The 213,271-nt window shown below is 63.6% G+C and carries 192 protein-coding genes, 2 tRNA genes and 3 pseudogenes; 105 read left to right on the forward strand and 92 right to left on the reverse strand.

The window, feature by feature from the left end; genetic code table 11:
• From IVA81_RS30445 to IVA81_RS30460, 4 genes and pseudogenes are all read left to right on the forward strand, one after another.
• A pseudogene (locus tag IVA81_RS30445) lies at positions 1-124 on the forward strand (chemotaxis protein CheW); the annotation flags it as partial.
• Positions 125-195: 71 nt separating this feature from the next.
• Complete coding sequence (locus tag IVA81_RS30450; protein WP_007600538.1) at positions 196-561, forward strand: response regulator; 366 nt, start codon at positions 196-198, stop codon at positions 559-561.
• A gap of 74 nt (positions 562-635) precedes the next feature.
• The gene (locus IVA81_RS30455) at positions 636-1,832 is read left to right on the forward strand and encodes a chemotaxis response regulator protein-glutamate methylesterase (RefSeq protein WP_247324815.1); all 1,197 of its coding nucleotides are present in this window, start codon (positions 636-638) and stop codon (positions 1,830-1,832) included.
• A complete protein-coding gene (locus tag IVA81_RS30460) occupies positions 1,829-2,701 on the forward strand; it encodes a protein-glutamate O-methyltransferase CheR (RefSeq protein WP_247324816.1) in 873 nt (290 codons plus the stop codon). Before IVA81_RS30455 ends, IVA81_RS30460 begins: the two co-directional genes overlap by 4 nt.
• Positions 2,702-2,863: 162 nt before the next feature.
• Here the strand turns inward: IVA81_RS30460 and IVA81_RS30465 are convergent, their stop codons facing one another.
• The 4 genes from IVA81_RS30465 to IVA81_RS30480 all read right to left on the reverse strand — a co-directional run bounded on the left by IVA81_RS30465 (position 2,864) and on the right by IVA81_RS30480 (position 5,700).
• On the reverse strand, positions 2,864-4,024 hold the full coding sequence (locus IVA81_RS30465) for a glutathionylspermidine synthase family protein (RefSeq protein ID WP_247324817.1): 1,161 nt from the start codon (positions 4,022-4,024) through the stop codon (positions 2,864-2,866).
• 3 nt (positions 4,025-4,027) lie between these two features.
• Positions 4,028-4,420: a hypothetical protein gene (locus tag IVA81_RS30470; protein ID WP_247324818.1), complete on the reverse strand. Its 393-nt coding sequence runs from the start codon at positions 4,418-4,420 to the stop codon at positions 4,028-4,030.
• Between the two features lies 1 nt (position 4,421).
• Positions 4,422-4,826 carry a DUF350 domain-containing protein gene (locus IVA81_RS30475; RefSeq protein ID WP_247324820.1) on the reverse strand — a complete coding sequence of 135 codons (405 nt, stop codon included), beginning with the start codon at positions 4,824-4,826 and terminating at the stop codon, positions 4,422-4,424.
• A 172-nt stretch (positions 4,827-4,998) separates the two neighbouring features.
• Complete coding sequence (locus IVA81_RS30480; RefSeq protein ID WP_008138878.1) at positions 4,999-5,700, reverse strand: response regulator transcription factor; 702 nt, start codon at positions 5,698-5,700, stop codon at positions 4,999-5,001.
• Between the two features lie 416 nt (positions 5,701-6,116).
• Between IVA81_RS30480 and fliI the strand changes: the two genes are divergently transcribed.
• From fliI to IVA81_RS30510, 6 genes are all read left to right on the forward strand, one after another.
• A complete protein-coding gene (gene fliI, locus IVA81_RS30485; protein ID WP_247324821.1) occupies positions 6,117-7,442 on the forward strand; it encodes a flagellar protein export ATPase FliI in 1,326 nt (441 codons plus the stop codon).
• Between the two features lie 121 nt (positions 7,443-7,563).
• A complete protein-coding gene (gene fliJ / locus IVA81_RS30490; protein WP_008138882.1) occupies positions 7,564-7,983 on the forward strand; it encodes a flagellar export protein FliJ in 420 nt (139 codons plus the stop codon).
• Between the two features lie 176 nt (positions 7,984-8,159).
• The gene (locus IVA81_RS30495) at positions 8,160-8,705 is read left to right on the forward strand and encodes a sigma-70 family RNA polymerase sigma factor (RefSeq protein ID WP_247325245.1); all 546 of its coding nucleotides are present in this window, start codon (positions 8,160-8,162) and stop codon (positions 8,703-8,705) included.
• Between the two features lie 36 nt (positions 8,706-8,741).
• Complete coding sequence (locus tag IVA81_RS30500; RefSeq protein WP_247324822.1) at positions 8,742-9,797, forward strand: anti-sigma factor; 1,056 nt, start codon at positions 8,742-8,744, stop codon at positions 9,795-9,797.
• A 271-nt stretch (positions 9,798-10,068) separates the two neighbouring features.
• Positions 10,069-11,028, forward strand: a complete 960-nt coding sequence (locus IVA81_RS30505; protein WP_247324823.1) for an AraC family transcriptional regulator — start codon at positions 10,069-10,071, stop codon at positions 11,026-11,028.
• Positions 11,029-11,145: 117 nt separating this feature from the next.
• A complete protein-coding gene (locus tag IVA81_RS30510; RefSeq protein WP_247324825.1) occupies positions 11,146-12,363 on the forward strand; it encodes an NAD(P)/FAD-dependent oxidoreductase in 1,218 nt (405 codons plus the stop codon).
• Positions 12,364-13,531: 1,168 nt separating this feature from the next.
• On the opposite strand, the gene IVA81_RS30515 is transcribed toward IVA81_RS30510, so the two are convergent.
• The 8 genes from IVA81_RS30515 to IVA81_RS30550 all read right to left on the reverse strand — a co-directional run bounded on the left by IVA81_RS30515 (position 13,532) and on the right by IVA81_RS30550 (position 20,902).
• Positions 13,532-13,732 (reverse strand): hypothetical protein, encoded by a 201-nt coding sequence (locus IVA81_RS30515; protein ID WP_247324827.1) that lies wholly within the window; start codon positions 13,730-13,732, stop codon positions 13,532-13,534.
• Positions 13,733-14,026: 294 nt separating this feature from the next.
• On the reverse strand, positions 14,027-16,168 hold the full coding sequence (gene flhA / locus IVA81_RS30520) for a flagellar biosynthesis protein FlhA (RefSeq protein ID WP_247324829.1): 2,142 nt from the start codon (positions 16,166-16,168) through the stop codon (positions 14,027-14,029).
• Positions 16,169-16,538: 370 nt separating this feature from the next.
• A complete protein-coding gene (locus IVA81_RS30525; RefSeq protein ID WP_247324831.1) occupies positions 16,539-16,841 on the reverse strand; it encodes a copper-binding protein in 303 nt (100 codons plus the stop codon).
• Positions 16,842-16,856: 15 nt separating this feature from the next.
• Positions 16,857-17,312 (reverse strand): cupredoxin family protein, encoded by a 456-nt coding sequence (locus IVA81_RS30530; RefSeq protein ID WP_247325246.1) that lies wholly within the window; start codon positions 17,310-17,312, stop codon positions 16,857-16,859.
• Between the two features lie 32 nt (positions 17,313-17,344).
• The gene (locus IVA81_RS30535; RefSeq protein ID WP_247324832.1) at positions 17,345-18,679 is read right to left on the reverse strand and encodes a copper oxidase; all 1,335 of its coding nucleotides are present in this window, start codon (positions 18,677-18,679) and stop codon (positions 17,345-17,347) included.
• Positions 18,680-18,692: 13 nt separating this feature from the next.
• Positions 18,693-20,117 carry a TolC family protein gene (locus tag IVA81_RS30540; protein ID WP_247324838.1) on the reverse strand — a complete coding sequence of 475 codons (1,425 nt, stop codon included), beginning with the start codon at positions 20,115-20,117 and terminating at the stop codon, positions 18,693-18,695.
• A 9-nt stretch (positions 20,118-20,126) separates the two neighbouring features.
• Entirely contained in the window at positions 20,127-20,411 is a 285-nt protein-coding gene (locus tag IVA81_RS30545; RefSeq protein WP_247324840.1) for a hypothetical protein, read from the reverse strand.
• Positions 20,412-20,485: 74 nt separating this feature from the next.
• Positions 20,486-20,902, reverse strand: a complete 417-nt coding sequence (locus IVA81_RS30550) for a hypothetical protein (RefSeq protein ID WP_247324842.1) — start codon at positions 20,900-20,902, stop codon at positions 20,486-20,488.
• Positions 20,903-21,152: 250 nt separating this feature from the next.
• Here IVA81_RS30550 and IVA81_RS30555 point away from each other — a divergent pair, with 250 nt between their 5' ends.
• Entirely contained in the window at positions 21,153-22,340 is a 1,188-nt protein-coding gene (locus tag IVA81_RS30555) for an MFS transporter (protein ID WP_247325247.1), read from the forward strand.
• Here IVA81_RS30555 and IVA81_RS30560 read toward each other — a convergent pair.
• Together IVA81_RS30560 and IVA81_RS30565 are read right to left on the reverse strand one after the other, a co-directional pair.
• A complete protein-coding gene (locus IVA81_RS30560) occupies positions 22,337-22,744 on the reverse strand; it encodes a DUF4864 domain-containing protein (RefSeq protein ID WP_247324844.1) in 408 nt (135 codons plus the stop codon). The two genes, IVA81_RS30555 and IVA81_RS30560, sit on opposite strands and share 4 nt — an antisense overlap.
• A gap of 65 nt (positions 22,745-22,809) precedes the next feature.
• A complete protein-coding gene (locus IVA81_RS30565; protein WP_247324845.1) occupies positions 22,810-23,448 on the reverse strand; it encodes a TetR/AcrR family transcriptional regulator in 639 nt (212 codons plus the stop codon).
• 253 nt (positions 23,449-23,701) lie between these two features.
• Here IVA81_RS30565 and IVA81_RS30570 point away from each other — a divergent pair, with 253 nt between their 5' ends.
• Genes IVA81_RS30570 through IVA81_RS30580 form a run of 3 tightly spaced genes read left to right on the forward strand, consistent with a single transcriptional unit; the run spans position 23,702 to position 27,505 of the window.
• Positions 23,702-24,199, forward strand: a complete 498-nt coding sequence (locus IVA81_RS30570) for a 2Fe-2S iron-sulfur cluster-binding protein (protein ID WP_247324847.1) — start codon at positions 23,702-23,704, stop codon at positions 24,197-24,199.
• A complete protein-coding gene (locus IVA81_RS30575) occupies positions 24,196-25,251 on the forward strand; it encodes a xanthine dehydrogenase family protein subunit M (protein ID WP_247324849.1) in 1,056 nt (351 codons plus the stop codon). The genes IVA81_RS30570 and IVA81_RS30575 overlap by 4 nt, the downstream gene beginning before the upstream one ends.
• Positions 25,244-27,505, forward strand: coding sequence for a xanthine dehydrogenase family protein molybdopterin-binding subunit (locus IVA81_RS30580; RefSeq protein WP_247324851.1), 2,262 nt, complete (start codon positions 25,244-25,246; stop codon positions 27,503-27,505). The genes IVA81_RS30575 and IVA81_RS30580 overlap by 8 nt, the downstream gene beginning before the upstream one ends.
• A gap of 38 nt (positions 27,506-27,543) precedes the next feature.
• On the opposite strand, the gene IVA81_RS30585 is transcribed toward IVA81_RS30580, so the two are convergent.
• Positions 27,544-28,092, reverse strand: a complete 549-nt coding sequence (locus IVA81_RS30585) for a cupin domain-containing protein (protein ID WP_247324852.1) — start codon at positions 28,090-28,092, stop codon at positions 27,544-27,546.
• A gap of 159 nt (positions 28,093-28,251) precedes the next feature.
• On the opposite strand from IVA81_RS30585, the gene IVA81_RS30590 reads away from it, so the two are divergent.
• Both IVA81_RS30590 and IVA81_RS30595 read left to right on the forward strand, forming a co-directional pair.
• Positions 28,252-29,580 carry an aminotransferase class III-fold pyridoxal phosphate-dependent enzyme gene (locus tag IVA81_RS30590; RefSeq protein WP_247324853.1) on the forward strand — a complete coding sequence of 443 codons (1,329 nt, stop codon included), beginning with the start codon at positions 28,252-28,254 and terminating at the stop codon, positions 29,578-29,580.
• A gap of 70 nt (positions 29,581-29,650) precedes the next feature.
• Positions 29,651-30,916 carry a D-amino acid dehydrogenase gene (locus IVA81_RS30595; protein WP_247324854.1) on the forward strand — a complete coding sequence of 422 codons (1,266 nt, stop codon included), beginning with the start codon at positions 29,651-29,653 and terminating at the stop codon, positions 30,914-30,916.
• Positions 30,917-30,957: 41 nt separating this feature from the next.
• Here IVA81_RS30595 and IVA81_RS30600 read toward each other — a convergent pair whose 3' ends face one another.
• A complete protein-coding gene (locus IVA81_RS30600; RefSeq protein WP_247324856.1) occupies positions 30,958-31,602 on the reverse strand; it encodes an XRE family transcriptional regulator in 645 nt (214 codons plus the stop codon).
• Positions 31,603-31,782: 180 nt separating this feature from the next.
• On the opposite strand from IVA81_RS30600, the gene IVA81_RS30605 reads away from it, so the two are divergent.
• The 4 genes from IVA81_RS30605 to IVA81_RS30620 are packed head-to-tail and all read left to right on the forward strand — an operon-like array spanning position 31,783 to position 35,241.
• A complete protein-coding gene (locus tag IVA81_RS30605) occupies positions 31,783-32,538 on the forward strand; it encodes an ABC transporter substrate-binding protein (RefSeq protein WP_247324857.1) in 756 nt (251 codons plus the stop codon).
• Positions 32,539-32,563: 25 nt separating this feature from the next.
• Positions 32,564-33,217 carry an amino acid ABC transporter permease gene (locus tag IVA81_RS30610; protein WP_247324858.1) on the forward strand — a complete coding sequence of 218 codons (654 nt, stop codon included), beginning with the start codon at positions 32,564-32,566 and terminating at the stop codon, positions 33,215-33,217.
• Positions 33,214-33,945 carry an amino acid ABC transporter ATP-binding protein gene (locus IVA81_RS30615; protein WP_247324860.1) on the forward strand — a complete coding sequence of 244 codons (732 nt, stop codon included), beginning with the start codon at positions 33,214-33,216 and terminating at the stop codon, positions 33,943-33,945. Before IVA81_RS30610 ends, IVA81_RS30615 begins: the two co-directional genes overlap by 4 nt.
• A 12-nt stretch (positions 33,946-33,957) precedes the next feature.
• Entirely contained in the window at positions 33,958-35,241 is a 1,284-nt protein-coding gene (locus IVA81_RS30620; protein ID WP_247324861.1) for an FAD-binding oxidoreductase, read from the forward strand.
• 51 nt (positions 35,242-35,292) lie between these two features.
• On the opposite strand, the gene IVA81_RS30625 is transcribed toward IVA81_RS30620, so the two are convergent.
• On the reverse strand, positions 35,293-35,523 hold the full coding sequence (locus IVA81_RS30625; protein ID WP_247324862.1) for a hypothetical protein: 231 nt from the start codon (positions 35,521-35,523) through the stop codon (positions 35,293-35,295).
• Between the two features lie 158 nt (positions 35,524-35,681).
• A complete protein-coding gene (locus IVA81_RS30630; protein WP_247324863.1) occupies positions 35,682-37,271 on the reverse strand; it encodes a gamma-glutamyltransferase in 1,590 nt (529 codons plus the stop codon).
• Positions 37,272-37,387: 116 nt separating this feature from the next.
• On the opposite strand from IVA81_RS30630, the gene IVA81_RS30635 reads away from it, so the two are divergent.
• Positions 37,388-38,158, forward strand: coding sequence for an enoyl-CoA hydratase-related protein (locus IVA81_RS30635; protein ID WP_247324864.1), 771 nt, complete (start codon positions 37,388-37,390; stop codon positions 38,156-38,158).
• A 155-nt stretch (positions 38,159-38,313) separates the two neighbouring features.
• Here IVA81_RS30635 and IVA81_RS30640 read toward each other — a convergent pair whose 3' ends face one another.
• Together IVA81_RS30640 and IVA81_RS30645 are read right to left on the reverse strand one after the other, a co-directional pair.
• Positions 38,314-38,490, reverse strand: coding sequence for a hypothetical protein (locus IVA81_RS30640; protein ID WP_247324865.1), 177 nt, complete (start codon positions 38,488-38,490; stop codon positions 38,314-38,316).
• Between the two features lie 9 nt (positions 38,491-38,499).
• On the reverse strand, positions 38,500-38,733 hold the full coding sequence (locus IVA81_RS30645) for a hypothetical protein (RefSeq protein WP_094973683.1): 234 nt from the start codon (positions 38,731-38,733) through the stop codon (positions 38,500-38,502).
• Between the two features lie 262 nt (positions 38,734-38,995).
• Between IVA81_RS30645 and IVA81_RS30650 the strand changes: the two genes are divergently transcribed.
• The 3 genes from IVA81_RS30650 to IVA81_RS30660 all read left to right on the forward strand — a co-directional run bounded on the left by IVA81_RS30650 (position 38,996) and on the right by IVA81_RS30660 (position 43,062).
• Positions 38,996-41,023 (forward strand): PQQ-dependent sugar dehydrogenase, encoded by a 2,028-nt coding sequence (locus IVA81_RS30650; RefSeq protein WP_247324866.1) that lies wholly within the window; start codon positions 38,996-38,998, stop codon positions 41,021-41,023.
• On the forward strand, positions 40,980-41,921 hold the full coding sequence (locus IVA81_RS30655; RefSeq protein WP_247324867.1) for an SMP-30/gluconolactonase/LRE family protein: 942 nt from the start codon (positions 40,980-40,982) through the stop codon (positions 41,919-41,921). Before IVA81_RS30650 ends, IVA81_RS30655 begins: the two co-directional genes overlap by 44 nt.
• 115 nt (positions 41,922-42,036) lie before the next feature.
• Entirely contained in the window at positions 42,037-43,062 is a 1,026-nt protein-coding gene (locus IVA81_RS30660; RefSeq protein ID WP_247324870.1) for a histone deacetylase family protein, read from the forward strand.
• Positions 43,063-43,179: 117 nt separating this feature from the next.
• Here IVA81_RS30660 and IVA81_RS30665 read toward each other — a convergent pair whose 3' ends face one another.
• The 4 genes from IVA81_RS30665 to IVA81_RS30680 form a co-directional block, all read right to left on the reverse strand.
• Positions 43,180-44,160 (reverse strand): LLM class flavin-dependent oxidoreductase, encoded by a 981-nt coding sequence (locus IVA81_RS30665; RefSeq protein ID WP_247324872.1) that lies wholly within the window; start codon positions 44,158-44,160, stop codon positions 43,180-43,182.
• On the reverse strand, positions 44,157-44,888 hold the full coding sequence (locus tag IVA81_RS30670) for a 4'-phosphopantetheinyl transferase superfamily protein (RefSeq protein WP_247324876.1): 732 nt from the start codon (positions 44,886-44,888) through the stop codon (positions 44,157-44,159). Before IVA81_RS30670 ends, IVA81_RS30665 begins: the two co-directional genes overlap by 4 nt.
• A gap of 231 nt (positions 44,889-45,119) precedes the next feature.
• Entirely contained in the window at positions 45,120-45,290 is a 171-nt protein-coding gene (locus IVA81_RS30675; RefSeq protein WP_247324878.1) for a hypothetical protein, read from the reverse strand.
• 131 nt (positions 45,291-45,421) lie between these two features.
• Positions 45,422-51,874 carry a non-ribosomal peptide synthetase gene (locus tag IVA81_RS30680; protein ID WP_247324879.1) on the reverse strand — a complete coding sequence of 2,151 codons (6,453 nt, stop codon included), beginning with the start codon at positions 51,872-51,874 and terminating at the stop codon, positions 45,422-45,424.
• Between the two features lie 143 nt (positions 51,875-52,017).
• Here IVA81_RS30680 and IVA81_RS30685 point away from each other — a divergent pair, with 143 nt between their 5' ends.
• The 3 genes from IVA81_RS30685 (at position 52,018) to IVA81_RS30695 (ending at position 57,324) form a co-directional block, all read left to right on the forward strand.
• A complete protein-coding gene (locus tag IVA81_RS30685) occupies positions 52,018-55,482 on the forward strand; it encodes an AAA family ATPase (protein WP_247324880.1) in 3,465 nt (1,154 codons plus the stop codon).
• A gap of 1 nt (position 55,483) precedes the next feature.
• Positions 55,484-56,278 carry an rRNA adenine N-6-methyltransferase family protein gene (locus IVA81_RS30690; RefSeq protein WP_247324881.1) on the forward strand — a complete coding sequence of 265 codons (795 nt, stop codon included), beginning with the start codon at positions 55,484-55,486 and terminating at the stop codon, positions 56,276-56,278.
• Between the two features lie 95 nt (positions 56,279-56,373).
• Entirely contained in the window at positions 56,374-57,324 is a 951-nt protein-coding gene (locus IVA81_RS30695) for a DUF6492 family protein (protein ID WP_247324885.1), read from the forward strand.
• Positions 57,325-57,334: 10 nt separating this feature from the next.
• Here IVA81_RS30695 and IVA81_RS30700 read toward each other — a convergent pair whose 3' ends face one another.
• Positions 57,335-58,402 carry an endo-1,4-beta-xylanase gene (locus IVA81_RS30700; RefSeq protein WP_247324887.1) on the reverse strand — a complete coding sequence of 356 codons (1,068 nt, stop codon included), beginning with the start codon at positions 58,400-58,402 and terminating at the stop codon, positions 57,335-57,337.
• 351 nt (positions 58,403-58,753) lie between these two features.
• Here IVA81_RS30700 and IVA81_RS30705 point away from each other — a divergent pair, with 351 nt between their 5' ends.
• Together IVA81_RS30705 and IVA81_RS30710 are read left to right on the forward strand one after the other, a co-directional pair.
• Positions 58,754-60,190, forward strand: coding sequence for an oligosaccharide flippase family protein (locus IVA81_RS30705; protein ID WP_247324893.1), 1,437 nt, complete (start codon positions 58,754-58,756; stop codon positions 60,188-60,190).
• A gap of 257 nt (positions 60,191-60,447) precedes the next feature.
• The gene (locus IVA81_RS30710) at positions 60,448-62,004 is read left to right on the forward strand and encodes a L,D-transpeptidase (RefSeq protein ID WP_247324895.1); all 1,557 of its coding nucleotides are present in this window, start codon (positions 60,448-60,450) and stop codon (positions 62,002-62,004) included.
• Positions 62,005-62,038: 34 nt separating this feature from the next.
• Here the strand turns inward: IVA81_RS30710 and IVA81_RS30715 are convergent, their stop codons facing one another.
• The 5 genes from IVA81_RS30715 to IVA81_RS30735 all read right to left on the reverse strand — a co-directional run bounded on the left by IVA81_RS30715 (position 62,039) and on the right by IVA81_RS30735 (position 66,646).
• Complete coding sequence (locus IVA81_RS30715) at positions 62,039-62,851, reverse strand: class I SAM-dependent methyltransferase (protein WP_247324897.1); 813 nt, start codon at positions 62,849-62,851, stop codon at positions 62,039-62,041.
• 140 nt (positions 62,852-62,991) lie between these two features.
• Positions 62,992-63,528: a VOC family protein gene (locus IVA81_RS30720; RefSeq protein WP_247324898.1), complete on the reverse strand. Its 537-nt coding sequence runs from the start codon at positions 63,526-63,528 to the stop codon at positions 62,992-62,994.
• A 27-nt stretch (positions 63,529-63,555) separates the two neighbouring features.
• Complete coding sequence (locus tag IVA81_RS30725) at positions 63,556-64,524, reverse strand: tripartite tricarboxylate transporter substrate binding protein (RefSeq protein WP_247324900.1); 969 nt, start codon at positions 64,522-64,524, stop codon at positions 63,556-63,558.
• Positions 64,525-64,536: 12 nt separating this feature from the next.
• Complete coding sequence (locus IVA81_RS30730; protein WP_247324902.1) at positions 64,537-65,430, reverse strand: MBL fold metallo-hydrolase; 894 nt, start codon at positions 65,428-65,430, stop codon at positions 64,537-64,539.
• A 4-nt stretch (positions 65,431-65,434) separates the two neighbouring features.
• Complete coding sequence (locus IVA81_RS30735) at positions 65,435-66,646, reverse strand: ABC transporter substrate-binding protein (protein WP_247324904.1); 1,212 nt, start codon at positions 66,644-66,646, stop codon at positions 65,435-65,437.
• A 166-nt stretch (positions 66,647-66,812) separates the two neighbouring features.
• On the opposite strand from IVA81_RS30735, the gene IVA81_RS30740 reads away from it, so the two are divergent.
• The 6 genes from IVA81_RS30740 to IVA81_RS30765 all read left to right on the forward strand — a co-directional run bounded on the left by IVA81_RS30740 (position 66,813) and on the right by IVA81_RS30765 (position 71,915).
• Positions 66,813-67,511 (forward strand): TetR/AcrR family transcriptional regulator, encoded by a 699-nt coding sequence (locus IVA81_RS30740; RefSeq protein WP_247324906.1) that lies wholly within the window; start codon positions 66,813-66,815, stop codon positions 67,509-67,511.
• Complete coding sequence (locus IVA81_RS30745) at positions 67,489-68,040, forward strand: carboxymuconolactone decarboxylase family protein (protein ID WP_247324908.1); 552 nt, start codon at positions 67,489-67,491, stop codon at positions 68,038-68,040. The genes IVA81_RS30740 and IVA81_RS30745 overlap by 23 nt, the downstream gene beginning before the upstream one ends.
• Before the next feature lie 11 nt (positions 68,041-68,051).
• Positions 68,052-68,897 carry an SDR family oxidoreductase gene (locus IVA81_RS30750; RefSeq protein ID WP_247324910.1) on the forward strand — a complete coding sequence of 282 codons (846 nt, stop codon included), beginning with the start codon at positions 68,052-68,054 and terminating at the stop codon, positions 68,895-68,897.
• 192 nt (positions 68,898-69,089) lie between these two features.
• Positions 69,090-69,674: a HutD family protein gene (locus IVA81_RS30755; RefSeq protein ID WP_247324913.1), complete on the forward strand. Its 585-nt coding sequence runs from the start codon at positions 69,090-69,092 to the stop codon at positions 69,672-69,674.
• 115 nt (positions 69,675-69,789) lie between these two features.
• Positions 69,790-70,980: an adenylate/guanylate cyclase domain-containing protein gene (locus tag IVA81_RS30760; RefSeq protein WP_247324914.1), complete on the forward strand. Its 1,191-nt coding sequence runs from the start codon at positions 69,790-69,792 to the stop codon at positions 70,978-70,980.
• Between the two features lie 140 nt (positions 70,981-71,120).
• A complete protein-coding gene (locus IVA81_RS30765) occupies positions 71,121-71,915 on the forward strand; it encodes an adenylate/guanylate cyclase domain-containing protein (protein ID WP_247324923.1) in 795 nt (264 codons plus the stop codon).
• 36 nt (positions 71,916-71,951) lie between these two features.
• Here IVA81_RS30765 and IVA81_RS30770 read toward each other — a convergent pair whose 3' ends face one another.
• Both IVA81_RS30770 and IVA81_RS30775 read right to left on the reverse strand, forming a co-directional pair.
• A complete protein-coding gene (locus IVA81_RS30770) occupies positions 71,952-72,248 on the reverse strand; it encodes a hypothetical protein (RefSeq protein ID WP_247324925.1) in 297 nt (98 codons plus the stop codon).
• 153 nt (positions 72,249-72,401) lie between these two features.
• Positions 72,402-72,602, reverse strand: coding sequence for a hypothetical protein (locus IVA81_RS30775; protein WP_247324926.1), 201 nt, complete (start codon positions 72,600-72,602; stop codon positions 72,402-72,404).
• Positions 72,603-72,809: 207 nt separating this feature from the next.
• On the opposite strand from IVA81_RS30775, the gene IVA81_RS30780 reads away from it, so the two are divergent.
• The gene (locus IVA81_RS30780) at positions 72,810-73,322 is read left to right on the forward strand and encodes a hypothetical protein (protein WP_247324928.1); all 513 of its coding nucleotides are present in this window, start codon (positions 72,810-72,812) and stop codon (positions 73,320-73,322) included.
• Between the two features lie 44 nt (positions 73,323-73,366).
• Here IVA81_RS30780 and IVA81_RS30785 read toward each other — a convergent pair whose 3' ends face one another.
• From IVA81_RS30785 to IVA81_RS30795, 4 genes are all read right to left on the reverse strand, one after another.
• A complete protein-coding gene (locus tag IVA81_RS30785; protein WP_247324929.1) occupies positions 73,367-73,735 on the reverse strand; it encodes a rhodanese-like domain-containing protein in 369 nt (122 codons plus the stop codon).
• An 87-nt stretch (positions 73,736-73,822) separates the two neighbouring features.
• On the reverse strand, positions 73,823-73,951 hold the full coding sequence (locus IVA81_RS40520; protein WP_007600646.1) for a hypothetical protein: 129 nt from the start codon (positions 73,949-73,951) through the stop codon (positions 73,823-73,825).
• 78 nt (positions 73,952-74,029) lie between these two features.
• Complete coding sequence (locus tag IVA81_RS30790) at positions 74,030-74,491, reverse strand: universal stress protein (RefSeq protein WP_247325254.1); 462 nt, start codon at positions 74,489-74,491, stop codon at positions 74,030-74,032.
• A 233-nt stretch (positions 74,492-74,724) separates the two neighbouring features.
• Positions 74,725-75,684, reverse strand: coding sequence for an AraC family transcriptional regulator (locus tag IVA81_RS30795; protein WP_247324931.1), 960 nt, complete (start codon positions 75,682-75,684; stop codon positions 74,725-74,727).
• Between the two features lie 246 nt (positions 75,685-75,930).
• Between IVA81_RS30795 and IVA81_RS30800 the strand changes: the two genes are divergently transcribed.
• From IVA81_RS30800 to IVA81_RS30825, 6 genes are read left to right on the forward strand one after another with little or no spacing between them, the layout of a single operon-like run.
• The gene (locus tag IVA81_RS30800; protein WP_247324933.1) at positions 75,931-77,193 is read left to right on the forward strand and encodes an ABC transporter substrate-binding protein; all 1,263 of its coding nucleotides are present in this window, start codon (positions 75,931-75,933) and stop codon (positions 77,191-77,193) included.
• Between the two features lie 13 nt (positions 77,194-77,206).
• Positions 77,207-77,944 carry an ATP-binding cassette domain-containing protein gene (locus IVA81_RS30805; RefSeq protein ID WP_247324935.1) on the forward strand — a complete coding sequence of 246 codons (738 nt, stop codon included), beginning with the start codon at positions 77,207-77,209 and terminating at the stop codon, positions 77,942-77,944.
• Complete coding sequence (locus IVA81_RS30810; protein ID WP_247324937.1) at positions 77,944-78,672, forward strand: ATP-binding cassette domain-containing protein; 729 nt, start codon at positions 77,944-77,946, stop codon at positions 78,670-78,672. Before IVA81_RS30805 ends, IVA81_RS30810 begins: the two co-directional genes overlap by 1 nt.
• Entirely contained in the window at positions 78,669-79,550 is an 882-nt protein-coding gene (locus tag IVA81_RS30815; protein WP_247324939.1) for a branched-chain amino acid ABC transporter permease, read from the forward strand. Before IVA81_RS30810 ends, IVA81_RS30815 begins: the two co-directional genes overlap by 4 nt.
• 3 nt (positions 79,551-79,553) lie before the next feature.
• On the forward strand, positions 79,554-81,203 hold the full coding sequence (locus IVA81_RS30820) for a branched-chain amino acid ABC transporter permease (RefSeq protein WP_247324940.1): 1,650 nt from the start codon (positions 79,554-79,556) through the stop codon (positions 81,201-81,203).
• A gap of 41 nt (positions 81,204-81,244) precedes the next feature.
• Positions 81,245-83,563, forward strand: a complete 2,319-nt coding sequence (locus tag IVA81_RS30825; RefSeq protein WP_247324942.1) for a LamG domain-containing protein — start codon at positions 81,245-81,247, stop codon at positions 83,561-83,563.
• 232 nt (positions 83,564-83,795) lie between these two features.
• On the opposite strand, the gene IVA81_RS30830 is transcribed toward IVA81_RS30825, so the two are convergent.
• The gene (locus IVA81_RS30830; RefSeq protein WP_247324944.1) at positions 83,796-84,230 is read right to left on the reverse strand and encodes a DUF2721 domain-containing protein; all 435 of its coding nucleotides are present in this window, start codon (positions 84,228-84,230) and stop codon (positions 83,796-83,798) included.
• A 145-nt stretch (positions 84,231-84,375) separates the two neighbouring features.
• Here IVA81_RS30830 and IVA81_RS30835 point away from each other — a divergent pair, with 145 nt between their 5' ends.
• Positions 84,376-85,722 (forward strand): TAXI family TRAP transporter solute-binding subunit, encoded by a 1,347-nt coding sequence (locus IVA81_RS30835; protein WP_247324946.1) that lies wholly within the window; start codon positions 84,376-84,378, stop codon positions 85,720-85,722.
• Between the two features lie 16 nt (positions 85,723-85,738).
• Here the strand turns inward: IVA81_RS30835 and IVA81_RS30840 are convergent, their stop codons facing one another.
• The 3 genes from IVA81_RS30840 to IVA81_RS30850 all read right to left on the reverse strand — a co-directional run bounded on the left by IVA81_RS30840 (position 85,739) and on the right by IVA81_RS30850 (position 89,547).
• On the reverse strand, positions 85,739-86,506 hold the full coding sequence (locus tag IVA81_RS30840; protein WP_247324947.1) for an LssY C-terminal domain-containing protein: 768 nt from the start codon (positions 86,504-86,506) through the stop codon (positions 85,739-85,741).
• 124 nt (positions 86,507-86,630) lie between these two features.
• A complete protein-coding gene (locus tag IVA81_RS30845) occupies positions 86,631-87,659 on the reverse strand; it encodes a transporter (RefSeq protein WP_247325255.1) in 1,029 nt (342 codons plus the stop codon).
• Between the two features lie 778 nt (positions 87,660-88,437).
• Entirely contained in the window at positions 88,438-89,547 is a 1,110-nt protein-coding gene (locus IVA81_RS30850) for a biotin/lipoyl-binding protein (RefSeq protein WP_247324949.1), read from the reverse strand.
• Positions 89,548-89,749: 202 nt separating this feature from the next.
• Between IVA81_RS30850 and IVA81_RS30855 the strand changes: the two genes are divergently transcribed.
• The 7 genes and pseudogenes from IVA81_RS30855 (at position 89,750) to IVA81_RS30885 (ending at position 98,890) form a co-directional block, all read left to right on the forward strand.
• Complete coding sequence (locus tag IVA81_RS30855) at positions 89,750-90,463, forward strand: hypothetical protein (protein WP_247324950.1); 714 nt, start codon at positions 89,750-89,752, stop codon at positions 90,461-90,463.
• A gap of 156 nt (positions 90,464-90,619) precedes the next feature.
• Positions 90,620-92,053: a DUF1254 domain-containing protein gene (locus IVA81_RS30860; protein WP_247324953.1), complete on the forward strand. Its 1,434-nt coding sequence runs from the start codon at positions 90,620-90,622 to the stop codon at positions 92,051-92,053.
• 102 nt (positions 92,054-92,155) lie between these two features.
• Positions 92,156-94,473, forward strand: a pseudogene (locus IVA81_RS30865) (DUF3604 domain-containing protein).
• A gap of 28 nt (positions 94,474-94,501) precedes the next feature.
• The gene (locus IVA81_RS30870; protein ID WP_247324955.1) at positions 94,502-95,428 is read left to right on the forward strand and encodes a peptidylprolyl isomerase; all 927 of its coding nucleotides are present in this window, start codon (positions 94,502-94,504) and stop codon (positions 95,426-95,428) included.
• A gap of 91 nt (positions 95,429-95,519) precedes the next feature.
• On the forward strand, positions 95,520-96,443 hold the full coding sequence (locus IVA81_RS30875; RefSeq protein WP_247324956.1) for a HupE/UreJ family protein: 924 nt from the start codon (positions 95,520-95,522) through the stop codon (positions 96,441-96,443).
• Between the two features lie 352 nt (positions 96,444-96,795).
• Positions 96,796-97,335 (forward strand): hypothetical protein, encoded by a 540-nt coding sequence (locus tag IVA81_RS30880; protein ID WP_247325256.1) that lies wholly within the window; start codon positions 96,796-96,798, stop codon positions 97,333-97,335.
• A 118-nt stretch (positions 97,336-97,453) separates the two neighbouring features.
• Positions 97,454-98,890: a DUF1254 domain-containing protein gene (locus tag IVA81_RS30885; protein WP_247324957.1), complete on the forward strand. Its 1,437-nt coding sequence runs from the start codon at positions 97,454-97,456 to the stop codon at positions 98,888-98,890.
• 342 nt (positions 98,891-99,232) lie between these two features.
• Here the strand turns inward: IVA81_RS30885 and IVA81_RS30890 are convergent, their stop codons facing one another.
• Both IVA81_RS30890 and IVA81_RS30895 read right to left on the reverse strand, forming a co-directional pair.
• Positions 99,233-100,096 carry a class I SAM-dependent methyltransferase gene (locus IVA81_RS30890; RefSeq protein ID WP_247324959.1) on the reverse strand — a complete coding sequence of 288 codons (864 nt, stop codon included), beginning with the start codon at positions 100,094-100,096 and terminating at the stop codon, positions 99,233-99,235.
• A gap of 300 nt (positions 100,097-100,396) precedes the next feature.
• Positions 100,397-101,290: an NAD(P)/FAD-dependent oxidoreductase gene (locus tag IVA81_RS30895; RefSeq protein WP_247324960.1), complete on the reverse strand. Its 894-nt coding sequence runs from the start codon at positions 101,288-101,290 to the stop codon at positions 100,397-100,399.
• Between the two features lie 114 nt (positions 101,291-101,404).
• Between IVA81_RS30895 and IVA81_RS30900 the strand changes: the two genes are divergently transcribed.
• Entirely contained in the window at positions 101,405-102,097 is a 693-nt protein-coding gene (locus tag IVA81_RS30900; RefSeq protein ID WP_247324962.1) for a TetR/AcrR family transcriptional regulator, read from the forward strand.
• A 428-nt stretch (positions 102,098-102,525) separates the two neighbouring features.
• Here IVA81_RS30900 and IVA81_RS30905 read toward each other — a convergent pair whose 3' ends face one another.
• From IVA81_RS30905 to IVA81_RS30925, 5 genes are all read right to left on the reverse strand, one after another.
• A complete protein-coding gene (locus IVA81_RS30905) occupies positions 102,526-103,482 on the reverse strand; it encodes a hypothetical protein (protein ID WP_247324963.1) in 957 nt (318 codons plus the stop codon).
• A gap of 139 nt (positions 103,483-103,621) precedes the next feature.
• The gene (locus IVA81_RS30910) at positions 103,622-105,871 is read right to left on the reverse strand and encodes a molybdopterin cofactor-binding domain-containing protein (RefSeq protein ID WP_247324965.1); all 2,250 of its coding nucleotides are present in this window, start codon (positions 105,869-105,871) and stop codon (positions 103,622-103,624) included.
• A 1-nt stretch (position 105,872) separates the two neighbouring features.
• Complete coding sequence (locus tag IVA81_RS30915; protein ID WP_247324967.1) at positions 105,873-106,331, reverse strand: (2Fe-2S)-binding protein; 459 nt, start codon at positions 106,329-106,331, stop codon at positions 105,873-105,875.
• Positions 106,332-106,420: 89 nt separating this feature from the next.
• Positions 106,421-106,894 (reverse strand): isoprenylcysteine carboxylmethyltransferase family protein, encoded by a 474-nt coding sequence (locus IVA81_RS30920; RefSeq protein WP_247324969.1) that lies wholly within the window; start codon positions 106,892-106,894, stop codon positions 106,421-106,423.
• 21 nt (positions 106,895-106,915) lie between these two features.
• On the reverse strand, positions 106,916-107,809 hold the full coding sequence (locus tag IVA81_RS30925; RefSeq protein ID WP_247324971.1) for an NAD(P)/FAD-dependent oxidoreductase: 894 nt from the start codon (positions 107,807-107,809) through the stop codon (positions 106,916-106,918).
• 114 nt (positions 107,810-107,923) lie between these two features.
• Here IVA81_RS30925 and IVA81_RS30930 point away from each other — a divergent pair, with 114 nt between their 5' ends.
• Positions 107,924-108,613, forward strand: a complete 690-nt coding sequence (locus IVA81_RS30930) for a TetR/AcrR family transcriptional regulator (protein WP_247324972.1) — start codon at positions 107,924-107,926, stop codon at positions 108,611-108,613.
• A gap of 216 nt (positions 108,614-108,829) precedes the next feature.
• On the opposite strand, the gene IVA81_RS30935 is transcribed toward IVA81_RS30930, so the two are convergent.
• The 4 genes from IVA81_RS30935 to IVA81_RS30950 form a co-directional block, all read right to left on the reverse strand.
• Positions 108,830-108,908, reverse strand: a tRNA-Met gene (locus IVA81_RS30935).
• Positions 108,896-110,545, reverse strand: a complete 1,650-nt coding sequence (locus IVA81_RS30940) for an amidohydrolase (RefSeq protein ID WP_247324974.1) — start codon at positions 110,543-110,545, stop codon at positions 108,896-108,898. The genes IVA81_RS30935 and IVA81_RS30940 overlap by 13 nt, the downstream gene beginning before the upstream one ends.
• A gap of 290 nt (positions 110,546-110,835) precedes the next feature.
• Positions 110,836-110,911 (reverse strand) — tRNA-Ile (locus IVA81_RS30945).
• A gap of 344 nt (positions 110,912-111,255) precedes the next feature.
• On the reverse strand, positions 111,256-112,230 hold the full coding sequence (locus IVA81_RS30950; protein WP_247324976.1) for a tripartite tricarboxylate transporter substrate binding protein: 975 nt from the start codon (positions 112,228-112,230) through the stop codon (positions 111,256-111,258).
• A gap of 109 nt (positions 112,231-112,339) precedes the next feature.
• Here IVA81_RS30950 and IVA81_RS30955 point away from each other — a divergent pair, with 109 nt between their 5' ends.
• Positions 112,340-113,299: a TAXI family TRAP transporter solute-binding subunit gene (locus IVA81_RS30955; RefSeq protein WP_247324979.1), complete on the forward strand. Its 960-nt coding sequence runs from the start codon at positions 112,340-112,342 to the stop codon at positions 113,297-113,299.
• Between the two features lie 128 nt (positions 113,300-113,427).
• Here IVA81_RS30955 and IVA81_RS30960 read toward each other — a convergent pair whose 3' ends face one another.
• The 3 genes from IVA81_RS30960 to IVA81_RS30970 form a co-directional block, all read right to left on the reverse strand.
• Positions 113,428-114,642 (reverse strand): ABC transporter substrate-binding protein, encoded by a 1,215-nt coding sequence (locus IVA81_RS30960; protein ID WP_247324982.1) that lies wholly within the window; start codon positions 114,640-114,642, stop codon positions 113,428-113,430.
• Positions 114,643-114,745: 103 nt separating this feature from the next.
• A complete protein-coding gene (locus tag IVA81_RS30965) occupies positions 114,746-115,639 on the reverse strand; it encodes a helix-turn-helix transcriptional regulator (RefSeq protein WP_247324984.1) in 894 nt (297 codons plus the stop codon).
• A 9-nt stretch (positions 115,640-115,648) separates the two neighbouring features.
• Entirely contained in the window at positions 115,649-115,879 is a 231-nt protein-coding gene (locus IVA81_RS30970) for a hypothetical protein (protein ID WP_247324986.1), read from the reverse strand.
• Between the two features lie 30 nt (positions 115,880-115,909).
• Here IVA81_RS30970 and IVA81_RS30975 point away from each other — a divergent pair, with 30 nt between their 5' ends.
• Genes IVA81_RS30975 through IVA81_RS30985 form a run of 3 tightly spaced genes read left to right on the forward strand, consistent with a single transcriptional unit; the run spans position 115,910 to position 119,867 of the window.
• Positions 115,910-116,743, forward strand: coding sequence for a substrate-binding domain-containing protein (locus IVA81_RS30975; protein WP_247324993.1), 834 nt, complete (start codon positions 115,910-115,912; stop codon positions 116,741-116,743).
• A gap of 54 nt (positions 116,744-116,797) precedes the next feature.
• The gene (locus IVA81_RS30980; protein ID WP_247324994.1) at positions 116,798-117,904 is read left to right on the forward strand and encodes a molybdopterin-binding protein; all 1,107 of its coding nucleotides are present in this window, start codon (positions 116,798-116,800) and stop codon (positions 117,902-117,904) included.
• A gap of 13 nt (positions 117,905-117,917) precedes the next feature.
• Positions 117,918-119,867 (forward strand): molybdopterin biosynthesis protein, encoded by a 1,950-nt coding sequence (locus IVA81_RS30985; RefSeq protein WP_247324998.1) that lies wholly within the window; start codon positions 117,918-117,920, stop codon positions 119,865-119,867.
• Between the two features lie 12 nt (positions 119,868-119,879).
• Here IVA81_RS30985 and IVA81_RS30990 read toward each other — a convergent pair whose 3' ends face one another.
• The 3 genes from IVA81_RS30990 to fdhD all read right to left on the reverse strand — a co-directional run bounded on the left by IVA81_RS30990 (position 119,880) and on the right by fdhD (position 121,738).
• On the reverse strand, positions 119,880-120,104 hold the full coding sequence (locus tag IVA81_RS30990; protein WP_247325002.1) for a hypothetical protein: 225 nt from the start codon (positions 120,102-120,104) through the stop codon (positions 119,880-119,882).
• A gap of 121 nt (positions 120,105-120,225) precedes the next feature.
• Complete coding sequence (mobA, locus tag IVA81_RS30995) at positions 120,226-120,867, reverse strand: molybdenum cofactor guanylyltransferase MobA (RefSeq protein WP_247325004.1); 642 nt, start codon at positions 120,865-120,867, stop codon at positions 120,226-120,228.
• Positions 120,848-121,738, reverse strand: coding sequence for a formate dehydrogenase accessory sulfurtransferase FdhD (gene fdhD, locus IVA81_RS31000; RefSeq protein WP_247325009.1), 891 nt, complete (start codon positions 121,736-121,738; stop codon positions 120,848-120,850). The genes mobA and fdhD overlap by 20 nt, the downstream gene beginning before the upstream one ends.
• Positions 121,739-121,983: 245 nt before the next feature.
• Here fdhD and mobB point away from each other — a divergent pair, with 245 nt between their 5' ends.
• From mobB to IVA81_RS31045, 9 genes are all read left to right on the forward strand, one after another.
• Entirely contained in the window at positions 121,984-122,511 is a 528-nt protein-coding gene (gene mobB, locus IVA81_RS31005) for a molybdopterin-guanine dinucleotide biosynthesis protein B (protein WP_247325022.1), read from the forward strand.
• A 9-nt stretch (positions 122,512-122,520) separates the two neighbouring features.
• A complete protein-coding gene (gene glp, locus IVA81_RS31010; RefSeq protein ID WP_247325024.1) occupies positions 122,521-123,777 on the forward strand; it encodes a gephyrin-like molybdotransferase Glp in 1,257 nt (418 codons plus the stop codon).
• 46 nt (positions 123,778-123,823) lie between these two features.
• Positions 123,824-124,087, forward strand: a complete 264-nt coding sequence (locus IVA81_RS31015; protein ID WP_247325025.1) for a sulfurtransferase TusA family protein — start codon at positions 123,824-123,826, stop codon at positions 124,085-124,087.
• Positions 124,088-124,404: 317 nt separating this feature from the next.
• The gene (locus IVA81_RS31020) at positions 124,405-126,060 is read left to right on the forward strand and encodes an OFA family MFS transporter (RefSeq protein ID WP_247325026.1); all 1,656 of its coding nucleotides are present in this window, start codon (positions 124,405-124,407) and stop codon (positions 126,058-126,060) included.
• 88 nt (positions 126,061-126,148) lie between these two features.
• Positions 126,149-126,430, forward strand: a complete 282-nt coding sequence (locus IVA81_RS31025) for a hypothetical protein (protein ID WP_247325028.1) — start codon at positions 126,149-126,151, stop codon at positions 126,428-126,430.
• A gap of 282 nt (positions 126,431-126,712) precedes the next feature.
• A complete protein-coding gene (locus IVA81_RS31030) occupies positions 126,713-128,419 on the forward strand; it encodes an NADH-ubiquinone oxidoreductase-F iron-sulfur binding region domain-containing protein (RefSeq protein WP_247325030.1) in 1,707 nt (568 codons plus the stop codon).
• On the forward strand, positions 128,416-131,184 hold the full coding sequence (gene fdhF / locus IVA81_RS31035; RefSeq protein WP_247325031.1) for a formate dehydrogenase subunit alpha: 2,769 nt from the start codon (positions 128,416-128,418) through the stop codon (positions 131,182-131,184). The genes IVA81_RS31030 and fdhF overlap by 4 nt, the downstream gene beginning before the upstream one ends.
• 218 nt (positions 131,185-131,402) lie before the next feature.
• Positions 131,403-131,876, forward strand: a complete 474-nt coding sequence (ybaK, locus tag IVA81_RS31040) for a Cys-tRNA(Pro) deacylase (RefSeq protein ID WP_247325033.1) — start codon at positions 131,403-131,405, stop codon at positions 131,874-131,876.
• Positions 131,877-131,895: 19 nt separating this feature from the next.
• Complete coding sequence (locus IVA81_RS31045; protein WP_247325034.1) at positions 131,896-132,981, forward strand: HupE/UreJ family protein; 1,086 nt, start codon at positions 131,896-131,898, stop codon at positions 132,979-132,981.
• 9 nt (positions 132,982-132,990) lie between these two features.
• On the opposite strand, the gene IVA81_RS31050 is transcribed toward IVA81_RS31045, so the two are convergent.
• Complete coding sequence (locus IVA81_RS31050) at positions 132,991-133,686, reverse strand: GntR family transcriptional regulator (protein ID WP_247325036.1); 696 nt, start codon at positions 133,684-133,686, stop codon at positions 132,991-132,993.
• A gap of 145 nt (positions 133,687-133,831) precedes the next feature.
• Here IVA81_RS31050 and tcuA point away from each other — a divergent pair, with 145 nt between their 5' ends.
• Genes tcuA through IVA81_RS31070 form a run of 4 tightly spaced genes read left to right on the forward strand, consistent with a single transcriptional unit; the run spans position 133,832 to position 137,210 of the window.
• On the forward strand, positions 133,832-135,223 hold the full coding sequence (gene tcuA / locus IVA81_RS31055; RefSeq protein WP_247325039.1) for an FAD-dependent tricarballylate dehydrogenase TcuA: 1,392 nt from the start codon (positions 133,832-133,834) through the stop codon (positions 135,221-135,223).
• 4 nt (positions 135,224-135,227) lie between these two features.
• A complete protein-coding gene (gene tcuB, locus IVA81_RS31060; RefSeq protein ID WP_247325042.1) occupies positions 135,228-136,316 on the forward strand; it encodes a tricarballylate utilization 4Fe-4S protein TcuB in 1,089 nt (362 codons plus the stop codon).
• Between the two features lie 55 nt (positions 136,317-136,371).
• Positions 136,372-136,530 carry a DUF5993 family protein gene (locus tag IVA81_RS31065; RefSeq protein ID WP_247325044.1) on the forward strand — a complete coding sequence of 53 codons (159 nt, stop codon included), beginning with the start codon at positions 136,372-136,374 and terminating at the stop codon, positions 136,528-136,530.
• 11 nt (positions 136,531-136,541) lie between these two features.
• Positions 136,542-137,210 carry a disulfide bond formation protein B gene (locus IVA81_RS31070; RefSeq protein ID WP_247325046.1) on the forward strand — a complete coding sequence of 223 codons (669 nt, stop codon included), beginning with the start codon at positions 136,542-136,544 and terminating at the stop codon, positions 137,208-137,210.
• Here the strand turns inward: IVA81_RS31070 and IVA81_RS31075 are convergent.
• Both IVA81_RS31075 and IVA81_RS40745 read right to left on the reverse strand, forming a co-directional pair.
• A complete protein-coding gene (locus IVA81_RS31075) occupies positions 137,147-140,551 on the reverse strand; it encodes an acyl-[ACP]--phospholipid O-acyltransferase (RefSeq protein ID WP_247325050.1) in 3,405 nt (1,134 codons plus the stop codon). The two genes, IVA81_RS31070 and IVA81_RS31075, sit on opposite strands and share 64 nt — an antisense overlap.
• 357 nt (positions 140,552-140,908) lie before the next feature.
• Positions 140,909-141,175 (reverse strand): hypothetical protein, encoded by a 267-nt coding sequence (locus IVA81_RS40745; protein WP_346659425.1) that lies wholly within the window; start codon positions 141,173-141,175, stop codon positions 140,909-140,911.
• A gap of 51 nt (positions 141,176-141,226) precedes the next feature.
• Between IVA81_RS40745 and IVA81_RS31080 the strand changes: the two genes are divergently transcribed.
• The gene (locus IVA81_RS31080) at positions 141,227-141,862 is read left to right on the forward strand and encodes a TetR/AcrR family transcriptional regulator (protein WP_247325257.1); all 636 of its coding nucleotides are present in this window, start codon (positions 141,227-141,229) and stop codon (positions 141,860-141,862) included.
• Between the two features lie 10 nt (positions 141,863-141,872).
• Here the strand turns inward: IVA81_RS31080 and IVA81_RS31085 are convergent, their stop codons facing one another.
• The 4 genes from IVA81_RS31085 to IVA81_RS31100 form a co-directional block, all read right to left on the reverse strand.
• Positions 141,873-144,524 carry an autotransporter domain-containing protein gene (locus tag IVA81_RS31085; protein WP_247325052.1) on the reverse strand — a complete coding sequence of 884 codons (2,652 nt, stop codon included), beginning with the start codon at positions 144,522-144,524 and terminating at the stop codon, positions 141,873-141,875.
• Between the two features lie 207 nt (positions 144,525-144,731).
• Positions 144,732-146,045 (reverse strand): GGDEF domain-containing protein, encoded by a 1,314-nt coding sequence (locus IVA81_RS31090; RefSeq protein ID WP_247325054.1) that lies wholly within the window; start codon positions 146,043-146,045, stop codon positions 144,732-144,734.
• A 246-nt stretch (positions 146,046-146,291) separates the two neighbouring features.
• Positions 146,292-147,596: a nicotinate phosphoribosyltransferase gene (gene pncB, locus IVA81_RS31095; protein ID WP_247325056.1), complete on the reverse strand. Its 1,305-nt coding sequence runs from the start codon at positions 147,594-147,596 to the stop codon at positions 146,292-146,294.
• Positions 147,597-147,675: 79 nt separating this feature from the next.
• Positions 147,676-148,605 carry a LysR family transcriptional regulator gene (locus IVA81_RS31100; protein ID WP_247325059.1) on the reverse strand — a complete coding sequence of 310 codons (930 nt, stop codon included), beginning with the start codon at positions 148,603-148,605 and terminating at the stop codon, positions 147,676-147,678.
• Positions 148,606-148,697: 92 nt separating this feature from the next.
• Here IVA81_RS31100 and pcaH point away from each other — a divergent pair, with 92 nt between their 5' ends.
• Entirely contained in the window at positions 148,698-149,486 is a 789-nt protein-coding gene (gene pcaH / locus IVA81_RS31105) for a protocatechuate 3,4-dioxygenase subunit beta (RefSeq protein ID WP_247325061.1), read from the forward strand.
• A gap of 4 nt (positions 149,487-149,490) precedes the next feature.
• Positions 149,491-150,117: a protocatechuate 3,4-dioxygenase subunit alpha gene (gene pcaG / locus IVA81_RS31110; RefSeq protein ID WP_247325067.1), complete on the forward strand. Its 627-nt coding sequence runs from the start codon at positions 149,491-149,493 to the stop codon at positions 150,115-150,117.
• Positions 150,118-150,139: 22 nt separating this feature from the next.
• Here pcaG and IVA81_RS31115 read toward each other — a convergent pair whose 3' ends face one another.
• Both IVA81_RS31115 and IVA81_RS31120 read right to left on the reverse strand, forming a co-directional pair.
• Positions 150,140-150,751 (reverse strand): NYN domain-containing protein, encoded by a 612-nt coding sequence (locus IVA81_RS31115; protein ID WP_247325068.1) that lies wholly within the window; start codon positions 150,749-150,751, stop codon positions 150,140-150,142.
• A 344-nt stretch (positions 150,752-151,095) separates the two neighbouring features.
• On the reverse strand, positions 151,096-151,995 hold the full coding sequence (locus tag IVA81_RS31120; RefSeq protein WP_247325071.1) for a helix-turn-helix domain-containing protein: 900 nt from the start codon (positions 151,993-151,995) through the stop codon (positions 151,096-151,098).
• A 50-nt stretch (positions 151,996-152,045) separates the two neighbouring features.
• Here IVA81_RS31120 and pobA point away from each other — a divergent pair, with 50 nt between their 5' ends.
• Positions 152,046-153,218, forward strand: coding sequence for a 4-hydroxybenzoate 3-monooxygenase (pobA, locus tag IVA81_RS31125; protein WP_247325072.1), 1,173 nt, complete (start codon positions 152,046-152,048; stop codon positions 153,216-153,218).
• Between the two features lie 13 nt (positions 153,219-153,231).
• Here the strand turns inward: pobA and IVA81_RS31130 are convergent, their stop codons facing one another.
• The 3 genes from IVA81_RS31130 to IVA81_RS31140 all read right to left on the reverse strand — a co-directional run bounded on the left by IVA81_RS31130 (position 153,232) and on the right by IVA81_RS31140 (position 157,363).
• The gene (locus IVA81_RS31130) at positions 153,232-155,382 is read right to left on the reverse strand and encodes an adenylate/guanylate cyclase domain-containing protein (RefSeq protein ID WP_247325074.1); all 2,151 of its coding nucleotides are present in this window, start codon (positions 155,380-155,382) and stop codon (positions 153,232-153,234) included.
• A gap of 19 nt (positions 155,383-155,401) precedes the next feature.
• Positions 155,402-156,070 carry a hypothetical protein gene (locus tag IVA81_RS31135; RefSeq protein WP_247325075.1) on the reverse strand — a complete coding sequence of 223 codons (669 nt, stop codon included), beginning with the start codon at positions 156,068-156,070 and terminating at the stop codon, positions 155,402-155,404.
• 168 nt (positions 156,071-156,238) lie between these two features.
• Positions 156,239-157,363, reverse strand: coding sequence for an HD domain-containing phosphohydrolase (locus IVA81_RS31140; RefSeq protein WP_247325081.1), 1,125 nt, complete (start codon positions 157,361-157,363; stop codon positions 156,239-156,241).
• 263 nt (positions 157,364-157,626) lie between these two features.
• Between IVA81_RS31140 and IVA81_RS31145 the strand changes: the two genes are divergently transcribed.
• The 13 genes from IVA81_RS31145 to IVA81_RS31205 all read left to right on the forward strand — a co-directional run bounded on the left by IVA81_RS31145 (position 157,627) and on the right by IVA81_RS31205 (position 170,398).
• Positions 157,627-157,950 carry an STAS domain-containing protein gene (locus IVA81_RS31145; protein ID WP_247325084.1) on the forward strand — a complete coding sequence of 108 codons (324 nt, stop codon included), beginning with the start codon at positions 157,627-157,629 and terminating at the stop codon, positions 157,948-157,950.
• Positions 157,950-158,315 carry a response regulator gene (locus IVA81_RS31150; RefSeq protein WP_008142319.1) on the forward strand — a complete coding sequence of 122 codons (366 nt, stop codon included), beginning with the start codon at positions 157,950-157,952 and terminating at the stop codon, positions 158,313-158,315. Before IVA81_RS31145 ends, IVA81_RS31150 begins: the two co-directional genes overlap by 1 nt.
• On the forward strand, positions 158,312-160,387 hold the full coding sequence (locus IVA81_RS31155; RefSeq protein ID WP_247325087.1) for a chemotaxis protein CheA: 2,076 nt from the start codon (positions 158,312-158,314) through the stop codon (positions 160,385-160,387). The genes IVA81_RS31150 and IVA81_RS31155 overlap by 4 nt, the downstream gene beginning before the upstream one ends.
• Complete coding sequence (locus IVA81_RS31160) at positions 160,387-160,848, forward strand: chemotaxis protein CheW (RefSeq protein ID WP_247325090.1); 462 nt, start codon at positions 160,387-160,389, stop codon at positions 160,846-160,848. Before IVA81_RS31155 ends, IVA81_RS31160 begins: the two co-directional genes overlap by 1 nt.
• A 37-nt stretch (positions 160,849-160,885) precedes the next feature.
• Entirely contained in the window at positions 160,886-162,583 is a 1,698-nt protein-coding gene (locus IVA81_RS31165; RefSeq protein ID WP_247325092.1) for a methyl-accepting chemotaxis protein, read from the forward strand.
• 65 nt (positions 162,584-162,648) lie between these two features.
• Complete coding sequence (locus IVA81_RS31170) at positions 162,649-163,137, forward strand: chemotaxis protein CheW (RefSeq protein WP_247325094.1); 489 nt, start codon at positions 162,649-162,651, stop codon at positions 163,135-163,137.
• A gap of 60 nt (positions 163,138-163,197) precedes the next feature.
• Positions 163,198-165,000 (forward strand): methyl-accepting chemotaxis protein, encoded by a 1,803-nt coding sequence (locus IVA81_RS31175; RefSeq protein WP_247325095.1) that lies wholly within the window; start codon positions 163,198-163,200, stop codon positions 164,998-165,000.
• A 146-nt stretch (positions 165,001-165,146) separates the two neighbouring features.
• Positions 165,147-166,001 (forward strand): CheR family methyltransferase, encoded by an 855-nt coding sequence (locus tag IVA81_RS31180; RefSeq protein ID WP_247325098.1) that lies wholly within the window; start codon positions 165,147-165,149, stop codon positions 165,999-166,001.
• 15 nt (positions 166,002-166,016) lie between these two features.
• Entirely contained in the window at positions 166,017-167,108 is a 1,092-nt protein-coding gene (locus IVA81_RS31185) for a chemotaxis response regulator protein-glutamate methylesterase (protein ID WP_247325100.1), read from the forward strand.
• A gap of 5 nt (positions 167,109-167,113) precedes the next feature.
• Positions 167,114-168,835 carry a chemotaxis protein gene (locus IVA81_RS31190; protein WP_247325102.1) on the forward strand — a complete coding sequence of 574 codons (1,722 nt, stop codon included), beginning with the start codon at positions 167,114-167,116 and terminating at the stop codon, positions 168,833-168,835.
• A gap of 150 nt (positions 168,836-168,985) precedes the next feature.
• On the forward strand, positions 168,986-169,432 hold the full coding sequence (locus IVA81_RS31195; RefSeq protein ID WP_247325258.1) for a hypothetical protein: 447 nt from the start codon (positions 168,986-168,988) through the stop codon (positions 169,430-169,432).
• A gap of 108 nt (positions 169,433-169,540) precedes the next feature.
• Positions 169,541-169,822: a hypothetical protein gene (locus tag IVA81_RS31200; protein WP_247325105.1), complete on the forward strand. Its 282-nt coding sequence runs from the start codon at positions 169,541-169,543 to the stop codon at positions 169,820-169,822.
• Between the two features lie 129 nt (positions 169,823-169,951).
• Positions 169,952-170,398 carry a CHRD domain-containing protein gene (locus IVA81_RS31205; protein WP_247325107.1) on the forward strand — a complete coding sequence of 149 codons (447 nt, stop codon included), beginning with the start codon at positions 169,952-169,954 and terminating at the stop codon, positions 170,396-170,398.
• 45 nt (positions 170,399-170,443) lie between these two features.
• Here IVA81_RS31205 and IVA81_RS31210 read toward each other — a convergent pair whose 3' ends face one another.
• On the reverse strand, positions 170,444-170,809 hold the full coding sequence (locus IVA81_RS31210) for a VanZ family protein (protein ID WP_247325259.1): 366 nt from the start codon (positions 170,807-170,809) through the stop codon (positions 170,444-170,446).
• A 160-nt stretch (positions 170,810-170,969) separates the two neighbouring features.
• Entirely contained in the window at positions 170,970-172,502 is a 1,533-nt protein-coding gene (locus tag IVA81_RS31215; RefSeq protein WP_247325142.1) for an EAL domain-containing protein, read from the reverse strand.
• Positions 172,503-173,154: 652 nt separating this feature from the next.
• Here IVA81_RS31215 and IVA81_RS31220 point away from each other — a divergent pair.
• Positions 173,155-173,337: a hypothetical protein gene (locus IVA81_RS31220; RefSeq protein ID WP_247325144.1), complete on the forward strand. Its 183-nt coding sequence runs from the start codon at positions 173,155-173,157 to the stop codon at positions 173,335-173,337.
• Between the two features lie 75 nt (positions 173,338-173,412).
• Here IVA81_RS31220 and IVA81_RS31225 read toward each other — a convergent pair whose 3' ends face one another.
• Positions 173,413-173,586, reverse strand: a complete 174-nt coding sequence (locus tag IVA81_RS31225) for a hypothetical protein (protein WP_247325146.1) — start codon at positions 173,584-173,586, stop codon at positions 173,413-173,415.
• Positions 173,587-174,628: 1,042 nt separating this feature from the next.
• Here IVA81_RS31225 and IVA81_RS31230 point away from each other — a divergent pair.
• From IVA81_RS31230 to IVA81_RS31240, 3 genes are all read left to right on the forward strand, one after another.
• A complete protein-coding gene (locus IVA81_RS31230) occupies positions 174,629-174,919 on the forward strand; it encodes a hypothetical protein (protein ID WP_247325148.1) in 291 nt (96 codons plus the stop codon).
• A gap of 42 nt (positions 174,920-174,961) precedes the next feature.
• The gene (locus IVA81_RS31235) at positions 174,962-175,378 is read left to right on the forward strand and encodes a hypothetical protein (RefSeq protein WP_247325149.1); all 417 of its coding nucleotides are present in this window, start codon (positions 174,962-174,964) and stop codon (positions 175,376-175,378) included.
• A gap of 343 nt (positions 175,379-175,721) precedes the next feature.
• On the forward strand, positions 175,722-175,997 hold the full coding sequence (locus IVA81_RS31240) for a hypothetical protein (protein WP_247325158.1): 276 nt from the start codon (positions 175,722-175,724) through the stop codon (positions 175,995-175,997).
• Between the two features lie 15 nt (positions 175,998-176,012).
• Here the strand turns inward: IVA81_RS31240 and IVA81_RS31245 are convergent, their stop codons facing one another.
• On the reverse strand, positions 176,013-177,215 hold the full coding sequence (locus tag IVA81_RS31245; RefSeq protein WP_247325171.1) for a hypothetical protein: 1,203 nt from the start codon (positions 177,213-177,215) through the stop codon (positions 176,013-176,015).
• 183 nt (positions 177,216-177,398) lie between these two features.
• On the opposite strand from IVA81_RS31245, the gene IVA81_RS31250 reads away from it, so the two are divergent.
• The gene (locus IVA81_RS31250; RefSeq protein WP_018317063.1) at positions 177,399-177,644 is read left to right on the forward strand and encodes a hypothetical protein; all 246 of its coding nucleotides are present in this window, start codon (positions 177,399-177,401) and stop codon (positions 177,642-177,644) included.
• A 69-nt stretch (positions 177,645-177,713) separates the two neighbouring features.
• Positions 177,714-177,953, forward strand: a complete 240-nt coding sequence (locus tag IVA81_RS31255) for a hypothetical protein (protein WP_247325173.1) — start codon at positions 177,714-177,716, stop codon at positions 177,951-177,953.
• Positions 177,954-178,070: 117 nt separating this feature from the next.
• On the opposite strand, the gene IVA81_RS31260 is transcribed toward IVA81_RS31255, so the two are convergent.
• A complete protein-coding gene (locus tag IVA81_RS31260) occupies positions 178,071-178,448 on the reverse strand; it encodes an Ig-like domain-containing protein (RefSeq protein ID WP_018317064.1) in 378 nt (125 codons plus the stop codon).
• Positions 178,449-178,731: 283 nt separating this feature from the next.
• Here IVA81_RS31260 and IVA81_RS31265 point away from each other — a divergent pair, with 283 nt between their 5' ends.
• A complete protein-coding gene (locus IVA81_RS31265; protein ID WP_247325175.1) occupies positions 178,732-179,136 on the forward strand; it encodes a hypothetical protein in 405 nt (134 codons plus the stop codon).
• A gap of 3 nt (positions 179,137-179,139) precedes the next feature.
• Here the strand turns inward: IVA81_RS31265 and IVA81_RS31270 are convergent, their stop codons facing one another.
• A complete protein-coding gene (locus IVA81_RS31270) occupies positions 179,140-179,799 on the reverse strand; it encodes a hypothetical protein (RefSeq protein WP_247325176.1) in 660 nt (219 codons plus the stop codon).
• Positions 179,800-179,861: 62 nt separating this feature from the next.
• The gene (locus IVA81_RS31275; RefSeq protein WP_247325179.1) at positions 179,862-180,599 is read right to left on the reverse strand and encodes a metallophosphoesterase family protein; all 738 of its coding nucleotides are present in this window, start codon (positions 180,597-180,599) and stop codon (positions 179,862-179,864) included.
• Positions 180,600-180,792: 193 nt separating this feature from the next.
• Here IVA81_RS31275 and IVA81_RS31280 point away from each other — a divergent pair, with 193 nt between their 5' ends.
• Entirely contained in the window at positions 180,793-181,419 is a 627-nt protein-coding gene (locus IVA81_RS31280; RefSeq protein WP_247325180.1) for a transglutaminase-like cysteine peptidase, read from the forward strand.
• Between the two features lie 11 nt (positions 181,420-181,430).
• Here IVA81_RS31280 and IVA81_RS31285 read toward each other — a convergent pair whose 3' ends face one another.
• The 3 genes from IVA81_RS31285 to IVA81_RS31295 all read right to left on the reverse strand — a co-directional run bounded on the left by IVA81_RS31285 (position 181,431) and on the right by IVA81_RS31295 (position 183,758).
• Positions 181,431-182,702, reverse strand: a complete 1,272-nt coding sequence (locus IVA81_RS31285; protein ID WP_247325183.1) for a hypothetical protein — start codon at positions 182,700-182,702, stop codon at positions 181,431-181,433.
• Positions 182,703-182,844: 142 nt separating this feature from the next.
• A complete protein-coding gene (locus IVA81_RS31290) occupies positions 182,845-183,120 on the reverse strand; it encodes a hypothetical protein (protein WP_247325186.1) in 276 nt (91 codons plus the stop codon).
• Between the two features lie 74 nt (positions 183,121-183,194).
• The gene (locus tag IVA81_RS31295) at positions 183,195-183,758 is read right to left on the reverse strand and encodes a hypothetical protein (protein WP_247325189.1); all 564 of its coding nucleotides are present in this window, start codon (positions 183,756-183,758) and stop codon (positions 183,195-183,197) included.
• Positions 183,759-184,036: 278 nt separating this feature from the next.
• On the opposite strand from IVA81_RS31295, the gene IVA81_RS31300 reads away from it, so the two are divergent.
• The 7 genes from IVA81_RS31300 to IVA81_RS31330 all read left to right on the forward strand — a co-directional run bounded on the left by IVA81_RS31300 (position 184,037) and on the right by IVA81_RS31330 (position 193,164).
• Positions 184,037-185,239: a polysaccharide biosynthesis/export family protein gene (locus IVA81_RS31300; RefSeq protein ID WP_247325191.1), complete on the forward strand. Its 1,203-nt coding sequence runs from the start codon at positions 184,037-184,039 to the stop codon at positions 185,237-185,239.
• Positions 185,240-185,405: 166 nt separating this feature from the next.
• Positions 185,406-185,987 carry a hypothetical protein gene (locus IVA81_RS31305; protein WP_247325192.1) on the forward strand — a complete coding sequence of 194 codons (582 nt, stop codon included), beginning with the start codon at positions 185,406-185,408 and terminating at the stop codon, positions 185,985-185,987.
• An 82-nt stretch (positions 185,988-186,069) separates the two neighbouring features.
• Positions 186,070-187,518: an O-antigen ligase family protein gene (locus IVA81_RS31310; protein WP_247325194.1), complete on the forward strand. Its 1,449-nt coding sequence runs from the start codon at positions 186,070-186,072 to the stop codon at positions 187,516-187,518.
• A gap of 140 nt (positions 187,519-187,658) precedes the next feature.
• Complete coding sequence (locus tag IVA81_RS31315; protein WP_247325196.1) at positions 187,659-188,279, forward strand: hypothetical protein; 621 nt, start codon at positions 187,659-187,661, stop codon at positions 188,277-188,279.
• Between the two features lie 264 nt (positions 188,280-188,543).
• The gene (locus IVA81_RS31320) at positions 188,544-190,805 is read left to right on the forward strand and encodes a polysaccharide biosynthesis tyrosine autokinase (RefSeq protein WP_247325199.1); all 2,262 of its coding nucleotides are present in this window, start codon (positions 188,544-188,546) and stop codon (positions 190,803-190,805) included.
• Positions 190,806-190,817: 12 nt separating this feature from the next.
• The gene (locus IVA81_RS31325; protein WP_247325203.1) at positions 190,818-191,558 is read left to right on the forward strand and encodes a hypothetical protein; all 741 of its coding nucleotides are present in this window, start codon (positions 190,818-190,820) and stop codon (positions 191,556-191,558) included.
• 694 nt (positions 191,559-192,252) lie between these two features.
• A complete protein-coding gene (locus tag IVA81_RS31330; RefSeq protein ID WP_247325206.1) occupies positions 192,253-193,164 on the forward strand; it encodes a glycoside hydrolase family 16 protein in 912 nt (303 codons plus the stop codon).
• 18 nt (positions 193,165-193,182) lie between these two features.
• Here IVA81_RS31330 and IVA81_RS31335 read toward each other — a convergent pair whose 3' ends face one another.
• From IVA81_RS31335 to IVA81_RS31380, 10 genes are all read right to left on the reverse strand, one after another.
• Positions 193,183-194,328, reverse strand: a complete 1,146-nt coding sequence (locus IVA81_RS31335; RefSeq protein WP_247325208.1) for a glycosyltransferase family 4 protein — start codon at positions 194,326-194,328, stop codon at positions 193,183-193,185.
• Positions 194,325-194,591 (reverse strand): hypothetical protein, encoded by a 267-nt coding sequence (locus IVA81_RS31340; RefSeq protein ID WP_247325210.1) that lies wholly within the window; start codon positions 194,589-194,591, stop codon positions 194,325-194,327. Before IVA81_RS31340 ends, IVA81_RS31335 begins: the two co-directional genes overlap by 4 nt.
• Positions 194,588-195,832, reverse strand: coding sequence for a hypothetical protein (locus IVA81_RS31345; RefSeq protein WP_247325212.1), 1,245 nt, complete (start codon positions 195,830-195,832; stop codon positions 194,588-194,590). Before IVA81_RS31345 ends, IVA81_RS31340 begins: the two co-directional genes overlap by 4 nt.
• 2 nt (positions 195,833-195,834) lie before the next feature.
• Positions 195,835-196,974 (reverse strand): O-antigen ligase family protein, encoded by a 1,140-nt coding sequence (locus IVA81_RS40750; protein ID WP_247325214.1) that lies wholly within the window; start codon positions 196,972-196,974, stop codon positions 195,835-195,837.
• 138 nt (positions 196,975-197,112) lie between these two features.
• The gene (locus tag IVA81_RS31355) at positions 197,113-198,126 is read right to left on the reverse strand and encodes a glycosyltransferase family A protein (protein ID WP_247325215.1); all 1,014 of its coding nucleotides are present in this window, start codon (positions 198,124-198,126) and stop codon (positions 197,113-197,115) included.
• Complete coding sequence (locus IVA81_RS31360) at positions 198,123-199,262, reverse strand: glycosyltransferase (protein ID WP_247325216.1); 1,140 nt, start codon at positions 199,260-199,262, stop codon at positions 198,123-198,125. The genes IVA81_RS31355 and IVA81_RS31360 overlap by 4 nt, the downstream gene beginning before the upstream one ends.
• Positions 199,263-199,516: 254 nt before the next feature.
• Positions 199,517-200,056, reverse strand: coding sequence for a hypothetical protein (locus tag IVA81_RS31365; protein WP_247325217.1), 540 nt, complete (start codon positions 200,054-200,056; stop codon positions 199,517-199,519).
• A gap of 175 nt (positions 200,057-200,231) precedes the next feature.
• Entirely contained in the window at positions 200,232-201,242 is a 1,011-nt protein-coding gene (locus IVA81_RS31370; protein ID WP_247325218.1) for an NAD-dependent epimerase/dehydratase family protein, read from the reverse strand.
• Positions 201,243-201,323: 81 nt separating this feature from the next.
• Positions 201,324-202,286, reverse strand: coding sequence for an NAD(P)-dependent oxidoreductase (locus IVA81_RS31375; protein ID WP_247325219.1), 963 nt, complete (start codon positions 202,284-202,286; stop codon positions 201,324-201,326).
• Between the two features lie 19 nt (positions 202,287-202,305).
• A complete protein-coding gene (locus IVA81_RS31380) occupies positions 202,306-203,748 on the reverse strand; it encodes an undecaprenyl-phosphate glucose phosphotransferase (RefSeq protein WP_247325220.1) in 1,443 nt (480 codons plus the stop codon).
• A gap of 370 nt (positions 203,749-204,118) precedes the next feature.
• Between IVA81_RS31380 and IVA81_RS31385 the strand changes: the two genes are divergently transcribed.
• The 4 genes and pseudogenes from IVA81_RS31385 to IVA81_RS31400 all read left to right on the forward strand — a co-directional run bounded on the left by IVA81_RS31385 (position 204,119) and on the right by IVA81_RS31400 (position 209,307).
• On the forward strand, positions 204,119-205,048 hold the full coding sequence (locus tag IVA81_RS31385; RefSeq protein WP_247325221.1) for an ABC transporter substrate-binding protein: 930 nt from the start codon (positions 204,119-204,121) through the stop codon (positions 205,046-205,048).
• Positions 205,049-205,871: 823 nt separating this feature from the next.
• Positions 205,872-206,942 (forward strand): GDP-mannose 4,6-dehydratase, encoded by a 1,071-nt coding sequence (gene gmd / locus IVA81_RS31390; protein ID WP_247325235.1) that lies wholly within the window; start codon positions 205,872-205,874, stop codon positions 206,940-206,942.
• Positions 206,923-207,870, forward strand: coding sequence for a GDP-L-fucose synthase (locus tag IVA81_RS31395; protein WP_247325237.1), 948 nt, complete (start codon positions 206,923-206,925; stop codon positions 207,868-207,870). Before gmd ends, IVA81_RS31395 begins: the two co-directional genes overlap by 20 nt.
• A 113-nt stretch (positions 207,871-207,983) precedes the next feature.
• A pseudogene (locus IVA81_RS31400) lies at positions 207,984-209,307 on the forward strand (UDP-glucose/GDP-mannose dehydrogenase family protein).
• A gap of 332 nt (positions 209,308-209,639) precedes the next feature.
• On the opposite strand, the gene IVA81_RS31405 reads toward IVA81_RS31400, so the two are convergent.
• Genes IVA81_RS31405 through IVA81_RS31415 form a run of 3 tightly spaced genes read right to left on the reverse strand, consistent with a single transcriptional unit; the run spans position 209,640 to position 212,315 of the window.
• A complete protein-coding gene (locus IVA81_RS31405; protein ID WP_247325238.1) occupies positions 209,640-210,290 on the reverse strand; it encodes a hypothetical protein in 651 nt (216 codons plus the stop codon).
• Positions 210,287-211,468: an ERF family protein gene (locus IVA81_RS31410; protein ID WP_247325239.1), complete on the reverse strand. Its 1,182-nt coding sequence runs from the start codon at positions 211,466-211,468 to the stop codon at positions 210,287-210,289. Before IVA81_RS31410 ends, IVA81_RS31405 begins: the two co-directional genes overlap by 4 nt.
• Complete coding sequence (locus IVA81_RS31415) at positions 211,452-212,315, reverse strand: YqaJ viral recombinase family protein (protein ID WP_247325241.1); 864 nt, start codon at positions 212,313-212,315, stop codon at positions 211,452-211,454. Before IVA81_RS31415 ends, IVA81_RS31410 begins: the two co-directional genes overlap by 17 nt.
• Positions 212,316-213,271 lie beyond the last annotated feature (956 nt).

Genomic DNA, 213,271 nt, shown 5'->3' on the forward strand with positions numbered 1-213,271 from the left:
CGTCAACCTCGACCCCCGCATGGCCAAGCTCGCCGGCGGCGTCCACCGCCTCGACGGACAGCTCATGGTCGTCCTCGACGTCGATCGCGTCCTCGAGCTCGCGCCCGAGATGATGGCGGCCTGATACGGCGGCATCGCCGCGGATGGACTTGCAATTGGAAGTGCCCCCGCAAAGGGGAGGAAGCAGAGGTTCACATGCGAACTTGTCTCGTTGTTGATGATTCCAGCGTCATCCGCAAGGTTGCGCGCCGGATCCTGGAGGGCCTCGACTTCCAGATCCTCGAAGCCGAGGACGGTGAGAAGGCGCTGGAAGCCTGCAAGCGCGGCTTGCCCGATGCGGTGCTGCTCGACTGGAATATGCCCGTGATGGACGGCTACGAGTTCCTCGGCCATCTCAGGCGGATGCCCGGCGGCGACCAGCCCAAGGTGGTGTTCTGCACCACCGAGAACGACGTCGCGCATATCGCGCGCGCGCTGCATGCCGGCGCCAACGAGTACATCATGAAGCCGTTCGACAAGGACATCGTGACGGCGAAATTCCAGGAAGTCGGGCTTATCTGAGCGTCCGGCCGGAGGCGAACGGATCCTTCGGCGCCTGTTTTCAACTGTATCCTTTCAGTCTGAGTTGGTGAGTAATGAGTGTTGCGTTCGCAGGTAATTCGACCACGACCGGCTCGCGCGAGGCGGGGCCGCTGCGGGTGATGATCGTCGACGACTCCGTCGTCATCCGCGGTCTGATCTCGCGCTGGGTCGGCGCCGAGCACGACATGGAAGTCGCGGCCTCGCTGCGCACCGGGCTCGAAGCGGTCAACCAGATCGAACGCATCAATCCTGACGTTGCCGTGCTCGACATCGAAATGCCCGAGCTCGACGGCATCTCGGCGCTGCCGCAGCTGCTGGCGAAGAAGCGCGATCTGGTCATCATCATGGCCTCGACGCTGACCCGCCGTAACGCGGAGATCAGCTTCAAGGCGCTGTCGCTCGGCGCGGCCGATTATATTCCGAAGCCGGAATCGACGCGCGAGGCGTCGGCCGCGGATATCTTTCATCACGATTTGATCCAGAAGATCCGCCATCTCGGCGCGCGGCTGCGCCGCAAGCACGCGGTTGCAAGTCCGCCGCTGGCGCCCGCGAGCCCGGCTCCGGCCCCGCGGAGCCCGATTGCGAGGCCCGCCGCGCCCGCTCCGGCTCCCGCCCTGCACGCACCGTCGTCGGGAGCGCTGGTCATGCGCCCATTCTCGACGCAGGCACCGAAGGTACTGCTGATCGGCTCCTCGACCGGCGGTCCGCAGGCGCTGATGGCGCTCGTCACCGAGCTCGGCCCGGTGATCGACCGCGTCCCGGTGCTGATCACCCAGCACATGCCGCCGACCTTCACCACCATTCTCGCCGAGCATCTGGCGCGTTCGAGCCGCAAGCCCGCGGCCGAGGCGGTCGACGGCGAGCCGGTGAAGCCGGGACGGATTTATCTCGCGCCGGGCGGCAAGCACATGCGCGTCGCACGCAGCGGCGCGGACACTGTGATCGCGCTCGACGACGGTCCCGCCGTCAATTTCTGCAAGCCCGCGGTCGATCCGCTCTTCACCTCCGCCATCGACATCTGGCACGGCAGCATCCTCTCCGTGATCCTGACGGGCATGGGCTCGGACGGCATGCGCGGCGGCAAGGACATCGTTGCCGCCGGCGGCAGCGTCATCGCGCAGGACGAAGCCTCCAGCGTGGTCTGGGGCATGCCGGGCGCGGCGGCCAATGCCGGCATCTGCGCGGCGATCCTGCCGCTCAACCAGATCGGCGCCAAGGTCAACCGCCTGTTCGCGGGAGATCGCTCGTGACGCCCACCGACTACGACTATCTGCGCAAGTTCCTGAAAGAGCGCTCCGGCCTCGATCTGTCCCCCGAGAAGCAATATCTGGTCGAGAGTCGGCTGCTGCCGCTCGCCCGCAAGGCGAGCCTATCAGGCATTCCCGATCTCGTGCTGAAGATCAGGAACGGCGACGGCCGGCTTGCGACGGACGTGGTCGAAGCGATGACCACCAACGAGACCTTCTTCTACCGCGACAAGATCCCGTTCGATCATCTGCGCGACACCATCCTGCCGGGGCTGATCAAGGCGCGCGCGGCGCGCAAGAGCTTGCGCATCTGGTCGGCGGCGTCCTCGACCGGGCAGGAGCCCTATTCGATCGCGATGTGCGTGAAGGAGATGGGTGCGGCCCTCGCCGGCTGGCGCATCGAGATCGTCGCCACCGATCTGTCGCAGGAGGTGCTGGAGAAGTCGAAGGCCGGAATCTACAGCCAGTTCGAGGTGCAGCGCGGCCTGCCGATTCAGCACCTGATGAAGTATTTCACGCAGGTCGGCGAGCTCTGGCAGCTCAATGCCGACATTCGCGCGATGGTGCAGTTCCGCCAGCTCAATCTGCTGCAGGACTTCTCCCATCTCGGCACCTTCGACGTGATCTTCTGCCGCAACGTGCTGATCTATTTCGACCAGGACACCAAGGCGGTGATCTTCGAGCGGATGGCGAAGGTCCTGGAGTCCGACGGCACGCTGCTGCTTGGCGCTGCCGAGTCCGTCGTCGGCATCACCGATGCGTTCCGCCCCATCGCGGATCGCCGCGGTCTGTACCAGCTCAACCCCGCGCGCTCCGGCCGCCCCATGGGCGGTTTGATGCCGCCGTCGTTGAAGATCGCCGCGGCGAGGTGATCTCTTTCTTCCTTCTCCCCTTGTGGGAGAAGGTGGCGCGAAGCGCCGGATGAGGGGTCCCTCTCCACTCGCAATCCTGTTCGTGAGGATGGATACCCCTCACCCGTCTCGCCGCTGCGCGGCGAGCCACCCTCTCCCACAAGGGGAGAGGGGAAGAGGATCTCACAAAATCGCATGCGGCAGAAACCGCGAGCGGTTGCCCGTGATCGGGCTCTCGTCCTCGCGGATCGACAATCCGCAGGCTTCGTGGTTCACCAGCCAGCTTCCAATCACCGGATAGAAGCCCGAAAAATTCGGCAGCGGTGCTAGAGCCTGGCGCACGAAGCCTTCGGCGCCGTAGGGGCCTGCCTGCTCGTCGAGCGGCACGCCGCCGGACACCAGCGTAACATTGGCGCCTTCGCGCGATAGCAGCGGCTTGCGCACATAGGACGTTCCGAGTTCGGCGGCGCGCGGATCGTCCTCGAAGAAGGCCGGCAGCAGATGGGGATGGTTCGGAAACATCTCCCACAGCAGCGGCAAAATGCCCTTGTTGGAGAGCACCGCCTTCCACGGCGGCTCGATCCAGCGCGTCGGTGCGTCCTTGAGCTTTGCACCGAAGGCGTCGTGGAACATCCACTCCCAGGGATAGAGCTTGAAGGCGAGCGCGATGTCGCCATCGTCGAGATCGACGAAACAGCCAGGCTCATCGCGCCAGCCGACCTCTTCGATATCGAGCAGCCTGGTGGAGAGCCCGGCCTGGCGTGCGGTGTCTTCGAGATAAGCGAGCGTGCCGGCGTCTTCCTGATTGCCGGTGCTGCCGGTGAGATGGACGTGGCGGCCGGCAGCGATCTCCTTCCACGCCGCGATCAGCCGCTCGTGGATGGAGTTGAACTGATCGGCACGCGAGGGGATGACGCGGCGTTCGATCGCCTGTTCGAGCCAGGTCCATTGGAAGACGGCCGCCTCGAACAGCGAGGTCGGCGTATCCGCGTTGTATTCGAGCAGCTTTGCCGGACCTTTGCCGTCGTACCTGAGATCGAGCCGGCCATAGAGGCTGCGGTCGTCGCGATTCCAACTCTCGGCGATCAGGCTCCAGAACGCGTCCGGAATCTGCAAGCGCCGCAGGTGCCGCTCGTCGCCGATGACGCGGCCGGCGAGTTCCAGGCACATCGCGTCGATCTCGCCGGTCGGCGTCTCGATGCCGCGCTCGATCTCCTCGAGGGTGAAGCCGTAATAGGCGCGCTCGTCCCAATAGCGCTCGCCGTCGATGGTGTGGAAGACGAAGCCGCATTGCGCCGCGGTCTCTCGCCAATCGTCGCGCTCGAGGCAGGTGATGCGCTGCATGGGTCAGCCGCCGCCCGAGAAGCCGTGGCCGAACGAGCCGAAGCCGCCGCGGCTCACGCTGCTGTGGCCGGAATCCGACGACGTTCCCGATGAGGAATGGGACGAAGAGTCGCTGCTGAAGAAGCTCGATCGCGACGACCAGCGCGAGCTGCCGCTGCTCGAGGAGCTGCTCCTGCTGCTGCACGCGGTGCTCGCCTGAGCCGAGGCTTCCGTTCCGGGAGGAGGCGGCTCGCAATTCTGTCGCGGCATCATCGTGTAGGCGGTGGTGCCGACCGCGAGCGTGCCCATCACCAGCAGCGCGACATGGCCGGAGCGCTTCACCGGCGGCCGCACGGGCGGTGGCTCCGCCACCGGCCGGCGCTTGCCGAACTCCTTTTTGGAGAGTTTGTCGGCCATGTCAGTAGATCATGCAGGCGGCGTTCAAAACGCCCGCGGCGAGCGAGGACAGGCCAAGCCAGATCGCCGGGGCAAGCTCGCCGGCGGAGATCCGCGCCGACAGGTTCGGCACCGGGACCTTCACGAGGAAAAACACGATGATCTGCACGACCAGCGCGATCGTCGCCCAGATCAGGCAGTCCAATACGTTGGCCGAATGTGCGATGGCGCTGACCAGCGGCGCCACGAAGCCGAGCAGGCTCAGCCCAAGCGCAATCGCCGCGGCCGGCTCGTTGTCGCGGATCAGCTGGAACTCGTTATGCGCCGTGATGCGGGTATAGACGAACAAATAGGCCACGATCGCGATCAGCCCGGTGCAGAAATAGACCAGGAAGGCGGGCAGGCCGGCGAGTGATTGCAGGATCATCGTTCCCCCATCGTGCAGCGACCATTCGTCGGCGGGGGAAGGATAGCGGTTCAATGGCAGGAGGGCGATGAAGCCGCCTGCGCATCCCCCAAAAAACAAAACCCCGCCATTTGCGGCGGGGTCCAGGCTGGGAGGAGCAAGCCCGAAAGGGGCTTGCGACGTAAACCCAGGATCAGGCGGGAATGCGCTCTTCGTGCTCGTGCGGCTCGCGCAGCACGTAGCCGCGGCCCCACACGGTCTCGATGAAGTTGCGGCCCTCGGAAGCGTTGGCGAGCTTCTTGCGGAGCTTGCAGATGAAGACGTCGATGATCTTCAGCTCGGGCTCGTCCATGCCGCCATAGAGGTGGTTGAGGAACATTTCCTTGGTGAGGGTCGTGCCCTTGCGGAGCGAGAGGAGCTCCAGCATCTGATATTCCTTGCCGGTCAGATGCACGCGCTGGCCGCCGACTTCCACCGTCTTGGTGTCGAGGTTGACGACGAGGTCGCCGGTCTGGATGACCGACTGGGCATGGCCCTTGGAGCGGCGCACGATCGCATGGATGCGGGCCACCAGCTCGTCCTTGTGGAAGGGCTTGGTCATGTAGTCGTCGGCGCCGACGCCGAGACCCTTGACCTTGTCCTCGATGCCGGCGAGGCCGGAGAGGATCAGGATCGGTGTCTTGATCTTGGAGACCCGAAGCTGCTTGAGCACGTCGTAGCCGGACATGTCGGGCAGGTTGAGGTCGAGAAGGATAATGTCGTAATCGTATAATTTACCGAGATCGACGCCTTCTTCCCCCAAATCGGTCGTGTAGACGTTGAAGCTCTCAGATTTCAACATCAGCTCGATCGACTGCGCGACGGCGCTGTCATCTTCAATCAGCAAAACGCGCATGCCAGTTCCCCATAGTCGCCGCTCCTGGGCGTCAGGTCGGCCGCATTCGCGGCACTCAACAAAACGCCTTTGAACAACTGATTCGGATCCTGACAACAGATGGTTAACAAACTCTGATTCTGGAACGCAAGTCCCCCCGGTGCAATTTTTGTCGAATCGCCCTAAGGTCTTGCGCGTGAAGCAGCTTTCGTCACCCAGCTCCGTTCAAGTTCCACTTTAAGAGACGGGCCTAACCGACTCCCGCGACTCAGCCTTCTTCTGAAGGGGAGTCACGCTCAGTCACAAAGACAGTGACGCAATGATTAATGATGCGGGTAAACACGAAGTTAAGCTCCGTTCAGAAATATGGCGAAACTTAAGGTTTTCACCGTGAAGTCCCGGATGTCCAAGGCGCGCACCTTAATGAAGGCCCTCCGATGAAGGCTTTGGCCGAACAGATCGGCGACATCGACGGCGTCAATATTTACGGCCGCGTGGTTGGCGTCCGCGGCCTGATGGTCGAGGTGGCAGGGCCTATTCACGCGATGTCGGTCGGCGCGCGGCTCGTGATCGAGACCGGCGCCAACCGTTCGATTCCCTGCGAGGTGATCGGCTTCTCCGGCAACAACGCTGTCGTGATGCCGTTCGCCGGCCTCGACGGCGTGCGCCGCGGCTGCAAGGCCGTCATCGCCAATGCCGCCAATCAAGTGCGGCCGTCAGCATCCTGGCTCGGCCGCGTCGTCAATGCGCTGGGCGAGCCGATCGACGGCAAGGGGCCCTTGCCGCAAGGGTCCTCGCCGATGCCGTTCCGCAATACGCCGCCGCCGGCGCATTCGCGCAAGCGTGTAGGCAGCCCGCTCGATCTCGGCGTGCGCGCCATGAACACGTTCCTCACCTGCTGCCGCGGCCAGCGCATGGGCATCTTCGCAGGATCCGGCGTCGGCAAGTCGGTGCTGCTGTCGATGCTGGCGCGCAACGTCGATGCCGCGGTCAGCGTGATCGGGCTGATCGGCGAACGCGGCCGCGAGGTGCAGGAATTTTTGCAGGACGATCTCGGCGAGGAGGGCCTTGCGCGCTCCGTCGTGGTGGTCGCGACCTCCGACGAGCCGGCGCTGATGCGCCGCCAGGCGGCGTATCTGACGCTGGCGGTCGCCGAATATTTTCGCGACGAGGACAAGGACGTGCTCTGCCTGATGGATTCGGTGACGCGCTTTGCCATGGCCCAGCGCGAGATCGGCCTGTCCGCCGGCGAGCCGCCGACCGCCAAGGGCTATACGCCGACCGTCTTCACCGAGCTGCCGAAGCTTCTGGAGCGGGCCGGGCCGGGCCTCGGCGAGGGCGCCATCACCGCGATCTTCACGGTGCTGGTCGACGGCGACGACCATAACGAGCCGATCGCCGATGCCGTCCGCGGCATTCTCGACGGCCACATCGTGATGCAGCGCTCGATCGCCGAGCGCGGCCGCTATCCCGCGATCAACATCCTCAAATCCGTCTCCCGCACCATGCCGAAATCGGCCGATCCGCAGTTCTGGCCCGTCATCCAGAAGGCGCGGGCGGTGATGGCGACCTATGCCGACATGGAGGAATTGATCCGTCTTGGCGCCTACCGGGCCGGCTCCAGCCCCGAAGTCGACGAGGCGATCCGCCTGCACGAGCCGCTGGAGACCTTCCTGCGCCAGCGCAAGGACGAAAATGCATCACTGGCGGACGGCTACCGCCAGTTGGCGCAAATCCTCGGCAATTTGGAAACGGAACGCTAACTTTGTCCCGTCATCATCCCATCCCACAGAGTAGCAGAGCCGGTCTGGGCCCCCATCGGGCCCGTGGGGTGACCGGTATCGTCCCACGTGCAGCGGGGGGACTTCTGGGGAGTACGAGTCGATGAAGTCACGAGATACCCTCATTCGCCTGAAGAAGTTTCAGGTCGACGAGAAGCGCCGCCGGGTCACCCAGATCGAGACCATGATCGCCGACTTCCAGCGGATGTCGACCGATCTCGAGCGCGAGATCACGACCGAACAGGAGCGTGCCGGGATCAACGATCCCTCGCACTTTGCCTATCCGACCTATGCCAAGGCCGCGATCCAGCGCCGCGAGAACCTGACCCGCTCGGCCGATGAGCTCAAGGGCCAGCTCGACGAGGCCAAGGCCGCGCTGGCCGAGGCCTTCGAGGAGCTGAAGAAGGTCGAGCTGCTCGACGAGCGCGACCAGGCCCGCGAACGCGCTGAGGAAAACGCCCGCGAGCAGGCCGACCTCGACAGCATCGGCCTGATGCGCGCCCGCATCGGCGCCGTCGCCTGAGCCGCTAGCAGCCAGATCGCGTTGGAATTTGCCAAGCCCGGACCGCAAGGTCCGGGTTTTTCGTATGTGCTGTCCACAGTGTGGCACCGCACCCCTTGGTGGTCGGCTTTGCCGCGCGCTATGGTGGTGCGGTGCCAGGGCTTGCGCGGAACGCGAGGGCCTGTTTGGGGGGCGGAATGCTGACGCCAGCAGAGCTGGTCGGGTTGATTGAGGCGGTGGCAAAGGGCGATCAGGCCGCGTTCGAGCGCCTCTACGCCGCCACGCGCGCGAAACTCTATGGCGTCGTGCTCCGTATCTTGCGCCGACAGGATCTCGCAGAGGAGGTCATTCAGGAGACCTACGTCAAGATCTGGAACAGCGCGGGCCGGTTCGATCCGGCCCTGTCGTCGCCGATCACGTGGATGGCCTCGATCGCGCGCAACCGTGCGATCGACATCGTGCGCAAGAAGTCGGAAGTCTCCATCGAGGAAGAGCCTCAGGCGATGGAGGTGGCGGCCGACAGCCCCGACCCGCTGGCGCGCCGGGAGATGACCGAAGAGTTGAAGCGGCTCTTGGAATGCGTCGGCCGGCTCGAGCCGGACCGTCAGCGGCTCGTGCTTCTCGCCTATTACAACGGCTGGAGCCGCGAGCAATTGGCGGAGAAATTCGCCGCTCCCGTCAACACGGTGAAGACGTGGCTCCGGCGCAGCATGTTGGATATCCGGGAATGCCTCGGATTGTGATGGCTTGATGATGAGGATGGTTCTGGACTGCAATTGATGGCTTACACGGAGGACCATATCGCGCTCGCCGCGGAATATGCGCTCGGTACGCTCGATGCCGATGAGCGCGCGCAGGTCGAGACCATGATGGCGGTGGACGAGGCGTTCGCCGCGATCGTGCAGGCCTGGGCCTTCCGGCTCGGCGCGCTCAACCAGATGGTCGGCTCGGTCGAGCCACGTCCGATCGTGTGGGAGAACATCAGGTCCGAGATCGCGCGCACGGCGCTTGCGCAGCAGCCGCCGGTTCTGGCCGACATCGCGCCGCCACCAGTCCCGCCGGTCGAAACTGCGCCGCCAGAAGCGCCATCGGAGCAGACACCGCAACCGCAGCCGCAGCCGCAGCCTCCCGAAGCAGAGCAGCCCGAGGCGATGCGCTCTGGGTCCGATGCGATTCCCGGTATCGCGCCGGTCTTCATGCCGCAGGTGCACGCACCCGATCCGCAGGTCGTCCGGACGCCGCAAGTGCCAATCGTCGACGACGGCAATGTGATTCGTCTCGAGGGCCGCGTGAAGCGCTGGCGCTCCATCGCATCGGCCGCGGGCGCGCTTGCGGCCGCACTGCTCGTCACGCTGTCGCTTCAACTCTTCCTCCCCGATGCGCTGCCGGGGGCCTTGCGTCCTACGCCGCGCATCCAGACGGTGGAAGTGAAGACGCCGGCCACCCCGCTGGCCGCTTCGGCGCAATATGTCGCGCTGTTGCAGGGCCAGGGTGGCGGCCCCGCCTTCATCCTCACCATCGACGGCGCGACGCGGAATTTCACGGTGCGCAAGGTCGGTGCGACTCCGGAGCCCGGCAAGAGTTTCGAGCTCTGGCTGATCTCCGACAAGCTGCCGCGCCCGCGCTCGCTCGGCGTGATCGACTCCGGCGATTTCACCGCGCGTCCGCTGCTCGCCTCCTATGATGCCGAAGTCGTCAACGGCGCGACCTACGCCGTCACCGTCGAGCAGGCCGGCGGCTCGCCGAGCGGCCAGCCGACCTCATCCCCGGTGTTTTCCGGCAAGCTGATCGAGACCGTGCCGCCGTCCCAGCCGCAGGCGCCCGCCAAAAAATAGGTGCCGTAGCCCGGATGAGCGTAAGCGATATCCGGGACCACCGTCCCCGCATGTCGCTTCCGCCTTCGCTCTCTGAGCTACGGCGGACAAGTCGCTCATGCGGGCTACGAAGCGGCGCCCCTGTCGCCACGGTCCATCCGGCCGTCGCATCCCGACAAGTCCCGCCGAATCCGCCCCCAATTTGAACCTCCCGGCCTTTCGCGGCGTCAAATCCCCGGAATTTGAAGTCGCGCCGCTGATCGCGCCGCCGGAAGAGGTCGAGAAAAATCAAATGGATGCAGTGAAGCCTCCCGGCATCTTCGTTCACCAATACACCGGACTGCCGCAGGGCCCGGCGTTCGAGCAGTGGCGTGAGCGGGCCTTCGGTCCCTGCGGCCTCGATATCGGGCCGAGCCATGGCGACAGCATCGATTGCCGGCTCCAGATCAGCGTGGTCGACAACATCGCGCTCGCCATTCCGGAAGGCGCCTCCGCGCAATATTCCCGCAGCCAGAGCCACCTTGCCGACGGCAGCGACGACCTCGTCCTGATCGCCGCACATGCGGGCCTCGTCCGCGTCGGGCAGAACGGCCACGCCGTGGACCTTGCGCCCGCCCAGATGGTGCTCGTCGACATGAGTATCACGGGCACCGTCGGCCACACCGACGAAGACCGCTTCACCAGCATCCGTATGCCGCGCCGCGCGCTGCTCGACATCAATCCGCGCGCCGAGGACAAGCTGTCGCAAGTGCTCAGCGACGGCGCCGTCGCCGAAACCGTCTTCCGCTACCATGCGCTCGCCGCCAATCACGCGCCGCATCTCGACGCGGTGGGCCAGCGCCTGACCGCGCAGCATATGGTCGATCTCGTCGGCCTCCTGCTCGGCACCGATGCCGAGCATGCAAGTCTGGCACGCGGACGGGGACATGCGGCGGCGCGCCTCGACCTCATGCGCGCCGACGTAATGGCTGCGCTCGGCCGCAACGATCTCTGCCTGTCCGAGGTCGCGACGCGCTCGGGGCTCAGCCCGCGTCAGGCGCAGCGTCTGTTCGAGCAGGCCGGCACGACCTTCACCGAATTCGTGCTGGAGCAGCGCCTGCTGCAGGCCCGCAAGCTGCTCGGCGATCCCCGCGCCAGGACGCGCAAGATCAGCGACATCGCGCATTCCTCGGGCTTCGCCGATCTGTCCTATTTCAACCGCGCTTTCCGCAAGCGCTTCGGCGCCACGCCGTCGGAACTGCGCGAGGCGTGAGCTCGCGACTTCGTGCAGCGGCGCGGCGCTGGCGCGGTTGGTCGATGCGGGCTGTTGAGCTATATTTATCCGCGCGGGCAGACCGCAGGATTGCTTTGGAAAGTAGAGTAGGCGGACATGGCCCGTATCGTCGTGCTCGGCGCCGGCTTTGCAGGCCTGTGGGCGGCCATCGGCGCTGCGCGCAAGCGCGACGAGATCGGCGCGAACGACGACATCGAGATCCGTCTCGTCGACCGCAATCCCTATCACAACATCCGCGTGCGCAACTACGAAGCTGATCTCGGCGAGGTCGCGCTGCCGCTGTCGCAACTGCTCGATCCGATCGGTGTCAGCCACGGTATCGGCGAGGTCGAGGCCATCGACCCGGCACGGCGAAAAATCTCGCTGGTCACGAGCGGCGGCGAGGAGACGGTGGATTATGACCGCCTCGTGCTGGCGCTCGGCAGCGAGGTGATGCGTCCCGCCATTCCCGGACTTGCCGAGCACGTCTTCGACGTCGACACCTATGCCGCGGCGCTCCGCCTCGAAGATCATCTCGTCTCGCTTGGGCGCAGCGCGCCGTCGCCGGGGCGTTCGACGGTGGTGGTGGTCGGCGCCGGTTTCACGGGCATTGAGGTCGCGGCCGAGATGCCGGCCAGGCTGGCGCGCGCTGGCATCTCGGGCAGCCGCCGCATCATCCTGGTCGATCCCAATCCAGCGGTCGGCGCCACCATCGGCGCGCAGGCGCGACCCGTCATCGAGACGGCCTTGGCCGCGCTGGAGGTCGAGACGCGGCTTGGCGTGCGTGTCGTGTCGGTCGAGGCCGCAGGCATGCGGCTGAGCTCGGGCGAGTTCATTCCGGCGCAAACCGTGATCTGGTGCGCCGGGATGCGTGCGAGCACCTTGGCGGCGAGTTTTCCGGAGGCGCGCGATCGCCTCGGGCGTCTCCTCGTCGATCCCTTCATGCGGGTCGCGGATGTCGGCGGCGTGTTTGCGGCCGGCGATGTCGCCTCGAGCGTGGTCGACGGGCTGCATCCGACCGTGATGTCCTGCCAGTTCGCGCGTCCCATGGGCCGCTTCGCAGGCCACAACGTGGTCGCCGATCTCGCCGGCTTGCCGATGCTGCCGCTGCGGATCGACTGGTACGTGACCGTGCTCGATCTCGGTGGCTGGGGCGCGCTCTACACGGAGGGCTGGGACCGTGAGGTGCGGACGACCGGTCAGGCTGCCAAGGCGACCAAGCAGACCATCAACCGCAAGCGCATCTATCCGCCGCTCACCGGCAGCAAGGACGAGCTGTTCGCGGCGGCTGCTCCGACAGTGCAGGCGCCGCCGCCGACGTATGGAGCGCGGTAGCCTCGCGCTGCTGCCCTGCCAGCCCTTGCGCTGCCCGACGGGCAAAACACGCCATGGGTCGGTCAATCCGCACAGCGGAAAATATTCCACTTTACCGAAATTCGGAAAGAGCGTATGTGTCGCGTCAACCCGGCCCAAGGAAGAGGGGCGTATCGCGATCGTCACGAACGCGGGCCGGACGGCGGTGGACGCAGGTGACATCGGCGCGAAGAGCTTCGCAGGGCGGGCGACCGTGAGCGAAACGTGTCGCGCACACGACCGGTGTGATCGGCGTACGGCAAAATCGTGTGGTCCTGACGCCCGGGGTCTGTGCGTCAAGTCTCAGCGGTGATGTGGCGGCCCAACCGGGTCCGCGCATCGATCATCCGCAAGGCGACGGGGGCAATAGTGCAACGCTCCCCGAGGAGAGCACGACATAAGCCGTCAAACCACTGCGCAGGGAAGGCCGGTTGTTTGGCTTCACCTGTATGCCGCTGTGCAGCTTCTTGTACGCAACCTTCGCACAGTGGACCGCGGGGGCCAGCCGGCACCCGGTCTTCCCTGCGCCCTCTTTCATTTGAGGGCGAAGAGATGAAGCAAAGCTCGGGCGAGACAAGCCGCGAGGATGCGAGGGTGTGTCTGCGATTTGAGCTGCGTGTCACAAGCTCGGACATCGTAGGGTGGGCAAAGCGGAAGCGTACCCACCTTCTTTGCCTGTCGCGATTGAATTGGGGGGCACGGCGCTGTGCGCCTTTGCCCACCCTACGGCACTGCCTCCGCAGCGGCAGCCTGGATTGCTTCCGCCTTCGCCGAGGCTTCGGCGGACCAGTCGCTGCGCTCGCAACGACGATGTTGAGACAGTTGCGCGCCAAACACCGCACTCTCGTGCCCGGACGCAGCGCAGCGCTCCTTCAGCGGTGCGCTGCAGAGCCGGGGCCCATGTTGCAGCGAATACGCGGCCCCTGGGTCCCGGCTCTGCGCAGCAACGCCAAGAGCGTTGCTGCGCGTCCGGGACACTAGAGAGGCGTGTGCAACTGAAATGAATCGCTACCCCAGACATGAGAAAGCGCCCGTGGGGGGCGGGCGCTTTCTGTAGTCGACTTGGGGTTGGGGTCGTCTACATATCCACGTGGCGACTTTGGGGGGCTGGTAAAGAGCCGCGTGAATTCGAAAAACTCGTCAGATCTCCTTAGCGAACGAGGGACGCGTTCGAACTGGTGATAACGACCGGCTTGTCGGCCTTGATGACGCGGGCCGTCTGGGTCAGACCTTCGTCCGAACCCGTGCGTGCCGTGATGCCGAAGCCAGCCACCGCGATCCCTGCGACGAGGGCCACGACCACGACTTTCAAATGGGTCGAGCGATCGGCGCTGTAGATCGAGTGGTTCATGGAAGCCTCCTGCCGCCATCTACCCGAAGTAGTCGCCGGCCGTTTCAGGCAGGTTCATGCTTCCGGTGCCCAACAACCTAGTATTGGGGGGATTCGTTCCCAAGAGGCCATCACAAGAGCGTGACAGGACGTGAAAGGTCGCGATCAGAAGCGACCCCTGATCGTGCATTTTTTCAATTATTTCAAAGCGGTAATGTGCCTGTCAGGCGCCTTGTCGACGCGTGGTCCACAAGGCGCCAGGAACTCAAAAACCATTTGCCTGTGGCTGAAAAACACACGGCTTCTTAAGGCAAATCAGATGCTTCCGACCGTTTTGAGCCTCGCCCTGGGGTGGATTTCGGCCTGCGACAGCACGGTCGTCTGAGCGCGGAACCGCTCGACCAGGGAACGCACGAAGGGTCGAATTGCCGCAGAGGTGACCAGCACCGGCGCCTCGCCTTCGCGCGCCGCGCGCTCGAACGCTTCGCGCACGGCGGTCATGAACTCCGACAGTTTCGACGGCTGCATGGCGAGGCTGCGTTCCTCGCCCTGGCCGATGATCGATTCGGCAAAAGCCTGCTCCCACCGCGCCGACAGCGCGATCAGCGGCAAATAGCCGGCATAGGAGGTGTTCTGCGCGCAGATCTGGCGCGCGAGGCGAGCCCGGACGTGCTCGACCATGGTCGCGGGATTGCGCGAGAAGGCCAGCGAATCCGCGATGCCTTCGAGGATGGTGGAGAGGTCGCGGATCGAGATGCGTTCGGCGAGCAGCAGCTGCAGCACGCGCTGGATGCCGGAGACCGTGACCTGTCCGGGGACGATGTCCTTGACCAGTTCGCCCTGCTCCTTCGGCAGCTCCTTGAGCAGCTTCTGCACCTCGCCATAGGAGAGCAGGTCCGACATGTTGGCCTTGAGCAGCTCGGTGAGGTGGGTCGAGAGCACGGTCGCGGCGTCGACGACGGTGTAGCCCTTGAGCGAGGCCTCCTCCTTGAGGCTGGCATCGACCCAGGTCGCGGGCAGGCCGAAGGTCGGCTCGGTGGTATGGATGCCGGGCACCTGCACCTGGCTGCCGCCGGGGTCCATGACCATGAACTGGTTCGGCCAAATCTTGCCGGTGCCGGCGTCGACCTCCTTGATCTTGATGATGTAGGTGTTGGCCTCGAGCTGGACGTTGTCGAGGATGCGCACCGCCGGCATGACAAAGCCCATCTCGATCGCGAGCGAGCGGCGCAGCGCCTTGATCTGCTCGGTGAGGCGGTCGGTACCGTCGGGGCCGTTGACGAGCGGCAGCAGCGCGTAGCCGAGCTCGATCTTGAGATCGTCGATCTTGAGCGCGGCCGAGATCGGCTCTTCCGCCGCGGCCGCCCCGGGCGCACCCGGGCTACCTGCAGCGGGCGCGGCCTTGGCGGCTTCCTCGGCCCTGGCGGTGACGCGGTTGCGGTTGCGGGCGTTCCAGGCGAGCGCGCCGGCGCCGGCGCCGAGCGCGAGGAACGGGATGGTCGGAATGCCCGGCAGCGCCGCCAGCACCAGCATCACTGCCGCGGACATCGCGAGCGCCTGCGGATAGCCGGAGAACTGCTTCATCAGCGCCTTGTCGGCAGCGCCGGAGACGCCGGCCTTGGAGACGAGCAGGCCGGCCGCGGTCGAGACGATCAGCGCCGGCACCTGGGTGACCAGGCCGTCACCGACGGTCAGCAGCGTGTAGCTGCGGCCGGCATCGGCGAAGGACATGCCCTGCTGCGCCACGCCGATGATCATGCCGCCGACGACGTTGATGAAGACGATCAAGAGGCCGGCGATGGCGTCGCCGCGGACGAATTTGGAGGCACCGTCCATGGCGCCGAAGAAGCCGCTCTCGTCCTCCAGCTCCTTGCGCCGCTCCTTGGCGACCTTCTCGTCGATCAGGCCGGCGCCGAGGTCGGCGTCGATGGCCATCTGCTTGCCGGGCATGGCGTCGAGGTGGAAGCGGGCGGCGACTTCCGCGATGCGGCCCGAACCTTTGGTGATGACGACGAAATTGACGATGATCAGGATGGCGAAGACGATGATGCCGATGACGAAATTGCCGCCCATCACGAAGCTGCCGAAGGCCTCGATGACGTGACCGGCGGCGGCCGTTCCCTCGTGCCCGTGCGACAGGATCAGGCGGGTCGAGGCCATGTTGAGCGACAGCCGCAACATGGTCGAGATCAAGAGGACGGTCGGGAAGGCGGAGAATTCCAAAGGCGTCTGGATGAACAGCGAGGTCATCAGAATCAGGATCGAGAGCGTGATCGAGATCGCCAGGAACAGGTCCAGCACGATCGCGGGCAGCGGCAGGATCAGCACCACCAGGATGGTGAGCACGCCGAGCGCCAGCGCGATGTCGCCGCGCTTGAGAACATTGACGATATCGTTGAGGGAGGGGATGCCGGGCCTTGCCGTGCCTACGCCCTGTCCCGCGGTGACGTCGACCATGGTAGCTGCCTCCCCGCGCGACTGCCGCCCGCGCGCCCCAAACGTCTGCGCGGCGGCCGAAGGGCCGCCGTTCCGAAAGTGAGGCACCGCACTGGCGTCCACGGGGGCTCCCGTTTTACGCGGCCGACGACACTCGACTTCACCCGGCAATTCTTGCCGGGTGTATGGTTAGCAAAGGGTTAACGCGGGGGTGGGAAGAGGGGGCGGAATGGGCAATTTAGCCCGTCATTCCGGGGCGCCCGGCTTGTCCGCCGAAGCTCGCAGAGCGAAGGCGGAAGGGCGAACCCGGAATCCATCGGGCGGCGGAGTTGGTCGATGAATGGATTCCGGGTTCGCGCCAAGGGGCGCGCCCCGGAATGACGGTGGAAGACTACCTCGCCTTCTCCATCTTGGTCACCGTGTACCCCGACGCTGCCTCCTCGGCCTCGAAGGTCACCTTGTCGCCGACCTTCACCTGCTTCAGCAGCGCGGGATCCTTGACGCGATAGACCATCGTCATGGGTTCATCCATGCCGAGGCTCTTCGCCGGTCCGTGCTTGAGCGTGATCTTGCCCGCGCCCTCGTCGATCTTCTTGACCTCGCCGCTGATCGAGGCAGCCGCGGCTGCCAGGGCGACAGTGGCAACGCCGAAGGTCAGCGCCAGCGCAATGGTGATACGGATGATGCGGTTCATGGCAGTCTTCCTTCGTTACTTGACGGTGACGTGGCCGACCATGCCGTAGTCGCGATGGTCGGGGATCAGGCAGGAAAATTCGAACGTGCCGGCCTTGCTGAACTTCCAGAGGATCTCGGCGGTCTTGTTCGGTGCGAGCCTGACGCCATTGGGATCGTCGTGCTCCATGTGCGGATGCTTCTTCATCTCCACCGCATGCGCGAGATTCTCGCTGGTGGTGGCGAGCAGGAGTTCGTGGTCCTCCTTGCCGACATTGCGCAGCACGAAGCGGATCTGCTCGCCGCGCTTGACCTCGATCCGGGCGGGTGCGTAGTCCATCTCGTTCATCAGAATCTCGATCGTGCGTGCGGGCTTCCCGGGATTGCCGGGCTCGCCGGCCGAAAAATTGCCGTGCCCATGCTGGTCGTGGGCAAAGGCCGGCGCAGTCGACAGCGCAGCCAGCGCGAGGCCGAGCTTGAGTGTTGTCTTCATCGTGGTCTCCAGTTGGTGGTTCATCGAAACGCTCACATCTTGTGCTTCATCGGCGGGCTGCCCGGTTTTTGCCGGGTCGGCTCAGCGGCCGGCGCCGTGACCTCGTAGGCGACGGTGCCTTGCGGAAATTTGTACGGCCCGGGATCGCGGTAGTCGTCGCGCGCGAGCTCCTCACGGATCTTCATCACCGTGAACATGCCGCCCATCTCGATCGGCCCGAACTGGCCGGTGCCGGTCATCATCGGCAGCGTGTTGTCGGGCGCGGGCATCTCCATGTTGCCCATCGCCATGCCGGTCGAGCCCATGGCCATGCCGTCAGGCGCGAGCTTGCCGACGGCCTTGGCGAGATCCTTGCGCGACACGCCGATCAGGTTGCGCACATCGTGGCCCATCGCGTTCATGGTGTGGTGCGACTTGTGGCAGTGGAACGCCCAGTCGCCGGGATTGTCGGCGAGCACGTCGAACACCCTGACAGCGCCGACCGGCACATCGGTCGTCGTCTCCGGATATTGCGCGCTCTCGGGAATCCAGCCGCCGTCGGTGCAGGTCACCGCAAAACTGTGGCCGTGCAGATGGATCGGATGATTGGTCATGCTGAGATTGCCGATGCGCACGCGCACCTTGTCGCCAAGCCTGACCGGCAGCGGATCGATGCCGGGAAACACCCGCGCATTCCAGGTCCACATGTTGAAATCGGTCATCTCGTTGACGTGCGGCAGATAGGTGCCGGGGTCGACGCGATAGGTGCTCATCACGAAGACGAAGTCGCGGTCGACGGGCCGGAAATTCGGGTCGCGCGGATGCACGACGACCATGCCCATCATGCCCATCGCCATCTGCACCATCTCGTCGGAGTGCGGGTGGTACATGAAGGTCCCGCTCTTCTTCATCTCGAACTCGTAGACGAAGGTCTTGCCGGGTTGGATGTGCGGCTGGGTCAGTCCGCCGACGCCATCCATGCCGCTCGGGATGATCATGCCGTGCCAGTGCACGGTGGTGTATTCGGGCAGTCTGTTGGTGACGAAGATGCGAACCTTGTCGCCCTCGACCGCCTCGATCGTCGGGCCCGGCGACTGGCCGTTGTAGCCCCACAGATTCACCTTCATGCCTTCGGCGAATTCGCGCACCACGGGCTCGGCGACGAGATGGAATTCCTTCCAGTCGCCGTTCATCCGGAACGGCAGCGACCAGCCGTTCAGCGTGACCACGGGGCGATAATCGGGACCGCCGATCGGATGCAGCGGCGGCTGCATCACCACCTTGTCCATATGCGCAGCTTCCGGAATCGATGCGGCCTGGACGCGGCCTTGAACCGCGGATGCGCCGACGAGCGCGGCGGTGCCCAAAAATCCTCGACGGGAAAACATTCTGGTCTCCATCTCAGTGGCCGGCATCGGCAGGCGCTGCCGCGGCGATGGTGGTTGAAGTGTCGCCGCTGGCGGCAGGCGCGCCGCCGCCGTTGACGGCGGTCTGCAAGTCGGCCTGGGCAAGGAAGAACTGTTGCCTGGCGTCGATCGCGCCGCGCAGCGATGCCAGGCGCTGCCGCGCTTCGGTGAGCAGCGCAAAGATGTCGACCTGCATGCTGGAGAAGCGGAGCTGCATCTCCTCGGTGATGATTTTGCGCAAGGGGATGATCTCGCGCTGATAATGGCTGGCGATGTCGTAAGTGGATCGGTATGTGCGGTAGGTATCGCGCGCCTCGGAGCGCACGTTGACGGCGCGCTCGGTGAGGCGGTTGAAAGCGAAATTGTAGGTCTCCGCCGCCTGCCGCACGCGGACCTCGCCGCCATCGAAGATCGGGATCTGGAACTGCACGTCGAAGCCGCGCTCGCGGAATGGGGCGCCCTCCGGATCCCGGGTGCGGCGGGAGATGCCGGCGAGGTCGAGCAGGGTCACGAAGCGCGTCGCCTCGGTGAGACCAAGCGATTTCGCCAGCGCATTCAGCTCCAGCCGCGCGATCTGCAAATCGATGCGATGGGCCACGGCATCGGCTTCGATCGAGGGGAGTGCCTGCGGCCGGCGCGGCAGCGGCGGCAACTGGTTGGGCAGACGGAAATCGAGGCCGCCGTCCCAAAGTCCCATCAGGCGCGCGAGCCTTTCGCGTGCGCTCGCTGCCGTCTGCCGCGCGGTGGCGAGGTCGGCGGTGGTTTCGGCGTAAAATACCTGCTCGCGGGCCTGGTCGAGCTTGTTGATCGAGCCGGTCTCGCCGAGCTTGACCGCAAGCTGCGCGGTGGATTCCGCCGTCGCCTTCGCGTCCGTCAGCAGCGCCACCATCTCGTTGCCGGCAACAGTGCGCACATAGGCGCGGCGGACGTCAGCGGCGAGCCGCAAAGTCGCCAGCGCCGCGCGCAACTGGGCCTGACGGAAGCGTTCGCGGGCGATGTCGGAGCGGAACGGCAGAGTGGCGAGCGCGAGGATGTCGCCGACCACCTGTCGTTCGATCTCGCTGGCGCCGTTGCCTGAGATTCGCGAGATCGAGAACACCGGATTGGGCGGCAGGCTCTGCTCGACCAGATCGGTCTCGGCCAGCGCCAGCTCGTTATAGGCGGCTTGCAGTCCCTTGTTGTTGAGCAGCGCGATCTGCACGGCGCTCTCGGCGCTCAGGGCGCGCGCCAGCAATTGGTGAACGCGCGCCTCGACCGCGCCGGCACCCTCGGCCGTTCGCACGAAGGCGACGTCCTTGTTGATGGTCTGGCTCGTCAGCTCGGAGACTGCGCTCATGCCGCTGTCGGGCGAGAACGCGGCACAGCCGGAGACGCTGAGCGCAGCGAGGACGAGCAGGCCTCGCGCAAAATGGCGTGTCATGGCGCGCTCCTACCGGTCTTGCTTCGGCCGCGGCGCGACGGCGTCGTTGCGGTCGCGCCATGGTGCCGGCGTCGCAGGCCGCAGGCTGGTATAGGGCGCGATGGTCGAGCGATAGCCGACGGGCGCCACCTTCGCCGCGGGATCGGCAGGATCGGCGCTTGCGACTTGGCTCGTTGCCGGCATGCAGCCGGACAGCGCCAGCGCAGCAAGGGCCAGCAGCGGCCAATGGAATCGACAGTGTCGTCCACCTACCGCAGATGCGGCGGCGGATTTCGCTCCGGAAAGCGCAAGCATGATTCATCCTTGATCTGGAGACCACAGGTTCGCGCGCGCGGAAAGCGCGCTCGTCCCGAAATCGTCGCGTCAGATCAGGCGATAGGGGGGCGGTAGCGCTGGGCCGGTGCCGCGCTGTGCAGGCTGACCACGAGCTCGATCGCGCAGATGGACATCGGCTGGACCGGTGTCGCGACGATCGGCAGATCGGCCGGCAACGCGCTGACGCACATCATCGCACAGCAGGGGCCGACCGTTCCCTTGCCGCCATGATGATGCGACGCGGGCGCGTCCTGCTTGGCTTGGTGATGCGCGTGTGGCCCGGCGTGGTCGTGCGAGGCGCCGTCGTGCGCATGGCCCGCCGCCATCTGATGATGGACCGGCACGGGATCTGCCAGCAGGGTCTCATCGAGGCACGGCGCCGGGCCGTTGCCCCAGGCGAGGCTTGCGGCCGGCGCGAGCACGCAGAACAAATAGGCGAGGGCGATGAAGCGCCCCACCTTGATCCGCATCGATCGCGTCAATCGCAGCAACATTCCGCCGACATGTGTTCCACGCGGCAATGTTGCACACGTTGATTGCAAATTAATGGCAAAACCCGCATTCGCCAAGAACTTATTACCGCAGTGCACCGCGCATGCCCAATATCGCGCCACGATGCTTGACCGCGAGGTGATCCGCGAACATGTTCCGCGCGTGCACGCGCCCAATCATCCAGGACAAAGCCCTGATTCGTTCAGCCCTGATTCCCGTCAGGCCTGGATGCGGCTGCTCATTGCGCTCGTGATCGGCTCGATCGGCGCCGTCGGCATGTGGGCGGTCGTGGTCGTGATTCCCGTGGTGCACACGGAATTCGGTGCCACACGTGGAGCTGTGTCGCTGGCCTTCACGCTGATGATGTTCGGTTTCGGGCTCGGCGGCGTGATCGCCGGCAAGATCACCGACCGGTTCGGCATCGTGGCGGCGATGGCGATCAGCATCGCCTTCCTCGGTGTTGCCAACGTGCTCGCGGGGCTGTCGACCCAGCTCTGGCAATTCGTGGCGGCGTATTTCCTGATCGGGCTCGGCACGTCCGCGACCTTCGCGCCGCTGATGGCGGAAGCTTCGCACTGGTTCGAGCGCTATCGCGGACTTGCCGTGACGATCGTCGCGAGCGGCAATTACGTCGCCGGCACGATGTGGCCGCCCATCGTGAGCTGGGGCACGCAGGAGATCGGCTGGCGCTACACCCATATCGGCATCGGCATCGTCTGCGCCAGCACGATGGCGCTTCTGGTCCTCGTCCTGCGCGCGCAGATGGGTGACGACAAGGTTCGCAATCACGCCAATGCACCGCCGCCGCGGGTCGATCTCAAGCTCTCGACCAACGCGCTCACGGTGCTGCTCTCGATCGCGAGCATCTCCTGCTGCGTCGCCATGGCGATGCCGCAGGTGCATATCGTCGCCTATTGCGGCGATCTCGGCTACGGCGTCGCGCGCGGCGCCGAGATGCTCTCCCTGATGATGGCCTGCGGCATCGTCAGCCGGATCGGCTCCGGCTTCCTCGCCGACAAGATCGGCGGCATCCGCACGTTGCTGGTGGGATCGCTGGCGCAGGGCTTTGCGCTGGTGTTCTATCTGTTCTTCGACAGCCTCGCCTCGCTCTATCTCATCTCCGCGATGTTCGGCCTGTTCCAGGGCGGCATCGTGCCGAGCTACGCCATCATCGTGCGCGAGGCGATGCCGGCGAGCGAGGCCGCAACCCGCGTCGGCATCGTGATCTTCGCCTCGGTGTTCGGCATGTCCTTCGGCGGCTGGGTGTCGGGCGTGATCTTCGATGCCACCGGCTCCTATGCCGCGGCCTTCGCCAACGGCGTCGCCTGGAACGCGCTGAATATCGCCATCGTCCTGACCTTGCTGATCCGCTCGCGGATGAATGCGGTGAAGGCCGGACCGGGTTTTGCGACCTAAACCGACTGTCCCGCCTTCAGCAGCGAGCAGCCGGTGATCTTATAGCTGCCGTCCGCCTGCTGCTCGAGCGTGTACAGGGCTTCCCACGCTTCGCCATTGGCGTCGATGATATGAACGCGCTGGGAGATCCAGCTCCCCTCGCTCTTGCTCTCGCCAAATTCAAAACTCTTGTGACGATAAATCGGCGCGTACCCGTTCTGCACCATGGACATGAAGATGTCCGGCGCGGGGAAGATCTCCTTGATCGCCGGTGCAGCATGAGAATAGGCGGCGCGCGCATCGCCCCGGACGAAGGCCTGCTCCTGGGCGCGGATGACGCCCTGCGCTGCGGCGACATCGTCGGCGAAGGCCGCGGCGGAGCTGAAGACAAGGCTGATAACGACGAGCAGGGCGGCAATGAGCATGACAGGCTCCGCGTTGAATCCCGGCGATGCTGATCCTAGCATGACCTCTGGGAAATACGGGCGCGCTATCGCTTGCGTTTCACCGCGGGCTTCGCTGGCTTGACGGTACGCGCCCTGGCCTTTGCGGCGGCCTGCACGCGTAGTCCATCCACGAACACGTCGAGCATGCGCAGCACGGAGGATTGCCAGCCGGGCTGATCGTGCATGTAGCACATGCCGATCAGCGCCCTGAGCAGGTCTTCCGGGCTGATATCCGCCCGCATCTGGCCGGCCTCCACCGCGCGCGCGAGCAGCGAGCCGATCGCCTTGGTCAGCCGATCCATCGAGAAAGCAGCGAGGTCCGACGAGCTCTGATAGGTCAGCGCCAGCGCGGCGGACATGCCTTTCTTCGTGGCGACGAATTCGACGGCGGAGCGCAGCCAGCGGCGCAGCGCGTCGACGGGGTCCTTGGCGGTTCGCAGATGCTCGGCAAGCTCCCTGAGCTGCTCGACCTCGCGCCGGTACACCGCCTCGAACAAATCCTCGCGTGTCGGGAAGTGCCGATAGAGCGTGCCGATGCCGACGCCGGCGCGCTTGGCCACGGCCTCCAGGCTCGCCTCGGGGCCGCCGGCGTTGAACACGGCCTTCGCGGCTTCGAGCACACGCTCGCGATTGCGCACGGCGTCGGCGCGGGGCTTTCGGGTCTGGTCAGCGTGGTCGTCCATATCAGGCAATGTAGATCACGAAATGGTTAGATTGAACCCTCGTTGAACCCTTGGCGGGCCGCATCGCGTTGGTGGTGCACGGGCTTTTGACCAATTCCAAATATTTTCCGGCGGCCCTTGTTAAGCGGAGGGTGCCTCCGTATCTTCGCCGAGTGCAAGCCGGGATTGTGTGTCCGGCCGGCGCGGATCGACGGCGGCCACGGCGGTGGCGCGCTGCGCGATCACTCATGTCCATATCTGATCGGAGCCTTGTATGAACCACTCCATCAGCCTCACCGTGAACGGTGCACGGCGCGACTTCGTCCTCGACGATCCGCGCGTCACGCTGCTCGATCTCCTGCGTGAGCGCCTTCATCTCACCGGAACCAAGAAGGGATGCGACCGCGGCCAGTGCGGCGCCTGCACCATTCTGGTCGATGGCAGGCGCATCAACTCCTGCCTCGCGCTCGCCATCAGCCATGGCGGCGCGGACATCGTCACGATCGAAGGCGTTGCGCGCGGTGACCAGCTTCATCCCGTGCAGGCCGCCTTCATTGCTCACGATGGCTTCCAGTGCGGCTTCTGCACGCCCGGTCAGATCATGAGCGCCATCGGCATGATGAGCGAGGCGCAGGCCGGAAATGATCCGGAACGCATCCGCGAATGCATGAGCGGCAATCTGTGCCGCTGCGGCGCCTATGCCGGCATCGTCGATGCCGTGCTCGACGCGCAAGGACAGATGGACGAGACCAATCAGAGGCGTTCCGCATGAAGCCGTTCGATTATGTCAGGCCCGCCACGGTCACCGAGGCCGTTGCCGCGGGGGCCCATCCGGGCGCCGTCTATCTCGCCGCCGGCACCAATCTGCTCGATCTGATGAAGGGCAATATCAGCCGTCCGGATCGTCTCGTCGACGTCACGCATCTCGAGGGGCTCGACGGCATCGAGCGTCTAGCCGACGGCAGCTTGCGCATCGGCGCGCTCGTCAGCAATGCCGATCTCGCGCATGACGCGGGTTTCGCGAGGTCCTATCCGGCCGTCGCCGAAGCGCTGCTCTCCGGTGCATCCGCGCAGTTGCGGAATGCTGCGACCGTCGGCGGCAATCTCCTGCAACGGACGCGCTGTGCGTATTTCTACGACACCGCCAGCCGCTGCAACAAGCGCGACGCCGGGAGCGGCTGCGACGCCCGCGACGGCGAGAACCGCGGCCATGCCGTGCTCGGCTGGAGCGAGAACTGTATCGCCACCCATCCGTCCGACTTCTGTGTGCCGCTGGTCGCGCTCGATGCCATCGTCGAGATCGAGGGCAGCAACGGCCGGCGCGAGATCGCGCTCGAGGCGCTGCATCGCCTGCCGGGCGATGCGCCCGAACGCGAATCCGCGCTCGAACCCGGCGATCTCATCGTCGCGGTGCGCCTGCCGCCGGTCGCAAGCGGCTTCGCCGCGCATGCGCGCTACCTCAAGGTCCGTGAGCGCACCTCCTACGCCTTCGCAATGGTGTCCGCCGCCGCCGCGCTGCGAATCGAGAGCGGCAAGATCGCGGAAGCGCGGCTCGCGCTTGGCGGCGTCGCCGCAAAGCCCTGGCGTGCCCGCGCCGCCGAAGACGTGCTCAAGGGTGTCGCGCCGACGGCGGACGCGTTCCAGGAAGCCGCCTGGCGTGCGCTCACCGACGCAAAGCCATCCGGCGACAACGCCTTCAAGATCGAGCTCGCGCGCCGCATCGTCGTGCGCGCGCTGACCCTCGCCACCGCCGTCACGCCCGCGCGCCTGCCGGCGCTGCCGGCCTCTCCCTTTGCCTCGACGTCCGGAGCCATCCATGCCTGAGCTCAATCTCACCAGCGCACCCGCCCATCTGCGCCACGGCTCGAACATTGGCCAGCCGTTGACCCGCCGTGATGGCGTCCTCAAGGTCACGGGGCAGGCGACCTATGCCGCCGACAATCATCCGCCCGGCATGCTGTTTGCGGTGATGGCCGTCGCCGGCATCTCGCGCGGCCGTGTGGTCTCGCTCGATGTCGCCGCCGCAAAACGCCATCGGGGGGTCGTCGATGTCATGACGCCCGACCACAAGCCTGAGCTCGCGATCGACCCCGAGATCAAGACCAATCCGTTCGTGTTCCGGATGGAGGTGTTGCAGAGCCATGAGGTCCGCTACGCCAATCAGCCGATCGCCGTCGTGATCGCCGAGACGCTTGAAGCCGCGACGGAAGGTGCCGCGCTGCTGGCGCCGCGCTACGAGACGCTGCCTGCGCTGGTCGGTCTCGATGCCGGCGAGAGCTTCGTGCCGCCGGTCGTTGGCGTCGGCAATCCCTCGGAGCATCACCACGGCGATGTCGACGCCGGCCTTGCTTCAGCCGAGAAGCAGATTGACGCGATCTACGAGACGCCGCCGCAATATCACAATGCGATGGAGCCGCATGCCATCGTCGCAGCATGGGACGGCGATCGTCTGCAAATCGACATGCCGACCCAGGGCCTGAGGCTGTCGCTGGCGCGCATCGCCGAGCTGTTCGGCATCGCGCACGACAAGATCCACATCCGCAGTCCCTTCCTCGGCGGCGGCTTTGGCTCGAAGGGATTTTTGGCGGGACCGCAAACTCTCGGCATCATGGCCGCCAAGCTCGTCGGCAAGCCGGTCAAGCTCGTACTGCGTCGCGAGCAGATGTATGGCCCGGTCGGCCACCGTGCACCAACCCGCCAGCGCTTACGCATCGGTGCCGACGGCGAGGGACGTCTGACCGCGCTCGATCACCATGCCCGCACGGTGTCGAGCACGTTCGACGATTTCTACGAGCCCGCGGCCGATGCCTCGCACACGCTCTATGCGGCGCCTGCGATCCGCACCTCGCATGACGCCGTACGTGTCAACACCGGCACGCCGCTGTTCATGCGGGCGCCGGGCGAGGCGACCGGCTCGATTGCGCTGGAGAGCGCGATCGACGAGATGGCCTGGGCCTGCGGCATGGACCCGCTTGCCTTCCGCCTGAAGAACTATGCCGAGCGCGAGCCGATCAGCGGCAAGCCGTTCTCGTCGAAAGCGTTGCGCGCCTGTTACGAGCAGGGCGCGGCGCGCTTCGGCTGGGCGAAGCGTTCGCTGCAGCCGCGGCAGATGCGCGACGATGCCGGCCTTCTGGTCGGCTGGGGCATGGGCACGGCGACCTTTCCGGCGCTGATGTTCCAGGCGGAAGCGCGCGCGGTGCTTCGCCGCGACGGTTCCGGTGCGATGGAGATCGGCGCGCATGACATGGGGCAGGGCGCCTGGACGGCGCTGGCCCAGATCGCGGCCGACGAGCTTGGGCTCGATATCGACCGCGTCGCGTTCAACGCCGGTTCATCCGACTTGCCTGACGCAGGCATCGCCGGCGGCTCGGCGCACACGGCAACCGCGGGGGCCGCGATCCACAGCGCCGGCGCAGCCGTAATCGCAAAGCTCGCCGATCTCGCCACCGGTGACGACCGCTCGCCGCTGTTCGGTGCCGGCAATGCCGGCGTGATCGCGCGCGCCGGCAGGTTGATCCGGCGTGACGACGAGAGCCGCAGCGAGAGTTACCCCGAGATCCTCGCGCGGGCCGGCGTCACTGAGGTCGAGGCACGGGGCACCGGCGCGCCGAATCCCGCGGCGATGGAGGAATACGCCATGCACGCGCATGGCGCGGTGTTCGCGGAGGTGAAGGTCGATCCCGAGCTCGGCCAAGTCCGCGTCAGCCGCATGGTCGGCGCCTTCGCGGCCGGGCGCATCGTCAACCCGCGTATGGTGCAAAGCCAGCTGTTCGGCGGCATGATCTGGGGCCTGTCCTTTGCGCTGCACGAGGAGGCCGTCACCGACCGCCGCAGCGGCCGGATCATGAACGCCAATCTCGGCGAGTACCACGTCCCCGTGAATGCCGATGTGCCGCCGCTCGACGTCATCACGGTGGAGGAGCACGACCCGCACGTCAACGCGCTCGGCATCAAGGGCGTCGGCGAGATCGGTATCACCGGCAGCGCCGGGGCGGTCGCCAACGCGGTCTGGCACGCGACCGGCGTGCGTGTCCGCCGTTTTCCAATCAAGATCGAGGAATTGCTGACGCAACGTTGAGGGCAGCGGGCGGGGCGAGATCTTCTCGCTCCGCCGCTTTAGAACGTCGGCGGCGTGCAGGCGGAGATCACGTCGCACGGCTTGCCGCCGACGCAGCGGAAGCGGTGCGGGCGGCGGCTTTCGAAATAATAGGCATCACCGGGATTGAGGATGCGGCGCTCGTCCTCGACGGTGACTTCGAGCTTGCCCGAGATCACGATGCCGCCTTCCTCGCCGTCATGGACGAGGTGGACGCGGCCGGTGTCGCTGCCGGGCTCGTAGCGTTCCTTCAAAATCTGGAGGCTGCGGCCGAACAGATTGTCGCCGACCTGGCGATACGAGATCGGCTTCTTCCCGACTTCGGTCAGCTCCTCGGCGCGGTAGAAGATCTTGCGTCTCGACTCCGGCTCCAGCGCGAAGAACTCGGCGAGCCCCATGGGGATGCCGTCGAGGATGCGCTTGAGGGCGCCGACCGACGGGTTCATCTGGTTGGATTCGATCAGCGAGATCGTCGAATTGGTGACCCCGGCGCGCTTGGCCAGCTCGCGCTGCGACAGCTTGTGGCGCGCCCGGATGAATCGCAGCCGTCCACCGATGTCGACGCTCATGCCTGGTCCTTGCCCTGATCTTGTGTTGCAGATGTTGCGGATCGAGCAAATATGGACCGATCGCCTCAGTGAAATCAATGGGTTGCGGCGCCACAGAAAAGGACTTGTTGCGCTTTCCAAGCCGTGGCTCTGCTAGCGGGTCAGCAAAGGAGCGCGGCCGTGACCCTTCATCAGATTCCGAACACTATCAAGACCGACTCGTTCTGGATGCCGTTCACGGCCAACCGGCAGTTCAAGAAGGCGCCGCGCCTGTTCTCCTCGGCCGAGGGCATGCACTACACCACCGTCGACGGCCGCAAGGTGATCGACGGCTCCGCCGGCCTCTGGTGCGTCAATGCAGGCCATGGCCGCAAGCAGATCGCAGCTGCGGTCGAGCGCCAGCTGATGACGCTGGACTTCGCGCCGTCGTTCCAGATGGGCCATCCGCTCGCGTTCGACTTCGCCGAGCGGCTCGCCGAGATCGCGCCGAAGGGCCTCGACCGCATCTTCTTCACCAACTCCGGCTCGGAGTCGGTCGACACCGCACTGAAGATCGCGCTCGCCTATCATCGCGCCAACGGCCAGGCGAGCCGCACCCGGCTGATCGGCCGTGAGCGCGGTTATCACGGCGTTGGTTTCGGCGGCACCTCGGTCGGCGGCATGGTGGCCAACCGCCGCGCCTTCGCCACCCTGCTGCCGGGCGTCGATCACATCCGCCACACCCACGATCTCACCCGCAACGCCTTCGCCAAGGACCAGCCCGAGCATGGCGCCGAGCTCGCCGACGATCTCGAGCGTCTGGTGGCCTTGCACGGTGCCGAGACCATCGCCGCCGTCATCGTCGAGCCGGTGCCGGGTTCGACCGCGGTGCTGCCGCCGCCGAAGGGCTATCTGCAGCGCCTGCGCGAGATCTGCGACAAGCACGGCATCCTCCTGATCTTCGACGAGGTCATCACCGGCTTCGGCCGTCTCGGCACGCCGTTCGCCGCCGACTTCTTCGGCGTTACGCCGGATATGATGACGACGGCCAAGGGCATCACCAACGGCACCATTCCTTGCGGCGCGGTGTTCGCGCACCGCAAGGTGCACGACGCCATGATGATCGGCCCGGAAAACGTCATGGAGCTGTTCCACGGCTACACTTATTCCGCGCATCCGACCGCCTGCGCCGCCGGCATCGCGACGCTCGACATCTACAAGGACGAAGGCCTGCTCACGCGCGGTGCGTCGATCGCCGAATATTGGCGCGATGCGCTGCATTCGCTCAAGGGCCTGCCGAACGTCGTCGACATCCGCAATTGCGGCCTGATGGGCGCGGTGGAGCTGTCGTCGCGTGACGGCGCCGTCGGTGCGCGCGGCTACGACGTCATGGTCGACTGCTTTAATCGCGGGCTGTACTTCCGCATGAGCGGCGACTCCTTCGCGCTATCGCCGCCGCTGATCGTCGAGAAGAGCCACGTCGACGACATCGTCTCGATTCTTGGCGACGCCATCAAGCGGGTGGCCTGATAATTGCTCTCGCCGTTGCGAGTTGTTTCCTTGCAGCGGCGAGCGTGATGCCGCGGGAGTTTGACGAAGCGTGAAAGTCTTGATCCTCGGCAGCGGTGTCATCGGCGTCACCTCTGCCTACTACCTCGCACGTGCCGGCCATGAGGTGACGGTCGTCGACCGTCAGCCGGAGCCGGCGCTTGAGACCTCCTTCGCCAATGCCGGTGAGGTGTCGCCCGGCTATTCCTCGCCCTGGGCCGGCCCTGGCGTGCCGGTGAAGGCGGTGAAGTGGCTGTTGATGAAGCACGGCCCGCTGGTGGTCCGGCCGAAGCTCGACCCTGTCATGTGGGTCTGGCTGCTCAAGATGCTGCGCAACTGCACCAGCGCGCGTTACGCGGTCAACAAGAGCCGGATGATCCCGATCGCGGAATACAGCCGCGATTCCTTGCGCGATCTGCGCCGCGACATCGGCATTCAATATGACGAGCGTGCGCAGGGCACGCTCCAGCTGTTCCGCTACCAGGCGCAGCTCGACGGCACGGCCGAGGATATTGCCGTGCTCAAGCAATACGGTGTTCCTTTCGAGCTGCTGAGCCGCGAGGGCTGCATTGCGGTGGAGCCGGCACTATCAGGCGTGAAGGAGAAATTCGTCGGTGGGCTTCGCCTGCCGCAGGACGAGACCGGCGACTGCCACATGTTCACGCAGGCGCTGGCCAAGCATGCCGAGGCGCTCGGCGTGCGCTTCATGTTCAACACCTCGATCGATCGCATCCTCACCGACGGCGCGCGTCTCAGCGGTGTCGTGACGGGTGCCGACACGTTGCAAGCCGACGCTTACGTCCTCGCACTCGGAAGCTGGTCGTCGCGGCTGGTCGCGCCGCTCGGCATCTCGCTGCCGGTCTATCCGGTGAAGGGCTATTCGATCACAGTGCCGATCAAGGACGCCTCCGGCGCGCCGGAATCCACCGTGATGGACGAGAGCTACAAGGTCGCGATCACGCGCCTCGGCAATCGCATCCGCGTCGGCGGGACCGCGGAAATCTCCGGCTATTCGGACAAGCTCTATGATGCGCGCCGTGCCACGCTCGATCATTCGCTGACCGACCTGTTCCCGCGCGGCGGCGATCTCGCCAAGGCGACATTCTGGAGCGGCCTGCGTCCGATGACGCCGGACGGCCCGCCCGTGATCGGCCCGACGCAATACGCCAACCTTCATCTCAACACAGGCCACGGCACGCTCGGCTGGACCATGTCCTGCGGTTCGGGGCGCGTGCTCGCCGACATGCTGTCCGGCAGGAAGCCGGACATCGACGTGAGTGCGCTGACGGTGGATAGGTATAATCACCGGTTTGGGTGATTTCTTCGCCTCTCCCCGCGTGCGGGGAGAGGGAGAAGCAATCAGCCCGCCCCCGTCACGCAGTTCACCCACAGCACCACGGCCTTCGCGTCTTCCGCCGGATTCGAAAACCGGTGCGGCCGTCGGCTCGCGAACCGAAAACTGTCGCCGGTCTTCAGCGACCAGGTCTCGCTGTCCACCGTCAGCATCATCTCGCCTTCGAGCACGAGGCCGGCCTCTTCGCCGTCATGGGTGTAGAGCTCGTCGCCGGTGGAGCCGCCGGGCTCCAGATGCACCAGGAACAAATTGAGCTTGTTGTCCGCACTGGCCGGGCTCAGCAATTGCTTGGACACGCCCGTGCGCCAGAGCTTCAGCTCGGGCCGCTGCAGCCCACGCGTCACCACCTGGTCGGAGGCGCCGTCGGCGCTCGGGCTCGCGCCGAACAATGCGGCGATGCCGACGCCGAGCACGTCGGCGAGCGTTGCCAGCACGCGCAGCGACGGCGAGGACAGGCCGCGTTCGATCTGGCTGAGAAAGCCGATCGAAAGCTCCGTGCGCGCCGCGACCGTCTCCAGCGAGAATTGCCTGACCCGCCTGAGATCCCTGATGCGGCGGCCGACCGCGACGTCCATCGCGGGCTCGGCCGGTTTGGTCATAGCTTTGGGTTTCGCCCGCTTCGCCGGCTTTGCGGCGGCCGGTTTGCGCATTCTTTTGCCACCGCTCACGTCAAACCGCTTCCTTCATGTGCATGAAAACCGCTTGCATCGTCCGCGAAAGTGTGACCAAATTTTCATACTGGTGAAAATAGGCCGAAACGGCTTGACCCGCAACGTCTGATCACGACATGCGCGCGCGCCGGCCACCGGCCAGGTCCAAAGGGGGATGCGATGAAGCGTTTTGGTCTGGCCGCGATCGCGGCGCTTGCGCTGGCCGTAGTGCCGGCTTCTGCACAACAGGTGCTGAAGGTCGGCTCGACGCCGACGGGCATTCCCTTCACCTTCCTCGACACCAAGACCAACACCATCCAGGGCATCATGGTCGATCTCATCACCGAGATCGGCAAGGATGCCGGCTTCAACGTGCAGATCGAGCCGATGCAGTTCTCGGCCCTGATCCCGTCGTTGACCTCGAGCAAGATCGACATCATCGCCGCTGCGATGTTCATCACCCCGCCGCGGAAAGAGGTCGTCGACTTCTCCGATCCGATCTACACTTACGGCGAAGGCTTGGTGGTGCCGAAGAGCGACACCAAGGCCTATGCCACGCAGGACGACCTGAAGGGCGAGACGGTCGGGGCCCAGGTCGGCACCGCCTTCGTCGATGCGCTGAAGAAGTCCGGCCTGTTCGCGGACGTCAAGGCCTACGACACCATTCCAGACATCCTGCGCGACGTGAACACCGGCCGTCTCAAGGCCGGCTACGCCGACTATCCGATCCTTGCCTACAATCTGAAGCAGGGCGGCTTCCCCGAGGTGCGCCTCGTCGACGGCTACAAGCCCGTCACCGTCGGCTCGGTCGGCATCGGCGTGCGCAAGGGCGAGGCCGCGCTGCTCGGCAAGATCAACGCCTCGCTCGCGAAGCTGAAGGCCAATGGCACCATCGACAAGATCCTCGATAAATGGGGCCTGAAGGCTCAGGGCTGATCCCGGTTGATCGAAGGCTGCCCGAATGAAAGGCTTCTGGCACGACGCCGCCGAGTTCTTCCCGATCCTGTTGAACGGCGTCGCGCTGACGATCGTCGTCACCATCGGCTCGCTGCTGCTCTCGACGGTGCTGGGCCTCGTCTGGGCGATGATGCGGGTCTCCGGCATCAAGGCGCTGTCGATGCTCAGCGCCAGCCTGATCAATGTGATCCGCGGCATCCCGATCATCGTGCTGTTGTTCTACCTCTATTTCGTGATGCCCGATCTCGGCGTCACGCTGTCGGCCCTGCAGGCCGCGATCCTCGGGCTCGGCATCGCCTATTCGGCCTACCAGGCGGAAAATTTCCGCGCCGGCATCGAGGCGATCGACAAGGGGCAGATCGAGGCGGCGCAGTCCATCGGCATGGGCTGGTGGCTCACCATGCGCCGCGTGGTGCTGCCGCAGGCGGTGCGCATCGTGCTGCCTCCTTACGGCAACGTCATGATCATGATGCTGAAAGATTCCTCGCAGGCCTCCACCATCACGGTCGCCGAGCTTGCGCTGCAAGGCAAGCTGATCGCGTCCTCGACCTTCAAGAACACCAACGTGTTCACGCTTGTGGCGCTGATGTATCTCACGATGAGCATTCCCTTGATCCTGCTGGTCCGTCACTTCGAGAAACGGGCCGGCAAGCGATGATCGAGCTCAGTGACGTTCACAAGAGCTTTGGCAAGGTCGAGGTGCTCAAGGGTATCACCGCGTCCGTGCAGAAGGGTGAGGTGGTCTGCATCATCGGCCCCTCCGGCTCCGGCAAGTCGACGATCCTGCGCTGTATCAACGGGCTCGAAAGCTACGACCGCGGCGAGATCAGCGTCGAGGGCCTCAAGGTCGACCGCGAAGCGCCGTCGATCGTGAACATCCGCACCCAGGTCTCGATGGTGTTCCAGCGTTTCAATCTGTTCCCGCATCGCACCGCGCTGGAGAACGTGGTCGAGGGGCCGCTCTATGTGAAGAAGGAATCGCGCGCCGCTGCGCTCGATCGCGGCCGCGCGCTGCTTGCGCAGGTTGGCCTCGCCGAAAAGGCTGATGCGCATCCGCCGCAGCTCTCCGGCGGCCAGCAGCAGCGCGTCGCGATCGCGCGGGCGCTGGCAATGCAGCCCAAGGCCATCCTGTTCGACGAGCCGACCTCGGCGCTCGATCCCGAGCTGGTCGGCGACGTTCTCGGCGTGATGCGCAAGCTCGCCGACGACGGCATGACCATGGTCGTCGTCACCCACGAGATGGGCTTTGCCCGCGAGGTCGCCGACCGCGTGCTGTTCATCGACGGCGGTGTCATCGTCGAGCAGGGGCCGGCCAAGGCGCTGCTCAACCAACCCCAGCATCCGCGCACGCAAGACTTCTTGCGCCGCGTGCTGCATCCGCTCTGACCGGTCTCCCCCATGACTCGCCTGCCTCTGCCGCCCTCGCTCTATGCCGACACCGCCGTCGCGCCGGTCGCCACACCGCCGCTCGACGTCGACAAGAATGTGTCCGTCGCGATCGTCGGTGGCGGCTACACCGGCTTGTCGACCGCGTTGCATCTGGCGGAGCAGGGCGTCGATGCCCTGGTGCTGGAGGCACAGGAGCCGGGCTGGGGCGCGTCGGGCAACAACGGCGGCCACACCAATCCCGGCTTGAAGCACGACCCCGACCAGATCGAGGCGGACTTCGGCGCCGAGCTCGGCCGCCGCATGATCGAATTCTCCTACGGCACCACCAACTTCACGCATGATCTGATCCGCCGCTACCAGATTCCGTGCGAGGCGCGGCAGACCGGCACGCTGCGCGCGGCCTACAACGAGGCCAGTGCCGCGGCGATCGAAAACACCGCGCAGCAATGCATCCGCCGCGGCATGCCGGTGACATATCTGAACCGCGAGCAGCTGCGCGAGATGACCGGCACCGACCGCTATATCGGCGCGATGCTGGATACGCGCGGCGGCGATCTGCATCCCCTCAGCTATGCCCGCGGCCTCGCGCGCGCCGCGATCTCGGCCGGCGCGAAGGTGTTTGGCGAGACGCCGGCATTGTCACTGCGCCGCGACGGCTCACGCTGGCGCATCGAGACGCCGCGCGCCGTGGTTCATGCCGACAAGGTCCTGCTCGCCACCAACGGCTTTACCGACGATCTCTGGCCGGCGCTCCGGCGCACCATTGTGCCGGTGTTTTCGTCGATCGCGGCGACCGCGCCGCTCTCCGACGAAGTCGCCCGTTCGATCATGCCGACGCGGCCCGTGCTGTACGAGAGCGGCCATATCACCGTCTATTATCGCATCGATCAGCACAATCGTCTGTTGATGGGCGGCCGTGGCCCGATGCGCTGGATCAGCTCGCCGTCCGACGTCGCCTATCTCATGCGCTACGCCGAGCGGCTATGGCCGCAGCTTAAGGGCGTGTCCTGGACGCATGGCTGGAACAGCCGGCTCGCCATCACCGGGGATCACTATCCGCATGTGCATGAGCCGGCCGAGAACATCCTGATCTCGCTGGGCTGCAACGGCCGCGGCGTCGCGCTTTCGACCGCGATGGGCGCGCAGCTCGCGCGCCGGCTGATCGGCGGCGCCAAGGCCGAGATCGACATGCCCATATCAGGCATCAAGCCGATTCCGATGCACGCGTTCTGGCCGGTCGGGGTGACGACCGCGGTGATCGCGGGCCGCGTGCGCGACCGGCTCGGCATATGAAAAGGCGCCGCCCGTCAGGGGCGGCGCCTTGCAATAATTGGCAGAGGGGCTTTAGCAGCGGCCCTGCTTCCACAGTCCGGGCGGACACCCGTGACCGCGCCAGCCGACCTTGCGCCCGCGCGACCATCCCGGCGGCGTGCCATGGTGATGATGACCCATCGAATGACCGTGACCATGGCCGTGGCCATGACCGCCGCCATGGCCGCCCTTGGCCATTGCAGGGCTGCTGAGTGTGAAGCCGGCCGCAATGATCAGCGACGCGGCGAGCGCAAGTTTCTTCATATGTCCTCCACTGGGGGCGAGCGCACTTGTCCGTTCAATCAATGAACGGCGCCAAGGTAAGTTCCCTGCGAATGTGGAGGAGTCGTGACGCTCGCGCAGATGCGTAATCGCGCGAGCGCTCAACGCGCGCTGGCACAATCCCGCATCGATCGATGCGCTCAACCTTCCGCGACGGCTTCGGCCCAGGGCTGAAAGATCTCGACCGCGCCGGAATTGGTGTCGCCCTCGCGCATCACCACGCTCGGGCAGGCGAATTTCTGCGGCAAGGTCTGCACCTGGGTCTCTTCATAGTCAAAGCGCGCGGCCAGCGTCTTGCGCACGTCCTCCGGCAGTCGGGCGTCTGCGATCACGATCGCGCCTTCGCTGGCGTCGATGCGCGGCTGATGGATGGCGGCATCGAGATCCATGCCGAAATCGATTGCGAAGGAGACGAGCTGCATCACGGAGGGCAGAATGCGGCGTCCGCCGGAGGCGCCGACGGCGAGGCGCTTGCCATCCTTCGTCTCGGCGATGACGGGCGTGTAGTTGCAAAGGCAGCGCTTGCCGGGCGCGAGCGAGTTGGTCGTGCCGGGCGTCGGATCGAACCACATGATGCCGTTGTTCATGGCGATTCCGGTGTGCGGCGTCACATATCTCGAGCCAAAGGACGAGAGCAGCGTCTGCGTCACCGCGGCGATGTTGCCGTGCCGGTCGACCACGGAGAAATGCGTGGTGCAGGCGGGCGCCAGATATTCGGCACCGAGCGAGCGTTTGCCGTCGGCATCGCCCATGTCCTTGAGCCGCTCGCGGAAGGCTGCCTGCAGAGCGAGTGCATATTCGACATAGGCGGCCGCGTCCGGCGCGCTTCCCGGCTTCAGGCTCTGCTGCAACAGGCGCAGCGCGTGCGCCATGGTGGGCCCGGCCGTGAGCTCGGGCGTCGCATACACCTTGCCCTCGCGATACGGGATCGCCAGCGGTTCGCGCAAATGCGCGCGGAAGGCGGCGAGGTCCTCGACCGAAAGCAATCCGCCATCGGCCTTGATGTCAGAGGCGATGCTCCTGGCGAGATCACCCTGGTAGAAATCGCGCGGTCCAGCCTCGGCGAGATGCGACAGCGTCGCTTTCAGCGTGTCCTGCGGCAGCCGCGTCTGGGCCTTGATGCCCCATGGCGCGCTCGGTGGCAGCCCATCCTTCAGGAACGCCGCCGCGCTGGCGGGATAGCGCCTGAGATCGGCGGCCGAGCCCGAGATCGTACCCGTGGTCCACCAATCGACCAGGAGGCCTTCGCCGGCGATCGCGGCTGCCGGTGCGACCAGATCCTTCCACGGCATCTTGGCGTAGCGGCGATGCGCCTCTCCCATCCCTGCGACGACGCCGGGCACGGCAATCGAACCGGGGCCGTGGATGTTGCGATCGTCCTTCACCCGCGGCCAGGGGAAGAGATCCGAAGCAGCGCCTTCGCCGCTGAGCGGATAGTCGGCGATGCGCAGGCTTTGGGGCGCACACATGCCGTAGTCGATCACCTCGTACCGATTTTCCTTGGCACGGTAGAGCACCATCGCACCGCCGCCGCCGATGCCGCTGTTCCAGGGCTCCAGCACGTTCAGCGCCATGGTCGTTGCCACGATGGCGTCCACGCAGTCGCCGCCCGCCGCCAACACCTGCGCCCCCACTTCGGCCGCCCGCCGCGATTGCGAGGCGACGATGCCGCCCTTGGACGTGACGGCGGGCTTGCGGATTGTTTGGTTGAGGCTGAACTGATGAGGCATGATGTCGTCTTGATGTTCTGTGCTGGTTTCGTTGCGCTGACTTGCTCCGCGATTGGCAGGAGCGCGCGGACAATGGCACATTGCAGCCAACGAGAACATCGGGAGGGAGCGGCGACATGGCAGGTGTGAAACAGGCGCGGGATGGCGCGGTCGGGATACTGACGCTCGACGAGCCGGCAAGCCTGAACGCGATGACGCCGGACCTGCTCGGCGCGCTCGCCGACGCCATCGGCGAGATGACCCGGGACGAGGGGATTCGAGCCTTGATCCTCACCGGCGCAGGACGCGGCTTCTGTTCCGGCCAGAATCTGAAGGCGTCCGAGGCGCTCGGCGAAGACATCGCGGCCGGCGTCATGCGCTTCTACTGGCCGGCCTTCAGGGCGCTACGCGAATGCCGGGTGCCCGTTGTCGTCGCCGTCAATGGCGTCGCCGCCGGCGGCGGCTTCAGTCTGGCGATGGCCGGCGACATGATCGTCGCGGCCCGGTCGGCGAGCTTCATCCAGGTGTTCAGCCGCATCGCTCTGGTGCCGGATCTCGGCTCGACCTGGCTGCTGCCGCGGCTGATCGGCCGGCAGCGCGCGCTCGAGCTGATGCTGCTGAACGAGCCGCTGACGGCCGAGCGCGCCCAGGACATCGGCCTGGTGCGGCAGGTCGTCGACGATGCGAAGCTGATGGACGAGGCGTTGACGCTGGCGCGCCGTCTCGCCGAGGGCCCGACGCGCGCCTTAGTGGCAACGCGCCTGCTGGTCGAGGAGAGCGAGCATGCGACCTACGAGGCGCAGTTCCGCCGCGAGATCGAGCTCCAGGCCGTGGTCCGCAAGACCGCGGATGCGATCGAAGGCCGCAACGCCTTCGTCGAGAAGCGCAAGGCGAAGTTTACGGGGTAGTGAGGTGGGCACGCTCGCCCCCTCGTCATGCCCGGGCTTGTCCCGGGCATCCACGTCCTTGAAGCGCGCCCACAAAACGTGGATGGCCGGGACAAGCCCGGCCATAACGAAGGAGAGACGGAGATCTAACGAGGAAGCAGCGGAGTCGCAGGCCGTCAGAGCGCGCGGTTCAGCCGGCTGGCCTGATATTTGGCGCGCCATTTTGGGCCAGGCCCGCGCATATAGTGAAGCTCGGGACGGTAAGGGTCGCCCGCGACCCTGATCAGCGTCTGCCATTTGACGGCGACGAAGTTCAGGGGCTGGCGGAAGAGACTCAGTGAAGCGATCAGCATGGCATCACCTCAATGCGGCTTGCCGAGCATGGCGGTGAAGGGGAGATCGAAAATCTCTTCGCCGTCGTCGTCGCTGACATGGATCACCCAGTCGCGCCAGTCTTCGTTGCTCGGCGTCAGGATCATCGACCGCATGATCTGAGAGGCACGGTCGCGCGCCTCGGTGAGATTGGACACGGCGGCGCCGTAGCGGTCGATCAGGGTGCCCTCGGTGTTGGAGCAGTGAAAATAGACCTGGACCATATGCGCCTCCTGGTGGGAGCAACTGATGGCAAACCGATACCACCCGAAGCCTTCGCGAAACATTCGGGTCGAACCCGGTAAGGGAATTTACGGATATTGGTCGGCCCCAAGGTCGTTACAGGTTTAATCACAGGCGAGTGATGTTCAGCTGGACGGCGTTTTCCCGGCATGGAACACCTTTTCGCGGGAAGTCCGGGGGGCCGCCGTGAGCTATTTCACATCTGAGCGCGAACGCCGAAGGCTGCGCGCATGTGCGGGGGCCTTGGCGTGGGTTTTGGCGGCCCTGCTTGGGCCCATCTCGGTCGCGTCATCGGAGCCGCTCCGCCGCAGCGGCTATGCGATCGGCGCGGAGACCTGCGGCAACGGTGATCTCGCTTTTCTTAGGATCCAGCTCGACATGAAGGCCGGATTTTGCGCCGGGCTCGTCGCCAGCGAAGCGGATGGCCTCAAGTTTCCACGCGCGATCGTCCAGGTGCCGGGCCGCGACCTGTTCGTGGTGGCCGACATGGGTGGCTGGGGCCACGCTGACGGACGGCTGCTGCTGCTCGATCCGCGCGCGCCACAGGGCGGGCGGATCAAGGAGCTCCTCGCGGGAATCGAATATCCGTTCGGCCTCGCGGTCGGTCCGGACAGGAGGCTTTACGCCTCGACCGCCGAGACGATCTTCCGGTTCGATCCGCTCGCCGACAATCCGCGCGGCACCGTCGAGACCGTCATCCGTCACATGCCCGGGCGCCGGATCACGCTGCCCGACGGCAGCCGGATCGAAGAGAGCGCGCATCCGCTCAAGCCGTTCGTCTTCGACAGGAACGGGCGGCTATTCGTCAATGTCGGCTCGCACAGCGACGACTGCATCACGCCGGCGCCGATCATGAGACCTTGCGCGGCGGCCGAGGGCGCTTCCGCCATGGCATCGATCTGGCTGTTCGCGCCGCCAGCCGGCGGCGTCTTCCCGGCGCTGAAGCCTGGTGACGCCGATCCGCCGCACACCGTCTATGCGCGCGGCTTGCGCAACTCGATGGCCCTGGTGCTGCATCCGAATTTTCCCGATGCCGGCTACGCCTTCCTGCAGGGCGAGAACAGCCGTGACTTGCCTGATATTTTCAAGCCGAATGAGGAGATCAACGCAATCGAGCAGGGCAGGCATTATGGCTGGCCCTATTGCTATGATGTGTCGACGCCGAGCCCCGAATTCAGAAACGTGCTGCAGGGTGGCGTCTACAAGTCGCTCTGCACGGCAGGCGCGCTCTACAAGCCGCCGCTCTCGCTGCTGCCGCCGCACGGTGCGCCGCTCGCGATGCTGTATTATCGCGGCACGAAATTCCCGGAGCTGGAGGGCAAGCTGCTGGTTGGCCTGCACGGCTATCGTCCGACCGGCAGCCGCCTGCTGGTCTACGATGTCGATGACCACGGCTTCCCCAGGCCTGTCACGGCGCCGGTGCGCTACCACGTCAGTTGCGTGGCCGAGCCGACACGCAGCTTTCAGACCGACGCCGGTGCGGTGGCTGCCGCGCCGTTCGATGAGCTGATCGCAGGCTGGCACCGCGTCAACGGCGCCCGGCCGCAAGGCGCGCCCGTCGGCATGACGGTCGCGGAGGACGGCGCCATTTGGCTGGTCGAGGACAAGAACCAGACCGTGATCCGCATCGATCGCGCCGCAGGTGATCCGCAACCGCCGCTGCCCTGCGACATGCGCAGCCAGGCGATGATCGACCAGCTCGCGGCCTTCGTCGCCGGGGATGCGCAGAACAGCGTCCGGCTGACGACGCTGCGCAAAGGCCTCGTCGAGAAGCATTGCGCCGGCTGCCATTCCGATTTCGGCTTGAAGGAAGGTCAATCGGAGACTGAGAAGGACGGAGCCGTGCTCCGCTTCATGCTCTCGCAGGATGGCTGGATCTATCCTGGCGATCCTTATTCCGGCAAGCTGCGCACGCGGCTGCGCGGGCTCGGCGCGGAGAAGCTGATGCCGCCGGCCGGGGAGAGCCTGCCGAAGACCGAGTCTGGTTACACGCGCCTGCTCGACACAATGGACTTGCTCGTTGCGAAAATGGTTCCGGGCACACGGATGCGGATCAAGCCCGGCCCGCCGCAGCGCAAGTTCTTTGGCAAAACGAACAAGGAATGCGGCGAAATACCGGCTGCAAAGGTCGTTGTCGTGACACAAAGGAGCGCTGTAGACAAACCCGGCTTCAGCCGATTCTTCCGGCCGGCCGACCCCTACCTGAATGGTGAGTGCACCGACGGCGATGGCTATTACATCCGGCAGGAATTTCTGGTGCCTGTGCAGTAGCGTCCTATTCGTCGTTGCGACGGCGTCCGCGCAAGCGGAGACGAGATTGTTCGAAAGCGTGCAGGTGACGCCCGCCGGCGAATACACCTTTGGCATCGAGGGACCCGCTTCTGACCTCGACGGCAACCTGTTCGTGGTCAATCTCGGCAGGCCCGGCACCATCGGCAGGCTGCCTGCGGGCGGTGCGGCGTCGGAGCCATTCACGGTGCTGCCCGAGGGCAGCGTCGGCAACGCCATCCGCTTCGATGGGAGCGGCACCATGTTCATCGCCGACTACAAGAAGCACAACATCTTTGCGATTGCGAAGGGGGCGACTGAGCCGGGCATCTGGTTTCACTCCGACGAGATGAACCAGCCCAACGACATCACGATCGCCCGCGACGGCACGATCTATGCGAGCGATCCGAACTGGAAGGGCAGGGAAGGCCACGTCTGGCGGATTGCGAAAGCCGCCGACGGCACCGTGCAGGGACAAGTGATGTCGGCTCCGCGCGCGATGGGCACCACCAACGGTATCGATCTCAGCCCCGACGGCAAAACGCTCTATGTCGGGGAATCCAGCAGCGGCCAGATCTGGTCCTATGCGATCAACGGCAATGAGCTGACGGCTGCAAAACTGGTCAAGGCGTTTCAGCCCGACACCGTCGATGGCTTGCGTACCGACGTTGCCGGCCGTCTCTATGTCGCGCGGATTCTCAAGGGGACAGTTGCGCTGATGAAGCCCAATGGCGCGGTCGAGCGGGAGATCGGGCTGAAGGGGAAGGAGCCGACCAACCTCGCCTTCGGTGGCAGCGACGGCAAGACCGTCTTCGTCACCCAGCGTCAGGGCGGCTTCATCGAGTCCTTCCGTACCGATCAGCAGGGCCGCGAGCACTGTCTCCAGCGCGGTCGCTGCTGAGCTCCGGGGGCCCTCTGCTTCCGGCGCAGGGCAGTCGAGACGGCATTCTTCTTGCTTGCTTCCGACCGCCGCAGCGATCAAGACATCTGTGAGCACGCGACCACGGAGTGTTTGAGTGAAAGCCGTCCATACCGAACTGCACCGCAGCCACGATCCGCAATTTTTCCTGGTTCGCGGCGTCGTCAAGCGCACCACCGAGCAGCCCGAGCGCGCTGATCGGCTGCTCAAGGGATTGAAGGACGGCAAGCACCAGCTGGTCGAGCCCAAGACATTCGGGCAGGGCCCCCGCGCACGGATTCACAGCCCGGAATATCTGTCGTTCCTGAGCGAAGCCTGGGACGCCTGGACCGCGCTCGGCGATTCCGGCCCGGAGATGATCGGCAACATCCATCCGGTGCGTCATGCCGCGACCTATCCGACCCACATCGTCGGCAAGCTCGGCTGGCACACCGCCGACACCGCGGCGCCGATCGGTCCGGGCACCTGGGCCGCGGCCTGCGCCGCGACGGACGTTGCGGTCACCGCCGCGCAGATGCTGATGGACGGCGAGGATGCCACCTATGCGCTCTGCCGTCCGCCCGGTCATCACGCCTATCGCGACATGGCCGGCGGCTTCTGCTTCCTCAACAACAGCGCAATTGCCGCGGCGCACCTGCGGCAGAAGCACGAGCGCGTCGTCATCCTCGACGTCGACGTCCATCACGGCAACGGCACGCAAGGCATTTTCTACGCCCGGCCCGACGTCTACACGATCTCGATCCATGCCGACCCGATCGCGTATTATCCCTACGTGTGGGGCTATGCCCATGAGCGCGGCGAGGGGCCGGGCCTCGGCACCAATCTCAACATTCCCCTGGCCATCGGCACCGGCGATGACGGCTACATCCAGTCGCTGGATGTCGCGCGCAGGGCAATCGAGTCCTTTGCCCCCGGAGCCCTCGTCATCGCGCTCGGCTTAGACGCCTCCGAGCACGATCCGCTCAAGGGATTGGCTGTCACCACGCCGGGCTTCCGCCGTATCGGCCAGGCCATCGCCAGGATGGGCCTGCCGACCGTGTTCGTGCAGGAGGGCGGTTATCTCTCGGATATTTTGGGCGCGAACCTGACCTCGGTGCTGGCGGGATTCGAAGAGGCGAGGTGAGGGGCCTTCACCTCTCCCCGCGTTGGTCGTCATGCCCGGGCTTGTCCCGGGCATCCACGTTCTTCGAGCGTGGAGCAAGGCGTGGATGGCCGGGACAAGCCCGGCCATGACGGCGAGCTAGAACATCCCGCTCGCCGCGAGCGCCTTGCAGACGTGCTGCATCTCGGACTCGTCGGCGACCATGTCGAGCATGATCGTGGTCAGGCCTTTTGCCGCGAACGCCTTCAGCTTTGCGCCGATCTCCTCGTGGCTGCCGACGAGATACGGGCAATCGGCCTGGAAGGTCAGGAACGGCAACAGCCAATAGCCATTGTCCCCGAGTTCGGCGTTCTGGCCGGCATAAAGGTGCCGCTTCCACACCGAGTCGGTGTTCTCCATGGTGAGCGCGAGCAGCTCGCGATCATCGGGGGTGTCGCGGAAACGTAGCTTCGCGGCCTGCCGCGCCTCCTCGCGTCCCTCGCGGGCGAAGATGCCGAAATTCATGCCGGGCGAGTGGAGGCCGCGGTCGAGATCGGGCGGCAGCATTTGCATCTTGATGCAGCCCGTCTCCTTCGCCACCCGCTGAGCCGCCTCGGATTGGCCCGCGATCAGGAATTCCGGCATCAGCTCTGCCGGCAGGCGCGGGCGAAGTTGCAGATGGTGCGCGCGATAGAACCGGCCCTCGAAATTCACCGGCCGCGGGCTTGCGAGCAACTGGCGCATCAACTCCACGAATTCGCCGAGTCGGACGTAGCGGTCGGCATGGGACTGGTCGTCGCCGAGGCCCTGCAAGTCGCTGACCGCCGTCCCCGTGATCATGTTGAGATAGACCTTGCGGCCGTACAGCTGCGCAAAGGACGAGACGAATTTCGCCGCCGTGAACGGGTGCATGTAGACCGGATTGACGGCGATCAGCGGCGAAGATCGCGTCGCCCCTGCCATGATGTGCTGGGCCATCGCCCAGGGCTCGACGAACACGTCGTTGCCTTCGAACAGCAGGATGCCTTCGAACCCGTTGTTGTCGGCGAACTGCGCCACCCGCATCAACTCGCCGACATATGTCCCGGGGTCGCGGTTGCGCGAAATCGCTGGAAAGACGCGCAGCCGCGGCGGCGTCATTCAGCCGCTTCCTGGAGTGGCCAGGCATTGCGGCTGATGGGAAGGCCACCGTTGGCGCGGGAGCCGTCGGCGATCGCGAGGCGATGCGAGGGCGACGGCGAGCACAGCGAGAAGCGCCAGCCGTCAGGATCGTCGGCGATATCGGGCTTGAAGCTGATCTCGATGGCCTCGCGTGACACCTGCATCGCGAAGGCGTCGAGCGGCAAATTGAGCCCAAAGCCCCTGGCCTTCAGATAGGCCTCCTTGAGCGTCCAGTAGTCGAAGAAGCGCTCGATCGCGGCCGGCTCCGGCAGTGCGCGCAGCGTTTCGACCTCCTCCGGCGCAAAGAAGCGAAGCGCGGTGGACAGCGGCGCCACCCGCCGCGACACGGTTTCGACATCGACGCCGACAGTCTCATGCCGCGACACGACGCAGGCGACGCAGCCGTCGGCGTGAGACAGGCTGAAATGCAGCGCGGTCGAGGTCGCGGGGGCTGCGACAAACGGCCGCCCGTAGCGGCCGGCACCAAAGGACCAGTCGGACGGCGCGACGTTGGAGGCGACCTGCGACAGCGCCAGGCGCAGCAAGGCGTGCGCGAAAATATACTGCCGTCGATGCCGCTCGAACATGAAGCGATCGGCCCGGATCCGTTCGTCGACCGAGAGCAGCCGTCGGCACGTCTCGACCGCGCCCGGCGCGTCAATGGACTCGATCAGTCCGACAAAGAGTTCAATTCTGTCGTTCGCCATCAATTGGGCCTATTGCGTCAGGCCGAGGGAAATCCCCGTCCCGACGGAAGAAACAACTGAGCAAGAATCATCCAAGCAGATCGCTTCTAGCGATCCACCCGGGCGATTTCTTGTCGATTTGCAGGCCGGTTTACAGGCGCAAGCTTGTGCGAGACCCCGGCTCGACACGCGAGCGGCCCATGTCCGAAAAGTGAAGCCTGAAGATTCGTACGGCGTCCCGGCCGACGAATCTTACTTCTTCTTCTTCTTGGCTTTCTTCCCGCCGCCGAGCACCGAAAGGCTGGCGTCGACGTCCTTCAGCGCGGACTGAAGTTTTTTCTTCTCGGCACCCAGCAGCTTCAGGAGGGCCTTGCGGTCCTTGTCGCTCAACGAGGTACCCTTGGTAAATTTGATGAAACCCATAACACTCCCCCGGTTGAAAATAATCGTCCAAATCAAAACGCAGGAATAATCTTGCGCGGTGGCGCCAAATAATCAAGATGCAACTTGCTCATTCACAGCTTTGGCGAGTGAACCCGTATTGGCACGGCCTGTCATGCCGCCTTGCGAGCGAGCAATCGGCCGAGCGGCAAGTTGGGTTGGGCGACGGCAGCCACCAATAGCGCGACGAGATCCTTCATCCACGCGCCGACCATAGGGCCGTCCAGCAGCGCGCGCTTGTAATTGCACGAGCCGGTGATGCCGGTCGGACGCTCCTTGAGCATCAGCGAGAGCCAGGTCTGGTCGATCGGCAGCACCGGCTGGCCTTCGCGCGCGATGTTGCCGATCGATTCCATCGCAAGATCCGGCAGATCGAGCGGCTGGCGCAGCGGATTTTGCAGCGTGAAATAGACCTGGAGCAGCGAGGCCGGATCAATTCCTTCCCGCTCCAGATGGTCGGCCAGGAGGTTGAACGGCAGCTCTTGCCGCGCATGGGCGTCGAGCACACTCTGGCGGACTCCGGCCAACGCTTGCGCGAATGACAGCTCGGGCGTGATTGTGGTGCGGACGATTACCGTGTTCTCGAACGGGCCGACGATTCGGTCGGTGTTCGGCTGGGCGCGATTGGCCATGGCGGTGGCGACCATGATGTCGGTGCGGCCCGTCCGGGCCAGCAGCAGGGCCTTCAGACCGGTGAGCAGGCACATGAACAGCGTGCTGTTGTGCTGGCCGGCGAACGTCTTGAGCCGCCCGATCAGCTCACGCTCGAGGCTGACCGGATGATGCCCGGCGGACACGCCTGGGGTTGATTTGCCGTCGAAGACGGGGGCCGCGCCACGCAAATTCTCGGTCCAGTCGGCAGCCTGGCGGCAGGCGGCATCGGTGCCGCACCACCAGCGCTGCCAGCGCGCGACGTCCGAAAAAGCCGGAGGCAGGCTCGGTAGCGGCACAGACGGATAGCCGGCCAGCGCCGCATAGCGGCTCGACAATTCCTCGAACAGCACGCCGATCGACCAGCCGTCGACAATGGCGTGATGCAGCGTCAGCAGCAGGACATGATCGTCGTCGTGAAGCCGCAACAGCCGGGCGCGCAGCAGCGGCGCGCGCGTGAGGTCGATCGGCGTATAGGTTTCCTGTTCGATCAGGAGATCGACCTTCCTGCGCTCCAGGGCTTTGCGCCGCTTGTTGTTGTGGGGGTGACCGTCACCGATCGTCTCGATAGTCAGGACACGGCCGAGGATGCCGGGTGCGGCGAGGTGACGGACGGGCTCCTCGCCATTCCAGCCGAACGCGGTCCGCAGCGATTCGTGGCGGCCCACGACATCATCGATCGCCTGCGCCAGGGCGGTCGCGTCGAGCGGGCCCTGGAGACGGAAGGCGAAGGGCAGGTTGAACAGTGGCAACCCCGGGAGGTTCTGCTCGATCCGCAGCATCTGGTCCTGCGCAATCGAGAGCGTCGGCCCGCCGCTGTCGGTCGGCCTCGCGTCAGCCAGGCCTGACACGCTCGCGGCAGGCTTGCGCGGCGTCTCCGCCACGGCCTGGTCAACCCGCCGGGCAAGACTTTCGATCGTCGGTGCCTCGAAGATGGTCTTGATCGGCAGCGACACGCCGAGCGCCCGGGCGACGCGCGCCATGGCCTGGCCTGCCAGCAGCGAATGGCCGCCGAGGTCGAAGAAATTGTCGGTGACGCCGAGGCCTTCCACCTTGAGCAGGTCGATCCAGATGTCGGAGAGCACCTTTTCGGTGAAGCGCCGCGCCGGCACGGCTGCATCCGGTCCGGGCGCTTCCTGTTGCGCCGGCGCCAGCAGCGCGGACCGGTCGATCTTGCCGTGGGCATTGAGCGGCACGTGATCCAGGAACAGGAATGCGGACGGGATGGCGTGGGCAGGCAGCCGGCTCTTCAGGAATTCGCGCAGCTCGCTGGCGCTGCTCCGGCTGTCGGGCTTTGCGACGATATGGGCGATCAGCCTGACGTCGCCGCTCGCCTCGCGGCGCGGCTCGACGATGCCGGCCCGCACGCTGGGATGATCGGCAAGCGCATTCTCGATCTCCTTGAGCTCGATACGGTAGCCGCGGACCTTAACCTGATGGTCGGCGCGGCCGAGGCATTCGATCGTGCCGTCGGCGCGGCGGCGGGCGAGGTCGCCGGTGCGGTAAAGCCGGCTGCCGGCCTGGCGCGAGAACGGATCGGGCAGGAAGCGCTGCCGGCTCTGCGCGGGATCGTTGATATAGCCGCGGCCGACACTGGCGCCGCCGATGCAGAGCTCGCCGGTCACGCCGACCGGCTGCGGATGGAGGTTGGCATCGAGCACGTAGAGCTGGGTGTTGGGCAACGGCGCGCCGACCGGAACAATGCCGGTCGTGATCGCCGGTGCTTTGGTCAGGCGATGCAGGGAGACGTCGTCGGAACATTCCGAGGCGCCATAGGCGTTGATCAGCGGCACTTTCGGGCACTGGGCGAACCAAGCATTGCAGAGGTCGACGGGCAACGGCTCGCCGGTCGAGATCAGCAGCCGCAATCCGGCGAAGGCGCGCCGGACTTGTCCGTCGTTGATCCGTTCGACGATGACGCGCAAAAGCGATGGGACGATCTCGAGCACCGTAATGCCTTCGCGCTCGATCTCCCGTGCCAGCAGGATCGGGTCCTGCATGATCGCGTTGTCGCAGACATGCACGCGCGCGCCGACCATCGGCCCCGCCAGGAACTGCCAGACCGAGATGACAAAGCTCTGCGGCGCGGTCTGCGCGATCACGTCCCTGGAGGAGAGGCCGAGCTCGGAGATGAGCGAGGCCAGATGGTTCGACAGGCCGCGCTGCTCGATCATGACGCCCTTCGGCGCTCCGGAGGAGCCCGACGTATAGATGAGATAGGCCAGGCTGGAAGCCGCGCGCCGCGCGGCGCGGGCCGGCTTGGTCGGTCCGGACGCGATCGCGTCTTCGAGTTCAGCCACCGGGATGCGCTCGACCAGCGGATCGAGCAGCGACTCGACCATGGCGGACTGGGCCCGTCCGGTCAGCAGCATGCGGGCGCAGCTCGATCCGAGAATGGTCGTGAGGCGGGCCGGCGGCTGATCGGGATCGAGATTGAGGAAGGCCGCGCCCGCGCGCTGCACGCCGAGCATCGCAGCGAGCAGGTCGGGCTCGCGATCCGCAAGCAAGGCCACCACGCTCTCGGCGCCGATGCCTTCGCGCGCCAGCCAGCGCGCGATTGCCTGGCTGCGGCGGGCCAGTTCGCGATAGCTCAGGGATGCGCGCCCGTCCGACACCGCAATCGCGTTCGGCGTCTTCCTGGCCTGGCGATCAAAGCGTTCGCTCAAATTGCCGCTTGTGGTGAAATTGGCCGGCACGCCCCGGCCTGTCGCCAGCAATTGCCGGCGTTCGGTCTCCGTCAGGAGCGGCAGGCGCGAGATGCGCTGTTCCGGATTGGCGATGACGGCCTTCAGCAGGGACTTGAACTGAGCCGCCATGGCCTCGATCGTCGTGGCGTCGAACAGATCGGTGGCGTATTCGAGGAAGCCGGTGAAGCGGCCGTCGGCCTCGACCAGCTCGAGCGTGATGTCGAAGCGTGCCACCCTGGGATCAACTTCCAGCCGCCGCGTCGACAGACCCGGGAAGCGTGCCGCCTCGATCGACGCGTTCTGGAGGATGAACATGATCCGGAACAGCGGATTGCCATCGCTCCGCCGGGCGATCTGCAGCGCGCGCAACACCTCCTCGATCGCAAGATCCTGGTTGCGGTAGGCATCGAGCGTGACCTGCCGGACCCGCCGCAACATCTCGCCGAAGCTCGGGTCGCCGCCAAAATCGTTGCGCAGGATCAGCGTATTGGCGAACAGCCCGATCAAGCGCTCGCTCTCGATCTGGTTGCGGTTGGCAATCAGCGATCCCGTTGCGACGTCCTCATGCGAGGAGTGGCGGAACAGCAGGCATTGGAAGGCGGCGAGCAGCGTCATGAAAGGCGTGACGCCCTGGTTCTGGCTCAACGCGCGCAGCTCGGCCGACAGCGTCCTGGAGAATTCAAGATAGTGACGGGCGCCGTGACCGCTCCAGACCTCCGGCCTTGGCCGATCGGTCCGCAGCGGCAGCGTGGTGACGCCCTCGAGCTGGGCTCGCCAATAGTCGAGCTGGTCCTTGGCCGCCGGCGTCTGCGCCCAGCTTTGCTGCCAGAGCGCAAAGTCGCGATATTGGAAAGCGGGCGAAGGCTGTGCCGCCACGCTCTTCCCGTGTGCGGCGGCGTAGTGGGCGGCAAGCTCCTCCCAGAACAGGCGCTGCGACCAGCCGTCAGTGACGAGGTGATGGACGTTGACCATCAGTGCATGGCTCGTCTTGTCGAATGACAGCAGTGCGACCTTCAGGGGCGGCTCACGCGTCAGGTCGAAAGGGTGTTGCGCGAGCTTGAGCGCCTCGCGCCTGATCACTGCGGTTCGCTTGTCTGCAGGACAGGGTTTGAGCTTGACGCGCTCGAACTGCGGCGGCGATTGCAGCACAAGCTGCGCCGGCTCGCCCTGACGTTCGACGATGACCGAGCGCATTGCCTCGTGGCGCGTGCAGATCGCGGCAAGACTGGCCTGAAGCGCGGCGACGTCGATCAGGCCTTTGAGCACCGCGACCTCGACGACATTGTAATTGTAGCGCGTCGGATCGAGCCGCGAGAGCACGTACATGCGCTGCTGCTGGAACGAGAGCGGCGCCTCTGCGCCTGTCGCTCGCCGCCAGGCCGGCAGTGCCGCCTCGCGACGGCTCGCAGCGGTCTCGAGCCGGGCCGCAAGCGCGGCGACGGTGCCGCAATCAAAAATGTCCTCGAACGAGAAGTCGACGTTGAAGCGTTCGCGCAGGCGCGAGCGCATCTGCGTCGCCGCAAGCGAATCCGCGCCGAGCGCGAAGACGTCCTGATCGGCGCCGACCTGAGGCAGCTCCAACAGACCGGCCCAGATCTCGGCGAGCTGGGTCTCCAGCGCGCTGCGGGGCAGCCGCGCCTCGTCGCCGTCCTCCGCCTTGGCGATCAGCTCGGCCAGCGCGTTGCGCTTGACCTTGCCGCTGCCGCCCTTCGGCAGGGCTGCCACGCTGCAGATCAGGCTCGGCACCTTGTAGGCTGCGAGCCGCTTTCGTGCGAACTGGCGCAACTGGTCCGAACTCGCCTCGGCATCCGGCCGCAGCACCACGACGGCAGCGACGTTCTCGCCGAGCTTGTCGTGCGGGACGGCGAACACGCCGGCCTCCAGCACCGCCGGATGGCTGAGCAGGACCTCTTCCACTTCGAGAGGTGAGATCTTCTGCCCGCCGCGGTTGATGACGTCCTTGATGCGCCCGACGATGAAGAGATAGCCGTCGCTATCGAGATAGCCGAGGTCGCCGGTCCGGAACCAGCCGCCGCGGAACGCGGCCTCTGTCGCCGCCTCGTCATTATAGTAGCCGCGGGTCATGCTCGGTCCGCGCAGCATGATCTCGCCGTGCACGCCGCTCGCAAGCGCGCGGCCCGTCTCGTCCATGATCGCGATCTCGGGGCCGGCGGCGCGGCCGACCGATCCGACCTTGCGCAGCTCGAACGGATTGGCCGCGATCTGCGAGGCCGCTTCGGTCATGCCGTAGGTCTCGAGCACGGGAACGCCGAACGTCGCCTCCAGTCCCTGGAGGATCGTGGGCGCGAGCGAGGCCGAGGCCGAGCGGATCACGCGCAGCGACGACGACCGGGCGCGGTCCGGGTCGGATTCCGCCGCCGTCAGCAGCGCGCGATGGATGGTCGGCACGGCCGTGTACCAGGTCGGCTGTAGCTCCCGCATCCAGCCGAAGAAGGACGATGCGTCGAAGCCGTCGGTGCAGATCACGCTGGAGCCCGCGGCCAGCGCCGTCAGCAGGCCGGAGATCAAGCCATGGGCGTGAAACAGCGGCAGGACGTTGAGCAGACGATCATGGGATGTGAGCGACAGCACGCGGCCGGCATTGGTGGCGGAAAGGCACACATTGCGATGTGTCAGCGGCACCATTTTCGGCCGTGCCGCCGTGCCCGACGTCAGCAGTATGAACGCATCGTCGTCGCCGCGCGAGGCGCCGCCGGTAGCCGGCGGCCCGACCGTCGGCCCAACGAATGCGCAGCCGCCGAGATTGTCTTGCGGTCCCGGCACGAAATCGATCACCGCGATATCGAGCGCCTTGGCGGCCTCGCGGCTTGCCGGGCTCATGTCGTCCCGCGTCACCAGCGCCGTCAGCTTCAATTCGCTGAAATAGCGTTGCAGCTCGTCGGCCGTCAGATCGGGATTGACGGGGACGCAGGCGCAGCTCGATGCGACCGCGATCAGAGCCAGCGCACTGTCGGCGCCGCGCGGCAGCGCGACCGCGATCCGGTCGGCAGGGGTCATGCCGAGCGCGCGCAGCGCACGGACGAGATCCCGCGTCACCTCGCCAAGCGCGCCGTAGTTGAGGATCGGCCGGCCCGGGGCGAGCAGGGCGGGCGCCGTCGGCGTCTTGCGGGCGTAGAAATCGAGAAGGCCGCCGATATCGGCGAATATCTTCGTTTCGGCTGCCGTGCCGCCTGATTCCTCCGGAGCCGGGAGTGTGACGTCCGACAATTCCGTTCCCTTTTGATGCGATTGAGCTATTCTTCCAAGAAGTTGGGGAACGCGTCCAGTCTGAGGTGAAGTTTTGGGCCCAAAATCTGTGGTTGAGGCGCCCTAAAGCCCTTCGACGGAATTAGGGTCGGGCAGAAATCACCATGCTGGAGAATGAGCCGGACACGGGAGCGGAAGGCGGGCTGAAGCGCTGGCTCGAGGGCATCGGCCTTGGCCATTACTCCGATCTCTTCGCACAGCACCGCCTCGATCTCGACGTCATGGGGGACCTCACCGAATCCGATCTGGTGGAGCTCGGATTGCCGCTCGGCGATCGCAAGCGGCTCCAACGGGCGATGGCGGCGCTGTTCCAGGCTGAAACGGCGCAGGCGCCCGCGACGACGGTGCGGCCGCAAACCCGCACGGAGGTCGGTGCCGAACGGCGTCAGCTCACCACGATGTTCTGTGACATGGTGGATTCCACCTCGCTCTCCGTGCAGTTCGATCCGGAAGACGTCCGCGACATGATCGCGAGCTTCCGCGAAACCTGCGTCCGCGTGGTCAAGCACTACGAGGGATTTGCCGCCCGTTTCGTCGGCGACGGCATTTTGGTCTATTTCGGCTATCCGACCGCGCATGAGGACGATGCCGAGCGCGCGGTGCGCGCCGGGCTCGAGATCGTGCGGGTGCTGTCGACCGCACGCGCGGTCGAACCGCGTGGCGCGCTCAACCACTCCCCCGCCGTCCGCATCGGGATCGCGACCGGCCTCGTCGTGGTCGGCGATCTCGTCGGGCAGGGCACCGAAGAGCGCGACTCCGCGGTCGGCGAGACCGTCAACCTCGCCGCGCGCCTGCAAGGGTTGGCGCCGCCCAACGGCGTCGTGATTTCCGCTTCAACCCAGTCGTTGCTGAAGGGGAAGTTCGAGTTCCGCAATCTCGGCGTCCATGATCTGAAGGGCATCTCCGAGAAGGCGCAGGCCTGGCACGTGATGCGCGCCTCGCGGGTGGAGACCCGCTTCGCCGCCGCCATGGGCACGCGGCTGACCCCGCTCGTCAACCGCGAAGAAGAGATCGCGCTGCTGATGGGCCGCTGGCAGCAGGTCAAGGACGGCGACGGCCAGGTCGTCGTCAAGTTCGGCGAGCCCGGTATCGGCAAGTCGCGCATCATCCAGGAGATCTTCGAGCGGATCTCGGGCGACCGCCATGGACAGGTCTCGTTCCAGTGCTCGCCCTATTACACGTCCACGGCGCTCTATCCGTTCGCCGAGCAGCTCAGATTCTCCCTGGGCCTCGACCGCGATGATCCGTCCGCACTGTCGCTGACGAGCCTCGAGACCGCGATCGCCGCCGCTCATGGCGACGTCGAGCAGGTTGCGCCGCTGTTTGCCGCGCTGCTGTCGATACCGACCGCAGACCGCTATCCGCCGCTCGAGCTGTCGCCGCAGCAGCAGAAGGATGCGACCGTCGCGGCGCTGATCAATCACTTCCTGGGCCTTGCCCGCGAGATGCCGCTGGTGATCGCGTTCGAGGATCTGCACTGGATCGATCCGACCTCCCGTGAGGTGATCGACCTTCTGGTCGATCGGGTGCAGAACCGGCCGATCCTCGTCATCATCACCGCGCGGTCCGAATTCCAGCCGAGCTGGAACGCGCGTTCGCACATCACGACGCTGGTGCTGAACCGCCTGAGCCGGCAGTTGCGCACGACGCTGGTGGAGCGCGTCGCGGGACGCGAGCTTCCCAAGGAGGTCGTCGAGGAAATCATCGTCAAGACTGACGGCGTGCCGCTGTTCCTGGAAGAGCTCACGAAAACCGTCCTCGAATCCAACCTCTTGACCGAGCGGCACGGGCGCTACGTCCTGTCGGGCCCGTGGCGGCAGCTTGCAATCCCGGCAACCCTGACCGACTCGCTGATGGCGCGGCTGGACCGCATGGGCCCGTTCAAGCGGATCGCCCAGATCGGCGCCACCATCGGCCGTGAGTTCTCCTACGAAACGCTGCATGCGGTCGCCAACACGCCGGCCGAGCAGATCGAGGCCGCGCTCAATCATCTGGAGCAGGCGGGGCTGATCATGCGCCGCGGCCACCCGCCGGATGCGCTCTACTCCTTCAAGCACGTGATGATCCAGAACGCTGCGCATGCGAGCCTCTTGCACAGCGAGCGGCGCAAGCTGCATTCGCGGATCGCCCAGGTGCTCGCCGAGATGTATCCGGAGAAGACCGAGCGCGAACCTGAGTTGCTCGCCCATCACCTGACCGAGTCCGGCCAGAGCGAGGGCGCCGCCAGCTTCTGGCTCAAGGCCGGCAAGCAGGCGGCCAGGAGCGGCGCCAATCTGGAGGCGATCGGTCACCTGCGCCGGGGCTTGAGCGTCGTGCAGGCCAATGCGCGCATGCAGGGCGCGGACGAGATGGAGCTCGATCTGCGGATCGCGCTCGGCAACGCGCTGATCTCCGCCAAGGGTTATGCGGTGCAGGAGGTCGAGGAGAACTACATCCGCGCGCTCGAGCTCGGTCAGCAGCTCGACGACGACGAAAAGGCCTTTGCCGCCACCCGCGGCCTGTGGGTCTGCCATTTCATTCGCGCCGATCTCACCCGCGCGCACGATCTCAGCGTCGAGCTGTTGAAATTCGCCAAGCGCGAACGGTTGAACGAACGGACGCAGCCGGCGCAGCAGACCGGCTATCTGATCGAAGCGCACCGCTCGATCGCGATGACCATGCTCTATCGGGGACGCTTTGCTGCTTCCCAACATCATTTGCACCGCTGCATCAATCTCTACAGCCCCGAATTGCACTCCGATCTGATGGAGCGGCACGGCACCGATCCCGGCGTCGTCTCGCTGTCCTATCTCGGCTACCTCCTGTGGTTCCTCGGCCAGCCTGACGCCGCATGCCAGCACAGCGAGCAGGCGATCGCGAATGCCGAGAAGATCCGCCATCCCTTCACGCTCGCCTTCGCGCTCGTGTTCGGTGCCTATCTCTGCCAGCATCTGCGCGACGTCGAGGGCACGCGCGACCACGCCAACCGCGCCATGATCATCGCCACCGAACACAATTTCCTGCATTGGAAGCAGCAAGCCGCGATCCTGCGCGGCTGGGCGCTGGCTCAACTCGGCGAGGCGGATGAAGGCCTCAGCCAGATGCGCTTCGGCCTCGACGAGTACGAGGCGATGGATTCCTGGCTCGCCGGCTGCTGGTTCCGCTGTCTGCTCGCGGAAGCCTATGCCAAGGTCGGGATGCGCGAAGCGGCCTTGCGCGCGCTTGACGGCGCGCTCGCGACCGCCAGACGGACCGGCGATCACTCCTATCTCGCCGAGGTGTATCGCCTGCAAGGCGAGATCACGATGTCGGACGGTGATCCGGCTTCGGTGCAGGAGGCTGCGGATCTGTTCGCTCTGTCGCTGGAGATTGCGCGCAGGCAGGGCGCGCTGTCCTGGGAGCTTCGCACTGCCGTCAGCCTGGCGCGGCTGTCGGTCGACGCCGGCAAGCGTGAGCACGCACGTCTCCTGCTCGCGCCCGTTGTCGCCAAGTTCAGCGAGGGTTTTAATACGCCGGACCTGAAGCAGGCGATGCAGCTCGTCAACGAGCTCGGCGCGGACGCACCGGTCCACGAACGGGCCGCTCCGTGATATGAGCGATCTTGCCGCCGCGCGCGCGCGTTACGTCGCGTTGATTGCGAGGCGCGAGGGCATTACCTCGCCACGCCTGCTCGAAGCGCTCGCCGCTGTTCCGCGCGAGGCATTTCTGGGGAAAGGACCTTGGCGCATCAAGAGCGAGGCGGCGCGCAGCTACCGGCTGACGCCCAGTGCCGATCCCGTCCATCTCTACGACAATGTGCTGGTCGCGATCGATGCCCGCCGCAGGCTCGACACCGGCCTGCCGAGCCTGTGGGCGCATTTCATCGATTTGCTCGATATCCGGGAAAGGGACCGCGTGGTCCAGATCGGCTGCGGGCTCGGCTATTTCTCGGCGGTGTTGTCTGGGATGGTCGGCCCCAAGGGCAGGGTGATCGCCATCGAATGCGATGAGCGGCTCGCGGCGCGTGCGTCGCGCTATCTTATGCCCTACGGCAATGTCGCGGTCGTGCGCGCCGACGGATGCGGGGACATCGGCGAGGTCGCCGACGTGTTCATCGTGCATGCCGGCTTTTCGCAGCCGCATCCGCTCTGGCTGAAATCGCTCAGTCCACGCGGCCGCCTGCTGGTGCCACTGACCCAGCGGGACCGCGAGGGCGCGGTCATCAAGATCACGCGCAAGGGCAGGGGCTTTCAGGCCGAAGCGGTCCAGCAGATCCGGATCTTCCCCGGCAAGGGCCGTGGCACGACCGGGCTCGACGACCGCGTCGCCGACTGGTGGCAGCGCGCCTCTGCCCTCGCACCGCTGCGCTTTCGCAGGCTCGCGCAGGGACTGCCGTCGGATGGCTAATTCTTCGTTTCATTTTACCTTGATTGCGAATGGAAGTATCCAAGGCCTCCCGCCGCGGCTATGAGTACGGCTCGATGGCCATTCGAGCGCGTTCCATGCATTCCGTTGCCCTGCTGACTGCCAGCTATGCCAAGGATATCGAACGCTTTTCGCTGCTCAGCGAAAGCATCGACACCTGGCTCACGGGATATACGCGGCATTATGTTCTCGTTAACGATGAGGATGTGCCGCTGTTCGAGCGCTTCGCGTCCGACAAGCGGGTCATCGTTCCGGCTTCCCGCTATTTGCCGAAATGGCTCTTTGCGCTGCCGCCGCCGCTTCAATTCATCAGCAAGCGGCGCGTCTGGCTGTCGCTGCTGTCGTCGCCCGTGCACGGCTGGCACATCCAGCAGATGCTGAAAATCGCCGGCGTCCTCAATGCGCCCGAGCAGCGCGTCTGCATCCTGGATTCGGACAATCTGTTCTTCCGCGAGTTCGACGTCGGCCAATATGCCGGCGGAGAGCAGACGCCGCTCTTCGTCGCGCGCGAGGCGATCGGCGCCGATCATCCGTTGCATGGCCTGTGGCTCCGCACCGTCGATCAGCTTCTGGGGTTCACGGAGCGCTCGTTCCCCGCCGACGACTATGTCGGCAACGCGCTGGTCTGGGACAAGGACACCGCGCGTGCGATGACCGACGCCATCAAGTCGGCGACCGGCCTGAGCTGGGCTCTGGCGTTGTGCCGCAAGAAGAAATTCTCCGAATATCTGCTTTACGGCAACTTCGTCGCGAACTCGCCGAAGCATCTGGCGACCCATCGGGTCACGGAAGACAGCATCGCGGTCTCGCATTGGGACGACACGCCGCTCGACCGCCCGTCGATTGAAGCGCTGATCCGCACAGCCTCCCCCGAACAGGTCGCGCTCTGCATCCAGTCCTATTCGTCGACCTCGATCGACGACATCCGCGACGTGTTCCAGCTCAGCTCGCGCGATCGTCGCGCGCCGAGCCTGTCGCCCGATCACATCGGCGATGCAGCCGAGTTCGAGCTGCCAACGCGCACCTGAGCTTGCGCGTTCAGGGGTCCTTTGTGAACTTGCCGATGACGTCCATGAATGGCTTCGGCTTGAACTCGCCGTCGAGCGGCAGGGGGCGGTTCGGCTGCTTGTCCGCGCGGGCGAAGGTGCCGTTGATCCAGCTGTAGCGATCCGAGAGGCCCCAGGTCAGGATCGAGCGCACCGGTCCGCTTGTCGAGATCGCCGTGAGGAGATCGTCCACACGCTTGGCGACGATGGCGTCGCGTTGCGCCGGATTGCCCGTCAGCTTCTGGTCGTCGACGTCGAGCTCGGTGACGAGCACCTCAAGGCCCCAGGAGCGCAGCTCGGTGACGAATTCAGCGAGCCCATGGGTGTCGATCTCGAGCTCGGCATGCAGATGCGATTGCAGCCCGACGGCGTGGAGCGGAACACCCTGGTCGAGCAGGTCCATGATCAAATTGCGATAAGCTGCGCGCTTCGCAATGAACGAATCCTTGGCCGACTCGATGTCATATTCGTTGATCGCGAGCTTGACGAAGGGATCGGCTGCGGCCGCAGTGCGGAAAGCCAGCGGTATCCAGCTTTGACCCAGATGCTGCGTCCAGAACGTGTCGCGCCGGTCCTTTGGACTGCGGGGATTGTCCGGGATCGGCTCGTTGACGACGTCCCACGACGTCAGCTTGTCCTTGTAGTAGGAGACGACGGTGCCGATGTGGTCGAGATAGGCGCGCTCGACGCCCTTTGTGTTCTTGATCTGCTTGGTCCAGTCCGGAATGTCGTGATACCAGGCGAGCGCGTGGCCGCGCATCGTCAGATCGTTCTCCCGCGCAAAATCCAGGATAGCGTCGGCGCGCTCGAAGTTGAACGTGTGCGCGTTCGGCCGCAGCATCGGCCATTTCAGCTCGAGCACCGGCACCACCTGCGTGCAATAGGTGCTGATGGCTTCGCCGAGCCTGGGATCGGCTTGCAGGTCCCAGAGCGTGGCGGCCGCGCCAAAGCCCTGATGGCGTTGGGCGAGCTTCGAGGCCGGTACGGCCGATGCCGATGCGCCCGCCGCGAGTGCTGCGGCGCCGCCAAGAAGAAATTCGCGTCTGTCGAGCCCGGTCACGGCAGTCCTTTTTCGAACCAACGCACCATCGTACCAAGCGGCGCCTTGTGACGCCGGGGTTTTGCCTTGTTGGGTTAACCTCTGCCGTCTGCAAATCATGGGTTCCTGCCGTGATCGCGGCTTGCTGGTCAAGGCTTGCTGTTCAAGGCTTGCTGTTCAAGGCCTACCGTTCCAGGAAGGGCAAATTTAACGCTAACGCGCGAAAGCGGGTCCAACGCTTCATTCGCCGCCCGATCTGCAGACTTATGTGACACTCTTGAGCGATGCTGCGGCGCAGTTCGTCCGCCCCGCCATGGTCCCATTGATGAACGGTCGTCACACTCGCAAGACCGCTGTCGGTCCCGTGCTCGCATGCTGAACCGCCATTTCTCGATTTATCTGGTCGCCTACATCCTGCCTGCGGCGGTGGGCTTCTTCGCTGTCACGGCCTATACGCGGCTGCTGACGCCGGCTGAGTACGGCGTCTATGTCGTGGGTATCAGCCTCGCCGGCATTCTGGGCGCGATCTTCTTCGCCTGGATCAAGCTGTCGGTGTCCCGCTATCAGGCAATGTCGGCGGAGGTGGATTTTCGCGGCACGGCGATGGTTGCCTTCGGCCTCACCGTTGCGGTGCTCTGCGCCACGACCCCGCTGGTGTTCCTGTTCCGCAGCGACGTCAGTGTCGAGCTGCTGCTTGCCAGCATGTTCGTCGCGATCATGGCCAATGCCGTCGATGTCGGTCAGGAGTTCGAACGCGCCAAATTGCGGCCCTACCGGTTTGCCGCGATCTCGATCGTGCGCAGCGTGGCGAGCGTGGGCTTCGGCCTCTTCGGCATCTGGCTCGGCTGGGGGGGATTGGGGCTGCTTGCCGCGTTCGGCCTGGGGTCGCTCACCGGAATCATCCTGAACCTCGTCGGCGATCGCACCAAGATCGCGTCCTTCCAGCGCAGCCAGTTCATGCAGCTGGCCCGCTACGGCCTGCCGCTGACGCTGGCCGGACTCTCCGTTGCGGTCTATTCGGCCTGCGACCGGCTCATCGTCGCCTATTTGCTCGGCAAGGATGCCGCCGGCATCTTCGGCGTTGCCGCCGACCTGCCGCGCCAGTTCATGGTCATGATTGCATCGAGCGTCGCCGCGGCCACCGTGCCGCTGGTGTTCCGATCATTGTCCGAGAATAGCAAGGAGACGACGCGGGAGCGGCTGACCGAGAGCCTCGAGCTGCTGCTCGTCGTCGTCACGCCCGTTGCGGTCTGGCTCGCGCTCGCCGCGGATCAGGTTGCCGGCACGCTCGTCGGCGTCGACTTCCGCGCTGGCGTGTCGGCGCTGCTGCCGACCCTGGTGCTTGCCCGCTTCTTCGGTATCGCCAATCAGTTCTACGTCCAGATCAGCTTCCAGCTCGCCGAGCGGCCTTTCATGCTGGCGGCGCAGTCCTTTCTTACGCTGGTAGTCAGCGTGGTCCTGATGGTCGTGCTGGTCGCCGGTTACGGCATCTACGGCGCGGCGCTGGCGACGCTCGCGACCGAGGCGATCGGCTTTCTCGTTGCCCTTGTCCTGATGCATCGCGCCCATCCGGTCCCGTTCGACCTCAGCCGTCTCGCCGGCGTTGCGGTCTCCGCTGCGGCGATGGCGGCCGCGATCCTGCTCGCGCGATCGCAAGCGGGCGGCACCGGCCCCGTGGCGCTCGTCATCGTCAACCTCGCCGGCGGTCTTGCTTATGTCGCGACCGCCTGGCTCCTCAACGTCGCCAATGTCCGGACGCTGTCGCTGCGTTTCCTGCGGACCTTCAACCGTAAGGCCGTGGGCGTCTGACGCGCCTCCGTTAGGCGCGGGCCTCGCCGCCCGGCAGAGGCGGACATTCTGCCGCAGCGATAGGCCTCCGGCCTTGGACCAGTCCGGCTGTTAACCGCCTTCCGCCTGCCCAAGCCGTCGTATATGAGAGACTTGTCGCCGGAACGGGCCGAATATCGCCACAGACGGAACGTATGGCGGCTGTGATTTCTTAATCCCGTAATCGCAATCTGACGTGTGACCGGCGCAAGCGAACCGGCATTTCGACCGAGGATGGCATGAAAAACCGACTGACGACGGCGCAACCCACCTCGGCGATGCGGCGTTGGGGCCCTCCCGGACTTGTGACGTTGGCGGCGATGGTCGCGTTTGCCGCCCTGACCCCGGCCGGGGCGGCCAAGCAGGCGCGCCAGCCGGCCGAGGCGGTGGCGCAGCGCCAGGCCGGCGAGCCGATCATGGCGATCGTGTCGATCAAGGGCCAGCAGGTCACTTTCTACGATGCCGACGGCTGGATCCTGCGCGCGCCGGTGTCGACCGGGACCACGGGGCGCGAGACGCCGGCCGGCGTCTTCGCCATCGTCGAGAAGGACAAGGACCATCGCTCGACCATGTATGACGATGCCTGGATGCCGAACATGCAGCGCATCACTTGGAACGGCATCGCGCTGCATGGCGGGCCGCTGCCCGGCTATGCCGCTTCGCACGGCTGCGTGCGCATGCCCTTCGGCTTTGCCGAGAATCTGTTCGACAAGACGAACATCGGGATGCGCGTGATCATCTCACCCGAGGACGCGGCCCCGATCGATATCGCTCATCCCCTGCTGTTCACGCCGAAGCGCGAGGCCATCGCGGCGGCGCCGGGCCGTGTCGACAAGGTCTCCCTCGAAGCCGACGAGGCGATTCGGGTCGCCGACGAGGCCAAGAAGGCCGCATCAGCGGCCGCAAAGGAAGCTGCTTCGCTCCCCGCATCGTTGCGCAAGCTCGAACAGCAGAAAGCCCGCGCCGACGCCGAGCTCGCCTTCGCTGACAAGACGCTCGCGAACGCAAAGACCGATCAGGCCCGCGCCAAGGCCGATGAGTTGAAGCAGAAGGCCGCGACCAGGGCCGCCGACGCCGCGACACAGCTCGATGCCGCCAAGGCCGCCGCGCAGCCGAAGCGCGATGCCGTCGCCGCCACCAAGGAGGCCGCGAAGGCCGCCGCGGCCAGGAAGGCCGAGGCCGTGAAGGCTGCGACCGACGCCAAGCTCGCGCTTGAGCCGGTCTCGGTCTACATCAGTCGCGCGACACAGAAGCTTTACGTCCGGCGGAACACGCACAAGCCGGCGCCCGACGGCGGCGGCGAGGTGTTCGATACCAGCATCGAGGTTCCCGTTACCATCCATAATCCCGACCAGCCGATCGGCACGCATATCTTCACCGCGATGGCAAAGACCGATGCGGGCCTGCGCTGGAGCGCGGTCACGATCGAAAACGGCGACGAGGCCAGGAATGCGCTCGACCGGATCACCATCCCGCAGGAGGTGTGGGATCGCATTGGGCCGACTGCGCTGCCGCGCTCTTCGATCATCATCTCGGACGAGCCGCTGAGCAGCGAGACCAATTACCGTACCGAATTCGTCGCGGTGCTCAGCAACCAGCCGCAGGGCGGTTTCATCACGCGCAAGCCGACCGCGCCTGCGATGATCGCCAGCGATGACGGCTGGGACAATGGCGGCAACGGCTTCGGCTTCTTCTACCAGCGCGATCCCTACGTACAGCCGGCCAATCCGCGCCGGCAGCGTGGCCAGTACCAATACTATCAGTCGACGCAGCCGATGCAGCGGAGCTGGTGGTAGGACGCAGGGCGGCGTCTCGAGCGGCCGCCCGCAACTACGGACGCGCTTCGATCACCACAGCCTGAATCTTGCCTTCCACCGCTCCGGCGCCATGACGCGTCCGGATCGTCTCGGCGACGATATCGGTCGCAGCCTGAAGCTTGCTGGCATCCCTTGCCTCGATCTCGCTGCGCAGCGGCGTGCCCTGGCAGAGGGCGAGCGCGACGTGTTCGGCCGATGGCGCGCGACTGATCTCAGATCGCGTCTCGATCGAAATGTCGCGGAAGCCGGCACGTTCGAGGTCGGTTCTGATGACGGTCTTGTCGCAATAGCCGTGCGGCGTGCGAACCATGAATCGCGGCGGGTCGTCCGGAAACAGTTTTTCCAGCGCGATCGTCGCTTCATGCGTCAGCACATTGTCTTCGATCCGATCCCAGACGTTGAACACGAACGTGCCATCGCGCTTCAGGACGCTCTTCACCTCTCCGTAAGCCTTGACACGGTCCGGAAAGAACATCGCGCCGAACTGGCAGCAGACCACGTCGAACTCGGCGCCGCCGAAGGGCAGGGCCATTCCGTCCGCCTGGCGCCAGGTGATGCGGTCGTCATCCGCCTGGCGCTGCACGGCGATCGCGAGCATGGGCTCGTTGAGATCGGTCGCGACATAACGGATGCCGCGCGGCAGCGCCGCTGCCACGGCGCGCGTCACCGCGCCGGTGCCCGCGGCGATCTCGAGCAGCACGGCAGGAGAGCGGGCGGCGACGCGTCTTGCGATGTCCTCCGCGTAGACGGAGAAGATCATCGGGACGAGATACTCGTCGTAGATCTTCGGAATCGAGCCGGCGAAAACCTTGTCAGTGTCGGACATGTTGCCTCGCTGCAGGTTCGAATGCGGGGCTCATCTTACCATGGATTGCCGTTTACCCCGCCAGCAATGACGTAAACCCCGCCGGTTCCTGCATCGTCTTGCGCGCCTCGGAGAGCATTGGCGAAGTCCGTGAGGGGGCCTTACGATTTTGCCCCGACCTCGCGGACCGGCCGCGTGCCGTCCCACTTCATCGCGGCCTGCCGGACCTTCTCGAAAAACGGCCCCTTGGTGCCGCTGATGTCCGAGATCTCGATCACCGTGCCCGGATGGGCCTGGGTGTCGAAATAGGCAAAGCGCCCCTTGTCGCCGCCGATCTGGCCCTCATGGCCGATCCTGTAGCCGAGCCCGAGTGCCTTGTCGTAGAGCGCCTGGTAGTCATGGCTCCAATAGGACATGTGCTGGAGGCCTTCGTGGCCGGCGTCGAGGAATTCCCTGTACAGCGAGGGCGCGTCGTTGCGCTGCTGGATCAGCTCGATCTGGAGATCGCCGGAATTGGCCAGCGCAATGCTCATCTCGACGGCCGAATCCTGGCCGCGATGTCGGAACCAGTCGGTCTTGACGCAGTCCATGTAGTACCAGGGGCCGACGCCCATCACCTCGATCCAGTGCTTTATCGCGGCGTGGATGTCCCGCACCACATATCCGTTCTGGCGCACCGCGCCGAAGATGCGGCTCATGCCCGCGCTCCTCTCTTCTCAGCCAATTCACTTGACCTCAATGCCCGCGTCCTTGGCAACCTGCTTCCAGGCGGCGATGTCGCGGGCGTTGATGTCGCGCTGCTCCTCGCCGGGGACGAATTGCGGGGTGATGCCGAGCCCGAGGAGCTTATCCTTCACCGCGGTATCGCCGAGCGCGTCCTTCAGCGCCGCCGACAGTTTCTGCGCGATCGGGGGAGCGAGGCCCGCTGGCGCATACATCGCCCAGGACAGGCTGCGGTCGAACGGCACGCCCTGCTCCTTGTAGCTGGCGATATCAGGCAGGCTCGGCGAACGTTCGCCGCAGGCGGCCAGCGCCTTGATCGAGCCGTCCTTCACCAGCGGCGTCGCGGTCGCGACGTCGAGCGTCGCCAGCGAGATGTGGCCGCCGAGCAGGTCGCCGGCCAATTTAGCGATGCCGTTGAACGGCACGTGGTCCATCTTGATACCGGTCTGCTGCATCAGGATTTCCGCGCAAAATTGTCCGGTCGAACCGACGCCCCAGCTGCCGTACTGGACCGGCTCCCCCTTCTTGGCCAGCGCGACCAGGCCCTTGATATCATTGGCGGCAAAATTCTTGGTCGCGACCAGCATGATCGAGGACGTCCCGACGCGGCCGATGGTCGTGAAATCCTTGATCGGATCGTAGGGCAGCTTCGGATAGATGGCCGGTGCCAGCACATGCGTGGTCATGCCGCCGACCGTGATGGTATAGCCGTCATTCGGCGATGTCGCGACCATCTGTGTGCCGAGCGTGCCGGCCGCACCCGTGTGGTTCTCGATATAAATGCTCTGTCCCAGCGTCTTGCCCATCCTGTCCGCAAGCAGCCGGCCGACCACGTCACCGCCGCCGCCGGCCGCATAGGGCAGCAGCATCTTGATCTTGTGCGTGGGGTAGGCGGCCGGATCCTCGGCGCGTGCCGGCAATGCCGCCGACAGCAACGTGAGCAATGAGAGCGTGACGGTCGTGAACTTCATGATGGTTTCCCCCTAATCCTCGAAACGAAATCTGTAGGCCTCGCCGTGCCGGATCACGCGCCCTGCGGTCGGTGCCGGAAAGTGGCCGGTGAGCAGATAGCTCGGCGTGTCCGCAAGCTCTTCCAGCAGCGCCAGCCGCGTCGCGACAGCCGCGGCCGGATCGACGTCGGCGGCGTTCGAAAGCCACGGTGCGGCGCATTGGATCGGATGATGGATGACGTCGCCGGACATCACCGCGTGATCGTGGCCGCCGTTGAGGTGGATCTGCATGTTGCCGGCCGTGTGCCCCAGCGCCGGCGCGAAGCGCAAGGCGGCGTCGCGGTCGCTAAACAGGCGATGATCTGTCTCGACCAACTCGGCAAGGCCGGCCGCGACGACCGGCAGGACTGAATCCTCGAACGAGCCGTGGTTCACCGGGCTCTTCGGCGCGGCATTGTGGGCGGCCTCGAAATGCCGGTACTCCTCGCGCCCCATCAGATAGCGCGCGTTAGGGAAGGTCGGCACCCAGCGGCCGTCGATCAGCCGCGTGTTCCAGCCGACGTGATCGACATGCAGATGCGTGCACATCACGAAGTCGACCTCTTCGGGCCTAACGCCCAGCGACTGCATGTTGTCGAGGTAAGGCTGGTTGAGGTTGTCCCATGCCGGCACGCGCGGTCGATGCTTGTGATTGCCGCAGCAGGTGTCGACGATGGCGGTCCAGCGCGGCGTGCGCACGAGATAGGAGTGGTGGCTGAGGATGAAGCGGCCGGTCTCCGGCTCGATATAGCGGTGATCGAGCCAGCTCCGGTTCTCCGCGATGTCAGCGTCGGTGACGTTGGCGAACAGCCAGTTTTTGTCGAAGGCCAGCGAAGGGATCTCGCTGACGAGATCGACCCGCATGCTGCCGATCTTCACCTGCTGCATCGGCTCAGTTCTTCAGGAGGTCGCCGAACGGCACCCAGCGCGTGCCGTCGAAACGGATCAGCTGAAGGCTCGTCATCGGCGTAGTGCGTTCAGGCGAATTGTTGACCGCGGTACCGTTGATGAGCATCGGCAGGCGCACGTCCTTCATGGTCGTCGCCTGCTTCATCACATTGGCGCGGGTGAGGTCGTTGCCTGATGCCTTCAGCACCGTCACCAGCGTTTGCGCGATGGTATAGCCATAGACGTTGAGCCAGTCGCTCTTGTTGGCCTCGGGCAGGTACTTGTCCATGAAGGCCAGCCATTCCCGGTAGCCGGCATCGGCCTTGTTCGCGGGATCGGTCGCGTCCTTCAGATACTGGCTGGAGATGACGCCGATGGAATTGTCCTTGCCGGCCGGCTCCAGCACGCCGCTGATCGAGGCCGAGACGTTGGAAATGATGGTCACGGGCTTCCAGCCGATCTCGCCGATCTTGCGGATCGCCTGGGCTGCGAATTTCGGCGTCGCCGCGACCAGCACGACGTCTGCGCCCGCCGTCTTCAGTTGGAGGATCTGGGTGTCGACGGTCGGCGCCGAGGTCTCGTAGGCCGCGCGCGCGACAATGGCTTCGCCGCTGCCGAGCCCTTCCTCCAGCGCCTTCAGATAGTCCTTGCCGAGATCGTCGTTCTGGTAGAGCACGCCGATCTTCGCACTGGCGTGGCTGGCCTTGATGTATCTGGCGTAAGCGATCGCCTCGTCGCGATAGGTCGGCTGCCAGCCGACGGTCCACGGAAAATTCTTGGGATCGTCCCACTTCGCAGCGCCCGAGCCGAGGAAGAGCTGCGGCACCTTGCGGTCGTTGAGATATTTGTGCACGGCGCTGTTGGTCGGCGTGCCGACGCCGCCGAAGATGAGCAACACTTCCTCGCTCTCGACCAGCCGCCGGGTCTGCTCCACCGTCTTCGGCGGACTATAGGCGTCATCCGCGATGATCATCTGGATGCGTCGCCCGTTGACGCCGCCGTCGTCGTTCACCTTGCGGAAATAAGCCTCCGCCGATTTCGCGATCTGCGCGAACGCCGACACCGGGCCGCTCAGCGGCGCGGTGGTGCCGATCTTGATGGTCTTGTCGTCGGCGCCGGGATCGTATTTTGCGTGTTGGGCTTGGGCGGTGCCGGCTGCGAGCAGCGGCAACAGGATGCAGGCCGCGGCCGAGCGAAGGCGGGCAAAGCGCGCCATGACATCGTCTCCCAAAATTGCTCTCCGCCTCTCAAGGAGCGGAGTTGAAACGCGAGAACTGCGCCCGCAACAGGACTTGCGGGCCGGGATCGCAGGCGCCAGACTGGCAAACGAACGATCGTTCGTACGGTTGACTAACGAACGATCGTTCGTTAGTCAAGCCGTCATGGCTGTCCACACCTCCAGCGCGGCGGAAGCGGCTGCGCCTTCGACACGAGAGCGCATCCTCACCGAGGCGCTCAACCTGTTCGCGCAGAGCGGCTATGGCGGCGCCTCGATGCGCGAGCTGGCGCGCCGCGTCGGCATCCGCGAGAGCAGCCTCTACAACCACTTTCCCGGCAAGGCCGCGATCCTGGAAGCGATCGTCAGCGAGCACGGTCCGGCGAGCTCGGCGAGCCGGCTGGAAGAGCCGCGCTACAAGCAGCTCGCGCGCCGGCCCGCCGCGTTCTGTCGCCAGTTTGCGCTCGACCTCGTCGAGCAATGGTCCGACCCGCGCGAGCACCAGTTCCAGAAAGTCATCACCGCCGAGCGCAACCGCGTCCCCGGCATCCGCGCCAAATTCGCCGATCATTTCTACGCGCGCGAGCAGAGCCTGATGACGGACTATTTCCGTGGCTTTGCGCTCGCCGGTTTGGTCAAGACGCCGGATCCGCGCGAGACCGCGCGGCTGTTCGCGGCAGGCCTGATCTACATCCGTCTCGAACATTACGTGATGGGCGCCGCGCCCTCGCCGCGATCCAAGGTGATCGAGGCGATCGAGCGCTATCTCGCTTTCTTCCTGTCGCTGATCGCGGCAGGCGACGATACCGACAACAAGAAACGAAAGCCAAAGGGAGAGAACCGTGGCAAGGCTGCCCCTGATTGATCCGGAGACGACGAGCGGCGACATCCGTGCCTCGTTCGACCGCATGCCGGTCAAGCTCAACATCTTTCGCATGATGGCCCATGCCGAGGCCAACATGATCCCGGCGATGCGGCTCGGCAATTCGATCCTGCACAAGCAGAAGCTCTCGGCGGTCAACCGCGAGCTCCTGATCCTTCAGGCCGCGCAGCTCGAGGGCGGCGCCTATGAATGGCGCCAGCACGTGCCGATCGCGCTCGGCGTCGGCTGCACGCAAGGGCAGGTCGATGCGGTCGAGCGCGCGGACTACGACGCCGCCGCGCTGAGCGAGGCCGAGCGTGCGCTGCTGAAGTTCGGCCGCGAAGTGGTCGAGAACGTCCGCGTGCCCGAGGCGACCTTCGCTGCCGCGCGAAAACATTTCAGCGACCAGGAGGTCGTCGAATCCATCGTCGCGCTCGGCTTCTACATGATGATGGCACGCCTGACCGAGGCGACTGAGACCGATCTCGATCCCGCCGCCGGCATGACGGTCTATGACGGCGGCAAGAAGTAGGGCGGCTTGAGATGACGGAGACCGAGAGCAAGCCGGAGCGCTACGTCCGCCCGCCCAGCGCGGAATCGTTGGGTGAGGCGCCCGGCAGGGGGCGTCTGAAGCACCGGCGCATCCTCATCGTCGGCGGCGGGCAGCGCGTGTTCGACGCCGCCTCCGACCCGATCGGCAACGGCCGCGCCATGAGCATCCTCTGTGCCCGGGAAGGCGCCAAGGTCGCGGTGGCTGATCTCAATCGCAGCTCTGCCGAACAGACCGTGAAGCGCATTACCGACGAGGGCGGCGAGGCTTTTGCGATAGCTGCCGACGTCACTTCGGAGGCTGATGTCTTCCGCATGATCGAGGAGGCGCATCGCACCATGGGCGGGCTCGACGGCATGGTGCTGAACATCGGCACCTTCGGCAAGGTCGGGCTCGATGCCGTCAGTCCCGAGGAGTGGAATGCGATCTACGACGTCAACGTCCGCGGTCCCATGCTGTGCTGCCGCGCCGCGATGCCGAGATTCCACGATGGCGGCGCGATCGTCTTCATCTCCTCGATCGCCGCGCTGAAAGCGGGATCGCAAATGGCGGTGTATGATTCCTCAAAGGCTGCGCTCGGCGGCCTGATGCGCAACATCGCCCATCTCGGCGCGCGCCGCGGCATCCGCGCCAACCTCGTCTATCCCGGTCTCGTCGACACCCCCAACGGCCGCGAAGCCGGCGCCGGCCGTCCCTCGCGCGGCAAGGGTCACGTCCCCTTCGGCCGCCAGGCCACGGCCTGGGAGATCGCCTACGCCGTGCTGTTCTTCCTGTCGGACGAGAGCGTCTACGTCACGGCGCAGACGCTTGCGGTCGATAGCGGCCTCAGCGGGATGTAGCCCGTAGCCCGGATGGAGCGCGATAGCGAAATCCGGGATTCGTGCTTATGGAAAGACCGCCCCGGATTGCGCTGCGCTCCATCCGGGCTACGGTCCTGGCTGCGCGGGTCGCTCGTCGGCCAAATGGTCTGCCATCACACCTGCGATGTGCTACGACGTCTGCCCACACGAGTTTCCCGGACGGCCTGATTGATGAGAACCACGCTGCTCAAACCCGAAGACTACACCCGCTCGCCGTGGAAGAACGGCGGCGGCATTTTTACCGATATTGCGGGGGCCTGGCGCGAAGACGCGCCAGTGCGGGATTGGAACAGCCTGCTCTGGCGCTTTGCCTCGACGCCGATCGTGGCGCCCGGTCCGTTCTCCCATATGCCCGGGATCGATCGTCTGCAGATGGTCGTCGATGGTCGCGGGCTGGTACTGAAGTCGCCCGCGCAGGATTTTGACGAGCGTGAACCTTTTACGACGGTCCGCTTCACCGGCGAGACGGAGATCGTGACCGTGCTCGAGGCAGGGCCCGTCGCGGTCGTCAACCTGATGGCGCGCCGCGGAGCTGCCGAGATCGCGCTTGCGGCGCTCCGCGAGCCCGGCGAGCGGCAGCTTGCCGCCGGCACGCACCTGGTTTACGCCGCGCGCGGCGATTGCCGCATCCGCCTCGGGCTTAAGGATTTTTCACTTTCGCACGAAGACACGCTGAGGGTCGAGCTCACCACGGCCTCAGGGCTCACGCTCGTCTCGGGTCTGGCCGTGCTGGCGTCGATCCGGCTCACGGGCTAGGCGGCAGCAGCGCCGGTCGCGCGGGTGTGCACAATCCATGCAACTGGCTAGGTTGACGCGGCGGAGCCGGGGCACGATATGTGCTGCGATGCAGACCGCCGCTGAAGGGCAGAATATGAACGCGCCAGACAACAATGCCCCCACGCAAGCCGACGGCGTCGTCGACTGGCTGACCAACGGCACGCGCGACGAGCGCTTCATCGACGACATCTTCGCGCAAATGTGTATCCGCCTCCAGCAGGTGGGCATTCCGCTAAAGCGGTCGACGCTTCACATCCTCATCAATCACCCGCAATGGCTTGGCGCCCGGTTCATGTGGTCCGACGGAATGCGGGAGGCGGAGATTGCACTGGTCGATTACGAGGTTCGCGAGCGGTCCGAATATATCGGCAGCGCCGCCAACGAGATGCAGGAGGGCGCGACCGAGGTGCGGGAGAATCTCGAACGGGACCCCTCGCTCGGCCGCAAGCATGCGCTCTACGACGAGATGCGCGAAAAGGGCCTCACCGACTACGTGGCCTGGCCGCTCTACCATACGCTCGGCAAGCGGCATCTCATCACTTTCGCGACCGACCGGCCCGGCGGCTTCGATCACGCGCATATCGCAGCCCTCAAGAAGCTCCTGCCGGTGCTTTCGCTGGTCAGCGAGATCCGCATCAAGAACCGCCTGGCGCGCACCTTGCTGGAGACCTATGTCGGCTCCCATGCCGCCGAGCTCATCCTGGCGGGTGCGACCCGGCGCGGCACCGGCACGACGGTGCGCGCCGCGATCATGATCTGCGACCTCCGGGATTTCACAAAGATTTCCGACAATTGGCCGCGCGACGACGTCATCGATCTCCTTAACGATTATTTCGACGCGATGTCGGAGCCGATCGCGCGACACGGCGGCGAGATCCTGAAATTCATCGGCGACGGCCTGCTCGCCATCTTTCCGCTTCACGCGCCCAATGCCTGCGCAAATCTGCTCCATGCCGTGACAGAAGCCCGTCGGGCCATGGCCGCCCTCAACGAAAGAAACAGTGCGACCAGCCGCGCGCCCCTGAACTACGGCATCGGCGTCCATGTCGGCGACGTCATGTACGGCAATATCGGATCAAGCAGCCGGCTCGACTTCACGGTGATAGGTCCCGCCGTCAACATGGCCTCCCGCCTCGAGGCCCTGACCAAGAAGTTGGGACGAACAGTGCTGCTGTCACGCGACTTCGCGGAGCTGGTGGAGCCGAAGTTCGAGCTGGAGCACGTCGGCAAGCACGAGGTGCGCGGCTTCAGCGATCCGATCGAGCTGTTTGCCTATCAGGGGTAACGTGCACGAAGGCCGTGGGGCGGCAGCCGCGGGCCAAAGGCCGGCGTCCCGACCGAGGCTTGTCTTGTTGCCAACGCGGCAATGGGTGACTACGCTTTATCTCAGCCAGTCCAGACGTTCCTTCGATCGGCCGCACGTACATGCCCAAATTCCTTCGCATCGGGGTCCATCAGTCGAACGTATCGGGGTACACGTCGAAGGCGTGGTGCGTCCGGCGGGTCGGCTCGGCGGTTTTCTTGAAGTGGGGCGCCGTGGAGGTTCAGGGCGCTGGCGATGGGCGAAGGGTCTACTGGGCACGTCTGCCGCAGGAGAAGACGGTTCGCTGCGGCACGGTGCAGCGGGCCCAGGACTATGCCAAGGCCGCGATCGCCCGGCGCCGCAATCATCGCTATGAACTGCTGGTCGGATCGATCGTGCTCCAGCGCCGATCGGCCGAGCGCAGCGCCGAGCTCAAGCAAGCGCTGGCCACGATTCTGATCGTCGATATCGTCGGCTCCACAGCAAAAGCCGCGAAGCTCGGCGATGCGCGTTGGACCAAAATCATGGGCCATTATTACGCCGCTGTGCGCAAGGAGCTGAAGAGTTCGCGCGGCAAGGAAGTGGTGACCACGGGCGACGGCATATTGGCGACGTTCAAGGCGCCGGCGGCCGGGATCGGCTGCGCGACCGCGATCCGCCAGGCGGTGCGCACATTGGGGCTCGACATCAGGGTCGGTCTGCATGCGGGCGAATACAAGGTGAGCGGGGGCGAGATGGTCGGCCTTGCCTTTCACATCGGCACGCGCGTGGCCGCCAAAGCGCGTGCCGGCGAGGTCCTGGTCTCAAGCGCGGTCAGGAACCTGATGACGCAGTCGGAGATCCGGTTCAGGGATCACGGCGTGCACCAGCTCAAGGGCGTGCCGGCGCGATGGCGCCTGTACCGGGTGGAGGATTGAGCGGGTTTGAATGCGGCGCAGCGCCTTAGCCTGATCCTATTTGCGGTGCGCTCCCGTGGAGCCGGAGCCCGGCACGGCCTGCTGGCCGCCTTGCGTTTGCCGCTGCGGGTCGTTCGTGCTCGGCTGCTCGGTCGTGGATTTTGCCGGGGCGCTTGCGCCGCCGCCATTGTTGTCCGAGGACGTGTTGAGGCTGGACGCACCCGCTCCCGTGGTCCCGCCGGTGCCCGTCGAATTGATGCTCGATCCGGTTCTGGACGCGCCCGCGCCGCCTTGCGCGAATGCGGAGGCTTGTGCGAGAGCCGCAACGAGGGCTGCGAGAATAATGGTCTTCATGTCCGCTCCTATGCCTGGGGTCAGGCGGCCTCGGCGCTGGTCAGGGGGCGGACTTCGAGCCGAGGCCGCCATTTGCCGAAATTGTAAAAACCCCGGCGCGGCTCAATGCCCGGCAATGCTGCTCCGTTCCTATTCGTGAGCGTTACGCCGGCCTCACGCCGACCAGCGATCCTGCTCCTCCTGATGAGCATGCTCGTTGAGCCGTTCGGCCAACTGATCCGCAATCTGCTCCGACTCGGCCGAGGCCACCGGCTCGCCCTTGTGAGTCCTGAGCTTGTCCTTGTCGGCTTCGATCGGGAAGTCGTCAGGTGTCAGTCCGGCATCCTTGCTTGTATCCTTGCGATCCTTGTCCATGGCGCGCCTCGCTGTGTCCCAATCGGGAAAAACACGTCTGAAGGCTGATTGTTGCAACGACGATGAAGCTCGATCGACAAGCCCAAGCCGGTATGAGGCTTAAGCCCCGCCAACCGCCTCTCTATGTCGGAACCGCCTTGCATGTTTTTCCCGAGCCGGAACAGGTGCAGGATTCGCGCGTTCGTTCGGTGAATTTTGGAGGCGGTCATGCCATCGAACGGAAGCATTTTTTTCGCCGGCGTCGGAACCACTTTCCTGATCCTGGGCGTGGGCTTCGGCAGCGGGCTGATGATGGCGAATTCCGCTCTGAAGGAGCCAAGCCGCGCCGAGTCGAGAACGTCCGCGCAAGCGCCGTCGCCTCTTCGCGTGGTCTTGCCGGCTTCGGCTGAGGCGGCCGAACCGAAGGCGACACCGCAACAACAAGCCGCATCCGCTCCGGAGGCCGCTGCACCACCGCCGACGCCGTCCGCAAGGGAGACCCAGGCCTCGCCAGACAAGCGGCAAGCGTCGGCCGACAAGGTGGAGAAAGCCGATACAGGGAAGGCCGAGGCCGACCAACGCGATCGCCGCAAGCGCGCTGCGGAACGGAAGGCAAAGCGGCTCGCTGCGGCAAGGCACAATTCGCAGCCGCAAGCGGAGCAGCGCGCCGAAGCCCCGATGATGGCATTCGGCGGCGACGAGCCCCGGCAGGGCGGCGGCGTCAATCTGTTCGGAAACTGATGATCAGACGACTTGTCCGCTCAAGGAACGATCGGCGATGATCGCTATTTCTCGACCGCTCCGGTCCAGTCCTTGAAGCCGCCGACGTTGTAGACCTTGTCGTAGCCCATATCCTTCAGCAGCTTGCCGGCCAGCGCCGACCTGCCGCCGGACGCGCAATAGAGAATCACGGTCTTGCTCTTGTCGAACGCCTTGTCGTGATAGGGCGATTCCGGATCCGCGCGAAACTCCAGCATCCCCCGCGAGACATGCACGGCGCCTTCGATCTTGCCGCTGGCCGCGACCTCCGGCGCATCGCGAACGTCGACGACCAGCGTGTTGCCGCTCTTGATCATCTCGGCGGCCTCGTCCGACGTGATCTTGGGGACAGCCGCGTTGGCGGCTTCGAGCATCTGCTTGACGCTGGTTGGCATTGGTTTCCTCCGCTGTTGCTTACGGGGAGGATAGCACATTGGTTCGCGTTGTGCCTCCTCCTGGCTGCAGCGGTCCTCGACGCAGCGTCACCGCACCCCCGTGCCTTTGCAGCGCTGGCACTTCACCACCTTGTCGCCCTTCTTGAGCAAGCCCTTGCCCTCGCAGTTCTTGCATTTCTGCTTCTTCTTGATGTTCGGGCCTTTTTCACTGGTCATGAAATTCTCCTGCCGCCAGACGGCGGTCTCGTGCGGGTGCTCGGCGAACAGCCGAGCGGTGCGAGCTAAGCCCTACACCTACGCCGGCTTCGGCACCACCAGCACCGGCACGCTTCCGTCCACCAGGACCTCGGATGTCTGGCTGCCCAGAAACAGCTTCCTGAGGCCGCGACGCCCATGAGAGGCCATGACGATCAGGTCGCATCCCCTGGACTTTGCCGTTTCGATGATTGCAGTCGCCGGGTGCGCATTCGGAACATGCAGGAGTTCTGCAGGCGCGCCGATCTGCTCCGCCATCGCGCGCGCGTCATCGAGCACCTTGCCCGCACGGGCCTTGCAGGCCGCGTCAAAGCTGTCGATCTCGTCCTGCGTCGGAATCCATCCCGAGGCGTGTCCGCTGCCATAATCGACCGGCAGCGCCTCCGTCACGGTAATGATCGTCAGCCTTGCGTTCAAGGCCTTCGCCAGGGTGATGCCATGCTCGACGCCCTTTCTCGCGACGTCCGATCCATCCGTGCTCAAGAGAATGTTGGCGTACATCCGGTGGCTCCCTTGCTCGTCGAACAAAGTGATGCCTGGGGAGTATGGTCCGATAGGCGCCGTGGGTCCATGCGCTCGTGTTGGCCACGGCCTCGCTGTCAGAGGATCGAAAAGCCGCTGTTACGGTAAGGCTGCATTTGATTCATAAGCTCCGAATCCTCGAAAGCGACCGGAGCTATTGAGTGCGCGCGCCACAATCCCGCACATGTCATGCCTGAAGAGCCCAGCGACTCCTATTCGCCAGTAGGAGGCAGCGTTCTGCGTGGCGGGACGCCGAAGCGCTTCTTGTAGCTGACCGAGAAATGCGATTGGCTGGCGAAGCCGCAGCGCCAGGCCACTTCTCCGAGATTGATGGTGCCGCGCGCCCCGCTGGTCAGGATCATCAGATGCGCCTGCTGCAGCCGCTCCTCTTGCAGCACCTGTCCGAATGTCGTGCCGTGATACTGGAAGATCTTGTGCAGATAGCGTGTCGATATTCGGTGCTCGGCCGCCGCGCGCTCGGGCGTCAGCGCGTGGTCGGTGAGGTTGCGCCTGATATAGGCGCTGATCCGGTTGAACAGTGAGGTGCCGAGCGTTTCGCGGATCAGCGCGCCATTGTCGCGCTGATCGCGGCATTCGATCATCAGGCAGAGCATATCGATGATGCAATCCTCGATCCGCGCGCTGTGCTCGGACGGCTGCATCTTCAGCACCTGCTCGCCGAGCGTGATGATGGCCGGCACCAGCAGCGGATTGGTGAAGTCGGCGGTGGCGCAGAGATCGTCGGTCCCGGCAACGCGGCCGGCGAGACGCTCGCGGTCGATCTTGATCGTGATGTTCTCCGAGGCATCCGGCACGTCGATCACGTAGGCCTCGGCGGCGTTCACCAGGAACACGCCGCCGGGCACCACCAGCCCCTCGCGCCCGCGCTGGGAGAAGCGCATCGCGTGACGGGTCGGAAACAGAAAGACGAAGTCCTCGGTCCGGTCTGCTTTCGCCGCCTCCTTGCGGCGGATCACGCGTTGGGCGTCGGCGCGAAAGTTCGAGACGCCGAGAATGTCGGATTGCCAGTCGGTCAGCTGGCCGCGCAGGCGGTCGGTGTGGGCGGACTGGATGTCGAGCCGGTAATAGACCTCTGCCATGGCTTGCCGCCAGGCCTCGATGCTTCCCCGTCCATCGATTCCAGCCGTCGAATATGAGTTGCTCTGCGTCATGGCGCTCTCAGCTCAAAGGTTCAGTCGCGGAAACGAAGCCTGATCCTCATTCAAAAAGCGTACCAGTCAAGACAGCCCGGAGGTTGTCCCGTCCAGGACCCGGGTGCACTCCGGGAGAAAATACAGTGCGCTCGCTGAAAAGACGCGGGCACCGCCCCGGACCTAGCTTCATCCTGCATCGCAACCGTCGCGGCAGCAAGCAGGAGGGGGCTCCAGATGACCACGGGATTTACACGCAGGCGAGTCTTGAAGACAGTCCCAGCGGCGGCCGTCGCAGCGGCGCTACCGGCACCGTTCGTCTCCGGGGCTGCCCGGGCCGCGGGCGATCCGATCCTGATCGGCGTGCCGACCGCGCAGACCGCGCAGGCCGGCGTCGCCGACCACCAGGATTATCTCAACGGCACCACGCTTGCGATCGAGGAGATCAATGCTGCCGGCGGCGTGCTCGGACGCCCGCTGAAAGCTGTGGTGGTCGACATCGATCCGCTGTCGCCGGAGAGTGGGCAGGTCGCGATCAACAAGCTGATCGACGCCAAGGTGCATGCGATGTCCTGCGCCTTCGTGTTCACGCCGGTGCCGGTTGCCGACGTCTCGGCGCGCTATAAGGCGCCGTTCCTGTGGGGACTGACCCAGCGCAATTTCACCGACATCCTGGCCAAGAACCCCGAGAAGTACGGTCACATCTTCCAGACCGATCCGTCGGAAGTGCATTACGGCTACACATTTCCGGTCTTCCTGAAGGCAATGCGCGACCAAGGCGTCTGGAAGCCGATCAACAACGGTGTCCACATCGTGCAGGAGCAGATCGCCTACAACCAGACCATCTCGAAAGCGTTGCAGGGCGCGCTGCCGAAGAGCGAGTTCAAGCTCGCGGGGATCACCGACATCCAGTATCCGGTGCAGGATTGGGGCTCGGTCATCCAGGAGATCAAGAAAGTCGGCGCGGGTGCCGTGATGATCGATCACTGGGTCGCCGCCGAATACGCTGCCTTCGTCAAGCAATACGGCGCGGATCCGCTCAAGGGCGCGCTCGTCTATCTGCAATACGGTCCTTCGCAGCCGGAATTCCTCGAACTATCCGGCCCGGCCGCCGAAGGCTTTGTCTGGAGCACGGTGCTCGGCGTCTATGCCGACGACAAGGGCAAGGAGTTCCGCGCCAAGTACAAGAAGCGTTTTCCCGGCATCATGGGCCTTTGCTACACCGGCAACGGCTACGACGTGACCTATTACTTGAAGGCCGCGTGGGAAGCGGTCGGCGATCCCGGCAAGTTCAAGGAGGTCTGCGACTTCGTGCGGAAGACGCCGTATCGCGGCGTCTGCGGCTACATGAGCATGAACAATCCCTTGCAGGAATGCGCGCATTATCCCGACACAGGCGATGCGATCGGCGCCAAGGAGCTGGAGCAGGGCATGGCGCAGCTGTTCTTCCAGGTCCAGAACGCCGAGCACAAGATCATCTATCCCGACGTACTGCGCGAGACGGCTCTGCGCAAGGCGCCGTGGTGGTGAGCGGCGCGAGGCGATGCCGTCTCCTCCACTGTTTGCCTGCGGCGACATCACGCTCGATCTCGGCGGCCGCTCGATCCTGCACGGCATCTCGCTGTCGATCGAGCCGGGCGAGGTGCTCGGCATCATCGGTCCGAACGGTGCCGGCAAAACAAGTCTATTCGAGGTCTTGTCCGGTCGAATGCCGCCGAAATCCGGCTCCGTCCATTATGAGGGCCGCGACATCACCGCGCTGCCGCTGCACCGGCGCGCGCAGCTCGGCATCGGCCGCACCTACCAGACGCCCGTTGTGCCCGAGGGCATGACGGTCGCCCAGGTGCTGAAAGCCGCAAGGCAGGCCTATCGCCCCTATCTGACGCCGGACGATTCCGAATGGGGCGCGGGCCTCGTCGCCTTCCACGTGCCGTCGGGCACGATGGCCGATCAGCTGGAGACGCTGAACCGGCGCAAGCTGCTGATGACGTGTCTCCTCATGCGGCGGCCAAAGATCCTGCTGATGGATGAGCCGGCCGCAGGTCTGATCAATTCGGAGATCGACGAGTTCGACGAGATCATGCGCGTACTGGCCAAGGAATTGAACATCGCGATCGTCTTGATCGAGCATCGCATGGAGCTGCTCGACACCATCGCCGACCGCGTCATGGTACTCGACGCCGGCGAGATGATCGCGGAAGGTCGCCTCGACCAGATCCTGGTCGATCCCCGGGTCAAGGCCGCTTATTTCGAGTTCGAAGCCGGTGAGGGCGCGCACTGATGAGCGGCGCCGACAAGACAGCCGTGCTCGACGTCCGCGGGCTCTCGGCCGGCTGGGGTCCGTTGCGGGTGATCCACGACCTCGATCTTACCGTGTTCGCCGGCGAGCGGATCGGCCTCGTCGGTCTCAACGGACACGGCAAGTCGACGCTGTTTCAGGCCATCGCGGGTCTCACCGGCTGGCAGCGCGGCTCGATCCTGCTCAACGGATTTGAGGTCGGCCGCACCCGCAGCCAGGGGCCGGGCCGCTACACCCACCAGATTGTCCGCCGCGGCCTCGCGCTGATCCCGCAAGGCGACGAGATCTTTCACGGGCTGACGGTGGAAGAGCATCTCGACAGCGGCGCCTACACCAAACGGGCCTGGAAAGAGCGGGCGTCGCGCAAGATAAAAATCCTGCAAATCTTCCCGCCGCTGGACAAGCTGATGGGTACGCCCGTCGGCCGCCTGTCGGGCGGCGAGCGGCGCATGGTCGCGATCGGGCGCGGGCTGATGGCCGACGCCGATCTTTTCCTGGTCGATGAGCCGTCGCTTGGCCTGGCACCCAAGATCGGCAAATCCGTCGTCGACGCGCTGATGGCGGTCGAGCTCGGCAGCTCCGCGATGGTGATCGCGGAGCAAAATCTCGCGCTGCTGGAGGGCAGGGTGGACCGCATCATCGGCATGCATGCCGGCAAGTTGAAGGGCGAGGCTTCGGCGTCAAAGGGCCTGATGGGAGTGCATCGATGAACTGGAGCTTTGTGCTCTCCAACGCGATCACTCTGGCCTGCATCTACGGCACGCTGGCGATCGGCATCTCCCTGACCTGGTCGAGCCTTGGCCTCGTCAACATGGCTTTCGGCTTCATCTTTGCGCTGTCGGGCTATGGCGCGTGGCTCGCCAGCATCAATATCGGCGCGCAGCCGGCGATCGTGATGGCCGCCGGCATCCTGACCGGCGCGTTCGGTGGACTGATCGTCTGCCTGCTCGCCTTCATCCCGATCCATGACAAGCCGAACTTTCCGTTGCGCGCGCTGATCGCGACGCTCGCCATCAGCCTAATCGGCAATCAGGCGCTGCTCTGGTATTTCGGACCGCGCGCGAAATCCCTGCCGCGGCTGTTCGGCTCGTGGAATGCCGATATCTTTGGCGTCATCGTGACCTCAGACAAGCTCGGGGCCTCGGCATCGGCAATCGTGCTGCTGACGCTGATCCTGCTCTGGATGCGCTCCAGCCGCCGCGGCCTCGAGATCCGCGCCATGATGATGAACCCACATGCGGCCTCCATCGTCGGCATCGGCGTACGCCGCACCGGCTTCTATGTGATGGCGCTGACCGGCTCGCTTGCAGGGCTCGCCTCGGTGCTGCTGGCGCAGACCTACTACGTCGCGCCCTTCAGTGGCATCACGCCGATGGTGAAGGGACTGAGCATCGCGCTGGTCGGCGGGCTCGGCAGCGTGCCGGGCGCGGTGATCGGAGCCGTGCTGATCGGCCTTAACGAAGCCCTGACCTCGACCCTGCTTGGCGGCCAGTATGTGCTGATCACGCAATTTTTGCTGATCATCGTCGTCCTGTTGGTGCGCCCGCGCGGCATCGCGGGCTTGCTCGACAAGGCGCGGGAGGCCTGAGCCATGACCGACACCGCCCAGCCGATCTGGATCGACCCGACCGATTGCCTCTATCCGGAAAATGCCGCACGCGAGGCGCCGACCAATCCGCATCTGTCGCACCAGACGACCTGGAACGAGACGCGCGCCTTCAAGCCGCGCATGCATCCGGTCGGCCGTCTGCGCTATTACTACAAATGGCCCGGCCATGGCGGCCGCCTGTGGTGGCGCAAGCGTTACTGGCCGACTCGTCGCCGGTTTTTGCAGATCCGCGGCGAATACAATCCGAAGACGATGCGTCGCGAGAAGACCATCGTCGACAAGCGGCCGATCTGGTGGATACTTGGCTTCATCGCGTTGGTGCTTGGACCTGCCGTGGTGCCGGCCGCGAGCTGGAACACGGTGATGAGCGCCGCCGCCGTATTCGGCATCTATGCCGCGATCAATCTGTGCTGGATGCTGATCATCGGCACTGCCGGCATCTTCTCGCTGGCGAGCTACGCCGTGGTCGGCGCTGCCGCCTATGGCACCACTTATCTCGCGATCCAGCTCGGTTTGCCCTGGTGGATGCTGCCCCTGGTCGGGGCGGCGATCGGCCTCGCCTTCGGCCTGATCATCGGCTTGCCGGCGATGCGGCTCGACGGCTTTTATTACGCGTTGCTCACGCTCGGCGTGGTCGAGCTCTGCCGGGTCTATGTCGTGCAGTCGCGCGAATTCGGTTCGGCGACCGGCGGCCTTTACGGCGCGCCGAGCTATTTGCCGGCCAGCCTCGGCCAGATGCCGCGGCTGTTGTTCGGCTACTACGCCTCACTGGCGCTGATGCTGTTTGCGCTCGCGGTCTATCGCTTCATCGACGGCAGGCGGCTCGGCCGGGTGCTGCGGATGGCGCCTGAGAAGCGCGAGGCGTTTGCGCAAGCCTGCGGCGTCGACTTCATCCGCGCTCGCATCATGGTGTTCCTGATCTCCTCGACCGCGCTCGGCTTCATCGGCGGCTTCTATGCCATCCATTTCGGCGGCGCCTCACCGAACCTGTTTTCCTTCGATACTGTGCTGCTGTCGCTGGCAATGCTGGTGATCGGCGGCATCGGCCGTTCCGAGGGCGCGGTCGCCGGCACGGCCATCGTGGTGTTCATCGATCGTGTGCTGATCGATCTTGGTCCGCTCCGCTACATGCTGATCGGAGCGATCATGCTGGCCGTGGTGCTGTTCCTGCGCGAAGGCCTGTTCGGTATCAAGCGTCAGTTTCGCACCTGGCGCGACAAGAAGAAGAGCGAGCGCCGCGCCACCCGCGCGGAGAAAGGCGGAGAAATGTTGCCCGAAGAAGCCACCGAGACCGCGGACAAGGACCAGATCTTCTTCCGCCGCTTCGACAAGATGCAGCGCGATTTCCTCAAGCGCTTGGTCACCGACACCGTGATCGAGGAGCATCGCACAAGGCCGCTTGGCCAGCACAGCGAGGCGCTGGAGCGGCTTCTGATCTATTTCCGCCGGCAGGGCCAGGTCGACAAATACGCGATCATGGTGCTGGAAGAATTCAAGGCTTACCGCATCGTCGCGCTGTCGGGCCATCGCGGCACCGCGCCGCGGGTGGTTGAGGACAGCCTCTATCCGACGCCGGACGAAGCCTATCACGCGCTGTTCCTGCGCCGCGTGCAGGATCTGCTCGAAACTTGAGCTTACCGTTTTCAATTCACGACACGAGACCCTGAACAGACATGGCCGAGCAGAAAATCTTTGGATACGCCGACAAGATCTCGGTCAAGCCGGGCGACGACATCGGATTCTACGTGCATGCCGATGGCACCACCGGGGTGGATGCGCAACTGGTGCGGCTGATCCATGGCGATGCGCATCCCGCCGGCCCCGGCTATCGCGAGGAGGAGATTGCCTGCGAGCTGAACGGCAATTGGACTGTCCGCAAGCAATACACCCAGGTCGGTGCTTTCCTGAATGTGGCCGATCCCGACCGGCGCCTCGCGCTCGACGGCAGCTTTACGCTGGCCACCTTCGTCTTTCCCAACAGTCCCGGCGGCGGCAAGCGGCAATGCCTGATGGGGCGCTGGGATGCCTTCGGCAATCGCGGCTACGGACTGTGGCTCAATCCCGACGGACTGCTCGAGTTCGGCTATGGCGACGGCAAGGAGGTCGACTATCTCGATGGCGAGGTGCCGCTGCTCAAGAACAATTGGTATTTCGTCGCGGCAACTTTCGACGCGACGACGGGCGTCGCGACACTCTACCAGGAAGGCGTCGCCAACCGCTATAACAGCCTGCTAAGCAAGGTCGCCAATGTCGACTTCCGCTCTCATGTGCGCGAGACGCTGCGCTTCCGCCCCTTGAATCCGCCTGAGGTGCCGTTCATCCTGGCCGGCGCGCAGGATTTTCACACCCTGCGCGGCCACTTCGTCACCCAATGTCTCAACGGCAAGCTCGACCGTCCCGCGGTGTTCGACCGCGTGCTGACGCGCGAGGAGCTCGACCATTTCAGGCAGACCGGCATGGCGCCGGCGAACGGGCAGGTGACGTTCTGGGACACCACGCTCGGCTACAGCGACAAGGGCATCGGCGACCGTGTGGTCGACAGTGGTCCCTATGGCCTCCATGCCGACGGCTACAATCGTCCCGTGCGCGGCCAGACCGGCTTCAACTGGACCGGCTGGGACGACTGTTATCGGATGGCGCCGCATCAATATGGCGGCGTCGAATTTCATGACGATGCGATCATCGACTGCAAATGGGAACTGACGAAGCGTTTCAAGGTCCCGCCGCTGCGCAGCGGCGCCTATGCGTTCCGGCTGCGAGTCGGCGACGGCAAGGGACTGCGCGAGGAATACGTCGTGTTCTTTGTCCGCCCGCTGCGGCCAACCGCACCGATCGTATTCCTGGTGCCGACCGGCAGCTATCTCGCCTATGCCAACGAGCATCTGAGCTTCGATGCCGAGATCATGCAGCCGCTCGCGGGTCAGTCGCCGATCGTCTCGCAGGTCGACATCGAGCTCTATGAGACGCAGGAGTTCGGCCTATCGCTCTACGACCACCACGGCGACGGTGCAGGAGTCTGCTATAGCACCTATCGGCGCCCGATCCTCAACATGCGGCCGAAAGCGCGGATGTCGTCGATGGGTGTGACCTGGCAGTTCCCGGCCGATCTGTCGATCATCGCCTGGCTCGAGCAGATGGGCCACGCCTACGACGTCGTGACGGATGAGGATTTGCACCGCGAGGGCGAGGCGCTGCTCAAACCGTATCGCGTCGTGCTCAGCGGCACCCATCCGGAATATGTCTCGGAGCCGATCCTGAACGCGATCGAGGATTACATCGCCGACGGTGGCCGCTTCATCTATCTCGGCGGCAATGGCTTTTACTGGAACGTCGGCTATCACAAGGACGATCCCTGGTGCATGGAGGTGCGCAAGCTGAATTCGGGCATGCGCGCATGGCAGGCACGTCCCGGCGAATATTTTCTGGCGACGACGGGTCAGAAGAGCGGCCTGTGGAAGGACCTGGGACGCCCGCCGCAGAAAATCTTCGGCATCGGCTTCATCTCGGAAGGGTTCGACTCGGCGCGGCCGTTCCGCCGCATGCCGGACAGCTGGCATCGCCGTGCCGACTGGATGTTCAAGGGCATCGAAGGCGAGATCGTCGGCGATTTCGGCTTGGCGCATGGTGCCGCTGGTGGGCTCGAAATCGATCGCTACGACCTTGCGCTCGGCACGCCGCCGCACACGCTGATCGTGGCGTCTTCCGGCGGGCACAGCGACAATTACCAGACCGTGGTTGAGGAAATCCTGTATCCCTATCCGGGATTATCAGGATCACACGACTACCGCGTCCGTGCGGACATGGTCTACTTCACGGCGCCAAACGACGGTGCGGTGTTCTCGACCGGCTCGATCGCGTTCAGCCAGTCGCTGCCCTACAACAATTTCGACAACAATGTATCGCGGCTATTGGACAATGTCGTGTCCGCGTTCAGCAGGGAAGGCCGGCTGCCGGGCTGGGCCTGGACGGCCGAAGAGAAGCAATGGCGGTAATCAGCGGCGATGGGGTTTCTGGTGCGATGGTTCAATGGGTCAATGAGGTAACCCGACTAAGCTTTTGATTCTCTGGTGGGCCCGGCAGGATTCGAACCTGCAACCAGACCGCTATGAGCGGCAGGACAATGATCGGCTTCGTTGATTCAGTGGCGTTTTCGGTTGCCTTTGATGGTGTCCGTTGCGGTTTGGCGAAGTTGTTTCTGGTGCGAACCTGGTACGGCGCCGAGTGTCATCCGTAATGATCGAATTCACTCAGCGCAATTCGAACCTCCCGCGCGAAATCAACCAGCGATACCATGAAGGCCGCAACGGAGACGATAAAGAGGATGGCAACGCCGCGCTCATGCGCAATCTGAAAGAACGCGCTGACGAATGCCACGACGATCAGAATACTGATCGAAATGCTTCCGACCACCGACCAGAAGATCGCGCGGTTGAGCATGGCTGCGCGTCGAATGAGGCGTGGCAAATCGGCCTTGAGCCTGGATCTTGCGGTATCTTCGTCGGGGATTCCGTTCAAATAGATTGTTCTGTCAATGATCCTGTTCAGGCGGGATATCAGCACGGCGATGAAGGCGGCCAATGCACCGAGAAGAAACGCAGGCGCAGCCGCCTGGGAGATAACATGTGAGAGCTGACTGACCGATGGAGTGTCTGACAACATGGGTTCTGTCGGGGCTAGCGGCCTTCGCCGGAAGGCCTGGGCATCGGAGTGGTCGCACGCAGTTTACGCTCGCCTTGCGCGATCTCCTATGTAAAATCGCGACGGCGAGAGCACGCCCGGCTCGCTTCAAGCCAGGGAGAAAGCGATGCCGAGCCCTGCAGTCAATCTGTGGCCCCGATGGTTGCGCATTACGGTGGTCGGAATCGCAACTGCCGCCGTCATATCCGGCGGATGGCTAACTTATCACCATTTTGCCAAACCTGTTTACCTCACCGTGGCCGCCGGCTCGCTCGACGGCGAGGCGCTGTCGCTGATCTCGGCGATCTCGGCGCGCCTGGCGGCATCGAACGCGCACACGCGGTTGAAAGTCATCGATAGCCTGACGTCGGGCAGAGCGTCGGAACTCTTGGCCTCGGGTAAGGCGGAGCTTGCCGTGGTTCGCGGCGATACCGGGGGCCTCGCAGATGCAAGAAGCATCCTCCTGCTGACGCATGGCGTGGTCCTGATCATGGCGCCCTCGACCGTCAGCGCCGACAGTCTTGGCGATCTGCGCGACGCGACAATCGGAGTCGTTGGGGGCCCCATCAACCGGCCAACCGTTGATGCCCTGAAGCAGGTATATCAATTCGACCGCGCCAAGGTTCGATTCCATGACGTTGCGGTGAAGGAAGGCGCGGCAGCGCTGTCGTCCGGACAGGTACAGGCGCTTCTTGCTGTCGTGCCTCTTACCGAGAACTATCTGGCAAAAGTCAGGCAATTCTTCCAGCGGTCCGGCGCAAAAGGAGAAGCTCCAAAGCTGATCGAAATCGAGTCGGCCGGCGCGGTCGCCAATGTCGCGCAGTATTATGAGAGCTATGACATTCCAAAGGGCACTTTGCGGGGATCCCCGCCCATTCCTGCGGACGACCTGACGTCGCTGCGAGTGTCATTCTTTCTGGTCGCCAACAAGTCGGTGGACGCCGACACCATCACGGACCTGACCCAGTCGCTTGTCGACGTCCGGCGGGATCTGTTGTCGCAATACCCGATACTGGCGCAAGCCGCAGCTCCGAGCACCGATGCCAACGCGCTGATTCCCATCCATCCGGGAGCGGCCACCTACTACAACGGGAATCAGCAGAGCTTCCTCGATAAGTACGATGACAAGCTCTACTACGGGTCATTGCTAATCGGATCGCTGATCTCTGTTATCTTAGCAGCGTGGCGTTTCGTCGGCTCGGGCGCAGGGTCTCGAAGCATGCTCGAACCGCTCTACGAACTCGGCAGTGAGATCAAGGGCGCGAAGAGCGAGGCCGAGTTGGAGGAAATCGAAAAGAGGGTGGATGACATACTGAAGACTGAACTGGCCAGGAATGTGAGTGGTGATGGCCCCGATGAACGTGAGATGGCAGCGCTTGGTCTTGCGGCCCAAAGGCTCCAATATCTCATGAGCCATCGCCGGACAGTGCTTCGCAAAGCACCGGCAACCAGGGAAGTTGCGGAAGCCGAATAGTTCGCCTGCGGAACGATCATCGGGCCTGCGAAATCCAGGAAAACGCCGCATCCTTTATCTGAATCAAAGCGGGCGCCGGTAGCATCTTAGTGACCTTCTCTGCTTTCTCCCCTCGACGGACAAGCCTGGCCACCCAGATCTCTCCGTCGGTGTGATAGGGGTCCCCTTCGCCATTCCGGCCATTGAGTGTGGGGCCGATCCCTCGCATTTGATAAATGCCCGTGACCACCCGCGCCTGGTTGAACTCGCCAATCAACTGGTCCCGCTCTTCATCAATGTTTGGTGCGATCCTATGAGTAATCTGGCCGGTATCGCGGCTCAGTGTGACCCCTTTGTCGAAAGTTGCGGATCCAAGCCAGACGGGACTTCCATCGGCCCCGTTGGCAAGGACTAACCATAGCCGGACGTGTTGGCGGCGGTCAGCGCTCACTCCGTCCGGCTTTTCAAAGGCCAAATCCTCGCGCCGTCCCTCGAAGAAGAGCGGACTGACAGGCGCATCTTTGTAAGGCCGATCAAACAGGACGCTGCCCACGATTTCGGCGCTGGTCCGCAACGTAATCGGGTCTGCGGGAAACCAGGCGGCAACATGAAATGCAGAAACGACGTCTTCACGGGTTCCGACGAGGCCGACGTTAATGGGACCGCCTGGAATTCCCTGCGCCGTCGAAGTCAGCATGGGCAGATGCGAGAGCCCAGGCTCGTGTTCGATCCGCGACCAGGTGGCTGGTAGAACCAGGTAGCTGATGGTGACGTAACAAGCGATCACCGCTACGAAGAGCAGCAAATAGCGGCGTCTGCGTACTCCTAGACTCACTCGACCGCCTCCGCACGACGTTTGATCGTGGCGAATAGACGCAAATATCTGCGGGACCGCGATGTATCACGCCGGCCCGGCTCAGCCCGATTCCCTATTTCGTCACGATCCGTCGTGTCGGCGCCACGGTACTAGTCGGCGCCATCGGCGAGATCGAGAATGTCAGCCACGTATTCCAGCCTGCTGGCCGATTTTCCGCAGCGAATTCGCCATATCCTTTCAGATTCAGATAGCCCTGCATGTCGCCGACCGGAAACAGAAATCCGATCTGCGGACCGACGGCAAGGACACGTGAGCGGAAACCACCGAGGATGGGGTGCTGCCCGGAATCGTCGGTGATCTGCTGATACGCATAGCCTACAAGGCCGACAAAGAGCTGCTTGGAGAGAAACTGCGAAGCACCCCAGTCGACATGGAAGTCGACGCCGCTCTGGTACTGCGTGTCCGGATTCTTGAAATTGTAGGTGAAGCCCGCAACCGCCGAAAATTCGTGTCCCGCCTGCGGGTTGAAATAGGTGTAGCCGCCGCCGCCATCGATGGCGCCGTGACCGATGCCGAGATTGGCCAGGCGGTTTGGATCGTAGGCCCCGACGGGGATGTCTCCCGTCACATAGGTCATGAAGTTATGGACGCCTTGATTCCATTTCAGCGTCACCTGCGGATAGAGGTCGCCGACGGAGGTGACGGAGTCGCCAATGCTTCCCGTGCGGGTTACCGCAAACGGTCCGAACCCCGTTGTGAGCGTCCCGTTCAGGTCGGCGGCCGACCGTCCGAACAGTCCGGTGACGCCAACAGCCAATTGTCCGCCCAGCACCGGCGTCGCGAAGGTGTAGGTGGGGTTGAGCAGCACCAGATCGGCCTGCGCGTTCAGATGCAGATCCAGGTTGACGTTGACGGCCGCCGGAAATCGGCCGATCTGAATTTCTCTTGACGCGGCCGCGGCGCCGAACGCCGATACAGAGGTGTGATAGTAAACCTCCGCCATGGACCATCCCGGCACCGCGGGCGTTGCGGCAAGACTGCTGAAGCGTCCGGGAAGCCAGTAGGAAACGCCGCTTTCGTCGGCGTATGCGCCGTCGAAGGCTGCGGACATCGCCATGATTGCGCAGATGGCTGGGTACATCAGCCGACGACCAGACTTGCGTTCGGGCATGCAGCGCGTCATGTGCTTCCCCACTGTTTGCTCACGACAGTATGCCAGTGAGATTGTGAATGTCTCGCCTTAAAGTGGCAAGCTGTGAAATCGCGCCGTCGTGTTGCCCTGGGGTGACGCTGTTTTTGCGTCGAGGTGTTTGACCGGCCCATTCGCAATTGGTGTTCGGCTCGGGCTAGACGCAGTGCGTCGGGCGCCGCGTATTGACTCGGGAGGGGATGAACTCCCGCGCCGCGGTGTCTCACTATCGGTTCACTCATTTCGCGCGTTGTTCGATCGACGATCGCGTTCGGTGCCCGACGTCGCTGATATCGGCTATTCCAACGGCTGCACTTTTGCTGCCATATCCGGAGCGCGGCTGACCCTGTAGGTCGCGTTCCCGCATTTCAGAACCCAGACGGCATAATCGGGCCTGGACCGCTTTGCATCCCTGGTCGCGCGGAGCGGCCGATCACAGACAAAGCCCTGCGTGCGAATTTGCGCAGCGAGCTCATCCTTAGGCGTTTCTTCCGCGGCTTGCGCGGGGGATATCATCAGGCCGCTATGAGACCTGCTTCCGGTCAGCAACGATGCGGCGAGGAGAAGAACGCCAGCAAACAGATGAGCAGGCGCGACGGTATTGCGATGCATCATAGTCCCCGAACTCCACGATAGAAGAAACTTGAATAACCCGAGAAAGGTGTGCATGCAGCTTTATGAAGGGTGCCACATGCTTGCGCTGCAACGCGTCTCTCCGCGAACCGATCGGCTAGAGATAGGCCGTGTAGGAGCTGACCCATACCAGGATCGAGGCGAGCAACCCGATCACGCCGGCATTGTCGGCGAAGGCAGTGGCGCTGCCGGACATCCCCAATCGGAGCGTGTCACGGTCCATCCCGTCGGGGGTCGAGATCTGCGCCGGAAACACGGTCGCACCGCCGAACGTGTTGGTGCGGGCGAGCGTCCCGGATACGGCGATCTGGCCTTGCCCGATGCCCTTGGGAATGCCGATGATCCTGGCGTGATAGATGCGGCCCGGCACATTGTCGAACACGAGGTCGACCGCGGTGCCTTCCTTGACGGTCTGAAACCCGTTTTGCGAGAACACGCCAACCAGCGCGATCTCCTTCTCGACAATGAACGACATCGCTGAGCGCGCCTGCAGCGCCCGGTCGCCGACAGTCAAGGCGACGACGGTGACGTAGCCGTCGGCGGGCGCGCGAACGGATGTTTGCGATAACTCCCAATTTGCGTTCTCGAGCTGGGCCTGAATTTGCGCAACGGTGGTGTTGACACCGCCTATCTCGGAATTCAGCGCAAGCTTGGCGCTCTGCTGGGCCGCCTGCGCAGCCGTGAGCTGCGCCGACACGGTTTCGTACTGAACCTGCTTGTCCTGCGCCTGAAATTGCGTGTTGGCATCGTCAGAGGCCAGCGTCTCAATGTCGGCGAGACGCTTCTTGTTGTAGGCGGCCTGAGCGGTAAGCCCCGCCACATTTGCGCTCGCCTGCTCGTAATTTGCCTTCAGGATCTCCGTCTGCTGCTTTGCTGCCGCGAGCGAGGCCTGTAACTGCGAGACCTTGTATTGAAACGGCGCCGGATCGATCTGAAATAAGACATCGTCCTTCTTCACCGGCAAATTCGGTTTGACCGGGATTGCGACAATTTGTCCCGTCACATTCGGCGTCACTTCCACCACACGGCCGGTCACCGTCACGCGGCCCGACGGCGTCAGATAATTAAAAAGCGCAAGAAATGTCGCGAGAATAAATCCGCCGATCAGCAGCGAGATTGTCCCCGACAGCCAGCCCCACCGCACGAGTCTGAATTTCGAGAACACGACCCAAAGCGCAATGAGGTAGAGGCATAGAACAATAACCATGGCTGGTCCTCATTCTAAGATTGTGCTAATGTAATGCTTGTGGAGGTAGCTGAAGCATCACCCTTCGAGGTTCTGTCAGACTACAAGTCCGTAGATTTTAATTCCAGCGCGCGTTTTTGATTCTGCAGACGCCATGCGGCGTTAACTGCAGCCGATATTGCACGTCTCGATGCACGACCTCTCGCTCACAAGCGAGCTCGCTATGACCGCCGATCAATCGACTTCCGCAAGAGAAGGAATTGATGTCATGCGCATCACAACATTGAATCAGATTTTCGGATTGCTGTTTCTGACCACCGGCCTATGCACTGGTGTGGCCCTCGCCCAGAACGCGGCGACGCCGCCGCCCATCAAGACTATCGGCACCCCGTCTACTCCCGCCAAACCCGAGATCGTGCCCTCGCTGTTCGTGCTTAACTCCCGTGGTGCGGCGTTGCAGGGCGACACACTCGTTCTGACCGGTGTGTCACCCAGCTCGATCATATTTGCCGACCGTCCAGTGCGGTCCGCGGGCCACCAGCCCACCGCCGATGTGATCGCGGAATGGGGATCGGGCGAGGACAGCTTTGCCAAGAATCCTCCGAATGCGACCGTCTCCGTGCTCGGCAAGGATGGTTCGGTGAGGGACGCCGTCGTGGTCCTGAAGAATCCGAAGCTCGATGGCGACAAACTGACCTTCAACGTTCAGACCCTTGAAGGCGATCTTGCCGGCGCCGACGGCGGCGCCGCGCTCTTCATCGACATCATCGGCCGGCCGTTCACGCCGATGTCGTTTGCCGGCGTCGCGCGTCGCGGCGCATTCCGTGGCGCGATGTATGCCGGCGCGGTCGGTGCGGCGGCCTACGGCGCGGCTGCGTACTACCACCCATACTACCGTCCGGCCTGCGGCTACTATCCGTACCCGCCTTGCTACTAAGAGACCGGCGAAAAGGAGTTTCGGGAGACCAACATCAGCGCGCGAAGGCGAGCCCCGCGCCGATCGGTATTGATTTAGATCAAAGGATACACCGTTGCTGTTTCATCCAGCAGGAACGAAAATTGGACCAAGACATCAGCAATAATGGTGCGTGCCATGTTGACCAAACGCGATCTTCTCCGTTCCACCGCCCTGGCGGCAATGACAGTTGCGACGGCTCCGATCTCTGCGCTTGCGCAGTCTGACCGACCGGGCTTCTTCAAGGCCAAGGACATCGCCGAAGCCGGCTTCATCTTCGGCCTGCCGATCGTGATGAACTATGGCGTGATGTACGAATATGTCGTCGATCGCAACTCCAGCCAGTTCAAGGCGCCGTTCAACCACCTCAAGAACGAGGCGAGTGTCTACACGTACAAGGACACCGCCATCGTCACGCCGAACAGCGACACGCCCTATTCAATGGGATGGATGGATCTGCGCGCGGAGCCCATCGTCATTTCCGTCCCGGCGGTGGACCCGAAACGCTACTACTCGGTCCAGCTCGTGGACGGCAACACCTACAATTACGGCTACTTAGGGAGCCGCGCCACCGGAAGCGATGCCGGCGACTACATGGTGGTCGGGCCGGACTGGAAGGGCGCAACTCCGCCGGGGATCAAGAAGGTGTTCCAGTCGGGCACGCAGTTCTCGCTCGCCATCATTCGCACCCAATTGTTCAATCCGGAGGATCTCGACAACGTCGTCAAGGTCCAGGCCGGTTACAAGATGCAGCCGCTTTCCGCCTATCTGAAGCAGCCAGCGACGACTGCATCGGCGGCGGTCGACTTTCCCAAGATCGACAAGGAGCTCGTGAAGACGAACTTCTTTGAATATCTCGACTTCGTGCTGCAGTTTGCGCCGGCGCAAGAGAACGAGATGGAAATACGCGCAGCACTGGCAAAGATCGGCGTCGGCCCCGGCAAGACATTCAACTTCAAGGACCTGCCACTGGAGCAGAAGCTTGAAGTCGGCCTTGGCATGAAGGAAGGCGAGAAGAAGGTCGAGGAAGCCGTCGCGACCGTCGGCAAGAGGATCAACGGCTGGCAAGTCAGCGCGCCTTTCGGCGACAACGCCCACTACAATGGCGACTGGCTGAAGCGCGCTGTCGCAGCTAAAGCCGGTATCTATGGCAACGATTCGGTGGAAGCGACCTATCCGCAAACACGTATCGACGGCGACGGCCAAACGCTCGACGGTAGCAAGAACAATTATACGCTGACATTCCCGCCGGGCGAGCAGCCGCCGGTGAATGCATTCTGGTCGGTGACGATGTACGACGGCAAGTCGCAGCTTTTGATCGAAAACCCGATCAACCGCTATCTGATCAATTCGCCGATGCTGACGAACATGAAAAAGAATGCCGACGGCTCGGTCACGCTGTACATCCAGAACAAGTCGCCTGGCGCGGACAAGGAAGCCAATTGGCTGCCCGCGCCGAACGGGCCGATCTACCTCGTGATGCGGCTATACTGGCCGAAGACCGAGCCGCCTTCGCTCCTGCCGGCAGGTGAAGGTACGTGGAAGCCGCCTGCTATCGTCGCGGCGCGGTGATGTTTTGCGACGGTCGCCATCACTAGGACGAGATGGCGGCCAACCCGCGTAACGAGTCGACCTATCGATTTGGACGTCAACGAAGCCAATAGGGGCACGGACATGACGAGTGTTAGCTATCGCATCGCGTTGTTTGCCTTTGCAGCTTCTACGGCCCTTGTATCGCCCGCGTTCGCTCAGACCACCCCGGAGCGCAACGCGTATTTCGGGGAGACCCACGTCCATACGGGCTGGTCGTTCGACGCCTACATCTTCGGCAACACCAAGACCGATCCGTCAGACGCCTACAAATATGCGACCGGAGAGACCATCCTGCACCCGATGGGATATCCCATCAAGATCACGACCCCGCTGGATTGGATCGGCGTCACCGATCACTCGGAATATGTCGGCACGGTGAAGCTGGCGAATACGCCCGGCTCGGCCCTGAGCAAGCTGCCGATCGCCGAGAAGCTGAAGGTTCGCAGCGCAGCCGATATTCAGAGAATTTATCTCTGGCTCGGCTACACGATCATCGACAAGAAGCCGATCAATGAATTGATCAGCCCCGACGTTGCCGGCAGCATCTGGAAAGAGAACAATGCGATCGCGGATCGCTTCAACAAGCCCGGGATATTTACCACGTTCTGTTCCTACGAATGGACATCGACGCCCGACAACCGGAACATGCACCGCAACGTCTTCTTCAAGGACTGCGCCAAGGTGCCGGAGTTACCATTCAGCTCCATCGACTCGTCGGCTCCGGAAGACCTGTGGGACTGGATGGACGGCCAGCGCAAGGCAGGCAACGAGTTGCTGGCCATCTCGCACAACGCGAACCTCTCCGACGGAATCATGTTCCCGACAGAGCTGGATTTCAAAGGTCGGCCGATCGACAAGGCCTGGGCCGAGTCGCGCGAACGCAATGAGAAACTATCCGAGATCAAGCAGATCAAAGGGCAGTCAGAGACGCATCCGAGCCTGTCGCCCAACGATGAGTTCGCGAATTTCGAGGTGTTGACCTATTTGCTCGGCGATCCGGCGGGACGTTTCCCGACCATTCCGGGCAGCTATTTCCGTGACGCCTACAAGACCGGAATCGCGATGCAGGTTTCGCGGGGCTATAACCCCTACAAATTTGGCATCGTCGGCGGCTCCGACTCACACAATACCGGCGTGCCCTACCGTCAGGACAACTTCTACGGCGGCCATGCCCGCAACGATGGCGAGGAAAAGCAGCGCATGGAGGGGCACGTCTTCGCCGGCCTCGACGTTCGCCTCGAGAACCCCGCCGGCCTCACCGGCCTGTGGGCCGAGGAGAACACCCGCGTTTCGTTATTCAATGCAATGCAGCGCAAGGAAACCTTCGCAACCAGTGGGCCACGTATCCAGTTGCGCTTTTTTGGCGGATGGGAATATAGCCAGGACGCAAAGGGCGAAAAGAGCAGGGAAGTCTGGAACATCGTTCCGGATTGGCTCAAGGACCGGCTGTGGGTTCGTACCGCCTACGCGCAAGGCGTGCCGATGGGAGGCGACCTGCCGTCGAAGTCGGCGGACAAGAAGGCCCCGTCCTTCGCGGTTTGGGCCGTGAAGGACCCAACATCGGGCAATCTTGACCGCATTCAAATCGTCAAGGGATGGACCAAGGACGGGCAGACTTTCGAAAAGGTTTTTGATGTGGTCTGGGCGGGCAAGCGTGCGCCCGATCCGGTCACCGGCAAGGTTCCGCCGATTGGCAGTACCGTCAACATTCACGAAGCGAGCTACGAGAACACGATCGGCGCGGTCGAACTCAAGACCGTGTGGAGTGATCCGGAATTCGACCCCAGTCTCGACGCATTCTATTACGCCCGGGCACTTGAAATACCGACGCCGCGGTGGACCACGATTCAGGCCAAGAATCTCGGCATCAATCCTCCCGACGTCGTTGCGGCCACGGTACAGGAGCGCGCCTGGGCGTCGCCGATCTGGTACACGCCGACCGAGCAGGCGCGGCAGGCCGTCAAACCCGGCACGACCATCGCCAGCCTGCAACAGCGGCCAGGCGCGACCGCGCTGAATGATGCCCAACTCAAGGACCTCCTCGTCGGCAAGTCGACCTGGATTCGCAATAACGTGACCGGCAGCATCTTCCAGGTCATCTGGAGTGCGGCTGGCCGGCGCCTGATCACCAATGTTGACGGGACGCTGCCACAGCCGGGCCAGGTCGGCGACGTCCTGCATAGCGGGGAACTTGGTCGCCATCGTCCTATTCGATCAAGAATGGCAAGATCGTCACCGCGTTCGGAAACCTGCCTTACGAGGTCACCGTCTATAAGGTGGGTGACAAGTATTTTGGCGCGCGCAGCAATGAATACGGCTATGCCAATTATGAGATCGTTCCGACACCGGTAAATTTGGAGAATCTCAGTTTGGGTCAAGCCGAGCGTTCTCCCTTCTAGCGTGACAAGTTGTCAGCAAGAGCCCTGAGTGTTGTTAGATCGTCCAACGGATGAGGGCGCTGCGTCCGGCAGGAATCCGGACGTAGCCGTGCCGGCTCGGCCATCGCGGCTGCGGCGATGGTCGCGTGAACCGCTGGTTCATTTTCTTCTGATCTCCGTGGTGCTGTTTGCTGGCTACCGCATCTTGCATCCCAAATCAGAAGACACATCCGGACCCAACCGGATTGTTCTGACGCCGGACGACCTTGTTCAGATGAGTGTGGCCTGGCTGGCGCAGGGCCGGCCGCCGCCGACTCCGGAGCAGATGCAAAATCTCATCGAGCTCAAGGTTCGGGAGGAGGTGCTGTTTCGCGAGGCAACGGCGCTCGGACTGGACAAGGACGACACCATCGTCAAGCGGCGCCTGGCGCAGAAAATGGAATTTCTGGTCGAGGGCGCTTCAATCGACAACGACCCTTCGACCGATACGCTAAGGGCCTGGTTCAAGGACAATCAGCAGCGATTTACCCTCCTGCCGCGAATCTCGTTCCGTCATCTCTATTTTTCCTCCGATCGACATGGTGAGCGCACCCGGGAAGCCGCCGCGAAAGCCCTGGAGCAAGTCGCGGGGCAGACGACCGATGCGAAAGACGTCGCGGCCGTTGGTGACCCCTTCATGTACCAGGATTACTACGGCGATCGGTCATTCGACGATATGGCCAAGCTATTCGGACTGAATTTCGCGCGGGCGCTCGTGAATATCAAACCTGGCTCGTGGCAAGGACCGGTGAAATCCGGGTACGGCTGGCACCTGATTTTCGTCGACTCTGCCGCGCCACGCAGGGTGCCGGCCTTCGAGGAGATCGAGTCTGACATCAAAGCAAGTTGGGTCGCTGACCAGCGCGCGCAAGCGAAAGCGAAAGCCTACGACGCAATGCGGGCACGCTACCAGGTCGTGCTGCCGGAGAAGCCGTGAAATGGCTCTACGATTGGGATGTCTAGGCATCGTCTTCGCAGTGCTCGCTTTCTTGACTGGCGCGTCCGCACACGAGTCCCGCCCGGCGTACATGGAGGTGACCGAGATTGCGCCGCACCGCTATCAGATCGTCTGGCGCACGCCACTGTCGTCCGGCATGCGGCTTCCAGTCGCGCTCCGGTTCCCGGAAAAAACACGCAACGTCACCGAGCCGACCCTGCGCGAACTTTCGGACTCGCTCATCGAACGCAGGCTGATCGAACTGGACAGCGGTCTCACCGGCGCACGCATCGAAATCGTCGGCCTGCAGGCGACCATCACGGACGCGCTGGTGCGCGTGCAGTTGCTCGATGGTAGCTACTCCACCACGCTGGTGAGTTCGTCAAGACCGTGGATCGAGATCGCAACGTCGCGCAGCTCGCTGGAGGTCGCGAGCGCGTATCTGATGCACGGCATCGAGCATATCCTGTTCGGCTACGACCATTTGCTGTTCGTGTTGGCCTTGATCCTGATCGTGCGTCGGGGCCGCGTCCTCCTGATCACGGTCACCGCGTTCACGGTCGCCCATTCCATCACCTTGAGCCTTGCGACGCTAGGGGTGGTCCACGTACCCGGACCGCCGGTTGAAGCCACGATCGCGCTGAGCATTCTTCTTCTGGCCTGCGAGATCATTCGATCCGACCGCGGGCAAGCGAGCCTGACCGCGCAGTGGCCGTGGCTCGTGGCCTTCTCGTTTGGCCTGCTGCATGGATTCGGCTTTGCCAGTGCACTGACGGAAATCGGCTTGCCGCAAGGGGATATTCCGCTCGCATTGTTTGCGTTCAATGTCGGCGTGGAAGCCGGGCAACTGATCTTCATTGCGGCCGTTCTGGGCGCCTTGCGATTGGCGAAATGGATCAAGGTCCCGGTTGTCGTCGAGCGCCACGCAAGGCTGGCCACGACCTATGCGATCGGCATCATGGCCGCGTATTGGCTTATCGAGCGACTGGCCGGTGTTACCGCCTCAGCGGCATGAGTTCAGAACAATGACCATGGCTGGCCCTCATTCTCTGATTGTGCTATCATGATGCTCGTGGAGGTAGCTGAAGCATCACCCTGCCAAAACTACAGGCCCATAAGATTTAATTCCAGCGCGCGTTTTTGATTCTGCGGACGCCATGCGTTAACTGCAGCCGGTATTGCACGTTTCGATGCACGACCTCTCGCTTGGAAGCGAGAGAGCTATGACGCCGATCGATACTTCCGCAAGAGAAGGAATTGATGTCATGCGCATCACGAAGTTAAATCAGATTTTCGGATTGCTGGCTCTGACCACTGCCCTGTGCGGTAACAACGTAGCGCTTGCCCAGAACGCGCCAGCACCGCCCATGAAGACCATCGGCACGCCATCCACGCCAGCCAAGCCTGAGGTGATACCCTCATTGATCGTGCTCAATTCCCGCGGGGCGACCCTTCAAGGGGATGTGCTGACTTTGATCGGCGTTTCGCCGAATTCCATCATATTTGCTGACCGGCCAGTGCGCGCGGCCGGCCATGAGCTTACCGCGAATCTCATCGCAGATTGGGGCGCGAGCACGCCAGGCAACGACAGCTTCGTGAAGGATCCGCCGAACGCAACCGTGTCCGTCCTCGGCAAGGATGGCTCGGTGAAGGACGCCGTCGTCGTGCTGAAGAACCCGAAGCTCGACGGCGACAAGCTGACTTTCAATGTTCAGACCCTTGAAGGCGATCTCAATGGTGGGGACGGACCGGCTTCGATCTTCGTCGATATTTTCGGGGTCTGGCGCCGGGCGGCCTTCCGCGGCGCAATGTATGCCGGCGCCGCCGCCGGAGTCGCAGCCGCCTATGGCGCGCCGTACTACGCCCGTCCGGCCTGCGGCTATTATCCGTATCCGCCCTGTTATTGAGAGGAGGGAAGGGCTGAAGGCAGGCGCTGCCTCGCAGCACCTGCACAATGCCGGACTATCGCTTCCGACAATCACAACAATACGTTTCCAGGCGCAGATGTAAGGAGAGATCATTCCAATGGAAATCACCCGTCGCAACGTAACGATTGGCGGCATCAGCCTGCTCGCCAGCGCCTCCATGAGCACGATGAGCCGGGCTGAACTCGGTGAACTGCTCGGCATCGGCGAAGGATTTGAGGATTTCGCGCTCGCCACCGACGCCTACATCTTCGGCTATCCGCTGGTGACGATGGAGATGACGCGCAGGGTTCTCACCAACGTCGCGGCACCGGCCGGGACCCGAGCGCCGATGGGGCAGATCATCAAGCTGCGCCAATATCCCAACGCGTCCTACAGGGACGTAACCGCACCGAACGCGGACACGCTTTACACCAGTGCGTTCTTCGATGTCGGCAAGGAACCGTGGGTATTGAGCATCCCGGACATGAAAGGCCGTTACGCGCTGTTTCCGATGCTGGATGGGTGGACCACCGTGTTCCAGGTGCCGGGCAAGCGGACGACCGGCACCGGCGCGCAGACCTATGCGATCACGGGCCCCGGATGGAAAGGCACACTGCCCGCCGGCGTGAAGGAATACAAATCGCCGACCAGCATCGTGTGGCTGCTCGGCCGAATCTATTGCACCGGCACGCCGGAAGACTACGCCGAGGTGCACAAGCTGCAGGATGAATTCAAGCTGGTGCCGCTGAGCTCCTATGGCAAGCCCTACACACCGCCCGCGGGCACCGTGAATCCGTCTCAGGACATGAAGACGGCCGTGCGCGAGCAGGTCAATCGCATGGATGCGGTGGCCTATTTCACGATGCTCTGCAAGCTCATGAAAGACAATCCGCCTGCCGCCGCAGATACGCCGCAGCTCGCCAAGTTCGCCAGGATCGGAATCGTGCCGGGACAGGATTTCGATGCGAGCAAGCTCAAGGCGGATTTCGTCAAGCGCGTTCCGGAAATCGCCAACGATCGGATCATGCTTCAGTTCAAGATCAACAAGGATATGAAGGACGAGAGCGGCTGGGGCTTCACGACCAAGACCGGCATCTACGGCACCGACTATCTGATGCGGGCGCTTGTCACCGCCATTGGCCTCGGCGCCAACCGCCCGCAGGACGCCGTGTACCCGACATCGCAGAAGGACGCCGAGGGCCGGAAATACAACGGCGCCAACAAATACGTGATGCGATTCCCCAAGGGGCAGCTGCCGCCGGCACAAGGCTTCTGGTCGGTGACGATGTACGATTCCGGCTATTTCTTCGTGAAGAATCCGATCAACCGCTACTCGATCAGCGCGCGGGAGAATCTGAAATCGAATCCGGACGGCTCGACCGATCTCTACATCCAGCAGGAGTCACCGGGAAAGGACAAGGAATCCAACTGGCTTCCGGCGCCATCGGGCGATTTCGTCCTGATGATGCGGCTGTACTGGCCGAGCGAGAAGAACCCCTCGATCATCAACGGATCGTGGAAGATTCCGCCGGTGAAGAAAGCCTCGACGGCTTGAGATTGACAGATAGGAACCGGAGGAAGGGATAGTCTTCGCGGAGACAAACCCTTCACCGGCCGCTCGCCTGGCCGCGCACCGCGCGGGATGATCTGTTCTTGCGATCAAGCCACAAGTGGCCGGATCGAACGTGAAGCAGTAATTTGCAGTTTGCTGAAGCATGGTTGCGAGCCACGAAGCGAGGCGTTTCTGTCTCTTCTGCGTACCCTGACCGATTGGCCAACTAACCAACTCTCTACTCTCCGAGACCGAGACCGCGGCGAATACGGCCTCATCTGGTCCCGCTGACCGGCCAAAGACGCCCCCCTCCACCGAGCGGGGCGTCTCCCCTGCTAATCGCTATCAGCTTGCGGGATTGCGCGCCGTGACGATCCACGTCGCGCTGTCGATTATCACCGACCGCTCGCCGGCGTGGCCCGCGAAGGCGGCACGAACCGCAGCCGAGGCGCGGGCGCGGATGTCGTCAGGCTGATCAGCCAGAGCGCGCGACAGCGGGCCGACCTCGAGCGTCATCTTCACCGCGTCGTCGATCGCCGCGTCCCGCGTCGCGCCCTCGCCAAGCGGGACGGAAGCATCGAAGGGCGCGAAAGCGATATCAGTGAAGCCGGCCGCCGTCAGGATCCGAGCCACCCGCCCCGGGTCGCCGAACGAGAATGGACCGGGCGCTTCGGGATCGGGCGGCGCCGTCGGCGGGACGATGCCCTTGATCGCGCCCATCGGCAGGCGCATCCAATCGTTCTCGGCCACGCCGCGCCAGCAGACGAAAGCGACGCGGCCGCCCGGTTGGAGGGCACGGCGCATATGCGCGAACGCCTTTGTCGGATCGTCGAAGAACATCACTCCGAAACGCGAGAACAGGATGTCGAACGCGCCCTCGGGCAACTCGGCGTTGCTGGCGTCGGCTACCTGGAACAGGACCTGCGTATCCTTTGGCGCAAGCGCGCGCGCGCGACCGATCAGCGGTTCGGATATGTCCACGCCCAGCACTTGGCCCCCCGCGCCGACGCGGGCGGCCAGAGCCAGACTCGACGCGCCCGCGCCGCAGCCGACGTCCAGCACGCGCTCGCCCGTCGCGGGCGCGGCGGCTTCGATCGCGGCCTGGCCGAACACCTCCAACCTGGCGTCGAGCCGGGCCTGGTGGACGACCCAGCGCTCCCCGCTTTGGCCCTTCCAGTCGGCGACCTGATCGGCATTGTGCTGTGCCATGACATATCCTTGTTCTGGTTCGTTCTTGACGAAGCTATCCGATGCCAAAGCGCGCATCGTCTCCAGCGATCCCGCCTCCACCAGCGATAAGGCGCCAGACCTGCGTGTGATCGTCTCATGCGTCGAGATCGGTGCCGCCTGAAGCGCGATGCGATGAGGATGAATCGCCATCGCGCTTTAGGTTGTTGTTTGAGCATGATCTTTTCGGAAAACCGCTGCGCACTTTTCCGGATCATGCTTTGGCGCCGGACTTCGAAGGACAACCGCGCGCGCGGCAACCGGAGAAGGGAATCTGTGCTCTCAACTCAGCATCGACTGCTGGGCGAAGATACCCGCCATCGCGCCCTGCGATGATGCCTGGGTGACCGAGGGCAAGAAGACCGTGGTGAGGTCGCCGGCGGCGTAGATGCCGGGCATGCTGGTTTGGCGGCGCTCGTCGACCTTGAGGGCGATGCCGCCGGGCGTATCCACCGTGGCGAGGCCCAGTGATTCATGCAGGCTAGCGGACGGCTTGGTGCGCGGATGCGCGAACAGGATGTCGACCGCGACATTGCGGCCGGTATCGAGCTTGACGGTGGCGATGTGGCCCCCGTGATGGGCGATCCCGGTGATCCGGCCGTCGACGACAGGTATGTTGCGGCGCGCCAGATCGGCCCGGATATCGGGCGGAATGTCGTGACCATCGGCGAAGAGCGTCAACTTGTCGGTCCAATCGAGGAACAGCCTGGCCTGATTGTGCGACTGCGGGCCGGACCAGACGAGGCCCCAATGCTGGCCGGCGACTTCAAAGCCGTCGCAATAGGGGCAGGGCACGATGGACGTGCCCCAGCTTTCGGCAAAGCCCGGAACGTCAGGCATCTGGTCGGCGATGCCATAGCTCAGGATCAGGCGCCGCGCCCCAAGGCTTTCGCCATCGCCAGTGAGGACAGAGAAATCGTCGATGGCGCCGGAGACCCTGTCGGCCCGGGCACTGACCAGCCTGATCGTGGGATAGCGCGCCAGCTGCTGCCGCGCCTCGGCCAGGATGGCCAGCGGTGGCTTGTGATCGTGGCCGAGCAGGCCATGCGAGTGGCCGGCGAAGCGGTTGCGCGGCAGGCCGGTATCGAGAACGGTGACCCTGCGGCGGGCACGGCCGAGCTGCAGGGCGCCGGCGAGACCGGCAAAGCTGCCGCCGATGATGATGACGTCATCCATGGTGATGGGCTCCGTTGGGGGGCAGGTTGAAACCCACCCATTGGCTTGCATATTTCCGACACTGCATGGTATCGTAATTCAAGAATTAGGATACTGTCAAGGACTGGAACTGTGGTGACCGAAAACAGCCAGCGCCGGCGCGGCCGGCCCGCCAACGAGGCGCTTGGCCAAACGATCGTCGACGCCGCGCGCGAACTCTTTATGGAATTGGGTTTTCAAGCGACGACATTGGACAAGGTCGCCCAGCGAGCGAAGATATCCAAGCTCAGCATCTACAGGCACTTCGAGAACAAGGAGGCGCTGTTCGGCGCGGCCATGGCGGCCGGCTGCCGTCAGTTGTTTGCACCACAGGCCCTTCTTGAAGGCGTCGACAGTTCGGTCGAAGATCAGCTCATGGCGGTGGGATCATTACTGCTTCGCACGCTGTTGAGACCGGACGTCCGCAGTGTCGAAGCCATGGTCATGGCCGACAAGACCAGTCAAAACTCGTTAAGCAAGCTCCATTTCGAAGCCGGCCCCGTCCATGTCATCGCCCAAATCGAGGCCCTGTTGCGTCAGTTGCACGCGAAGGCGGTTCTGAACGTGCCCGATCCTTTCCGGTCCGCCCGCTTGTTTGCCGCGCTTTTCAAAGGATCCGATCTCCTGATGATCGCACGCTTCGATCAGGCGAGAGCAGAGGACGACAAGGAAATCGAATCCTATTGCCGGTCGGCCGTCGCCATGTTCATCGCCGCGCACCGTGGCAACGGCCACGCGGGCGGATATTCGCCTCCCAAGGTCAAAAGACAAAATTTGAATCGTGCGTGACCGATGTCGTCAAAATAACCGAGACCGGTTTGAAAATCATGGAGGCTGAAGAGCTTTCGATTAGCGGCAAGATTGCGGAAAAATACGCTCGTTGAACTATCGGTTGCGATACCAGTCCGCACGATGATCCCCGCGCGCCCACCCGCTCTTGTCAGTTGGGGAAATGGCTCCGCAAAATAATGCGTATGTGTTCACGTCGCCGGCACACTTTGCGGGAATCGGTCTGTCTTGATGCGCGGGACCGGGTTGCGGCATCGCACCGCCAAGCTGAGACCTTGGTTCCAGCTCCATGACGCACCACCGCAACATCACTGCGGCCCGGCGCTGTGATGCCGCGGAAATAGTCCTGGATCGCGTGCGTGTTCTTCAAGGTGCCGCCTGCGAAATCCGTCTCGATCGCGCCGGGCGCGACGAGGGTCTCGTGTCGGTCAGGGAGCGTCGATTGACCGCAGCTGGAAGGTCGGCGTCTGGCCCTTTTTGGAAGGATCCATGAGATAGCCAATCTGGCCTTCCGCTACCCAAAGCTTGTCGCCGACGCGCGCGACGCCTGTTGGTCCAGCGAATTCCTTGATCGTTTCGATTTGGACCCGATCCCCGACAATCGTGACCTTAGAAAGCGGACCGGCGCCTTCAACCATCACGAATCCGGTCTTGTCTGCCCTAAGACCGTCCGGAAACTTGATTGGGCGTGACGTCTCAAGCTTCGTGACGGCACCAGCGACTCCCGATTTGGATTCGATGCGGAAGAGTTCGCCGCTTTGGAAGGTGTTGACGTACAAGGCGCCATCCGGTCCGAACGCAATCCCATCAAGACCCCCCTTCAGCTTGTCGTCCTGGACCCAGACGTCCAGCTCGGAAGATCCCTTCTTCAAGCGGAGTATCTGTGGCTGCAGAGTATTCGTGACGTAGAGTGCGCCGTCCGGGCCAACCGCGAGATCGTTACAGATCGAGGGTTTCGCGGGCAGTCGGGCGCTGACTTTTCCCTCTCCGGTTGTGAGGTCAAACCCCTTAACGAACGAGCCTTCGATCGTGTTTGGACCTTTGACGCCGAGCGGGGTGGCATCGTTCGAACATACCCAAAGAAGCCCTGACTTCTCGTCGGCGAGAACGCCGAACGTCGATCGCGTATCGAATGTCCCCGGCTTGATCCAGGCTTCGGCCTCGGAGGCGCCCGGCTTTACGCGCGCGATTCCGCCGTTCGTCAAGCTGCTGGCAAAGAGCGTTCCATCCATTGTCGCTGCCAGACTTTCCGGGAACGGCGATCCTGATAGGATCACGGTCTGCGATCGGGCCTCACTCGCAACCGAGGCCGCGACTATGCCTACCACCGCTGCGATGACCATTCGGGACAGGTTTTGAAATAGGTCTGATTTGTTAGCGCACATGCGTTCCTCCAAGCTGGATTATATGGTCGACGTCACTTCTGAGGGATGTTGGGCCACTCAACCCAAGATTGTCGGCTTGCGTGAGGGAAGATGGCGGTGCTCGGGCAAGCACCGCAAGTGGGCGATGGAGCTCAACTCATCAAGCGAAATTGACGCTCTTGTTTAGAGGCAATTCGCGTACCCGCTTCCCGGTGAGAGCAAAGATCGCATTGGCGAGAGCCGGGGCCGCCGGCGGGACGGGAGGTTCACCAATTCCTCGCACTTCCCCACCAAGCTCCAATCCCTTGACGATGATTTCGGGTGCCTGATGAAATCTCATGGCCTCGAACAGATGAAAATTGGTCTGGACCGGCGCAAAGTTTTCGTAGGTCAGCTCGCAGTTCATGGCATGGCCCAAGGCCCAGATGACGCCACCCCGCACCTGCGCTTCGAAATTGACGGGGTCCAGAATGCGCCCCACATCGCAAACGGCATATACCTTCTCGATCTTGATCCCCTGAGGAGTGTCGCTCACCTCGACGATTTGAGCCATGGGTACGCCGAAGGACAACGTCAGCGCCACGCCGCGGGCTCGCCGATCGTCGATACGCGAGCCTTTCCAACCGGAAATATCTCGCAGGGTCTGCAAGACTTTCTTGGACGGCTCATGATTGCAGAGACGAACAAGTTCCGCCATCGGATCCGCGCCCGCGGCATGGATCAACTCGTCCAAGAAGGAAGCATGGTGGAAGCCATTGGCGGACGCTCCGACGGATCGCCACGGGCTGACTGGCACCATTTCCTTTGCCTTGTAACCTGTCACACGAAAGTTCGGTATTGCGAAAGGTTGGTCCCAAATACCGTTGACGCTTGAAACATCGGGCCCCGGAGGAACGGGCGCCTGCAGCCGGTTGAACCAGGAAGCCCCCATCGATTGCCCCGCCACATCGATGCTCATGCTCTCGACCATGCCATCGCGAACTGTCCCTTTTGCGCGCGAGAGCTGAATGGGACGCGGATAGTCGTGCGCCATGTTCTCTTCACGGCTCCAGATCATCTTGACCGGAACGCCCTCCATGGCCATCGCAAGTTCGATGGCCTGTAACGCATAGGTGTCATCCAGTCGCGCCCCGAAGCTGCCGCCGATCGGCTGAACGTGCACGTAGACCTTCTCTTCCGGCAGTCGGGTCAGCTTAGCCGCATGGGCCTGGAGGAATACTGGGATCTGCGTTCCCGTCCAGATGTCGAGCCGCTCCTGCGTATAGAGGACAACCGCATTCATGGGCTCCAGCGGCGCATGGGCCAGATATGGGGTCCGATACTCCGCCTCGATCGGTTTGGATGAGCCGGCCAAAGCCTTCTCGACGTCTCCGTCATTGCGAAGCCGGCTGTCCTGCAGGTCTTTGGAGAATGAATTCTCCAGGACCTTCCACATTCCAGCCGAGTCGGCCGGATAAGGAGGATCGTTCCATTCGATCTTGATAGCGGCTGCGGCCTGAAAGGCTCTCCACGTGTTATCGGCGATCACGCCCACACCGTCTTTGATCGGGACGATCTTTTTGACGCCTCTCATCTTCTCCGCGCTGGAGGCATCATATCGTTTGATCGTGCCTCCCATGCCGGGATTGGTGCGGACGGTAGCGTACATAACCCGGTCCGGACGAATATCGATCCCGTACTGTTGTGTACCGGTAGACTTGGCGACGATATCGATCCGGCGCATCTTCTTGCCGATGTAGCGCCACTCCTGTTCTGGCCGGAGGGTGACATCGGTAACGGGCGCAAGCTGCGCTGCCTCAACGGCCAGCTCCGCGTAAGTGAGGGACTTGCCATCCGGCAAGATGACCTGACCGTCCTTGGTCTTCAATTGCGATCGTGACACCCCCGACCTTCTGGCCGCCGCCTCCTTCAAAGTCTCGCGCGCGACGGCGCCCGCCATGCGAAGTTTTTGATAACCGTCAGGTACGGTGGACGAGCCCCCTGTGATCTGCATACCGAGAACGCGGCTCAACACCTCGCCACCTCCCCGCGCGCCCCGGGCCATAATGCCCTCGTCGATCGTGGCGAAGGGCAGGCTGTCGTCCATGATCCGGCTGTTGAAGTAGGCCGTATCTGGCGGACCAGGATCGATGCGAACCTTGTGCGGATCCACGTCAAGCTCTTCGGCAATCAGATGAGCCTGGATGGAATATGAGCCTTGGCCCTTGTCGGCGCGCGGAGTGATGAGCGTAACGCCCTTTGCATCGACGCGGACGTAGGGCGTGATCGCAGCTTCCCCCGCCTTGAGTCCCTTGAGCAGCGGATTGGGAGGATCCCGGCGCAATCGGTAATAGCCGAAGGCGACGCCGCCGGCGATCGCAGCGGAGCCGATCAGGAACGTGCGTCTTGCAATCGTCTTGAGCCGAGCCACGCTATTTCCCCTTCATCATCTGGGCTGCAGTTTTGACGGCGCTGTGGATGCGAGTGTAAGTCCCGCAGCGACAAAGATTTCCGTCCATGGCCTCGGCGATTTCGGAGTCCGAGGGATCGGGGGTTTTAGATAGCAGGGCCGCTGCAGTCATCATTTGACCGGACTGACAATAACCGCACTGCGCAACTTGGTGCTCGATCCAAGCCTGCTGAACGACGTGCAGGTTCGCGGGAGTTCCCAGGCCCTCGATTGTCGTGATGCTGCCGCGGACCTCGCCAGCGTTGATCGAGCAGGAGCGAACCGCGGTATTGTCGATATGAACGGTGCACGCACCGCAAAGGCCCGCCCCGCAACCGTACTTCGGTCCCGAGATACCAAGCTCGTCTCGGAGCACCCAAAGGAGCGGCATTTCCGGTTCGACATCCAGATCGTAGCGCTTACTGTTGACGGTCAACTGCATTGCGAATGCTCCTATAGTTGCGAACAACGGCACCTGCCCGCCTGTCCAAGCGCGATCAGAAGGCCCCGCAGGCGGCAGCTGCGGAATAGTCAGAGCCAGCGGCGAACCTCGGCCTTGTAGCGGCGGTAGTCGTCGCCGAACTTCGCTTCGAGATAGCGCTCCTCGCGGGCGATCACCTGCGTCTGGATCGCGATCAGCACCATCGGGAGCAAGGCGAAGGCGATCGGCCCGTCGAAGCCGATCGCAAGGCCGGCATAAATGAGCGCCATGCCGAGATACATGGGATTGCGGGTCCACTGATAAGGGCCGGTCGTTGCGATGAGGGTCGTTGGCTGCGACGGCGGAACGTTGGTGCCCAGCCGCCGGAACAGCCCCGCCGCCGCAAGCATCATCGCCGCGCCGGCAACGAACAGCAGCGCGCCCGTCGCGACCCGCGACCGCCAGTCTATGCCGAAAGAGCGCAGGGTGACGAACCGCTCCGCCGCCAGCCCCAACAGCAGCGCTCCCAGATAGATGAAGGGCGGAGGGAAGCGCACACCCGCGCTGTCCGGTTCGACGGCCATGCTCATCTCCAATCTGTGCTCTCAACTCAGCATCGATTGCTGGGCGAAGATACCCGCCATCGCGCCCTGCGATGATGCCTGGGTGACCGAGGGCAAGAAGACCGTGGTGAGGTCGCCAGCGGCGTAGATACCGGGCATGCTGGTTTGGCGGCGCTCGTCGACCTTCAGGGCGATGCCGCCGGGCGTATCGACCGTGGCGAGGCCCAGTGATTCATGCAGGCTTGCGGACGGCTTGGTGCGCGGATGCGCGAACAGGATGTCGACCGCGACATTGCGGCCGGTATCGACATTGACGGTGGCGTTATGGCCCCCGTGATGGGCGATCCCGGTGATCCGGCCGTCGACGACAGGTATGCTTCGGCGCGCCAGATCGGCCCGGATATCGGGCGGAATGTCGTGACCATCGGCGAAGAGCGTCAACTTGTCGGTCCAATCGAGGAACAGCCTGGCCTGATTGTGCGACTGCGGGCCGGACCAGACGAGGCCCCAATGCTTGCCGGCGACTTCAAAGCCGTCGCAATAGGGGCAGGGCACGATGGACGTGCCCCAGCTTTCGGCAAAGCCCGGAACGTCAGGCATCTGGTCGGCAATGCCATAGCTCAGGATCAGGCGGCGCGCCCCAAGGCTTTCGCCATCGCCAGTGAGGACAGAGAAATCGTCGATGGCGCCGGAGACCCTGTCGGCCCGGGCACTGACCAGCCTGATCGTGGGATAGCGCGCCAGCTGCTGCCGCGCCTCGGCCAGGATGGCCAGCGGTGGCTTGTGATCGTGGCCGAGCAGGCCATGCGAGTGGCCGGCGAAGCGGTTGCGCGGCAGGCCGGTATCGAGAACGGTGACCCTGCGGCGGGCACGGCCGAGCTGCAGGGCGCCGGCGAGACCGGCAAAGCTGCCGCCGATGATGATGACGTCATCCATGGTGATGGGCTCCGTTGGGGGGCAGGTTGAAACCCACCCATTGGCTTGCATATTTCCGACACTGCATGGTATCGTAATTCAAGAATTAGGATACTGTCAAGGACTGGAACTGTGGTGACCGAAAACAGCCAGCGCCGGCGCGGCCGGCCCGCCAACGAGGCGCTTGGCCAAACGATCGTCGACGCCGCGCGCGAACTCTTTATGGAATTGGGTTTTCAAGCGACGACATTGGACAAGGTCGCCCAGCGAGCGAAGATATCCAAGCTCAGCATCTACAGGCACTTCGAGAACAAGGAGGCGCTGTTCGGCGCGGCCATGGCGGCCGGCTGCCGTCAGTTGTTTGCACCACAGGCCCTTCTTGAAGGCGTCGACAGTTCGGTCGAAGATCAGCTCATGGCGGTGGGATCATTACTGCTTCGCACGCTGTTGAGACCGGACGTCCGCAGTGTCGAAGCCATGGTCATGGCCGACAAGACCAGTCAAAACTCGTTAAGCAAGCTCCATTTCGAAGCCGGCCCCGTCCATGTCATCGCCCAAATCGAGGCCCTGTTGCGTCAGTTGCACGCGAAGGCGGTTCTGAACGTGCCCGATCCTTTCCGGTCCGCCCGCTTGTTTGCCGCGCTTTTCAAAGGATCCGATCTCCTGATGATCGCACGCTTCGATCAGGCGAGAGCAGAGGACGACAAGGAAATCGAATCCTATTGCCGGTCGGCCGTCGCCATGTTCATCGCCGCGCACGGCGTCAACGGCCACGCGGGCGGATATTCGCATCGTGTTCCAACGTCGCACCAATCCGAAGTGTAGCGTTTTCATGAAGAAAAGTTGCGAGGAGACTGACCGGCATTACAGTGACAGTGCACAAAACATCCCATCAAGCGGAAGCGGCGAACCCTCGGCAGCGCATTCCCCGAATCCAGTCCGCCTTCGCATTGCAGGCTTCGGCGTGACAGCCTTCGTTCGCTTCGCCGGGAGATCTTGGCGCTGGCTTGCCGAGCCGAAGCTCGCGAAGCGAGCGAAGGCTGGTGGGCACGGCAGGACTCGAACCTGCAACCAGACCGTTATGAGCGGCCGGCGCTCCTCCACCCCCTATTTCGCGCCCGCAAAAACATCCGCCGCATAGACGACCTTACCGCCTACGAGCGTCAGCAGAGACGCCGTGGCGCCAATTTGCTCGACGGGGACGGACGTGAAATCCCGGTCGAGAATCGCCAAGTCGGCGAGCTTGCCGGTTTCGAGCGTGCCGCGCCGCGTCTCGTCGAAGCAGAACCAGGCGCTTCCTACGGTGTAGAGGCGCAAGGCATCTTCGCGGCTGGGTGTTTCGTCCGACCCGCGCGTCGATAGTCCGCCGACGGTCTTGCCGTCGAGCATCCATTGCAGCGCGACGAACGGATTGTAGGATGCGACCCGATGCGCATCCGTGCCGGCCCCGACATGGACGCCCGTGCGCAACGCTGTGACGATGGGCGGCATGCTGCGCGCGGCTTCGCCGGCCTGCGCCACGATACGGTCGCCTCCGAGATACATGGCGTCCTGCATGGTCCAGCCGATACCAAGCGCCTTCATCCGTGCCAGCGTTTCGGGCGAGGTGTTGTCGAGATGGGCGATGGACCAGCGCAGCGGCGCGATCGGCGTCTCCTTGTTGACCTCTTCATAGAGGTCCAGGAGTTGATGGACGGACTTGTCTTCCTGCCAGTGAAGGGTGACCGTCAGCCCTTGTTTTGCCGCCCAGCGAATGATCTCGAGGAACTTGCCCTTGGCGGCCGCATCGGGCGCGTTGTTGTTGTACATGGCGCCCGTGACCCGCTCGCCGATTCCATTGAAGCGGAGCATGTCGTCGCCGAATCCCATCGGCAGGAACGGCGTGAGGCTCTTGTACTCCTCGAATTCTGCGCCGACATTCTGGGCGAACAGGCTGTAGGCGACCCGTACAGACAGTGATTTCTCGCGCCAGAGCTTTTGCAGGGCGGCGTAGTGGCTAGGATAGATGCTGAAGCCGCCGGGATCCACGATCCCGGTAATTCCGAGACGATTGAGTTCCGTGAAGAACTGCCGGGTCCCGGCGACATTCTCTTCGAAGTTCGGCCTCGGCAGGCGATCGAACAGCGCGGAGATGCTGACAATGGAGCCGTTGAACCAACCCGTGGTTTCGCCCGACGCAGCGCGTTCGGCCGTCATTCCGGCCGGCAATTGATCCGAGGAAATTCCGAGGGCTTGTTGCGCTTTCGGCGTCATGAGCAGCGCCGAATAGAACAGCTGGATGTAAGCCGGATTGTCAGGAACGACCGACATCACCTCGGCCAGGGTCGGCCGCCGCTTTTCCGCAAATTGCAGTTCGCTCCAGCCACCGGCCACGATGATCCAGGACGCCGGACGCGCTTTTGCCGCCTGGCGTAAGCGTTCCATCGCCTCGCCGATTGTCTTTGCGCCGATCCAGTTGACCTCTGTTGCGTAGGTGAGGCCGGCGCGCACGGCGTGAATGTGGGAATCGATCAATCCCGGAATGATCGTGCGTCCGCCTGCGTCGACGCGGCGCGTCGCGGGCCCGATCAGGCCTTCCATGGCGTCGTTGCCGCCGACTGCAACGATCCTGCCTTCGCGGACTGCGAGTGCTTGCGCGATCGTCGATGCGGGATCCAGCGTCACGATTTTTGCGTTCGTGACAATGAGGTCGGCCTTTTGTGCGTGAGCCAAAGTCGCCCAGCACGAGATCACCAAAATCGTCAGAAGCTTGCGCATATTCAGTTCCGAAATGAGAGAGGCAGGAGTGAGAGGGGTCAGGAGCTGCGCCGCACATCCGCCGCTGGATGCGCTCGCGGACATCGCGTGTCGCAACGGGGAGTGTCGTGATCTTGATCATGTCTCAAATAAAATCAGCCAGTCCACCGGAAAATCCGGTCATGGCCCTGGTCATTTGATTTTGGAGCCGGCCTTCGCCCGTTGGGCTTCGGCGCGGCAGCCTTCGCTCGCTTCGCCTTTGGTGTATGGCGCTGGCTCGCCGAGCCGAAGCTCGCGAAGCGAGCGAAGGCTGGTGGGCCCGGCAGGACTCGAACCTGCAACCAGACCGTTATGAGCGGCCGGCTCTAACCATTGAGCTACAGGCCCCGCCGCGAGACGACCCGCGGAACGCGCGGCCGGCAACGGTGCGCGGTTCGTTTACAGGGATGGGGGCGGGGGTGCAATGCTGGCTCTGGCGGAGGGGAACGCCGGCGCAGCATCGTCGATCGTTTTCGAATTCCCGAATTGGCGATGATGACTGTATAACCCTGTTTTGCCCGACGAAGCAAACCGCCTTGCGGAGGACCCGTTTTTCGGGTTCGGTAACCCATTGAAATTGCTGGCCTCGTCTACTGTGCATGGGGTTGTTTTGCGACTTTTGAAGAGAGGGACCCTCCCGGGCCCCCTCCGATGCGTTGCCGACGAGTCGCAAGCGCGCTGCAGGCCCTTCGCTAGTCCACCGAGACCCCCGCGAACTCCACGACCTTCTTCCACTTCTCGGTCTCGTCGGTGACCAGCTTGCCGAACTCGGCGGGCGTCATCGCCTTGGGGAGGCCGCCGACTTCAGTGAGGCGGGCGACCAGCTTGGGGTCCTTCAGCGCTTCGCCGACGGCCTTGTTGAGGATCTCGATCACCTCGCTCGGCGTGCCCTTCGGCGCGGAGATGCCGTAGAAGCCGATCGATTCGAAGCCGGGCACGGTCTCGGCGATCGCGGGCACGTCGGGCACGCTCGGCCAGCGCTGCGGCGAGGTCACGCCCAGCGCGCGGACGTTGCCGCCCTTGGCCTGCTCCAGCGCGGAGGGCAGATTGTCGAAGATCAGCTGCACCTTGTTGGAGATGATGTCGGGGAAGGCGATCGCAGATCCCCGATAGGGCACGTGCACCATGTCGCACTTGGTCAGCACCTTGAACAGCTCCGCCGACATATGCACCGAGGTGCCGTTGCCGGACGAGGCAAAGGAGATCTTTCCGGGATTGGCCTTGCAGTAGTCGACGAACTCCTGGACCGTCTTCGCCGGGAACGCGTTGGAGACGACCAGCATGTTGGTGAGCTGCATGATGCTGGCGACCGGAACAGTGTCGCGCAAAAAGTCGAACGGCAGCTTCTTGTAGAGTGAGGTCGAGATCGCGTTGTTGGGCGCGACGAACAGCAGCGTGTAGCCGTCCGGCGGTGAGTTGATCGCGGCGGCCGCGGCGATGTTGCCGCCGGAGCCGGTGCGGTTCTCGACGATGAATTGCTGGCCGAGACGGTCGGACAGCCACTGCGCCATGATCCGCGCCACGATGTCGACCGGGCCGCCGGCGGAAAAGCCGATCAGCCAATGCACGGGGCGGTCGGGATAGGCGGCGGAGGCGGGAGGCGCGGCGCTGAAAAGACCTAAGAGAACTGCGAGCCCAAAAACACCGCACCGCAAATTTCGCAACATGACGTCTCCCATTGTTCTATTGTCGTTGCGGGGCATGCTTTCACAAAATCGGGCCGCTGCCTACATCGTCACTCAAGTCGGTGTTGACGCGGGTCCGTCAGGGACGACCATGAGATTCGCGATCATCCTCATCAGCGCGCTGCTCTTGAGCCCCGCCGCTGCGCAAACCGGAGGCACGGCCATTTCCACCACGACGATCAGCCTGGGCACCGCGACGCCCGGCGGCGGCTTTCCGCTCTATGGCAACGCTTTCGCGGACGTGATGAACGCGGCCGATCCGCAAATCTCCATCGCACCCCGCAACACCAAGGGCAGCAACGAGAACATCCCGCTGCTGGAGAAGGGCGAGCTCGATCTCGCGTTGGTCGCGGGCGAGCCGGCCTATGAAGCCTTTGCCGGCATCGGCCGCGCACCCGTACGGCTGAAGATCCTCACGGCGATCTATTCCAACCCCGGCATGTTCGTTGTGCGCGCGGACAGTCCCTACAAGACCATCCGCGATCTCGTCGGCCAGCCGGTCGCGTTCGGCGCCAAGGGCTCGGGCCTGCCGATCCTGGCGCGCTACGTGCTTGATGGCCTCGGGTTGAAGCAGGACGAGGATTTCAAGGCCGTCTATCTCGACCGCGCCGGCGACGGCCCCGCGATGGTCGAGGACGGCCGCGTCTCAGCGCTCTGGGGCGCCGGCATCGGCTGGCCCGGCTTTGCCGCGGTCGCATCGAGCGCGTCAGGCGCGCGCTTCATCGCACCGAGCGTTGAAGAGATGACGCGCATCCGCGCCAAGCATTCATTCCTGAAGCCGCTGACCGTGCCCGCCAACAGCTATCCGACGCAGACCGCGCCGATCGCCTCGCTCGGCTCCTGGAGCTTCGTGCTGACGCGCGAGGATTTGCCGGATGACGTCGCCTATCGCCTCGCGAAGACGCTGCACGGCAACGAGGCGAATTTCTGCAAGAAGCTGGCTCAAGCGTGCGAGACCACGGCGTCGAACACCGTTGCGGCCGCGCCGAGGCCGGAGCTGATCCATCCCGGCGTGATGAAGTACTTTCGCGAGATCGGCGTGGTGAAGTAGGACGCAGCCACACCCGCTGCCGTCATGGCCGGGCTTGACCCGGCCATCCACGCGTCACCGCGTTTGAGGAGAGACGTGGATGCCCGGGACAAGCCCGGGCATGACGAGTTGTGTGCTTTGCGAGATCGTCACTTCTTCACCAGCGGACACGCCTGGTCCGGCGGACCGAACGCCTTGTCGCCGGAGATCGTGGTGAGGATCTTGTAATAGTCCCACGGATATTTGCTCTCCTCCGGCGTCTTCACCTGCACCAGCCAGAGATCGTGCACCATCAGATTGTCCTCGCGCAGCTTGCCGTTGCGGGCGAAGAAATCCTCGATCGGCTTCTCGCGCATTTTTGCGGCGACCTTGAGCGGATCGTCGGTGCCGCTTTCCTTGATGGCGTTGAGATAGTGCATCACGCTGGAATAGACGCCGGCCTGCCACATCGACGGCATCTTGTTCATCTTGGCGAAATAGCGCTTCGACCATTCGCGGGTCTTGTCGTCCATGTCCCAATAGAACGAGGTCGTCAGCAGCAGGCCCTGGGCTGCCTGCAGGCCGAGGCCGTGGATGTCGGTGATCAGCGCCAGCAGGGCCGCCATCTGCTGGCCGCCCTTGAACACGCCGAACTCCGAGCCGGTCTTGATCTCGTTCATGTTGTTGGGGGGACCTGCGGCAATGCCGATGATCTTGGCCTTGGAGGCCTGCGCCTGCAGCACGAACGAAGACAGGTCCGGCGTTGCCAGCGGCGGCCGCACCGAGCCCAGCACCTTGCCGCCATTGGCGGTGACGACCGCGGACGCGTCGCGCTCGAGCGAATGGCCGAAGGCATAGTCGTCGGTGATGAAGAACCAGCTGTCGCCGCCGCGCTTGACCACCGCATCCGCGGTGCCGACCGCGAGCGCGCGGGTGTCAAACACCCACTGGATCGCGTAAGGCGAGCAGAACTTGCCGTGGAAATCGGCGGTGCCGGTCGAGTGGGTGATGAACAGCCGCTTCTTCTCGTTGGCGACGTTCTGCACCGCGAGCCCGACCGCCGAGACCGGCACGTCGACGATCAAATCGACCTGGTCGACGTCGAACCAGCGCCGCGCGATGGTGCCGCCGATGTCGGCCTTGAGCTGATGGTCGCCGATCACGATGCTGATCGGCTTGCCGAGCACGGTGCCGCCGAAATCGTCGATCGCCATCTGCGCGGCCGTCACCGAGCCCTGGCCGGTGGGTGCCGAGGCCGGGCCGTTCATGTCGGTGAGCACGCCGATCTTGACGATTTCGTTGGACACTTGCGCCATTGCGGCGCTTGACATCAGAGCCGCCGTCAAGGCGGCCGCGACCGGTAGTCCAAATCTGGTTGGATTCACGCTTGTCCTCCCTGATCCGGCGCGTTGGCCGGTGTTGCTTTTTGCCGGGTATGCCCCGGCTGAATTGGTTTCTTTTGCAACTATTTTGGGGCGGGCGTCAATGTCAGGCTGCGAAGCGGATCTGTCCTGCGGATGAGGGATCATAGCCGGTCAGCTCCTCGGCGCGCTGCCGCAGCCGCCGTTCGTCCAGGAAGCGGAGCAGGGCCTGCATGGCGGGGCGGAAATAGCTGCGCTGCCGCATCGCGAGGTCGAAGTTCTCCCAGACCAGCGGCACGAAATCCAGACCGGCCGAGCGCGCGGTGGCGCGCGTCGCGATGCCGCAATCGGCCTGGCCGGCGCGGACCAGCTCGGCAAGGTCCGGACCGGTCAGGCACGGCGCCTCGGCCCGGCGCAAATCCCGTGTCGTGGCGCCCGCGCGCTTCAGCAGCAGGTCGAGCAGCATCTGCGCGCCCGTGCCCTGTTGCCGCATCGCCATCCTGGCGCCGCGCGCGAGCACGTCGGTCAGGCCGTGCAGGTGCTTGGGATTGCCTTGCGGCAGCACGAGACCCTGCTCGCGGCGCACGAACGCCACCAGCACCGCATCATGCAGGTCGGGAGCTGCGCGCAGCGCTTCGATACTGGCATCGCCGGCGAGATCGTCGGAAGCCTCCAGGCCGTGGAAGTGCACCGCCGCCGCCATCACCTCGTTGCGCTGCAAGCGTTCGAGCCCGCGCATGCTGCCCTCGCTCATCGATCCCAAGCCGGATCCGGACTCGCGCAGGCTCCAATCCAGCAGTTCGTCCTGGCTGCCGCCCACGACCGGCGGTGGCTCCGCGATCAGCATGCCGGCCGGACGCGCGAGGCCGGACAGCACCCAGAGATCGAGTTCGTGCCGCGGGAAGAGCCACTTCCCGGTCACCTTGGTGCAGGGGATCGCGCCGGTGGTGACGAGTTCGTAAAGCTTGCGTTCGCCGAGCCGAAGGTAATCGGCGGCTTCGCTGGTCGTCAGGAATTCCATCCTGCATTCCTATGCAAATTCTTGCTTCTTTTTGACGTCTAACGCAGGTGGAATTCTGCATTTCAATTTGTGTCCGCGGGAACCATGCCTGATCATCTCGCTGCTTTGCAACACATCCGCGCGCGCGATTTCTGCTTTGGTGAACGATCTCAAAGCGTGCGTGCTCTTGCCGAAATTTCCCGACTGCAGAGCGCAAGGCAGCAGATGCGTCACGAGTGCGGCGCAATCGCTCGCCATCATGGCCGCGTCTTATCCAATGGGAACCCGATCATGGCCGTCCGCCGCCTGTCCGTAGCATTCGCGGTTTTCTGCGGCCTCACCGCGGGCGTTGCGGCGTCATCCGCGGAGGACCGCGCGATCGTGCTGGCCTCGACCACATCGACGCAGGATTCCGGCCTGCTCGACTATCTGCTGCCGATCTTCCAGGACAAGACCGGCATCGAGGTGACCGTGATCGCGCGGCGCGCCGATGAGGTGCTCAACGGGCCGCGACGGGGCGAGGCCGACGTCGTGCTGATGCACGCGCGGCCGCAGGAGGAGAAATTCGTCGCCGACGGCTTTGGCGAGAAGCGTTTCAACGTGATGTACAACGACTATGTGCTGATCGGGCCGAAGAGCGATCCGGCGGCCGTGAAGGGCAAGGACATCGTGACGGCACTGAAGGCGATCGAAGCCAAAGGCGCGCCGTTCGTGACGCGCGGCGATCGGTCGGGCACCCACGCCGCGGAGCTCGCGCTCTGGATCGTCGCCGGCATCGACATCGGCGCTGCCAAGGGCGCCTGGTATCGCGAGGCCGGGCAGGGCATGACCTCGGCCCTCGACGCCGCGCGCGCCGCGAATGCCTATGTGCTGTCGGACCGCGGCAACTGGATCGCGTTCAGGGATCGCGGCGATCTCGACATTGTCGTCGAAGGCGATCGGCGGCTGCTCAATCAGTACGGCGTGATGCTGGTGAACCCCGAGAAGTTTCCGAACGTGAAGAAGGATCTCGCGCAGACCTTCATCGACTGGCTGACCTCGCCGGAGGGGCAGACGGCGATCGCCGGCTACAAGGTCGACGGGCAGCAGTTGTTCTTCCCGAATTCGGACCGGTCGGGCGGTTGAGGCCCGCATCGCCGGCGGTTGCCAAAGCAGGCGATGCATGGTCCACCATGGCGCATGACCCAGCACCTGCCGTCCTCGCTCACGCCGCTCGAGATCGCGCTCGCCGCGTTGTTGAACGGGCTTGAGCCGCTTGCACCGGTGGAGTTGCCACTGGCCGACGCGGCCGGTTGCATCGCGGCGGGCACTCCGCTGCTTGCGGCCCATCCGCGGCACGACATTGCCGCTGCGGACGGCTGGGCGCTGTGCGCCAATGATCTCGTCGGCGCCTCCTCCTATTCGCCGCTGCCTTTGACAAAAGTGCCGCAATGGGTCGAGGCCGGCGAAGCGATGCCGGCGGGATGCGACTGTGTGCTCGATGCCGACGCCGTGGAGGTGTCGGGGCCGCTCGCGCAGGTGCTGGCGGAAGGCGTGCCGGGGCAGGACGTCAGGCGCGCCGGGAGCGACATCGCGGAACGTACGCCTGCCGGTGCCGAGGGTTATCCGGTCGGTGCGGCCGATCTGCTGCTGGCGCGCGTTGCGGGTCTGGAGAAACTCGGCGTACGGCGGCCCCGGCTGCGCATCGTCAATGTGCCGGGCGCAACGGCAACGATGCATATGATCGCCGGGTTCGCGCATGCAGCGGGACTGGGTGTGGAAACGCACGAAACCGGTGCACGCGATCAAGCATCGATCGCCGATGCGCTCGATGCGTCCTCTTGTGACCTCCTGCTGACGGCGGGCGGCAGCGGCGTCGGCCGCCGGGATGCCGCTGTCATAGCGCTGGCCCAGTGTGGCGAGGTGCTGGCCCATGGCCTCGCGCTCCAGCCCGGACGCACCGCCGCGGTCGGGCGGCTCGGGCGAATTCCCGTGGTTGCCTTGCCCGGCTCGCCCGATCATGCGCTCGCGGCCTGGCTCGGGCTCGTGCTGCCGCTCATCGACCACCTGTCCGCGCGGCAACCGCGCCGGCAGGTGACCTTGCCGCTTGCGCGCAAAATCGCATCCAGTGTCGGTATCGCCGAAATGGCTCTGCTGTCCCTGGAACATCATGCGTGGATGCCGCTTGCCGTGGGCGAATGGCCGCTCCAGGCGATTGCCCGTGCCGATGCATGGCTGCTCGTCCCCGCCAGCCACGAGGGATTTGCGGCGGGCACGTCGGTCGATGCCTATCTGATGCGGAAATGATATGGGTTCCGGCATGACGATGATTCCGCGATCGCAAATCCCTAGCGCGTTCGAACAGGAGCAATTCCTCAAGATCCTGTCGCGGGAGGAAGCGCTGGCACGGTTCGAGGCGTTGCTGTTCCCGCGCACGATTCCGACCGAGATGCGCAAGCTCGCCGATGCCCTCGGTGCGGCACTCGCCGAGGACGTCACGGCTCCGATCGATGTTCCCCCGTTCGACCGCTCCAATGTCGACGGCTTCGCCGTGCGCTCGGCGGATATCGTCGCGGCGGGCGAAGGCAAGCCTGTTCGCCTTGCACTGAACGGCGAAACCATCCACTGCGGCACCGCGCCAGCGCTGCAAGTGGCGGCCGGAACCGCAACGGCGATCGCCACCGGCGGTCCGCTGCCGCGCGGCGCCGATGCCGTCGTCATGGTCGAGCACACCCAGCCGGCAGGGTCGGACGCGATCGAGGTTCGTCGCGCCACGTCTCCGGGGCAATTCGTCTCCTATGCCGGATCCGACATCGCGCGCGGCGAAGCGCTGCTGCGCGCCGGCACGATCATCGGCTCGCGCGAGATCGGCATGCTGGCCGCGTGCGGCATCGCCGAAGTGAGTGTGGCGCGCAAGCCGGTTGTGGCCGTCATCTCCACCGGCGACGAATTGGTGCAGCCGGGCCAGCCGCTCGCGCCTGCCGAGATCTACGACACCAATGGTGCGATCGTCACTGCTGCGATCGACGAGAATGGCGGTGAGGCGGTTTTCCACGGCGCCGTTCCCGACGATGAGGCCATGCTCGAAGCCGCTATGCGCCGCGCGCTGGCAGGCGCCGACATGCTCGTGCTGTCGGGCGGCACATCGAAAGGCGCGGGCGATTTGTCCCACCGCATCATCGGCCGTCTCGGCCAGCCCGGCGTCATCGCCCATGGCGTTGCGCTCAAGCCCGGCAAGCCGCTGTGCCTTGCGGTGTGCGACGGCAAGCCGGTGGTGATCCTGCCGGGCTTTCCGACCTCGGCGATGTTCACCTTCCACGACATGATCGTGCCGGTGCTGCGCAGGATGGCCGGACTGCCGCCGCGCTCCGATGCGAAGGTCAGTGCAACCGTGCCCGTCCGTATCGCTTCCGAGCTCGGCCGTACCGAATTCGTGATGGTCTCGCTGGTCGAGGGTCAGGATCGCCTGATCGCCTATCCCACCGGCAAGGGCTCCGGCGCGATCACGTCCTTCGCGCAGGCCGATGGCTTTCTGCGCATCGATGCGCTCGCCGACCAGATGCCGGCCGGGACCGAAGCCGAGGTGACGCTGTTCACGCCGCATGTGCGCGTGCCCGATCTCGTCATCGTCGGCAGCCATTGCACCGGTCTCGATCTCGTCACCGCTGAGCTCGCGCATGCCGGCCTCACCGTGCGATCGATCGCGGTCGGCAGCCTCGGCGGACTTGCGGCTGCAAAGCGCGGCGAATGCGATCTCGCGCCGATCCATCTGTTCGACGATCGAAGCGAGACCTACAACACGCCCTATCTCGTCGAGGGGCTCGAACTCGTGCCGGGCTGGCGGCGGATGCAGGGCATCGTGTTCCGCGAGGGCGACAAGCGTTTCGAAGGTCTTGGTGCGAAGGACGCCGTTGCTGCGGCGCTCGCTGACCCCGCCTGCATCATGGTCAACCGCAACCAGGGCGCCGGCACGCGCATCCTGATCGATCGTTTGCTCGGCGGCGCGCGCCCGGAAGGCTATTGGAACCAGCCGCGCTCGCACAATGCGGTCGCGGCGGCCGTCGTGCAGCACCGCGCCGACTGGGGCATGACCATTGCGCCGGTCGCCCATGCGGCCGGCCTCGGTTTCATTCCGCTCGCGGAAGAGCATTATGACTTCGTGCTGGTGACCGCGCGCAAGGACCGGCCGGCCGTGCAGGCCTTCCTCGACGCACTCGGCTCGGACGATGCACGTGCTGCGCTTGAGCGGGCCGGATTTCGGCCTGCGTAGACGCCAGCTGGGTTATCGATGCGATGCCTGATCGGTGCCGCTGGCGGCCTGAGCGGCGCGCTCCCGCTTCTCGGCTTCGGCCAGCGCACGCTGTGCGGCAGGCGGCAGAGGCTTCGGGTCCGGCGGGACCTCGACGGTGTCAGGCTTGCTCAGCTGTTTCGTGCGATCGATCACGTCCGAAACATCGAACGCGAGGTCGACAACATCGAAAATGACATCCAAGAGCGAGTCGGTCATGGCTCATCCGGGGGCAACGTCCGATCAGTGGTCGCTCCCGTCCTCAGTTGGGTTCAACAGACCCGGGAATGCGGTGGCGGCCGGGCCGGCATCCGCATCAGTTCGGCCATGGCTGACCGCCTTAGGCCGCGTCGTCCAGCGCCGCCAGCCGCTCGGCTTCGGCGATGTCCTCGACCGTATTGGCATTGAAGAACGGATCGAGCGGCTCGGCTGGCCACGTCACCGTCGCGAGCGGATAGCGCGCGGTCCAGCGGTCGATCTTGCGGAGGTCTTCGACGACCAGCGCGTGACGCAGCTCGTCGCGCAAGGCGACGCGCCAGAGGCCAATCACCGGATGTGACTGGTCGCCGGATGCGGCGACGGCGAGCTGCGCGTTCTCGCGCTCGCGTGCGTCATGCAGGCGGGCCACCAGATCGCGCGGCAGGAACGGGCAATCGCCGGCGGCGCTGAGCGCCCAGTCGATCTCCGGCCGATTTGCCGCGGTCCAGTCGAGCGCCGCGAGAATGCCGGCGAGCGGGCCGGGAAAACCGGGCACGTCGTCGGGGACGACCTGCAGGCCGAAGTCGGCGAAGCGCGCGGGATCGCCGTTGGCATTGAGGATCAGTCCGCTACATTGCGGCGTCAACCGCGCGATCACGCGCTCCAGAATGGTGCGGCCGCCGATGGTGCGCATCGGCTTGTCGCCGCCGCCCATGCGCCGCGCGAGACCGCCGGCGAGCAGCACGCCTTGCGTGGCTGCAAAACTAGTCGTCACGACCTTCACCCTTGCGCTTGTGCTTCGCCGACTCCTCCTCGACGTAGTCGAGGTTCTGGTCGTAGACGATGCGCTCCTTGCCCGCGAGGACGATGAAGCGCTTGCCGCGGGTGCGTCCGACCAGCGTCAGCCCGACCTGGCGGGCGAGATCGACACCCCAGGCGGTGAAGCCGGAGCGCGACACCAGGATCGGGATCCCCATGCGGACGGTCTTGATCACCATCTCCGAGGTGAGACGCCCCGTGGTGTAGAGGATCTTGTCGGAGGCATCGACGCCGTGGCGGTACATCCAGCCCGCGATCTTGTCGACCGCGTTGTGCCGGCCGACATCCTCGGTGTAGCAGAGCGGAGTGCCCTCCTTGCACAGCACACAGCCATGGATCGCGCCGGCCTCGAGATAGAGCGAGGGCATGGTGTTGATGGTCTGCGTCATCTGGTAGAGCCAGGAGGTGCGCAGCTCCGCCTTCGGCAATGCGACGCTCTCGACAGCCTCCAGCAGGTCGCCGAAGGCGGTGCCCTGCGCACAGCCCGAGGTCTGCGTGCGCTTCTTCAGCTTGGCTTCGAAATTGGTGTGGTGTGTGGTGCGCACCACGACCACCTGGAGGTCGTCGTCGTATTCGACCTCGGTGACGACGTCATTATATTTCAGCATGTTCTGGTTCAGCAGATAGCCGAGCGCCAGATATTCCGGATAGTCGCCGATCGTCATCATGGTGACGATCTCCTGGGCATTCAGGTAGAGCGTCAGCGGCCGCTCCATCGGCACCTTGATCTCGACCCTGGCGCCGGTCTGGTCGGTCCCGGTCACGCTCTGGGTCAGGCGAGGATCGTCTGGGTTCGGGACGATCAGGGGCACGGGAGCTTTGTCGATCTTCATCATGGTCGCGACGTTAGCATGACATTCGGCTCAAGCCGATATAAGCATGGCGGTGAGCGGGTGAAATGCCTCCGTTCGTCATTGCGAGCCAACGGGTCCGCGCGAAGCGCGGCCCGATGACAGGCTCCGCGAAGCAATCCAGACTGCCACTGTGGATATAGTTCTGGATTGCTTCGCTGCGCTCGCAATGACGGGGAGAGGCCGGAGGTTCCACCGGCTGGCGAGCCGTAGGCGGAGATCGAACGGTTATGAAAGTCATCGGCCTTGCGGGCTGGAGCGGTGCGGGCAAGACCACGCTGTTGACGCGGCTGATCCCGCATTTCAACGCGCAGGGCCTGCGCGTCTCCGTCATCAAGCATGCGCATCACCAGTTCGACGTCGACGTGCCCGGCAAGGATTCCTGGCGGCATCGCGAGGCCGGCGCGGCCGAAGTGCTGGTTGCTTCGTCAAGCCGCTGGGCCCTGATGCACGAGCTGCGCGGCGCGGCGGAGCCGCGTCTGCCGGAACTATTGGGCAAGCTGTCCGCGGTCGATCTCGTCGTGGTCGAGGGCTTCAAGCGCGAGCCGCACCGCAAGATCGAGGTGCATCGCGCGGCGAACGGCAAGCCGCTGTTGTTTCTCGACGATCCCGGGATTGCCGGGATCGCGACGGACACCGCCATTAACACTGGGCTGCCGACTGTCCATCTCGACGATATCGCGGCGGCTGCGGCATTGCTGCTGCGCGCGGCGATGCCGGTCGAGGAAGCCGTGGCGAAGAGCGCCGCGATACGCTGACGAGGCACCATGGCGCAACTGTCGGACGATTGCTTTGCCTTCGGCGGCCCGATGATGTCGGTCGACGAGGCCGTTGGTCTCATCACGACGCGCGTCAGCGCGATCGCCGATCTGGAAACGGTGGCGCTCGTCGACGCAGACGGGCGCGTGCTGGCGCGCGACGTCGCGGCGCCGCTGCCGTTGCCGCCCTTCACCAACTCGGCCGTCGACGGCTACGCCGTGCGCAACGCCGATCTTCCCGATCGCGCGGAGCAGGCGTTCCCGCTTGACGGCCGTATCCAGGCCGGCGGGCTTGCACAGGCACCGATCAAGCCTGGCCACACCGCGCGCATTTTCACGGGCGCGCCGATGCCGCCGGGTGCGGAGACCGTCTTCATGCAGGAAGATGTCCGCACCGACGATTCCGGCAAGATCGTGCTGCCGCCGGGGCTGAAGCCCGGCGCCAATGTCCGGCCCGCCGGCGAAGACATCCCCGAGGGCCAGATCGCGCTGCGCGCCGGCCAGCGCTTGCTGCCGCAGCACGTCGCGCTCGCCGCGGCGTTCGGGCTTGTCAGGCTCGACGTGGTCAGGCGCATTCGCGTTGCGGTGTTCTCGACCGGTGACGAGCTGGCTTCTCCTGGCGAGCCACGCGCCGCCTCGCAGCTGTTCGATTCCAACCGTTTCATGCTGATGGCGATGCTGCGCCGCCTCGGCTGCGAGGTCAGCGACCTCGGCATTCTGCGCGACGAGCGTAGTTCGCTCGCGAATGGCTTGAAGCAGGTTGCAGGCCGCCACGATTTGATTCTCACCACCGGCGGCGTCTCGACCGGCGAGGAGGACCACGTCAAGGCGGCGGTCGAAAGCATCGGCTCGCTGGTGCTGTGGCGGATGGCGATCAAGCCCGGCCGCCCCGTGGCGATGGGCATCATCGACGGCACGCCGCTGATCGGATTGCCCGGCAATCCCGTTGCGAGTTTCGTCACGTTTGTCCATGTGGTGCGGCCGACAGTGCTGGCGCTGGCGGGTGGATTGCCAGAGCCGTTGACGCCCATCCCGGTGCGCGCGGCGTTTACTTACAAGAAGAAAGCGGGCCGGCGTGAATATGTGCGCGCCTCCTTGCGACGCGCACAGGACGGCGGGCTCGAGGCCATCAAGTTTCCGCGCGAGGGAGCGGGGCTGTTGTACTCGCTGGTCGAGACCGACGGCCTGGTCGAACTCGGTGAGAGCATCACGGGCGTCGAGCCGGGGCACAGCGTAGGTTTCTTGTCCTACGCCGATCTGCTCTAGCTGCCTCTGCGTTGACGCCATCGCTTCGTCTCGCCATGTTGCGCGCATGACCAGAACCACGCTCGATCTCACCGGGTTGAAATGCCCGCTCCCCGCCTTGAAGACGCGCAAGGCTTTAAAGCCGTTGCAACCGGGCGATCAGCTCGAAGTTCACTGCACCGACCCGTTGTCGGTGATCGACATTCCAAACCTGATCCGCGAGACCGGCGACACGGTGGAGATCACGGAGCGCAACGAGGCGCGCATCGTGTTCTTGATAGAAAAGACGAATGGCTCGATAGAGGACGTCAATGGTGCGCTGCGTTCTTGAGAACGTTACCGCGCTGATACCGACCTTTTGTCTATCGACATCGATCATGGCTTCTGCCCAAATTGACTTTCTCCGTGCAGGCGCGGAGGTTGAGTCTCGTCTGCGATACGGGGATCAACGGGCCACACACGAAGCTTGCACGTCGTATCGGGCATAGAGCCCCGCTTCGAGGGGTTAACTTTTGAACGCGCGTGACGATCCTGGCGCGCGTCGGATGACTGTGCGGGGCAGTAGGGGCAATTGTCTGCACCGCAATGAGCTGAGGAACAGGATAGTAGCGGCAGGCTGCTCAGAAGGGTGGCTGAGGGGAGGAACGTATGACTACAATCGAAGGCGCTGGGACACTTTCAGGCGCTGGCGCGGGTTTTCTTGATCGCGAGCGGACCATCGCGACCGCCGGCTTTAATCGCTGGCTGGTGCCGCCGGCGGCGCTGTGCATCCATCTCTGCATCGGCATGGCCTATGGCTTTTCGGTGTTCTGGCTGCCGCTGTCGCGCGCAGTCGGATTGACCGCACCGAAGGCCTGCCCCGACATGTCGCTGTGGCAGGAGCTGTTCACGACCAGCTGCGACTGGAAGGTCGCCAGCATGGGATGGATGTACACCCTGTTCTTCGTGCTGCTCGGTATCGCGGCTGCGGTTTGGGGCGGCTGGCTGGAGCGCGTGGGACCGCGCAAGGCGGGCTTCGTCTCGGCGCTCTGCTGGTGCGGCGGTCTCTTCCTCGGTGCGATCGGAGTTTACACCCATCAGCTTTGGCTGTTGTGGCTGGGTTCGGGCGTGATCGGCGGCATCGGCCTCGGCCTTGGCTACATCTCGCCGGTGTCGACGCTCGTCAAATGGTTTCCCGACCGCCGCGGCATGGCGACGGGCATGGCCATCATGGGCTTCGGCGGTGGCGCCATGATCGGCGCGCCGCTGGCGAACCTCCTGATGAACTACTTCAAGACCCCGACCTCAGTCGGCGTCTGGGAGACCTTCGTCGCGATGGGCGTCATCTACTTCGTGTTCATGATGATCGGCGCGTTCCGCTATCGCCTGCCGCCGCCCGGCTGGCAGCCCGAGGGCTGGACCCCGCCGTCCAAGGCCAACGCGATGATCTCGAAGAGCAACGTTCATCTCAACGATGCGCACAAGACGCCGCAGTTCTGGCTGATCTGGTGGGTGCTGTGCCTGAACGTGTCGGCCGGCATCGGCGTGATCGGCATGGCTTCGCCCATGCTGCAAGAGATCTTCGCCGGCAAGCTGATCGGCCTGCCGGACGTCGGCTTCAACGCGCTCGACGCCGGGCAGAAGGCGCAGATTGCCGCGATCGCCGCGGGCTTCGCCGGATTGCTCTCGCTCTTCAACATCGGCGGCCGCTTCTTCTGGGCCTCGCTGTCGGACAAGATCGGGCGCAAGAACACCTACTACACGTTCTTCATCCTCGGCATCGTGCTCTATGCTCTGGCGCCGACCTTCGCGGCGATGGGCTCGAAGCTGCTGTTCGTGCTCGGCTTCGGCATCATCCTGTCGATGTATGGCGGCGGCTTCGCCACCGTGCCGGCCTATCTCGCCGACATGTTCGGCACCCAGTTCGTCGGCGCCATCCACGGCCGGCTGCTGACGGCCTGGTCGACGGCGGGCATCATCGGCCCCGTCGTGGTGAACTACATCCGCGAGTTCCAGCTCGCGGCCGGCGTGCCGCGCGACCAGCTCTACAACACCACCATGTACATCCTCTGCGCGATGCTGATCGCGGGCCTGATCTGCAACTACCTGATCAAGCCGGTCGATTCGAAGTGGCACATGAAGGACGCCGATGTCGCCAAGTTGCAGGCGGCGAGCGCCAGCGCTGCAGCCGCGGGGCCGCACGGCTCGTACGGCATCGGCTTTGGCGGGCTCGACGCCAAGGCGGGGCTGTTCTGGGCCTTCGTCGGCATTCCCTTGGCTTGGGGTGTCTGGAAGACGCTGGAGAGCGCGGTCAAGATCTTCTGATCGCACATTCCTCGCGAGCGGGAGCGCACCAAGGCCGCGCTCCCGCCGCTCATTTCGATTGTTTCAAACTTTGCCCCTGGGGGATTCGATGGTTCGTACACTCGTTTGTGCCGCCGCCGTGCTGCTCGTCGCCGGCGCCCTGCAATCCGCATCCGCACAGACTGCCGCGGCACCGGCCGCAACGCCACCCGCTGCGACCGAAGCCAAGCCCGGTAAGATCAAGCTGACCGCGCAGAGGCTCAAGGACATGAAGGCCAAGTGGAGCGCCAACAAGTCGAAGCTCAAGGACTGCCGCAAGGACGTGAAGGCCAAGGGCCTCGCGGGCGACGATCGCTGGTTCTACATTGAGGAGTGCATGGGCAAAAGTTGACGGTCAGCACAGGGCACAGACGCTCACCTGTGGTCTCGGAGTGCATGCGCGATACGATTTCGCTATCGCAGCATGGGAAGGCTTTATTGATCTCCAGGCCAATTCAGGCTTCGTTCTATCCGTTGGCGTGTTGCACCGAACGCAAGCGATGTCCGGCCGCCGATTCACGCTTTGCGTTGCGCCGCCCTTAACTGCTTCCGCGAGCACAATAATTCTCTTGGCATCTGGCATGCCAAGAGCTAGAACTGGAGCTGTTCTAAAAGACGAGATCGAGACGAATCGATGAGCCACGACGACGTGCACAAGGTCCGCCCTTTCGAGCACCCCGGTGAGGGACGCCGACGCGCCAAGGCCACCCCTAAAGGGCGCCAGGTTGATCCGACCGCCGCGCACGAGATCGAGCTTCTGCTCGGCGACAGGCCGCGGCGGCGCGATCTGCTGATCGAATATCTGCACCTGATCCAGGACAAATATCACCAGATCTCGGCCGCGCATCTGGCCGCGCTCGCCGACGAGATGAAGCTCGCCTTCGCCGAGGTGTTCGAGACCGCGACCTTCTACGCCCATTTCGATGTGGTGAAGGAAGGCGAGCCCGACATCGCGCCGCTGACGATCCGCGTCTGCGATTCGCTGACCTGCGCGATGCTCGGCGGCGAGAAGCTGCTGGAGGATTTGCAGAGCGCGACGGGTCCCGGCATTCGCGTGGTACGCGCGCCCTGCGTCGGCCGCTGCGACACTGCGCCGGCCGCTGAGGTTGGCCACAACTTTGTCGACCACGCGACTGTCGCCAATGTCATGGCGGCCGCGAACGCCGGCGACACCCACGCGCATCTGCCCAACTATGTCGGCTATGAGGCTTATGTTGCCGGCGGCGGCTACAAGCTGCTGGGCCGCCTGCGCTCCGGCGAGCTGTCAAAGGACGATCTGCTGAAGGCGCTCGACGACGCCTCGCTTCGCGGCCTCGGTGGCGCCGGCTTCCCGACGGGCCGCAAATGGCGCGCCGTGCTCGGCGAGCCCGGCCCGCGGCTGATGGCGATCAACGGCGACGAGGGCGAACCCGGCACGTTCAAGGACCGCGTCTATCTCGAAAGCGATCCGCATCGCTTCATCGAGGGCATGCTGATTGGCGCGCATGTGGTGCAGGCCTCCGACGTCTACATCTACCTGCGCGACGAATATCCGGCCTCACGCGAGATCCTGGAGCGCGAGATCGCAAAGCTCCCGCCGGGCGGTCCGACGCTGCACATGCGCCGCGGCGCCGGCGCCTATATCTGCGGTGAGGAATCCTCGCTGCTCGAAAGCATCGAAGGCAAGCGCGGCCTGCCCCGGCACAAGCCGCCTTATCCGTTCCAGGTCGGCCTGTTCGGCCTGCCGACGCTGATCAACAACATCGAGACGCTGTGGTGGGTGCGCGACATCGTCGAGAAGGGCGCCGACTGGTGGAAGGGCAATGGCCGTCATGAGCGCCATGGCCTGCGCAGCTTCTCGGTCTCCGGCCGCGTCAAGAACCCCGGCATGAAGCTGGCGCCCGCGGGAATCACCGTGCGCGAGCTGATCGACGAATATTGCGGCGGCATGGCCGATGGCCATCAGTTCTACGCGTATCTGCCGGGCGGCGCGTCCGGCGGCATCCTGCCGGCGTCGATGGCCGACATTCCGCTCGATTTCGGCACGCTCGAGAAATACGGCTGCTTCATCGGCTCGGCCGCGGTCGTGATCCTGTCGCAGAAGGACAGCGTGCGCGCAGCCGCGCTCAACCTGATGAAGTTCTTCGAGGACGAGAGCTGCGGCCAGTGCACGCCGTGCCGCGTCGGAACCCAGAAGGCCGCGCTGCTGATGCAGAAGCCGGTCTGGAACCGCGCATTGCTGGAAGAATTGAGCCAGGCGATGCGCGATGCCTCGATCTGCGGGCTCGGACAGGCGGCATCGAACCCGCTGTCCACCGTGATCAAATATTTCCCTGACGAGTTCAAGGAAGCGGCCGAATGACCAAGATTACGTTCGAGCTCGACGGCAAGCAGGTCGAAGCCAATGCCGGCGAGACGATCTGGCAAGTCGCAAAACGGCAGGGCCGCGACATCCCGCATTTGTGCTATTCGCCGGCGCCCGACTATCGGCCCGACGGCAATTGCCGCGCCTGCATGGTCGAGATCGAGGGCGAGCGTGTGTTGGCGGCCTCGTGCAAGCGCACGCCGTCAGTCGGCATGAAGGTGAAGTCCGAGAGCGCGCGTGCGGTGTCGGCGCAGAAGATGGTGATGGAGCTGCTCGTCGCCGACCAGCCGGCGCGCGAGACCAGCCACGATCCGGATTCGAAGTTCTGGCACTGGGCCCAGACGACAGGCGTCACCGAGAGCCGCTTCCCCGCCGCCGAGCGCTGGGCGACCGATGCCAGCCATCCGGCGATGCGCGTCAATCTCGATGCCTGCATCCAGTGCGGCCTCTGCGTGCGTGCCTGCCGCGAGGTCCAGGTCAACGACGTCATCGGCATGGCTTATCGCAATCATGGCTCGAAGATCGTATTCGACTTCGACGATCCCATGGGCGAGTCCACCTGCGTCGCCTGCGGTGAATGCGTGCAGGCCTGTCCGACCGGCGCGTTGATGCCGGCCGTGATGCTCGACGAGAAGCAGACCCGCGTCACTTACGCGGACAAGAAGGTCGATTCGCTCTGCCCGTTCTGCGGCGTCGGCTGCCAGGTGACCTACGAGGTCAAGGACGAGAAGGTGATCTATGCCGAGGGCCGCGACGGCCCAGCCAACCGCAACCGTCTCTGCGTCAAGGGGCGCTTCGGCTTCGACTACATCCACCATCCGCATCGCCTGACCAAGCCGCTGGTTCGGCTGCCGAATGCGAAGAAGGATTCCAACGACCAGGTTGATCCCGCCAACCCCTTCACCCATTTCCGCGAAGCGAGCTGGGAAGAAGCGCTCGACATCGCGGCCAAGGGCCTCGTCAAGATCCGCGACGAGAAGGGCGTGAAGGCGCTGGCGGGCTTCGGCTCGGCCAAGGGCTCGAACGAAGAGGCCTATCTGTTCCAGAAGCTGGTCCGCACCGGTTTTGGTTCGAACAATGTCGACCATTGCACGCGGCTGTGCCACGCCTCCTCAGTCGCGGCGCTGTTCGAAGGCCTGAGTTCAGGCGCGGTGTCGGCACCGTTCTCGGCGGCGATGGATGCCGAGGTCATCATCGTGATCGGCGCCAACCCGACCGTGAACCATCCGGTTGCCGCGACCTTCATCAAGAACGCCGTCAAGCAGAATGGCGCAAAACTGTTCGTGATGGATCCGCGCCGGCAGACGCTGTCGCGTCATGCGACCAAGCATCTGCAGTTCAAGCCCGGCTCCGACGTCGCGATGCTGAACGCGATGATCCACACGATCATCACCGAAGGCCTGACCGACGACCAGTACATCGCCGGCTACACCGAAGGCTTCGAGGACCTCAAGGAGAAGATCAAGGAGTTCACGCCGGAGAAGATGGAGGCGATCTGCGGCATCCCGGCGCAAACCCTGCGCGAGGTGGCGCGTACCTATGCCCGCGCAAAATCCTCGATCATCTTCTGGGGCATGGGCATCAGCCAGCATGTTCACGGCACCGACAATGCGCGCTGCCTGATTGCGCTCGCGCTGATCACCGGCCAGGTCGGTCGTCCCGGCACGGGCCTGCATCCGCTGCGCGGCCAGAACAACGTGCAAGGAGCGTCCGACGCCGGCCTGATCCCGATGTTCCTGCCCGACTATCAGCCGGTCAGCCGTGACGATCTGCGCGGCAGCTTCGAAAAGCTGTGGCAGCAGGATCTCGATCCCGTCCGCGGTCTGACCGTGGTCGAGATCATGAATGCGATCCACGCCGGCGAGATCACGGGCATGTATATCGAGGGCGAGAACCCCGCGATGTCCGATCCCGATCTCCAGCATGCGCGCCAGGCACTCGCGATGCTCGATCATCTCGTGGTGCAAGATCTCTTCGTCACCGAGACCGCGTTCCACGCCGACGTCATCCTGCCGGCCTCGGCCTTCGCCGAGAAGGACGGCTCCTTCACCAACACCGATCGCCGCGTGCAGCTCGCGCGCCAGGTGATCAAGCCGCCCGGCGATGCGCGGCAGGATCTCTGGATCATCCAGGAGATCGGCAAGCGCATGGGCCTGCCGTGGAATTATGCCGGTCCCGGCGACGTCTTCACCGAGATGGCAGAGCTGATGCCGTCGCTGAAGAACATCACCTGGGAACGGCTGGTGCGCGAAGGCGCGGTCACCTATCCCGTCGACGATCCGAACAAGCCCGGCAACGAGATCATCTTCACCACGGGCTTTCCGACCGCGAGTGGCCGCGGCAAGATCGTGCCGGCCAAGGTCATCCCGCCGGACGAGATTCCGGACGCCGAATACCCGATGGTACTGTCGACCGGCCGCGTGCTGGAGCACTGGCACACCGGCTCTATGACGCGTCGCGCCCAGGTGCTCGACCAGATCGAGCCGGAGGCGGTGGCGTTCATGTCGCCGAAGGACATGCGCAAGAAGAAGCTTGCCCCTGGTGACTTCATTCGCCTGGAGACCCGCCGCGGCGCGGTCGAGGTCAAGGTGCGCTCCGATCGCGACGTGCCGGAGAACATGGTGTTCATGCCGTTCTGCTACGCGGAGGCGGCGGCGAACCTGTTGACCAACCCGGCGCTCGATCCGTTTGGCAAGATCCCGGAGTTCAAGTTCTGCGCGGCGAGGGCCGAGCGCGCGGAGATGCGGGACGCGGCGGAGTAGGCGAGGGCCTCGTCGTTATCGAGCACGACGCTTGCCACACAAACTTCTGTCATGCCCCGCGAAAGCGGGGCATCCAGTACGCCGCGGCCCATCGAGTCAATCACCACTGTCTCGGAGTACTGGATCGCCCGATCAAGCCGGGCGATGACAGTGATTGTGTGGTGCCAGCTTGCCCCAGGCAGCTTCGCTCCTCGCAATGACGGTGGTAGATATGGCTCATGTCCAAAGTCACCCCCGCCACCCGCGCGCTCACGGCCGCCGGTGTTGCCTTTACTGTCCATGCCTACGACTACGATCCTGACGCCGAGAGCATCGGCCTTCAGGCCGCCGCCGCGCTCGGCGAGGACCCGGCGCGCGTCCTCAAGACGCTGATGGCGCTGGTGGACGGCAAGCCAGTCTGCGTCGTCGTCCCATCCGACCAGGAGGTCTCGATGAAGAAGCTCGCAGCGGCCGCGAGCGGCAAGTCGGCGCAGATGATGAAGCCGCCCGAGGCTGAACGCGTCACCGGCTACAAGGTCGGAGGCATCAGCCCGTTCGGCCAGCGTAAACCGGTTCGCACCGTGATGGAGCAGAGCGCGCTCGCGCACGACCAGGTCTTTCTCAACGGCGGTCAGCGCGGATTGCAGGTGCGGCTGATGCCAGCCGATGTGAAGGACGTTTTGAAGGCGGTCGTGGCGGATGTGCTGGCGTGACGGCAACGGGGTGAGAAACATGAGGTGGCCGCGGCTGCTGTGGCTTGCGGTTCTGCTCGGCATCGGTCTTCCGGCTGAGGCGCATCAGGTCAACCTCGTCACGGCGCGCGTGGCGCTGAGCCCCGATCGCACGGTGAGCGTCGAGCTCGGAATGAAGGGCAGCGATGTCGACCGCCTGATCGGTACGAAGACCTACGATTCGAGACGGGACGCGGTCGATCCCGCGGCGGTCGAAGCGGCCGGAGCAGCCATCCTCGCCTATATGCGCACGCACCTGGCTGTAACGGGCGGAGCCAGGGCCTGCCTGGCCGGCGATGCAGCGATCCTGGCCGACGGCGACGGCATCATCTATCGCAACAGCTTTGCCTGCGCCGGCGCCGGCGGCGACATCGTCTATCGCTCCACCGTGCTGACCGAGAAGGACCCGGCCGCGCGCCAAATCGTCCTGATCGCGCAGGGCAGGTCGGAGACGCAGGCCCTGATCGATGCCGGCAACATTACGGTCACACTCTCAAACGCGCCGCCGTCGCTGTGGTCGACCATGCAGCGCTATGGCCTCACCGGCATCGAACACATCTTCCTCGGCTACGATCACGTCGCATTCCTGATTGCCGTGGTGTTGTGGGCCAGACGGCTCATTCCCGTCGTCAAGATCGTGACAGCCTTCACCATCGCTCATTCAATCACCTTGTCGCTCGCCGCGCTCGACGTCCTCGTGATCCCGGGCAGCATCGTGGAGCCTGCGATCGCGGCCTCCATCGTCTTCGTGGCCGTAGAGAACTTCTTCTCGCGCGATGTCGACAAGCGCTGGCGCATGGCCTTTCTGTTCGGGCTGATCCACGGTTTCGGCTTCGCCGGTGCGCTCCGCGAGATCGGGCTGCCACCGAACGCGGCGGTGCCGGCGCTCGCCGCCTTCAACATCGGCGTCGAGATCGGACAAGTCGCGATTGTCGCGCTGGCCCTGCCGGCGCTCGGCCTGTTGGACCGGCTGACCACGACCGACCGGACCGGCCCGGTGAGGGCGGCGAGCCTGGTCTACATGGTGTCGGCGGTCATCAGTCTGCTCGGCGGCTATTGGCTGCTGGTGCGCATTTTGGAGGCTTGAGCCACCAGCCTATTGCTTCTGCAACAGCTTGAGACGGCAGCGCAGCGCCTCGCGGATATGCGCGCGCGCGAGCTGCTCCGCCTCATCGCCTTTGCGTGCGGCGATGGCGTCGATGATGGCCTGGTGCTCGCCGTGGCTGGTCGAGGGGCGGCCCGATACGGTGAATGTGGTCGGACCGAGCAGGGCGATCCAGTCCTGCAATTCGCGGGAGGCGTTGTCGAGATAGCGATTGCGCGCGGCGCGGCAGATCGCCTCGTGAAACACGCGGTTGAGCCTTGCCCTTTCTCTTGCCATCTCGGCTGCGTCGGTCTCCGACGCTTCGACAAAAGCCTGCTCGATGTCCCTGAGCGCGTCGATCTCGGGTGCCGAGGCGTGCTCGGCGGCGAGGCGCGCGGCGGCGCCTTCCATGATCTCGCGCATGGCGTAGAGCTCGAGCACCTCGGAGATGTCGAGATTGCGCACGATCAGCCCGCGGCCGCCGGCGGGCTCGACGAAACCGCGCGCTGCAAGGCGCCCCAGCGCTTCGCGAACCGGTGTGCGGCTGACCTTCAGCCGCTGCGCGACCTCCTCCTCGCGCAGACGGTCGCCGGCGCGGTAGCTGCCGGCCTGGAGCGCTTCGCACAGCGAGCGGAAGACGGCTTCGCCGAGCGCGACACCGGAGGCACGCGCGATCGTTCCACCTGTTTTTGCCGGGCGTCTGGCCATTGTGCCTCGAGGCGCATCCTGCCCATGCAGAGACGCGCTTGCGTCATCATCGTATATCTTTGTATACAAAAGTACGCAATGGTGGACCCGGCTGGCCGGTGCCGCCACCAGGCATGTCTCCAGCTTCGTTGCATCGGGCATACGCATGAGTAGCAAATACGACGTGCTGGTGATCGGTGGCGGCAACGCGGCGCTATGCGCGGCGATCGCGGCGCGGCGCGGCGGAGCGTCGGTGCTCGTGCTCGAGGGGGCGCCAACGTTCTATCGCGGTGGCAATACTCGGCACACCCGCAACATGCGCTGCGCCCATGACGCCGCCACCGAAATCCTGACCGGTCCCTACACCGAAGAGGAGTTCTGGGAGGATCTGCTGCGCGTCACCGGGGGGCAGACCGACGAAGTGCTGGCGCGCCACATGATCCGCGAGTCCAAGGACATCCTGAACTGGATCGTGGAGCAGGGCGTGCGCTGGCAGCCATCGCTGGGCGGCACGTTGAGCCTTGGCCGCACCAATTCCTTCTTCCTCGGCGGCGGCCGCGCAATGCTGAACGCGCTCTATCTCACCGCCGAGCGGCTCGGCGTAGAGGTCGCATATGAAGCGGAGGTCACCGATCTCGTGATCGAGGACGGCATGTTCCTCGCTGCCTGCCTGAAGCGGCCGATCAACGGCGCAACCGAGATCCGCGCCACCTCGCTGGTCGCGGCGGCCGGTGGGTTCGAGGCCAACATCGAATGGCTCAAGCAATATTGGGGCGAGGCCGCCGACAATTTCCTGATCCGCGGCACGCCCTATAACCGCGGCTCGATCCTGAAGATGCTGCTCGACAAGGGCGTGCAGGAGGTCGGCGATCCCACCCAGTGCCATGCGGTCGCGATCGACGCCCGCGCGCCGAAATTCGACGGCGGCATCATCACGCGGCACGACTCCGTCGTCTTCGGCATCGTCGTCAACAAGCACGCACAGCGGTTCTACGACGAAGGCGAGGACATCTGGCCGAAGCGTTACGCGATTTGGGGCCGGCTGGTCGCGGCGCAGCCCGACCAGATCGCCTACATCATCTTCGACTCGACCGTCGTCACGAGCTTCATGCCGACGCTGTTCCCGCCGATCGCCGGACAGACTGTGGCCGAACTCGCCGGCAAGCTCGAGCTCGATCCGGCCGCGCTGGAAAAGACCATCACCGAATTCAACGCCGCGGTGCGGCCCGGCACCTTCGATCACACAATTCTGGATGACTGCGTGACCGAGGGCATAACGCCACCAAAGACGCACTGGGCGCGCAAAATCGAGACGCCGCCTTATCTCGCCTATCCGGTGCGGCCTGGCATCACCTTCACCTATCTCGGCACGCGCGTAACCAAGGAGGCGCGCATGCTGATGGCTGACGGCAAACCGTCGGCCAACATGTTCGCGGCCGGCGAGATCATGGCCGGCAATGTGCTCGGCAAGGGCTATGCGGCCGGCATGGGCATGACCATCGGCAGCGTGTTCGGACGGATCGCGGGACGGGAAGCGGCGAGACATGCACGGAACTAGAATCTTGGACGAGGCCGACCGTCTGATGACGGTCTGCAATTCCTGCCGCTACTGCGAGGGATTGTGCGCGGTGTTTCCGGCGATGGAGATGCGCCGCGCCTTCTCCGACGGCGACCTCAACTATCTCGCCAATCTCTGCCATGCCTGCGGGGCCTGCTATGTCGACTGCCAGTTCTCGCCGCCGCACGAGTTCAACGTCAACGTTCCCAAAACGCTGGCAATTGCGCGCGCCGAGTCCTATGCGGCCTATGCCTGGCCGCGGGCGCTATCAGGCACATTTGCGCGCAACGGCCTCGTCATCAGCGTCGTCGCCGCGCTCAGCATGGCGGCTTTCATCCTTGGCTTCGCCGCCTTGAACGACCGCAGCGTGCTGTTCGGCGTGCACACCGGACCCGGCGCCTTCTACAGACTGATGCCGCACAACGCGATGGCCGCGCTGTTCAGTGCCGCCTTCCTGTATGCGATCCTCGCCCTCGTCATGAGCGTGCGGGCCTTCTGGCGCGACATCGGTCCGCCGGTCGGTGGCCGCGCCGACGGCGGCTCGATCTTTCAGGCGATCCGCGATGCCGGCGAGCTGCGCTATCTCCATGGCGGCGGGGTCGGCTGCTATAATGAAGACGACAAGCCGACCGACCGGCACAAACTTTATCACCACCTGACCTTCTACGGCTTCCTGCTCTGTTTTGCCGCGACGTCGGTCGCCACGCTTTATCACTATCTGCTCGGCCGCGAGGCGCCGTATCCGTGGTGGGATCTGCCTGTGGTGCTTGGCACGCTCGGCGGCATCGGCCTCATCGTCGGACCGATCGGCCTGTTCATGGCCAGGATGCGGCGCGATCCCGCGTTGCTCGACGAGACCCGCCATGGCATGGATGTCGGCTTCATCGCCATGCTGTTCCTGACCGGCCTCACCGGCATGGCCCTTCTGCTCCTGCGCGAGACCTCTGGCGCTGCATCTCGGCGCGGTGTTTGCGCTGTTCATCACCATGCCCTACGGCAAGTTCGTGCACGGCATCTACCGCTTCGCGGCGCTGGTGCGTTACGCGCAGGAGCGGCGCAGCGAAGCTCGCTCTTGAGAGGTGCGCGCGCCTGACGTATCTCTTGAGCCCGTTCGCGCGATGCGCGAATCGCTCGGGGAACCCGCGCTCATGTACATGTTTCTGCCTTTTCTGTTGGCGCTCGCAGGCTGCGTCTGTGTCTGGCGTTCGCGCGCGGGAGCGGGCTATGCGCTCTGGGTCGCGACAATCACCGTCACCGTCGCATGGTTCTTCCACCACGCGACCGATCCGCTGAAATTCTCGTTCTGACCGCGCGGAACATGGAAACGACGACAATGGGCGGACAATGGTCGGTCGGCGCGGTCCTGAACATGCTGGGGCTGTTCGGCATCTCCTCGGTTCTGGCGGTCGCGTTCTATTATCAACTTGCGCTTGGCGAATTGCCTTGCCCGCTTTGCCTGCTGCAAAGAGCCGGATTCATCGCGATCGGCATGGGTTTCCTGTTCAACCTGCGTCTCGGTGAACGTCCGTCGCACTACGCGATGATCCTCATAGCCAGCCTCGTCACCGGCTTCATTGCCATGCGGCAGGTGTCGCTGCATCTCGCGCCTGGCGATCCCGGATATGGTTCGACGCTGTTCGGGCTGCATTTCTACACCTGGGCGCTCGTCGCCGCGGTCGGAGTCGTCTGCTATGTCGCGCTTGTCTTTGTCCTGAAGGATGTGACTGGCAGCCGGAACGGAGACGCGCCGATGGGCGGGCAGGCGTCGAACGCGGCGTTCGCAATTTTCGCGTTGCTCGTCGCCGCAAATCTCCTGTCCACCGCGCTGGAGTGCGGCGCGGGTCAGTGCGACGACAACCCGGTCCGCTATCTCCTGCTCAAGGACCGTCGCACCGGCGTTGGCCAGTGCGACGGTCGTGAGCCTTACGCCACCTCGCGCTCCGGCGGGGACGCCTGCTCGCGGGCCATCGTCGTTGCGGTGACATAGTCGGTCTTGCCGGTGCCGAGCAACGGCACCTTGTCGACCACCATGATCGCGGCGGGAACGGTCAGCTCGGACGCGCCGATCGTCTTGGCCTGGCCCTGCATGGCGCTACGCTCGGCGTTCTTCTCTGTCGTCAGCAGCACGATGCGCTCGCCCTTGCGCGGGTCGGGGATCGACACGGCGACCGATTGGGCCTGCGGCCACAACGACGTCGCGATGCTCTCGACCGCGGACAGCGAGACCATTTCGCCTGCGATCTTGGCAAAGCGCTTGGCGCGGCCCTTGATGGTGATGAAGCCGGCCGCGTCGATCGCCACGATGTCGCCGGTGTCGTGCCAACCCTCGGCGAGCACTTCGAGCACGCCGGGATTTTCGGCCCTGAGGTAACCGAGCATCACGTTCGGCCCACGCACCGAGAGGCGTCCGCCTTCCTCGATGCCGGGGACCGGATCGAGCCTGCTTTCCATCAGCGGCGACAAGCGGCCGACGGTGCCGGGACGATTCGCCATCGGCGTGTTCATGGCCAGCACCGGCGCCGTCTCGGTGACGCCATAGCCTTCGAGGATGCGGATGCCGTAGCGCTCCATGAACACCTGGCGGGTGCGATCCTTGACCGCTTCGGCGCCGGCAATCACCAGGCGCAGGGTGCGGAAGTCGTAGGCATGCGCCGAGCGGGCGTAGCCGGTGAGGAACGTATCGGTGCCGAACAGGACCGTCGCCCCGGTCTGGTAGATCAGCTCGGGCACGATCCGGTAATGCAGCGGCGAGGGGTACATGTAGATCGGAATGCCCGCCAGCAGCGGCATCATCATTCCGCCGGTCAGCCCGAAGGAGTGGAATACCGGCAGCACGTTGAACACCTTGTCATTGGCGTTGGCGTCGACCCGCGCCAGCGCCTGCGCCGCGTTGGCGAGGATGTTGCGGTGGGACAGCACCACGCCCTTGGGCGTGCCTTCCGAACCCGAGGTGAACAGCACCACGGCTGGATCGTTGGCCTGGCGGGTGACGCGCGGCGTCGTGCCGGCGAGCAGACCCTTGATCTTGTCGACGGTACCGATCGAGGCACGGACGTCCTCGAGATAGACGACACGCGCCTCTGCGGAGATCGCGGCCATCAGCTTGTCGAGCTTGCCTTTCTCGATGAAGGCCTTCGAGGTCAGCACGGTCTTGACCTGCGCAGCCTTCATGGCGGCGAGGACGTTGACCGGACCGGCCGAGAAGTTGAGCATCGCCGGCACCCGGCCGATGTTCTGCAGCGCCATGAAGACGACGGCGACGCCGGCCGAGTTCGGCAGCAGCACGCCGACATTTTCGCCGACGGCGGTGCCGCTCTCGAGCTTGCGGCTCAGGACCTGCGCGCCGAGAATCAGCTTGCGGTAGGTCAGCTTGGTGCCAAGCGCGTCCTCGATGATGACCTTGCCGGTGTCGCGGTCGCGATAGGCGTGTCCGAGGGCTTCGAACAGCGTGTGATCGAGCATTGCGTTCTTGACCATCGCATCGATCATCACGTCCTGCAGTGCGGCGCCCGCGGCGTTGCGGCGCGCCTTGCCCTTCAGCGCCGGATCGACCGGCAGCTTGACCGGCGGCAGGATGGTGACCGTCACTCGCGGAAACCACGAGCGCTTGATCTGGCTGCTGTTGAGATAGCTGAGATGCGAGCGCTGGGCGCCTTCGATGCGGACCGGCACCACAACGGCGTCAGCCTTGTCCGCGATCATCGCGGTGCCGTCATAGACCTTCATCAGGGAGCCGGAGACGGTGATGCGTCCCTCCGGGAAGATCACGACCGGTTCGCCGGCGGCGACCAGCTTGATCAGGTCACGCGCGGCCAGCGGCTTGCTCGGGTCCATGGTGTAGTGCTTGACCACGCGCAGGAACGGCTTGGCCCACCAGGCCTTGGAGATGCCGGTATCGACCGCGAAGCTGGCGTCGATCGGCAGCACGGCGTGCAACAGCGGGCCGTCGATCAGGCTGACATGGTTGGGCGCGATCAGCATGCGGGTGCCGGCAGGCGGCAGGTTTTCGAGCCCGCGCACCTCGGTGCGGAACAGCGCACGGAACAAAAGCCCGCCGAAATCGCGCACGCCCTCCTTGCCCCACTTGGTCAGCACGAACCACACCGCGCCGAAGCTGGCGACGCCGAGGCCGAAGAAGATCCAGCCGATATGGAGGCCAGCCGCCTGCAGCAATGCGACGAACAGCGAGCCAACCACCATGAAGGCGGCTTGCAGCACGTTGCCGGCGGCAATGATGCGGGCGCGCTCGGATGGCGCCGACCAGGCCTGAACAGCCGCAAAGGACGGCACAACGAACAAGCCGCCGCCGAATGCGAACGCGACGAAATCGACCAACATGCGCAGGCCTGCGAACGAAGTTGCGAAGTCGGTCGCGGTGATGTCCTGCCCCTTGGCGGTCACGCCGATGGCCCAGGCGAGATCGAGGCCGGCGAATCCCATGATGATGGCGCCGATCGGCACCAGCGCGAGGTTCGGACGAACGTGGCTCAGGCTGGCGGCGAACAGCGAGCCGATGGCGATGCCGATCGCGAAGATCGCAAGGCACAGCGTCACCACGCCCTCGGTGCCGCCGACGACCTCCTTGACCAGCGCCGGCAGCAGCGACAGCACGATGGCGCCGACCAGCCAGAACCAGGAGACGATGACGGTGCCGTCCCACAGCCGGTGGTCGGCATGCAACGTCCTGAGGAGACCGAGCGTCGAGGTCCAGGGATTGGCGTTGACGGGCAGATCGGGCGCGGACGGCGTCGTCTGCGGAATGCGGGCGGCGAAAGCCCAGGACAACAGCGCCAGCACGACCACGGCCGATGCGACCCAGCCCATATGCGCGGACCCGGCCACGAACTGGCCGCCGGCGACGGTGCCGAGCAGGATCGCCATGAAGGTCGCGCCTTCGACCAGCGCGTTGCCGGTCGCGAGCTCACCGAGCTCGAGCTGATCCGGCAGCATGGAGTATTTCACCGGGCCGAACAGGGCGGCGATGATGCCAAACAGCGCGAGCGCTGCGAACAGCAGCGGCACCGAGTGCAGGAAGAAGCCGGCGGCGGCAAAGCAGGCGGCGAAGATCTCGGCGAATTTGAGCCGCCTTGCGACGACGGATTTGACGTATTTGTCGGCGAGCTGGCCGCCGAGCCCGGACAGGATGAAATAGGGGAAGATGAAGACGGCGCCGGCCACCGTCACCAGGGCATCGCCGTGGCCGGTCGCGGCACTGTAAAGCAGGATGATGACGAGTGCGTTCTTGAGCACGTTGTCATTGAGTGCCGAGAAAAATTGCGCCCAGAACAGCGGCGCAAAGCGGCGTGACGACATCAATTCCCTGATCATGACTAGTCCTGTTTTGGAAAGGCAGCCTGAGGTTCGTTACGTTGTCTGAAGCGTCACGACCGGAAGGGGTTGGGACGAACGATTGCAGGGTGGCGACGGTCGCCGGCCTGCCTTGTCCCCCTCGATCCCCTCCGATCCTTGGTCTCCAACTGGTCTCGTTAGGTTCGCAAATATCTGGTCGCGGCCAGGTTTGGGCGGAATGGCCGCGCTTAACGGATATCGCGTGGGGCGATGAGGAAAAGCTGAACCGCATCGCCACACCCCGCGAGATCCGCTGCGAAAGTCGGGAGATGGTAATTCCTTCCTTGCAACCGGGTCTTGCATTCGAGCCGATCGGAACGCGCCGGCTGCGCGCCTTCAGGTGAGATGGGCGAGGTGGCGAAAGGGCGAGAAGCGGCCGAGCAGGCTGAACCGGCGGCCCTCATAACGCGCCCGGGCGCGGCTCGCCCGCCACATCCGGAAGGTCGCGCGCCGCTCAGAGAGCACGCCGGCGATGTCGCAGGCATTGGCGATGCGATCGATCGGGGTCATCGCGAGCCTGAGAACGGCCCGGCCAAGGCCGTTCACGAGGGCAGCGGCGTCATCGACGAAGGTGAAGGCGATATCAACAGCGAGGGTTTGCATTTTGCAGGTCTCCGGGTTAATTTGAACAATGTTCACATGAGTAGCTTGAAAATGAACAATGTTCAAGAAGAATCGCTGCGAGACCAGAAAAAAAATCGGCGCCGGTTCCAGATCCTGGAGATCGCCCGCAGCATCATTGCGACTAAAGGGCTGAAATCATTGAAGGTTCGTGATGTCGCTGAAGCCGCCGGCTGTTCAGTCGGCAGCGTCTATAACGAGTTCGGCGACTTCGACGGAGTGATCCTGACCGTCAATCGGGAGACCGTTCAGGCGCTCACGTCCCGGCTCGGCGGGGTTCCAGCCGAGGATCCCGTTCGCCAGCTCTACGGGCTTGCTGCGACCTATCTCGAATTCTTCGCCGAGCACGCCAATCTGCTGCGCTCGCTGTTCGAGCATCGGATGGAGGACGACCGTCCTTATCCCGATGACATCCTGCAGATGGTGATGGATGCCTTCGCGCTGATGCATCCACCCCTGGTGCGGCTATTGCCGGATGCGGATGACGTGAAGATCGCGCTGCTGTCGCGCACCTTGTTTTCCGCCGTGCACGGAATCATCTCGCTCGGCCTTGAGGAGCGCATGGTGGCCGTGCCGCCCCAGATGCTGCGCCAGCAGGTCGAGCAATTTGTCGACACCCATCTCGCCGGCCTCGGCATTTTGCCGGTCGGCGCACGCCCATCTCGATGAGGCGCGGCCGCTACCAGGCGTATCGCAGGCTCGCGGTGCCCGAATAAGTGGTGCTGCGGGCTGCAAACTCGCCGTCGAACTTGGCCGACAGGGCAACTCCGTTCGAAAACTTCAGCTCGGCGCCGGCGGACGCGAGCGCGGCGTCTTTCGCCGGCGTCGCGCCATTGACGATGAAGCTCGCGGCGGGCAGCGCCTGGAACGCGGCATTGAGCGTCGGATCGCTCACCCAATCATGTGCCCAGGCCGCGCGACCGCGCAACGTCAGGACCGCATCCGGCGAAACCAGCGTCGCCCGATCGAAACGCGCGCCAAGTTCGCTTCGCGTGTCGGAGGCCGTGCGTCCCCGGTAGGTCAGGCCGAAGCCGCTGCCGGCCCGGTCAGTCTCGGTATAGGTCGGCGTGCGAAACGCCTGCGTCTGCGCTGCCGCGTATGGCGTGAAACCACCGATCGGCGTCGCGAAGCGATAGCCGCCCTCGATGCGGCCGCCGACGGTTTGCGCGTCGAACTTCGCGGTGAGCTGGTTGCCGAACGGTGCGAACCGGTCTGTCGACATCCAATGATTGGCAACGGCGAGCGAGGCGGCGAAATAGGCCGGGCCTGTGCGGACCGCGGTGTAGACGCCGGCCTGTAACGCCTCGCTCTTGCCGCCGCCGAGCGCCTGCGCGAGGTCCCATCTGGTGCCGCCGCCGGAGAGCGCAAAGCCGACGACCGCGTCGCGGCTGAAATGATAGTCGGCTCCGGCCGCGACGCCGCCTGCGCGCGCGCTGAGGTCGTGACTGCCGATCACGACCGGGTCACCGCTGGTGCGATTGGTGCCGCCGAACGCCGCGCCCCAGGCCGTCCAGCGCTCCGCAAAGGCCGGCGCCTTCGCGGCCGGCGCACCCAGCACCTTGTTGTAGGCGAGGGCGATATCGTCCGGCAACGCTGCGCGCTCGGGGCTGAAGCTGAATGCGGCATCGCCTGTGCCGTTGCTCACGCCGCCGCGTCCATTGACGAACGGATCGAGCATCAGGCCGAGGAATTGACCGGTGAACTGGAAGGCTCCCTGCCGCGCGCCCGTCGCGGCTTCCCCCGAAAGCTGGTCCAGACTGTAACGGAGCTGGGCGTCGCTCTGGCCTGCGAACGAGGACAGGAAAGGCAGGTTGGTGCCGAATGCGCTCAGCGCGCCGGCCACGGCCTTCTGGTTCTGCGTCTGGGCGACGGTGGGGAAGGTGGCCGTGTTGTAGTTGAGTGTCAGGACGACAGAGAACCCGTCATAGCTGAGGGCGGAGGAGAAGAACTGCGGATTGTATCCGCTGATCGTTATGCCGGAGAAGGTCCCGGTCAGGCCGTTCACTGCGCTGAGGATGGTGTATTGCGTCGAGGGGGTATAGGCGCCCGCAAGCGTGGTGACCGCGACGGTGCCGCCGTTCAACGTCGCGGTCACGGCGAGAAGTTTGCCGGATTGGCCGGCCGCGTTGACGGAGACCGCGTAGGTCGAGCCGGCGTTGAACGTGGCATTGCCATAGCTCGTGAGCACGCCGAGATTGGCGGGCGCAACCCGGCCGCCCGACAGCACGGTGAGTGCGCCGATGGCGCCGTTGCCGCCGAGGGTGCCGCCGCTGACCGTCGTCGCAACGTTGGGCATTGTGCCGTTGACGATGAGGTTGCCGGCCTGGACATTCATGGTCCCCGCATCCGGCGTCGAGCCGGTCAGCGTCCAGGTTGAGCTTCCCGTCTTTTCCAACGCCTCGAATTCCTGGAACTGCAAGCCCGCGCCGAATGTGTCGAGGTCGAACGTGCTATTGGCCGTTCCACCTAAGCGCAGCGTGTCCGTTCCGTTGCCGCCCAGGACCCGGCCCGTGATGTTCGATCCTGCGCGCAGCTCGAAGACGTCGCTGCCGTCCTTGAGATCGACGGCTCTGTTGGCGAAGTTGCCGCTGATCGTGCCCGAGCTGATGATGGTGTCCTGGCTTGCCGAGCCCAAGATCGCGTAATTTGAAACGCTCGAGACCGTGCCTGCGTTGTTGATGGTGTTGCCGCCGGCAGCGCCGTTGAGATCGATGGCCGGGCCACTGCCGGCAAAGACGAGGCCGCCCGATAGGATGTTCACCTGATTGTTCATCGCCCCGGCTCCGATGCCAATCCCATTGGTGATGGGAGCGAGGCTTCCAACCGTGCCTCCGACGACGACGATGTTATTGCTGGAATTGGACAGGACGAGCCCCGTCGCGCCAACGGCCGATGCTCCGACCACAGCACCGGCATCTATCGTGATGGCGTTGTTGTTGCTGCCGTTGACCAATGCAATGCCGTCGCTGTTGGCGGACGCGATCGACGCGTTGCCGGAAACATTGATCGCGCCATTGGATGCCGCTTCGAAGACGACGCTCGCAAAGGCGGGGTCGTTCACGGAAGTTGCGGTGCCATCGCCGATGTTGACGGTCACACCGCTGACCACAGGCGCCGTCTTGACTTGTGTATTGCCTGCCCCGGTGCAGGTGATTGAATCGCCGGACTGGAGTGACGTTTGCGAACCACCTCCGGTAACGACACAGGCCGCCGCCGCGGGAGTTGTGAACCATGGCAGCGCGATACCTGCAGCAAGAGCGCTGATCGCGGTGCTCAGGAGCAGCGCATGCCGCCGGCGCGTCTTTGCACGACGAATATCCGGCGAGGTCATCCAATCATTCCAAGGCACTGCAAACTCCTTCGACGATGCGGACGAATCCGGCCGCAACGCTGGGCAGTTGCCATGCTTAGTGATGGAGGCCTTGGCCTTCTTGGACCAGCGCGCAAAGCGAAGTGTCGAAATGCGAAAGACGCGACGTTTTCGGGAGTATTGTGGCCAGGGTACCACAACCGCGCCGTTTACGCGGCTCGCAGGCTGTCAGCCTCGCGCTGCGACGGCTTCGCGTGGCCGGGCTGCAACGGCGATGACGTCCGGTCGCCCGCCGTCGACCTGAACGCGGTTGCGTCCCTTTTCCTTGGCGCGATAGCAGGCGGCATCGGCGCGCCGCATCGCGTCCTCAAGCGTGGTGTCGCCGTCGGCGATGCAGGCGACGCCGATGCTGGCGGTCACCGCAAAGCAGCGATCATCCCAGGCGAAGTTGAGCAGCTCCAGCGATCGCCGCAGCCGTTCGGCGATATCGACTGCAGTCGCGGGCGAGCACTGCGGCAGGATCAGCCCGAACTCGTCGCCGCCGAGCCGGGCCACGAGGTCACGCGGACGCCGATCCTGTTGCAGGAGGCGCGAGACCTGGCAGAGCAGGCGGTCGCCGGCAAGGTGCCCGCAGGTGTCGTTGACGTTCTTGAACTGGTCGAGGTCGAGCAGGATAAGCCCCAGCGGACCCGCCGCGGCAGCGTCCAGCTCGCTTTGCAGGCGCGCCTCGAAGGCGCGGCGGTTGGACAGGCCGGTCAGCCAGTCATGCGATGCCTGCCAGGCCAGGCGTTCCTTCTCAGCGTGCAGGGCGTCTTCGAATGCCTGTCGTTGCAGCACCAATCGCCTGGTGTGCCAGATCAGGAGCAGGATCAGCGTGACGGCGGTGACGATGTTGATACCGGTCAGCGTCAGCTTGATGGCGCGGGAGCCTTCGCCGAGGACAGTGGAGAACCGCTTGGCATGCACCGTGAACTGGGTGTTGAGCTCGGAGAGTCGCGTCGACAGGAATTGCAGGCGATTTGTGTCTCGGATAGGGCCGTTCTCCAACTCGGACCGGATGACCTCGCCGAACACGCTCAGCTCCAGCAGCATCGGGTCGGTAGCGGTCCACTCGCGGATCGCTTCCTGCAGGAAGCTGACGCGGTTGAAGTAGCGAAACAGCCAGATCAATCCAGGAACGTCATCGGGATGATTGCCGCCTTGCAGGAAGCCGATGCGCGCGGCCTCGACGTCGACCGGATCTCGCTCCATCGCCCAGCGCGCAAACTCGTCGCCGATGGGAACGGCGAGCGAGGCCTGGTATTGCGTGAACTGGCTGGCGTCGCCCGAATGCAAATAGAGATTGAGGAAGTAGACGGCATTCTTCTGCGAGCGGGACCACATCGCTTCGCCCGCGACATAGGCGCGAACCGACGACATCACCTCGAGGCTGAATCCCGCGATCGCCGCCTGGAGCACGACGACCATCACGAAAGGCGAGACGAGCTTGATGACGTGAAGGAAGCTGTGTCCCTTCATCGACGTCGCTGTTCTGCGAAACACCCTGCGTTCCCCAAATCGCGCAACGACCCCAGCGAAGCGCTGCGCCTGCAACGCGAAGTAGAGGGGATGGTTGCCTAACTCGACCTGAAAAGCGCGAAAGACTGCATCGCAGGATGAAGGCGTCGTGAAATGAATGGCCGTAGATCGCTTCAAATGCCGGCAAATCGGAACTGGTGCGGCATCGGCGAACCGATGCCTCACATTTGTCGTGCGCGGTTTACTTGATGAAGAGAGTTGGGTGCGCGGCTAGACCAGCACCGGCTTGCGCACGCGGCCGGCGTCGCCGAACACGCGCAGGTAACGCTCGATCTCCGAGGGCATACCGGTCGCCTTCTCCGGATTGTCGGAGAGCTTGACGGCGGGACGGCCGTCGACCGACGAGACCTTGCAGACCAGCGAGATCGGATCGAGATTGAACGAGCCATCCGGCGTGCAGCCGACGAAATCATTGGTGAGGTTGGTGCCCCAGCCGAAGGAGAGCCGCACCCGGCCGGCGAAGTGATGATAGGTCTCCTCGATCGAGCCGACATCCATCGCGTCGGAAAAGACGAGTAGCTTGTCCCTGGGGTTGCGACCCTTCTTCTCCCACCAGGCGACGATCTCCTCGCCGGCCTGAATCGGCGGCGCGCTGTCGGGCCGGAAGCCGGTCCAGTCGGCGACCCATTCCGGCGCATCGCGCAGGAAGGCCTTGGTGCCGAAGGCGTCGGGCAGTGCGATCAGGAGGTTGCCGCCATAGGTCTGGCGCCACTGGTCGAGAATGCGATAAGGCGCCCAGCGCAACTCCTCGTCGTCCTTGGCGAGCGCGGCCGCGACCATCGGCAGCTCATGCGCATTGGTGCCGATGGCCTCGAGATCGTTGTCCATCGCGAGCAGCACATTGGAGGTGCCGATGAAGGACGAGCCCAGGCCTTCCTTCACCGCCTCCACGCACCAGCGCTGCCAGAGGAAGCCGTGACGGCGGCGGGTGCCGAAGTCGGACAGGCGCAGGTTCTCCAACTCGCGCAGCCGTTCCACCTTGGTCCAGAGCTTGGCCTTGGCGCGCGCATAGAGCACGTCGAGCTCGAAGCGGCCGCGGCCCTTGATCGCCGCACGGGAGCGCAGCTCGTTGAGGATTGCGAGCGCCGGAATCTCCCACATCGTGGTGTGGGTCCAGGGCCCGTGGAAATGCAATTCGTACTGGCCCTCGACCTTGCGCAGCTCATACTCGGGAAGGCGGAATTCGGCCAGCCAGCGGATGAAGTCCGCCGAGAACATGTGGGTCTTGCCGTAGAAGGTGTTACCGGCAAGCCAGATCAGCTCCTTCTTGGTGAAGCGGATGGTGCGGGCGTGGTCGAGCTGGGCGCGCAACTCGCCCTCATCGATGATCTCGGCGAGCCGGACGTGGCGCGAGCGGTTGATGACCGAGAAGGTCACCTGCTGCTTCGGGTAGGACTCCCGAATCATTTGCAACATCAATAGCTTGTAGAAGTCGGTATCAAGCAGGCTGCGGATGATGGGATCCAGCCGCCAGCTGTGATTGTAGGTCCGGCTCGCAATGTCGGTCACTGTCATGGGGGAATTCTAGCGTGGCGGCCCGCGCCCAACCAGTGGGTTTGGCGAGGGCTGGTCTTCCGAAAGACGGGATCGGCTATCAAGCCTTGGCGGCCGTCGCTGCGATCGTCTCGAGCTGGCTCCTGACCCAGCGATGGGCCGGGTCTTTCTGATAGCGCTGGTGCCAGACCATGAACATCGGCAGCTCGGCCAGCATCCGCGTGCGGGACGCTAGCGGAATCCGCGTTTGCGCGAAACCGCGCATGACCCCGGACGCCAGCAGGCTCGGCATGCTCGCCAGCATCTGCGAGCCGCGAAGGAAGGACGGCACGCCGGAAAAGCTCGGCACCGAGATCGCAATGTCGCGGTGAAGACCGTTCGCCGCCAGCCGGCGGTCGAAGTCGAGCCGCTCATTGTCGGTGTAGACCACAGTAATGTGTCGCGCCGCGAGATAGGCACCGCGGCCGGTCGGCGCGGTGCGCGTCTTGGGATCGAAGTAACAGACGTAATGATCGCTCAAGAGGCGCTTCTGCACGATATCGACACCGGATGGCGGCAGCGGCGTGACCAGGAGATCGCAGCGGTTTTCGCGCAGCATCGCGGGCGAGGGCGACTGCGAAGGGATCACGCGCAGGTTCAGGCCCTTCACTTGCGCGGCGAGGTGATCGAAGAATCGCGGCAGCAGCAGATCGCGCTGGAAGTCATTGGCGGCGATTGTCAGCGAAAGCTGCGCGCGAGCCGGCTCGAACGTGACGCCGCCGGCAAAGCTCCGCATCTCGTCGATCAGCGCCCGTGCCTTCGCGGCGAGGGCCTGCGCATGCGCGGTGGCGACGATGCCGCGGCCGGATTTCGCGAACAGCGGATCGCCTGCGATCCGCCGCAGCTTGTTCAGCCCGTGACTGACCGCCGATTGCGTCAGACCGAGCCGCGTTGCCGCCGCGGTGACCGATCCCTCCTCCAGCACAGCGAGGAACAGTTCGAGCGCGTGGCCGTCGAGGGCCAAATGATCGATTTCTTTCATGCAATACATTATAATCGATCTATTTATCCGGGGAATAGACCGCGCCATGATCTCCCGATAAGCCGCGCGTCCGGACCCGGGACGCTCCAGGGAGAGACACGATGAATGCCCAGGCGTCAGCCTTGCGGGATCCCCGCCTCAACCGTCCCGAGCCTTTTGCGCCTCCGCTCGGCGATGGCGGCTTCTTCCAGCGAGACCGTTCCATCCATCCTCCCGCGCATGCGCCGGGCTACAAATCCTCGGTGCTGCGCTCGCCGCGCCAGGCGTTGCTGTCGCTGGAGAACTCGGTCTCGGAGATCACAGGGCCGGTGTTCGGCCATAACGATCTCGGCCCGCTCGATAACGATCTGATCCGCAACTACGCCAAGGACGGCGATCCCGTCGGCGAGCGCATCATCGTCCACGGCCGGGTGCTGGACGAGACCGGCCGCGGTGTGCCGAACACGCTGGTCGAGTTCTGGCAGGCCAATGCCGGTGGCCGCTACCGGCACAAGAAGGACACGTATCTGGCGCCGATCGATCCGAATTTCGGCGGCTGCGGCCGCGCGCTGACGGACGACACCGGCTACTACTATTTTCGCACCGTGAAGCCGGGGCCCTATCCCTGGCGCAACTACGTCAATAGCTGGCGGCCCGCCCACATCCATTTCTCGGTGTTCGGTTCGGGCTTTGCGCAACGGCTGATCACGCAGATGTATTTCGAGGGCGATCCCCTGATCCCGGTCTGCCCGATCCTGACGACGATCCCGGACAAGGATGCGCTCGACCGCTTGGTCGCACCGCTCGACCTCAACGGCTCGACGCCGTTCGACTCGCTCGCCTACCGCTTCGATATCGTGCTGCGCGGCCAGCGCTCCACCTACTTTGAAAATCGCACCGCGGGGAACTAAGTCCATGCCGCAGCCGCTCGACTATCTCAAGGAAACTGCCTCGCAGACCGCCGGTCCCTACGTCCATATCGGGCTGCTCCCCGCGATGGCCGGTTTCGACATCTTCGAGAAGAACTTTTCCAACGTGCTGGTGACGCCGAACACCGAAGGTGAACGCCTCACGCTGGAGGGCAAGGTGCTCGACGGCACCGGCGCGCCGCTGCGCGACGTGTTGCTGGAAGTCTGGCAGGCCAATGCGAGCGGCCGCTACAACCATCCGGCCGATCGCTCGGCCGGCGCGCTGGAGCAGGAGTTTCGCGGCTGGGGCCGCGCCGGCTCCGACTTCGAGAGCGGGCTCGTGAGCTTCGAGACCATCAAGCCGGGCGCGATCACCGACAGAGCGGGCCGGACATGCGCGCCGCACGTCAATGTCTGGATCGTCGCGCGCGGCATCAACATCGGCCTCAACACGCGACTCTATTTCTCGGATGAAGAGGCCGCCAACGCCGCCGACCCCGTGCTCAACCTGATCGAACAGCCGGCCCGGCGCTCGACCCTGATCGCAAAGCGCGGCGAGCGTGCCGGCAAGGTCGTGTATTCCTTTACGATCAATTTGCAGGGGCCGGAGGAGACGGTGTTTTTCGACGTGTGAGGGGCCGGTGGCCGTCCCGGGATCACTCCACCGGGTCGCCGCGACTGATCGCTCCGCGTGCGAGGAATTGCGATGTCTGACGCATCTCGCGCGATCCCGGTCGTTCACCCGGGTCGCGCCCCACTTTTTGTTTCAGTTCTGCCAAATCGATGAAGACGTCCGCCTGCCGGCGCAGGTCGTCGGCGATCATGGGTGGCTGCGTAGAGAGTGTGGAGACGACCGTCACGCGGACACCGCGGCGCTGCAGGGATTCCACCAGCGAACGAAAATCGCCATCGCCCGAGAACAACACGATCTGATCGACGTGCTCGGCGAGCTCCATCGCCCTTACGGCGAGGTCGACATCCATGCGGCCCTTCACTTTGCGGCGGCCGGTGGTGGCGTCGACGAACTCTTTGGTGAGCTTGGTGACGACGGTGTATCCATTATAGTCGAGCCAGTCGATCAAGGGACGGATTGACGAGTACTCCTGATCCTCGATGATGGTCGTGTAGTAGAAGGCCCGCAACAGCGTACCTCGGCTCTGGAATTCGCCGAGCAGGCGCCTGTAATCGATGTCGAAACCGAGCGCCTTGGAGGTGGCGTAGAGATTGGAGCCATCGATAAAGAGCGCGATCTTCTCAATCGAAGACATTATGGAAATCCCCAGTTCCGCACGAAAGTCGGACGGTCCAGCCGAAATGGCGCGGTGTGTCCGCCGGAAAGCACGGAAGGTGCCGCTTGCTGAAAAAAGCGGCGCAGACGACCGGACAGGGATGGCCGCCTTGCGCCAAGGTTAGGGAGGTTCCATGCCACCAGCGCCAAGGCGCCGAATGCAGCCACGTTAAGGCGTGCGCACTCCCTGCTCAATTGTACGGAGGTAAAGGGGCTCCATCCAAAGGATGGGACCCACTATACGAAGGTAAGTGGTGACGATAGCCCAACGCCGTTGGCGGTGTGGCTTCGACCATAGGCGCCCTTGGTCTTTCGTCCGATGCATCAGCCTTCGTCGCCATGGAGCTGCGCGCGGAACGCGCGCGGCGATATTCCCGTGGCTGCGGCATAGACCCGGCTGAAATAGGCGGGGTCCTCGAAGCCGAGCGTGTAGGCGATCGTCGAGACCGGCAAATTGGTGTAGACGAGGTTGCGCCGCGCCTCGCGGATCAGCCGGTTGAGGATGAGGTGCGAGGCGGTGTCACCGGTCGCCGCCCGTGTGATCCGGTTGAGATGCGTCGGTGTCACCGCCAGCGCCTCGGCATAGTCCGCGACGCTCCAGCGTTCCAGATGATGCTGTTCCAGGAGCGCCTCGAAGCGGCGGAACAGGCTCGACTCGACCGCGCCGTTGCCGCCGTTCTCGCTCGTGAGCGCGCGTGCCACCAGCCCGATCATGGCGGACGACAACGCGCGCAGCACATGCGCGCGGCCGAAATCGCGCGCGGCGTGTTCGGCGAAGATCTGCTTCATGATGGTGCGGATCTGCGGTGTGCCGCGCACCACGGCCGAGCGCGACAGCGCACCGCGCAGGCCCTCGGCGGCGAGCAGCGCCTCATCCAGAATCTCCGCGGCGATGGTCAGCACCCATCCTTGCGTATCGGGCACGAAGCGGAAGCCGTGGACATGGCCGACGGGCACATTGACGATCTGCATCGGCTTCAAGGGCACCACCCGCCCGTCGAGCGTCGCCTCGCCGCCGCCGCGCTCGATCAGCAGCACCTGGTGCAGCCGGGCATGGCGGTGCACGGCCAGGGTCCAGTCGTGCAGCACCGAGCGGGACGCAATGGTCTCACAATGCACGACGTCGGGCAGATCGCCGGACTCGCCGAACAGATTGTAGACGCGGATCGCCGTGGCTGTGCGTTTCATGTTCGAATAGTACAAGACAATGGCGAAACCCTCCATCGGTCTACGGCGTCAAATCTGCAAAAAAATGCCGGCGGGAGGACGCAAAAATGAAAGTTCAGGTCTGTATCATCGGCGGCGGGCCGTCCGGGCTGCTGTTGTCCCAGCTGCTGCACCTGAAGGGTATCGACACAATCGTGCTGGAGAAATACAGCCGCGACCATGTGCTCGCCCGCATCCGCGCCGGCGTGCTCGAGCATGGCTTCGCCAAATTGATGCGCGAGGCGCAGTGCGGCGAGCGGATGGACCGCGAGGGCGAAATCCATACCGGTTTCGAGATCGCGCATGACGGCGTGCTCTCCAAGATCGACCTGCACAAGCATTCCGGCGGCAATTCGGTGCTGGTCTATGGTCAGACCGAGCTGACGCGCGACCTCTATGAGGCGCGCGATCGTCTCGGCGGAAAGGTCGTCCACGACGCGCAGGACGTGACGCCGCATGACCTGACGTCGGACCGGCCCTACGTGACCTATCGATCGAACGGCGAGACCATCCGCGTCGATTGCGACTACGTGGTCGGCGCCGACGGTTTCCACGGCGTCAGCCGCAAATCGATCCCGAAGGACGTGCTGCGCGAATATGAAAAGGTCTATCCGTTCGGCTGGCTGGGCGTGCTGTCGCGCACGAAACCGGTGTCGCCGGAGCTGATCTATGTGAAGCACGAGCGCGGCTTTGCGCTCTGTTCGCTGCGCTCGCAGGTGCTCAGCCGCTACTACGTCCAGGTGCCGCTGACCGACAACGTCGAGGATTGGAGCGACGATGCGTTCTGGGCCGAGCTGAAGCGCCGCCTTCCGGACGAGGTCGCCGGCAACCTGATCACGGGGCCGTCGATCGAGAAGAGCATCGCGCCTCTGCGCAGCTTCGTCGCCGAGCCGATGAGCTATGGCCGGTTGTTCCTCGCCGGCGATGCCGCTCACATCGTGCCGCCGACAGGCGCGCGCGGGCTGAACAGCGCCGCGTCCGACATCTATTATCTCTATCACGCCTTGCTCGCGCATTATCAGAGCGGCGATGATTCCGGCCTCGCAGGCTATTCCGCCAAGGCGCTCGCGCGGATATGGAAGGCGCAGCGCTTCTCCTGGTGGATGACGATGCTCCTGCACCGCTTTCCCGACCGGCTCGCATATGAGGATCGGCTGCAGCAGACGGAGCTGGACTATCTGCTCTCGTCCGAGACGGCGCAGCGCCTGCTCGCGGAGAACTACGTGGGACTGCCATTTTAGCGTAAAGTGGCCACTACTTTCCTTCCAGCGTGTGGACGGGTGTCCAATCGGACGGTGGTGGATCTGCAATGAGCGCTCGCGCGCGTGCGGCGAACCGCGCCGATGCCGGATCAATCTCTGCGACACGCCCGAACGCATCGGACGCCTTCGCAAAATCCCGCGCGCGCCAGCAGGCGAGCCCCTCCGCATATGCGGCGGCCACCTTGGCTTGGTCGGCGCTCTCCGCGCCCTTGTCCGCCAATGGCTCAAACACCTTGATGGCCTCGCCACGGCCCTGCACCCTGATCGCGTCGAGCTCGCGCCAGGTGAAACTATCGCCGGCCTGCATCATCGTGGTTTCGGAAGCCATGATCGCGGTGCCGTAATATTTGTTGGCGCCCTCGAGCCGGGAGGCGACGTTCACGGTGTCGCTCATCACGGTATAATTGAAGCGGCGCCGCGAGCCGATATTGCCGACCACGGCTTCGCCGCTGTTGAGACCGATGCGATGCGACAGGCCGTGCCCGGCGAAGGCGGGATTGCCGGCATTGAGCTCCGCAAGCCTCGTATGGCACTTCAACGCGGCGCGAACCGCGTTTCGTGCGTGTGCGGGATCGTCGGCCGGCGCGCCGAACATGGCGACGATTGAATCGCCGATATATTTGTCGACGTAACCGCCATGACTTTCGATGATGTCGGTCATGGCGGACAAATATTCGTTCATCAGCGTCACCAGCTCGCCCGGTGTCATGGTCTCGGCAATGGACGAGAAACCGCTGAGGTCGGAAAAGAACATGGTGACGTTGCGCATCTCGCCGCCGAGCACCGGCATCTTGCCTGAGGCGACCATGGTCTCGATGACCTCCGGCGCGAGGTAGAAGGCGAAGCTCTTGCGCAGGAAGCGCTCGTCGCGATCGGCCAGCATGAAGCGGTAGCCGGTCATGATCGCGAGCGCGGCAAGGCCGGCGAGTGCCGGCTCCGTCAGCGGCAGCGCCAAGGCATGAACGAACGCGCTGACGGCCGCGGCAGCGTAAATGGCAGTGAGAGCGAACCATGCGATCAGCGCTCCGCTCGGCGCGAGCATGCAGGCCGCGCAGGCGATGACGAGTGCGAACGCGATCGTGAGAATGGTCCGCGCGGGGAAGCCAAGCTCGGTCACGGCATCGCGCTCGATCAAGTTTCGGACCGCGGTGGCGTGCACGAACACGCCGGCGATGTCGCTGCGGGCGCGTTGCGTGGCGCGCTCCGGCGCGGGCAGGGCACATCGTGCCGCCGGCGTGCCGTCATGCCCGCCGGACAGGCGCATTGATGTGAGCTTGCGATCCTCGAAATTCAGGACCGTGCCGAGCAGAACGACCTTGCCGTCGAAGGCGCGGCGGAAGAAATCGCGGTCGCCCTTCTCGACGCAGGCCCGCAGGTCGGCGAAGGAGAAGGTCGGGACGTCGCGTCCCAGCCCTCGAAAGTTGAGCGTCATGGTATTCGGAAGCGCGCTCGGGATTGCATAGCCGGACAATTCGGTCGCGCCGGACGGCGCAATCTCGGGCTTTCCGCCAAGCGCACGCGCCGCGAGCTCGACCGCCATTGCGGGCACCGGTTTGCCCTCGATTGAGAAGCTCAGCGGCATCCGCCGGATCACGTCATCGGCGTCGGTATGCACGTTGAGCGCGCGAATGCTGTTGCGCACCGCGACTTGCTGGGCGCGATAGGGGACCTCCGGATGGTCGTTGCTCAGAATATCGCCGAGCACCAGTTTGCCGCCGTCGGAGATCTGCCGCAGCGCGATCAGGTAATCCCGGTCGAAGCCCTTCATGCGACTGCCGACCGACGTGTCGCCAAAAGGAATCTCCGACTGCTCGATCGAGCTCGGAAAGATGACGTCGAAGCCGATCACCTTGGCGCCGCCCTCGGTGATGCTCCCGAGCACCCGGCCGATCTCGCGCGTCCAGGTCTGCGTCGGCGATCCCTTGAAGGGCGGCGTGTCGTAGGTCTCGCCGTCGATGGCCACGACGACGACCGGCGAATTGGCGGGATCGCGGCGGTCGCCAATGAGCTTGCCGCGCAGTGCCGTGAGGATGTCGAGCGAGAGGCCTTGCAGCGTCTGGAGCGGCGGAGACGCGAAAATTGCGCCCGCGAGGAGCGCAATCAGGATAGCTGCAACGATGTCCCGTCCCCCGATCCGCCGCATCGCCTCGTCGCTAGGCTGCCTATTCGAGCCGCAGCAGGCGGCCGATGATCGGAGTCGGTGACGAGGTGGCACTGGCGTCGACCAGGAAGGTGTAACGCTTGGCGCCGAGGCTTGCGAGATAGCTGCCGCCGGGGGTCAGCGATTTCCCGGCCTTGGCGAAATCATAAAACTTGCCGCGGATCATGATGTCGTTCTTGAGCGGTACGCTGATCGTGGGTTCCTTGCCGTCGGTGCGCTCGATCACCAGCGTGCTCCCGCTCTTGGCCTGGACCAGCGGGGCGACACCGTAGATCGTCGGCAGCTTGGACGGAGTGGCCTTGGCATCGGACCGCATGGTCCGGAACGTGGTCGCGGCACTCTGGTTCGCCTCGCGCTCGGAGAGCTGCGCCGCCTTGGTGTCACAGGGCACCTTGGCGCGCTGCACGTCGCCGAGCTGCACGGTGCTTTGCTCGGCGCCGACCAACACGACGCCCTCGCTGATCGTCTCGCGCAGGCAGGATTTGAGGTAGCTGAGCGTAATGCTCGCTTTGGGCCCGAGCTTGATGATCTTGCCGGGCGCGACATAGTCCATGAATTCGACGCCGTCGACCTTGCCTTGGACATCCTCGACGATCGCGGCCGGCGTCTCCGCAAAGGCGGGGGCCGCAACACAGAACGCGCCGACAACGACGCCGATCAGGCTTCTCATGGGTATGCTCATTCAATTCGACCGATACTTTGCTGGTCCCCGTCCCGGTGCGACTTTTAGCATCGGAGCGCCCAGGCAAGTGTGACCAGAATCACTCTTTGATGATTGGTGCACTCTAGCAGGAAGTGGTTCAAACCCGCCATCGGCGACAAAGGGGGTGTCCAGCCGTCAGGTGGTCGCGGCAAATTCGGGCGAACGGCCCTTGACCGGACACTTTATGATTGGAGCGAGAGGAGCCTCGGCTTTGGGGAATGGCGTCGCCTGCCCCCCGGCGGCGATATCGAGGACCTCGTCCCAGCGCGACAAAAAGGCCTCGACGCAGGCCGGATCGAATTGCCGACCCTTGTTCTCGACCAAATAGTTGCGCGCCATCTCGATCGGCATCGGCTCTTTGTATGGTCGTCGTGTCGTCAGCGCGTCGAAGACGTCAGCGACCGCGACCACGCGTGCGGCCATTGGAATCTCGTCCGCCTTGAGACCGCTGGGATAGCCCGCGCCGTCCCAGCGCTCATGATGGCCTGCGGCAATTTGCGCACCGAGCTGGATCAGCTCGCAGCTTGAGTCCGCCAAAATCCTCTCGCCGATCGTGGCATGGGTCCGGATCACCGCCATCTCCTGGTCGGTCAGCTTGCCGGGCTTGAGTAGGATTTTGTCGGGAATGGCGACCTTGCCGACGTCGTGCAGGGGCGCGGCCAGATAAATGTCGCGGCAGAGCCGGGCCGGCAGGCCGAGCTGCTCGGCGATGATGCGGCTGTACCGGGCGACCCGCAGCGTGTGCTCGCCGGTGTCGTTGTCGCGATATTCGACCGCAAGCGCGAGCCGCAGAATGATCTCCTCCTCGCGTTCGCCGAGCTTTCGTGTTGCTGCTGCGACTTCGCTGGCCAGATGTGCGGCACGATCGTTGAGCTTGCGCACGGCTGCACCAAGCTGAATCAAATTCCGCAGCCGCACCGTCATCTCGACGCTCTGCGGCTGCTTGGGCAGGAAATCGGTTGCACCGGCCTGCAGCGCTTCCATCTTGACGTCATCGGTCTGTCGCGAAGTGATCATCGCGATCGGAATGTCGGCGCAGCCGGCAAGCCTGCGGAAGGTGCGGATGAAGCTGATGCCGTCCATATGCGGCATCTCGTAGTCGACCAGCACGAGATCGAAGGCGCGTTCCCGCGCGCAAGTCAGCGCTTCCACGGGATCAAGGAAGGTGGTGGCCTCGACCAGACCTTCAGCCTCGATGTGACGTTTCAGGAAGTTGAGGACAGAGCGACTGTCGTCAACCAGGAGCGCTTGGGTCAGCATCGGCGGCCGGGGCTCTCTTCGCTGGCAAAGGCACGAACCCAAGCCATAACCCGAGCGAATTTAACGCGAAGCAAATGCGCCATGGGGAGGCGCACATACGGGTGTGCGGCGCAGGTGATCTGAGCTGCTTGTGCATGCTTGCATACACCTGCGCGAATTCCCGGGGAAATGTGACCCGTAGTTGTACGGATGCTCGCGTTAGGAGTTTACTCATTGGATTCACGTCAAACGAGTATCGGAATTTAGCAAAGGCGGGGCAAGCGATGGCGCTCAATCCCACGGAGCCGAAGTGGTCGTTGCGGTTGCCCGCCGATTGCAGCATCGCGGCCATTCGCAACGTCTATGAGCTCATCCGCGAGGCGTTCGGCCGCCAGGAGCGGCTCGAGATCGACTGTTCGCGCGTCGACAAGGCCGACGTGACGTCGATCCAGCTTCTGCTGTCGACCGCCAAGACGGGCGAGGCCCAAGGCCGCCCGGTGGTCCTCACCTCCTTCTCACAGTCCCTTCGCAACACCCTTCGTCGTGCCGGCTTCGCCAGCGAGGCGATGATTGATCAGCATTTCCCGCAAAAGAAAGATGGCACCTAATGGCCACGATTCTGACCGTCGACGATTCGCCGAGCATTCGGCAGATGATCAAGGTTGTGCTCGAGCCGGCCGGTCACAACGTGATCGAGGCCGGAGACGGCGCGCAAGGGCTCGCAAAGGCGCAAGCCGGCAAGCTCGACCTCGTGATCACCGACCTCAATATGCCCGTCATGAACGGGCTGGAGCTGATCCGGGCGCTGCGCAAGCTGCCGAGCGCGGTCGGTATGCCCATCGTGTTCCTGACGACCGAATCCAACGACACGGTGAAGCAGGAAGCCAAGAGCGCCGGCGCCACCGGCTGGATCACCAAACCCTTCAAGCCTGAGCAGTTGCTCGCCGTGGTCGGCAAGCTGGTGCGCGCATGAGCGCAATGGACCCGACCGAGGTCTTCCGTCAGGAAGCCAGCGAGCTCTTCGAAGTTCTTGAAGGGGCCTTGCTCGACCTCGGCCAGCGTCCCGACGACCGCGAACTGGTCGATTCCGCCTTCCGCGCCCTGCATACCATCAAGGGCTCGGGTGCCATGTTCGGCTTCGACAAGGTCGCCTCCTTCACCCACGAATTCGAGACCGCTTTCGACCGCGTCCGCAAGGGCGAGATCAAGCCGACCCAGGAGCTGATTTCGGTCGCGCTCGCCGCCAAGGACTACATCCGCGCGTTGATCGAAGATCCCCAGTCGACCGACGACATCATCGGCGAGGCCATCCTCGACGACCTCAAGCGCTTCGTATCATTCGACCAGCCTGGCGCTCCGGTCGTCGAGATCGCCGAGGCGCCGCCGTTGGCCCCTGGCGAGAGCAAGCAAGCCGGCTGGCACCTGCATCTCGAATTTGAATCGCACATCCTGCGCAACGGCTCGAACCCGCTCGATCTCTTGGAAGATCTCTGCAAGCTCGGCCCCTGCTTCGTCGTCCCGATCACCGACGGCATCCCGTTCCTCGACGAGATGGAGCCGGAAGACTGCTATTTGAAGTGGGACGTCAAGCTGCACGCGGTCTGCGACAAGGACGCGATCGACGACGTCTTCATGTTCGTCCAGGACGAAATGAAGCTGACGCTCTCGCCCTTGGCGCATGTCGAAGCGCCCGCGCCTGCGCCGCTGTTCCAGCTTCTCGACGAAGAGCCGGCCCCGGTGGTCGAAATGCCTGCGCCGACGGTCGAGGCTGCTGCCGCGCCCTTGGCCGAGCAGCCCGTCGCAAAGGCGGAGCCGAAATCCGAATCAAGGCTTGAACCGAAGCCCGAGGCCAAGCGCGACGATCGCGGCATTGCCACCGTTCGCGTTCAGGCCGAGCGCCTCGACGAGCTGATGGACCGCGTCGGCGAACTCGTCATCGCACAGGCGCGGCTGACCCAGCTCGCCGCCTCCGGCTCCGACCTCTCGATCAAGATGATCGCCGAGGAGATCGAGCGCCTCGCTTCCTCCTTGCGCGACACCACGATGGGTGCGCGCATGGTGCCGATCGGTTCGCTGTTCGGCCGTTTCCGCCGCCTCGTGCATGACCTGTCGCGGGATCTGTCCAAGCCCGTCGAATTCGTCACCTCGGGCGAGGATACCGAGCTCGACAAGACCATGATCGAGTGCCTGGCCGATCCGCTGGTGCACCTGATCCGCAATGCCGTCGACCACGGCATCGAAGATACCGCCGTGCGCGCTGCCAACGGCAAGACCGAGCAAGGCCGGATCGAGCTCGCCGCCGTCCACTCCGGCGCGCAGGTGCTCGTCACCGTGAAGGACAATGGCGGCGGCCTCAACACCTCGCGCATCCGTGCGAAAGCGGAAGAGCAGGGGCTGGTCGCGGCCGGAGCCGTGCTCACCGACCATGAAATCCATCAATTCCTGTTTCATCCCGGCTTCTCGACTGCGCAGACCATCTCGGCGCTGTCCGGCCGCGGCGTCGGTATGGACGTGGTCAAGCGTACCATCGAGAACATGCGTGGCTCGATCGATCTGTCGACCCGGACGGGGCAGGGCACCACGGTGACGCTGCGCCTGCCGCTGACGCTTGCGATCATCGAAGGCCTGCTGATCCGCGTCGGCGAAGGCCGCTACATCATTCCGCTGTCCGCAGTGGAGGAATGCATCGAGCTGACCGCCGAGGACGAGCGCTCCCGCGGCCGCAATTTCCTCAACGTGCGCGGCAATCTCGTGCCCTTCCTCCGGCTGCGCGAGATCATGACCGCATCGGGCACGCCCGACCGGCACCAGAAGACGATCATCATCTCGACCGGCGAGACCCACGTCGGGCTCGTCGCCGACCAGATCATCGGCAACCACCAGACCGTGATCAAGTCGCTTTCCAAGCTGCATTCGGACGTCACGATGTTCTCCGGCGCGACCATCTTGGGCGACGGCACGGCAGCGTTGATCCTCGACGTCGCGCAGCTTGTCGCGCTGGCGCAGTCGAAGGTCGAGAAGCAGCATATCAGCGAGGCGGCGTGATGAGCGGTGGATTGGCTGGCGAACGTCAGGCTGACGCGATGCAGGTCGTCATGATCGGCCTTGGCGAGGAGAAGTTCGCGCTCGACGCCGGCCTCGTGCGCGAGATCATCGATCCCGTGCCGGTGACCAAGGTCGCGGGTGCGCGCGCCTTCGTTCCCAGCGTGATCAACGTGCGCGGCAACGTCATTCCGCTCGCCGATCTGCGCATCCGCTTCGGCATGCCGCAGCTCGATGATTCGGCCGATACGCGCATCGTGGTCATCGAAATCGAGCTCGAGGGCGAGCCGGTCCTGGTCGGCGTCACCGCCGACAAGGTCTACGAGGTCACCGAGATCTCGCAGGCCGACGTGCAGCAAACACCGCGCGTCGGCATGCACTGGAAGCCGGAGTTCATCCGCTTCATTGCAAAGTGGCGTGAAGAGTTCGTCATCGTTCCGAACATGGAACGCATTTTAAATTGAGATGAGGTCTCGGGCGAGACTGGGGTAGGGGCTGGAAATGAGATTTACCGTCAAGGCAAAGCTTGCCACTGCGTTCGGCTTGATCATCGTGCTGTCCGGGGTTGCGGGCGGCGTGGCCTACATGAAGCTCGGCGACATGATGGCGACCGCCGACAGCATGGTTCTGCGCGCATCCCGGATGGAAAAGGCGACGCAGGTCGAAAAGGATATCCTGCTTCAGCTGCGCGCCGAGAAGAATTCGATTCTCGGAACGGAAGCCCAGGCCGAGCAGTTTGCCGCCGACGCAGCCAGGCTTCGCGAGCAGGCGACGAAGACCAAGGATGAGGTCTACGCGCTGGCGAGCGAAGCGGGCAGGAAGCTGCTGGACGGCTTTGCGGTCTCGTACGCCAAGATGAACGCGTACCAGGAAGAGACGATCAGGCTGGCGAAGACGGACAAGTTGAAGGCGACCGAACGTTCGATGGGCGACGGTCGCAAGGTCGTCGCGGATGCCATGGAATCCATGGGCGCCTATGTCGCCAATACGAAGAAGCAGCTGGCCGAGCAGGCCGTCCAATCCAAGGCAGAGGGACACCAGGCGCAATTCCTGCTGATGATGCTGATCGGCATCTCGCTGGCGGTTGCGGTCGGGGCGGCGCTCTGGATTTCGATCTCGATCAGTCGGTCGCTCGGCCGGGCGGTCGGTCTTGCCGGATCGGTCGCCGAGGGCGACCTCAGCCGGACCATTCCTTCCGCCAGCAATGACGAGATCGGCGATCTCGTCAGGTCCTTGAATGCAATGGTCGAGAAACTCCGGCAGATCGTCGCCGAAGCGCTCACCGCGGCGCAGAACGTCTCCGCCGGCAGCCAGGAACTCTCCGCGAGTTCGGAGCAACTTTCGCAGGGCGCCACCGAACAAGCCTCCTCGGCCGAGGAAGCCTCGTCTTCGATGGAGGAGATGGCTTCGAACGTGAAGCAGAACGCCGACAACGCCAACCAGACCGAGAAGATCGCCGCGCAATCGGCGAGGGATGCCGAATCCAGCGGCGCCGCCGTGGGCCGTGCCGTCGAAGCGATGCAGACTATTGCCGAAAAGATCACGATCGTGCAGGAGATCGCCCGGCAGACCGACCTGCTTGCGCTCAACGCGGCGGTCGAGGCCGCGCGCGCCGGCGAGCATGGCAGGGGCTTTGCGGTCGTCGCCTCCGAAGTCCGCAAGCTTGCCGAACGCAGCCAGGCTGCCGCCGCCGAGATCGGAACGCTCTCGACGGAGACCGTGAAGGTCGCCCGCGAAGCCGGCGAGATGCTGTCCAAGCTCGTGCCCGATATCAAGAAGACCGCCGAGCTGGTGCAGGAGATCACGGCGGCTTGCCGCGAGCAGGACGTCGGCTCGGCACAGATCAACCAGGCGATCCAGCAGCTCGACAAGGTCGGCCAGCAGAACGCCAGCGCCTCCGAGCAGGTGTCTTCGACGTCCGAGGAGCTCGCCTCCCAAGCCGAGCAGCTCCAGTCGACCATCTCGTTCTTCCGGATCGAGCACGCGGGCCGCGGCGAGGGCTCTGCGCCCGCGCCGATCGACCGCGCCGTCGGCCAGCTCCGCGCCAAGGCTGCGCACATGGCGGCCGCCGATTGCGGCACGAAGAAGCCGGCACCTGTCCGCAAGCCGGCACGTGCGATGAAGGTCGCCGGTGGCGGTGGCTTCGCCTTCGACATGCATGACGGCGAAGACGATCGCGACGCCGAGTTCCAACGCTGATCAACCGGTCCGGCCTCGCGCCGGACCGCGCTCATTTCCAAATCTTCGGAACCCCGGACTGCATCATGGCCGCAACTTCGCAATATCTGACGCTCGGGCTCGCCGGCGAGACGTTCGGCATCAGCATCCGCAACGTCCGCGAAATTCTCGACATGCGGCCGATCTCGCGGCTTCCGCACGCGCCGGACTTTCTGCTCGGCATGATCGACGTGCGTGGCAGCGGCTATCCGATCGTCGATCTCAGGAAGAAGCTCGGCCTGCCCACCGTTGCCGCCACGGAAGCGACCCGCATCATCATTCTCGACGTGCCGATGAAGGATCGTCTGGTCGGCGTGGGCTTCGTCGCCGACTGCGTCTTCGAGGTCACCGACATCGACGAGCAGGCGATCGAGCCGATTCCCGAGGTCGGCGGCAAATGGCAGTCCGACTACGCCGCCGGCATTGGCCGCAAGGGCGAGAAGTTCGTCGTCATCTTCGATCTCGCCAAGCTGATGGCGAACGACAAGATTCCGGAAGGACGCGATGCCGACACGGATGCGCCTCGCGCCGCCTGAGTTTGCAAGAGTGAAGCGTGGACACGCGTAAGCACCTCAATTCGAACCAACGAGACTGACATGAGATTCACCGTCAAAGCCAAGCTTGCCAGCGCCTTCGGCCTGGTCATCCTTCTGTTCATTGTGGCAGGCGCCGTAAGCTACATGAAGTTGGCCGACATGGCCGCGACCGCAGAGTCCATGGTGCTTCGCGCCAAGCGGATGGAGAAGGCCGCCGAGGTCGAAAAGATCATTTGGCAGCAGCTCAGGGCCGAAAAGAACGCGATTCTGGGAACGCCGAGCGAAGCTGATGAATTCGCCCTGCAGGCCGCCAAGCTCCGCGAGGAGGCAACCAAGATCAGGGACGAGGTCTACGCGCTCGCCAGCGAGGGCGGCAAGAAGCTGCTGGACAACTTTGCAGGTGCCTACGCCAGGATGAACGCCTATCAGGAAGAGACGATCAGGCTGGCAAAGACGGACAAGACCAAGGCTACGGAACGCTCGATGGGTGACGGGCGCAAAGTGGTTGCAGACGCCACGGAGGCGATGGGAGCCTATGTTGCGAATTCCAAGCGGCAGATGGCCGAGCAGGCCGTGCAGTCCGGCGAAGAGAGTCGCCGCGCGCAGTTGATTCTCATCGTCCTGGTCGTCGTCTCGCTCATCGTTGCTGCGATTAGCGCATTCTGGATCTCGATCAATATCAGCCGGTCTCTCGCCAAGGCCGTCGGGCTGGCGGATGCCGTCGCGATCGGCGATCTCAGCCACAAGATCGATGCTTCCAGCAACGACGAGATCGGCGATCTCGTCAAATCCCTGAACGCGATGACCGCCAATCTGAACGCCACCGCGGCCGTCGCCAACGAGATCGCCCAGGGCAATCTCACGGTCGAAGCCAAGCCCCTGTCGAACAAGGACACGCTCGGCCTTGCGCTCGAGCGCATGGTGGAGAAGCTTCGCCAGATCGTGTCGGAAGCCCTGACGGCGGCGCAGAACGTCTCGGCCGGCAGCCAGGAGCTCTCCGCCAGCGCCGAGCAGCTTTCGCAGGGCGCGACCGAGCAGGCCTCGTCCGCCGAGGAAGCCTCCTCCTCGATGGAGGAGATGGCCTCGAACGTGAAGCAGAACGCCGACAACGCCAACCAGACCGAAAAGATCGCCGCACAGTCGGCCAAGGATGCGGAAGCCTCCGGCGCAGCCGTCGGCCGTGCCGTCAACGCGATGCAGACCATCGCCGAGAAGATCACGATCGTGCAGGAGATCGCGCGCCAGACCGACCTGCTCGCGCTCAACGCGGCGGTCGAGGCCGCGCGCGCCGGCGAGCACGGCAAGGGCTTTGCCGTGGTCGCCTCCGAGGTGCGCAAGCTCGCCGAACGCAGCCAGGCGGCCGCGGCCGAGATCGGCACGCTTTCGGCCGACACCGTCAAGGTGGCGCAGGAGGCCGGCGCGATGCTCTCCAAGCTCGTTCCTGATATCAAGAAGACCGCTGAGCTGGTTGAGGAAATCACCGCGGCCTGCCGCGAGCAGGACGTGGGATCGGCCCAGATCAACCAGGCGATCCAGCAGCTCGACAAGGTTGGCCAACAGAACGCCAGCGCGTCCGAGCAGGTGTCCTCGACTTCGGAGGAACTCGCCTCGCAGGCCGAGCAGCTTCAGTCCACCATCGCTTATTTCCGCATCGAGCACGGCGGGACGGGCCAAGCGGCGGCGCCGGTTGATCGGGCCGTCAACCAGCTGCGCGCCAAGGCGGCCACGATGGCGGCCGCCGAGCGGTCGGCCAAGAAGCCGCAAGGTAAGCCGGCGCGCGCCCTGAAGGTTGCCGGTGGTGGTGGCTTCGCCTTCGACATGCATGACGGCGAGGATGATCGGGACGCCGATTTCCAGCGCTAGGGCTCGTCAGGACTCTTGCGGACCGGTCCGCCTTACGACGGTGAACCGGTCCGCTTTCAACGGCTACGTCAACGCTTAGGATCGAAGATGGCCCGTACGGCCCGACATTCAGTACAGGCGGCCATCGCGGACCGGAGCAGGCGGCCATGATGCCCGCCGTGCAGGATACGGCCGTCCATCTGTCGGACCGTCACTTTCGGACCATCGCCGAATTGATCGAGGGCCAGGTCGGCATCAAGCTGCCGCAGGGCAAGCGGCTGATGCTGGAGGGGCGGCTGCACAAGCGCGTGCGTGCGCTCAACTTTTCCGACCTCAACGACTATGTCGAGAACCTGTTCGAGGCCGATCATTTCGATACCGAGCTCACCCATCTCATCGATGTGGTGACGACCAACAAGACCGATTTCTTCCGCGAGCCGCAGCACTTCACTTTCCTGCGGGATGTCGCGATCCCCGCTTTGCTCAAATCGCATGGCCGCAAGAGCGCGAACCTCAAGATCTGGAGTTCGGCAAGCTCCACGGGCATGGAAGCCTATACGACCGCGATGGTGCTGGACGACATGACGCGGAACGGCCCGCGTTTCCAGTACCGCATTCTCGGGACCGACATCTCGACCGCGGTGCTGCGCCTCGCCAAGACGGCGATCTACACCCGCGACGTGCTCGCGCCAGTGCCGGAGCAATTCGTGAAACGATATTTTTCGTCGTCGCGGGACAAGTCGCGCGGTGAGGTGCGGGTCGTGCCGGAGTTGCGGCGCACCACTCATTTCATGAGGATGAACCTCATGGACAAATCCTACCCCGTCGATCGTGACGTCGATATCATCTTCTGCCGCAATGTCCTGATCTATTTCGAGCGCGAGACCCAGCGCAAGGTGGTCGAGCAATTGTGCAGCCATTTGCGTCCGGGCGGCTATCTGCTGGTCGGACACTCGGAATCGATGATTCACAGTGCCGTGCCTGGGCTGAAGCAAGTTCAGCCAACCATTTTCCAGGTCTAGCCGGAGCGCAACGGGATGCCGAGGGAGAAAGTTCGCGTACTGATCGTGGACGATTCGGCGTCGGTTCGCCAAATCCTGCAGACGATCCTCAACGACGATCCTGAGATCGAGGTGATGGGAACGGCCTCCGATCCGTTCGTGGCGGCGAAGCGTCTTCAGGACGAGATCCCCGACGTCATGATCCTCGACCTCGAGATGCCGCGCATGGACGGCATGACGTTCATGCGCAAGATCATGGCGCAGCGCCCGATCCCGGTGATCATCTGCTCTTCGTTGACCGAGGAGGGCTCGAACGTGATGTTCGAGGCGTTCGAGGCCGGCGCGGTTGATATCGTGCCGAAACCGAAGATCGACACGCGGCAGGCGCTGCTCGAATGCTCGACGCGGCTGCGCGAGGCCGTGAAGTCGGCAGCGCGCGCGCGGGTCCGACCGCGTTCCGAGCGTCGGGCGATCGAGAAGAAGCTGACGGCCGACGCCATCATCCCGCCGCCGGTGCAGGGCAGGGTTCGGCCGACCACGGAGCGCATCGTCTGCATCGGTGCGTCGACGGGCGGGACTGAGGCGCTCAACGACGTCCTCGAGATGCTGCCGCCGCATTGTCCCCCCATCGTGATCGTCCAGCACATGCCGGCAGGCTTCACTGCGGCCTTTGCGAGGCGTCTCGACACCGTCTGCCAGATCAGGGTCAAGGAGGCCGAGGACGGCGAGCCCGTGCAGCCGGGCTGCGCCTATATCGCGCCCGGGGCCCGCCACATGCTGCTCCAGCGCATCGGCCTGCGCTACCAGATCGCGATCAAGGACGGTCCGCCGGTGTCGCGGCATCGTCCCTCCGTCGACGTGCTGTTCCGCTCGGCGGCCCAGCACGCCGGCGCCAACGCGCTCGGCGTCATCATGACCGGCATGGGCGACGACGGCGCGCGCGGGATGCTGGAGATGCGCAAGCTCGGCGCCTCGACGCGGGCGCAGGACGAGGAGAGCTGCGTGGTGTTCGGCATGCCCAAGGAAGCGATCGCTCATGGCGGTGTCGAGAAGGTCGTTTCGCTGCATCACATCCCGCGCGAGATCATGCTCTGGTATCAGGCCGGGCACGCCGCGGTGGCAGGTTGATGGCCATGTCTCTCGTTTCGGCAGACACGCTCACTGAGGCAACTACCGCGATCGAGGACGTCTCCTCGCGGATCGAGGACGTCTTCGCGCGCGTCGGTGGCGAGCTCGGACGTGGTCACCTCATCTTCAAGGAGCTGAACCAGGGTCTGGCGACGCTCTCGGGCGAGCTCTCCGGCGCGGAGATCGAGGGCGCTGCAACGGCGCTGCAGGAGATCGCCGCGCGGCTGAGCGAGCTGGCGCAGGCGCTGCCGGCGGAGAGCGCGCTCTTGGAGACGATCGGCAAGAGCACGGCAGAGGCGTCTTCGCTGCTCAAGCCGCTGTTCAAGCACATCCAGATGATCACCATCATCGCGCGCAGCGCGCGGATCGAGGCGGCCTCGCTCGACGGCGACCGCGAGGGCTTTCTCGCCTTCACCCAGGAAGCCTATGATCTCGGCAGGGCCGTGCAGCGCTCGATCGAAGGCTGCGCGCGGGACCAGCGGCGCCTGTCCGAGGCGGTCGCCACCGCCTCCGGCCGGCAGAAGGAGTTCGAGAGCCGTTATCGGGCCCAACTGATGTCGGAGAGCGACGAGCTCGGCGCGGCCTATTCCGGATTACGCGATCAGCGCAGCAAGAGCAGCCATCTGGCCGATCGCGCAAGTTCCAGCACCAGGAAGATCGCCGAGGCGGTCGGCAGCGCGATCATCTCGCTGCAGGCAGGCGACAGCACGCGGCAGCGTCTCGAACATGTGTCGCACGGCATCAAGCTTGCGTCGGAATTCGCGCCAAGCCTCGTCCCCGAACCGGTCGCGAGCGATGACGGCGTGCGTGCGATTTGCCAGTTGCAGGCAGCGCAGCTCAGGGACGCCCAGCGCGAGTTCGGCGGCGACGTCGGCCAGATCGTCGGCGCGCTCATCGCCATCCTGCGCGATGCGGGCAGCGTCGCCGGCCACGGCCGTACGCTGTTTGGCGGCGAGGAGGACGGCTCGTCGTCGTTCCTGACGCGCATCAAGCAGACACTGGCGCACGCGTCGACCCTGATCGGCACCTGCGAGAGTGCGGGCCGCGCGGTCGACGAGGCGCTCGCGATCGTCGAGGACACGCTGGCAAAATTTCGCCAGGCGATCGCCGGGCTTGCCGAGGCGACCGTCGACATCACGCTGATCGGAATGAATGCCGGCCTCAAGGCAAGCCATCTCGGCAGCCGCGGCAGTGCCTTCGTCGTCATCGCCAACGAGCTCAAGGCGACTGCCGACCAGGTCTCAGCGGGGGCCGGGCGTCTGAGGCCCGTGCTCGACGGCATCGAGCGCACCGCCAACGAGCTGAAGGATCTCCGCGTGCAGGGTGATCCCACGCAGCTCGCCAAGCTCGAGCCGCAGATCCTTCTGGCGCTGCGCGAGGTCGAGGCCGGCAATGAACGGCTCGGCAAGCTGATGAGCCGGCTCGTGGACGAAGGCGCGGAATTCGAGCGGCTGATGAATTCGGCCCAGGGCCTGATGACCGCGCTTGGCGAAAGCTCCGCGGCCTTGCCTGCGGTCGCGATGCGGCTCGAGACTGCGGGCGCGCAGCGGCTACAGGTGGAGGTGCAGGATCAGGCGATACTCGACGATCTCTTCGCGCGCTACACGATGGAGCGTGAGCGGGACGTTCATCGCAACGTCCTGCAAACACTCGGACTGGTGTCGATCGCCGCCGCGCGCCGGGTCGAGGCGGTCGAGACCGCGGACGACGGCATAGAATTGTTCTGACGGTGCCGCCGATGTCGCCTCGTGCGGCGACGGCAATTTGACGGGTTGGCTTTGCAGGGCGTTAACCGTGGCGGAATGCTCGCCGCATCGGTCATTGCCGCGCCCCAGAGTTGGTTGCAAATACCAGTGAATTTTACGGCGGATGTTTCCATCATGAGAGACGGCAAATACGCGGCCTGGTTCAGGACCCCGCGCGCCCAGGGCACGGGCGTCGTGCATCTGGCGGAAGGACGGATCTCCGGCAGCGACAGCTTCTTCACCTATGGCGGCTCCTATCGGTTCGATGACGAGCAGCGCTTCACGGCTGTCCTGACCACGCGGCGGTATGCCGACGGTCCGCCGACGGTGTTCGGGCTGGACGAGGTCCAGGTCAATCTCTCGGGCGTGTGCAACGGTGCGATGGCGACCTGCTCCGGAACGGCGAGGGAAGCGCCCGACGTGATGTTCGAGGTGACGCTGATCTACAGCCAGGAGGATGCGCCGGCTGTGGAAGCGCGAGGCGCCGTCGTGAAGCTCAATGACAAATTGCCCAAGGGCCTCGACAGCCGTTCGCGGCCGCGCCATTTCCCTGCACCTTCCAGGCCTCCCGTATCTTAGTCTTGCGTTGACGCTATCGCAGTGAAACGGGCTGCGACCGCGGCGCGGCAACGGTGCATTCAGGCGCGGAAAGTTAGGATGAGGCCGCTCTAAAGGACGGACGAGAACATGCCTCAGATCTGGATGACATACGACGAACTGGCGACCCTCAGCGGCTGCACGCCGGCAGAAGCCAGACTGCGGGCCCTCCATTTGTCGCTTGACCGCCGCAAGAGCCGCGACGGCGCAACGCGCGTCAAGCTCGACCTGGCGCTGACCGCCAAGTTCTTCGCATCAATCCGCGACGCGGATTTCGATCTCGACAGCGCCATCGAGGCGCTGCAGAGCACGCACAGGCAAATGGCCGAACTCCTGGCACCGACCGGGTTCCGTGAGCGCGGGGCAGCTTAGTCCGTTTCGCCTCGCACCCTCGGGCTGGCCGCTCAGCTTTTCGCGAATCAGGCATAGACTTGCACCGGAATTTCAAGCCGAGGCCGGGGTTTCAACCGCAACGGGCCCCGGAGCCCGTAGGAGAATGCCATGAGGAAAGCCAAGTATCGGGTCGGCGTGACGATGTTGGCAGCGGCGATGCTCGGCGGGCTGCTGATCGTCACAGCCACGCCGTCACGTGCGGAGGTCGTCAAGCTGCAGGCCGACCTCAAGGGCAGCAACGAAGTGCCTCCGAACAGCTCCTCCGGTTCAGGCAAGGCCGAGGCTGCGTTCGATACCCAGACGAAAGTCCTGACCTATACGGTCACGTATGCCGGTCTGACTGGTCCGGCGATGGGGGCTCATTTTCATGGTCCCGGTGAAGCGGGCAAGAACGCCGGCATCGCTTTGCCGTTCAAGACGGTTCAAAGCCCCATCCAGGGCAGCGCCACGCTCACGGACGCTCAGGCGGCGGATCTGCTAGCCGGGAAGTGGTACGCGAACATACATACCGCCGCGAACCCAGGCGGCGAGCTGCGCGGGCAGATGATGAAGTAACGGGCCATGTCCCGTGGCGCTGGAGAGATTTTCGGCGCCTGAGCTTCAGGTTGGCGGCCGGGGCAAGAAGGCCAGGATGGTCTGGGCGAGGATGACACCGACGGTGCCTCCCGCAGCCTTTTGCAGCACGTCCAGGAAACCCGGATCACGATCGGGGGTCAGCATTTGCAGGACTTCCAACCCCATGGCGACTGCAAGGACAAGCGAGCAGGCCAAAGTGAGCCGGCCGGGCAACAGAAAGGCCAGGAGAAAGCCCAACAGGCCATAGGCGCTGAAGCGCTCGATCACCACGATCCAGTAGGCCTCGTGATGCCCCATGAGCGCCGGCCTTCCCGCCAGCCTTGCCAAGGTGGCATAGGCGATGAGGGCGAGGCAGATTCCCGCGGCTGCGATGAGGTGATTTCGACGCATGGCCCACCATAGCCACTTGGGTGCCATTCCGCTTCGAAAGACGAGAATATCGTTAAAACGCCTAGTCGCTCTAGGCGCGGATTGTCCAAAACGTGGCCGCGATCGGGGCCCGGGAGGGCGCTCCGTCAGGGAGCAAAGGGATGCCGTCCAGCGGAGATGGTCAGGCTACCCGGACATCGCCAGCCGGCGCCGGGCATGCGGAGCGGCGGCGTGAATCGAGGAGCTCGCTGAATTTCGCAAACGGGAGCGGTGCGGCGACGAGATAGCCCTGTCCTTCCTCGACGCCGGACGCGATCAAGGCGCGGCGCTGCTCCTCAGTCTCGATTCCTTCCGCGACCACCGTCATTCGGAAGTCCTTGGCGAGCGCGACCAACATCTCGACGATCGTCGTGGTCGATGCATCCACGGTGATGGTGTCGACGAAGAACTTGTCGATCTTGATCGTGTTGGCGCCGAGCCCTTTCAGCCGCGACAGCCCACTATGGCCAACGCCGACGTCGTCGATGGCGACGCGGAAGCCATGGTCACGCAGCTCGGCCACGATTGCTGCGGCGCGCGCGAGATCGTCGAGCTCGTCGCGCTCGGTGACTTCGACCACGATCTGGCGTGCGGAGACTCTGGCCGTCAGAACCGTGCGACGCAGCGTTTCAACGAAGCCGGCACTCAGCAGGTGCTTGGGCACGACGTTCAGGGACATCTTGAAGGTCTTGTCCGCCCTCAGGACGGGACGCAGGTCGGAGAGCGCCGATCTCAGGATGTGCCAGGTCATCACCTGGATGCGCCCGCTGGATTCGGCCAGCGGAATGAAGTTCATCGGCGGCACCACCGAGCCGTCCCGACGAACCCAGCGCGCCAGAATCTCGCAGCCCGTGATCTTGCCTGTCCTGAGGTCGAAGATGGGTTGGTAGTACGGTTTGAATTCGCGGGCCGCTAACCCGCGATCGAGATCGGCGACCGGCCCTTCCATCCGGCGGCTGCGTGCCAGCAGGATGCCGAAGAGGACACCAAGTCCAAGGGACACTGCGAGCGCCGGCCAATAAGCCTCGCTGTTCCAGTTCGAAAGGACCGCCTGTTCGAGCCGGATCGTGGCATGAAGCGGGAAGCGCGTGGAATGCCTGTCGAAACTGATCGGCCCTAGCAGGGGCCTGTCGGCATCAAGCCGGAAATCGCCGAGCTTCGCGCCATTGCTCAAGGCGAGGATGACCTCGCTGTGCGCGCGCAGCTCGGCGGGCATAAGATCGAACAGGTTGGCATTGATGCCGACGATCGCGACCAGGGCGGAGCTGCGATTGACGTCCCTGAGCACGCCCAATGCGTCGCCGCCGAATTGCTCCACGCGGAACAGCGAGAGCTCCTTGTCGTGCGAGGACAGCATGTCGTGGCGACCTGCCCATCCCTTGTCGAACTCGAGCGTCTCGGAATAGGCCGAGCAGATCACCGATCCGTCCGGATTGACGAGACGGACGTCCTTGATGGCCGAGCGCTGGTAGACGTGGAGCCGGATGGCTTGCAGCGCGGCCGGTGCGCAGCTGGCAAGATCACGCTTCGCGAGCTCGTCCAGGCTGGCCGCGGCGAAATCGACCGCAAGTTCGGAGCGGCGCAGAACGACCTCGGTCAGCTCGTTGAGCTGATGCGCCTGCTGGTGGCGAATGAAGGCCTCTGCCGCCAAATGGCCCGCCAGGGCGAACGCCATCGTGCTCGCAAGCACGAGCGCCACAAACGGAAGGTTCGGTCGCTGGTGTCTCATCCGGTCCGGGCGGAATTCAGGAGAGGCTTGGTGACTGATCTTGGGAACTGATCTTCGGAATTGATCCTAGCCAGCGGGGGCTAAGATAGGGTTTAACGGGCGGACCGGTCCGGAAGGGCTACCGAGTGGTTGCCTGACCAATGGTCGCGCGGCCCGAGCATGGAAAGTTGAGCAGTATGATCAGGACGTTAAGCCTCCTCCTCCTGTCGTTGGTCGTCGGAAGCTCCGTGGCCTCCGCGCAGGGAACCAAAGACCAGCCATCGGGCACTCAGCCCACCTCCCGCAGCGGCACGGCGACGAATTCCGGCTCGGACAGCATGGGTGGAGCTTTCAAGGGAACGGGGACACCCAATTACGGAACCAGCCCCGGGATGGGCTCCCAGAAGAAGACGCGCAACTAAAGCCTGATCTAGAAAAGTGCGCAGCGGTTTTCCGAAAAGACTGTGCTTGAACAACAATCTAACGCGCGATGACGATTCATCCTCATCGCATCGCGCTTTAGCTGAACGAGCGAACGGTCTGCTGGATGCTCGACCTATGCTCACCGACTGACGCGATGGCGGAGGGGAATTGCCTCTGCAGAGGATAGGTTGGTCCTATGGACGTGGGGCGCGGCGGGATGGCGGGTGGCCCGCAGCCGAAGCACCACGAAAGCGATGTTGATCGCCAGCCAAACCAGCATTGCGGAAATGACAAAATGGACCACGGCCAGACCTCGCGGCAAAGTCTGGATCAACATCTCGTGGTTGCTTTGGTTCCGTTCTGCAAGACGAAAAGCTGAAGGGGGTTCGGAGGGAAGTGTTGCCGCCATGGCGGACAAAGAAAGCTGTCATCCGCGACGAGCAGTTTTCCGAGACTAGCTCTTCTTGCCAATCTTCGACTTCAGCGAAAGGCCAAGCCGCAAGGCCATGCGCTTGATCGCATCAGGCGAGCGTCCGAGAACTTTTGCCGCCTCTTCCAGCGAAGCCGAAGACTTGGCCAACTCCATGAGCCGGCGGTCTTCCTTAAACGACCAGGGCTTGCGCGCCATAACCGAAATAATCCTCTCGTCGACACAACGACAAAGCCGCCAAGCGACCCATGTTCGCTCGACGGCTTCGCTTGGGTGGGGCCAGGCTTGGGGAGCCCGGTGCGAAGATGGATATGCGATCGGTTAGACTTCGCAACAAACAACGCGGATTAAGCTAACTGCTCAACCTTACCGCGATGAAATCGCCGCGCGACGCTCCGTATAACCACGGTGTTTTCGCGCGAGCGTGATGAGATGAGGCTTGATCGCTGTAATGACGAAGGGGCACTCCCTCTCGCTTGTGGGAGAGGTGAACGAGCCGCGGCAATCAGGCGCGCCATGAGCAGCCGCGCCGGTCACGGTTGGGAGCGCCAAATGAACGAGGGTTCATGGTGTCGGCTCCTCGAGTTCTGGTAAAGAGAACCAGCGCCTCTTTCCGCGCCTTGTGCCCTCGCGCGCCGACCAATCTTCAAGCACCACGTTGCACAAACTTCATCTTCGTCTGACAAAAGTTTCAGCGGTACCGATCTTGAAGTCGACACAACGAAAAGATGAAATGAGCGCGGGAGGAACGTTCCGGCAAACGTGGGAACATTCCAGATGTTGGCTTTTTTGGTTTTGATTTCGATTTTCGCAGCAGGCTTTTGCTGCGGCTATGGCGTAAGGGCGTGGCGCTCGCGGAAGCGATCGGCGCGATATCGTCTTTACGCACCCTATACCCCCGCCGCGATGGAGCCCGGCCGAACCCAGCGACCGTCGTAATCGTAGAACTGCACGCGCCGCTCCAACTCAATGGCCGCGCCGAAATCGAAATAACCATGTGTGGTTAGGTTAACTCGTCGCCGTCCTTGAGCGCCTTGGAAAGGCAGCCTAAGACGGATCAGTTTATTGCGAGCGTTGGGCCGCCCAATTTTTCGGGCGCGCAGGTGGGTATAGATGACGTATCTCATTGCGTTGTTGGGCGCGACGACTTGCGCCCTCATTTTGATTGCGTTTGTTTGCACCTATGGCCGGCATCTGAAAGATCTTCCGGGCCCTTGGATCATGAACGAGGGTCATTCAAATGATTGATCAACGGCACAACGCGCCCCGCAGGTATTTCGTTGACGCGCAAGGGCATCGTGTTCTGATCGGCCTTTCGCTGGAGGAGACGGCGGAATTCGAAGCGCTGGATGTTGCCGCGACAGAGGCGCCGCAAATCGTGACCGAAACCGGCATGGGCAAGCGAGCCGCCGCGGTTGACGACGTTCGATGGCTGGAGCTCTATTCCAAGCACGAAAGAGCCTGGCGGGTGTGGATCGCACGAAGCCAAGCGGAGCGGACCCAGGATTTAGGCTTTGTTAACTATGTCTGACCGATGGTAGCGGCTTAGATCTCGAAAATGGGGATGGCCCACATGTTTCAGCTATTCCTGAGAGCACGCGCGCACAACCTGCTCGGCTCCCGCCGAGAGGACAAGGGCTTCAAAGCCCGCTCCGTCGAGCGTGATGCGGAGACTGACCGCGCGAGGATCGGCGCCGTCCTCGCGGCAATCGAAACAGCATTGCAGGATGCCGAGAGGGAGCAGGCCGGCCTCAACCGGCGTGTTGACGATGCCCTCGCGCGTGCATCCGTCACCTTCGGAAACGGCACCGATGAATATCTCGAGCGGGAGCCGCTCGACAATCATCATCAGGATCTTTTTGCAGCCGACATCTCCAATGGCCAGCGCCGGCTCAAGGAATTGGCAAGCAGCATTGCTCACTTGAAGTTCGTCAAGACCGCAATGCTGACGCGCTTTCCGGATTTCAAGCCGCCGCAGCTCAACAGCTAGAGCGGATTGGCTTGAGGTAGAATCGATTGCCGCGGGTTGTTCACCTCTCCCGCTTGCGGGAGAGGTCGGCGCGTCCCGGGCGATGCGAAGCATCGTCCCGCGCGCCGGGTGAGGGCTTTCTCGTCTTGGGGACTATCCCATTGAGGATACACCCTCTCCCCAACCCTCTCCCGCAAGCGGGAGAGGGAGTGCACCTCTGTCGTTGCCGCGATCTAGCTTCATGCGATAGCCCTGCGGCACGCGGGGGCGACCGCGCGGCAATTCGGCACCGCTTTGCCGTTTGGTGCTTCGATCCTTTTTGCTATGGTTCCGGCAACTATTCCCGGATTGAAGGAGCAAAGAGGTGCCGGTCAAAAATTTGCGGACATTGGTTGGGTTGGCAGCTGCTTTGATACTGGCTGTGCCGGCAACGGCTTCAGCCATCACGGTCGAAGTGGCACGCGCATGCGAAGCGGCGGTGGCGAAGGCCTTTCCGCCCAGGCAAATCGGCAACCCGGCGGCCGGTAGCGCCAAGGGAACGGCCAAGGATCAGCGCGAATACTTCAAAAAATGCGTCGCGAACAACGGCAAGGTCGACGACGCGCCGGCGGAGGCGAAGGACAGCAAGCCCGCCAAATAGGACATCGGGGCTCGGCTAGCGTCGGGGCGGCGGACAGGGCGAGTAGAACGCGCCGTTCGCCGCGTTGATGCGTTCGACGCATTGATTGGGATCGGTGATCGTTCCGGCCACCGTGAAGTCGTAGCCCATGCCCTTGACCACCACGATGTAACGACCAGGAGCGAGCGTAAAGCCGTCTTGCTCTGGTTGAAGCAATAGCATCCTCGACTGATCGTCGATCGGGCCTACCTTGTAAGGGTAGGACATGCTGCGGATGACCCAGGAATCGCCGGCGCTGACCATGGCCGCTTTCCCCGTGGCATCGACGCCCATCGCGCGGGAGACTTTCGCAATCACCCGAACTTCGGTCCCGCTTGCATCGACACCCCCATCGGGCCTGAACACGATGAATTTGACGTCGCCGTCCGCCAATGTCGTCGCGCTCGGCGTGCTGATGGCTGCCGAGATCGCGACGCGGCGGTCCGGAATCTTGCCCGGCACCGACTTGAGCTCATGGAGCTGGCCCTCGCTCAGGGCATAGACGCCAAACGTCGTCGGCAGGGGCATCGATGGTTGTGCAGGTTGCGCCGGCTCTTTCTGGCTATCGGGCGTCCGTTCAGCAGTCTCGCCCACCGCGGGAGGCGGGCTGGCGATCGGCTGGGTTTCCGGGCTGTTCGGTGCTCGCTGCGGCGGCCGCGCCATCTGCGTCAATGCGGTCAATTGTGTCTTCAGTTTAGGCCAATAGACAGCCACGGTCGCGGCCCCGCCAATGAGCAGGAGGATGGCGGTCAATCGAACCAGAGATTTGAAGACGCCCCTCCGTTTGGGTTGGTCGAGCGCGGCTGGACGGCGCGGTGCTCCCGTGTCCTTCGGAGTGGGCGGCAAAGCCGAAACCGGTGGCGACATCGGAACGGGTGGGGGAGTGGGAGCTGTTGGGGGGACCGGAGCGGCGCTTGCCGCGACGAGTTCTTGCGGTTCCGACGCGGCGCTGCGCTCGAAGGAACGCTCGACCTCCTTGATGGCACGTTCGAGAACTTGCTGAAGCTCGCGAGATTCCCGCACATCGGCGTGCGTGAATTGCTCCAGAAGCTTGACGCGCGCGAGCTCGTAGACGATCTCCCGCATCTGCCGGGGATCGTCGGATACGGCGCGGATTCGGCTCGACAGGAGACGGATAAACCCGGCTTTGATCTGTTGCGTCGAGGGAGCGTTGGCCGCAGTTTCACCGGAGTCGGTCATCAAGGCCGATCAAGTAGCCCGAATGAGGCTGTTTCGCTAGGTTTTTTCGCTTGAAACGTCTCCACCGAGCCAGCTTCCCCTGTCATTGCCGGGCCTGCCAAAGCTCCGCGGTGTTTCGAAGGTGCTTGCTTTTAGAGGAAAACCTGTGACATTTCGCCAAGCTCCTCATTCTGGTGTTCGACCATGCGCGGCGTTCTAGCAGTCCTCTCGGTTTTGACGTTCCTGGCTTCGCCTGCCGTTGCACAAGGGATCAAGGATCAGGCCAACACCACGAGCTCCAGCATCATCACCACGCCGACCAAGAAGGCGCAAACCAATCAGACGGCCTCGCGGCCGACCGCCGTTCGGAACCTCTCGGGCAGGCTGCCCGCTGGGAAGTCGGCTCAGGGCGTCTGGCGCGATGGCAAGCTAGTCGCCGTTCCCCGCTGAGGCCGCCACCCAACTAACCGTGAAGGAACGGTGATCGCCTCCCTGACGTTCTTGCTCGGGAGATAATTCATGAAACGACCAGTCCTGATCGCAATTGCGTTGCTTGTGCCTGCCGCCGCCTGGGGCCAGGGCGTCAACGATCCGTCGACGCCCAACCGCAACGTGATCATTGTCAATCCGTCGCAGCCGTCGGGCAGCACGGCCACGCCGAATTACCCGAGCCGGATCCAGGCGCCACTGACCCGCGGCGGGCGAGCTATACCCTATTACGGAAACAGAACCCGGGGCAGTGCCTCAAGTAGGCGGTAGGTGTGCCGCCGGCTGGCCTAAGAGAACATCGCGAACATCAGCCGTTCGGCCGCCGTGCCCGATTTTCGGTAAATAACGGAACGCTACTGTCCCCTAAGAGAGCGGCGTCTTGGCGAGCTATTGAGGATTGACCTCGACCTCTAGGGTCGATGTCCCTGCACCGTGAAGCTTTTTACCCGAGATCAGAAGGGTGAATTTATCGGGACCTTGCTTGTCGGCTGCTGCCAGATAGCGGAAGCCGGACCCGACCACGGTCAATTGTCCCCTTGATGGTCCGCTCACGACCGATACCTTGAAGATCTGCATGTACGACCAACGCAGGCCCTGGATGCAGTCGGATCCAGGCTGGATGGTCAGCGTCCACGTCACTGTGTCTCCCGACAGTTCGAACGGCGTCCGTTCCTTGATGCAGAGCGGACTGGCGTGAGCCGCCATGACTAGCGCAGCGGAAGCTGCGATGCAGGCAGCTAGCAGCAACAAGGGTTTTTGAGGCATGCGACGGCAGCTCCACGCGCCATTCCCGAAGAGAATATCAGCGAGCTAACGAGGTCTTCGACTCCTCGGGCTCGCCAGGTGCTCGTCAACTTCGTGCCAGACGAGGTTGCAAGCTAAAGCGCAAAGCTTGCCTGCGAATTCGCTTTCTTGCAATTGGCAAAGGTAAAGATTGATGAGCCGGGCATAAGGGGTTTCCGGCCAATGGTCGTCCTTATGCTCTGTCTTTGGAGTTATCAGCGTGCGAACCGCTCGACGTGACCATTCGCTAGATGACGGAAGGCGGTTGGGGACGCTGTCTCGAGCTGTCGTTTCCCTTGCCGCTGCCCTCGGCTTTGGTCTCGCCTACCCTTGCTTCTGTCTTGCTCAGGCCGATCCGGAGCCCTCGCTCAGCGACTATCTTCCACCAAGCGAGCCAGAAGTAACGCGCGACGAATGGCGGCAGCGGATCGAGGACGCTCGGCGCCGCGCCAAGGAAGCTTCGCGCGAGCGGCGGGAGCATCCCGAGCTCTACAAGCCGATTCCGGAAGATCCGGACCTTGTCGCGACCGAACGCCTTCTCCGCGACGATAGCCTGCAGCGAGGCGATATCGTCACGACCAAGAAGGGCATGTTCGTCTATCAGGGGCGATCCGACCAACCGCGTCGCGATCAGGACTTCGTGCCGGTCAACCCGAAATCGGTGCGCTGAAATTCAGTAGCGCCGCAAGATCTCGTTGAATTTGGGATCGGTCACTTTCGTGGTGTCGAGCAGCAGCGCCTTGCCTTGCGGAGTTGCCTGCACATAGGCCGCGATCAGCAGCGGCTCGTAACGCGAGCGATTGGCAAACGCCGAGCGGATGTCGGATTGCGCCAGCAGCTTGATCTCCTCGTCCGTGGCGGCTGCGCTCGAGGTCACGGTCTGGACGCGAGCGAAGGCAACGTCGATCGGCACCGATCCGGTCAGGTAGGACATCTTCACCGCAGGCGTTGCCGTTTCGCCGGACTGGACCTGCAGCGTGCCGAGCGTGAGCCAGAGTGCGGGCCTGATCGGCGAGACTTTCAAGGCTGCGACGAGGGCGGCTTGGGCGGCCTTGTTCTCGCTGGCCCTTCCGCCCGCTTCGGCTGAAGGGCGGTGAAGAACGTCAGCGGCCATTGCCGCCGCGTAATTCGCGAGCAGATCCCCCTCTAGCGACAACGATGCCAAAACACCGCCGGCCAGCTTGGCCTTGTCGGGTGGAATCTCGCCAGAGAACAAATCGCTCGCGCGGAAGTTCGGTCGTATGAGATCGCCGTAGAATTCCATGCCGGCATGAAGCGCCAGCACGATCGCAGTTGAGATGCCGATGACGCGAAGCAGGATCATGCGGTTCATGTTGAAATCGGCGAGGCCTGTGAGGGCGGAGCGAACGCGGGATTGAAAGGAAAGTTGGGACCTTAAATGGCCATCAGACTATCGCCTTGGATCGTCAACAGCGTCAAGTTTCCGGTCGCATAGGCACCGGTGTCGATGTTGATGCGGTTCGGGCGAATATCGGGCACGCTGACGGGCGTATGACCGTGGACGATATATTTCCCGAAGCGCTCCTCGGAGGCGAGGAATTCCTCGCGGATCCAGAGCAGGTCCTCATCCTTCTGGCGCTCGAGCGCGACACCAGGCTTGACGCCGGCATGGACGAAGAAGAAGTCGCCGCAGGTAAAGGACGAGGGCAATTGCTGCAGGAAGGCGAGGTGCTCGGGCGGCAGCGCGCGCTTCAGTCCTTCGATCAGCTCGACCTGTTGCTCTGCGGACGGATTCATCGTCGGCGTGACGCCGTAGGAGACCAGCGTCAACAGGCCGCCATAGTGGCGCCACTCCTGCAGGCGGGCGGGGTCTTTGAGCACCTCGAGCAGGAAGACCTCGTGGTTGCCCTTGAGGCAAACCGTCTCATGCGTCTTTGAGCGCGCGATCAACAGATCAAGAACGGCGCGTGAGTCCGGGCCGCGGTCGACATAGTCCCCGAGAAAGACCTGAATGGCCCGCCCGGGAGCGGAGCGGGCCAGATCGGCGTCGATCACGGTTAACAGCGATTGAAGCAAATCGGCGCGGCCGTGCACGTCGCCGATGGCATAGACGCGAACGCCGTCGGGAAGCCGCGGCTTGGTCTTCTTTCGAAAGCGTCTGGAAAGGCCCATCAGGTCGGTCGAATCGCTGCTAGCGTCACGCGCGGAACGTCGTGACCGCTCTTAGCAGAACAAGTCACACATCGGTATTCTTAATTGTTTCCGACCGATGAGCCCGCATTTTGATTAAAGGATCGCGCGGCCTTTGAGCCGTATTTCAAGACGTCTCACGTAGCGTCTCCTCAACAAGAACGGGGAGCGCGACATGCGCAAAGTTGTAAAGTTCCTGGCGGCCGTGGCCGCCATCGTCGTTGCTGCAGGGGTGCAGCAGCGCGCTGAAGCCGCTTTCGTCGGTGCGCCCTTGGGGCTGCGCGGTGCGATCCAGTACATCAAGTTCGACCAGCCGACGCTGGCTCCGATGGCGTTCACGCTGTTCTGCCTGAAGTACAAGGACGAGTGCAAGCCGCGGCCGCAGCACATCGTGTTCAGGGGCGGGCGCCTGAAGCTTACGGCGGAGCGGCTGGCGCAGATGCAAGAGGTCAACCAGAAGATCAATACCGCCATCCGTCCCGAGGCCAATTTGGAAGGGCTGCGGGGCGAGAAATGGCTGCTGCATCCGACCAGTGGCGACTGCAACGATTACGCTGTGACAAAACGCCACGAACTGATCGCCAAGGGCTTTCCGGCGCGCTCGGTGCTGCTCAGCGAGGTCGTGACCACCTGGGGCGAGCATCATCTCGTCGTCGTGGTGCGCACCTTCGCCGGCGATCTCGTGCTGGACAATCTCTCCGGCCACATCCTGCCGTGGTCGAAGAAGCCCTATCGCTGGGTCCGCATTCAGTCGCCCAAGAACCCGAACTATTGGGCCTCACTCGGCGATCGCGCGGTCTGATCACCCGCGCTCTATCGTGATCCGGATTGGCTGACGCTCTGCGACAACCCCAGTCCCACGATCACCGCAAGGCACAGGATTGCTGCCGGCCGCAGCAATCCGGGCCCGGCCAAGCTCTGAACTAGCGCAAACAAAACACAGGCTGCGGCGGCCGCAGGGAAGAACGAGTCGCGTCCGCGCTGCAAGGCGCCGAAGAACAGGCGCACCAGAACGATCGAGCTCACCGCCAGCGCGGCAGCCAGGGCGATCCATCCCATGCAAGCAAAGACCGCCGTGGCTGTCGACGGCGCGGTCAAAGCGGCTCCGACATCGCTCTGGTAGATCCGGCCCACCGCAGCAAAGGTCCCGGCGCCCGCGCCGAACCAGCGCGTATCGGTCAACATGCGCTCCAGCGCGGCCCGCGTTTCGGCCCCCACATCCGGGACGAGCCGCAAGAGGACCGGTCCGGAGCCTTTTTCGAACAGGAAGGACAGGACGATCGCAGCCCCGATCAAGGCGGCGGCAGACAACGCGCCCGCTGCGAGCGGCGATAGATCGAGCCTGCGAATGACGAGGATCAGCAGGATCAGCACAATGCCAAAGGCCGCGGCGATCGCGCTGTTCGTGCCAGACAGGCCGAACACCGCAAGCGCGCTTGCCAGCGCGCCCATAAGCCCGCAAAGGCCGATCGCCACCGAGCGAAGGACGGAGTGATGCGTCTCGGCCCGTTCGGCAGCGAGTTGCATCACTGCCAGATTGAGCATGAGGCCGAGGCCGGCCATGGTTGCCGTGAGATCAGCGGGAACGGTCGCCGCAACCGCCGGCGACAGCCGATGCAGGTCCAACATCAAGGCGGAGACCGCGGTTACGCCGCTCAGCACAAAGAGAACCAGCTCGGCACGGCTGCGGTTGCGGACCACCAGGATGGTGACGCCGAGCAACGAGATCGCCGCAAGCGCCAGCAGCAGCGCGCCGACGGTCAAGCCGATATCGGCCGTGATCGGTCCGAACGGCAGGCCACCTATGGCATCGTGCGTGCTGGCCCAGATCGGATGGGCAAAGCTCAGTGGAAGAGGGGCGAGCTGGGCCGCGATGAAAAGCGGAATGGCGATCGGGATCCAGCGGCCCCAGGAGGTCGCGCGAACATAGTGCTCGTAATCGGCTTTTCGCGCGCTCGCAGTGGCCGCCAACAGGCTTAGCGCAACGGCCATCGTCCCGAGCTGTGCACCGAACTTGGCGCCGGCGATTTCGAGAGTGGAAGCGGAGACGATGGAAACGATGAGGGCAAAATAAGCGAGGGACAAACGGCGCGCTCGAAGGGAATCCTGAAACGGTCAGGTCACCATACAAGCGAGCGGGTGGTTTTCAAACAGAGGCCTGCCTCGGTCCAACGCTTAAGCCTCGGGCCGTTTGCGCGCGGGCTCGTCGCAGCGTTGATCGGCGCGATCAGCGCGTGGCCTTGATCGGGCGACCGAAGACGCGCCCGGCACGTGCGGCGGCAAGGCCAAAGCGCGCGCCCGACCCAAAGAGATAGCCGCCCTGGAGGGCGATAGCTGCGAGTGCCACGCCTTTCAGGCTATCGAGCACGGCGACATCGACCATCAGCCCGACCGGGACGGCGGCAAGCACCATGACGAGGGTCAATGGCAAGAGCACCAGGACGCGAAAGCGTTGGCCCAGCACGGCACCTACCAGAAAGCTGAAAATCAAAAGCGCGGTCATCCGAAACACTCCGTGCTTCGGACCCTAGGTTCCCCACCCTAAAAAGACCCTTAAGTCGTATGGCTAAATTTGGCCTATTGGCTGCAATTTGCCAGCAGCGAATGATAGGCCTCCCGCAAGCCGTTCAGCGCCACCATACCCTTGATCTCGCTGTCGCTTTCCCGGACTACCACGGACAGCGAGGGCGTCGTCTGCCATTTGCCGGCGGCAAAGGCCGAGACCTCGTCGGGCAGCAGTACGGCGGCGCCGGCGGCAGCCATGCTGGCGTCAAAGGTCAGAGTGCCGCCGTTGCTCGCGGCGATGGTGACCTTGGGGTGGCTCCGCGGCGGAAAGGGCCGGATCAAAGCCACCAGCACGTCAATCTTGCCCTTCGGTGCGCAGCGCACGATCAGGCCGGCGAAGTCCGGGTCGGATTGGGTCGTGTCCGCCGTCTTCGTGATGGCCGCGAAGCTTTCGCCGTCCTTGGCCCCCTGGGTGCGGCTGAACTTCCAAACGGAGGAGAGGGCTGGGGTGGCCACCTCAACGATGGCGGCCCCCTGGCACGAGGATCGTGCGCAGGGGGTCACAGAACCCCATGGGCGATCAGCGGCGCCAAGGAGGGCGCCTGCCAACAGCGGGACAAGAAGGAAGCCGGACAATGGGAGTTCCTATCCTTAACGGCCCAGACTTAGCAGAGCGGAGAGAGGTCAAGAAGCCTCGCGCTCGACACAGGGAGCCCTTGAGTTGGGCGGTTTGCTCGCCGACCGGGCACACGAAATACAACAAATAGTCACAAAGGGTTAAACCAAGCCCCAAAGAGTGGCCCCCACGCAACAGTAGCCAACGGATCGCTCCGTTAACCTTCGGGAACCCTTGTCGCACCACCCCCTAGGCCGTACCAATCAGGGGCTAATAGGGGACTCCTGGGGCGCGATTCATGCATTCCTTTGCCAAGTCATATCTTTTCAAGCCAGCGTTTCTGGCCGCCGCTTTGGCGCTCGGAGCTTGCTCGACCAATCCCGGCTCGGGTCCGCTGACGGACGACGTCAACAACAAGATTCAGACTGAAAACGCTCCGGCTTACGAGCTGGTGCCGCTCAATCCGGCCACGGTGAAGATCCTGCACACCCATGAGCCCAAGGGGCTCGCGGGGGCGTTCACGGACAAGCGGCCGCCCGCCAGCATCGTATTCGGCATCGGCGACGTCGTCAGCGTCACCATCTTCGAAGCCGCGGCAGGCGGTCTGTTTATCCCGGCGGAAGCCGGCGTCCGTCCGGGCAACTATGTGACGATCCCGGATCAGTCGGTCGACAATGACGGCTTCATCACCGTGCCCTATGCCGGCCAGATCAAGGCTGCGGGGCTTACGGCGGTGCAAATCCAGCGCGCGATCATCGATAAGATCGGCAACCGCGCCATCGAGCCGCAGGCGGTCGTCGCGATGTCCTCGCAGCGCACCCAGCTCATCAGCGTGCTCGGCGAAGTCAATTCGCCGGCGCGTTACCCGGCGAGCGCGGCGGGTGCGAAGGATCGCGTGCTCGATGCGATCACTCGCGCCGGCGGCATCAAGGGCCAGGGCTTCGAGACCTGGGTCATGCTGGAGCGTGGCGGACGGCGCGCCACCGTGCCGTTCGAGAATCTCGTGATGGCGCCTGAGAACAACGTCTACGTGCGCCCCGACGACAGCATCTATGTCTATCGCGAGCAGCAGAAGTTCCTGGCGTTCGGCGCCAGCGGCCAGAGCGGCGAGTTCAACTTCGATGCCTGGCGCATCAACCTCGGCGAAGCCGTCGGCAAGTCGGGTGGTCTTCTGGATGGTCAAGCTGATCCGGCTGCCGTCTACCTCTATCGCCGCGAGCCGCGCGAGGTTGCGGCCCAGCTCGGCATCGACGTCAGCAAGTACACTTCCGAGACCGTTCCGGTCATCTTCAACGTGAACCTCCGCGATCCCGGTGGCTTCTTCCTCACCACCAAGGTCATGATGAAGAACGGTGACGTGATCTACGTCTCGAACTCCCGCAACGTCGAAGTTACGAAATTCCTGCAGTTCCTGCGCGTGATCATGGCCACCGGCTCGGATGCGGTGAATCTCTCCAACGACGCCCTGATCTTCCGCAACAACGTCAAGCTGGCGCCGTAAGACGCCGACTTGATCGAGCAAAAACGATGGCACCGGGGCCTTGTCCCGGTGCCATTTTCGTTTAGATCGAAGCGGTTCTGCTGCGGCTACAAGTTCGGGATAAGATCAAGGCGCCACTGGGCAGGGCGCCGGTCATCGGGCACCCCGCATTGTTGCAAGGGGCTTCATGCGCTTTCGGACACTTTGCCGTCTTTTGGCTCTCGTCCCCGTCGGCTTCGGGCTTGCACCGCTCGGGCAGGCTCTCGGCGCTGCTGCAGAGCTGGGCGTCCGCCATCGCATCGACGTGATGGTCTCCGCCGAGCCTGATGCGCCGATCTTGTCGCGCCTGATGGGAGCCAAGGGCGAGCTTTCGTTCACGATCCGGCTGTCGGCGAATTCCAAGGAGAGCAAGTTCTTCGGGATGCTGCGCCCATCTTTCCCCGATATCGTCGTTCCCGATGGCCCGGGCAAACCGCTGGTCGGGCAGACCAAGCTGTGGGAGGAGGACGTCTGCCATCAGCGCCGCGGCCTGCCCAAGGTCACCGTGACCCAGCTCGGCGGGCATTTTGCGGAAGGCGAGGGACGGATCGAGATTTCCGCCATCAACCGGCACATCGGCCTTCTCGTCCCGCCCGACGAATTAACCCCTGGAATAAAACTCGATCAGGGCAGTGATAGCTTTGGACTATTCTACGCTTCCCGGGCGCAGACCCGGAACAGCCGCCTCAACGTCGATCTGAAGATCTATCCGATCGATTGCTTCCTCTAAGCTCAAGCAAAGCTCGCAAGACACCACGATGCGCCTTTGGCCTCCCGACATAGACTGGTCCAGGATTCGTTGGTCATGGAGCTTGCCCGCGACCTTCATCCTGTTCTTCGTGGTCGCCGGCGCGCCGTTTCCGTTCGGCTCGACCAACGATCTGTCGATCGCGTTCTGGTGCCTGTGTCTCGGGCTAGCGGTGATCTTCGCGCCGACGCGCGATCTGCGGGCGCCGCATCTGTGGCTGCTCGCCGGGATCGGCGTGATCGTTGCGGCCTACGCCTTCGTGCTGCACGAGCAGCTCTCCGACCATCCCTGGGTCGCGCCATTCCAGCCGATCTGGAAGCAGGCCTCGGATCTGCTCGGCGTGCCGATTGCTCCCTCTGCTTCGATTGTGAAGAACGAGGCGTTCTTCGCGCTCGGCGCGCCGCTCGCCAACATCCTCGCCATCGTACTCGGCATCACCGTCGGTGCCGATCGCGATCGCGCGCGCCGCTTGCTGTGGGTGATCGCGATCTCGGGCGCGGCTTACGCCCTCTACGGCGTGCTCTCGTTCCTGATCGAGCCCACCATGATCCTGTGGCGGGACAAGACGGCTTATCTCGGCAGCGTCACCGGCACCTTCATCAACCGCAACACGGCGGCGGCTTATTTCGGGTCCTGTGCGGTGATCTGGATGCTGCTGATCCTGGAAGATGTCCGCCGCCGGCTGCCGGAGCGGCACGTCGAATGGCGGCGTCTGTCGCTCGATCTGCGCGCGATCCCGCCGAAGGAGATCCTGCCGCAGCTCGGCTGCCTGCTGATCTGCCTGATGGCGATGTTCATGACGACCTCGCGCGCCGGCGTCGGCCTGTCGCTGCTGGCGATGATCGTCGCGTTCACGCTCTTCCTCCGCAAGGACCTGCCGCCGCGCACCGGCATCTGGATCTCGCTCGGCTCGGGCGCCGCCGTCGCGCTGGGACTCTTGCAACTGCTCGGCGGCCGCGTCTCCAGCCGGTTCGACAGCCAGGGCCTGGTCGACGAGGGCCGCATCGAGGCCTGGAAATCCACATTGCGGATCATTGGCGACAATCCCTGGTTCGGCACCGGCATGGGCACCTTCCAATGGGCCTTCCCGCCGTACCGCAGCCCCAACATCTCGATTCGCGGCGTCTGGGATGCCGCGCATTCGACGCCGCTGGAGCTTGCCTCCGAGGTGGGCATTCCCATGGCGCTGCTGGTGGCGCTCGGCTGGGCCATCATGCTGCTGGTCCTGGCCAGGGGCGTGGTCGGACGCCGGCGCGATGCCATCATCCCGCTGGCCGCGGTGGCGACCGCCACGCTGTCGCTGCTGCATTCGAGCCTGGACTTCACGCTGCAGGTGCCCGGCTACAGCATTCCATTCTTTGCGCTTTTCGGCGCGGGCCTGTCGCAGTCGTTCCGCACGAAGGAGAGCCGCGCCATGGCAGAGGGAGGCACCACCAGCCGGCGAGGCGAGGGCCATTCGACAACCTCAGGCGCCGTCCCGCGCCGGATGCCCAAGCTTCATAAAAGTGTCTAGATTTGAAGCAGTTGCGTCGTTTACGAAGTCTTTAGAATAAGTGGACAGCTCTTTTCTCTTCGGTTAGGTTCCGCACTGCACAGCCATTTGCCCGCGCCGAGGAAGCACATCGGGGCAGCTGATTTTTTGGAGGTTGATTTATGAGCGTTATCAAGATTGCGCTTCGCATGGCTGCCGCCGCGGCCCTCGCCGCGACGATCACCTCGGCCGCCAGCGCCGCCGTTTACCCGCCGCAGCGCCAGCTGCCGGCCACCGTCATTACCGAGTTCAAGGCTTCGCCGAGCAGCCTGTTGCAGCAATATCCGACCGGCGGCCCGCAGCTGATCTCGCGCGTGCGCGATCTCGGCGCCTCCGATCCGACCACGCTCCCGGGCCTGATCGCGCTCCTGAAGGATCCCGCGACCACCAAGGACCAGATGCGCGCGATCGTCGGCGGCCTCGCCCAGGTCGCCCGCATGGCCGCGCAGGCCGACCAGGCCTTCGCCAATGAGATCCAGGCCGCGATCGCCAACACCGGCAACGCCGACGTGATCGCCGCCTACCAGGCCGCGACGGGCGACGTCGCGATCGCCGCGACCGGCGGCGGCGCGGGCGGCGGTGGCACCGGCGCAGGCGGTCCGACGGGTAACAGCGGCTTCGCCAACGGCGGCGGTGGCGGCGGCCTCGTCAGGTTCGGCAACAACACGACGAACAACAACGCGCCCAACGGCGGCGGCGGCGGCGTCGGCAGCGCCACCAACAGCACCAGCCCGCGGCGCTGACCGAACCGGCCCTCTCGGCCGGCGCATGACACCTCACGGCAGCGGCGCCAGCGGGCGCCGTTTTGCTTTTGCGCCGTTAAGCTTCATACAAAATGTCCCGTAAGCTGTGCGTTGCACTGCATCGACCGCGTTCAATTGCAGGCAGGATTGTGCTAGTGGTTCGCCCAACGCGGGCTTTGGCATCAGATTTGCCCGGACGCAGCTGGGCTGTTGGCGGACATTAATCCCAAGAACACACATCGATCCATTTTCAGGAATTGCTAGATGTTGCAGGTGAACAAGCCGACCTCGGAGATCAACCGTGATTTCGCCGAGGCCGACGGCTCTCCGTCGCAGTCGCTGACCTCCTATCTCGAGGTCGTCCGCCGCCAATTCCCAACGATGGTTGCGATCGCCTCGGCCTCCGTGATCCTGGCACTGCTTTATCTCTTCACCGCCCCTCCACTTTTCACCTCCACCGCCTCGATGGTGATTGACACCCGCAAGGTGCAACTGTTCCAGCAGCAATCCGTGCTAGGCGACATCGCGGTAGACTCCGCGACAGTGGAAACCCAGGTCGAGATTCTGAAATCCGATAACATCAGCCTCGCGGTCATCCGCGACTTACACCTGATCGAGGATCCCGAATTCACCGGCCCCGGCGTCGGGCTGCTCGGCACCATCATTGGCTTCGTCAGTGACTTGTTCTCCGACGGGCGCGCGCCTTCCGAATTTGAGCAGACCCAAAAGGCCTTGGAACGCTTCCAGAAGAACCGCACCGTCACGCGACTCGGGCTCGCCTATGTTATGGAGATTGGCTTTACCTCGAAAGATCCGGCGAAGGCGGCGAAGACCGCTAACGCGATTGCGGATGCCTATATTGTCGATTCCCTCGAGGCAAAATACCAAGCGACGCGCCGCGCCAGCATCTGGCTTCAGGATCGCATCAAGGAGCTGCGTACCCAAGCCTCGGCTGCGCAGAAGGCCGTGGTGGATTTTAAGACTGCGAATAACATCGTCGATACCGGCGGGCGGCTGATGAACGAGCAACAGCTCGCGGAAGTGAACAGCCAGCTGGTGCTGGCGCATGCGGCCACAGCGGAGGCCAAGGCGCGGATGGATCGTATCAACGACATCCTCAAGCAGGAGATTCCGGATGCGAGCGTCGCCGATGCGCTGAAGAACGAGACCATCGTCAAGCTGCGCGGGCAGTATGTCGACATGGCTTCCAAGGAATCGATCTGGTCGATGAAATATGGCTCGGATCACCTAGCCGCCGTCAATCTGCGCCGGCAGATGGCCGAGATCAAGAAGAACATCATTGATGAACTGAAGCGCATCCAGGAATCCTACAAGAGCGACTATGACATCGCCGTGACCCGCGAGGAAGCCATCAAGTCTAGCCTTGCCAACGTCGTTTCGGAATCTCAGCTCACTAATCAGGCCCAAGTGCAGCTCCGTGAACTCGATAGCAATGCGCAGTCCCTTCAGGCGATGTATGATAATTTCCTGCAGCGTTACATGGAAAGTGTGCAGCAGCAGTCGTTTCCGATCACTGAAGCGCGCGTGATCAGCGCGGCGACGATGCCCTTGAAGAGCAGCTATCCAAAAGCCCTGATCATACTGGCGGCGAGCCTGCTGGGCGGTCTAATGCTGGCTTTCGGTGCGGCGATGGCGCGAGAGCTCACGGACCAGGTTTTCCGCACCACTAGCAAGGTCGAGGACATTCTGGGCACCAACTGTATCGCAATCCTGCCGGCGCTTCCGGCTCTCGGCTCTGCCGCGGCCCCGCCAGGACTGGCTGGCAGGCTATCACGCAAGAACAATCCTCAGCCGGATCTGCTGCGCTATGTAGTTGACAACCCGTTGTCACGTTTCTCCGAAGCCGTGCGTTCAGTGAAGGTGGCGGTGGATCTTAACGCGATCGTGCGCGAGAACCGCGTGTTGGCAACCACCTCGACCCTGCCGAATGAGGGTAAGAGCACGCTTTCGACCAATCTCGCCCAGCTCATGGCGCATGGCGGCGCGCGCGTTATCCTAGTCGACGCGGATTTGCGTAATCCATCGCTGTCGCGTGCGTTGGTGCCGGATGCTAAGACTGGCTTGGTGGACGTCGTGGCGCAAAAGGCCAAGCTTGAAGATGTGTTAGTGGTCGATCCCGAGACTAAGCTCTCGATCCTGCCGGCAGGCACAACCTCGAAGTTGCTGCATACCAATGAAATCTTGGCCTCGAAGGCGATGCACGCGTTAGTGACCCAATTGCGCGCGCAGTTTGACTACGTGGTGCTGGACATGCCGCCGATGGCACCTGTGGTAGACGTGCGCGTCACGTCCTCCTTTGTCGATTCTTTCATCTTCGTTGTTGAGTGGGGCAAGACGAAAATCGACGTGGTGCAGCACAATTTACGGGGCGCGCCTGAGATCCAGGATAAATTGCTCGGCGTGATCTTGAATAAAGCGGATACGAAGGCCCTCTCTCGCTACGAGTCCTATCACGGACGATATTATTACCAGAAGTATTACGCGCGCTATGGCTACGTGGAATAGCAGGACGTGATTATGCGTTCTAGTCTACGAACCGCACTTTTGATTTTTGGGTTTGCCGGGATATCTTGGTCCGCTACGGCCTTTCCTATCTTGCAATCTGCCGCACATGCCCGCGAGGTTGCGGCACGGATCATGGCAGAAGAACGATTCAAGAATGGCGTAGCTGCGCGTCTGCTGGAACGTATGCAACGTGAACGAGCGCGCACGGTCTTGGCTCCGGAGATTACCCGCGCGCGAGGCCTCGTCGGTCTGCTCGCGGCGCAAGAGGCAACGCGTCAGATGAGTCCCGCTGAGGCGGATCGCAGCATGCATGATGCAGAGACGGACCTGGAGCTTTCCCTTACCATTAGCCCGGTCGATGCGTTTCTGTGGCTAATGCTCTATTCGGTAAGCGCCGCGCGTAACGGAATCGATGAGAAATGTGTGAGCTATCTAGAGCAGTCCTATTCAACGGGTCCGCGTGAGGGTTGGATTGCGCTGAGACGCAATCGGCTGGCATTGGCGGCCCTTCAAATGCTGAGCGAGCCGATGCAGGAGAGCGCGACATCGGAGTTCGTGGGAATGGTCGACAGTTACTTTATCGCAGAGGCCGCGGCCAATCTGCGGAGCACTGGGTGGCCCCATAGGGAGCGACTGCTGGCGAAACTGGGCCAAATTGACGTCACGTCGCGGGAAATGTTCGCAAAATGGTTGGCACGAGACGGAGTGAAAGTGGCGGTGCCCGGAGTTAAGCTCGATGAGAGGCCCTGGTGAGGACGCTTGGCATCGTTCCTATAGTAATTGGCTCTTTGCTCGGTACGCCGTCTGCCGGTTATGGGCAGTCCGCCGGTAGAGGTTTAACGATGCAGGGAGCCGCGGAATCCGGCGGGAATATCGTTAGGGATAGCTTGGGTAGACCGTGTCTCGATGTAGAAGCCGCGGCACGTCGTGAAACTATCAATCCCGACATGCTGGAGCACGTCGTTAGCGTTAAGAACAACTGTTCGCGATCATTGAAGGTGAAGGTTTGTTACTATGGGTCGGAGCAATGCAAACAATTCGACGTTCAGAGGTATCAACGTGTCGATACGATCCTAGGCGTCATGAGAGGCATTCAGTTTTTCAGATACACAGTTAGTCAGAAATGATCGCTCGTCGGCTACCAGTGGTTCTCTATGCCGTCTGAACTTCCGGTCAGAGGAGAGTCGCGCGAACCAATCCTGAACTGGCGGAATTCACCACCGATCGAACAAGCCTTACCGTCGGACCAACGATCGAGGACGTTACTGTGGCTTTTGCACGGTGCCTTCGATAACAGTACGCCATGTTTCCGAACACGTTTATGCAGCCGCCATGAGCCTGGCCGACCAAGAATCATGAATCCAGTGGGATTGACATCAAGTCTGCGATTAACGAACTTCGATTAACTTCGGCGAGACAATTGTATGATAATCCAGTTTGCAAACCCATGAGATCTAAATTCGGCGCAAATTGGCACGCGACGCTTGTCGTGGTCGTCTCTCTTGGGACAATCGCGCCTCCAAGTAACAGTCAGGAAATCGCCCTTGCCCGATTTTCTACACCCGCCCAACTGATGGCGATGAAGCAGAATTTCAAGGTGATGGACACCAGGCGCCGCGGTTTGCTTGGTACTTACACGAACCTAGCCTTCGAAGATACCTTCGACACCCTTAGCATCGCGGATGCCAACCAGCCGGCGACGGCGGCCAAGTGGTTCGCGCCGGGCCACACGACTTATGGCTGGGCGGCGTTCCCAAGCCTCACGAGCTCGCCGAGCACCTACACGCTCCAGGACGGCATGCTTCGCCTACGCATGCAGCAGGTGAACGGTACTTGGTACGGTGCGCATCTCTCAAGTGTAAACATTAAGGACGAAGGCTTCACCTTCTCCAAGGGGTATGTCGAGGTCAGGATGAAGGTTGCCCAGCGTATCGGCGGCTGGAGCGCCTTTTGGATGACGTCACTCGATTCTCCGACCACGGGGATGCATGGCGAGATCGATGTAGTCGAAAGCTACGGCGCCGCAGGCCACTATGGCTACAACTCCGCCATCCATCTGTGGCCAGGCCCCCACCCGCCGGCCGGGGCCTCTCAAGTCCACTGGGCCGCAGGCGTCTATCCGCGCACGCCGGTTGCTACCGACGATACGTTCCATACCTATGGCTGTGAATTAACCGACGATTGGATCGTTTATTACCAAGACGGCGTGGAAACCTCGCGCGTCACGCGCGGCGCGGAATGGAACGACTCACCTTATCGGCTTTATCTGACCGTCGCAGGTGGTCCTGACCGAGTGAAAGCGCAGGCCGTGAGTCCGGTCGACATGCTCGTCGACAGCGTCCGCGTCTGGACGCCGTGAGGCCCTCGACGACGATAATCACTGCTGGGCCCCTGTATCTAGCTCCGGGAAGGTCAGTCGCGCACACTCATCCCATGAAAAGTCTGCCGCGCGACGCTTGGCGTCCAACCCTAATCGCATCCGGTACTCGTTCTCGCGTGCGCAGCGCGAGATGGCTGCGGCAGCGGCATCGCAATTTCCCGGCAGCACAATAACGCCAGCTTCGCCGACGACTTCCGGAATACCGCCCACTCTGGTCGCAACCGAGGGGCACTCTTGCGCGGCGGCTTCCAGCAGCACCAGGCCGAACCCTTCAATTTTGCCCGGCAGCGCCTCGGCCAGCAGGCAATGGCAGGCCGCCCGACGATAAAGGCGCTTTAGGTCGTCATCGGAGATGCGGCCCGGTGCGACCAGGCGCACGGAAAGGCGCTCAGCCTCGTTACGTACGGCATCGGCATAAGCCTGAGCCTCGGGCCGACCGGCGATCACGTAGACCGGGTCGGTCAGCCCGTGCTGGTCTCGCGCCCGCGCGATAGCGCGAACGGTCTCAAGCTGACCCTTGCGCGGCTCCAGCCGTCCGACGCTGACGATCAACGTCGCTTTGGCTGGGATGGCCTGAAGGGCTGGATTTTCAAAGCCGCCGTCGATGGGATCGAACCAGTGGGGCTCGACGCCCAGATAGGTCACGGCTTCACGCCGAGGCTGGCCGAGGTTCTGGTGGAAAATTTGCTGGGTGGCCACCGAATTGTAGGCGACTAATTCCGCGCCCATGTAGGCGCGTCGTGCCAAGCGGAGCCCCAGCGAGCCCGCGCGGAACTTGCTAGCTTCGCTGCCATGAACCATTACGCGATAGGCTCGGCGGTGCAGGGACTTCAACACGTACAGTACAAGGACGCTGCGGATGTCCGCGGCCAGCAGCAAACTGTCGTGCGGCGTGCGGCGCAGGATCGACAGGAGTGATAGCACCGCCTTCGGTTTGACCCTGTGATGCCCGAGGATGCGATGAGTGTTCGGCTCCGGCAGCCCGGCAGGAAGTTCGGGATAGGACGGCGCGATCACCGTGACGGGATAGCCAGCCCGGCGCACGGCCGCGACGACGCCGCCGGCATAGGTGCCGATTCCCCCAGGGAATGGCGGGTATTCGCAGCTCATCATGATGACACCGCGGGCTGGGCCGGCCATCATTTCGATTTCGCTCCGAAGATGGCCCGGTGCCTGCGGATCAGCGGTCCGACAGGCGCGCAAGACGGGCTAACACCAAGGGCATCAGGCGCGGATTGGTAGAAGCCTTTAGGACGGCAATAAAGGTGCGCGACCAGATGGCTACAGCTCGTAATGCGGGTGCCAAGATCGCGACGTAGGAAACTCAGCACGGCGGGATCGATCCAAGGCTTGTTATTGTGATTGGCAGTAATGTTGCCCACAGGCGCCGGAAGCTTCGTGGTCATGCGCTCTTCAACTGCCGAGCTTGCGCGCGAGGTGCTTGATCGCGCCGTATCACATAGGCGACGTTGGCCAAGGTCAAGGCGATCCTAGTTGCGCTGACGACGAACAGCACAATAACTGCCCCCCAGATGCCGAAGCGCGGAATTAGCATGTAGGACGATCCTAAGGCCGCAGCGACAATGGCGACGTTCGACCAGAGCTGGAAGTAAGCAGAGTTCGTTCCGATCACCAGGTAAGCCCACAAGCCAGCTAGTAGTACGAACGAGGCGGCGATCGCCACACCAGTGAACAGCGTAGTGTAGGAGGTGAACTGCGGCCCATAGAGGACGAGCAGTATCCATTTTCCGAATACAGCCGCTAGAGTTATCCCAACAGCACACATGCCCATCAGCACGGCACTAGACTTAAGGATCACGCGAAAGAATGCTTTGGTGTCTCCATCCTGCCAATAAGTGGCTACGTTGCGTAGCATCGAGTTACTGATCGAGCCCACAAACAGGTTGCCCAGGGTGATGGTGTAGGTCAGGGCTGAGAATATGCCCAGGGCCTCGACCCCCTCATATGATTCCAACATAAGCCGCGGTACGACGATGCTGAAACCGCTGAGGAAAACTGATAGGCCGATGGGCAGCGAACGCCGGGCCAACCCTACGATCTGCCTGTGGGCGATAGGCATCAAGCGCCCGTGCCATGCTCGCGTCCGCCACCAATCGTTGAACGCCACTAGAGCCCAAGCCGCGGCCACCGAAGCCAAAGCGGAAGGCAGACTGTTGGTGGCTAGGTAGACCACGACGAACGGAACGACCGTACCGAGACCGCGATAGAACAGCGACATGCTCAAGATGTTTTGATCGTCGCGGTTCTGGGCCAAGCCGCACAGCACGTCGCTAACGTTTTCAACACCCCGGAACAGCGTAACGAATAGGATCGACAGAGTTAGGCTGACGTCGTCACGTCGCCACATGACGATTCCGATGATTACAATGAAGAATATCACCGTGGTGGCTAAACGCAGGTGCCAATAGTCGCGGAACAGGTCGCCGTCTCTACGAGGATCCATCTGCAGCAGCATGCGAGAGGACAATGACGACAGCACCGCCAGTGGCGTCACCAAAGACAGCGCTAAACTGAGCTGACCGACGGGCCCCGGTCCACCCAGATGGGCGAGCAGGCTGACCATCAGCCACTGTCCCGCTGAATAGGTGGTCATCCCGCCGAGGAGTTTCAGGATACGATAGAACATCGTCAGCTCTTGCGGACAACGGGTACGCGCCGGTTGCCTTGAGACCGCGCGGCGGCTCGGCCAAGTTGCGACTGCGCCCCGATATGGAACATTAGGAATAGCAGGGCGAACCACTCGATCCGAATCCAGCCGCTGATACCGTAGAAGGCACCGAGCCGCACCACACCGGCGACTACCAGCGCGTAAACTAACGGGTACCGCGCTATACGCGCCCCGCCAGCACGCAGAGTTGCCCACAAGATCACCAGCAACAAGATCGCGGTCGGTACACCATAGAAGACCGAGTATTCGAGGAACGTGTTGTGAGGGCTCAAAACGCCCTCGGTTTGCCGCCAGATGCCCGGCAAGGAATCATAGGCGTGCGCGAAGGTCATTCCATAGTCGTCGGGTGATTGACCAAACCACGGTGCGCTCTTGATCAACGAAACACAAAAGTCGATCGCGTAAGCTCGCTCAGCATTGCTTACCGTATAGTGGCCGCTCGTCAATAGGGCGCCATAAGCGCTATAATTCAAGCCGTAAAGGAAATGGGCCGCGAAGCCAAGTGCCGCGATCAGGGGCAATAGCCAGCTACGCGCGCGCATTGCCGCAACGGGCCACAAGGCCAAACCCATCACTAAGGCTATAATCGGTCCCCGCGCGTCGATTGCCAAGCCGATCAGTGCGCTAACCGCAGTGGAGGTGATCAGAGTCCATCGCACTAACTTTGACATCTCGTTCTTCAGGCAGAGATACAGGGCCATTGCGACCACGGGCGTCGGCTGAATGCCACGCAGTTCACGTGAGACACTGCCATGACTTAACTCGATCGCGACCGCCGAAACGAAATAGAAGCTGAAGCCGACGATGCAGCCGACAGTAAACGCGATCAGCGCCTCATGGCGACGCATTGTCCGGAACAGCAGAATCGGCAGGAAGGTGGTTACGATCACCGCGAGCCGTCGTATCCAGCTGGCGGCGGGGACATGGTTTATGGCGAACGAGAAGCAGACCCAGATCAACAGGATGATCAGGATCCAAAACGAGGTCATCTGCATGATGTGGATTGCGCGCTTCTCGGCCAGAGCGAAGCCGAGGACCATAAGAGGCAGAACCATGTCTAGGACTGGCACATTAAAGGCACTGTCCAGAAAGCGGTTCACTAAGAATAGGAGCATTCCCCCAAGCAACCACCCATTCGAAGCCGAATAGGGTATAGCCGAGGCGCGCGCGGCACCTAACGGTCGCTGCGGGCTAGTCCTCGAAAGCGATGAAGCGTAAGTCGGCAGAGCCCGTGCTCCCTAGCTGCGTGGTATGAGTTTCCGGCAAACCGACGCCGGCGCCACGAAGAGAGCGGCGGCCGCCACGGCGTTATAGACGCGTCTGGCAGGCGACATTCCCGGAAATCGCAAGAACCGGGCCATCGATTTCATGACCAGCGATGCCCTGCTCATTTCGCCTACCAACCGTGTTCCGTACGCCTTCTCCACAAGAAAAGCGTTGCGGTACTGGCTAGCCGACAGACTCATCAACGCCTTCGCGTCGATCTCGGTCTCCCCCCCGTCAGGGGACGCGATCCGCAAATAGCCCTTCCGCTGCCAAATAGCACTATTGATAGAATTGGTCACGGATTTCAAGGTTTTACCGCCAGCCAATGACACGTTCGCACCGTGGACGTTGTAGGCCCCCAGCGCCCGATTGATCACTTTGACGGTGCCAGTGAAGGGCGCGCTGAAAATGAGGTAGCCGTCAATATAGTTGCGCCCCTCGGTGGAAGGATCAATCGTCTGGAGCATTCGCCTCACGTGTTCTACTGAGAACGCATTGCCCGACGTTGGCGACGAGTGGATGAAACCATGCCGCAGGACCTTGCTTTTCAGGTCGCCATCCATGAACGGGAAATCGGGATACTGACCAACCGCCGTCCCACTCCTCTTCTTGTCGAGACGGTACTGAATCAAGCTGATGCCTGGAGCGTAGGCAGCAGCGATCTCTTGGCAGGCGTGAGGATATAGGTAGTCATCCGAGTCTAGGAAGATGACGATGTCCCCGGAAAGCGTCGCCGTTCCATGGATCACGGCCGAGACCTGACCGCCGTTCAGCTTTGACAGAAGGCGTACCTCTGAATAACGTTGGATTACCTCCACCGAGTTGTCAGTCGAGCCATCGTCGACCACCATGATCGAAACTCGGTCGTAGGTCTGGGCGAGGGCGGACTCGATCGCCTGCGAAATGAACCGGGCGTAATTGAAGTTGGTGATGAAGATAGTGATGTGCGGACGCGTATCGGTTGCGCCATTGGGAGGAATCGTCATTTCATAATATCGCTGTAGGCGTTGTCGATTGCGGCGTTCATCGAGCGGGGTGACCAGGCATCGACATCGATCGCCAACGCGCCCTTGGACAGTTGCTCCAGCAGCGCCTTGTCGGCCAGAAGCGCGCCAGCGGCCTTCGCGGCGGCGGCCACGTCGTCGGCCGGCGTGAGCACAGCGCTGACGCCGTCACGAACCACATCTTCAACGCCGGGCAGCCGACTGACGACCGAGGGCTTGCCGGCCGCGGCGTATTGCACCAGCACCCGCGGAAGGCCTTCCCGCATCGAGGTCAGCAGACAGACGTCGGCCAGGGCGATGATGGCCTCCGGATCCTTGCGGAAGCCGGCGAAGCGGATCTTGTCCTCAAGGCCCAGGCGCTTGACAAGCGCCTTTGCTTCGTCCTCGGTCTCGCCGACGCCAGCAAATACCAGACGCCAATCCGGCAGGCCCGCGAACGCTTCGGGTATTGCTTGGATCAGTTCCAACTGACGCTTACGGGGTTCGAAGGAGGCCAGCATAATCGCGGTTGGCGGGCGTTTCTGTGCTCCCATTACGTTGAGCAGTTCGCGCCAATCCGCAGGGGGGGCCGGAGACTTGAACCGATCGACGTTCATGGCGCTGAATGCCACGAAATGCTTGCTGGGCTTGCCGATCTTGTATTGCAGGCAGATGTCGCGAACGGACGGGCTGACGTTGATGAAGCCGTCGGTGAAAGTGCTACAGAAGCGCTCTGCGGCGACATAGATTAGCTCTTGCGCCTTGCCGACATTGACAAAGGGCAGGATGTGAACGCCGTGGATGACGGTCGGCGTCTTGGCCAGCGCGGCGGCCGAGCGGCCCAGAATACCGGCTTTGCTCTGATGGGTGTGCACCACGTGCGCGCCGAGCTTGCGGAACAGCGCCGACATTGTGATCACCGCGGCTATGTCGTTGGCCGGCGAGATCGGGTGCACCATGCTGGAGATTTCGATAACTCGCACTGTCTCGGCCGCTTCTGCTTGCAAAGCCGGATCGAAATCTCGTCCGTGCACTACGACGACGTCATGCCCGGCCGCAGCCTGCGCCCGGCAAGTAGTCAAAGTGTTCTCTTCAGAACCGCCACGCAAGAAACGCGTGAGCACATGCACGATAATCATCTTTTCCCCATTTGCTTCGCGCGATGCTGCGTCGCACGCTTGCAAAGTGTTGGCTAGTGGATTGCTTCCAAATTTGGTGCCTATGGTTGATAGCGACGATCTTGTCGGGCTCGGCGGTCTAGTCGACGGGTTAAGGCTGCTGGTCGCTCAGCAACGAAGTAATTGATGGTGGCCGGTGGGGCGTAGCTGTCGAGAATAGCGGGGATTGCACTGCGGCCGGTCCACTGCGTCGTGTCGCCGAGGGCTCACCAGGGTCAAGGCCAACACATTTCGATCAGCTCGGCGCGGTAGATGAAGGTGCGTTCCGTTGCCACCGCCCTGTGGTCCACGCCAGAGACGAAGGCGCCATCGCGGAATAGCCCCTGCTTCAGACCCCATTCGGGAAAGACATGGGTCGAGCGTACTTCACGGGCTCGAGATGGACGCCTAGCCCCAGCCCGCTGACCGAGCTCATGGCCTTGGCGGCGGTAATTGCCACACCGCTGGGAATGTCCAGCAACCTCGCCTTCGGGGGAGTATGCGTCACGAAGAGTCGTGACGATCTTCTCCTGCGTTGGGCATTCTGGATAGCTGCCGTTCAGCACCACGTGTGGCTGACCAAGGTCGGCGGCGGCCTTCATCAGATCGATCGAGTCCTCGACATAGATGCACGATTTGATGGTGTGGCGACGTCCCGGGAAAACGAACACGCCTTTGCAGCCCTCGCCCTGGCCGAATACGACCGCCGGCCGGACGGTCCTTAGGAATCGATCCGGCGCTGCGCGCTCCCAGTTCTCGTGAATTTTCTCGGCCATCAATTTGGACTTGCTGTATGCGGACACGGGGCCCGATGACCGTCTTACCCTCTCGACAAGGCGGCGCGCCAGGTGCGTGCCGACGGGCCTGTAGCGCCGGTGATCGGAACTTTGTCGTACTTCGGAGAGGAGATCGCTCATGCTCTGTTGACTTAAAGCGGGGCACGCTTCCCAATTACCTAGGGACGGGGAACTTCATTTCCGTGGTTCTGAATCCGTTCCCGAAATCTATTCGCCACGCGACGAAGCGGGCCAAGCCCTCGGCTAGGTTGATTTTGGGCTTGTAGCCGCAGAGGGCCTTGAGCTTGTCGATATTGGCGAAAGTAGCGGGGACGTCGCCAGGTTGCATCGGCACGAGCACCTTCTTGGCCTCGATGCCCAAGGCGGCTTCCAGTGTCGCAATCATGTCCATCAGCCCGACCGGATCGCTATCACCAATGTTATAAATTTCGTGGCCGCCTGGTGCTGGCGGATGCTTGAGCACACCCAAAATGCCATCGACGATGTCGTCGATGTAGGTAAAGTCGCGGGCCATCCGGCCTTCGCCGTAAACCTCGATGGACGCGCCCTTCAGCATTTTTTCGGCGAAACCATAATAAGCCATGTCGGGCCGTCCCCAGGGACCGTAGACGGTGAAGAATCGCAGGCCCGTTTGTGGAAAGCCGTATAGGCGGGCATAGCTCTGGCTTAGCATTTCGCAGGAGCGCTTGGTGGCGGCGTAGAGCGAGACGGGGTCGTTGGCCGGGTCGGTCTCACGGAAGCCTTCGCCGTTTAGCGGTCGGTCGCCGTATACACTGCTCGAAGAAGCGTAGACCAGGTGTTCGATCTCAGCCGTGCGGCATGCTTCCAGCACGGAAAGGTGTCCAGCGAGATTGCTGCGTTCGTAGGCGAAGGGGTTCTCAATCGAGTAGCGAACCCCGGCTTGGGCGGCCAAATGGATCACCCGCTTGGTGCCGGAGGTCTTTATCAACTCGGCGAAGGCACCGTGGTCAGCGATGTCCATGCGGACCATGCGAAAGCCGGGTCGGCCTTCGAGGCGAGCCGCCCGGGCGTCCTTCAGGGCGAGGCTATAATAGGCATTAAAGACGTCGACCCCGATTACCTCTTCACCCTGATCCAGCAGTCGTTCGGCGACATGCATACCGATGAACCCTGCCGCACCCGTGACTACAATAGGAATGGTCATATCTTAGCTCGATTGATCAAGGCGCAAGTCGCGCTCGAATGATTGGTCGCAAGGCCTCGGCTATGGCCATTCTGTCGGCCGCTATGTGAACAATCCGGATGACTCGTCTCTCCAGCGGAGCAGGGCGGACTGCAATTGTCCAAGCTGCGCTTGCCCTTTGGATTGAAGCCAGCCAGGGACAATATCGGTGGACCTGACGAGCTTCATGACACGGTCGGGATGAATGCCCAAGCCAACAGCAGAGAATGGCTTGAGAATGGCTGCTGCAGCCTTCACGGCTGGCTCGGGAATGAGAAATTCTCGCGTATTTGGAAAAGAAATTGATCGGAACGCGTTTACAATATCCTCAATCGTATAGCGATCCGGATAACATGCGTTGAACAACACAAAACGCTCGGGGGACGATCGAGCAAACTCAATCGCGTCAAGCAAATCGCCGACGTAAATGCAGGCTTTCACCGTGTTCTTTCGTCCCGGGTAAACGAAGAAGCCCTTCTCGAGTAGCCTCGCAAGTCGCGTGAAGTTGCCGCCTTCGCCCTTACCGAAGACTACGGCGGGTCTCACGATGGTCAACCTGCGATTGCTATCTGCCTCGAACCAATTTTGATGTATGCGCTCGGCAAGCGCTTTGGAGAATCCATACGAGGTAACAGGTTCCAACGGCGTCTCTTCTGTCTTCACGGACTCCCCGGGTCCATATACAGAAATCGAACTCGTGAATATGATTTCGGCAACGCCATGCCGTGACGCGAAGCTGGTTATCTCTACTGCGCCGGCGACGTTCGTCTCAAAGTACTCGTGTTCCGCATGACCGGGAGTGGTGTGGATTGCTGCCAAATTGTATATGCGAGCGACGTCGGATTCTACGTTAAGCTCGCGGAGGTTACGCACATCGGCAACGCGGTAAGTTACTCCTGGCAGTCTTTCCTTAGGCTCCTTGAGATCGAAGGAGATAATGCTGTTCGTTCCTTCTGAAACAAGGCGGCGAAGCAGATGAGTGCCGATAAAGCCGGCCCCTCCAAAGACAACTATTGAGCTAGGCATTTCAATATTCCGGTTCGCGTTAATAAGCCTTAGCCTGCGCGAGGCTGATCACAGCGGTTCGCATGATGATCAGGATGTCCAGCCAGAGGCTCCAATTGTTGATGTACCAGAGGTCGAGTTCGACGCGCTTCTGCATCAGATCAACCGTATTGGTTTCTCCGCGGTAACCATTAACCTGGGCCCAACCGGTGATGCCGGGCTTGACGTGGTGGCGGAAGGCGTAGTTGCCGATGATTTGCTCATATTCGGTGTTGTGGGCGGCCGCGTGCGGGCGGGGGCCGACGAGCGACATCTCGCCCTTGAGCACGTTGAGGAGTTGCGGCAGCTCGTCTATCGAGGTCTTTCTCAGCCATTTGCCGATCGGCGTGACACGCGGGTCATTCTTCTGTGCCTGTACGATGGTCGGGCCGTCCTCGAGCACGCGCATGGTGCGGAACTTGAAAATCCTGAACGCGCGCCCCCCAAAACCGTGGCGGGTCTGGCGGAAGAACACTGGGCCGTTTGAGGTCAGCTTAATCAGAATCGCGGTCACCAGCATCACCGGCACGAATACCAACAGCGCAAGGCTCGCGCCGACCAGGTCCAGCGCGCGCTTGAGCCCCCGCTCGCGCAAGGACAGCGGAGCGCGGCGCAACTCGGCAATGAATGTGCTGCCGGTGCCGGAAAGCGGATAGCGCAAGAAGCGCGCGGTGTGGGCGTCCGGGACCAGATGTACCGGAACGGGGAGGATCTTCAGCACGTCCAAAATGCTATCGATCACATGCTGCCGGCCCCAGTTAATAAGCAGGAAGATGTGCTCGATCCGGTTCTCGCGCGCATAGGCAATCAGCTCCTCGAACCGCGGCGCGAGCGAGGAGAGCAGTAGCGGCGAAGTCAGCTCCCTCGCGGGGATCTCCATGATTCGCATCAGCCGGTAGCCGTGCTGGCCGATGTCGTCGACCGCGTTGGAGGAGGTGGCAAGGCCGAACTCGGCGATCATAATCGCACGGCCGTTGGCAAAGGCGCCGGTGCGCAAGGCATGCGCGGTCAAGCGCGCGGCCACGGTCTTCCAAGCTAGAAGGACGGCGAGGCCCACCAGATAGAACGAGATCGTGGCGCCACGGGAGAACTCTTCGCTGACCTTCATCGTAAAGGCGATAGCGAGCAGCGCGCCGAACAGGCCGGTCCACGTCGTCAGTGTCATCCGCAACGTGCGTGGCAGGTCGGTGATGATTTTGAGTCGGTAGCCCTGTTGTACCAAGGTCAGAAGGATGAAATTAATTGCAATCAGGACGCTAGCTGCCGCGTAGAAGTCGGCTTTGCCAACGTTGCCCGCGGTCCACAGGAGGTAGCCGACCGCGCAGCCAATCCCGCTGATCACGATCAACGCCGCATCAACTAAGGCTAAAAAGCGTTCAACAACCGCCGGGCGCAGCCAGCTCGGCGAAAACCCTTTAGATGTTGATGCGGTTTGCTCGACCACGCGAATTCCCGTCGCAGAATCAGGGACGGGCACAGGTCGAGTAGAAACAATTGACATCCTGCCAAATCCATTGAAGCAAAATTAATTGTCCGAAGAAGCCGTGCTATCGGTCAAAATCGCTGTTAAAACAAGGTGAAGGAAAAATTAACCTTACCCTCCAAGGTACATTGTAGCTCATCTCGCCTCAAGTGATATGTCAAATCCACAACTCATTAGGAAGTTTTCGTTAAGACCTCAGTCCCGGCGGCAGACCCGGCCGAGAGGGAAACGTTACCTCACTACTAGCCTTGCTGCTGTGGCACTGGCAGGCACTATGCTTCTCCTTCTTCGCCCTGATGCAGCTCCTGTACGAGCGCCAACCTCCAAAGGGGTGGCGGTCAAGCTCCTCCTGGACGGGCCACATGGCGCACGATTCGCCGGCGAACTCTCTGCATCGAAGCAGGGATATTTCTCCTCGCGCATTGAGTTGGCGGCTCAACCCGACCCCGACTTCGTCCAGGCGATTGCAAGCCAACATGCCATCGGCGTGACAAGTGGCCAGAAGTTCCTGCTGGCGAGCTGGCGTGGCGTCCCTGTGACCGCCTTTGCTGCCAGCTTTCTCGATACCTCGGTCGCGATTTTCACGCTCGAAAGCTCGGGCTTGCGGCGGCCGGTTGACCTGGTCGGGAAGACGGTCGGGTATCGCAGAGCGAGTGAGGGGGAGGTCGTCTTTGATGCAATGATGGCGCAGCTCGGGCTTCCCCGCAGCCAGATTACCAAGGTCCCGGACCGCGACAGCTTCGAGGCTCTGAAGGCCGGGGAGGTGGATGCGATCGTCGCCGCCATCGACGAGCAGCCCGGTCCCTCCAGTCCGAGTTTCGTGAAGCTGAACGTGATCAAACCGCAGGACTACGGCATCCATGTCCCGGGCCTGGTCTATTTCGCCAGCAATGATCTCGTTCATGACCAGCCGTCCGTGATCGCCGATGTTCTTCGGGGGCTCATTCGAGGGTGGCAATTTGCCTATGCGGACTATGCAAGGAGCGTGCCCGTTCTCGTCGGCGGCGGCCAGGCCCGGTTGAACCCCGAACGGCTCATATTCGAGCTGCAGCAGCAGCGCTCGCTCGTGCTGCCGACGGGCGGCCGTATCGGGGACTACGACGAAAGCCGCTGGCGGACGCTTCGGGATATCCTGCTCTTCGCCAAGCTGGGTGAAGAGGATGTACCGCTGGCACAGGCGGTCAACTACCGGTTTCTTCGGGATGTGTACCGCCGTTCACCCGAGCTCGCTGCCCCGGGGGCCTGGAGTGAGGACAAGTAGGACCAAGAAGCCACACCTGCGCGCCATATCGACCCAAAAAGCTCTCGGCCACCTGGCAGCGGTTGCTTTTCTGCCGGCGGCGTTGGTAAATTCCCTCAACTATTTAGGCTAGCCGCGCGGCTCACCCAAGGCGCTTCGGTTGACTGGGATGTGGCGAGCGCGACGGGGATTAAATCCGCAGGCGCGAGGAGCTTTTCGGGATGTTTTCGACGTTGATGCGAGCAGGCCTTTTCGCCGTCACGGTTACCCTATGCGCAGCGAGTGGAGCTAGCGCCGCGATGCAGATGCCGGCACCGGCGGCCCTGCTCACGGGTCAGAGCCGAGTGACGCCTATTACGTTCTGGGCGCAGCCCTACCCATACCGCTATGTGCCGGCGCGCCGTTGTCCCTTGGTGCGGGTCGAGACGCCTTATGGCTGGTATATGGATCGCGTGTGCGCGCCAGTTGGTCCCGTGCTGCGTCGCGCGTATTGACACAAGCGGCTTACACACTCGCGATCGTTCACTTTTGGCAGCTTGACTTATTGGCCTCGTGAACCTCTTCCGTATGTGACGGGCATAGCCCGGCGTGAAGGGCTGATGTGCTGGGTGGCGTAGCTACTGCGCAGCTCGGCCGACACTTAAGTCATCGAAACCGACGTGCACGATTGCGCTTTCGATCTAGCGGCCTTCTCGGCGCACCACAATACCGCCAGTTGACTAGCCGCGGTTATGCGGTGACCTATGGCAGCTTGATCTGCTCTGCTCTGCAGAGAAGTTCGATTCGGTGATTTCGCGCGCGCAAGCGTGATGATTGAGTACCTTCCCATAATCTCGGGTAGCCTATGAGTAAGCCAACCGCTTTAATCACCGGTGTGACCGGCCAGGATGGCGCCTATCTCGCCGATTATCTTCTGTCGCTCGGCTACATCGTTCACGGCATCAAGCGGCGGTCGTCGTCATTTAACACTGCGCGGGTCGATCATCTGTATCAGGACCCGCATGTGGGGAACGTGCCTTTCTTGATGCACTACGGTGACATGACGGATTCGACAAACCTAATCCGCTTGATGCAGCAGATCCGGCCGACTGAGATCTACAACCTCGCCGCGCAAAGCCACGTCGCTGTTAGCTTCGAAAGCCCGGAATACACCGCCAATGCCGATGCGATCGGTGTGCTGCGGCTTCTGGAGGCGATCCGCATACTAGGCATGGAGAAGGAGACTCGCTTCTACCAAGCTTCGACGTCCGAGCTCTTTGGCCTCGTGCAGGAGATTCCGCAGAAGGAGACGACGCCATTCTATCCGCGCTCGCCCTACGGTGTCGCCAAGCTCTATGGGTATTGGATCACTGTGAACTACCGCGAAGCCTATGGCCTATTTTCAAGCAACGGCATTCTGTTCAATCACGAAAGCCCACTCCGCGGCGAGACGTTCGTCACCCGCAAGATTACCCGCGGCGTGGCTCGCATAGAAGTTGGGCTTGAGGATACGCTCTATCTTGGCAACCTTGAGGCGAAGCGGGATTGGGGGCATGCGAAGGACTACGTCGAGGGCATGCACATGATTCTCCAAGCGGACAAGCCGGACGACTTCGTGCTCGCCACCGGCGAGACGCACTCAGTGCGGGAAATGGTCGAGCTCGCCTTCGCGCAGGTCGGACGTCGAATTGAATGGCATGGCCTGGGTGTGGACGAAACCGGCATTTGTGCGACGAGCGGCAAGACCGTGGTGCGGATTGATCCAACCTACTTTCGGCCCACCGAGGTCGATCTTCTCGTAGGCGACGCCAGCAAGGCGCGCGAGAAGCTCGGCTGGAAGCCGAAGCGGACCTTCTCCCAGCTCGTAGAGGAAATGGTGGCGAGCGATTTGGCCGACGCGAAACAGGACGTGGGCAGTGGCAAACGTACCATTTGAACTCAAAGGCAAGAGCGTCTATGTCGCCGGCCATCGAGGTATGGTCGGCAGCGCACTCGTGCGACGGCTGGCGCTAGAGGATGTTGAGCTTCTTGCTGTGGACCGGGGCGAGGTTGACCTCCGCAACCAGGCCGCTGTATTCGATTGGTTCGCGAAGGCGCGACCGCAGGTCATATTCCTCGCTGCCGCTAAGGTCGGGGGTATTGTTGCCAACGATACGCTGCGCGCCGAATTCATCTACGACAACATGGCAATCGCCGCGAACATCATCCATGCGGCTCATCTAAACAGAGCCGAGAAGTTGATGTTTCTCGGCTCGTCCTGCATCTATCCGAGGTTGGCGGCGCAGCCGCTCCGCGAGGACTCAGTGCTCACCGGCTCACTGGAGCCGACCAACGAGCCTTACGCGATTGCAAAGATAGCTGGCATCAAAATGACCGAAGCCTATCGCAGCCAGTACGGCGCCGATTTCATTAGCGTGATGCCGACCAATCTCTATGGTCCCGGCGATAACTATCACCATGAATATAGCCACGTCGTTGCGGCCTTGATTCGCCGCTTCCATGAGGCAAAGGTCTTGTGTGCATCCAGCGTCGCGGTTTGGGGCACGGGGGCGCCGCGCCGAGAGTTTCTTTATGTCGACGACATGGCCGATGCCTGCGTTCATTTGATGAAGACTTATTCGAGCTCGGACTTGATCAATATCGGGACCGGCAAGGACATCAGTATTGCCGAGTTTGCGCGTCTTGTAGCGGACATCGTTGGCTATCGCGGCGGGATCTCGTTCGATACCTCACGCCCGGATGGGACGCCGCGCAAGATCCTCGACGTCAGTCGTTTGGCGCAAACGGGTTGGTCCGCGCGAACACCGCTCACGGTTGGCCTGAAGCTAGCCTACGAGGCCTATTTGTGCAGGCTGCAAAACTAATCATCGCGGGCTGCTGCTCGTGGCAAGCGCCTAGCATCTGTTTGCGGGATGCGGTTAAGGTTTATTCCGATTTCTATGCCTCCTGCTCACATGTTGGGCCTGCTAGGTTCCTTATGCGTATTGCGATGATTGGCACGGGCTATGTGGGACTGGTGTCCGGAGCCTGCTTTGCTGATTTCGGTCACGACGTCACCTGCGTCGACAAGGACGAGAAGAAGATCGCGGCGCTCCATCGCGGCGAGATCCCGATCTACGAGCCCGGCCTCGACGAGCTGGTTGCGACCAATGTCAAGGCCAAGCGGCTCGACTTCACCACCGACCTGAAGAAGCCGGTCGCGGACGCCGATGCCGTCTTCATCGCGGTCGGCACGCCCTCGCGCCGCGGCGACGGCCATGCCGATCTGTCCTACGTCTATGCTGCCGCGCGCGAGATTGCGCAGTCGCTTCAAGGCTTCACAATCGTGGTGACGAAGTCGACCGTGCCTGTGGGCACCGGCGACGAGGTCGAGCGCATCATCCGCGAGACCAATCCCACCGCCGACGTCGTGGTCGCCTCGAACCCCGAGTTTCTGCGCGAGGGCGCCGCGATCCGTGACTTCAAGTTTCCCGATCGGCGTCGTGGTCGGCACCTCCGACGAACGCGGCCGCAAGGTGATGAGCGACATCTACCGCCCGCTGTCGCTGAACCAGGCGCCGCTGATGTTCACGGAACGCCGCACCGCCGAGATGATCAAATACGCCGCGAACGCGTTCCTCGCGACCAAGATCACCTTCATCAACGAGATCGCCGATCTCTCCGAAAAGGCCGGCGCCAACGTCCAGGAGGTCGCGCGCGGCATTGGCCTGGACAACCGCATCGGCACCAAATTCCTGCATGCCGGTCCCGGCTTCGGCGGCTCGTGCTTCCCGAAGGACACCAAGGCACTGATCAAGATCGCGCAGGATTACGACGTGTCGCTGCGCATCGTTGAATCCGTGCTGGCCGTGAACGAGAACCGCAAGCGTGCGATGGCGCGGAAGGTGAGCCAGGCGCTCGGCGGCTCGCTGCGCGGCAAGACCATCGCGGTGCTCGGCCTGACCTTCAAGCCCGACACCGACGATATGCGCGACGCGCCGTCGATCCCGCTGGTGACGGGTCTCATCGACATGGGCGCAACGGTCAAGGCGTTCGATCCCGTCGGCATGGAGCAGGCCAAGGGCGAGCTGCCTGACATCACCTATTGCGAGGACGCCTATTCCTGCGCGCAAGGCGCCGATGCGCTCGTCATCGTCACCGAATGGGTGCAGTTCCGCGCGCTCGATCTCGATCGGCTGAAGACCGTGATGGCGCAGCCCGTCGTCGTCGACTTGCGCAACATCTACCGCCCTGAAGACATGGAAGCCGCTGGCGTCACCTATGAGAGCGTGGGACGTGCCGGTCAGACAATCAGGAGTTAACCAACGGCGCCCAGCCGACTGTCGTCCGGGAGCATCATTCACAAGCACTGGATGGTGTATGGGGTAACGGGAGCTCACCTTCAATGATGCCGTCTCGGTAGACGGCATCATCCGCATTGAATGCGAATATCGAAGAGTTTGAATTTTCCGGATCCGCAGGGGCACCCGCTAGGCCTGCAAGGCGAAATTGCAAAGAAGCGCACGATGGGTCTGGAAGACAGTGATTTCCTTTATCCATGTGGCGGATAGGAGTCTGAAGCCACCCGCTCGATAATGAACCGATCCAACGCATCCGCCAAGGCGTGGTCCAGAGGGTCGCTTGCCGCATGACGCTATGGTCCCTGCAAGGCCTCGTCAGTGAGACTTCTTCTCGGAGACGCGACGCCGCTTGGGTGACCTCTGTGCCGAGCAACATTTCTAAGATCTGCCGCCTTTGAGCCGCGAAGGCTGTTTACCTCCTTAAGCAACAGCAGGCGTCGAAGCTGAGCTCCGTTCAGGAGCGATTCAAACAGAGCTAAGATCTCGCGAGCCTGAACGTAGACTTCCATGCTGATCGCATGTTGATCAAAGCCGTACGATCGAAGACGGGTCTCGATATCGCGCGCAGCAGACGCGTCCAGTTGCCAATCCAGGGCGTTATGGATGGTGTAGATTTCTGCCGCGTCCTGGAAGTCCGTGGCAATGCCTACTACATCGATGCGGCGCAGCGTCATCTCGATCGCTTTTTGACGGTAGGTGATCAGGAGTCTATGCCGCAACACTCGATAACGTTGCATCTCCCAGGAGAGTTCGGCGATATCGATGGCAAGTAGCCATTCAATAGCGGATTGAGGGGCGATGTCGCGGAAGATTGCGGCCTGGACCGCATGATAGTGGTCGATGTTCTCTCCAGGCAGAAGTTGAGGCGGGGGACACAGCGCCTCGAACTCAGACGGTACGACGCTTCCCGACTGCGGTTGAGGTAGGCTGACGGGACCATTCATTGACCTCGCGCCTCCGATAGCGGACCAGGCGTCGTCGCGGCAACGTTTGTTCCGTTCGTCAGGTGGACGGGACTCGCGTCCCAAAGTTCCTTCGCGATCGGTAGAGGCGAAATTTGCAAATTGGTCCACCAGGCCCTTTCGTCCCCCTCTCGGTGCAGGGATTGATGATGCGATCGGCACAGCGGCACCGTGAACTCGTCGCTGACTTTGCGACCCAAGGTCCGTGGTTGAGCAAATTTCAGGTGATGCGCATCAGCGGGAGTCTTCTGGCAGACCAGACAACCCTGGCTGCGGATGAAGGCGAGGTGATCCTTGCTTCGCCTCCGAGGCGGCTCCTTCGGCAATGCGAGGCCGTCCTGAGCTCCGGAAAAGGCGTTGGCAGGCGCCTCAATGTTGCTGGATGCGTGTGAAAGATGTTCCTCGGGTAAGAGTTGTCCAACCGCTAACACGGGCTGTTGGTCTGCTACGTCGATATCGGCAAGGGCAGCTTCCTCGAACCTCTTCTGGTAGGCGGCCTCGAGAACGCGGGCGTCCGCCTCCAGAAGAGTGTTCTTGAGCGGGAGGCTGATCTTGGCCCAAGCGAGCAGGTCTTCGCCGCCTTCCCGCAGGGCAAGCTCGCCCAGGAGCCTGTCCAATAGCTCAGCAGAGCGGTCAGGCGGCAAGATGGGAGAGCGGTTCAGGATCCCTTTGAGCGGCTTTCCTTTCGGTCCTGGTGCGATCTGTGGCTCGGCGGCGTCGGGAGGCCCTGTTAAGAGGTCCGGGGCGTCCAGATCGTCCTCCCCGGCGATTCCGACCAGGGCAAATAGGGCATACCGGCGGGCGTAGGTCAGCGCCGCGCCCATCCGGTGCGGCGCTTCGGCCACCTTGCCGGCGCAGACCGGAAGATCTGAGGAGATCCACTCCCCGGAGGCGTGGGCGAGCAAGGTGGTGAGGTGAATCTGGCCCGTGGGCTGCTCGATCCGGGTGGTCTGGATGGTGGCGATCTCCTGCTGGCTCAGCGTCTTGCGCACGATGTCTAGGCCGCTTGCGAGGGAAGCGTAGCGGAAGGTCCGGTCTTCCTCCCGCGGGAAGGGCGACCTGATGATGGCCGTCAGGGTCTTCTCGGGGTTCATCAGTTCAGCCTGGGCCCGGGCAAGGGCGGCTGCGATGGTCCCGATGCGCTCACTGGATTGATGCATGGGAGCCCTCCGCCAGCTGAGCCTCGAAGCTGATCGCGCCCGATTTCGAACGTTTGGCTTTGATGCCGTGGCCGGTGGCCTCCTTGGCATCCTCCGGCATCAGCTTTTTCAGATCCGCCTTGGCCGTTTCGTGCTCGCCGTGGGCTTCTCGCGTCCGCAGGTAGGTCGCTGCCAGTTCAGCCCATTGGTTGGAGGTCGACATATCGACGACCTTGACGGCTTCGAGTCTTGGGCGAGGTGTTTCGATATTGAAGAGGATGGGCTGCTCGCCGCTTTGGACACAGCGCCAGAACTTCTTTTCGGCCGTGAGCAGGAGGTGCTGATAGAGCGGATCAGCGTGGATCTTGATCTCGACCCATTTGCCGCCACCGGTGATGATCGAGAGCACCGAACTGCGGGCGGCTGTTACCCACATGTTGTGTTGTAACTGGGCCATGTGCTTCTCGGCTGCGGCTTCCTCGGTAAAGTCCCACGGCAGCATGAATTTGGCTGCGAAGACGGCGCCGGTCTGCTCGACGGTCCCGTCCAGCGTTGCCGCCATCCATTTGTGCACGGGGTGCCGAACACGCTTCTGAATGTCCTTGACGGTGTGCCCGCTGGCGCGTTGGTACCAGGCGCGGTTCAAGACCTCGGTCACGGTCCCGAGCTGGACGATCAGATTGTCCGAGAGATCCTGCGGTTCGATTTCGCCGCGTTTTTCCTGCCACAGCCGGATGAGGTTCTCCTGGTGATCCCCCATGATGATGCGGGCATCCGAGCCGCCGATGAAATGGCGGCGGTCGTTCGGGGTGAATCTGATGATTGGATGCTGTGGCTCGACTTGACCGTCACTCTGCACGCTACGCACTGGTATCTCCTACTCCAGGAACAGCGGCGATTCCCGCCGCACTGCCTGAAGCCCCGCGTCCGCGAGGGGAGATACCGGCCCTGCCATCGCGCCCGGCCGACTCAGTAACGCTCCAATCGAATGGGAATGCCAGTCCTTTCTGCAGCAATCTTGTTGCTCATGTCGGCGCGAGATCATTGCCAACGATCGGCAAAGGGAAAGCTCCAGACGAGCGGACCGCGTGGGACTCGATCTCGCCCGAAATTGACAAATCAAAGCCAAACGAGCGCGCGGCAAGTATAAGAGAGCGGGGCGGCGCCTATGGTCTTCAAACGCTCTAAGCCGCGTTCGGCCGATTCCCTCCCGAATGCACGGGTAGCAACGAACGTCCTCCGATCGTCACTGTTTCTTGATCTGAGGCTTGAAGTCATAGGCATTTCGAGCGAGGTGTCGGGAAAAGAGTGGGACCCGAGTACAAGCCGGCATGGCGTCAAAACGAAAAATCACGGCGAACCGATTGAACGCCAAGCGAAGCACGGGCCCGAAGACTGAGACGGGTAAGGCGCGGTCGAGCCGCAACGCCCGACAACACGGGCTCTCGCGCCTAAACCTGGAGGACGATGTCGGCTCTGACGCAGCTGCTGGCGCAATCACGGTGAGCTTTGCGCAGCGACAGCATGCCTCGACCGTAAATGACCTTGTCCGTGCCAATATATGGCTGGCCCACATCCGAGAGGCCCGCCATGGCATGCTCGCTGCGTTGCTAGATTGCCCGAACCCAAAACAACTGAAGCGTCTTGCCGGCCTTGAGCGCTATGAAAGGACCGCCCGTGCTGCACAACGACGTGTTCTGAGACGTTTGTCATTCGGCTTGCAATATTGGCTCTGACGCATATTCGATGATCGTGATTGTTTTTATGGCGCGCCAATCAGCCTTGCCTGAAGGAGATCGAGCTTAGCGCGCCCGTACATCTGCC

Source organism: Bradyrhizobium sp. 141 (assembly GCF_023074055.1).
Classification (GTDB): domain Bacteria; phylum Pseudomonadota; class Alphaproteobacteria; order Rhizobiales; family Xanthobacteraceae; genus Bradyrhizobium.

What these genes read in the sequence shown, in the direction of transcription:
- IVA81_RS31260 (WP_018317064.1), bottom strand. Translation starts at nt 178,448, where the DNA reads ATGCCTCAAAAACCCTTGTTGCTGCTAGCTGCCTGCATCGCAGCTTCC.
- IVA81_RS31020 (WP_247325026.1), top strand. Translation starts at nt 124,405, where the DNA reads ATGACTACAATCGAAGGCGCTGGGACACTTTCAGGCGCTGGCGCGGGT.
- IVA81_RS31210 (WP_247325259.1), bottom strand. Translation starts at nt 170,809, where the DNA reads ATGCGTCGAAATCACCTCATCGCAGCCGCGGGAATCTGCCTCGCCCTC.
- IVA81_RS30705 (WP_247324893.1), top strand. Translation starts at nt 58,754, where the DNA reads ATGCTGAACCGCCATTTCTCGATTTATCTGGTCGCCTACATCCTGCCT.
- IVA81_RS31345 (WP_247325212.1), bottom strand. Translation starts at nt 195,832, where the DNA reads ATGTTCTATCGTATCCTGAAACTCCTCGGCGGGATGACCACCTATTCA.
- tcuA (WP_247325039.1), top strand. Translation starts at nt 133,832, where the DNA reads ATGAGTAGCAAATACGACGTGCTGGTGATCGGTGGCGGCAACGCGGCG.
- IVA81_RS31300 (WP_247325191.1), top strand. Translation starts at nt 184,037, where the DNA reads ATGCATTCCTTTGCCAAGTCATATCTTTTCAAGCCAGCGTTTCTGGCC.
- IVA81_RS30985 (WP_247324998.1), top strand. Translation starts at nt 117,918, where the DNA reads ATGACGATGATTCCGCGATCGCAAATCCCTAGCGCGTTCGAACAGGAG.
- IVA81_RS30760 (WP_247324914.1), top strand. Translation starts at nt 69,790, where the DNA reads ATGAACGCGCCAGACAACAATGCCCCCACGCAAGCCGACGGCGTCGTC.
- IVA81_RS30585 (WP_247324852.1), bottom strand. Translation starts at nt 28,092, where the DNA reads ATGAGCGTCGACATCGGTGGACGGCTGCGATTCATCCGGGCGCGCCAC.
- IVA81_RS30670 (WP_247324876.1), bottom strand. Translation starts at nt 44,888, where the DNA reads ATGGCGAACGACAGAATTGAACTCTTTGTCGGACTGATCGAGTCCATT.
- fliI (WP_247324821.1), top strand. Translation starts at nt 6,117, where the DNA reads ATGAAGGCTTTGGCCGAACAGATCGGCGACATCGACGGCGTCAATATT.
- IVA81_RS30610 (WP_247324858.1), top strand. Translation starts at nt 32,564, where the DNA reads ATGAAAGGCTTCTGGCACGACGCCGCCGAGTTCTTCCCGATCCTGTTG.
- fliJ (WP_008138882.1), top strand. Translation starts at nt 7,564, where the DNA reads ATGAAGTCACGAGATACCCTCATTCGCCTGAAGAAGTTTCAGGTCGAC.
- IVA81_RS30690 (WP_247324881.1), top strand. Translation starts at nt 55,484, where the DNA reads ATGAGCGATCTTGCCGCCGCGCGCGCGCGTTACGTCGCGTTGATTGCG.
- IVA81_RS31370 (WP_247325218.1), bottom strand. Translation starts at nt 201,242, where the DNA reads ATGACCATTCCTATTGTAGTCACGGGTGCGGCAGGGTTCATCGGTATG.
- IVA81_RS30535 (WP_247324832.1), bottom strand. Translation starts at nt 18,679, where the DNA reads ATGTTTTCCCGTCGAGGATTTTTGGGCACCGCCGCGCTCGTCGGCGCA.
- IVA81_RS31315 (WP_247325196.1), top strand. Translation starts at nt 187,659, where the DNA reads ATGAGCGTTATCAAGATTGCGCTTCGCATGGCTGCCGCCGCGGCCCTC.
- IVA81_RS30645 (WP_094973683.1), bottom strand. Translation starts at nt 38,733, where the DNA reads ATGGTCCAGGTCTATTTTCACTGCTCCAACACCGAGGGCACCCTGATC.
- IVA81_RS30665 (WP_247324872.1), bottom strand. Translation starts at nt 44,160, where the DNA reads ATGACGCCGCCGCGGCTGCGCGTCTTTCCAGCGATTTCGCGCAACCGC.
- IVA81_RS30605 (WP_247324857.1), top strand. Translation starts at nt 31,783, where the DNA reads ATGAAGCGTTTTGGTCTGGCCGCGATCGCGGCGCTTGCGCTGGCCGTA.
- IVA81_RS31085 (WP_247325052.1), bottom strand. Translation starts at nt 144,524, where the DNA reads ATGACCTCGCCGGATATTCGTCGTGCAAAGACGCGCCGGCGGCATGCG.
- IVA81_RS31070 (WP_247325046.1), top strand. Translation starts at nt 136,542, where the DNA reads ATGGAAACGACGACAATGGGCGGACAATGGTCGGTCGGCGCGGTCCTG.
- IVA81_RS30725 (WP_247324900.1), bottom strand. Translation starts at nt 64,524, where the DNA reads ATGAAGTTCACGACCGTCACGCTCTCATTGCTCACGTTGCTGTCGGCG.
- IVA81_RS31270 (WP_247325176.1), bottom strand. Translation starts at nt 179,799, where the DNA reads ATGAACCGCATGATCCTGCTTCGCGTCATCGGCATCTCAACTGCGATC.
- glp (WP_247325024.1), top strand. Translation starts at nt 122,521, where the DNA reads ATGGCGCAACTGTCGGACGATTGCTTTGCCTTCGGCGGCCCGATGATG.
- IVA81_RS31255 (WP_247325173.1), top strand. Translation starts at nt 177,714, where the DNA reads ATGAAACGACCAGTCCTGATCGCAATTGCGTTGCTTGTGCCTGCCGCC.
- IVA81_RS30885 (WP_247324957.1), top strand. Translation starts at nt 97,454, where the DNA reads ATGGAAATCACCCGTCGCAACGTAACGATTGGCGGCATCAGCCTGCTC.
- IVA81_RS30715 (WP_247324897.1), bottom strand. Translation starts at nt 62,851, where the DNA reads ATGTCCGACACTGACAAGGTTTTCGCCGGCTCGATTCCGAAGATCTAC.
- IVA81_RS31165 (WP_247325092.1), top strand. Translation starts at nt 160,886, where the DNA reads ATGAGATTTACCGTCAAGGCAAAGCTTGCCACTGCGTTCGGCTTGATC.
- IVA81_RS31155 (WP_247325087.1), top strand. Translation starts at nt 158,312, where the DNA reads ATGAGCGCAATGGACCCGACCGAGGTCTTCCGTCAGGAAGCCAGCGAG.
- IVA81_RS31030 (WP_247325030.1), top strand. Translation starts at nt 126,713, where the DNA reads ATGAGCCACGACGACGTGCACAAGGTCCGCCCTTTCGAGCACCCCGGT.
- IVA81_RS30615 (WP_247324860.1), top strand. Translation starts at nt 33,214, where the DNA reads ATGATCGAGCTCAGTGACGTTCACAAGAGCTTTGGCAAGGTCGAGGTG.
- IVA81_RS30810 (WP_247324937.1), top strand. Translation starts at nt 77,944, where the DNA reads ATGAGCGGCGCCGACAAGACAGCCGTGCTCGACGTCCGCGGGCTCTCG.
- IVA81_RS31150 (WP_008142319.1), top strand. Translation starts at nt 157,950, where the DNA reads ATGGCCACGATTCTGACCGTCGACGATTCGCCGAGCATTCGGCAGATG.
- IVA81_RS30580 (WP_247324851.1), top strand. Translation starts at nt 25,244, where the DNA reads ATGCCTGAGCTCAATCTCACCAGCGCACCCGCCCATCTGCGCCACGGC.
- IVA81_RS30955 (WP_247324979.1), top strand. Translation starts at nt 112,340, where the DNA reads ATGAGATTCGCGATCATCCTCATCAGCGCGCTGCTCTTGAGCCCCGCC.
- IVA81_RS30890 (WP_247324959.1), bottom strand. Translation starts at nt 100,096, where the DNA reads ATGGCACAGCACAATGCCGATCAGGTCGCCGACTGGAAGGGCCAAAGC.
- IVA81_RS31375 (WP_247325219.1), bottom strand. Translation starts at nt 202,286, where the DNA reads ATGCCTAGCTCAATAGTTGTCTTTGGAGGGGCCGGCTTTATCGGCACT.
- IVA81_RS30540 (WP_247324838.1), bottom strand. Translation starts at nt 20,117, where the DNA reads ATGACACGCCATTTTGCGCGAGGCCTGCTCGTCCTCGCTGCGCTCAGC.
- IVA81_RS30455 (WP_247324815.1), top strand. Translation starts at nt 636, where the DNA reads ATGAGTGTTGCGTTCGCAGGTAATTCGACCACGACCGGCTCGCGCGAG.
- IVA81_RS31305 (WP_247325192.1), top strand. Translation starts at nt 185,406, where the DNA reads ATGCGCTTTCGGACACTTTGCCGTCTTTTGGCTCTCGTCCCCGTCGGC.
- IVA81_RS31245 (WP_247325171.1), bottom strand. Translation starts at nt 177,215, where the DNA reads ATGACCGACTCCGGTGAAACTGCGGCCAACGCTCCCTCGACGCAACAG.
- IVA81_RS30790 (WP_247325254.1), bottom strand. Translation starts at nt 74,491, where the DNA reads ATGTACGCCAACATTCTCTTGAGCACGGATGGATCGGACGTCGCGAGA.
- IVA81_RS31235 (WP_247325149.1), top strand. Translation starts at nt 174,962, where the DNA reads ATGTTTCAGCTATTCCTGAGAGCACGCGCGCACAACCTGCTCGGCTCC.
- IVA81_RS31340 (WP_247325210.1), bottom strand. Translation starts at nt 194,591, where the DNA reads ATGACCACGAAGCTTCCGGCGCCTGTGGGCAACATTACTGCCAATCAC.
- mobB (WP_247325022.1), top strand. Translation starts at nt 121,984, where the DNA reads ATGAAAGTCATCGGCCTTGCGGGCTGGAGCGGTGCGGGCAAGACCACG.
- IVA81_RS30555 (WP_247325247.1), top strand. Translation starts at nt 21,153, where the DNA reads ATGCGGCTGCTCATTGCGCTCGTGATCGGCTCGATCGGCGCCGTCGGC.
- IVA81_RS30795 (WP_247324931.1), bottom strand. Translation starts at nt 75,684, where the DNA reads ATGACGCAGAGCAACTCATATTCGACGGCTGGAATCGATGGACGGGGA.
- IVA81_RS31130 (WP_247325074.1), bottom strand. Translation starts at nt 155,382, where the DNA reads ATGCGGCGGATCGGGGGACGGGACATCGTTGCAGCTATCCTGATTGCG.
- IVA81_RS31330 (WP_247325206.1), top strand. Translation starts at nt 192,253, where the DNA reads ATGAGATCTAAATTCGGCGCAAATTGGCACGCGACGCTTGTCGTGGTC.
- IVA81_RS31410 (WP_247325239.1), bottom strand. Translation starts at nt 211,468, where the DNA reads ATGCATCAATCCAGTGAGCGCATCGGGACCATCGCAGCCGCCCTTGCC.
- IVA81_RS30820 (WP_247324940.1), top strand. Translation starts at nt 79,554, where the DNA reads ATGACCGACACCGCCCAGCCGATCTGGATCGACCCGACCGATTGCCTC.
- pobA (WP_247325072.1), top strand. Translation starts at nt 152,046, where the DNA reads ATGAAAGTTCAGGTCTGTATCATCGGCGGCGGGCCGTCCGGGCTGCTG.
- IVA81_RS31100 (WP_247325059.1), bottom strand. Translation starts at nt 148,605, where the DNA reads ATGTATTGCATGAAAGAAATCGATCATTTGGCCCTCGACGGCCACGCG.
- IVA81_RS30655 (WP_247324867.1), top strand. Translation starts at nt 40,980, where the DNA reads ATGGCTATTACATCCGGCAGGAATTTCTGGTGCCTGTGCAGTAGCGTC.
- pcaG (WP_247325067.1), top strand. Translation starts at nt 149,491, where the DNA reads ATGCCGCAGCCGCTCGACTATCTCAAGGAAACTGCCTCGCAGACCGCC.
- IVA81_RS31175 (WP_247325095.1), top strand. Translation starts at nt 163,198, where the DNA reads ATGAGATTCACCGTCAAAGCCAAGCTTGCCAGCGCCTTCGGCCTGGTC.
- gmd (WP_247325235.1), top strand. Translation starts at nt 205,872, where the DNA reads ATGAGTAAGCCAACCGCTTTAATCACCGGTGTGACCGGCCAGGATGGC.
- IVA81_RS30675 (WP_247324878.1), bottom strand. Translation starts at nt 45,290, where the DNA reads ATGGGTTTCATCAAATTTACCAAGGGTACCTCGTTGAGCGACAAGGAC.
- IVA81_RS30970 (WP_247324986.1), bottom strand. Translation starts at nt 115,879, where the DNA reads ATGATGGCGAGCGATTGCGCCGCACTCGTGACGCATCTGCTGCCTTGC.
- IVA81_RS30695 (WP_247324885.1), top strand. Translation starts at nt 56,374, where the DNA reads ATGCATTCCGTTGCCCTGCTGACTGCCAGCTATGCCAAGGATATCGAA.
- fdhF (WP_247325031.1), top strand. Translation starts at nt 128,416, where the DNA reads ATGACCAAGATTACGTTCGAGCTCGACGGCAAGCAGGTCGAAGCCAAT.
- IVA81_RS30990 (WP_247325002.1), bottom strand. Translation starts at nt 120,104, where the DNA reads ATGACCGACTCGCTCTTGGATGTCATTTTCGATGTTGTCGACCTCGCG.
- IVA81_RS30530 (WP_247325246.1), bottom strand. Translation starts at nt 17,312, where the DNA reads ATGAAGACAACACTCAAGCTCGGCCTCGCGCTGGCTGCGCTGTCGACT.
- IVA81_RS31405 (WP_247325238.1), bottom strand. Translation starts at nt 210,290, where the DNA reads ATGAATGGTCCCGTCAGCCTACCTCAACCGCAGTCGGGAAGCGTCGTA.
- IVA81_RS30950 (WP_247324976.1), bottom strand. Translation starts at nt 112,230, where the DNA reads ATGTTGCGAAATTTGCGGTGCGGTGTTTTTGGGCTCGCAGTTCTCTTA.
- IVA81_RS31050 (WP_247325036.1), bottom strand. Translation starts at nt 133,686, where the DNA reads ATGGCCAGACGCCCGGCAAAAACAGGTGGAACGATCGCGCGTGCCTCC.
- IVA81_RS30450 (WP_007600538.1), top strand. Translation starts at nt 196, where the DNA reads ATGCGAACTTGTCTCGTTGTTGATGATTCCAGCGTCATCCGCAAGGTT.
- IVA81_RS30925 (WP_247324971.1), bottom strand. Translation starts at nt 107,809, where the DNA reads ATGGATGACGTCATCATCATCGGCGGCAGCTTTGCCGGTCTCGCCGGC.
- IVA81_RS30755 (WP_247324913.1), top strand. Translation starts at nt 69,090, where the DNA reads ATGAGAACCACGCTGCTCAAACCCGAAGACTACACCCGCTCGCCGTGG.
- IVA81_RS31120 (WP_247325071.1), bottom strand. Translation starts at nt 151,995, where the DNA reads ATGGAGGGTTTCGCCATTGTCTTGTACTATTCGAACATGAAACGCACA.
- IVA81_RS30525 (WP_247324831.1), bottom strand. Translation starts at nt 16,841, where the DNA reads ATGAACCGCATCATCCGTATCACCATTGCGCTGGCGCTGACCTTCGGC.
- IVA81_RS31230 (WP_247325148.1), top strand. Translation starts at nt 174,629, where the DNA reads ATGATTGATCAACGGCACAACGCGCCCCGCAGGTATTTCGTTGACGCG.
- IVA81_RS31180 (WP_247325098.1), top strand. Translation starts at nt 165,147, where the DNA reads ATGATGCCCGCCGTGCAGGATACGGCCGTCCATCTGTCGGACCGTCAC.
- IVA81_RS30750 (WP_247324910.1), top strand. Translation starts at nt 68,052, where the DNA reads ATGACGGAGACCGAGAGCAAGCCGGAGCGCTACGTCCGCCCGCCCAGC.
- IVA81_RS30775 (WP_247324926.1), bottom strand. Translation starts at nt 72,602, where the DNA reads ATGGACAAGGATCGCAAGGATACAAGCAAGGATGCCGGACTGACACCT.
- IVA81_RS30545 (WP_247324840.1), bottom strand. Translation starts at nt 20,411, where the DNA reads ATGCTTGCGCTTTCCGGAGCGAAATCCGCCGCCGCATCTGCGGTAGGT.
- IVA81_RS30475 (WP_247324820.1), bottom strand. Translation starts at nt 4,826, where the DNA reads ATGATCCTGCAATCACTCGCCGGCCTGCCCGCCTTCCTGGTCTATTTC.
- IVA81_RS30635 (WP_247324864.1), top strand. Translation starts at nt 37,388, where the DNA reads ATGGCAGGTGTGAAACAGGCGCGGGATGGCGCGGTCGGGATACTGACG.
- IVA81_RS31290 (WP_247325186.1), bottom strand. Translation starts at nt 183,120, where the DNA reads ATGACCGCGCTTTTGATTTTCAGCTTTCTGGTAGGTGCCGTGCTGGGC.
- IVA81_RS31115 (WP_247325068.1), bottom strand. Translation starts at nt 150,751, where the DNA reads ATGTCTTCGATTGAGAAGATCGCGCTCTTTATCGATGGCTCCAATCTC.
- IVA81_RS30875 (WP_247324956.1), top strand. Translation starts at nt 95,520, where the DNA reads ATGGAGGTGACCGAGATTGCGCCGCACCGCTATCAGATCGTCTGGCGC.
- IVA81_RS30550 (WP_247324842.1), bottom strand. Translation starts at nt 20,902, where the DNA reads ATGCGGATCAAGGTGGGGCGCTTCATCGCCCTCGCCTATTTGTTCTGC.
- IVA81_RS31365 (WP_247325217.1), bottom strand. Translation starts at nt 200,056, where the DNA reads ATGGCCGAGAAAATTCACGAGAACTGGGAGCGCGCAGCGCCGGATCGA.
- IVA81_RS31355 (WP_247325215.1), bottom strand. Translation starts at nt 198,126, where the DNA reads ATGACGATTCCTCCCAATGGCGCAACCGATACGCGTCCGCACATCACT.
- IVA81_RS30895 (WP_247324960.1), bottom strand. Translation starts at nt 101,290, where the DNA reads ATGGATGACGTCATCATCATCGGCGGCAGCTTTGCCGGTCTCGCCGGC.
- IVA81_RS30965 (WP_247324984.1), bottom strand. Translation starts at nt 115,639, where the DNA reads ATGGAATTCCTGACGACCAGCGAAGCCGCCGATTACCTTCGGCTCGGC.
- IVA81_RS31075 (WP_247325050.1), bottom strand. Translation starts at nt 140,551, where the DNA reads ATGATCAGGGAATTGATGTCGTCACGCCGCTTTGCGCCGCTGTTCTGG.
- IVA81_RS30720 (WP_247324898.1), bottom strand. Translation starts at nt 63,528, where the DNA reads ATGAGCCGCATCTTCGGCGCGGTGCGCCAGAACGGATATGTGGTGCGG.
- IVA81_RS31200 (WP_247325105.1), top strand. Translation starts at nt 169,541, where the DNA reads ATGCCTCAGATCTGGATGACATACGACGAACTGGCGACCCTCAGCGGC.
- IVA81_RS30975 (WP_247324993.1), top strand. Translation starts at nt 115,910, where the DNA reads ATGGCCGTCCGCCGCCTGTCCGTAGCATTCGCGGTTTTCTGCGGCCTC.
- IVA81_RS30730 (WP_247324902.1), bottom strand. Translation starts at nt 65,430, where the DNA reads ATGCAGCAGGTGAAGATCGGCAGCATGCGGGTCGATCTCGTCAGCGAG.
- IVA81_RS30575 (WP_247324849.1), top strand. Translation starts at nt 24,196, where the DNA reads ATGAAGCCGTTCGATTATGTCAGGCCCGCCACGGTCACCGAGGCCGTT.
- IVA81_RS30815 (WP_247324939.1), top strand. Translation starts at nt 78,669, where the DNA reads ATGAACTGGAGCTTTGTGCTCTCCAACGCGATCACTCTGGCCTGCATC.
- IVA81_RS30620 (WP_247324861.1), top strand. Translation starts at nt 33,958, where the DNA reads ATGACTCGCCTGCCTCTGCCGCCCTCGCTCTATGCCGACACCGCCGTC.
- IVA81_RS30780 (WP_247324928.1), top strand. Translation starts at nt 72,810, where the DNA reads ATGCCATCGAACGGAAGCATTTTTTTCGCCGGCGTCGGAACCACTTTC.
- IVA81_RS30465 (WP_247324817.1), bottom strand. Translation starts at nt 4,024, where the DNA reads ATGCAGCGCATCACCTGCCTCGAGCGCGACGATTGGCGAGAGACCGCG.
- IVA81_RS31335 (WP_247325208.1), bottom strand. Translation starts at nt 194,328, where the DNA reads ATGATGGCCGGCCCAGCCCGCGGTGTCATCATGATGAGCTGCGAATAC.
- IVA81_RS31145 (WP_247325084.1), top strand. Translation starts at nt 157,627, where the DNA reads ATGGCGCTCAATCCCACGGAGCCGAAGTGGTCGTTGCGGTTGCCCGCC.
- IVA81_RS30880 (WP_247325256.1), top strand. Translation starts at nt 96,796, where the DNA reads ATGAAGACCATCGGCACGCCATCCACGCCAGCCAAGCCTGAGGTGATA.
- IVA81_RS30805 (WP_247324935.1), top strand. Translation starts at nt 77,207, where the DNA reads ATGCCGTCTCCTCCACTGTTTGCCTGCGGCGACATCACGCTCGATCTC.
- IVA81_RS31250 (WP_018317063.1), top strand. Translation starts at nt 177,399, where the DNA reads ATGCGCGGCGTTCTAGCAGTCCTCTCGGTTTTGACGTTCCTGGCTTCG.
- IVA81_RS31185 (WP_247325100.1), top strand. Translation starts at nt 166,017, where the DNA reads ATGCCGAGGGAGAAAGTTCGCGTACTGATCGTGGACGATTCGGCGTCG.
- pcaH (WP_247325061.1), top strand. Translation starts at nt 148,698, where the DNA reads ATGAATGCCCAGGCGTCAGCCTTGCGGGATCCCCGCCTCAACCGTCCC.
- IVA81_RS30835 (WP_247324946.1), top strand. Translation starts at nt 84,376, where the DNA reads ATGCCGAGCCCTGCAGTCAATCTGTGGCCCCGATGGTTGCGCATTACG.
- IVA81_RS31205 (WP_247325107.1), top strand. Translation starts at nt 169,952, where the DNA reads ATGAGGAAAGCCAAGTATCGGGTCGGCGTGACGATGTTGGCAGCGGCG.
- IVA81_RS31275 (WP_247325179.1), bottom strand. Translation starts at nt 180,599, where the DNA reads ATGGGCCTTTCCAGACGCTTTCGAAAGAAGACCAAGCCGCGGCTTCCC.
- IVA81_RS31065 (WP_247325044.1), top strand. Translation starts at nt 136,372, where the DNA reads ATGTACATGTTTCTGCCTTTTCTGTTGGCGCTCGCAGGCTGCGTCTGT.
- IVA81_RS30940 (WP_247324974.1), bottom strand. Translation starts at nt 110,545, where the DNA reads ATGCGCAAGCTTCTGACGATTTTGGTGATCTCGTGCTGGGCGACTTTG.
- IVA81_RS30510 (WP_247324825.1), top strand. Translation starts at nt 11,146, where the DNA reads ATGGCCCGTATCGTCGTGCTCGGCGCCGGCTTTGCAGGCCTGTGGGCG.
- IVA81_RS31360 (WP_247325216.1), bottom strand. Translation starts at nt 199,262, where the DNA reads ATGATTATCGTGCATGTGCTCACGCGTTTCTTGCGTGGCGGTTCTGAA.
- IVA81_RS31080 (WP_247325257.1), top strand. Translation starts at nt 141,227, where the DNA reads ATGAACAATGTTCAAGAAGAATCGCTGCGAGACCAGAAAAAAAATCGG.
- IVA81_RS30630 (WP_247324863.1), bottom strand. Translation starts at nt 37,271, where the DNA reads ATGCCTCATCAGTTCAGCCTCAACCAAACAATCCGCAAGCCCGCCGTC.
- IVA81_RS31325 (WP_247325203.1), top strand. Translation starts at nt 190,818, where the DNA reads ATGCGTTCTAGTCTACGAACCGCACTTTTGATTTTTGGGTTTGCCGGG.
- IVA81_RS31135 (WP_247325075.1), bottom strand. Translation starts at nt 156,070, where the DNA reads ATGAGAAGCCTGATCGGCGTCGTTGTCGGCGCGTTCTGTGTTGCGGCC.
- IVA81_RS31160 (WP_247325090.1), top strand. Translation starts at nt 160,387, where the DNA reads ATGAGCGGTGGATTGGCTGGCGAACGTCAGGCTGACGCGATGCAGGTC.
- IVA81_RS31045 (WP_247325034.1), top strand. Translation starts at nt 131,896, where the DNA reads ATGAGGTGGCCGCGGCTGCTGTGGCTTGCGGTTCTGCTCGGCATCGGT.
- IVA81_RS30915 (WP_247324967.1), bottom strand. Translation starts at nt 106,331, where the DNA reads ATGCAGTTGACCGTCAACAGTAAGCGCTACGATCTGGATGTCGAACCG.
- pncB (WP_247325056.1), bottom strand. Translation starts at nt 147,596, where the DNA reads ATGACAGTGACCGACATTGCGAGCCGGACCTACAATCACAGCTGGCGG.
- IVA81_RS30770 (WP_247324925.1), bottom strand. Translation starts at nt 72,248, where the DNA reads ATGAAGACCATTATTCTCGCAGCCCTCGTTGCGGCTCTCGCACAAGCC.
- IVA81_RS30515 (WP_247324827.1), bottom strand. Translation starts at nt 13,732, where the DNA reads ATGAACCACTCGATCTACAGCGCCGATCGCTCGACCCATTTGAAAGTC.
- IVA81_RS30625 (WP_247324862.1), bottom strand. Translation starts at nt 35,523, where the DNA reads ATGAAGAAACTTGCGCTCGCCGCGTCGCTGATCATTGCGGCCGGCTTC.
- IVA81_RS30920 (WP_247324969.1), bottom strand. Translation starts at nt 106,894, where the DNA reads ATGGCCGTCGAACCGGACAGCGCGGGTGTGCGCTTCCCTCCGCCCTTC.
- IVA81_RS30560 (WP_247324844.1), bottom strand. Translation starts at nt 22,744, where the DNA reads ATGCTCATTGCCGCCCTGCTCGTCGTTATCAGCCTTGTCTTCAGCTCC.
- IVA81_RS30850 (WP_247324949.1), bottom strand. Translation starts at nt 89,547, where the DNA reads ATGGTTATTGTTCTATGCCTCTACCTCATTGCGCTTTGGGTCGTGTTC.
- IVA81_RS30765 (WP_247324923.1), top strand. Translation starts at nt 71,121, where the DNA reads ATGCCCAAATTCCTTCGCATCGGGGTCCATCAGTCGAACGTATCGGGG.
- IVA81_RS30855 (WP_247324950.1), top strand. Translation starts at nt 89,750, where the DNA reads ATGACCGCCGATCAATCGACTTCCGCAAGAGAAGGAATTGATGTCATG.
- IVA81_RS30500 (WP_247324822.1), top strand. Translation starts at nt 8,742, where the DNA reads ATGGCTTACACGGAGGACCATATCGCGCTCGCCGCGGAATATGCGCTC.
- IVA81_RS30740 (WP_247324906.1), top strand. Translation starts at nt 66,813, where the DNA reads ATGGCTGTCCACACCTCCAGCGCGGCGGAAGCGGCTGCGCCTTCGACA.
- IVA81_RS31225 (WP_247325146.1), bottom strand. Translation starts at nt 173,586, where the DNA reads ATGGCGCGCAAGCCCTGGTCGTTTAAGGAAGACCGCCGGCTCATGGAG.
- IVA81_RS31170 (WP_247325094.1), top strand. Translation starts at nt 162,649, where the DNA reads ATGGCCGCAACTTCGCAATATCTGACGCTCGGGCTCGCCGGCGAGACG.
- IVA81_RS30495 (WP_247325245.1), top strand. Translation starts at nt 8,160, where the DNA reads ATGCTGACGCCAGCAGAGCTGGTCGGGTTGATTGAGGCGGTGGCAAAG.
- IVA81_RS31015 (WP_247325025.1), top strand. Translation starts at nt 123,824, where the DNA reads ATGACCAGAACCACGCTCGATCTCACCGGGTTGAAATGCCCGCTCCCC.
- IVA81_RS30825 (WP_247324942.1), top strand. Translation starts at nt 81,245, where the DNA reads ATGGCCGAGCAGAAAATCTTTGGATACGCCGACAAGATCTCGGTCAAG.
- IVA81_RS30905 (WP_247324963.1), bottom strand. Translation starts at nt 103,482, where the DNA reads ATGTGCGCTAACAAATCAGACCTATTTCAAAACCTGTCCCGAATGGTC.
- IVA81_RS30600 (WP_247324856.1), bottom strand. Translation starts at nt 31,602, where the DNA reads ATGCGCAAACCGGCCGCCGCAAAGCCGGCGAAGCGGGCGAAACCCAAA.
- IVA81_RS31220 (WP_247325144.1), top strand. Translation starts at nt 173,155, where the DNA reads ATGGACGTGGGGCGCGGCGGGATGGCGGGTGGCCCGCAGCCGAAGCAC.
- IVA81_RS30685 (WP_247324880.1), top strand. Translation starts at nt 52,018, where the DNA reads ATGCTGGAGAATGAGCCGGACACGGGAGCGGAAGGCGGGCTGAAGCGC.
- IVA81_RS30565 (WP_247324845.1), bottom strand. Translation starts at nt 23,448, where the DNA reads ATGGACGACCACGCTGACCAGACCCGAAAGCCCCGCGCCGACGCCGTG.
- IVA81_RS30570 (WP_247324847.1), top strand. Translation starts at nt 23,702, where the DNA reads ATGAACCACTCCATCAGCCTCACCGTGAACGGTGCACGGCGCGACTTC.
- IVA81_RS30470 (WP_247324818.1), bottom strand. Translation starts at nt 4,420, where the DNA reads ATGGCCGACAAACTCTCCAAAAAGGAGTTCGGCAAGCGCCGGCCGGTG.
- IVA81_RS30505 (WP_247324823.1), top strand. Translation starts at nt 10,069, where the DNA reads ATGGATGCAGTGAAGCCTCCCGGCATCTTCGTTCACCAATACACCGGA.
- IVA81_RS30480 (WP_008138878.1), bottom strand. Translation starts at nt 5,700, where the DNA reads ATGCGCGTTTTGCTGATTGAAGATGACAGCGCCGTCGCGCAGTCGATC.
- IVA81_RS30710 (WP_247324895.1), top strand. Translation starts at nt 60,448, where the DNA reads ATGAAAAACCGACTGACGACGGCGCAACCCACCTCGGCGATGCGGCGT.
- IVA81_RS31190 (WP_247325102.1), top strand. Translation starts at nt 167,114, where the DNA reads ATGTCTCTCGTTTCGGCAGACACGCTCACTGAGGCAACTACCGCGATC.
- IVA81_RS30860 (WP_247324953.1), top strand. Translation starts at nt 90,620, where the DNA reads ATGTTGACCAAACGCGATCTTCTCCGTTCCACCGCCCTGGCGGCAATG.
- IVA81_RS40520 (WP_007600646.1), bottom strand. Translation starts at nt 73,951, where the DNA reads ATGACCAGTGAAAAAGGCCCGAACATCAAGAAGAAGCAGAAATGCAAG.
- fdhD (WP_247325009.1), bottom strand. Translation starts at nt 121,738, where the DNA reads ATGATGAAGATCGACAAAGCTCCCGTGCCCCTGATCGTCCCGAACCCA.
- IVA81_RS31140 (WP_247325081.1), bottom strand. Translation starts at nt 157,363, where the DNA reads ATGCTGACCCAAGCGCTCCTGGTTGACGACAGTCGCTCTGTCCTCAAC.
- IVA81_RS30785 (WP_247324929.1), bottom strand. Translation starts at nt 73,735, where the DNA reads ATGCCAACCAGCGTCAAGCAGATGCTCGAAGCCGCCAACGCGGCTGTC.
- flhA (WP_247324829.1), bottom strand. Translation starts at nt 16,168, where the DNA reads ATGGTCGACGTCACCGCGGGACAGGGCGTAGGCACGGCAAGGCCCGGC.
- IVA81_RS30830 (WP_247324944.1), bottom strand. Translation starts at nt 84,230, where the DNA reads ATGTTGTCAGACACTCCATCGGTCAGTCAGCTCTCACATGTTATCTCC.
- IVA81_RS31025 (WP_247325028.1), top strand. Translation starts at nt 126,149, where the DNA reads ATGGTTCGTACACTCGTTTGTGCCGCCGCCGTGCTGCTCGTCGCCGGC.
- IVA81_RS30845 (WP_247325255.1), bottom strand. Translation starts at nt 87,659, where the DNA reads ATGTACCCAGCCATCTGCGCAATCATGGCGATGTCCGCAGCCTTCGAC.
- IVA81_RS30640 (WP_247324865.1), bottom strand. Translation starts at nt 38,490, where the DNA reads ATGCTGATCGCTTCACTGAGTCTCTTCCGCCAGCCCCTGAACTTCGTC.
- ybaK (WP_247325033.1), top strand. Translation starts at nt 131,403, where the DNA reads ATGTCCAAAGTCACCCCCGCCACCCGCGCGCTCACGGCCGCCGGTGTT.
- IVA81_RS40745 (WP_346659425.1), bottom strand. Translation starts at nt 141,175, where the DNA reads ATGCAAACCCTCGCTGTTGATATCGCCTTCACCTTCGTCGATGACGCC.
- IVA81_RS31280 (WP_247325180.1), top strand. Translation starts at nt 180,793, where the DNA reads ATGCGCAAAGTTGTAAAGTTCCTGGCGGCCGTGGCCGCCATCGTCGTT.
- IVA81_RS30735 (WP_247324904.1), bottom strand. Translation starts at nt 66,646, where the DNA reads ATGGCGCGCTTTGCCCGCCTTCGCTCGGCCGCGGCCTGCATCCTGTTG.
- IVA81_RS31215 (WP_247325142.1), bottom strand. Translation starts at nt 172,502, where the DNA reads ATGGCGTTCGCCCTGGCGGGCCATTTGGCGGCAGAGGCCTTCATTCGC.
- IVA81_RS30980 (WP_247324994.1), top strand. Translation starts at nt 116,798, where the DNA reads ATGACCCAGCACCTGCCGTCCTCGCTCACGCCGCTCGAGATCGCGCTC.
- IVA81_RS31320 (WP_247325199.1), top strand. Translation starts at nt 188,544, where the DNA reads ATGTTGCAGGTGAACAAGCCGACCTCGGAGATCAACCGTGATTTCGCC.